Genomic DNA, 229,345 nt, shown 5'->3' with positions numbered 1-229,345 from the left:
CTGTCGGCCGAGGCACGTATCGAGGCGCTCCGGCCCGCCCTGCTGACACAGAAGGGCGAGCCACTCAGCCGCAAGACCAGCAACACGCTGGAAAAGAAACTCGGCAGCGCCGGTGCGGAACAATTCCTGAATCTGCATGCTCAATTGTGCGAACAGTATCTGGCGTTGCTCGACGCCCGCCAGCGCCGCGCCAACTGGCAGCTCAACCGCGCCTGGTATCGCGCCGGTGCGCGCCTGCTGGAGCATTTCCAGGGCATCAAGCGCAGCCAGCGCCTGCTGGACTTCAGCGATCTGGAATGGCATGCCTATCAGTTATTGAACCGCAGCGAACAGGCCCACTGGGTGCAGTACAAGCTGGACAACCGCATCGATCACCTGCTGGTCGACGAGTTCCAGGACACCAACCCCACCCAGTGGCGGCTGCTGCTGCCCCTGCTGGAGGAACTCAAGGCCGGCAGCGAGCGGCCGCGCAGCGTGTTTCTGGTCGGCGACGAGAAGCAGTCCATCTACCGCTTCCGCCCGGCGACTCGCGCCTGCTCGGCGCGGCCAGTCACTGGCTGGAGCAACACCTCACCAGCCAGCGCCACAGCCTGGCCCGCTCCCGACGTTCGGCCGCGGCGGTGATCGAGTGCGTCAACCGGGTCTTCGACCAGCCCGAGCTGCGCGCGCGGATGCCGGGCTTCGAAACCCACGCGACCTTTCATGAAAGCCTCTGGGGCCGGGTCGAGCTGCTGCCCCTGATCCAGCCCGTGGCCACGGAGGAAGCCACGCCACCAACGGCGTCGACGTTGCGCGATCCGCTCACCCGGCCGCGGGAGCTGGCGCTGGATGAGCGCTACTACCTTGAGGGCCGCCAGGCCGCCGAACGCATCCAGACACTCATCGCCAGCGGCTGCCGCCTGGGCGAAGGCGACGCGGCCCGTCCCGCGCGCTACGGCGACATCCTGATCCTGCTGCGCAGCCGCACCCACGCCGCCGACTATGAGCGCGCCCTGCGCGATGCCGGCATCCCCTGTCTGGGCACGTCCCGCGGCGCGCTGCTCGACAGCCTGGAGGCGCGCGACCTGGAGGCGCTGCTGCAGACCCTGATCGCCCCGCACGACAACCTGGCCCTGGCCCAGGTGCTGCGCTCGCCGCTGTTTGCGGCCGATGACCACGATCTGATCCGACTGGCCGAGCGGAAACAGGGCGACTGGATGGCCCGATTGGCTGCGCTGGCGGAGGATCCGACCACGCCGGCGACCCTGCGCCGCGCCGCCGACTGCCTGCCGCGCTGGCGCGAGCGGGTCGGCCGGCTGCCGGTGCATGACCTGCTGGACCGGGTCTTCTTCGAGGGCGATGTGCTGGACCGCTATGCCGCGGCCACCCCGGAGGCACTGCGCCCCCAGGTACTGGCCAACCTGCAGCGGTTCCTGGAGCTGGCGCTGGAGATCGACAGCGGCCGCTACCCCAGCCTGCCGCGTTTCCTGCAGCAGCTCACCCGGCTGCGCGAACGCAGTGACGAGGCCCCCGACGACGCCCCGCCGGCGGCCGGCGACCGGGTGCGTCTGCTCACCATCCATGGGGCCAAGGGGCTGGAAGCGCCGGTGGTGTTCCTGCTGGATGCCGCCGCCGCCGGCCGCGACCGCAGCGCCTGGCAGGCCCTGGTCGACTGGCCCGCCAGCGAGCCGCACCCGGCCTATTTCCTGCTCAACCCGGGCCAGGCCCGACGCGACAGCGTCAGCCGCGACTGGCAGGCGGCCCAGCAGCAGGCCGAGGCGCGCGAGGATGCCAACCTGCTGTACGTGGCCCTGACCCGGGCCCGGCAGCTGCTGATCGTCTCCGGCAGCGCCCCGGCCCGGGGCAGCGGGACCGGCTGGTACGGCCTGATCCGCAACGGCCTGGCCTCGGGCGGCGACCCGTCCGACCCGCTGCCGGTGCTGGAATCGGGCAGCCCGCCGGCCGCACCGGCAACCGCCCCTGCCACGGCCCGACCCGAAGCTCCCGCACCCGACCCGCGCCTGGCCCGGCCGCTGGAACTGGCCCTGCCCCGCGACCGACTGGCGCCGAGCCGGCGCAATGAGGTCGTCGCCGACAGCGGGCACTTCGATGCCGATGGCCGGCTGCGCGGGCAAGCCGTGCATCTGCTGCTGGAGTGGCTGAGCGAACCCGCGGCGGTGACCGAAGACGTTGCCCTGCGGCGCCTGGCCGCCTGGGCGGGCCGGGACGCGACCGAGGCCGATCTGCAGGCCTGGCTGGCGGAAGCGCGCGAGGTGCTGGATCAACCCGAACTGGCCGGGTTGTTCGATCCCTCACGCTATGAACAGGCCTGGAAGGAGGTGCCGCTGCAATACCTCGACGGCACGGTCCTGGTCGAGGGCATCGTCGACCGGCTGGTGCGCTACCCCGACCGGCTGTGCCTGATCGATTACAAGAGCCACCGCCTGGGCACCCGCGCCGGCCGCGCGGCATGCGGCTTCCTTCCAGGGCCAGATGCGCTACTATGCCGCCGGCGCACAGCGCCTGTGGCCGCGGCTGCCGGTCGAATGCGGTATCCTCTACACCCATTCGCGCGAGCTGGTGATGCTGGACCTCGATTGATGTTGCGTATCCTGCGAATACCGCAGGTCGGGTCAGCCCGAAGGGCGTAACCCGACATCCAGGCCGCATACGTTGGGTTACGGCGCTATCGCGCCTAGCCCGACCTACTTCCAACGCCACGTCATTCCCGCGCAGGCGGGAATCCATGGCTGCTGGATCCCCGCCTGCGCGGGGATGACGGCGTCTGCGGCGCTGTAGGCGATATTTCTGACCGCTGTCTGAACGTAGTGAAGGAGACCCCATGAGCGACCATCCGAATGTAGTGGATGTCAGTTACGACAATTTCGAACAGGTCGTCATCGAGAACTCCCACCGGATCCCGGTCCTGGTCGATTTCTGGGCCGAATGGTGCGGCCCCTGCCAGATGCAGCTGCCGGTACTGCTGCAACTGGCCGAGGAATACGCCGGCCGCTTCCTGCTGGCCAAGGTCGACACCGATGCCGAGCGCGAGCTGGCCGAGCGGTTCCAGATCCGCAGCATCCCCACCATGAAGTTGATCCGCAACGGCGAAGTGGTCGAGGAGATCCTCGGCGCCCAGCCCGAATCCGCGCTGCGCGCACTGCTGGATCGCTATCTGCCGCGTCCCTCCGACGGCGTGCGCGAGGAGGCGCTCGCCAGGGCCGAGGCCGGTCAGGGGGAAGAAGCATTGGGCATGCTGCAGATCGCCGCCGCGGACGACCCGGACAACACCCGCATCCAGCTCGATATTGCCCGTATCGCCATGCGCATCGGCCGCCTGGAAGACGCCCGCAAGGCCCTGGGCAGCCTGCCGCTGGCGATCCAGGAAGAAGAGGAAACCAAGCAGCTGTTCGCCCTGCTGGAACTGTCGAGCGCCGCCGAAGGCGCTCCCGACACGTCTGTGCTGGAGCAGCAGGTGGCCGCCGACGGCACCGATCTGCAGGCGCGCGAGCGGCTGGCCGCCCGTCACGCCGTGGCCGGCGACTATGAGGCCGCCATGGATCAGTACCTGGAAATCCTCAAGCGGGACAAGAACTACAACGAGGGCGCCGGCCGCCGCAGCCTGATCGCCATTTTCGAAATCCTCGGCAACCAGGGCGAGCTGGTGAGCCGCTACCGGCGGCAGATGTCGAATTATTTGTTATAAATAAAGGTGCCAGGGACGACTCGTAATGACGTAGGTCGGGTTAGCGCAGCGTAACCCGACCTACACTACTTGATTTTCCTCGGCCCTGGCACCTGGCACCTCGTCCCTGAATTTATCGCAACGGCTTGCCGTCCAGCCTGGCGGCAAGCTTTTCGGCCGGCACATACCCGGGAATGATATTGCCGTCCTCCATGACGATGGCGGGGGTACCGCGCAGGCCGAACTCGCGCACCAGCTGCATGTGCTCGTCGATCGGGTTGTCACAACGCTGGGTCGGCACCGGCTTGTCGTTCTTGGCGTCGGTCAGTGCCTGCTGTTGATCCTCGGCGCACCAGACCGAAACGGCCTTGTAATAGGACGGAGTATCAGGGCCACTGCGGGGAAAGAACAGGTAGCGCACGCTGATACCGCGCTGGTTGAGTTCATCGATCTCCTGGTGCAGCTTGCGGCAGTAGCCGCAGTCGATGTCGGTGAACACGGTGACGGTGTGCTTCGGCTCGTCGGCGGCGAAGATCACCATCCGGTCCTCGCCGATGCGCTCCAGCTCGGCCTTGATCAGCTCACCTCGGCGCTGCTCGGTGACGTTCTCGCCGGTCTCGGTATCGAGAAAGGCGCCCTGGAGCAGAAAGCGGCCATCGGCACTGACATAGAAGATCTGGGCGCCGTAGGCAACCTCGTACAGACCCGCGACCGGTCCCTTTCTGACCGCGCCCGGGCTGCGCTCGGGCAGGAAACGCTCCAGCGCCTGGCCGGCCTTCTCCGGCAGTTCCACCGCCAGTGCGGGAACGGTGATGAGGCTCGCCAGCAGGGCCGCAAATCCGGCCAGAATGCGCTTCAAATCAGACATAAATTCAGAATCTCTGCAAAATTAGTGGGAAACCGCCTTGAGGCGTGACATGGCAATATAGACGCCGGACAAGTCAGAAAGTTTACACGCTTCGGCCCGGCGCCGCGATCAGCCGCGCGGATGATGCCGGCCATGCAGTTCCTGCAGCCGGGCGCGGGCCACGTGGGTATAGATCTGGGTGGTGGACAGGTCGCTGTGACCCAGCAGCAGCTGCACCACGCGCAGGTCGGCGCCGTGATTGAGCAGGTGGGTGGCGAAGGCGTGACGCAGGGTGTGAGGCGAGATGGGACTGCGAATCCCTGCCGCGAGGGCGTAACGCTTGATCCGGTACCAGCAGGCCTGACGGGTCAGGGGCGCACCGCCGCGGCCGGGAAACAGGTGATCGCTGACCCGGCCGCGCAGCAGCGCCGGCCGGGCCTCGTCCAGGTAGCGTTCGACCCAGGCCGCGGCCTCCTCGCCCAGCGGCACCAGTCGCTCCTTGCCACCCTTGCCCGTCACCCGCACCACGCCCTGACGCAGGTTGAGCCGCGGCAGCTCAAGGGCGACCAGCTCGCTCACCCGCAGGCCGCAGGCGTACACCAGTTCCAGCAGGGTGCGGTCGCGCAGACCCAGGGCGGTCCCGGTGTCGGGGGCGGCCAGCAGGGCCTCGACCTCATCCTCGCTGAGCGCCTTCGGCAGGGGCCGGCCCAGCCGGGGCGAATCGATACGGGCGGTGGGATCATCCTGGCGCCGGCCCTCGCGCACCTGGAAGCGGTAAAAACGGCGCAGGCTGGACAGGCCGCGCGCGGCACTGCTGGCCTTGCCGCTACTGCGGTAGGCCAGATATTCCATCAGATCCGCGCGTCCGGCCTGCAGCAGATCACTGCCACGCCCGGCCAGCCAGCGGCCGAACCGGTTCAGGTCACTGCGATAGGCGGAAAGGGTATGCTCGCTCAGGCCGGCCTCCATCCACAGGCGGTCGAGAAAGCCCTCGATCTCCTGGCGGTCGGCTTCCGGCAGCGGCGGGAAGGTATCCGGTGAAATCACCCGGTTACTATGGCATCGTGGCCGTAAGCCTGTCCATTGTCCAAAGCCATGAGCGAACCCGAGACCGACATCGCCGACCGCTTCCTGGCCCTGCTCCGGCAGCTGGTCGAGGAGACCCAGCCCGGCCGCCGGCCGCCGCGGGTCGACTGGGACAGTTCGCTGGACAACCTGGGGCTGGACAGCCTGGGCCGGCTGGAACTGCTGCTGCGCATCGAGCGCGAGCTGGGCCAGCCCATCGACCAGGACCGGGCGCTGGCCCGGGAAACACCCCGCGAGTGGCTGGAACTGCTGGGCAGGTCCCCGCCGCCGACGCCGGCAGCCGTGCCCGCGGCCGAGGCCAACCGCGGGGTGCGTATCGAATCGCTGCCAGTCGCTGCCGACAGCCTGGGCGCGGTGCTGGCCTTTCATGCCGAGCGCCACGGCGAGCGCACCCATCTGAGCTTCCACGCCGGCGAGGACCAGATCACGCATCTGAGCTATGCCGAATTGTTCAGCCGTGCCCGCCAGGTCGCCGGCCATCTGCGCCGTATCCCGGTCGAGCCGGGCGACCGGGTCGCCCTGATGCTGCCTTCAGGCATCGATTTCTTCGAATGCTTCTACGGCATTCTGCTGGCCGGGGCCGTGCCCGTGCCCCTGTATCCGCCGGCCAGCCGCGCCCGCATCCTGGAATTCATGCAGCGCCAGGTCAGCATCCTGGGCAACGCCGGGGCCCGGCTGCTGATCACCGATGACCAGGTCGCACCCTTCGCCGAGCGGCTGCAGCAGCAGGTGGAAAGCCTGCATGCCGTGCACACGCCCGGGCACTACCGCGCGGCCGCGCCGGAGCACTTCCTGCCCGGCGGCGGCGCGGATCTGGCCCTGCTGCAATACACCTCCGGCAGCACCGGCACCCCCAAGGGGGTGATGCTGAGCCACGCCAACCTGCTGGCCAATATACGCGCCATGGGCGAGGCCAGCGCGGCCACGGCCGACGACGTCTTCGTCAGCTGGCTGCCGCTGTATCACGACATGGGCCTGATCGGTGCCTGCCTGGGCTCGCTGTATCACGGCATCCCGCTGGTGTTGATGTCGCCCCTGTCCTTCATCGCCAGACCCATCCGCTGGCTGCAGCTCATCCACCATTACCGGGGGACACTCTCGGCGGCGCCCAACTTCGCCTATCAGCTGTGCGCCTCGCGGCTGCAGGATGCCGACCTGCAGGGGCTGGATCTGTCCAGCTGGCGGCTGGCCTTCAACGGCGCCGAGCCGGTGCACGCCGGCACGCTGGAAGCCTTTATAACACGATTTGAACCGCTGGGACTCCGCCGCACCGCCATGACCCCGGTCTATGGCCTGGCCGAGAATGCCGTGGGACTTGCCTTCCCGCCGCTGGAGCGGGGCCCGCGCATCGATCACATCGACCGCGAGCGCCTGGCAGTAGACAACCGTGCCGAACCGGTCGCGACCGACCATCCGCAGGCCCTGCCCGTGGTCAGCGGCGGGCGCGCCCTGCCCGATCATGCCATCCGGGTAGTGGACGAACAGGACGCACCGGTGGCCGAACGCATCCAGGGCCGGATCCAGTTCCAGGGTCCCTCGGCCAGCGCCGGCTACTACCGCAACCCCGAGGCCACGGCCGGACTGTGTCACGGCGACTGGCGCGACACCGGCGACTACGGCTATCTCGCCGATGCCGAGATCTTCATCACCGGCCGCGCCAAGGACCTGATCATCCGCGCCGGGCGCAACCTCTACCCCTATGAGCTGGAACAGGCCGTGGGCGACCTGGAGGGCGTCCGCAAGGGCTCGGTCGCGGTGTTCGGGGCCCGCGGCCCGGACCAGGACACCGAACGCCTGGTGGTGCTGGCCGAGACCCGGGAGCGTGACCCGACCGCGCGCGAGGAGATGCGCGAGCAGATCCGCCAGCTCGGCATCGACCTGCTGGAGACCCCGGTGGATGCTGTGGTGTTGGCCCCGCCGCGCAGCGTGCTCAAGACCTCCAGCGGCAAGATCCGCCGCCGCGACTGCCGGCGCCTGTATGAACAGGGCAAACTGGGCGAAGGCGGCGAGACGGGCCAGGTCGAACGGCAGTTGAAATTCAGGTTATACGGCCAGGCCGGCCTCACCGCACTGCGGCGTGCGCTGCACCGCGGCGGCGAATACCTCTATGCCGGCTGGGCCTGGGCGGTGTTCGGGCTGTGCGCACTCACCGTCGGACTGCTGGTGCTGCTCATCCCCGGCCGGCGCGCGGTCCAGCGCATCGCCCATCGGGGTGCCCGCGTCGGCCTGTGGCTGGCGGGCATCGAGCTGACGGTGAGCCATCCCGAACGCTTTGTTCACGACCGAACCCTGGTGGTGGCCGCCAACCACGCCAGCTACCTGGATGCCATCGTCCTGGCCGCGGCCTTTGATCACCCGCTGCATTTCGTCGCCAAACAGGAACTGGGCCGCTTCTTCCTGCTGCGGCGGGTACTGCGCAAACTGGGCAACGAGTTCGTCCGGCGGGAGGATGTGAGGGAGGGCATTGCCACCAGCGAGCGGCTGGTGCAACGGGTGCAGCAGGGCGACGGTATCGTCTTCTTTCCCGAAGGGACCTTCACCGCCGCGCCCGGACTGCTGGCTTTCAAACCGGGGGCCTTCCGGATCGCGGTGGATACCGCCAGTCCGGTGCTCCCGGTGGCGATCCGCGGCACCCGCCGGATCCTGCGCGGTGACCGCTGGTTCCCGCACCGCGGCCGGGTCGAGGTCCGCACCGGCGCGGCGCTCAACCCCGAGGGCGAGGGCTGGGGCGCGGTGATCGCGCTGCGCGACCGGGCCCGGGCGGTGATCCTGGCGGAATGTGGGGAGCCGGACCTGGTTGAATGACGCCCGGGAGCGTGATCCGGGCAGTGCCGCAGGTTGGGTCAGGTACGTAGTAGCGTAACCCAACATACGTGGGCTGTCGGGTTACGCTGCGCTAACCCGACCTACTCACTCCTCACTCAACAATATGATGCTTGCCGATGGTGCGCACACTGCTCGCCTGCGGCCCCTCGTCGCCCATCTCCTCGTCGAAGCGCACCTCGTCGCCGGGCTGCAGGCGGTCGAACTCACCATTGACCAGACTGTTGCGGTGAAAGTAGATGTCCCGCCCGTCACTGGTCTGGATGCGTCCATGATCCCGGTCCAGGATATGGACGCGACCATGCGGCGGCGCCTCGTGATGTTTGACCTGGCGCTGCTGCTTGTGGTTCAGCGCCTCGAGCTGACGTCGGGCGGCGTTGAAGGCGTCGCGGATGGCGGCATAGACATCCTCGTGGGCATGATTCTGACCGGGATCGCGGCTGGCCACCAGTTCGTGGCCGGGCAGGGTCAGATCGACCCGTACATGATAGGTGTTACCCTTGTGGTGGTGGCGGTGCAGCGCCTCGACGATCACCCGGCAACTGGTGATATTGGAATGAAACTGCTCCAGCTTGTCGGCCTTTTCCCGAACCGCCGTTTCCACGGCGTCCGAATGGTCCATATTGCGAAAACTGAGTTCCAGCGGAATCTGCATGGGCGCCTCCCCTGCATTGATGAATGTCCTTCACCCTGAATCTAGTACAGATCCACCCGCCTGGACACTGACCGGGATCAAGCCCGGTCACTCCTTACTCCTCACGCATCACTCCTCACTCCAACTCAATCACCCCGCTGACGGCAACCCTGACCTCGCCCTCCCCCGCCTCCAGAGCCGGCGGGGCGGCCGATTCAGCCATGGCCTGCATCCGCATCACCGGCAGCGGCTGGCCGCCGCCGGCGGTGTCGACACTGGCCTCGACCAGGTGGAAAGCCTGGGCGGAGAAGCGCTTGCGGATCTGCTCGGCCCGGGCCTGGAAACGCTCGATGGCACGGTCGATCAGTCGGGCCTCGACCGCCTCGCGGGTGGCATCGGCGATGAAAAAGCCGGTGTGTTTGATCTGCAGCCGCTGCTGCAGCGTACCAATCAGCTGCCCCAGGGCGGCGAAGTCGCCGCTCTCCAGACGCAGCTCCTGCAGTCCCCGCCAGCGTTCCGGCCGATCCTGGCGATAGACCGGGGTGACGCGGTAATTGCCGGTGCTGACCCTGATCCCTTCCCGGTCCCGGCTCTGCTCCAGCGCCCATTGCATGGTGCGGTTGATGCTGTCGGCCACCTCATCGGCCGAGGCGGCCTCGGTCTCGGCGGCGAGCACCGCCTGCATGCGGTCGTTGGCCACCGTCTCCGTCACCTCCACCTGGAAGCGGATGCGGTTGTAATGACTGTCTTCGTCGGCCTGAAGCGGCAGGGCAAAGGCAAGGAGCAGGAGCGCGAACCAGCGGTAACAGGGTGCCATGAGAAATCTCCGTAGGCCTGGTGGTAACCCGGCCGATTCTACCCCCGGCCGGCCGGGGAAATGAAACCCCGCGCAATGGTAGAATCGCCCTTTCTGAACCATATCCGGTCCGCCACGCCCAGCAGTCATGTCCGACACCGATACTGCCCGCAACGATCTCACCGGCCTGATCCTGGCCGGCGGCCGGGCCAGGCGCATGGGCGGCCGGGACAAGGGTCTGATCGAGGTGGGCGGCCGGGCGCTGATCGACCATGCCATTGCCAGTCTGCGGCGGGTGACACCGCACATTCTGATCAGCGCCAACCGTCACCCGGCCGACTATGCCAGCCGCGGTTATCCGGTGCTGAAAGACGACCTGACGGATCACCCCGGTCCACTGGCGGGGATCCTGACGGCACTGGAACGAATCGAAAACGCACACCTGCTGGTCATGCCCTGCGACGCCCCGCTGGCCACGCCGGCGCTGCTGCAGCGCCTGGTGGCGGCACAGGATGCACAGGGCGGCAGCGCCTGTCTGGCCCGGGACGGCGAACGGCTGCAGCCCACCTTCTGCCTGCTGGCACGCGAGACGGCCCCGTCACTACGACGGTTCCTAGCCGCCGGCGAGCGCAAGACGCAGCTGTGGCTGCAGTCGCTGGACCCGGTGATCGTCGACTGCAGCGATCACCCGGAGTGGTTCGCCAACGTCAACACGCCGGAGGATCTGCAGCGCATCGAGGCGATGATCTGAATGGCCGCGGAAACCAGGAGCGCATCAGCCACGAAATCCACGAAACCCACTAAAGGGGGATATTGCCTGCATTGCCATGGCGCTATGCGCCTGGCAATGCATACACAAGACATTTTTGTGGGTTTCGTGGATCTTGTGGCCATCAAGGGGTTTCAATGTTGAATGAGCTGTTCACCCGGCCGCCGGTGCTGGGCTTCGCCGCCTGGAGCGGCACCGGCAAGACCACCCTGCTGGAGCAGCTGCTGCCCCTGCTGCGCGGGCAGGGCCTGCGCATCGGCCTGATCAAGCACGCCCATCACGACTTCGACATCGACCGCCCGGGCAAGGACAGCTATCGGCTGCGCCACGCCGGCGCCGGTCAGGTACTGATCGCCTCGGGCAGGCGCTGGGCGCTGATGACGGAAACGCCCGACCCGGACGAGGCCGAGCTGGCACAGCTCATCACGCGGCTGGACCGGGAGGCCCTGGACCTGATTCTGGTCGAGGGCTTTCGCCACGAACGCTTCCCCAAGCTGGAGCTGCACCGCGCGGCCACCGGGAAACCCTTGCTTTATCCCGGGGACGACTCGATCATGGCCGTGCTCAGTGACGTCGCGCTGGATACGCCGTTGCCGCAGCTGGACATCAACGACGTCCCGGCCATTGCCGCCTTCATCCTGAATCATGTCCGTTCAACCTGATGGATTTACCATGACAGCCAGTAACCAGGACCCCGACCCCTGTGCCACCCCCGAACAGAAGCTGCTGTCGGTCGAGGAAGCCCGACAGCGCATCCTCGATGCCGTCGCGCCCGTCACGGGAGATGAGGTCCTGCCCCTGCGCAGCGCCCTCGGCCGGGTGCTGGCCGAACCGCTGCACGCCGGCATCGACGTGCCGGGCTTCGCCAACTCGGCCATGGACGGCTATGCCGTGCGCGGCGCCGACCTGGCCCCCGACGGCACCACCGAGTTGCAACTCACCGGCCAGGCGATGGCCGGCGCGCCCTTCGCAGGCCAGGTGGAAGCCGGCCAGGCGGTACGCATCATGACCGGCGCGGTGCTGCCCGAGGGTGCCGACACCGTGGTCATGCAGGAACGGGTCGAGGTCGACGGAGACCGTGTACGGATCGGTGCCGGGCAGAAGGCCGGTGCCAATGTGCGACATCCCGGCGAGGACATCCGCGCCGGGGAGCGGGTACTGGAGGCCGGCACCCGGCTGCTGCCGCCGCAGCTGGGCGTGATTGCCTCATTGGGCCAGGCCGAGGCGCGGGTCCGCCGCCGGCTGCGGGTGGCCTTCTTCTCCACCGGTGATGAACTGGTGGGCCTGGGCCGGCCGCTGGGCCCGGGCCAGATCTATGACAGCAACCGCTACAGCCTGCACGCCATGCTGACCCGGCTCGGCGTGGAGGTGATCGACCTGGGCGTGATCCCGGACACCCGCGAAGCGGTGCGCGCGGCCTTCACGGACGCTGCCGCCCAGGCCGATGCGGTCATCACCTCCGGCGGCGTCTCGGTGGGCGAGGCCGACTACGTCAAGGAGACCCTGGAGGCCATGGGCGAGGTCGACTTCTGGCGCATCGCCATGAAGCCGGGCAAGCCGCTGGCCATCGGTCGCCTGGGCGGGGCGCGTTTCTTCGGCCTGCCCGGCAACCCGGTCTCGGTCATGGCCACCTTCTATCAGTTCACCCAGCCGGCGCTGGAGAAGATGATGGGGACCACGCCATCTCCGCCGCCGCTGCTGCAGGCGCGGACCGCCGCGCCGCTGAAGAAGAGCCCGGGCCGGCTGGAATTCCAGCGCGGCTGGATGGAGTCCGCGGAAGACGGCGGGCTGCAGGTCCGTCCCACCGGCGGCCAGGGCTCGCACCTGATGACGTCCATGAGCCGCGCCAACTGCTTCATCATCCTGCCGGCCGAATCGAACGGCGTCGAGGCCGGTGAAACGGTACAGGTGCAGCCCTTCGCGGGACTGGTCTGATGCTTTTAACGACCACGGAAACACACGGAAATGAGTAGTAAGCCGGCATAAGGGCCGCAAGGCCCGTTGCCGGCGACTGCCTTATCCCGGTCTACTTACTATGTTTTCCCGTCATTCCGGCGAAGGCCGGAATCCAGATACCGCTGCGGTCACTGGATCCCGGCCTTCGCCGGGATGACGATAACGGATAGAGCAACCACAATAATCGGGTTGAAACAGGCCGCATTCCGCGCCATGTTTGCGGTCTGCCATTGACGACGGGAACATTCGAATGACAAGCCCCTCCGACGACGCCGAACGCATCATCACCTCACAGCCGCCCCCGGAACCGGGCTCGGAACTGGCACTGCCGGGCGAGGTCATGCCCAACACCCTGCACCTGCTGCCTCTGACCGAACGGCCCTTCTTCCCGGCCCAGAGCGTGCCGGTGCTGATGAACGACACACCCTGGATGGACTCGGTCAAGGCCATCGGCGACACCGCCCACCACCTGGCCGGGCTGGTCCTGGTCGACACCGGGGACGCCGACCGGGCCGAGCCGGGGGATTTCCGCCTCATCGGCACTGCCGTGCGCATGCACCATCCCATGCGCAGCTCGGGCAAGATCCAGTTCATCGCCGAGGGTCTGCAGCGCTTCCGGATCCAGGAATGGATCTCCCGGGAACCACCCTATCTGGTGCGTGTAAGCTTTCCCGATGATGTACTGGAGGAGGAGGACCAGCTCAAGGCCTACGCCATCGCCATCATCAACACCCTCAAGGATCTGGTGCCGCTCAATCCGCTCTACAGCGAGGAGCTGAAGTTCTTTCTCAACCGTTTCAACCCCAACGAGCCTTCGGCACTGACCGATTTCGCCGCCAGCCTGACCACCGCCTCGCGTGAGGAACTGCAGGAGGTGCTGGAGACCACCCATGTGCTGGAGCGGATGAAGAAGGTGCTGGTGCTGATCAAGAAGGAGCTGGAGGTCGCCAGGCTGCAGGTCGAGATCCGCGAGCAGGTCGAAGAGAAGATGACCGAGCAGCAGCGCAAGTTCTTCCTGCGCGAACAGCTCAAGGCCATCCAGAAGGAACTGGGCATCTCCAAGGACGACAAAACCGCCGACATCGACCGCTTCAAACAGCGACTGGAGAGTCTGGACGTGCCGGAGGCGGTACAGGGCCGCATCGACGACGAGCTGCAGAAGTTCTCGGTGCTGGAATCCGGCTCCCCCGAATACGCCGTCACCCGCAACTACCTGGACTGGATGACCAGCATGCCGTGGGGGAAGTATTCGGAGGACAACTTCGACCTGGACCATGCCCGCCAGATCCTGGCGCGCGACCACGACGGCCTGGAGGACGTCAAGGACCGCATCATCGAATTCCTGGCCATCGGCAGCCTCAAGGGCGAGGTGGCCGGCTCCATCCTGCTGCTGGTCGGGCCGCCGGGCGTGGGCAAGACCTCCATCGGCCGCTCGGTGGCCGACGCCCTGGGCCGGCGCTTCTACCGCTTCAGCCTCGGCGGCATGCGCGACGAGGCGGAGATCAAGGGCCACCGGCGTACCTACATCGGCGCCATGCCGGGCAAGTTCGCCCAGGCACTCAAGGAGGCCGGTGTGGCCAACCCCGTCATCATGCTGGACGAGATCGACAAGATCGGCGCCTCCTTCCAGGGCGATCCGGCCTCGGCCCTGCTGGAGGTACTCGATCCCGAGCAGAACAGCGAGTTCCTGGATCATTATCTCGATGTGCGGCTGGACCTGTCGCGCACCCTGTTCATGTGCACCGCCAACCAGCTCGACACCATCCCCTCGCCCCTGCTCGACCGTATGGAAATCATCCGCCTGTCGGGCTACATCACCGAGGAGAAGGCGCTGATCGCCAGACACCATCTGTGGCCGCGCCAGCTGGACAAGGCCGGCATCCCCCGCACCCGGCTGCAGATCACGGACGCCGCCATTCGCCGCGTAATCGAAGGTTATGCGCGCGAAGCCGGTGTGCGCGGCCTGGAGAAACAGCTGCGCAAGCTGATTCGCAAGACAGCGGTGCAGTTCGTCAGCAAAAGATCAAAAACCGGGAAGGTACGCATCGGTGTCAGCCAGGTGGAGGAAATGCTGGGCAAGCCGGTGTTCACCCGCGAGCGGCCCTTCGCCGGCGTGGGCATCGTGACCGGCCTGGCCTGGACCCCCCTGGGCGGAGCCACGCTCAACATCGAGGCCACCCTGGTGCACAGCAAGAACCGGGGCTTCAAGCTGACCGGCCAGCTCGGGGAGGTGATGCGCGAATCCGCCGACATCGCCTACAGCTATGTAGCCAGTCACCTGAAGGAATTCGGCGCCCGGCTGGACTTCTTCGACGAGGCCTTCGTGCACCTGCACGTGCCCGAGGGCGCCACCCCCAAGGACGGCCCCTCGGCCGGTATCACCATAGCCACCGCCCTGCTCTCGCTCGCCCGCGGCCAGCGTATCAGGCGGCCGGTCGCCATGACCGGCGAACTGACCCTGACCGGGCGGGTGTTGCCGGTGGGGGGAATACGCGAGAAGGTGATCGCCGCACGGCGCAACCGCATCTTCGAACTGATCCTGCCCGAGGCCAACCGGCGCGACTACGAGGAGTTGCCCGAGCACATCACCGAGAAGATGAGCGCGCACTTCGCCGGGCGCTATCAGGATGTGGCGAGTCTGGTGTTTCCAGAGTGAAGATTACTGCAGGTGGCGGGAATGCGGAGGACGCGGATACGCAGAGGCGCGGAGAGGCATTGAAAATAATTCAAGCCTGATGAATACCTGATAAATATTCCGTCATCCCGGCGAATGCCGGACAAAAGCGCTTGCGCGTTGAACGCCCGCAAGGGCGGCCCTTTATGCCCTTCAGGGTAGAAGGGCGAGCGAAGCGAGTAATCCAGGAGCCACTGTGGTCAATGGATTCCCGCCTTCGCGGGAATGACGGCTGAAGTAAATGCCGTTCATTGTATGGCAATCATTCTTTCTTTGCGCCTCAGCGCCTCTGCACCCTTTGCGATGGTGCCGCAGAAGCCTGAAAGGATCATCAGCCCTGCTGCTGGTTCTGCTGCTCCTCGATCTCCTTGCGCACCTGGTCCATATCCAGCTCCTTCGCCTTGCCGATCAGCTCGTCCAGGGCGCTGCCGGGCAGCATGCCGGGCTGGGAGAAGATGATGACGCGCTCGCGGAAGATCATCAGGGTGGGAATGGAGCGGATCTGGAAATAGGCCGCCAGTTCCTGCTGCTCCTCGGTGTTCACCTTGGCGAAGACGATATCCGGGTACTTTTCAGAGGCCTCTTCGTAGATGGGGGCGAAGTTCTTGCATGGACCACACCATTCGGCCCAGAAGTCGATGAGCACGAAGTCATTGTCGGTGATGGTCTGCTCGAAATTCTCTTTGGTCAGTTCGACGGTAGCCAAAACAAGATCTCCAGTCGGCGGGTGTATTCAGAGGGATTATAACGGTCCGGCCGCCCCGATGCCCAGTAAAGCCGGCCGAATCCCGCTCGGATAAGAGGTGATCAGGGAAAAACCCGGGGATTTTCAGTCAGTGGCGTCGCCGTTGTGGCCGCCGGCGGTTTTCTGATTCTGACTCTGGTAGGTCATATCCAGCTCGATGCGGTTACGACCCAGGCTCTTGGCGCGGTAGAGCGCCTTGTCCACCCGCTCGATGAAACCGCTGGAGGTCTCGCCCGGTTTGTACAGCGCCAGGCCGGCGGAGAAGGTCGGCACGGGATGCGCCTCGCCATTGACCTGCCAGCGGGTTTCCTTGCAGCGTTCGGCCACCTTGTGCAGGGCCCGGCTGGCGCCGTCGATGTCGGTGTTGGGCAGCAGCACGGCGAATTCCTCGCCGCCGTAGCGCGCCACCAGGTCGTGGTGGCGGAAGATGGACAGGATGTTCTTGGAATAGACCCGCAGCACCTCGTCGCCGGCGGCGTGACCGTACTCGTCATTGACCTCCTTGAAGTGATCCAGGTCGATCAGCGCCAGGGTGAGCGGAAAACCGTAGCGCTGGACGCGCGCTACTTCGTCCTCCAGCCGGCGCAGAAAGGCACGCCGATTGGACAGGCCGGTCAGCTCGTCGGTCAGGCTCAGCATGCGCACGTGTGACAGCTCGTCGCTGAGCTGGCGGCTGTCGGACTCCAGCACCCGCAGATACTGATGGGTATGATCCAGTTTCTCGGCCAGTTCCCGGTTGCCGGCGACCAGCTTTTCGACCTCGCGCAGCAGGGTCCAGCGCAGGTCCTCCAGCTGCCCGATGCTCTCGGACTGTTTGAGCTCGTTGGAGACCACGTCCAGCAGCACGCCGAATTCCTGGTTCTGGTTGATGGATTCGAGCACATGCTGGGCCAGGCCGGCCTGCAGTTCGTCGATGCCGCGCCGGCGCAGGCTGTCGCGTTGCTCCTCGTTCAGCTCGGCCTCGGAGAACTCAGGACCGCCCGTCTCCGGAGTTTCGCGTCGGAGAACGGCCCTGGGGCTCTCCTGCGGCGACGCCTCCGGTTCCGCCTCGGCCGCCGGCGTCGACTGCGTCTCTTCCCCGGGGCCGGAAGCCTGGGCCGTGGCGTCCGGCGCCGACTGGCTCTCGATACCGAAGGCCTCCAGCAACGGACGCACGGCCTGGCCGAGTACGGCGGGATCGATGTCGGCGGGATGAGGCGCCTGCTCGGGCAGTCGGTCGATGCTCAGCCGCAGCGCCTGCAGCTCGGCATGGGACAGGGGCGGTTGGATCTGGTTCTGCAACAGGCGCAGCTGCACCTGCAGGGGATGGCCGGCGGGCAGCATCCGGATCCAGGCGTCCAGCAGGCCGGCCGCAATGGCAGCATAGGCGGTCTGGACATCGCAGCTTTCAGTCTGCAGGTCGAGCAGCATGGACTCGACCTGGTTGTAGATCAGGGCACCCGCCCCGCTCTGACGCAGGGCCGCGATCAGGCGCAGGATCTTGGTTCCTGCTCCGGTCACTGTGGTGGTTGGTTTTTCCTCTGCACCGGTCATGATCACGGTCCCCGTCCATCACGTCCCTGTGCAATACCATGGGCGAATACCGCCCGAAAAAGAAGCAAGCGAGGAAATCCCGAGATGAGGTTGCGTATGCCGCGGTATAGACTGCGTGAGTTACTGGTTCTTATACCGTTATTATTCGGCCCCCAGCCTGGGCTGGTCCTGCATCACCCGCCTGTAATTTGACGATCCGCAGGGATAGCCCCTTTCCCCGAAGATCGTAGCTGTGGGTAAGTTACCCCGATCCCCGGAAAAGGACAATGACCGCCAGGTACGTCTGAAAAACTTTACACCGGTTCTGTTAAATTTTTGCTATGACAAACACCGACAAATCATCGGCGTCTTTCCGACAACGCTGGAATAATTATATTTAATATTAAAATCTTATAGGCGAAGAAAATAAATTTATCATTTCTAATATATTAATTTTCTGATTTTTCTGTAAGAGATAACTTACATTTAACCATAAATATTTCTAATTGCCCGGATTGAATTTTCGTTGTGGCAACAGGCAATTCGTGCCGTTTTTTTGGCACGCGCAAAGGGCAAAACCGGGCCTGATCAGCCTCCGGCAAGGGTCCCCGCCATGCCCTCGAGTTCGTCACCCTGCTCGATCAGGGTTGCGGCAAGCTCCTCCAGCACGGCCTCCTCGACCCCGACCTGCGCCAAGCTGGTGCCCGGCAGCTCGCCATGCGGTGCATCGCCGATGTCATGGCGTTTCAGCAGGTGATCGGTCAGCAGTACCAGGTGGGAATACACGGCGTGTTCACCGGAATAGTCCGGATTGTGGTGTTCACAGACCGCCACCCGGATCTCGGCTGGCATCTGCCAGGACTGCATCAACCAGGCGCCCAGCCGGGTATGCCCCAGTTCGAAGGCATCCCGCGCCTGCCCCATGCCCAGCAGGCACCGTTCCAGTGCCGTCACCGCGGCTTCCGGCTGGGCGGCAACCAGCTTGTTGAGCAGCTTGAACTCGGGCGGAAACAGGTGACCAAGCAGCAGAAAACCGAAGTTGTGCAGCAGCCCCGCCAGGTAGGTCATACCAGGTTCCGGGCGCAGGTCGCGCGGCATGCGCCGCGCGATGCCCTGAGCCAGGGTGGCGCTGTAGACGGCGTGGCGCCAGAAGGCGTGCAGACCCAGCGGTCCTTCGGCGGGATTGCGGAAGGAGCGGCCGGTGGCCAGTCCCAGCGCCATATTCATGACCAGGTCGAAACCCAGTACCCGGGTGATGGCGTCATGGATGGAGCTGATGCGGCCGCGGTAGCCATGCAGGGGCGAGGTGGCATAGCGCACCACCTGGGCGGCCAGACTGGGATCGAGTTCGACAATGGCGGCCAGGTCGCTGATATCGGCATCCGGGTCATTGCGCAGAGCGAGCACCCGCTGCGCCATCTCCGGCATGGGCGGCAGTTCGTAGACGCATTCGATCCGACGGCAGATATCGCCGTCGCGGGCGGACTGGTCAGCGGTCTCTGGCAGCATGATGGCGATCGATCCTGTCGGTCTGTAGCGGCAACAATGGGGCGGCAGTACCGGACTGTAGCAACATGCATTCCAATCGGTCCGCGCTCATCCCGGGTAACGTCAGGCCGGCGCAGGCCCTTGAACGCCAAAGCGGAACTGGATCACATTCGGAGGGAGACAGGACGCGGAGAACGACGAATTCTTGACTGGGTTGGCACTTTCCGCCGCCACCCGGCCCCGGATCAGTTGAGCTGCACCCGCTGCCCCCAGGGTACCCCGGCCTTGCCCTTGACCAGCCACAGCACCGGATAGGGGGGCTCCTGCCTGGGAAACTCGCCTTCGGCGTCGGTGAAATAGACCAGCAGGTCGGGGGCGCGGTCGCGGCGGGCGACGAAATCGAACACCGGGGTGAAGCGGGTGCCGCCGCCACCCTTGAAGTCGCGCGGCAGCCGGAACGCCTCCCAGGGCTCGTATTCCCAGGGTCCGTCCCCGGCCAGCTCGGAGTCACACACCAGCAGGGTGATGCGGGCACGGACCTGGCCCTTGATGGCATCGATCTCGGTGACGAACTCGGCCATCTCCTCGGGGCTGATGGACCCGCTGGTATCCAGCGCCACCACCACCTCGACCTGGGCGCTGCGCAGGCTGGGCAGGATGGCCGACCCCTCGCGCCGCGAGGGGCGGGAATAGTTGTAGTCATCGCGGGCCACCGAGGTGAGGTACCTGGCCAGCAGCATGCGCCAGGGCAGCTTGGGCGCGAGCAGGTGATCGACCAGGCGCGCCATGCCGCCGCTGAGCTTGCCGGCCTGCATGGCCTGCTGGGCCGCGCCGGCCAGACGCTGCTGCCACTGCACCTGCAGCTGTTCCTTCTCCGCCTCGGTGAGCGGTTTGGGTTGGGGCGCGCCGCCGGCGGACGGATCCAGCTCGCCCTCGGAGGCATCCCCGCCGTCACCGCCGTCGTCGTCCTGCGGCTGACCGTCGCCGCCGCTGCCGCCCCGGCCGCCCTCGGCCTCGTCGCTGTCGTAGAGATGATCGTCGAGGGTCTCGGGCTCATCGTCCAGGTCATCCAGGGCCGGGTAGATCTCCTCGGCGGTCATGCCGTCGAACGCGTCCATGATCAGGGCGTTGGGCGGCGGTTTCAGACCGTCCTTGATCAGCAGCGGATTGACGGCCAGGTCACAGGCCAGGTCCCAGCGATGCTTGACCCGGTGCTGGCGGCGGGCGAAGTGCGACAGGGCGCAGTGCAACGCCTCGTGGGCCAGCATGAACTGGGCCTGCTCCAGACTCAGACTGTCGATGTACTGGGGGTTGTAGTAGAACTTGCGCGCGTCGGTGGCAGTGGTTCTGCACCACTTCGGGTCGGCCGCGACCATGGGCAGGCGCAGCACCAGTGCGCCCAGAAAGGGCTTGTCCAGAATCAGCCGGGTGCGGGCCGCGCTCAGTTTGGTTTCGACATCCGCCGCCATGCCCGTTCAGCCTCACATGTCGTAGAGCATGACGTCGGCCACCGCCCTGGCCCAGCTGGAGAACTGGGGCACGTTGAACAGTTCCTGGCCGATGGCCCGGTGCATGTCCGAGACCAGCATCACGCCCATTTCCCGGTCCGGAAACTGGCCGGCATAATCGATGATGTGTCCGTACACGTCCTGGGCGTCGTCGGTGTCGCGGTAGCGGATGGCCCGCCCGACCAGGGCGCTGGCCACGGCATACTGCAGGTCGGTCTCCTTCGGCACCGGTACGGTCTCGCCGCGCACGATAGCATCCACGTCCGGGAGTTTGTCCAGGTTGTCCACGAAGGCACCCAGTTCGATGCCGGCCGAGGGACCGACGCAGGCCTGCAGGGTCTCGACCAGCAGCCGCGGCTGACCGGCGAATTTGTGCAGGGCGCGGTGGGCGAACTCCCAGGAGCGCGGCGAGGGGAAGGCCACCGGGTTGTGGGCAGGGTCGAAGTCGAACAGCAGTTCGGGCCGGAAGCGCAGAAAGGCGATCAGGCGCTCGTCGATACCATTGGCATAGGCCCAGGCCACCCAGTCGTCGAGATTCACGTCCAGCTCGAAGTGGGAGAAGCGGTTGGCCAGCGGTGCGGGCATGGTGTAGGTCACGCCGCGGTCGCCCTGGCGGTTGCCGGCGGCGAAGATGGCCCAGCCGTCCGGCACCCGGTACTCGCCCAGGCGGCGATCCAGGATCAGCTGGTAGGCCGCCGCGGACACGCTGGGCGGCGCCGAGGTGATTTCGTCCAGGAACAGGATGCCGGCCTCGCCGTGACGCTCGGCATTGGGCAGGATGGCCGGCACCGACCACTCCACGAAATCCCCCACCCGGAACGGGATGCCGCGCAGGTCGCTCGGTTCCATCTGCGACAGCCGGATGTCGATCACCGGCACACTGTGCTTTTCCGCGATCTGGGTGATCATCTGCGATTTGCCCACGCCGGGCGGACCCCAGACCATCACCGGGGTGTGGTGACCCTCTTCCGCGCTGAGAAATTCGCGTTCCAGGACCGTCATCAACTGTGAGGGCCGCATGCATCCTCCATCCAGGTTCAGCCGCCGGTCGCCCTGACCGGCACATCGACTCAAAAGCTCAATCTTACGCACATCAGCGCCAAAATGCATGGACCAAGGCCCTGAAAAATTCAAGGTTTTCAGCCTGTGCCGACACCGGGCCCGGCACCACCGACAGGGGCGGCACGCGGTTAAATAAACCTGCCCGCAGGTCGATATCCAGATAACAGCGGACCATGCCGGGCACGGGGTTTTGCCGGCCGATAAACAAGGTCAGGGCTTGGGTTGCGACACAAAAAACGAAAAGAGGCAACATGGGGCACCAGCCCGAGAATTTGGTCTGCGAGGAACGGACGAAGCCCTTTGCGCATTCGCCGCACGCAAACTTCGAAAGCGCCGGTTCTGGGTTGGACCACTGCTGGTCCACGCCGGCAGGGCGCTGCACCAGCTGGCACAAAACCACCGCTTCGATGCCATGGGGACCCTGCGTCCTGCTGCTGGCGGATCAGGACAGCATTTCCACTTTTCTGCATTTTTGATTCTCAGCGTTGCTGGGACGGAGTTTGGCCATCCTGGTTCACTTTTCCATGCGCAACGAACCGGCCCCCGCTTGCCGGCGCGTTCTGGCCGCCACACAGCTGGGACGTGGACCTCTGCCCCGCGACGACGGCACCGACCAGGAATTGGGTGCGCAAGCCGCGACCAGGCGGGGTGAATTTTCGCCATTCAAGTTCCGCCTGCCAGCGTTCACCCGCAGCTACCCAAGCCGCCATCCGCACATCGAACCCGACGCCTTTCCAACTTTGCCGGGGCCTGGTGGGTTGGCGCGTGAACAAGCACTTTTGCCCTCTCGAGCATGTTTTCAGTCGGCGTGGAACCAACTGCCCGAAGCCTTTGTTGCACCGGCCCCTTCGATGTTCATTCCTTTTGTCAAACCCGGTCCATGATGAGCAGCAGGCGCCACTTCCGGCCCTTTTGCAGCAGGGTGTTCCTGGGCCTTTCCCCGGTGTGGCCGATGTGCTTTGCAGTTCCAGTCCACCTGACCCGACCGGCAGCGACATCCCCAATCCCATCGACACGGCATCGGCCGCAAGCGGACTGGGTCTCATCGAGCCCTGCGCCAGCGGGTGCTCTAAAAATACATGGATATCCGGAAGTCGCCCACGCCTGAAAGGGATGTCTGACGTAGGTTCGGGTTACGCCTTTCAGGCTAAACCCGACCTACATGAATGCAGCTTGCCCGGCTCACCGGTCTTCCAGGTAACGGAAAACATTAATTCCGCAGGATGCGATCGTGATCGAAGGCCAGGGACGGTGGGATTCCACGCGGATGAATACCTCCAGATGCTTCGCCATCGTCCGCCGCCCTGCGGCTCGCCGACCGCCTGCCCGGACATAGACGCGCTTCACCGTGTTGACCCCCGCGGGTCCGGCCCGGGTCCGAATAGCAGCCTAACAGGAAATTGAGCTTTCCACAACGAGTAAAGTCTATTTGCGCGCCTCCGCGCACCGGCCGCCGGCCCTCCAGCCGCTCGCCCACGTCGACGAAACCACCGGCAACGCCCCGCCGTAAGGCGGGTTGCGCGCTCGATCAAGCCGACCGGACGCACCGCGACGGTTCGGCCAGTTCGCGATGATTCACGTCGACGGTTCCAGCAGTTTGGCGTCTCGGGTCTGGGATATGCGCAGGGACCGGATTGACGTTATTTACCTAAGTTATGCTAATATTTTCCGGGTTTTTCCGGTCGAAACCTCCGCCAAGGGTAACACCTTCCCCGCCTTCCGGCAACAGTGCCTTCTTTGCCAGGCCCGCGGGCGTGGCATGCCCCGGGTTTGATTCCCCAAGTAGTTTTTCCGACATGTCTTTTGTCCACTTTGACCTTTCCCCCGGACGCGGTCTGCGCCGGGGCATGGCCTGTATTTCCGGGCGTTCCTCCGCCCGGGGACGGGCGACTTGCACCGTATCTGGATTACCCGATGGGCACATACTTGAGAATGAACTGGTTCGGCAATCTGCGCGGCGACCTGCTCGCGGGCATGGTAGTCGCACTGGCGCTGATCCCGGAAGCAATCGCCTTTTCCATCATCGCCGGTGTGGATCCCAAGGTGGGACTGTACGCCTCCTTCTGCATCGCGGTCGTCATCGCCTTCACCGGCGGCCGACCAGGCATGATCTCGGCGGCCACCGGCGCCATGGCCCTGCTGATGGTGACCCTGGTGAAGGAACACGGACTGGAATACCTGCTCGCGGCCACCCTGCTTACAGGACTCCTGCAGATCGTCGCCGGCTATCTCAGGCTCGGTTCCCTGATGCGCTTCGTGTCACACTCGGTGGTCACCGGCTTCGTCAACGCGCTGGCCATCCTCATCTTCATGGCGCAGCTACCCGAACTCACCAACGTGACCTGGCACGTCTACGCCATGACCGCGGCGGGACTGGGCATCATCTATCTGTTCCCCTATCTGACCCGGGCCGTGCACTCGCCGCTGGTGACCATCGTCGTGCTGACCGCGGTGGCCATGCTGCTGGAGCTGGACATCCGCACCGTGGGCGACATGGGTCGGCTGCCGGACACCCTGCCGGTGTTCCTGTGCCCGAGGTCCCGCTCAATTTCGAGGGACCCCTGACATCATCTTCCCCCTATTCCGTCTCCCTGGCATGGTCGGCCTGCTGGAATCGCTCCTGCACGGCGACCATCGTCGATGACCTGACCGACAGCAGCAGCGACAAGAACCGCGAATGCAAGGGCCAGGGCGTGGCCAACATCGCCTCCGGGCTCATTGGCGGCATGGCCGGCTGCGCCATGATCGGCCAGTCCGTGATCAACGTGAAATCGGGCGGGCGCACCCGGCTGTCCACTCTGGCGGCCGGTGTCTTTCTGCTGCTGATGGTGGTGTTCCTGGGAGCCTGCTGGTCGCGCGATCCCGATGGCGGCGCTGGTCGCCGTCATGATCATGGTCGCCATCGGCACCTTCAGCTGGGAGTCGCTGCGCAACCTGAAGGCCCATCCGATGAGTACCAACATCGTCATGCTCACCACACGGTGGTGGTGGTGGTCGCCACCCACAACCTGGCCTGGGGCGTATTCGTCGGAGTGCTGCTGGCGGCCATGTTCTTCGCCAACAAGGTCGGGCAGTACAAGTATGTCGTCTCCGAACTCAGCGAGGACGAATCGACCCGTACCTACCGGGTGGTCGGCCAGGTATTCTTTGCCTCGGCGGACAAGTTCGTGGAATTCTTCGACTTCCGTGGGCCGTGGACAGGGTCGTCATCGACCTGTGCCAGGCGCATTTCTGGGACATCACCGCCGTGGCCGCGCTGGACAAGGTGGTGATCAAGTTCCGCCGCGAGGGCACCGAGGTGGAGATCATCGGTCTCAACGAGGCCAGCGCCACCATCGTCGACAAGTTCGCCGTGCACGACAAGCCCGACGCCGTGGAAAAACTGATGAGCCATTGAGACGGGAGCAACGCTATGACAAATGTAATCACCTGCATCGATGGCACCGATGTCTCCGCCGCCGTCTGCGACTACGGCGCCTGGGCCAGCCTGCGGCTGGGCGCGCCGCTGGAATTCCTGCATGTGCTGGAGAAGTCAGAATTCCCGGAACAACGCAACCTCAGCGGCAATATCGGCCTGGGCAGCCGCGAGGCATTGCTGGAGGAACTGGCCGCGCTGGACGAGCAACGCGGTCGGCTGGCCCTGGAACAGGGCAAGCTGATGCTGGAAGCGGCAGTGGCGCGCGCCAGCGCCCAGGGGGTCGAGCACCCGACCAGCCGGCAGCGCCACGGCAGCCTGGTGGAGACGCTGGCGGAGATGGAAGACACGATCCGCCTGCTGGTCATGGGCAAGCACGACGAGAACCTCGGCGAGCATGTCGGCAGCCGGCTGGAGAGCGTGGTGCGCACAATGCATCGGCCGATCCTGATCACCACGGCGCAGTTCACCCCGCCGCAGCGGGTGATGCTGGCCTTCGACGGCAGCGCCACCACCCGCAAGGGGGTGGAGATGGTCGCCAGCAGCCCCCTGTTCCGCGGCCTGCCCTGCCATGTGATCATGATCGGCAGCGACTCCGAGGCCAACCGTGAACAGCTGGCGTGGGCGCAAGGTATTCTGGAGAGGGCCGGTTTCGAGGCGCCGACCGCACTGCTCGGCGGCGAGGTCGAACGGCAGCTGTGCGATTACCGCGCGGCCCATGACATCGACCTGCTGGTGATGGGCGCCTACGGCCATTCCGTAATCCGTCGCTTCCTGGTCGGCAGCACCACCACCAGCGTCATGCGCAACGCCTCGGTTCCGGTGCTGCTGCTGCGCTGAGATGACGGGAGAATCAATTCACCACAAAGTACACACATTGATCAGGCGCGCACTGGAAGAAAACATCAATTCAGGGGCTTCTTGATCGTGAACCACAATTACGGCTGACACAGCGCCGGCCAGGGATAACCATCGCTTTTCAGGTCGGCCAGGTGTTCATCGACAGCGACCCGCCAGTCTTTCTGCGGCACGTACCCGAGTTTTTGCTCAGCATACCCGGTGGGGCATATCCAATCCTCACACAGGTGGACAATGGAGCGCGTCAGAAAGGGAGAAGAGCCGGGTAGAACCGGTTTGAGCGCCTCCATCAGCCAGCCAAACATATAACCCGCCCGGTAAGGCACGCCATATACCGGCTTCGGCACTCCCGCCTGTTGCGCGATATAACTTACAACCTCCCGCAGGGTTGGAAAATCCCTGCCACAGATATTGAAGGATTCATAGTCGTTGAGGTTTTCAGTCGTGGCCGCCAGCGTGAAGGCGCGGCCCAGATCGGTGTCTGCGACCAGCGGCAGGTGTTTCCTGCCTCCGCCGAGCCAGGGTACAAGATAGGTTTTCAGCCGCGGCACGATAGCCGGCAACATCCCCAGCCGGTTTCCCGCACCCACGAAATGCCCCAGACGCAGGGTGACCATCCGGGTACCGCGGCAACTGTTGATCCGCATATAGTCATCGACATCCATCAGGTAATCCAGATGCGGCCAGAAACCGGTATGCCGCTTCGCAGAGAAGTCGTCATGCATCCCCCCGGTAGCGGTGACTTCACCGATCACAACCGTGCTGGCCATCAGGAAGCGTTTCACCCCCTGCTCTATTGCCTGCTCGATCAGGTCACAGGTGGGCTCGAAAAACCGGCTCCGTTCGAGACGCTTATGCCCCCACATGGAAGCCCAGGTGCCGGCATGGCACACGACATCGATATCCCTGAGCAGTTCTCTCCGGTACGCCGGATCAAGGAGATCGCCGATCCGTGCATTTTCAGCATCCTGTGCATCGAGCCTCGATGCGTTCCGACAGGCGGCGACGGGCTCGACCCCCGAATGCTGCCTCAGTGCCCTGAGAATGTTTCCACCCAGAAAACCCGTTGCCCCGGTGACCAGTACACGCAGCTTGCCTGACTCGACCATGTCATCCCTCCTCCCGTTTATTTTTGTACCACTTGGTAAATAAAATACCGATCGGTATAATAATAGTCAAGCAATACTCACCTGACCGAGCCAACACTGACTCATGGAACGCGGACGACCCAGGAATTTCAATATAGAACAGGCACTTGATGCCGCATTGGATGTTTTCTGGCGTAATGGCTATCAGAACGCATCGCTGACGGAACTGACGCGGGCCATGGGTATCAGCAAACCCAGCCTGTATTCAGCCTTTGGCAATAAGGAGCAGCTGTATCTCAAGACGTTGCAGCGCTATCGGGAACAGCGGCTGCTTCGGCACGCGGAGGCGCTGGCGGCAGAAGCAGACCTGAAACAGGCACTGCGGAATTTCCTGCGTTCTGTCGCCGAAATGCTGACCGCCCCCGGGCTCCCCGGCGGCTGCATGGTGGTAAACAGCGCAGTTACCTGTGACATAGCCGCCCTGCCCCCGGCCGTCGTGGCCGCCATCCATGAGACTGTCGATCAGTCCTCGTTCACCCTGCTGAAGGACCGACTCGAAGCGGAATTGCGGGGTCGCAGTCTTCCTGGGGACACGGATATCCATCGCCTGGTGGATTATTTCACTGCAATCATGTGCGGCATGGCTGTAATGGCCAAAGTCGGCATCAGCCAGGACCGCCTGCTCGCTACGATTGAGCAGGCACTGGCCGTGTTGCCTGACCCTGTGTCTGACACCTGAGTTGAATAGCACTTACGGGTTGAATCCAGGCCCGTAATTCGGCGTTCCAGCGCAAGCTGAAACCCGCTGAAGCGCTGTACCCTGTTGGGTTACGTCGCTGCCGCGACCAACCAAACCTGCATGCATCGCCCCCTTCGCGCGCCTTCTTCACCATTAGGGTTCAAACCCTTCACTTGCCCGTCAGCCGCCGCCACTCGCGGCGGGCCTTCTTGTCCGGGCGGCCGTGGGGCTGGGGGGCGGCGTTGTGCTGCAGACGACGCTCGTCGCGCCGGGCCTCGCGGGCGGCGATGCTGTCCGGTTCCTCGCGATAGAGTGTTTCCGCCTCGCTGGCTGAACCGCGGCGTTCGGACAGCGCCGTCACCTCGATCCGGAATTCCAGTTCACCCTTGCGGATACGCAGCCGGTCACCGGGTTTGAGGCCGTGCGAGGGCTTGACCCGGCCGTCGTTGAGATGGACCTTGCCGCCGCTGACGGCCTCGGTGGCGAGATTGCGGGTCTTGAAGAAACGGGCCGCCCACAGCCACTTGTCGATGCGGACCTTCGCTTCAGTCACTGGGATTCATCCGCGGCCAACTGCGCGGCCTGCCACAGCTCGTCGAAGGACACGGCGCCGTCCAGACGCCGGCTGCCGATGAAAAAGGTCGGTGTGGCATGTACCTCGAGCTGGGCTGCGGCCAGGCGGTAGCGTTTGAGATTGTCCTCGAAGCGGGGATCGGACCAGGCCTGATCGCCGAGCGACTGCTCCAGTCCCTGTTCGTCAATGATCGCACGCAGTACCGCCTCGTCGCCGAGGTTGCGGCCGTCACGCAGGAAGGCCTCGAACAGGGCCCGGTGCAGGGGATAGAAGCTGGCCGCGCCCAGTTCCTTGGCCGCCTCGGCCAGCAGCAGCGCCCGGTGCGAATTCGTGGTAAAGGTATGCTCGGCGAACTGCAGGCCCTCCTCGGCGGCCAGCACATCCAGGGCGGCCATCAGCCGTTCCCAGGTCTCCGTGTCATAGCCGAGCTCGCGCACCGGTTGTCCCTCGGGCGGCGTCTCCGGATGGATCTCCAGCAGGCACCAGTTGATCCTGACCCGGAAGGCCTCGCGCAGCCGGTTCAGCCGCGCGTCGCCGACATAGCAGAACGGGCAGATGTAGTCCGAGAAGGCGGTTACCAGCAGTTCGGGCCGGGCATCACTCACACTTCACTGCCCGGCGACCTTCAGCAGCAGCCCGTTGAGACGGCGCACGAAGGCGGCGGGGTCCTCCAGCTGCCCGCCCTCGGCCAGCATGGCCTGTTCGAACAGCACCCGGGTCCAGTCGCCGAACTGTGCCTCGTCCTGCTCGGCCCTGAGCTGGGCGACCAGGGCATGGGTCGGATTGATTTCCAGGATCGGCTGCGACACCGGGACATCGTGGCCGGCCTGCTTGAGCACCCGCTGCAGGTGCATGGCCATCTCGTTCTCCTCCAGCACCAGGCAGCTCGGCGAGTCGGTGAGACGGTGGCTGAGGCGCACCTCCTTGACCTCCTCGCCCAGGACCTTCTGCATGCGCTCGAGGATGTCCTTGAACTCGCCCTCGGCCTGCTTGATCTCCTCCTGCTCCTTTTCGTCTTCCAGCCGGTCCAGATCAAGATCGCCCTTGGCGATGGAGACCAGCGGCTTGCCGTCATACTCGGTCAGGTGCGAGACCAGCCACTCGTCGACCCGGTCGGAGAGCAGCAGCACCTCGATGCCCTTCTTGCGGAACACCTCCATGTGCGGGCTGTGGCGCGCGGCGGTGTGGTTCTCGGCGCTGATGTAGTAGATCTTGTCCTGGCCGTCCTGCATGCGGGCGATGTAGTCGTCCAGAGAGACGGTCTGCTCGGCGCCGTCGTTGTGGGTGGAGGCGAAGCGCAGCAGTCTGGCGATACGCTCGCGGTTGGCGAAGTCCTCGGCCGGGCCTTCCTTCATGACCATGCCGAACTGCTGCCAGAAGTCCTGGTATTTCTCCGGCTCGTCCTTCGCCATGCCCTCCAGCAGCCCCAGCACCTTCTTCACCGAGGCGCCACGTATGGTGTCGATCATCCGGTTGTGCTGCAGGATCTCGCGCGAGATGTTGAGCGGCAGGTCGTCGGAATCGACCACGCCGCGCACGAAACGCAGGTACTGCGGCATCAGCTGGTCGGCGTCGTCCATGATGAACACCCGGCGCACATAGAGCTTGATACCACGCCGGCGCTCGCGCTCGTACAGATCGAAGGGCGCGCGTCTGGGAATATACAGCAGCGAGGTGTAGCTCTGTTTGCCCTCGACGTGATTGTGAGTCCAGGTCAGCGGCTCCTCGAAGTCGTGGGCGACGTGCTTGTAGAACTCCCGGTACTCCTCGTCGCTGATCTCCTTCTTCGGGCGCGCCCACAGGGCGGAGGCGCTGTTGACGGTCTCGTACTCGTCCTTGTCCTCGGCCTTCATCTCGATGGGCAGGGAGATGTGGTCGGAGTACTTGTGGATGATGTTGCGCAGGCGGAAGGGCTCGAGGAACTCGTCCTCGCCCTCGCGCAGGTGCAGAGTAACCTCGGTGCCGCGGCCCGGGCGGTCGACGTTCTCGATGGTGAACTCCCCCTCGCCCTTTGAGATCCAGCGCACGCCGTGCTCGGGGCCCAGGCCGGCGCGGCGGGTGGTGACGGTGACTTCGTCGGCGACGATGAAGGCGGAATAGAAACCCACGCCGAACTGGCCGATCAGGTTGGCATCCTTCGCCTTGTCACCGGACAGGGCCTCGAGAAACTGGCGGGTGCCGGACTTGGCGATGGTGCCGATGTTCTCGATCACCTCCTCGCGGTTCATGCCGATGCCGTTGTCGCTCACCGTGACCGTGCGCGCCTCCTTGTCATATTCGACGCGGATGCGCAGTTCGGTCTCGCCCTCGAACAGGGCGTCGTCGCCCAGAGCCTCGAAGCGCAGCTTGTCGCAGGCGTCAGAGGCGTTGGAGATCAGCTCGCGCAGGAAGATCTCCTTGTTCGAATACAGCGAATGGATCATGAGGTTCAGGAGCTGGCGAACCTCGGTCTGGAATTCCAGGGTCTCTTTCTGTGCCGCGACCGTCATGGGCTGGTAATCCTCCCGTCAGTTATCGATTCGGATCAGGGCGCAGATGGGGGCACTCATCGACCTTTTCAAGGCCGCCTCCAGTACGTGCCGGCAGTGAATGCAGGTCGGGTTACGCCTTGCAGGCTAACCCGACCTACGCTCTGCCTGCCGGCCCTCATGAGCCAGCAGCCACTGTTTCATTGCCAGCCGCGGCCCAGCGGTGGCCCCGGCATAGCCACCGATCCCGCTGCGGGCCACGACCCGGTGGCAGGGCACCAGCACCGGGACGGGATTGCGGCGGCAGGCCTGGCCGACGGCGCGCGGGGCACTGCCCAGCTCGGCGGCCAGCTCGCCGTAGGTCAGCACCGCACCGCAGGGAATGGCCTGCAGGGCCCGCCACACCCGTTGCTGGAAGACGGTACCGGCCGGGGCCAGATCGAGGACCGGCAGGGCGGCGGCCGGGTCGCTGAAATAGGCCTCGAGGGCGTGGAGCACGTCCGCCGCCGCGCCCGGCCTCGGCGGCGCGGCAGCGGTGGTGTCGGGCAGGCTGTCGATGGCGCACGGGCGCCCCCGCGCATCGAGGCGGATGCCCAGGCATCCCACCGGGGAGCGGCAGACTGCCGCATAGAGGAGCGAATCATGGTCTGGCATCGTGGTCTGCATCCTGTCCGGCCTCCAGTTGTTGCAGTTCATGGCGCAGCACGGCGCGCCGGTTGTTGTCCCGGGTCACCCTGAGCAGCTCCCGCAGCAGGCTGGCCGCGTCGGCGCGCAGCCCGGCCTCGGCCAGCGCCTGGGCGGCATGGTAGCGGGCGGTCTGGGCCCAGGGATCCATGGCATACGGATCGGCCAGGATCGCCGAGCGCAGGAAATGGACCGCGGCCGTGCGCGGCTGATCCAGCGCGGCATGGGACTCGCCCAGCCAGAACAGCAGCTCACGCCGGCCCTGCAGCGCCAGCCCGGCCGGATCGATACGCTCGAGCAGGGTGATGGCCCGTTCGTGCTCCTTCAGGCGCTGCAGGTCGAAGATCACCTGCAGGAACCGGTCATGTGCGCCCGCCTCCCAGTCGGCCTGGCCGCCCAGCAGATCATTCAGCAGCGCCACCCCGGCGGCGATCTCCCCGGTCAGGACCAGCACCCGGGCGCGGCGCAGCTGCCAGGCGAACTGCCGCTCCGCCGCCGGCGCGGCCAGCCCCTGCATCAGGGCCGCGGCGGCCTCCAGGTCCTGTCGGTCCAGCGCCACGTCCACCAGAAGATAGCGCACCACGGGCGGGATATCCGCAATCCGCGGAAACTGCGAACTGTCCAGATAGAGCCCATACAGCAGGTTGCCGCCGCCGGGCTGCGCCAGGACCAGCTTGGCCAGGTACTCGTGGGCGAGCTCGCGGTGCTCCCCGGTCTGGCCCTGCAGGGCCAGCAGCGCGAACAGGGCCCGGGCCCGGCGCGGCTGGTCTTCCATCGCCTCGGTGGCGGCGAAATACCAGCGCTCATCCTGACCGATCAGCAGCTGCTCGGCGTTGCCGAGCTGTCCGCCCCAGGCCAGGTAGGCGCCCCACAGGGCCTCGCCATTGAGTTCGAACAGGGCCGGGTCGGTCGCCACACCCAGCGCCAGGCCGGCCTCCAGCGCCCGGACCTGCTCCGCGTAGGTCTCGCGGAGTGCGCTGATGCGGGCCCGCACCGCCCACAGCCGGGCCTGCTGAAGCGGCTCGGATGTCTCCGCCTGCGCCAGGACCTTATCGATCTCCGCGGCGACAGCCTCGGCGCTGTCCGGCTCCGTGTGCAACCGGGCCAGCCAGCGGTAGGGCCGCACGCGGGCATCATCGACCCCGCGCAGCAGTTCCAGCGCCTGGGCGTGGCGCTCGGCGCGCAGCAGCACCCGGCCACTCAGCAGATACCACTCCGGGCTGGTGTCGGCGTAATCCTGCTGGTAGCGCAGCATGGCGGCCCGGGCATCGGCCACTGCATTCTCCTGGAGATAACCGCGCACCAGCAGCCGGCGCCAGTGCTGGCGCACCGCCGCCGGCGCGGACGCCTCCCACAGACCGCGGCGCAGCAGCTGTCGGGCCTCGGCCACCCGCCCCAGTGCCAGCTCGGCCTCGGCCCGCCGGGTAATGAATTCGTGGACAAGGCTGTCGGGGATATCCGCCGGGGCCTGGCGGGCACGCGCCACAACGCCCTCCCAGTCGCGCCGCAGTTCCAGTACATACAGACGTTCCCGTTCCCAACGAATCCAGCCGGACGGGTCGGTCTGAAAGTCAGGCTGGCGGGCGTCCATTTCCTGCAGGGCCAGACCATGGGCACCGGCGCGGGCCAGGTCCATCACCGCCTGCAACTCGTCGGCGGGCAATGACGGGCTGGCGCAGAGCAGTGCCAGCAGCAGGAAGGCTTTCAGGTTGGGATTGGGCATCGGTTATGCAAATCAATATACCAACCCCGTCATTCCGGCGCAGGCCGGAATGACGGGAAAAACGATAGGCCAAGACTCTAGACCGACACTGTTTGTATTGGGTTTCGCTGCGCGCAGCCCAACCTGCACTCTGCCGGACAGCGGCCTGTATATTGCCTCGTGCCGAAAAAAAACGCCATGCGAGCGGATCGCATGGCGTCTCTGTGAGCTTCGTTCCGGCAGGAACGGGGTCAGATCTTTTCCTTGATCCGCGCCGACTTGCCGGAGCGCTCGCGCAGGTAGTAGAGCTTGGCCCGGCGCACGTCGCCGCGACGCTTGACCTTGATGCTGTCGATGCTGGAGCTGTAGGTCTGAAACACACGCTCCACACCCTCGCCGTGCGAGACCTTGCGCACGGTGAAGGCCGAATGCAGGCCGCGGTTGCGCTTGGCGATGACCACGCCTTCAAAGGCCTGGATACGCTCACGGCTGCCCTCGACCACCTTTACGTTGACCACGACCGTGTCACCCGCGGCGAATTCCGGGATCTCACGCCCCATCTGTTCCTGTTCCAGTTCCTGGATGATGTTACTCATGACCTTCCCCTACCAGCATCGCTGTCGTTGATACCCGATTGTTCGATGAATTCTTCAAGCAGCCTGCGCTGCTCATCCGTCAGATCCCGTTGTTCCAGCAGGTCCGGCCGCCGTTGCCAGGTGCGGCCCAATGCCTGCATCAGCCGCCAGCGCTCGATCGCGGCATGATTGCCCTGCAGCAGCAGCTCCGGCACCGCCCGGTCCGCGATCAGCTCCGGACGGGTGTAGTGCGGGCAGTCCAGCAGGCCGTTCATGAACGAATCCTGTGCCGCCGAGTCCTCATCGCCCAGCACCCCCGGCAGCTGCCGGGTCAGGGCGTCGATCAGCACCATGGCCGGCAGCTCACCGCCGCTCAGGACATAGTCGCCGATGGACCATTCCTCGTCGACATGCGCCTCGATGAAGCGCTCGTCGATGCCCTCGTAACGCCCGGCCACCAGGATCAGGCGCCCCTGGCTGCTCAGGTGCCCGACCCCGGACTGATCCAGCCGCCGGCCCTGGGGCGAGAGATACACCACCCGGGCCGGTTCCGGATCCGCCGCCCGGGCCGCGGCCAGGGCATCGGCCAGCGGCTGGTACAGCATCACCATGCCGGGACCGCCGCCGTAGGGCCGGTCATCGACCGTGCGATGCCGGTCGTGGGTATAGTCCCGCGGATTCCAGCACGCCAGCTGCAGCAGGCCGCGTTCGGCGGCGCGGCGGACCACGCCGCTGTGCACCACGGCCTCCACCAGTTCCGGGAACAGGGTGAGGACATCGATTCGCAGCATGGTCACCTGTTCCTGAGATGCGACGGGGTCAGAAGTCCGGATCCCAGTCGACCTCGATCAGGCCCTGTTCCAGATCCACCTGCCGGATCACGTCCGGCTGCACGAAGGGCAGCATGCGTTCGCGCTCCCCCTGCACCACCAGCACGTCGTTGGCACCGGTGGCGAACAGATGGCTGACCCGGCCCAGTTCGGTTCCCTCCAGCGTGACCACCCGCAGTCCTTCCAGGTCGGTCCAGTAATACTCGCCCGGGGGCAGCGGCGGCAGCTGTTCGCGATCGATGGCGATGTCGCAGCCGATCAGGGCTGCGGCCTGATCGCGGTCCTCGACCCCGGCCAGCTTGACCACCACACCCTTGCCGTGGCGCCGGCCCTGTTCGACCCGGGCCGTCTGCCACTCACCGTCGCACTGCAGGTACCAGCTGCGGTAGGTGGCGATATTCTCCCGCGGTTCGGTATGCGAAAAGACCTTCACCCAGCCGTGTATACCGAACAAACCGCTGACACGACCGAGGACGACCCTGCTCACGCAACCCCCCGCCCTGCCCTGAGGCAGCGGAAATTCAGGCCGCGCTGGCGCGGTCCTGTTCGATCAGCTTGGCCACCCGCTCGGAGGCCTTGGCGCCCTTGGACAGCCAGTAACCGATGCGTTCCTGGTCCATCTGCAGCTTGACGTCCTGACCACTGGCGATGGGATTGAAAAACCCCACCCGCTCGATGTAGCGGCCATCACGGCGATTGCGGTTGTCCGTCACCACAATGTGGTAGAAGGGACGCTTTTTGGCGCCACCGCGCGCCAGTCGTATCGTGACCATGCTTATCCTGACCTCTGTTGTTGCTTGGTGCCTGCTGAATCGATACAGCCAAAGGACCGCCCTCCGGCGGCGCCCAGATTCGGTAAACGGCGCATTCTACGCAATTTCCAGAAAATGTGAAGCCCGGGCATCCCGTCCGCGCCCTGGCCAGGCGACCGGTAGTCGGTCCGCCCCCCGGATTGTCGAAAACACTTACACAAAAAACGCCCTGCCCCACGGGCCACGCCCGACCGGGCCAGGCTCCGGCGCATGCGTCGAAATCTCTTACATGGAATAGAATAAATATTAATAAATTCTTATATTTATTCTTAGCTATTGTTTTTGAATTTATTTTTATGATCAATACCGGACATGGCAAAAGGGATTGGGTGTCGAAATATTTTTCATTTTGCACCCCGAGAACTGCCAGGAACTGACTGTTTCACCCCAACTCATTGATGTTCAAAATGAAACAAAAACTGGCACAGGCATTGCTCCAAGAGACTCACACAACAACAAGAATCCAGTTGGTGGAGTCGAGTTTCACAACGAACAAGAAATGGAGGAGTTGCCCGGATAAAAAAACATAACGGGTTTTAGCAGCAGCCTGACAACAGCGAGCAAGCATAAAAACATCTGTTGAATGACTGCTAAGCGACAGCGCGACATTGGCGGCGGTACCGGAAACGGTCCGCCGTTTTTCTTTAGTTTTGTTTCAGTGAGGAGTGAGGAGAAAAGTTGTCTCACTCCCCACGGCCTAGAAAGGCAACCCCTGCGGCAGCTTGCCCTTCATGCCCCGCATCATCTTGGCCATGCCGCCCTTGGACATCTTCTTCATCATCTTCTGCATCTGGGTGAACTGCTTGAGCAGCTTGTTCACATCCTGCACCTGGGTGCCGGAGCCGTTGGCGATGCGGCGCTTGCGCGAGCCCTTGATCAGTTCCGGCCGCCGGCGCTCGCGGGCGGTCATGGAGTTGATGATGGCCACCATCCGCACCAGTTCGCGGTCGTCCATCTGGCCCTGCACGCCCTTGGGCAGATCCCCCATGGGCAGCTTGTCCATCAGGCCGGCCAGCCCGCCCATGCTCATCATCTGCTGCAGCTGGTCGCGGAAATCCTCCAGGTCGAAGCCCTTGCCCTTCTTGAGCTTGCTGGCGAGCTTCTCGACCTTGTCGCGATCGACCTTCTGCTCGGCCTCCTCCACCAGGCTGAGCACATCGCCCATGCCGAGGATGCGCGAGGCCACCCGTTCGGGATGGAAGGGTTCCAGCGCCGTGTTCTTCTCACCCACGCCCAGGAACTTGATCGGCTTGCCGGTGATGTGACGAATGGACAGGGCCGCGCCGCCGCGGGCATCGCCATCGGTCTTGGTCAGCACCACGCCGGTCAGCGGCAGGGCGTCATGGAAGGCCCTGGCGGTATTGGCCGCGTCCTGGCCGGTCATACTGTCGACCACGAACAGGGTCTCGGCCGGCTCGACAGCCTCATGCAGCCGACGGATCTCGTCCATCATGTCGGCGTCGATGTGCAGCCGCCCGGCAGTGTCGATGATGACCACGTCGATGAACTGCTTGCGGGCGTGATCGATGGCACCGCGGGCAATGTCCACCGGATCCTGCTCGGTGGTGCTGGGATAGAACCGGGCCCCGACCTCTCCGGCCACGGTCTCCAGCTGCTTGATGGCCGCGGGACGATAGATGTCGCAGCTCACCACCAGCACTGATTTCTTCTGCTTCTCGCTCAGCCAGCGCGCCAGCTTGCCGGTGCTGGTGGTCTTGCCCGAGCCCTGCAGTCCGGCCATCAGGATCACCGCCGGCGGCTGCACATTGAGGTTAAGCCCCTCGTTGGCCTCGCCCATGGTGGTGACCAGTTCCTGGTGCACCACCTTGACCAGGGCCTGTCCCGGAGTGAGGCTCTTCAGCACCTCCTGGCCGACGGCGCGCTCGCGCACCCGGTCGACGAAGGCCTTGACCACCGGCAGAGCCACGTCGGCCTCCAGCAGGGCCATGCGCACCTCACGCAGGGTGTCCTTGATGTTGTCCTCGGTCAGGCGGCCCTGACCGCGCAGCCGTTTCAGGGTCTGGCCGAGACGTTCGGAGAGATTTTCAAACATAAGACTCGCTGCCCGGCCACGCCCATGCGAGCGCGGGCCGTAATGGGGAAATTGCAGCGCTATTATAGCCGGATAAGCTGGCCGCCGGATAGGCGTCGGAGCTCCAGGTCCGGCAGCCGGGCCTGGAGCTGGGCCACGATGCGGTCCTCGGCCCCGGGCTTGAGGTGGGTAATGTAGATACGCGGTCGATGGTTGAGCTTGGCCAGATCAGCGATCAGGGTGCGGGGACAGTAATGAAAGGCCTTTTGCGAAAGCGCCTCGTCCTCGTCGGCGAAAGCACATTCCACCACCAAGGCATCGAGCCGGGCATGGCGGTTGAGCGCCGGCCACAGGGTGTCGTTGGTAGTGGTATCGCCGCTGAAGGCGAAGGTCTTGACACCCTTTTCGATGCAGTAAGCCACACCGGGAACGACATGATTGACCTCGATCATCTCGATACGACGGCCATCGAGCTCGACGACCTCGCCCGGTTGCATCGCCTCGAATCGGATCACCGGTCGGCTGGCCGTCGGTAGAATGGAGAAATCGGGCCAGATCACCCAGTTGAAGATATGTTCGCGCAGGGCGGCAAGTGTAGCCGGGGCGGCATGGACGACCACCGGTTCGGTGATATCGCCGAAGATGGAATCCACCATCAGCGGGATACCGGCGAGGTGGTCCAGATGCGAGTGGGTCAGAAAGATGTGACGGATGCCCTTCATCTGTTCCAGTGACAGATTGCCCAGCCCGGTACCGGCATCGATGAGAATGTCATCATCGACCTGAAAACAGGTCGTGCGCAGCTCACCGCCGATGCCGCCGCTGCAGCCCAGGGTCCGTACCTGCATTGTCTCCAGTCCGACTGCCTGTTCCATCTCAGCCCCCTGTCGACACTCTGCCCCCATGGCCCCCTCTGTGACTGTCGAAGGTTTCACATTTCGCCTCTTCAAATACACCTGTCGCGATTCCCGTGCACCGGACCGGTCCTGTTATTGCAGTCCGGCGGTCTTGGCTTTATCCTGCCTGTCGGCCCCGTCGGAATAGCTTCCGGAAATCCGCTGTTTAGCACATGCATACGCACCTCATCGGCATCCTTGCCATACTTCTTTACCTCGCCTCCGGCAGCCTGCTGGTCGCGCGCATGGTGCGTGGCCTGGAACCCGGCACAGGTGGGCGTAACAGTGTGATCGGCCTGGGGTTTGCCGGGGTGGCGCTGCATGCGGCGGTGCTCTGGCCGGCGCTGATGACGGCCTCGGGGCTGAATCTCGGCTTCTTCAACGCCGCCTCCCTGATCGCCCTGCTCAGTGTCGCCCTGCTGTTGCTGGCCTCCCTGTACCGGCCGCTGGAAAACCTCGGCGTGGTGGTGCTGCCGGTAGCGGCCCTGACCATTGCCCTGATGTTCGCCTATTCGACTGAGCACATCATCCTCGACCAGGCCGGCTGGCAGCTGGATCTGCACGTCCTGGTCTCTGTCATCGCCTACAGCGTGCTGGGGCTGGCCGCGCTGCAGGCGGTGCTGCTGGCGGTGCAGGAACACCAGCTGCGCCATCACAAACTGGGCAGGATCCTGCAGGTACTGCCGCCGCTGCGCGGCATGGAACTGATCCTGATGCAGCTGATCGGGGTGGGCTTCGCCCTGCTCACCCTCGCCCTGATCACCGGCGTGCTCTTCCTCGAGGATATCTTCGCCCAGCATCTGGTACACAAGACGGTGCTGTCGATCGTGGCCTGGGTGGTGTTCGGGGTGCTGTTGTGGGGCCACTGGCGCTTCGGCTGGCGCGGCCGCACCGCCATCCGCTGGACCCTGGGCGGCTTTGTCTTCCTGATGCTGGCCTATTTCGGCACCAAGCTGGTGTTGGAGATACTGCTTTAGTGCCGGCCCTGACACGCCGCGGGCCTTGCCCTACACTATCCTCCACCAGAAGAATCCGGAGCAACCAATCCCTTGGCTGACATCCCCCTTAGCGTCCTGCTGGGAGCCCTGTTTTTTCTCATCATCCTCTCGGCCTTCTTTTCCGGCTCGGAAACCGGCCTGATGACCCTCAACCGCTACCGGCTGCGTCACCTGGCCCGGGGCGGCAATCCCGGCGCGAAACGGGCCCAGCAACTGCTGGAGCGGCCGGACCGGCTGATCGGTCTGATCCTGCTCGGCAACAACTTCGTCAACATCCTGGCCTCGGCCCTGGCCACCGTCATCGCCATCCGCCTGCTGGGCGAGGCCGGCATAATGGTGGCCACCGCACTGCTCACCGTGGTGATCCTCATCTTCGCCGAAGTCACGCCCAAGACCCTGGCCGCCCTGCACCCGGAGCGCATCGCCTTTCCTGCCGCCTTCGTCTATCGGCCGCTGCTGCGCCTGCTCTATCCGCTGGTGTGGGTGATCAATCTCATCGCCAACAGCATGCTGCGGCTGATGCGGGTCTCCCCCGAACAGACCGGGGGGACGGCCCTGTCCAGCGAGGAACTGCGCACCGTGGTACTGGAAGCCGGCGCGATGATCCCCAAGCGCCACCAGAAGATGCTGCTCAACCTGCTGGACCTGGAGAAGATCACGGTGGAGGACATCATGGTCCCGCGCAACGAGATCGACGGCGTGGACCTGACCGAGAACCTCGAGGAGATCGAGGACTTTCTCTCCCATACCCAGTACACACGGCTGCCGGTCTACGAGGAATCCATCGATCACGTGGTGGGCATCCTGCACATGCGCAATGTCACCCCGCTGCTGCGCGCCGGTGAACTCAGCCACGAGAGCATCCGCCGCATCGCCCGCGATCCCTATTTCATTCCCGAAGGCACACCGCTGAACCGCCAGCTACTGAATTTCCAGCGCGAGGGGCGCCGCACCGGCCTGGTGGTGGACGAGTACGGCGACATCCTGGGCCTGGCCACGCTGGAGGACATCCTGGAGGAGATCGTCGGCGAGTTCACCACCGATCCCTATTCGCTGTACAAGGACATCACCCCGCAGGAGGACGGCAGCTTTCTGGTCGACGCCACCGCCGCGGTACGTGACCTGAACCGGGCACTCAAGATGGAACTACCCACCAGCGGGCCAAAGACGCTCAACGGCCTGATCCTGGAACACATGGAAGCCATCCCGGAGCCCGGCACCAGCCTGCTGCTGGCCGGCTATCCGGTGGAAATCGTCCAGACCCGGGACAATGCCGTAAAAACCGTGCGCATCGATCCCCGGCTGAGGAAGCAACCCGCCGCAGCCAGCTGACCGAGCCGGCCGGACCACCGGCCCCGCGCCGGCTCCCCCACCTACTAAATAATGGACCGGCGGCGCCGATACTCTGACAGACGGCATGGTACCGGCACCGCCGTTCTGGCAATCTCGGATCGAAACTGCCAGGAAAAGGCATGATTCCGGCAGGATTTTCTTACCCCTTCGGGGCACGGGACGACACATGGCGAAACTGACGCTGACATTCAGGGACAAGGTCCTGAGGATATTCCCTCTGCTGGGCGAGACCCTGTGCATCGGCCGTGACCCCCAGTGCCAGATCCACATCGACAGCCTGGCCGTGGAACCGCATCACGCCGATATCCGCATCGATGCCGAAGGGATCCATATCACACCCCGGCCCGAGGCCGGCGTGCAGATCAACGGCAAGGCCATCGAGGCGGCGCATACCCTGGCGGATGGCGACCGTATCCAGGTCGGCAAGCATCAACTCAGCTACAGCAGCGAGGGCGGCACGGAGCAGGCCAACGTCACCCCGATCACCCGTCACCGGGTCACCGGCTGGATGCAGATCATGAGCGGCAGTCACTTCGGCCGCACCATCCGTCTGGACCGTGCCCTCACCCGGGTCGGCAAGCGCGGCGAACATGTGGCCATGATCGCGCGCCGGGACAAGGGGTATTACCTCTCCCACCTGGAGGGCGAAACCACGCCGCGAGTCAATGGCGAGGACATCGGTGACGCGTCGCGTGAACTCCATGAGGGCGACCGGTTGCAGATCGGCCTGCTGGAGCTGCAATTCTTTCTCGACCAGCCACAGCAGGAGCCCGCACCGACGCCGGCGCCGGCTGCCACGGCCGAACCCGAGCAACAGCGACGCCGCTTCACCCGCATCCCCTTCGACGCCGAGGCCCGTCTGTCCGCCGGTGAGCGGCAGTGGGCGGTGGAACTGCTGGATCTCTCACTCAAGGGCGCGCTGATTGCCCGACCGCAGGACTGGAAAGGCGAGGCCGAAGGCCCGTTGCGACTGGAACTCCGACTGGGCGAGGATGCCCTCATTGTCATGGATGTCAGTATCGCCCATCAGGAAGCCGACCGGCTGGGACTGCGCTGCGAGGACATCGATCTGGACAGCATCACCCACCTGCGCCGGCTGGTGGAGCTGAACCTGGGCGATCCCGATCTGCTGGAGCGCGAACTGGCCAGTCTGGGCTAGGTTCCATTTGAAAACCCTCTACGCAGAGACGCGAAGGCGCAGGTGACGCAGAGAACAGCCTCAGAATGGAGTTTCGCTTACTTAAACCAAATAACGCTCGTCATTGCGAGGAACGAAGTGACGCGGCAATCTCCAGCCGGTTGAGTATGCGGTATGAGATTGCCACGCTACGCTCGCAATGACAGCTAAAGTGAGTGCCATTCGCCTTATTGGAAGGCACTATGTAACTCTGCGCCTCTGCGGTGAGATCTTCAGCAATCACATCTGATCGAACAGATCCGCCAGCCGCTTCAGCGGCACCGTCTCCAGCCCTTCGGTCTTCACCTGCTTGAGATTGGCCGCCGGCACCAGCGCCTTCCTGAAGCCGTGCTTGGCCGCCTCGCGCAGCCGTTCCATTCCGTTGGGCACGGGCCGGATCTCGCCTGCCAGACCCACCTCGCCGAACACGATCCAGTCGGCCGGCAGCGGCCGGTCGCGGAAACTCGACAGCGCGGCCACGATCACCGCCAGGTCGGCGGCCGTCTCGCTCACCCGCACCCCACCGACGACGTTCACGAACACGTCCTGGTCAGCCACGGCGATGCCGCCGTGGCGGTGCAGCACGGCCAGCAGCATGGACAACCGGTTCTGCTCCAGTCCCAGAGTGACCCGGCGCGGGTTGGACAGGTGGCTGTCTGCCACCAGTGCCTGCACTTCCACCAGCAGCGGCCGGGTACCCTCGCGGGTGACCATGACCACGCTGCCCGGCACCGGCTCGTCGTGGCGCGACAGAAAGATCGCGGACGGGTTGCTCACCGCCTTCAGCCCCTTGTCGGTCATGGCGAAGACGCCGATCTCGTTGACCGCGCCGAAGCGGTTCTTCATCGCCCGCACCACGCGGTAGCGCCCGCCGGCATCGCCCTCGAAATAGAGCACGGTGTCGACCATGTGCTCCAGCACCCGCGGGCCGGCCAGGGTCCCCTCCTTGGTCACATGCCCGACCAGGAACAGGGCGGTGCCGCTGGCCTTGGCGTAGCGCACCAGCTGGGCCGCGCTCTCGCGCACCTGGGCCACCGAGCCGGGCGCCGACTGCAGGGCAGCGGTATAGAGGGTCTGAATGGAGTCGATCACCAGCACCTGCGGCTGCTCGCGCCTGGCGATCTCGATGATGCGTTCCACCGCCGTCTCGGCCAGCAGCCGGGTATGTTCGCTGGCCAGCCCCAGGCGCCGGGCGCGCAGGGCGACCTGCTCGGGTGACTCCTCGCCGGTGACATACAGGGCGGGCATGCGTCCGCCCAGATCGGTCAGGGTCTGCAGCAGCAGGGTGGACTTGCCGATGCCGGGATCGCCACCCAGCAGCACCACCGAGCCGGCCACCAGACCGCCGCCCAGCACCCGGTCCAGCTCATCGCTGCCGGTGGCGGCGCGGCTGGCCGACTCGGGCTGGATATCGGCCAGGTCCCGCACCCGGGCCTCGCCGGCACCGGCATAGCCGGAAAAACGCGCCGCTGCCGGGGTGGCCGGCATGGCGACCACCTCCACCAGGGTGTTCCATTCGCCGCACTCGGCGCACTGACCCGCCCATTTGGGCGACTGGGCCCCGCAGGCGCTGCAGCTGTAGGCGGTCTTGCCTTTCGACACGGTGAATCCTCGTCCAGCCCGGGAAAAGACTGGGAGTCTACGGGCTGGTACGGGGATGGGGAAGGGGCGCGTTGCCGCTGCCCGTCCCGACCGGTGACAGGCGGCGGCAGTGGCGGGAATCAGGGATGGATCAGACCAGCGGCGCCAGGTCCATGCCCGCCAGTAACAGCACGGCAACCAGGACCACCAGGCCGACGATGTCCTCGAGCTGTGTGGGCTGTGTCTTCATGGCAGTCGCTCCAGGGTCGGGATACCGGAAACCGGAGCAACTTGCATGCCCATAGATAAAAATGATTTAAAACAAGTAATTGGGATTAACCCATCCGGCATGCTGTAAAATCGGGTGACGCGCCGTGCGGGAACGACACCGGCCTGTCCGGAGAAATCCCGCATCCGTTCAGGCGGGTGGGCTGCAGGCGCGAATGATTGGCATTTCGCAGAAGCTGTCAAAGCTGCCGACGTCTTTACAGTCAGCCGGGGCATCGGACCGTCCCCGTCTCAACAGGTCTGAAGAAGGAACAGCCCGTTGCTTGCCATCCTGCACAGCTCGTCACGCACCGCCGCCATCCTGGCCGGACTGTTGCTGGCCCTGATCGGGACCTGGGTGGAGACCACCGATCTGGGCCCGGTCAAGGTCCTGCGCGACCGGCTCGAATATCTGACTTATGACCTGCGGCTGAACCTGACCCTGCCGGAATCACCGCCGGCAAACGATTCTCTCCTGATCCTGGACATCGACGAACAGAGCCTGCAGCAGGAAGGCCGCTGGCCCTGGCCGCGCCGGCGCCTGGCGGAGCTGGTCGATACCCTGCGCGAAGCGGGCGCGGCCGTGGTCGCCTTCGACCTGGTCATGTCCGAGCCCGAACGCAGCCTGGCGGAAAACCTGCGCGCCCTGCTCGGGAAGCAACCCGAGAACCTGACCGACCCGCAATACGAACGACTGATGACACTGGCCCGGGCCGAGGACGGTGACCGTCAGCTGACCGGGGCACTGGCCGGCATGGATACCGTGCTGGGGTATGTCCTGCATACGGCCCGCTCGGGCAACAGTGGTGCCCTGCCCGCCCCGGCGCCGCTGGTCGGCGAGACCGGAAAGCTGTTCGCGGCTCCCGAACTCCCCACCCATACCGCCAACCTGCCTGTCCTGCAGCAGGCCGCCGGCAATGGCGGTTTTATTACTGTTATGCCGGACGCGGACGGCGTGATCCGGCGCGTGCCCCTGCTGGCGAAACACGACAACCAGCTGTATGCCTCGCTGGCCCTGGAAACCGCGCGGGTCTATCTGTTCGCCGACCGGATCGGACTGGCCACGGCCCGGGTCGGAACCGGCCGGGTGGTGGAGTACCTGTCTCTGTCGCGCAACCAGAGGATACGAACCGACGCCGGCGGCCAGGTGCTCGTACCCTACCGCGGCCCGGCGGGCAGCTTTGACTATCTTTCGGCGGCCCGCCTGCTCAACGGCGACTTCGATCCCGGCCGGATCGAGAACCGCATCGTCCTGGTCGGCGCCACCGCCCTGGCCCTGGCCGACGTCAAGCCCACGCCGGTACAGAACGTCTACCCCGGGGTGGAGATCCACGCCAGCATCCTCGCCGGGCTGCTGGAAGGCGACTTCCCCTACCAGCCGGACTGGGCCAGTGGTGCGAATGTGTTCATCATCATCGGTGTCGGTTCGCTGCTGGCGCTGCTGCTGCCCTTTCTCGGGCCGGTGTGGATCCTGCTCATCTCCGCCCTGGTCCTGTCCGGCTTCATTGCCGGCAACTTCTGGTTGTGGATCGAGCACCGGCTGGCGCTGGCCACCACCACCCCGACCCTTGCGATTGCGGCCATCATGCTGTTCAACCTGAGCTACGGTTTTTTCGGCGAGACCCGGCGGCGGCGGCAGCTCAAGGGCATGTTCGGCCAGTATGTGCCACCGCAGCTGGTCGAGGAGATGAGCCGCAATCCGGGGCAGTATCACGCCGAGGGCGAGAGCCGCGAGATGAGCGTGCTGTTCGCCGACATCCGCAACTTCACCAGTATCTCGGAAAGCCTGGGCGCGGGCGAACTCAAGGAGTTGCTGAACCGCTTCTTCACCCCGATGACGGAAACCATCTTCAACCACCGGGGCACCATCGACAAATATGTCGGCGACATGATCATGGCCTTCTGGGGCGCGCCGGTCAGCGATCCGCAACATGCCGGGCACGCCATCCAGGGGGCGCTGGAGATGCTGGCGGCCGCCGACCGGCTGCGGGAGCAGTTCCTGGCCGAGGGACTGCCGGAAATCAACATCGGCATCGGTATCAACAGCGGTGTGATGAACGTGGGCGACATGGGCTCCGAGTACCGCCGTGCCTACACGGTGCTGGGAGATGCGGTGAATCTCGCCTCACGGCTGGAGGGCGTGACCAAGTATTACGGTGTGCGCCTGGTGGTGGGCGAACGCACCCGCGAACTGGCGCCGGGCTTTGTCTATCGCACCCTGGACCGGGTGCGGGTCAAGGGCAAGCAACAGGGAGTCACCGTATATGAGCCGCTGTGTCCGCAGACCGGGCAGACACCTGCGATGAATGCCTGGCTGCAGCGCCATGATGCCGCGCTGACGGCCTTCTGGAACCAGGACTGGGACGCGGCCGGACACGGTTTCCACGAACTGGCCGCCGAACGTCCCGGCGACAGGCTCTACACCCTCTACCTGGAACGCATTGAGCAACTGCGCCGGCGCCAGCTGCCGCCGGACTGGGACGGGGTGTTCGAGCGGCGGGAGAAATGACCCGCGCTCACTCCACCAGGAGAATGCCCTCAGCATGGATACCAGGGTCGCCCTCGGCCTCGAACAGGAAGCCGCCCCCCAGCACCTCGCCGTTGTTGCCGGTGAAGCCCGTCGCGATATCACCGATCACGCCATGAGTTGAAGGGCTGACATACACACTGCTTGTCTGCTCCACCGTCAGGTCCGCAATCGAGCCTCTGAGCTGGCCGCTGAGGTCGATCTGCCAGAACTCGGAGCCATTGCCGATCTGCAGACTGCCATTGGTCAGGGCGCCGGTGTCGAAGTTCACATCGAGTGTAAAGGTCACATCAGCGGCAGTGATCTGTCCACCGCTGCCGCCGCCCTGCACGGCGATGAGATTGTTGTAGGTGACAATGCCGGTACGCGCATCGAGCACACCCGGATCGGTCGGCAGCAGGGTGGCCCAGAAGAAGGGGCGGTTGCTGGTACGGGTCACACTGGGATCGGTGGCATCGGTCTGGATGATCACCGGGTCGGGATTGCCGTTCCACACGCCCCAGTACACGGTGTGATTGCTGTCGACGGTGTGACTGCCGAGCGCGTCCAGTGTCGCGCTGCCCTGTCGGAACACTTCCAGGATGGGCGCATCGGCATACTCGGAGTCAAACGGCGCATAGCCGTTGTCGGTGATCACCGGAGAACCGGCGGGATCCACGATTGCCCGCCCGCCGCGGATGCCCTGTTGAGCCGTATTCGCCTCCAGGATGATGCCGAGATGATTGCCGTTGATCAGCTTGTCCCATTCCGCATCCGATAACCGGGCGTCCTGACTGGTGATATCGCTGACGGAATCCACCGGCTGGCTGACGGTGAAGGTGGCATCCAGAGTGGTGTCGGTGGTGCTGGTCAGGCGGGTGTCCGTGGCGGTCGTGTCCAGACTGTCACCGGTAGCGGTATCCAGGCTGACACCATCATCCGGCGACTCCGACATGCTGGTCTCCCGCGTGTCATCGTCCTGCGAGGAGGTCTGCGTGTCCAAGGTCGTGGTGGTGCCATCACCTGCGTCGGTTTCGGCGTCGGTCTCCGCAGTGGCAGCGGTTGACTCCGCGTCACCATCTTCCTCGCCCGACGTCGTGGTCTCGTTACCGCCTGCCTCAGCCTCCGTCGCCCCATCGCTTTCGGATTGACCCTCTTCCTGCTGCTGCTCGCTCACTTCTTCGGCATCTGCAGGCGCCTGCGGCGGCGTGTCCAGGCCCGGCGGTGGCTGCAACCGACCCCGTGGCGGCTGATTCCGACCGGTGACGGTGGCAAAGCTATAATTGGCATTCTGCCCCAGATCCATTTCGCCGCCTTCATTGCGGACCCGGATGCCGCCCTGCCACACGCCGACGGCCAGTCCGTCTCCCAGGACCACTTCATAGTGGGTGCCGCGCACGCCGATGGTCGCCACCGGCGTATCGACCCGGTAGCTGTCCGGGTCCTGCTTGCCGACCGCGCCGGTGATGGTGCGGAAGCCGCCCTTGATCAGGGTGGAAATACTCTCGTCGCCCTCACCCCCATCGGACTCGTAGCGGTAGCGGTCAACCCGGAATTCGGTGTCCGGCCTGAGTGCGACCAGGGCACCGTCACTGAAGCGCAACTGGGCCGTGGCATCGGTACCGGTAACCAGGGTCTCGCCGGCATAGAAGGGCGAGCGCCGCCGCAGCGCACGCGGCTCGCCCGCGGCTGAGATGGCCTGCACCTCGCCCCGGGCGATGATCACATGGCCGGCCGGCGCCGGGGCGGCCTGCACTGCCGCCAATCCACACAGCAGGCACAGACCGAGCAGCAGCCCCGGAAGCGTAAAAGATGAACGCGCGATCGCTTGCATGTCACACCTCGATCATTCGAATCGCCAGGTCACGCCCGCAAAGGCCTGCTTGCGGGTGTACTGGTACAGGGAGATATTGGAATCGTTGCGGGTATAGGCCAGCTCCACCCGCCACAGCCAGGCATCGGCGGGCGTCCAGGCCCAGCCGAGGCGGGCCTCGGCGAAATCGTCCCTGCGGGTGCGGGCGAAGACCGGGTCCGTGGCAGCATGCTCGCTCCACTGCGCCGCCAGCGAGAAATAGGGGGTGTGGTGCGGAGCAAGCCTCCACTGACTGCCGAGACGCAGCCCGAGGTACTGCTTGCCGTTGTGCTCACCGATGGAATCCCGGGTGTCCTCGTCGCCGAAATAGGCGCTGGTCGAAACCTGCACATCCGGCTGATGAAAACGGTGGGTCCAGCCGGCACCGCCCAGTGCCAGCCTGGCGTTGCGCGCTGCATTGTCGGGATAGCGCAGACTGCCGTACTGGCCGAACAGCTGCAGCTGGTCGTTCCGGTCCAGGTCCCGGCTCCAGTCGAAACCCACACTGCCCAGCCGCCGGTATTTGCTGTTGTCCAGGTACAGGAACTGGTAATTGAGCGGCAGACGCAGCCTCCCCCCGGCAAAAGCGACCATGGGACCGGCACTGAGCGTGACCGAGCGCAGGTCATAGGCCTGGGTCTCGAGGTTTTCGCGATCCTTGTAGGTCAGTTCGGCGAACAGGGCATGACGACGGGTGAAGGGATGAAGCACGGACAGGCCGGCGTTCTTCTCCACGAATTCGTCGCTGCGATCCAGGCTGGCGCCGTTCAGGGTGAAGGTCCCGAGCGCCGGAATCTCCAAGGTGTCGTCCGAGGTGGCGCTGTTGACATTGCTGTCGGCGCCGGCGCGCAGTTCCAGGTAGCCGGTGATCCGGGTCGACAGGCTCCCCTCCCGGCGTTCGATGGCGTCGAGGAAGGTCCGGACGTTCTCGCGCACCCGCTGCGGCGGATCGATGGCCAGCACACGTTCGAATTCGGTCCTTGCCACGGTGAAATTGCCGGCCAGATAGTGGGCCCGGGCCAGCTCCACCCGCGCCCGGTGATTGCGCGGTTCCAGCGCCACCACCCGTTCGAAGGCGAACACGGCATGCTCGGGATGACCGGAGCGGACGGCCGCCAGGCCGTAGAGCATATCGAATTCCGGCTCACCGGCCCGTGCAGGCGCCAGTGCGCGGGCCTGCTCCCAGGCGCCCTCGGCATCGCCGTTGCGCAGCAGGCCGGCGATCCCATCCGGTTCCGCCGCTCCGACCGGCAGGCAGAGCAGCAGCAGAGAGTTCACAAACAGACGCAGGCCGCGACAGCGGCGGGATGGTCTTTCCAAGGTACGACTCCGGCTGATTCAGTGATAACGCCACGTCACGGATTTGACGTTTCGGCATCTGCAGAAGGGGGAAATGCAAGGGTTGTGCCTGATGGAGGTGCTGAGGCAGAGATCTGGACGGAGGATTTTTCCGGCCCTGGTACCTGGAACCTAGCCCCTGCTTTCGTATAGCAGCGGCACCCGGGCGGTCACGGCGCAGACCAGTTCGTAGGGAATGGTCCCGGCCTGGCGGGCAATGCGCTCGACCGGCAGCCCCTCGCCCCACAGGGTCACCCGGCTGCCGACCCGGGCCTCGGGCAGGCCGCGCAGGTCGAGGATGAGCATGTCCATGGAGACGCGCCCGATGAGCTGCGCGGGCCGGCCGTCGACCAGTACCGGGGTACCGGCGGGCGCGTGCCGCGGGTAGCCGTCACCGTAGCCGATGGCGGCCACGCCAATCGGCATGGACTCCGGACAGACCCAGACCCCGCCATAGCCGACGGCATCGCCGGCCGCGCAGTCCCGGATGGCGATGAGCTCTGTTTCCAGGGTCATGGCCGGGGTCAGTCCGTGGTCCGCCGCGAGACTGTCGACGAAGGGCGAGATGCCGTAGAGCATCAACCCGGGCCGGACCCAGTCGGCGTGGGCCTCCGGCCAGCCCAGCAGGGCCGCCGAATTGGCCAGGCTGTGCTCGCCAACCGCTCCCGGGCCGAGCGCGGCGAAGGCGTCGAGCTGGCGTTGCGTGGCGGGATCAGTGCGGTCGTCGGCACAGGCGAAGTGGGTCATCAGCCCGGCCAGTTCGACGCCGGTGATGGATTGCAGCCGCGCCTGCACAGCAGCCAGCTCGGCCGGCGCGAAGCCAAGCCGATGCATGCCGGTATCCAGCTTGATCCAGACCCGCACCGGGCCGGCCAATGCGGCCGTGGCCAGGGCTTCGACCTGGTGTGTGGCATGCACCACCAGATTCAGACCGTGCCGGATGACCTCATCCAGTTCAGCGGCATGAAAGAACCCCTCTAACAGGACAATGGGCTTCTGAATACCGGCCTGACGCAGGAGCAGCGCCTCCTCCACCCCGGCCACACCGAAGGCGTCGGCGGCCTCCAGTGCGCGGGCCACCGGCACCAGGCCGTGGCCATAGGCATTAGCCTTGACCACGGCCAGGATGCGGCTGTGCGGGGCGGTGCGGCGGGCGAGCTGGAGATTGGACCGCAGCGCGTCGACATCGACGCGGGCGCGGACGGGACGGGTCATGCAAAATCCCCGGCGCCGTAATCGTCCATGGTGAAGTTCTCGAAGCGGGTGTACTGGCCGAGGAAGGTCAGACGGCGGGTGCCGATGGGACCGTTACGCTGCTTGCCGACGATGATCTCGGCGGTGCCCTTGTCCGGACTGTCCTCGTTGTAGACCTCGTCGCGGTAGATGAACACGATCATGTCCGCGTCCTGCTCGATGGCGCCGGACTCGCGCAGGTCCGACATCACCGGGCGCTTGTTGGGGCGCTGCTCCAGACTGCGGTTGAGCTGCGACAGGGTCACCACGGGCACGTGCAGCTCCTTGGCCAGGGCCTTGAGCGAGCGCGAGATCTCGGAGATCTCGCTGGCCCGGTTGTCGGACCGGCTGGAGGACTGCATCAGCTGCAGGTAGTCGATCACGATCAGGCCCAGGTCGTGTTCACGCTTCAGCCGCCGGGCCCGGGCCCGCAGGTCGTTGGGGCTGAGCGCCGGGGTGTCGTCGATGAACAGGGGTGCATCGGCCAGGATGCTCACCGCGGAGGTCAACCGCGGCCAGTCCTCGTCCTCGAGCTTGCCGGTGCGTACCTTGTGCTGGTCGATGCGCCCCAGCGAGGACATCATGCGCATGGCCAGCTGCTCGCCCGGCATCTCCATACTGAACACGGCCACCGGCGTCTTGTTCTTGATGGCGGCGTGCTCGACGATGTTCATGGCGAAGGTGGTCTTGCCCATGGAGGGGCGGCCGGCGACGATGATCAGGTCCGAGGGCTGCAGCCCGGCGGTCATCTCGTCGAAGTCATTGAAGCCGGTCGGCACGCCGGTGATGGGATTGTCGAGCTGGAACAGATAGTCGATGCGGTCGACCGTCTTGGTGAGCAGATCCTTGATGGCGGTGAAGCCGCTGCGGCCGCGCTTGCCCTGCTCGGCGATGGTGAACACCTTCTGCTCGGCGTGATCGAGCAGTTCCTGGGCATTGCGCCCTTCCGGGAAGTAGGCGCTGTTGGCCACATCGGTGCCGACCTGCACCAGCTGGCGCAGTATGGAGTGCTCGCGCACGATGTCGGCATAGGCGGTGATATTGGCCGCGTTCGGGGTATTGCGGGCCAGCTCCCCCAGATAGCCCATGCCGCCGGCATCGTCGAGCTGGCTGGCGTTCTCCAGCCACTGGCCGAGCGTGACCACATCCAGCGGCTTGCTGTGCTCGGCCAGGCCGGTGATGGCGCGGAAGATCAGGCGGTGATCACGGCGGTAGAAATCATCCTCGGAGACCCGGTCAACGACCCGGTCCCAGGCCTCGTTGTCGAGCATCAGGCCACCGAGGACCGACTGCTCGGCGGGGATGGAATGCGGCGGAACCTTCAGCGCCTCGGTCTCAGGGGACAGGGCGGTATCGGCCGTGGAAAGGGTATCGGGCATGAGTGTGATTATATCCTGCGGCAGCGTGTCCGGGACTGCCTGCCAGCATACAAAGCCCCCCGGCCACGGACAAGCCGCCGCGGCCGGGGGTTGGCATGAAGTGCAACAGCCCTGATGGATATCAGGGGGTTGGCCTTACTCGGCGACGATCACCAGCTTGATGGTGGCTTCCACGTCGGCATGCAGGCGCAGCTGAACCTCGTACTCGCCGAGCTGGCGGAAGGCCCCCTCGGGCAGCAGCACTTCCTGGCGCTCGATCTCGTGACCGGCCGCGTTCAGGCCCTCGGCGATATCGGCGGTGCCGACCGAGCCGAACATCTTGCCTTCATCACCGGCCTTGGCGGTCAGGGTCAGCTCGAAGCCTTCCAGCTTCCCGGCCCGGGTCTGGGCCGCGGCCAGTGCCTCGGCGGCCTGGCGTTCCAGCTCGGCCCGACGCTGCTCGAACTTCTCGATGTTCTCCGGGGTGGCCGGAGTGGCCTTGCCCTGCGGGATCAGGTAATTGCGGCCATAGCCGGGCTTGACCCGGACCTGGTCGCCCAGGGCGCCCAGATTGGCCACCTTTTCCAGAAGAATCACTTCCATGACACGCACCTCACACTCTAATCATTGCCGCCGCCCTCATGCCGGGGGCGTGGCGACGCGTTGACGAAAATCGAGCCAGTTGTCCGCCAGTCCGGTCAGCGCCAGGACCAGGCCACTGTAGGGCTGGACGAACACCAGCAGCACATACATGGCGATCAGCCAGCCGCGGGCCTTGCCCAGACGGTTGACGATGCCGTGGGCCACGGCGATGCCCTGCAACAGGCAGCCCGCGGCCAGTATCCAGACCAGCTGACCGGCCAGTTCGCCCAGTACGCCCTCGGTGGCGGCGGCGATCAGTACCATGGCCACGGTCAGCAGAGCGGTCGAGTTTCCCAGCCGGAGCTCCCGGAACTCCTTGCCGAAGCCGCCGGGATTGTACAGCTGCGACTGCCAGGCCCGGGCCAGCACGAGGCTGAGGGTGACGCCGATGCTCAGCGCGGTGGCGATCAACGCCGGCATCCAGCCCGCGATCCGGCCCAGCATGGCCTCCAGATCCTGGCCGCCGGAAGCCTGCATCCGCTCCACGACCGGCCGCAGCTGCGCCTCCCACCACTGCCCGGGATCGCCCAGCAGCAGGTACTGCAGCAGCACGAGGGCGGCACCCAGGCCCAGGATCGCCTGGACCGCGCGCCGCCAGGACACCGTCAGCCGCAGCACCATGGCCACCAGCCACAGCGGCAGCCACTGGATCAGTCCGGTCAGGGCCAGCACTGCCGGGGCATCGTTCAGCGTCAGACCCAGCAGGCTCATGCCGGCCAGCCCGCCGGCCAGCACGATACCACCCTCCCCCGCTCCGCGACGCAGGGTCACCAGACCCAGCGCCCCGCCGCCCACATAGGCCAGCGGCGAGGTCAGCGGCGGCAGCAGCAGGGCGGCAAACGAACTCGCCACCAGCACCGCGATCGCGGCCAGGCGGCCGCGCATGACATAGTTGGCCAGTGCCAGCATTCAATCCACCGGCGCTGCGGTCCGACCGGGCGGCCGACGCCGTGCAGGACTCAGTGCGAGTCGCTGTAGGGCAACAGGGCCAGGTAGCGCGCGCGCTTGATGGCGGTGGCCAGCTGACGCTGATACCGGGCACTGGTGCCCGTGATCCGGCTGGGAACGATCTTGCCGGTCTCAGTGATGTAGTTCTTCAGCGTGCCGAGATCCTTGTAGTCGATCTCCTTCACGCCCTCGGCCGTGAACCGGCAGAATTTCCTGCGACGAAAAAAACGTGCCATTGATGTCTTCCTCTTCAGTCTCCGGACCCTTCCAGGCCCGTATATTCGATATGTTCCGCATGTATGACCAGGCGCTGGTCACCGCTGCGCGAATCGGCGCGGCTGAGAAAGCCGCTGACCCGTACTCCGTCATCCCGTTCCAGACGACCGGCCTGTTCGGCCAGTCCGGTGCCGGCGGCAATCACGGCGATCCGGAGCCGGCTCTGCCGGCGCATGCCGGCCTGGGTCTGTTCCGAGTAGTGGTCGAGCACGAAACGCGCGATGGGGATACCGGCAGGCGACTGGCGCAGCTGCGCGGCACGGCTGACCCGGCCCTCGATCAGTACCTGATTGCGGGCCATGCGCGTGTTCCCGCGCCCGCCCGATCAGGCCGCGTCTTCGCTGCCCTGCTGCTCCGAGGAGCCGCCGCTTTTGGCCTCGCCCTCGTCGCTGTCCTTGTCATCCTTGCGCGCCAGCGGCGAGGCCTCGGTCACGGCCTCATCCCTGGCGATCACCAGACTGCGCAACACGGCGTCGTTGAAGCGGAAGGCGCTGTTGAGTTCGTCCAGCACGTCCTGGCCGCACTCGATGTTCATGAGCACGTAGTGGGCCTTGTGGAGCTTCTGGATGGGATAGGCCAGCTGCCGGCGGCCCCAGTCCTCGAGCCGATGGATACTGCCGCCGCCGTTCTCGATCGTGGCGCGGTAGCGCTCGACCATGGCATTGACCTGCTCGCTCTGGTCCGGATGGACCAGAAACACGATTTCATAATGTCGCATTGTATACCCCTTGCGGATTGAGCAGCCGCCCGGACCATCCGGTGCGGCAAGGGAGTTCCGGGCCGTCACAGCGGTCCGAAAGGCGATGCATTCTACGCGCAGGCGCCCGTCTGATCAATCCTTCAGGGCCTGTTAACACTCATCCAATCGCCTCTGTTGTGCCTGAAAAAAGTGCCAATCGAGGCGCGAGGAGCGCAGTTTGGTGATTCCAAATAAGCGACGAGCAACGATGAGTGGCGCTTTTTCAGGCGCAACCCGCTGGGCTGGGGCTGATTTTCCGCCCAGCTACGTTATCATTCGCTCATGTAGAATGACTACACCTCGCTCATTCTGCCTTGCTGGACGGAAAATCAGCCCCAGCAGAGGCGATTGGATGAGTGTTAACAGGCCCTTGTGGCCAGCCGCTGCCGCCGGGTCTCGAACAGCACCACCCCGGTGGCCACCGAGACATTCAGGCTCTCGACCGTCCCCCCCATCGGGATCCGCACCAGCACGTCACAGTGCTCCCGGGTCAGACGCCGCAGCCCCTTGCCCTCGGCGCCCAGCACCCAGGCGATGCGGCCCTCAAGCCTCTGTTCGTACAGGCTCTGTTCCGCCTCTCCCGCGGCGCCGTAAAGCCAGAAACCGGCTGCCTTGAGCCGCTTCAGCACACGGGCCAGGTTGGTCACGGCGAATACCGGCAGCGCCTCCGCCGCCCCCGAGGCCACCTTGCGCGCCACCGGGGTCAGACCGGCGGACTTGTCCCGGGGCAGGATCACGGCATCGGCGCCGGCGGCATCCGCGCTGCGCAGGCAGGCCCCGAGGTTGTGCGGGTCCTGCACCCCGTCCAGCACCAGCAGCAGGGCCTGCGGTCCCAGGCCTTCGGTCAGATCCTGCAGTCCGGCCTCGTCGCCCGGCGGGAGCGGCAGCACCTCGGCCACCACACCCTGGTGGCGCGACTCCGGGACGAGCCGGTCCAGGGTCGCGCGCGGCACCCGCTGCGGCTTGACCCCGGCCTGTTCGGCACCGGCCGCCAGGGCCTGCAGACGGGCGTCCTCGCGCCCCTCCTGCAGCCACAGCTGGCGCACCCGCTCAGGCGAGCGTGTCAGCCAGGACTCGACGGCGTGGATGCCGTGGATGTGTTCGGATTTGGCCATGAGATGTTAGTGAAGAGTGAAGAGTGAAGAGTGAAGAGTGAGGAGTGAGGAGTGAGGAGTGACAACAGCGTAGGCCGGAATAAGGGCCGCCAGGCCCATTTCCGGCAGCGACCAGGTGTGCCGGGAACGCTGCGCTTATCCCGGCCTACTCGCTGATCATATCTTCCCTATTCTACCGCCATTCCCGAACATCCTCCGTCATCCCGGCGCAGGCCGGGATCCAGTGACCGCAGCGGGTTATGGATCCCCGCCTGCGCGGGGATGACGCACAGGAGAAGGAAGTCTTCCTCACCCTCACTCCTCGCTCCTGATTCCTTACTGCCAGCTGGACGGTCCGGCCGGGGCCTCGTAGGCCTCCTGTTCCCGGCCCTCGACGATCGGCTTGACGTAGAGCTCGACCCGGCGATTGAGCTGACGTCCGGCGGCGGTATCGTTGGTGGCGCGCGGCTCACGCTCGCCGCGGCCCTCGGCGCGCAGGCGTTCACGCAAGACACCGCGGGAGGCGAAATATTCGGTCACGCTGCGGGCACGGCGCTCGGACAGACGCTGGTTGTATTCCTCGGCGCCGACGCTGTCGGTGTGGCCGACCACGTGCACCACGGTGCGCTCGTAGCGCTGCAGGATATCGGCAACCTTATCCAGGGTGGGCCGGAAACTGGGCTTGAGCTCGGCGCTGTCGAAGTCGAAGGAGACCTCGCTGGCGATGTCGATCTTGAGGCTTTCGTCCTCCATGCGCTGGATTTCGATCTCGTGCTGGCGCTGCTCCTCGGCCAGGGCGCTCTCGAATTCCTGCTGCTGCTTGTCCATGTAGTTGCCGACCACGCCGCCGGCGACCGCGCCGGCCACACCGCCGATGACTGCGCCCTTTTCATCATTGATCTGATGCCCGAGAACGGCGCCGGCAATGGCACCGATGGCCGCACCGGTCTTGGCTCTGCGGTTGGGATCATCCGCAGCACAGCCCGCCAGGGCGATGGCCACGGCCAGGGGAAGCACTTTCTGCATCATGATGTCGACCTCTTCTTGTTGCGTTGCGAGGCGTGGCCGCTGCCGCGGCCACCGCGTTTCCTGCCGCCCCGGCGGCGTTTGCGTTTCTTCTCCTCGGCAGCCGGGGCACTGCTGTTTTCGGCCGGCGTGTCGGCATGGGCCTCGGCCAGTTCGAAGTCTATCTTACGCTCGTCAAGATCCACCCGCACCACCTTGACCCGGATGGCATCCCCGAGGCGGTAGATCTTGTGTGTGCGCTCGCCGATCAGGCGATGGCCGTGGGCCTCGAAATGATAGTAGTCGTTTTTCAGGGCGGTGATGTGCACCAGGCCTTCGACGAAGATATCGCGCAGCTCCACGAAAATCCCGAACGAGGTCACACTGCTTATGATGCCGTCGTAGACCTCGCCCACCTTGTCCATCATGTACTCGCACTTGAGCCAGTCCTCGGCGTCGCGGGTAGCCTCGTCGGCGCGCCGTTCGGTCATCGAGCACTGCTCGCCGAGCTTCTGCATGTCGGCGTGCGAATAAGCGAAGGCCTGGGCCTTCTTGCGCTTGCTGTTGCGCAGCACATGACGGATGGCTCGGTGCACCAGCAGATCGGGGTAACGCCGGATCGGCGAGGTGAAGTGCGCGTATTGATCCAGCGCCAGACCGAAGTGGCCGGCATTGTCGGGGGTATAGACCGCCTGCGACATGGAACGCAGCAGCACCGTCTGGATCAGGTGCGCATCCGGCCGGTCCTGGATGCTTTCCAGCAGTCGGGCATAGTCCTTGGCCTGCGGCTTGTCGCCGCCCTTGAGTTTCAGCCCGAGTTCGCCCAGGAAGGTGTGCAGGTCCTCGATCTTTTCACTCTTGGGGCCATCGTGTACCCGGTACAGGGCGGGCATTTTGTGACGCGACAGGAACCGGGCGGCGGCCACGTTGGCCGAGATCATGCACTCCTCGATCAGCTTGTGGGCGTCGTTACGCTCCACCGGTATGATGCGGTCGATCTTGCGCTCGGCCCCGAACACGATTCGGGTCTCGGTGGTGTCGAAGTCGATGGCGCCGCGCTTGAGCCTGGCCTTGCGCAGCACATGATAAAGCCGGTGCAGTTCCTCCACGTGCGGAACCACATGCTCGTAACGCTTGCGCGTGGACTGGTCGCGCTCGAGCAGCATGGCGGCGACCTCGTCATAGGTCAGGCGGGCATGCGAGCGCATCAGCCCCTCGAAGAAACGCGAACGCAGGATCTTGCCTTCCTGGTTGATGTACATGTCGGCGACCATGCACAGACGGTCCACGCCGGGATTGATCGAACACAGGCCGTTGGACAGCACCTCGGGCAGCATCGGTATGACGCGTTCGGGAAAATACACCGAGTTGCCGCGGTTGATGGCCTCCTGGTCCAGCGCCGTACCCGGCTGCACATAATGGGCGACATCGGCGATGGCCACCAGCAGCCGCCAGCCCTTGGGCTTGGGCTCGCAGTAGACGGCATCGTCGAAATCACGCGAGTCGGCACCGTCGATGGTCACCAGTGGCAGCTCGCGCAGGTCCTCGCGGCCGCGTTTGGCCGCCGGTGTGACCTTCTCGCCGAGGCCGGAGATCTCCTCGTCCACCACCTCGGGCCATTCGCAGGGCAGCTCGTAGCTGCGCGCCGAGACATCGATCTCCATGCCCGGCGCCATATGATCGCCCAGCACCTCGACCACACGGCCGATCGGGGGATTGCGCAGGGTGGGCTGTTCCAGGATATCGGCGACGACGATCTGGCCCGGCTGCGCCTCACCGACCTCTTCACCGGGAATGACCAGATTGTGGACGATGCGCTTGTTGTCCGGGACCACGAAGGTGGCACCGGCTTCGCGGAAGAAACGCCCCACCACCCGGTGGGTGTTGCGTTCCAGCACCTCCACCACCGCGCCCTCGCGCCGACCGCGGCGATCCTCACCGACCACGCGGGCCACCAGCCGGTCGCCGTGAAAGACCCGGCGCATCTCGCGCGCCGAGAGAAACAGGTCATTGCCGCCCTCGTCGGGGATCAGGAAACCGAAACCATCGGGATGGGCCGTGACCCGCCCGCGCACCAGGTCCTGCTTGCCGACCGGGACATAGCCGCCGCGGCGGTTGCGCAGCAGCGAGCCGTCGCGCTCCATCGCCTTGAGCCGGCGCCGGACGGCCTCGCGATCATCCTCCTCCTGCATGTCGAGCTTGTCGGCCAGTTCCTGCCAGGTGGTCGGCACGCCCAGATCCTTGATGCATTGCAGCAGGAATTCACGGCTGGGAACGGGGTGACCGTACTTGGCCTTTTCGCGGGCGTAATGCGGGTCCTGACGCCGCCAGTCGATCTTGCCGGCGGTCTTTTTTCTGCGTTTCTGAGTCATATATCCTCGTGTGTCGAAGTCCGTCGAGGCGCATTGACAAGGCTGCGCCCGGCGGGTAAAGTGCGCGGCTTCTGAGCGGGCTCGCCCGCTTGGCCGAGGTGGCGGAATTGGTAGACGCGCTAGCTTCAGGTGCTAGTGGGGGTAACCCCGTGGAGGTTCAAGTCCTCTCCTCGGCACCAAATCATCGCACCATAGCAGACGGCTGTGGTAAGCACAACTAGTTGTTCCAAAAGTGTTTTTTAACGGGGCGGACGCGCAAGCGATCCGCCCCGTTGTCGTTTCACTCACCGCCGAACGCGGCCGCCTCCAGCTCCAGGAAGATGCGATAGGCATTGCCCCGGTTACTGGCATCGAAGGCCGGCAGGTGTTCGTAGTCTGACCAGTCGGTCTGGGCATAGGCCTCGTCGAAGGTCATGAAGTCAGCCACCGCCTTGCGCATCGCCTCGCGCACATAGCGGATGTAGTCGCGGGTAGCACGTACCGCCTGTTCGGGATTGGAGGAGGCATCACCGTGACCGGGAATGATGAAGCGCGGCGCCGGCTCCAGTGAGGTGAGATAGTCCAGTCCCTCCAGCCAGCGGGCACTATCGGTCTGGGGACTGTCCAGGAACGGCACCCGGCCCTGGTAGATGACATCGCCACTGAACAGCACCCCGTGATCCTCGACCAGCATGATGCTGTCACCCGGCGCGTGGCTCGGGCCCAGGTGCCGGACCAGGAAGTCCACGCCGCCGACCTCGAAGCGCAGTTCCTTTTCGAAGGTATGGTCGGGCGCGACGATATGGGTGCGCTCGTCCACCCAGGGGAACAGGGCCTCGCGGCGCTGCGCCAGCCGCCGTTCGGCATCCTCGCCCTGGCTGGCGCTGGAACCACCGACATAGCCCAGGGCCAGTTGCTGCGCCCACACCGGCGGATCACCGGCATGCTCCTCGAAGGCCTGCAGGCCGTAGATATGGTCGGCATGGTAGTGACTGACGATGATGCGTTCGATCGGCTGATCGGTGACTTCGCGAATGCGCTGCAGCATGCGGTAGCCCAACGCCGGGGTGCCGAGGGCGTCGAAGACAACCACGCCGGCATCGGTGACCACGAAACCGGCATTGGAGGTATGTCCCTCGTTCTCCGCGCCCGGCACCCCCGACAATCCGATCAGGTAATAGACCGGCGCCCCGGGCACCTGATGCAGTTCCATGGGCAGGCTGACCTCGCCGTAGGGCGTAGCCACCGGCTCGGCGGCTGTCGGCAGGGCGACCTGGGTCAGGCACAGCCCCAGCAGCAGGGTACGCAGCAGGCGGATCATGATCTGTCTCTCTCCTTCAGGCCATCCCCGTGACAGCAAGTATAGTCGGATGCCTGCGCTTCATACATCGTAGGGATGGCGCAGGATGACATTCTGGTTACGCTCCGGCCCGGTGGAGACGATGTCCACCGGCACTTCCACCACTTCCTCGATGCGCTTGATATAGGCGCGGGCGGCGGCCGGCAGCTTATCGAAGTCACGTACGCCGACGGTGGAGTCCTTCCAGCCGGGCATGTCCTCGTAGATGGGCTCGCAGCGGGCGTAGGCCTCGGCGCCGACCGGCGGGGTCAGGCGCTCGACGCCGTCATAGCGGTAACCGACGCAGATGCGCAGCAGATCCAGCCCGTCCAGCACGTCCAGCTTGGTCAGGCACAGGCCGCTGACGCTGTTGATCTGGATGGCGCGGCGCAGGGCCACGGCGTCGAACCAGCCGCAGCGGCGCGGCCGGCCGGTGGTGGAACCGAACTCGTGGCCCTGGCGGGCCATGTGGGCGCCGGTCTCGTCCATCAGTTCGACGCCGTCGTAGAGTTCGGTCGGGAAGGGACCGGCACCGACGCGGGTGGTGTAGGCCTTGGTGATGCCCAGCACATAGTCGATATTGCGCGGCCCTACCCCGCTGCCGGTGCAGGCGCCGCCGGCAGTGGTGTTGCTCGAGGTCACGTAGGGATAGGTGCCGTGATCGATGTCGAGCAACGCGCCCTGGGCACCCTCGAACATGATGTTGCCGCCGTCGCGGCGCACCTGATCCAGGATCTCGGGCACGTCGCCGAGCATGGGCCTGAGCAACTCGGCCATCTCCAGGGTGTGGTCCAGCACCTGCTGGAAATCCACCGGCTCGACCTTGAAGTAGTGCTGCAGGGCGAAGTTGTGATAATCCATCACCTCGCCCAGGCGCGCGGCCAGGTGCTCGCGGGAGAAGATTTCGCCGAGCTTCAGGCCGCGGCGGGAGATCTTGTCCTCGTAGGCGGGGCCGATGCCGCGCCCGGTGGTGCCGATGGCCTTCTTGCCGCGCGCCAGTTCGCGGGCGCGATCCAGCGCGATGTGATAGGGCAGGATCAGGGTGCAGGCCTCGCTGATGCGCAGCCGCTCCCGGGCCGGCACGCCGCGCGCCTCCAGCATGTCGAGCTCCTCCTTCAGGGCATCGGGGGAGAGCACCACGCCGTTGCCGATCAGGCACTGGACCTTCTCGCGCAGGATCCCCGAGGGGATCAGGTGCAGCACCGTCTTCTCATCATTGATGACCAGCGTATGGCCGGCGTTGTGCCCGCCCTGAAAGCGCACCACGGCGGCGGCCCGGTCGGTGAGCAGATCCACGATCTTGCCCTTGCCCTCGTCTCCCCACTGGGTACCTATAACAACGACGTTCTTGCCCATTTTGCTTCTCTCTGCCCTGAACGGTACTTAACTTTGACCGCGTCATCCCCGCGAAGGCGGGGATCCAGCGTGCGCCTGCTCTGCCGGGCACTGGATTCCCGCCTTCGCGGGAATGACGGTAAGAAAATAACCAGCGTTTCCTATAATTCCCGGACTTCCCAGACACTGTCGCGCAGTTCCAGCCGCCGGTCGCAGCCCAGGGACTGCGGATCGCCCGCCTCCCCCGGCAGCCCCTGGATCACCTGCTCGCCCTGAGCGCGCAGCTCGCGCACCCGCGCCGCAAGCCCGGCATCGTCCTGTGCCGGGGCGTAGATCGCGCCGGCGGCCGGACTCTCCAGCCGGCTCAGCGCCATGAGGGTTTTCAGATCGGCGCTGAAGCCGGTGGCCGGACGGGCGCGACCGAAGATCTCGCCGATCTTGTCATAGCGTCCGCCGCGCGCCACCTCCTGGCCGCAGCCGGGGGTGAAGGCGGCGAATACCACGCCGGTCTGATAGGCATAACCGCGCAGCTCGGCCAGATCATAATTGACCGGCAGCTGCGGCCAGCGCGCATGCACCGTTTCGCCAATGGCAGCCAGATTGTCGAGCGCGGCCTGCACCTGCGCAATGTCGCGGTACAGTTCCCGCGCGCGTTCCAGCACCTCGCGCCCGCCGTGCAGTTCGGCCAGCCGGGCGAAGGCCTCGCCCTGGCTCCCGCTCAGATCCATGCCGCCGAGCAGGCCCTCGATCTCGGGGATGGCCTTGCGCTGCAGCACGTCGAACAGGTCGGCCTCAGCGTCGGGCCCCAGTCCGGCGGCACGCGCCAGGCCTCGGAAGATACCCACGTGGCCGAGGTCCATGTGCACCTCCTCGATACCGGTCAGACGCAGTGTTTCCAGCATCAGGCCGATAATCTCGATGTCGCTTTCCATGCCGGCGTGGCCGAACAACTCGGCGCCGACCTGCAACGGCGAACGCGAACCGGCGAAGCCGTCCGGTCGGGTGTGCAGCACCGAGCCCAGGTAGCACAACCGGGTCGGCGCCTCGCGCTTGAGCGAATGGGCGTCAATGCGGGCGGCCTGTGGCGTCATGTCGGCGCGCAGCCCCAGCATGCGTCCACTCTGCTGGTCGATCAGTTTGAAGGTCTGCAGATCCAGGTCGTTGCCGGCACCGGTGAGCAGGGACTCCAGGAACTCGATCATCGGCGGGATGATCAGTTGATAGCCCCAGCTGCGGTAGGTATCCAACAGACAGCGGCGCAGCTGCTCGATGCGCCAGGCCTGCTCGGGCAGGACCTCCTCGATGCCTTCGGGCAACAGCCAGTGATTGATCGCGCTCATGAGTTTCTACTTTTTCAGTGAATCCAGTACAGCAGCGCCAGGCCGATCAGCATGCTCACCAGCCCGGTCAGACGCAGGCCGCGGTCGTCCAGGCGCACAAGTGTAACCAGTGTACGCCGGAATGTGTCAGGACTGAGAAAGGGCAGCACCCCCTCGATGACCAGCATCAGCGCCAGCGCGATCAGCAGTTCATTCCACATTGGGGCTCATCCATCCGGCCGGGCAGAGGCCCGGCGCGGTGGTGCTGCGACCGGGACCGTCCGCTCAGCGGCCTTGCGCGCTGCCCGAAAAGTACTGGAAGAATTCCGAATCCGGTTGCAGCAGCAGGATATCCTGTTTGCTGGCGAAGGACTCGCGATAGGCCTGCATGCTGCGGTAGAAGTCGAAGAAGCTCTCGTCCTGGGAGAATGCCTCGGCATAGATCCGGGTGGCCTGGGCATCGCCTGTACCCCGAAGCTCCTCGGCCTGGCGACGGGCATCGGCCAGCAACTCGGTGCGCTCACGGTCGGCCCGGGCACGGATGATGCGCGCGGCCTTCTCGCCCTCGGCCCGGTGCTCCTTGGCGATGCGCTCGCGTTCGGCACGCATGCGATCGAACACCGAGGTGGCCACGTTGGCCGGCAGCTCGATCTGCTTGATGCGCACGTCGATGATGTCGATGCCGAACGGGGCCATCTTTTCGTCGGCCTTGGTGGCAACATTGCGCATGATCTGAGTACGCTCGTCGGAGACCACTTCGCGGATGGTGCGGTTGCCGAGTTCGGCCTGCAGGCCGTCCTTGATGGTCTGAGCCATGCGCGAGAGAGCGTCGGACTCACGCCCGCCGAAAGAGCGGTAGTACTCCTCGACCTGCTCGATGCGCCACTTGACGTAATAGTCGACGAGGACGTTCTTCTTCTCGCCGGTGAGGATCTGCTCCGGGCGCGAATCCAGGGTCAGCACCCGCGAGTCGAACTTGCGCACATTGTTGATGATGGGCATTTTCAGGTGCAACCCCGGCTCGAAGTCGGAACGCACGATCTCGCCCAGGCGGAACATGATGGCCTTCTCGCGCTCGTCGACGGTGAACAGCGACAGATAGCCGAGCACCAGGACGATGACGAGAACGATCAGAAGCGGAAAACGCATGGCAGCCATTACCTGCCCTCCCTGAGCTTGTTGTTGCCGGAATCGCTCTGACCGGACGAGGACGGCAGGCGATAGCCATCGACGTCATACTGGTTCTGGCCGGAGGCGGCACCGGGGGCATGCCGGAGCAGCTGGTCCAGCGGCAGGTACATGATGTTGTTGCCCTGGTCGGCCGGCACCATCACCTTGCTGGTGTTCTGCAGCACGTTCTGGATGCTTTCGATGTACATGCGCTTGCGGGTCACGTCCGGGGCAAGTTTGTACTCGGCCAGGGTCTGGAGAAAACGGCTGGTCTCACCCTGTGCCTGAGAGGTGACCTGCTGCTTGTAGGCCTCGGCCTCCTCGATCAGGCCCTGGGCGGTACCCTCGGCCTTGGGGATGATGTCGCGGGCATAGGCCTCGCGCGCGTTTCTTCAGCCGGTCCTGATCCTCGCGCGCCTTGATGGCATCCTCGAACGCGCCCTGCACCTCCTGCGGCGGCTGGGCGCTTTCCAGGTTGGCCTTGACCACCTGCAGCCCGGCGCCGTATCGGTCCAGCAGGTTCTGCATGTGTTCCTGGGTCTCGTTGACCAGCACCAGACGGCCACCGCTCTCACTGAGGATGTCATCCAGGGTCTTGGAGCCGATCACCTCGCGCACGGCGCTTTCCAGCGCCTCCTTGAGGGTGTAATCGGCATTGCGCACATTGAACAGGTAGTTCTCGGCGTTCTTGACCTGATACTGCACCGACAGACCGACCCGCATCAGGTTCTCGTCCTTGGTCAGCATCTGGGCGCTGTGCTGGGTGGTGCGCAGGGCATCCACATTGACCTCGAGCACCGAATCGACCGGATAGGGAATGTGCCAGTGCGGACCGGGGCCGACCGTCTTCTGGTACTCGCCGAAGCGCAGCACCACGCCGCGCTCGGCCTCGTCGACGATGTAGATGCCGGAGGCCAGCCATACCAGCACGGCCAGACCGATGATCAGCCCGATACCGAAACCACCGGTGCCCCGGCCGGCACCGCCGCCGCCCGAACCCTTGCGGCCACCGAACAGGCCGCCGAACTTGTCCTGCATCTTGCGCACGACTTCATCGAGATCGGGCGGACCCTGGTCGTTGCCACGTCCGCCCCAGGGGTCCCGATTGCCGCCGCCGGGTTCGTTCCACGCCATGCCGATTATCTCCGTTGCAGGTCGCCGGGCTCACGCCCGACAGTAGGCTTATTCCGCATTAACAGTCGCTTAGATGCTGGCTTGCTGCGCCCGCGCGTAACCGGGCGAGCCGGTGGACCGCTTCATTCGAAAGCACAAAGCGCTGATTTTATGGGCCATGGCTGACAGTCGCAAGGTTATCCCGCGTGTCTTCCGGGTGTAATTCCTCCACCAGCCCGGTGCGGGCGCACAGGCGCTGATAGTCGGCGCGCGGCATCTGGATCAGCAACCAGGTCCGACCGGCACTGTCGGTCTCTTCCCGCTGCACGGCATGGCGCTGAAAGAACTCCGCCCGGGCGCGGCCGGCCTGGGGCGGGATACAGACCCAGCCGCGGGCGATGCCGCTGCTCAGGCGTTCGGCCAGGGCCTCGCGCAGCAGGTCCAGCCCTGCGCCCGTCTGCGCCGAGACCCGGACCGCGCGCGGTCGGCCCTCGCTGTCACGCTCCAGCTGCGGATCCAGGCCGGCCAGGTCGATCTTGTTATAGACCCGCAGCTGCGGCACCTCGCCGGCCTCGATCTCCGCCAGCACCGCATCGACCTCCTCGATCCGCTCCCGGCTGGCCTCGTCGTGCACATCCACCACGTGCAGCAGCAGGTCGGCCTCGCGCGTCTCCTCCAGGGTGGAGCGGAAGGCGGCCACCAGGTCGTGCGGCAGATGGCGGATGAACCCGACGGTGTCGGCGAGCAGCGCCTCGCCCAGCCCCGGCAGCTCGACCCGGCGCAGGGTCGGATCGAGTGTGGCGAACAGCTGATCGGCGGCATACACCTCGGCGGTGGTCAGGGCATTGAACAGGGTCGACTTGCCGGCATTGGTATAGCCGACCAGCGATACCGTGGGCACCTCGGCCCGGCTGCGGGCGCGCCGCCCCTGGGCCCGCTGGCGCTGGACCTTGTCCAGCCGGCGACTGAGCTGCTTGATGCGCTCGCCGAGCAAACGGCGGTCGGTCTCCAGCTGGGTCTCGCCCGGTCCCCTGAGGCCGATACCGCCCTTCTGCCGCTCCAGGTGGGTCCAGCCGCGCACCAGGCGGGTGGACAGATGCCGCAGCTGGGCCAGTTCCACCTGCAGCTTGCCTTCGTGCGAACGGGCGCGCTGGGCGAAGATGTCCAGGATCAGGCCGGTGCGATCCAGCACCCGGCACTTGAGCAGCTGCTCCAGGTTGCGTTCCTGGCTGGGACTGAGGGCGTGATTGAACAGCACCAGTTCGGCCCCCTCGGCCTCGACCCGTTCGCGGATCTCCTCGGCCTTGCCGGTGCCGACGAAATACTTGGGATGGGGGCTGGAACGGGTGGCGGTGACGACAGCCAGTACCTCGGCGCCGGCCGAACGGGCCAGTTCCTCGAATTCGTCGATATCTTCCTGGTCTTTGTCCTGGGGAAGGAAAAGATGAACCAGCAGCGCGCGTTCACCGTGACGGGGGCGTTCAAACAAGGAACGCACCCCGCATGGCGTTGGAACGATCAGACATTCCCGGGCTCGGGTCCTTCATCGGCCGCCGGGCCGCCGTTGCCACCGTTACTGGTCAGCCGGACATTACGGGCCGGCACCACGGTGGAGATGGCGTGCTTGTAGACCATCTGGCTGACGCTGTTCTTGAGCAACACGACAAACTGGTCGAAGGATTCGATCTGGCCCTGCAGCTTGATGCCGTTGACCAGATAGATGGATACAGGGATCCGTTCCTTGCGCAGGGTGTTGAGAAAGGGTTCCTGTAAAGATTGACCACGCGACATCTTGATTCTCCTTTTTTCTAATTATGCCAGCCAGGGCTGTTGTGCTGTTTCATTATCTTCGAGGCCCCGGAGCACCGGGGGTGAGGCATTCTCACGCGTTCGATACAGACCTAAGCATAGCGATAATGGCGACATTTCACAATTGGTGTAGTTAGTTGTAACTGTATATGTAAATTAACTTTTTTCAAATCCAGCCGGACAGCTTCCGCGCCAGCCAGGCGCGTGCCGGGGACGTGTGGCCGGCCTGCCCGGCGGCGAACCGGACCGCGTCCTGCTCACCGCGCAGCCAGGTCAGCTGACGCTTGGCATACTGACGCGTGGCATACACGCCCCGTAGACGCATTTCCTCATAATCGTATTCCCCCGCCAGATACTGCCACACCTGGCGATAGCCGACAGCGCGCATTGACGGCATCTGTGAGCTTAGATCACCACGGCGGTACAAATGTTCCACCTCGTCCACAAATCCCGCTTCCAGCATGGCGTTGAAGCGGCGTTCGATGCGCGCGTGCAACCAGCCGCGCGCCTCCGGCGCGATGACCAGCTTGAGCCAGGCCGACCCGCGGCGGGCGGTCTGTTCGCGGTGGAACTCGCTCTGGGGACGACCGGTCAGGGTATGCACCTCCAGCGCCCGCTGGATGCGCTGGGGGTCGTTGGGATGGATGCGCGCGGCGGCCTCGGGGTCGACCGCTGCCAGCCGGGCATGCAGGGCGGCCGTGCCCCGCTCGGCCAGTTCGGCCGCCAGTTGCGCGCGCAGTTCCGGGCTGGCCTCGGGCATCGGGGCCAGGCCCTGCTCCAGGGCGCGGAAATACAACCCGGTACCGCCGACCAGCAGCGGGATGCGGCCACGCGCACGGATGGCGGCCATCGCGCGCTCGGCATCGGCGACGAAGCGGGCGGCCGAATAGGCCTCGGCCGGGTCGAGGAAATCGATCAGATGATGCGGGGCCCGGCGCAGGGTCTCGGCATCGGGTTTGGCGCTGCCGATATCCATGTCGCGGTAGACCATCACCGAGTCGACACTGACGATCTCCAGCGGCAACGCTTCGACCAGGGCCACGGCCAGATCGGTCTTGCCGGCGGCGGTCGGCCCCATCAGGCAGACCACGGGCTGCTCGGAACTCCGCTCCATCAGCCCTTCACTGGCCGCGCAGGAACAGGCGGTCGAGTTCGGCCAGACTGAACTGCACCCAGGTCGGGCGGCCGTGGTTGCACTGGCCGCTGCGCTCGGTGTGCTCCATGTCGCGCAGCAGGGCATTCATCTCGGCCAGGGTGAGCTGGCGGTTGGCGCGCACCGAGCCATGGCAGGCCAGGGTGGAGAGGATGTCGTTCATGGCCTCGCGCAACCGGGTGCTGACGCCATGCTCGAGCAGATCGGACAACACATCACGCACCAGGGCGGCGGCATCGGCCCCGGCCAGCAGGGTGGGCACCTGGCGGATCACCAGCTGCTCCGGCCCCAGCCGGTCGACCTCGAAGCCCAGCTCGCGGAACACCCCGGGGTCGGACTCGGCCAGCGCGGCCTCGCGCTCGCTCACGCTGACCGTGACCGGCACCAGCAGCGGCTGGGAGCGGATGCCGGTCTCGGCGTGCGCTGTCTTGAGACGTTCGTAGGTGATGCGCTCGTGGGCGGCATGCATGTCGACCAGCACCAGCCCGCGGGCATTCTGGGACAGGATGTAGATACCATGCAGCTGGCCCAGGGCGTAGCCCAGCGGCGGGGTCTCGACTGCATCCGCATCCGCCACGGTTTCCGGCATGGCAGCGGCCCCGGACACGGATGCCGCCGCGGGATGCAGCGCGGCATAGGTGGCCACCTGCTCCAGCGCCTGCAACGGTATGGCCTGCTGATGCCGGGCCGTCGGCGCGGGGGACGGAGCGGCGGGTTCACGGGCGGGGGCGGCGAATGCGGCCTCGCCGGGCTGTCCCTGCCCCGGCCGCACCCCGGCCAGCGCCTGGTGCAGGGCCTGGAAGATGAAACCGTGGATGGCGCGGCTGTCACGGAAGCGCACCTCGGACTTGGCCGGATGCACGTTCACGTCCACCAGCGCCGGATCCAGTTCGAAGTAGAGGACATAGGCCGGATGGCGGCCGTGGTAGAGCACGTCCTGGTAGGCCTGGCGCACGGCGTGGGTGATCAGCTTGTCGCGCACCATGCGGCCGTTGACGAAGAAATACTGCAGGTCGGCCTGGCTGCGGGAGAAGGTCGGCAGACCGACCCAGCCGCTGAGACGCAGCTCACCGGTCTGCTGGCTGACATACAGGCTGTGGTCGACGAAGGGCGCCCCGCACAGCCGCGCCAGGCGCCGGGCGGCTTCCTCCTGCGTGCCGGCCGGCGGCAGCCGGAACACCTGTTTGCGATTGTGACGCAGGGTCAGACCGACCGAGAACCGGCTCATGGCCAGGCGCCGCACCACGTCCTCGATGTGCTTGTACTCGGTGGTGTCGGTGCGCAGGAACTTGCGCCGGGCCGGGGTGTTGAAGAACAGTTCGCGCACCTCGACGCTGGTGCCGACCGGGTGGGCCGCCGGGCGCGGCGCCTCGATCCGCTCGGAGCCGTCGGCCTCGACGGTCCAGCCGGTATCGGCATCCAGGGCGCGCGAACTCAGGCTCAGGCGCGAGACCGAGGCGATGCTGGGCAGGGCCTCGCCGCGAAACCCCAGGGAGGCCACCTGCTCGAGCTCCTCCAGGCTGGCGATCTTGCTGGTGGCATGCCGCGACAGGGCCAGGGCCAGCTCGTCGCGCGGGATGCCGGTGCCGTCGTCGCGCACCCGGAGCAGGCGCTTACCGCCCTGCTCCACGTCGATCTCGATCTGGCGGGCGCCGGCATCCAGGCTGTTCTCCAGCAGTTCCTTGATCACCGACGCCGGCCGCTCCACCACCTCGCCGGCGGCGATCTGGTTGATCAGTTGCGGGGGCAGCAGGCGGATGGACATGCCGCCAGTTTATCAGAGCCGCGGCATGACCCGTAATTGATCGATACGATAGCCACGAAACCCACCAAACCCACGAAAATTTCCTGAGCAAACCCTGATCATCTTCCTTTGCGTCATCCCGGCGCAGGCCGGGATCCAGGGGAATCAGCCATATGGATGCCGGCCTGCGCCGGCATGACGGACTGATCAGGGCTTCCCCGATGTTTCTGCATTGACCGGCGCGCAGCGCCAGGGCAATGCCATATCACTTGTTTTCGTGGGTTTGGTGGATTTCGTGGCTATATCTACACCGGGCCGATCCGTGCAGAGCGGGCCGGGTCTCAGCCCTCCCCGGCCTCGGGAATGCGCAGGGTCTGACCGACGTAGAGCCGGTCGCCATTCAGGCCATTGGTCGCGCGCAGCGCCCGCAGACTGACGTTGTAACGGCTGGCGATCTCGCTCAGGGTGTCGCCGCGCCGGATCACGTATTCGCGCGGATTGTGCAGGGCGACATAGGTGCCGGGCGGGGGGTTGGAATAGAAATAATTGCGGATGCCGGCGAGCATGGCCCGGGCCAGCTTTTCCTGGTGTCCGGCCTGTTTGAGCTTGCGCTCCTCGCCCGGGTTGGAGATGAAGGCGGTCTCGACCAGGATGGAGGGGATATCCGGGGACTTCAGCACCACGAAGCCGGCCTGCTGGACATGATCCTTGTGTACCTTGCCGACCTGCTGCAGCCCCTGCAGCACATTGTCCGCCACCTCCAGGCTGGCCTCGATGCTGGCCGACTGCGACAGGTCCAGGATCACCGAGCGCAGCAGTTCGTCCTTGTCGTTGAGGCTCACCCCCCCGGCCAGATCGGCGGCGTTCTCCGACTGGGCCAGGATGCGGGCCATCTCGGAACTGGCGCCGCGCCGCGACAGCACATACACCGATGAGCCCTGCACCCGGCGGTCACGGAAGGCATCGGCATGGACGGAGACGAACAGGTCGGCGTCGTGCTTGCGGGCAATGTCCATGCGCTGGCGCAGCGACAGGAAGCGGTCGCCGTCGCGGGTCAGCACCGCGCGCATGCCGGGTTCCTGGTTGACATGCCGGGCCAGCCGCCGGGCGATTTCCAGCACCACCTGTTTTTCATGGGTGCCGTGGGTACCGCGCGCCCCCGGGTCCTTGCCGCCATGGCCGGGGTCGATGGCGATGACCAGATCCCGTGGACTGCGGATCTGGTCCACCGACTTGACCGGGCGTTCGGGCGCGCGCCGCGCCTGGCCGGAGGTTTCCAGGTCCACCACCAGCCGATGGCCGGATTCCTGGTCGGGCTTGAGCAGAAAACTCCTGGCCTTGACCGGTCCGCTCAGATCCAGCACCAGGCGCAGATCGCGGCCGTTGCGCACCCCGTGGCGCAGGTTGCGGATCGGCCCGCTGGTGGCGCGTTCGAGCTTGTCCGCCGACAACCGGGTACCTTCCAGGTCAACGACCACCCGTTCGGGACCGCTCAGGGTGAACAGCTCGTGTTCGACCGGGGCATCCAGATCCAGCACCAGGCGGGTACGCTCGGCGTCCGCCCATACGCGCACCTGCGTCACCTCGGCGGCAACGGCCCACAGGGAGGTGAGCCAGCCCAGTAACAGAAGCCCGAAACGCCTTTTCATCCGCATGTTGCTGCCTCTCCCGGGGCCGGTCGGATCGGATGCCAATGAGGCAATGCTCCGAATGTAGCCGGAGCGCGCATCAAATTCAAGCGTTTTTCTTTCCTTATCGGGAGGATATGAAACACTTCTGTGAAAGCGGTCTAATTCATGGCCGCATCAAGCGCAGCATCCAGCTCCGGGAGCGGTTCCGGACCCCGCTCCAGCGACAGTCGCCGACCCTCGGGCAGGTGCTCGATACGGATCAGCAGGTCGGGCGGCGGCAGCAGTCCGGCGCCGCGCTCCGGCCACTCGATCAGACTGGTCACGCCCGGCTCGAACAGGTCGCGGATACCGAGGAATTCCAGCTCTTCGGGATCGGCCAGGCGGTACAGGTCCAGGTGATAGAGCTGACGCCCGTCGATCCAATAGGGTTCGATCAGAGTGTAGGTCGGGCTTTTCACCCGTCCGGCATAACCCAGCCCGCGCAGGAACCCGCGCACCAGGGTAGTCTTGCCGGCCCCCAGATCGCCCTGCAGATGGATGCGCAGTCCGACCGGCAGCAACCGGGCCAGGCGCGCGCCGAAGGCCTCCATGGCAGCCTCGCCGGCCAGCTCAAGCGTGCGGGTCATGCGCCGTGCCCTGCGCGGGATTGACCAGGCCGCGCAGCTCGGCCAGCAGGTCGCCGGCCAGCAGACCGCGCTCACCGGCGCGGGCGGCCCGGTCGCCGGCCGCCGCATGCAGCCACACGGCCGTGACCGCGGCCTCGGCCGCCGCCAGTCCCTGCGCCCGCAGGCCGGCGATCATGCCGGTCAACACATCGCCCATGCCGCCGCTGGCCATGCCCGGGTTACCGCCCGGGACCAGCCACAGGCCGTCGCCGGCGCAGACCAGGCTGCCCGCGCCCTTGAGCACCGCCACGCCGCCATAACGCTCCTGCAGGCGGCACACCGCCGCCGCCCGGTCGGCCTCGACCTCGGCCGTGGTGCAGCCCAGCAGGCGCGCGGCTTCCCCGGGGTGCGGGGTGAGAATCCAGTCGTCACGCCGCAAGGGTGCATCCGCCAGCAGGTTCAGGGCATCGGCATCCAGCACCAGCGGCAGTTCGCTCCGCAGCAGACGTTCGAACAGGGCGCGGCTCCAGCGCCCCTGCCCCAGTCCCGGCCCCAGGGCGATGACAGTGGCCCGCGCCAGCAGCGGCTCCAGTTCCTGCGGCCCGGTCACGCCGGCGACCATGAGCTCGGGCCGCCCGGCCAGCACGCCCGGCACCTGGCCGGGATCGGTGGCGATACTGACCAGCCCGGCCCCGACCCGGGCCGCGGCCTCGCCGGCCAGCCGCACCGCCCCGCCCATGCCCGGCTGGCCGCCGACGATCAGCACATGGCCGAAGGCCCCCTTGTGCGCCGTGCGCGGGCGCGGCGCCAGCCGGGCCGCGGCGTAATCGGGCCCGGCCAGCCAGGACCGGGGCGACATATCCGCGGCGAGATCGGCCGGCAGCTCCAGCCCGGCAAACACCACTTCACCGACATGATCCGCGGCCTGGCCGGTATAGAGCCCGACCTTGCGGCCGATGAAGGTCACGGTCAGCGCAGCCCGGATCGCCGTGCCCAGCACCCGGCCGGTGTCGGCGGCCAGGCCCGAAGGGATATCCAGGGCCAGCACCGGCACTCCGCTGGCATTGACCGCCGCGATGGCCGCGGCCCAGTCGTCTTCAACCCCGCGCTGCAGTCCGGTCCCGAGCAGGCCGTCGACGATGACCTCACAGGCAGTGAGCCGCCCGGCGTCGAAGGGCGCGACCGTCACCCCGGCCTCGACCGCATCCTCCCAGGCCGTGCGGGCATCGCCCTGCAGTCGCTCGGGAGCAGCCAGCCAGCCCACGCTCGCATACCACCCCTCCGCCCGCGCCAGCCGTGCCAGCACATAGCCATCGCCGGCATTGTTGCCGGCGCCGCACAGCACATGCACCCGCCGCGCCTCCGGCCAGTGCCGGCGCAGGGCCGCAAAGGCGGCCGCGCCGGCCCGCGTCATCAGTTCATAGCCGGGCACGCCGCGGACCTCGATGGCGATACGGTCCAGTTCGCGCACCTGGGCGGCGCTGTACAAAGGTTCACAACCGGTTTGCGGTTTCATGCAAGGGATTCCAGCGGCGTCACTACCAGGCTGTCATTGCGAGGCGCGCAGCGCCGTGGCAATCTCCAACCAACCGAGCCAGCATTATGAGATTGCCACGCTGCGCTCGCAATGACGGGATTGTTTTTCCGCCCTTCATGACGATCATCACAGCGGTTGCATATCCTGCCCTCCACCCTCGGTGCTCCATGTCCACCTCACCCGCCATCAACGACCTCGACCAGCTCGCCCGCGACATCAAGGCCTGGGGCGCGGAGCTGGGTTTCGACCAGATCGGCATCACCGGCACCGACCTCTCCGATGCCGAGACGCATCTGCTGAACTGGCTGGCCGCCGGCCGCCATGGCGAGATGGGCTACATGGCCCGCCACGGCACCCGCCGCAGCCGGCCGGCCGAACTCGAGCCCGGCACCCTGCGGGTGATCTCGGTGCGGCTGAACTACTGGCCCGATGCGGCGGATCCCGATACGGTACTGCAATCGCCCGGGCAGGCCTTCATTTCCCGGTACGCCCTGGGCCGGGACTATCACAAGCTGCTGCGCAAGCGGCTGCAGCAACTGGCACGGCGCATCGAACAGGTCACCGGCCCCTTTGGCTACCGCGCCTTCACCGACAGCGCGCCGGTGCTGGAGAAGGCCCTGGCCGAGCAGGCCGGGCTGGGCTGGATCGGCAAGCACACCAACCTGATCCACAAGCAGACCGGCTCCTGGTTCTTTCTCGGTGAACTCTACACCGACCTGCCGCTGCCGGTGGACTCACCGGCCGAAAACCACTGCGGCACCTGCCGCAGCTGCATCGACGCCTGTCCCACCGGCGCCATCGTGGCGCCCTACGAGCTCGACGCCCGCCTGTGCATCTCCTATCTCACCATCGAACTGCACGGCCCGATCCCGGTCGAGCTGCGCCCGCTGCTGGGCAACCGCATCTACGGCTGCGACGACTGCCAGCTGGTCTGCCCCTGGAACCGTTTCGCCCGCATCACGGCCGAGGACGACTTCCAGCCCCGCCACGGCCTGGACACGGCCGGGCTGATCGAGTGCTTCGGCTGGGACGAGCCCACCTTCCTCGCCCGCACCGAGGGCAGCGCCATCCGCCGTATCGGGCACGAGCGCTGGCTGCGCAACATCGCCGTGGCCCTGGGCAACGCCCCGACCTCGCCCGGGGTAATCGCGGCGCTGCAGGCGCGCGCCGATCACCCCTCCGAGCTGGTGCGCGAGCATGTGGCGTGGGCACTGGCGCAACATACGTAGGCGCAGGCCGGAATAACGGCCGCCTGGCCCGTTTCCGGCATCGGCCCGGTTTGCCGGGAACGCTGCGCTTATCCCGGCCTACGGACTCAAAATTAACCGGATATACCCGAAATTTCCCGTCATCCCGGCGCAGGCCGGGATCCAGCAGCCGCAGCGGTCAGGGATTCCCGCCTGCGCGGGAAGGACGGGAGAACAAAATTGTGGTTACACGAAAAACCTCTGCGTCTCTGCGTCTTTGTACCCACAGGGCATAAATGCCCTCCGCGTTACTCCCGCCCAGGTCAGCCAGGATGCTAGAATCCCCTGCCCACACATCCAGGCCGCGATCACCATGAACCGCCCCGAACTGCTGGCCCCGGCCGGCACCCTGAACAACCTGCGCTATGCCCTGGCCTTCGGCGCCGACGCCGTCTATGCCGGCATGCCGCGCTACAGCCTGCGGGTGCGCAACAACGACTTCAGCCGCCTGGACAGGCTGCAGCAGGGCATCGAGACCGCCCACGCCGCTGGCCGGCAGTTCTTCCTGGCCAGCAACGCACTGCCGCATAACAGCAAGGTAAAGACCTTCATCAAGGACATGGAGCCGGTGGTCGCCCTCGGCCCGGACGCGCTGATCATGGCCGACCCGGGCCTGATCCTGCTGGCGCGCGAGCGCTGGCCGGAGCTGCCGATCCATCTCTCGGTGCAGGCCAATACCATGAACTATGCCGCGGTGCGCTTCTGGCAGCAGCTCGGCATCAAGCGCATCATCCTGTCACGCGAACTGTCGCTGGACGAGGTCGCCGAGATTCGCCAGCAGTGCCCGGACATGGAACTGGAGGTGTTCGTCCACGGGGCACTCTGCATCGCCTACTCCGGGCGCTGCCTGCTGTCGGGCTACTTCAATCACCGCGACGCCAACCAGGGCACCTGCACCAACGCCTGCCGCTGGGAATACCAGGTGCACGAGGGCGAACGGGACGCCAGCGGCGACGCTCGGCCGAAGGAGATCAGCCTGAACGATGCGCCGGTGCATTTCATTGAGGAGAAGGAACGCCCCGGCGAGCTGATGCCGATCGAGGAGGATGAGCACGGCACCTACATCATGAACTCGAAGGACCTGCGCGCCATCGAGCACATCCACCGCCTGGTGGCGATCGGCATCGACAGCCTCAAGATCGAGGGGCGCACCAAGTCGCACTACTATGTCGCCCGCACCGCCCAGGTCTACCGCGCCGCCATCGACGATGCCGTCGCCGGCCGGCCCTTCGATCCCGAACTGCTCAACACCCTCGACAACCTGGCCAACCGCGGCTACACCGACGGCTTCTACCAGCGCCATGCCGACCAGGACTACCAGAACTACCTGAGCAGCCGCTCCGACCAGGTGCGCCAGCAGTTCGTGGGTGAGATCAGCGGCTACGACCCGGCCAGCGGCCTGGCCGAGGTGGCAGTCAAGAACAAGTTCGCCGTCGGTGACGCGCTGGAACTGATCCTGCCGCAGGGCAACCGGCGGCTGCAGCTGCAGGACATGCAGGACGCGCGGGGCAACCCGATGCAGGAAGCCCCGGGCGGCGGCTACCGGGTGCGCATTCCGCTGGAGCCGGGGGAGTATGAGCTGGGGTTGATCGCGCGGGAACTATCCACGGACGAACCCACATAATTCAATTTCATTTCAGCCTGGCTGCACACTGAGCATGCCTGTCATTGCGAGCGAAGCGCGGCAATCTCTTAAATATGGAATCAGTCGGTGAGAGATTGCCGCGTCACTTCGTTCCTCGCAATGACAGGTGCAGGCATCAGGTATGTTTATTTTTGTGGCATAAAAACCAGACCCACTATCCCTCCCCCAGCTCCAGCGCCAGCTGATACAGGGCGTTCCTGCGTTCCCCGGTGATCTCGGCGGCGGCTGCCGCGGCCGTCTTGACCGGCAGGTGCTTGAGCAGAATCCCGAGAATGCGGCGGATCTCGGCCTCATCCCGGCCCGCCGCAGCCTCGGCTCCCTGGACCATCACCACGAACTCGCCCTTGCGGCGGTTGTCGTCCGCGTCGATCCACTGTGCCAGGTGACCGAGACTGCCGCGCTCGATCTGCTCGAAGCGCTTGGTCAGCTCGCGCGCCACCACTGCCGGGCGCTCGCCACCGAAGGCCGCGGCCATGTCGGTGAGACTCGCCTGGATGCGGTGGCTGGATTCATAGAACACCAGGGTGGCGGTCTCGCCGGCCAGCGCAGTCAGCCGTGCAGCGCGTGCACCGGCCTTCGCCGGCAGAAAACCTTCGAAGCGGAAGCGATCGGTGGGCAGGCCGGCCACCGACAGTGCCGCGACCAGGGCGCTGGGACCGGGCACGGGCACCACCGGGATGTCCGCCGCGATGGCCGCCCGCACCAGGGCAAAGCCCGGATCGCTCACCAGCGGTGTGCCGGCATCCGAGATCAGAGCGATGCGCCGCCCGGCCCGCAGCTGTTCGACCAGGCGCGGGCTGACCTGCGCCTCGTTGTGTTCATGACAGGACTGCAGGGGGGTACGGATGCCGTAGTGCTGCAGCAGCGGCAGGGAATGGCGGGTATCCTCGGCGGCGACCAGGTCCACCGACTGCAGGATCTCGACCGCCCGCCGGCTCATGTCGGCCAGATTGCCGATCGGCGTGGCCACCACATACAGCACACCACCTGTTGCATCCATTCCCTGCCCCCCGGTTGCCGCCGTCAAGTCGAACGGCCGAATAAAGCAGGGTACAATAGCGGTCAAGAAAAACGGAGCCCGCACCCATCGTGACCCTGCTTTCCAGGCCCACCCCCGTCCGCCGGATCCGGCAGCTTCTGGTCCTCACTGCCCTGGCCGTACTTGCCGGCTGTGCCGGCCAACCGCCGCGCGAGGCGCCCGCGCCCGTGGTGGCGCCGGCACAGCTGCCGGCGGCCGAGGCCCGTCTCGAGGCGGGCGATGCGGCCGGGGCGGTACGGCTATACCTGCAGGCCGCCGAAACCGCCCCGGCCGACCGGGCTCTGGATTACCGGCTGCAGGCTGCGGACATCCTGATCGAGACCGGTGAACTGGAGCAGGCCGAGCTGCTGCTGGATAATCTCGCCACCCTGCCGCCCGATCCGGTGACCGGATTTCGCCTGGACCTGCGTCGTGCCGCCCTGGCGCTGGCCCGCAACGACGCCGCCGCGGCCCTGGAGCAGCTGCGCCAGGCCCCGCCCGATGCCGCCGCCCTGAGCGCCCAGCAGCGCTATCACCGGCTGCGGGCCAGCGCCTATACCCTCCAGGGCCAGCACCTGCAGAGCGCGCGTGAACACATCTGGCTGGACGGTCTGCTCGAGGCGCCGGCTGAGCGCGAGGCCAACCAGCAGGCCATTATCGAGGCCCTGTCCCACCTCAATCCCCAGGCACTGGCCGCGCTGCGTCCGGACGGGGGCCCGGTGCTCGGCGGCTGGGTGGAACTGGTGCAGCTGGCACGCGAGCATGCCACCGCCCCCATGGCGCTGGAACAGGCCCTGAGCGACTGGCGTGACCGCAATCCGCGTCACCCGGTACTGGATCCCACCCTGGACAACCTGCGCACCCGGCTCGCCGAGCGCGGCCGCTACCCCGAACAGGTGGGCGTCATCCTGCCGCTCTCGGGTCGGCTCGCCGAGGCCGGCGAGGCCATCCGCAACGGCCTGCTCACCGCCCACTACAACCTGGAGCTCGAAGGCCCGCGGCCGGCGCTGCGCTTCTATGACATCGGCGAGGATCCGGGGCGTGCCTGGTCGCTGTACCAGCAGGCCATCCGCGAAGGCGCGCAGTTCGTGATCGGTCCCTTGAGCAAGGATTCGGTCGCCCAGCTGGCCCGTGCCGGACGCCTCGACGTCCCGGTGCTGGCCCTGAACTGGCTGCCGGAAACCCCCGCGGGCGAGCTGCCCGCCAACCTGTACCAGTTCAGCCTGGCCCCCGAGGACGAGGCCCGGCAGGTGGCTGAGCGCGCCTATCACAGCGGCAGGACCCGGGCGCTTGCGCTGGTGCCGGAAGGCGCCTGGGGTGAACGGGTGTTTTCCGCCTTCCTGGAACGCTGGGAGACGCTGGGCGGCGAACTGCTGGAAGTGAAGTACTATGGCCGTGAGGCCCGCGCCCTGTCCGACCAGGTCCGTACCCTGCTCAACCTGGATGCCAGCCAGGCCCGCCGTACCCGGCTGGTGCGCCTGCTCGGGCGGCAGGTGGAATTCGAGCCCCGGCGCCGCCAGGATGCCGAGTTCGTCTTCATGCTGGCCCGGCCCGAGACCGCCCGCCTGCTGCAGCCCCTGTTCCGCTTCCACCACGCCAGCGACCTGGCGCTCTACAGCACCTCGCACAGCTACGAGGGCCACATCGACCGGGACCGCGACCAGGACATGAACGGCATCCGGTTCTGTGACGCCCCCTGGCTGCTCGATCCGGCCTTCCAGGCGCTGCGCGAGACCACGCAACGACTCTGGCCCGACTCCACCCGCCAGTATCCGCGCCTCTACGCCTTCGGCCATGATGCCCTGCATCTGCTGGCCTATCTTTCCGCGCCTCACGCCGGCGGCCTGGCCGGCCCGCACGCCGGCGCCAGCGGTGGCCTGAGCCTGGACGGCGCCGGCCGCATTCACCGCGACCTGGCCTGGGCCCGCATGCAGGACGGCGCGCCGGTGGCGCTGGCGCCCGTCTTTCCCGAGCCGGGCCCGGACACCGGCGCGACCGATGAGATCTCATTGCCACTCAGGGACGAGTCCAATGCAGCGAACACCGAACCATACCCGGGCCCGCGGCCAGGCGGTGGAGCGCCACGTGCTCCGCTACCTGCAGCAACGGGGGCTGAAACCGGTCAGCCGTAACTACCACTGCCGCGCGGGCGAGATCGACCTGATCATGCTCGATGGCGGCACCCTGGCCTTCATCGAGGTACGCTACCGCCGCAGCACGCGCTTCGGCCACGGCTTTGATACCATTGACCGGCGCAAGCGTCGGCATATCATCCGCAGCGCCATGCACTTTCTGCTCACGCATCCGCGCCTGGCCGAACGCCCGCTGCGGTTCGATGTGGTCGGCGTGCACGGGGAACTCGCCGCTGGTTTGCAGGTCAACTGGATGCGCGACGCCTTTTCCGCCGATGACGGCTGACGACACACATACGAAAAACAATGAATCTCTTTGCCCGCATCACCCAGCAGTTCAACGACAGCATTCACGCCAAGCAGAACGCCATGGAGGCGGTTGCCCCCGGCATCGCCCATGCCGCCGAAGTGACGCTCAGGGCACTGCTGGAGGAGCACAAGATCCTCGCCTGCGGCAGCGGCGCCTCGGCGGCCGAGGCCCAGCGTTTCGCCGCGGCCATGCTCAGCCGCTTCGAGCTGGCACGACCGGGGCTGCCCGCCATTGCGCTGAACACGGACGGGGCCGCCCTGACCGCCATTGCCGAGGATTCCGGCTACGAGGCCGTTTTTGCCCGTCAGGTCACGGCACTGGGGGCGCCCGGGGATATACTGCTGGCGATCGCCACCGGCAATGCGCCGGCCGGCATCCTGCAGGCCGTACAGGCTGCCCACGACCGCGACATGACGGTGGTGGCGCTGACCGGCGGCGTCGACAGCGGCGAGCTGGCGGATCTGCTCATCAACCAGGACGTGGAAATCCGGGTACCGGCGGCCTCCGCCGCGCGCATCCGCGAAGTCCAGGTCCTGGTCATACATTGTCTGTGCGATCTAATCGATTACCAGCTACTGGGACAGGAGACCTGACCATGCACGCCCTCAAATCACTATTCATCATTATTGCCGCCCTCGGCATCCTCAACGGCTGCGCCCCGCTGGTGGTGGGCGGCACCGCCACCGGAGTGGCAATGGTTCATGACCGCCGCACCGCCGGCACCGTGCTCGAGGACCAGTCCATCGAGCTCAAGGCCCTGAGCGCCCTGCGCAAGCACGAGGATCTGTACAAGCAGTCGCACATCAACGTCACCAGCTACAACATGATGGTGCTGATGTCGGGCGAGACGCCCACCGAGGCGTACAAGCAGCGCGCCGGGGAGATCGTCGGCAATGTCGAGAAGGTCAGGCGGGTCTACAACGAGCTGAGCGTGGCCGCGCCCAGCTCCATGATGACCCGCTCCAGCGACACCCTGATCACCGGCAAGGTCAAGACCAGCCTGTTCCGGATCAAGGGGCTGGAAGGCTTCGACCCGACCCGGGTCAAGGTGGTCACCGAAAACGGCACCGTCTATCTGATGGGGCTGCTGACCCGGCGCGAGGGGGATGCGGTAGCCCAGGAAGCGCGCAGCGTGGGCGGCGTACAGCGGGTGGTGAAGCTGTTCGAGTACATCGACTGATACGGCTTGCGGCCGCCGCCGCGGCGTGGCAATCTCGACTATCGAACAAGGGAGGGGGATCCGGCCGTCCGTCACAGCGGCCAGGGTTCGCCGCGCCACGCTAACAGGCCGAAGTCCGCAGTGGCCTCGCTATAACAACGACAATGCATCCGCACAAATGCGCCTACTGCGGGCACACCGATCGGCCCGTGTTGAAAAACCTCTGGATGATCCCCGTCACCCTCCTGGTCTGGCTGGTTCCGGTCGCCTTCCTCAGTCACGGCTACTGGCCGTTCTTTCTGCTGCCCGCGATCGCCATTACCATCTGGAGCCTGATCGCGGTCAAGCGCGAGTGCGCCCGCTGCGGCCGGCGGCTGCTCTAGTGTCCTGAGTCAGAACTACAACAGGGCCGGCGCTCAGCCCGCGACGCGCGGCAGGGTGAAATAAAAGCAACTGCCCTTCGGCCGGTTCGGGACATAGCCGATCTCACCGCCGTGCTGGTCGATGATGGCGCGCGAGATCGCCAGCCCCAGACCGGTCCCGCCGCGGCTCTCGCCCGGCCGGGGCGGGGCCTGGGCGAACTTCTGGAACAACCGGGGCACGAAGGCCTCGGGCACGCCCTCGCCGGTGTCACACACGCTCACCCGCACCCGCCCGTCCCGGGGCTGTAATTCAACCCTCACCTCGCCGCCCTCCGGCGAGAAGCGCGCGGCATTGGCCAGCAGGTTGCCCAGCACCTGCAGCAGACGCTGTTCATCACCCTGCACGTACAGGGGCTCACCCGGCGGCGTGAACACCAGCTGCGCGGCATGACGCCCGGCATAGGGGGCGTTGATATCCAGCGCCGTGCGGATCACATCGGCCATGGCCAGCGGGGTCAGGTTGCACGACAGGCCGCCGGAGCTCAGCTTTTCCATATCCAGCAGATCATTGATCAGGAACAGCAGCCGGGCGCAGTTGCGCTGGGCGATGTCGACCAGTTCCAGCGCCGGCGGTGTCAACTCCGGCACCAGCCTCGGATTCAGCATGCCGAGCGCGCCGCGCAGGGCGGTGAGCGGGGTGCGCAGCTCATGACTGACGGTGGAGATGAACTCATCCTTCATGGTCTCGGCCGCCACCCGCTCGGTCAGGTCACGCTCGATGGCGGCGAAATAGCGCATCCCGCCGTCGCTATCGATCAGGGGCACGATGTTCATGTCCAGCCAGTATTCACGTCCGGACTTGCTGTAGTTGAGTATCTCCTCGCGCACCGGCTCACGCCGGTGCAGCGCCGCGCTGATGCGGCGCAGTGTGGCAGGGTCCGTGTCCGGTCCCTGCAGGATGCGCGGCGACTTGCCCAGCACCTCTTCCGGTGTGTACTCGGTCAGCGCGGTGAAAGCGGGATTCACGTAGACGATACGCGGTCCGGGATCGTCCAGCGGATCGGCTTCGGTCACGATCACGATATCGTTGGCATTGGCGATGATGTCCTTGAAGGCGAAATCCGGTTCCAAGCTGGTCTCCAGTCATTCAGGCGGGCCGCAGGTGCGAGTATCGGGAGCGGGCGGGAAAACGCAAGCCGGACGCCGCTTCGGTCCGGTTCAGGAGGCGCGCCCGGCCTGCCATTGCAGCCACAGGCCCAGCAGCAGGGCCAGCGACCAGAGCGCCGCCGCCAGCCACAACAGGGCCGCACGTCCCGGCAGGGCCGGCGTTGCAACCAGCCGGGTCAGGGCCGCCAGTCCCGCCAGCGCCACCGCGGGACCGAGCAGGGTCAGGCGATCGAGCGATAGATGCCGCTGCAGCCGGGCCGTGCGTACCGTCATCACCAGGGTGAGCGTGCCCAGTGCCCCCACCGTGAGGCCATGCAGGGCCTGTCCGGGGGCCAGGATACCGGCAAGCTGCGCCAGTCCCTTCAGGATCAGCCCGGCCGGCAGCCACAGATAGCCCAGGGCCAGGGGCCACAGATCCGCACGCCGGCGCGTGTGCTCCAGCTGCCAGGACCGGGCCCGCGCCAGCGCCAGGCCCGCCGCCGCCAGGGCCAGCAGGCCGGCCGGTCCGGCCAGGCCCATCAGATCGGTCAGCAGCATGAGTCCCGCCACGCCGGCCAGGGGCAGTTCCCAGGCGCGGCGCTGATGATCACGCCGGGCGATGCCCTGACGTTCCAGATAGCCGCCTACCGCTGCCGGCAGTACCCGTCCACCCACCAGCAGCATCATGAGGGTGAACAGGTCCACGGTCCCGAGCAGCGTGCGCTGCTGCAGTAACGGCCGCTCCATGACCGCCCCCAGCCACCAGGCCGCGTCCAGGGCCAGGAGCCCCAACAGCACCAGCGGCAGGATGCGGTTCTCCGGCCGTTTGGCGCCCCGCCACAGGGGTCGGCCCGCCAGCCACGCCAGCAGGGCCGGGAACAGCAGCCCGGCCGGCAGGGCCCAGAACGCCTCGGGCACCAGGGCCGCCAGCCGCGCCAGGCCCCAGGCGCAGACCAGGCCGATCAGCAGGGGCAGGCCGGCCCGCGTAACCAGAAAACCGGCCGCGACCAACAGGGCATAACCGAACAGGAGTTCGTGTCCGTGCCAGGTGGATGCGTGCCCCGGGGCAAAGCCCAGCCATAGGGGAAGCACCAGCGCGCCGTAGGCGAGTGCCAGGGGAAACAGCCAGTGGTGCGGCACCCGGCGGGACCGTCGCACCGGCCTGTTGAGCGTACTCTGTCGTGACATGCCGAACAGCATAATGCCCCGGACGGCCGCCGCAATTGACTCAGGCCAGCCCCTTGCTGCCGCCCACCGCTTTTATAGTAGGCTTGCCTCATGCAATCCGAGAGGACACCCGCCATCCCCGACCTCGGTCCCGGCGCATTCTGGCCGCGGCTGCTCGAACGTGAGCGGCATGCCCTGGCCTGCGGCGCCCTGCAGCCGATCGAGACCGAGCAGAGCCTGCTGGAACGCAATGGCATGACCTGGCTGGTGCGCCGGGTATCGAGCCTGGCGCGCAAGGCGCGGGACGCGAAACAGCACAGCGAACAGGCAACAGGCAAACCTTCGAACCCCTTCCTGCCGCCCGAGGCGGATCTCACCCTCGGCGCCATCGGGCCCGGGCATCTGTGCATCTTCAACAAGTTCAACGTGATCGAGCATCACGTGCTGATCGTCACGCGGGACTTCGAGCACCAGGAATGCCTGCTGACAGCGGCGGACTTCGCCGCGCTGGCGTATTGCATGCACGAACAGGGGGGACTGGGCTTCTACAACGGCGGCCGGGTGGCCGGCGCCAGCCAGCCGCACAAACACCTGCAGTGGATTCCCCTGCCGCTGACCGACACCGGCCCGGCCGTGCCCATCGCGCCGCTGCTCGACAGCCCGGGCGACATCGGTCGGATCGGCCAGTGCCCCGCCCTGCCGCTGCCGCACGCCTTCGTGCGGCTTGCTCCGGAAACGCTGACCGATGCCGGTACCCTGTACCGGCTCTACATCGGCCTGCTGGAGGCCATCGGCGTCGAGGCGCTGAGCCTGGGTGACGAAACCCGCCAGTCCGCGCCCTACAACCTGCTGCTGACCCGTGACTGGATGCTGGCCGTGCCGCGCACCCGCGAATGCCACGCAGGCATCTCCATCAATGCCCTGGGCTTTGCCGGCTCGCTGTTCGTGATGCAGCCGGAACAGCTCGCGCAGGTGGAGGCGGTCAACCCACTGACCCTGCTGGGCGCCGTGACCACCTGAGTCCCTGCCGACGTTCAGCGCAGTGACCGGTAGATGCCGTCGCGGCCGCGCTTGCTCAGCACCAGCTGCCAGAGCTGGCCCTGGCACGAACGGAAGAAGCCGGCGCAGCTGAGCAGGTAGTATTTCCACATGCGGTAGAAACGCTTACTGTAGCGTGCCTCGAGCTGCGGCCAGGCAGTGTCGAAATTCTCCCACCAGGCCATCAGGGTGCGGTCGTAGTCCGGGCCGAAATTGTGCCAGTCCTCGATGATGAAGCGGTTGTCGAGGATATCGGCGATCTCCTGCGCCGAGGGCAGCTTGCCGTTGGGGAAGATGTAGCGATCGAGCCAGGGATCCACGGTGCGCGAGGTGGCGTAAATGCCGATGCTGTGCAGCAGGAACAGCCCCTCGTCCTTGAGCAGGCGCAGGGCCGTGTCGAAATACTCCGCGTAGTTCCTGGGCCCGACGTGCTCGAACATGCCCACCGAGACCAGCTTGTCGTAACGCCCCTGCAGATCCCGGTAATCCATCAATTCGATGCGCACCGGCAGGCCCCGGCAGCGCTCCTGCGCCCAGGCCTGCTGTTCGCGGGAGACGGTGATGCCCGTCACCTCCACGTTGAAGTACCTGGCCGCGTGTCGCGCCAGACCACCCCAACCGCAACCGATGTCCAGCAGATGTTCGCCCGGGCGCAGCTCCAGCTTGCGGCAGATCAGGTCCAGCTTGTCGTGCTGGGCCTGGGCCAGATCACCCGCGTGGCGCCAGTAGCCGCAGGAATAACTCATGGTGGGATCGAGCATGACGCTGAACACGTCGTTGCCGGTGTCGTAGTGCTGCTCACCGACCTGGAAGGCCCGCCCCCGCGACTGCAGGTTGAACAGGCGCTGGCGCAGCGTCACGGCGAGCAGTTGCAGGCGCAGCCGCAGCGGCAGCCGCGCCTCGATGTCGGCGCGCAGCAGCCGGTTGAACAGCTCGTCCGGTTCACGGGCATCCCACAGCCCGTCCATGTAGGCCTCGCCCAGGCCCAGCGAACCCTGGCCCAGGATGCGCTCATAGACCTGTGGATCATGCACCTGGATATCCCAGGGCGCCTTGCCGTTGAAACACACGCCCGCCTCCCCGGCCAGGCGCTGCAGCACCGGCGGCGCCTCCGGGCACGGGGACCGGACAAGTCGCTCAGTCAGTTCACCGGATATGTTTTCGTCACCCGACATGCGCTCTTCTCCACGGTTAGCATCTCCGGCGGGCGCCATTGCTCAAGGACTGTGCACCCACGGCTTCCGCGAGACCTTATAAGTCGGATTAATAAATAACAAACGATATTTACCGGACATATATATCGGGGCAACCGATAAAACGGCCTTATCACTTGCAATAAATTTCAAGGATAAGCCGGGGAGCGGGGCGCAACTTCGGCAGGTCAGTGGCGTGCTAGGGATCGATCAGGAGCAACCGCAGCGCCAGCAGTACGAAGACGCCTCCGGCCAGCCGGTGCAGCCAGCGCTGCGTCCGGACGGAGCGTGACAGCCACTCGCCCAGCCGCCCGGCCATGAGAGCGACAGCGCCGAACACCAGCAGCGTCGCCAGGATGAACAACGCGCCAAGCAGCCCCACCTGCAGGTCCACCCGACCGTATTCAGGCGCGACGAACTGCGGCAGGAAGGCCAGGAAGAACAGCGAGACCTTGGGGTTGGTGAGATTCATGATGATGCCGCGACGATACAGCTGCCCCCCGGAGAGCAGGCTGGATTGTCCGCCTGCCGGGACCGGCGCGGCCGCGGCAGTAAAGGACTGCCAGGCAAGATAGAGCAGATACAGGGCACCGGCGAGCCGGAGCAGCGCAAAGGCCAGCGGAGAGGCCAGCAGCAGCGCTGCAACGCCAAGTGCGACCAGGGCGGTATGCACCAGCAGACCGGTGCACAGACCCAGCACCACCTGCAGCCCGGCCCGCGCGCCGTATAACGCCGACTGGGTCAGGACAAAAAGATTATCCGGCCCCGGCGCCAGCCCGAGCAGCACCGAGGCGGCAGAAAAGGCCAGCAGTTCCTCGACCGGAATCATGCCTGGGCATGCTACCGTCACCCCGGCGCAGGCACAAAAAAAGCTGCGCCGCCAGACGGCGCAGCCGTGAACCTCGTTGAGGAATGAATGCTATGCCGACACTGGATCAGCGATCCTGGCCCATGCCTCCGCCCTGGCCCATACCGCCGCCCTTGCGCATGCCGCCACCCTGGCCCATGCCTCCGCCCTGACCCATGCCGTCGCCCTGCCCCATGCCCTTGCCGCTGCCGCGGGCAGGCGGCTCATCGGGCAGGGTCACGCCACGTTCCTGTGCCCGCATTTTCATGCGTTCATGGTGTTCCTGGCGGATCTGCTGCCGCTCCTCGGCGGAGCCGGCCGAGCGCATGCGCTGCTGGTACTCGTTACGCTCCTGGTCGGTCATCAGCTGACTGCCATAGATCTGCTCCTGCTGCTGGGTCCGGTCCTGGACCTGGGCGCGGTCCTGATCTGCCGAGACAGCCAGCCCGGAAGACAATACCAACGAGGCAGACAGCGCCGAAACCATCAAGATCTTCTTATCCATTACTCACTCCTTGTTCAAGGCTATCTGGGAAACCTGGCACCCGGACGCCAGACTCGTCCCGGGCATCTAAAACATAAACGATAATCGCGAGAATTCCAGCCAGGTTTATTGATGCATATCAGCCAGAAGCAGGTGCCGGATGAAAAGCCCGGGCCGAATTTCCGGGGCGAACAAGCCTGACGGGATCAGCCACAGGCACTGGCACCTGCCCGGCCATTGGCTATGCTTGAATCTGCAGGCGCTGCAGTACGCGTGGCTACTGCATGTCCGCTGGTGTTGTCACCTGCGCCCATTCGAGACCCGCAGCACGAGGGGAAGCTACTCATGAGCAAGATCGTCGATGAAGTCATGGCAGCAAATGCCGAATACGCCTCCAACTTCGGCGACAAGGGCAAACTGCCCATGCCACCGGGAAGACACTTTGCCATCCTGACCTGCATGGACGCGCGACTGGACCCGGCCAAGTACGCCGGCCTGGCGGAAGGCGACGCCCATGTGATTCGCAATGCCGGCGGCCGTGCCAGCGACGACGCCATTCGCTCACTGGTCATTTCCTACAAACTTCTCGGAACCCGGGAGTGGTTCGTGATTCATCATACCGACTGTGGCATGGAAACATTCACCAGCGAGATCATGGGTGACCTGCTAGAAAGCAGCCTGAAGACCGCAAATATCGATACCTCGGGCTGGCACGACAGCGGTGAAGGACCGGGCACGAGCGATGGGAAATTCATCCAGTGGCTGACCATCCCCGACCAGGCAAAGAGCGTGACGGCAGACGTGAAACGCATCCGTAATTGCACCATGGTGCCTCCGGAGATCCCGATTTACGGATATATCTATGATTGCAGAACAGGGAAACTGACGGAGGTCGAGGAGGCCTCCGTAGCCGGCCGGGCAGGCAAATGAACGACCGTGGACGACTTCGGAAGGTGGGAGTGGAACCGCAGAGCCGCAGGGCTGCCGTCACATGACGGGGAAGTCCACTGAGTTATCAGTCAGAAGGCGTCCATTAAAGAACGGAAACTACAGCGTCGGCTGCACGGCCTTGTAACAATCCGGTTCACCACAGGTACATGCTCGATTTTTTGTTCATGATCTCAAGTTCAAAACATTCCGCGCATGGCGCTTGCGCACCCCATAGCAAACATGGAGAGGAAGCAAGTGCTCCTCTCTCGGATGACAATAGCGCGCACCCGGGGCATCTGCCCAGCGAACCAGCATCTGCACCCTTTCTTCTTCCGAGTAGCCTGGATCACAACACGTTTTCAGCAACCATTCCTCAAACGAATGGTTCAACTTCTCGGATTCAGGGTTGGTCGTCTGAAAAAGTTCCTTCATGTTGTGGAAGGAGAAACCGGAGCCGACGAGCAGGACATTATCGAGGCTCAATGACCGGAGAGCCCGACCTATTTCAATATGCTCACAAGGATCAAGCGAGCTGACCAGCGATAGCTGAATACAAGGAACATCGGCCTCCGGATACATGATTTTTAGCGGCACAAAAAGACCATGGTCGAACCCTCTTTCCTCATCAAGCCCGGATTGAATCCCGGAATCGCTGAGCAACTCGTGGATCTTTCGAGCGATGGATGGCTCCCCGACGCAGGGATAACGGATATTGTAGGACTCTTCCGGAAATCCGGAATAATCATAAATCAGCGACGGAGTTGCCCCTGAGGTAACAGTTGGAAGACGCGCTTCCCAGTGTGCGCTTACGACCACGACAGCATCAGGCTTCGGGATGATCGAGGCAATATTCTCAAGACATGAGACCATTTCCTGATGCCCGGCGTCTCCCATGAGCGGCATAGGCCCTCCACCATGAGAGAGAAATAGAGCTTTGTATGTATTCGCCATATGCGGGCTCCATGACAATGCCAACACGCCTTCAGCGGCAAAAGCATGCTGTCATGTCTTTCTGGTGGCGCAAAACCACGCCAGCATGCTTTTGTCCATCCCTGGCACCGTTCCTTCTCCTACCCCGGTATAACAGGGTTATTGCTGGATTGTTGACTAGCCGGCGATTTTTTTGACAGAAAACCCAGATTATCCTGGGGTGATTCAGGGTTGATCGCGCCAATCACGATTTTCAAGCAGGCAGATCCCAAGGTGCCGCCGGATGATCGTGTGAACATGATCACAAAACCCGGTGATCAATCGTCTTTATGTGACCTGGCTTATAGGTATTTCTCCCGATTGGCTTCATTCTTGCCCCGCATTTTCACGTTGCCAGATAACACACTCACGGAGCAAGGACACAATGAGGAAAAATTTGAGACATGCGCACCCCAAGAGCGCGACGTTGTTAGGGCTCTCGTTGTCACTATTGATGCATGGCGTGTACGCCGGGCCACCCGAAGCCGGTTACACCAGATTGATCATCAAGCCCCGGGCGCTGCTCGAGGCCCGCGAAAGGATCAATGAGAAACTCAATGAAAAACAGCGCGAGCTGGAACGCCGCCTGCCCGGCATGGGGGTAGCGCTGGCGAGCGTGTCCGGCACTGACCTTGAGGTTGAGGACACCCTGCCGGGGATTGGCGTTGCCCTGGCGAAGGTGCCGGAACGTGTCGCTGAGAAGATGCGTGAGGTGTTATCGCGTAATCCGCATATCGAATTCGTGGAAGCAGATCGGCCGCTGGCACTGGCGGACACGGTCGCCAACGATACTTACTACAGCAATGCCTGGCACCTGGATAAGGTCAATGCGCCCATGGCCTGGGACTACAGCCTGGGAGCTCAGGTGACAGTGGCGGTGCTGGACACCGGCATCAATGCGAACCACCCCGACCTCAAAGGCAAGGTGCTGTCGGGTTGGAACACGGTAAGTAACAGCTCCAGTGTCTCGGATGTCAACGGCCATGGCACACAGGTTGCCGGCGTGGTGGGCGCGATCAGCAATAATGGCACCGGTGTAACCTCGATTGCCTGGAAGACCCGCATTATGCCGGTTCGGGTTTCCAATCAGAGCACTGGCGTTGCCTACGTGAGCGATATCGCCGAGGGTCTGATCTGGGCCGCCGATCACGGGGCGGATGTGGCCAACATAAGCTACGGCATTACGCACAGCCAGACCATCCAGGATGCGGCCAGATACATGAACGACCGCAACGGCGTGGTGGTGGCCGCGGCGGGCAACAGCGGCACCCGCAACAACTATAACGACAGCCCTTACGTTATTACCGTTTCAGCTACCGAGTCGTCGGACAATATCACCAGTTGGTCCAGTTACGGTGATTATGTGGACGTCGCCGCCCCCGGCGCCGGGCTCTACACCACGACCCGTGACGGCGGTTATGCCAGGGTCTCAGGGACCTCTTTTTCCAGTCCGCTGACAGCCGGCGTCGTTGCCTTGATGCGCGCGATGAACCCGGCACTGACACCGCGGGAACTTGAACTCGCGCTGGAAGGCAGTGCGCTCGACCTGGGCAGTTCGGGTTTTGACAGTTACTATGGCCACGGGCGGATCGATGCCATGGCTGCGGTCATGGCCGCCCAGACCGGGGCCTCGCCGGACCCGGAACCCACGCCCGAGCCGGAACCCGAACCCGCGCCCGAGCCGGGGATCGACTCCACCTCGCCACAGGTGAGCTTCGTCTCGCCGACCAAAGGCGCCGACGTATCGGGCCGGGTTACCGTGAAGATCGATGCCACAGACAACGTCGCTGTGAACAAGGCCGTCCTGTTCGTGAACGGCCGCAAACACAGTGTCGACAATGCGGAGCCCTTCAGCTTCAGCTGGGATACAACCGCTGCGGCGGATGGCAATACCGGGCTGAAGGTCAGGGTCTTCGATGCGTCGGGAAACAGCGCGCAGAAATGGATCGAGGTCAAGGTGAACAACGTTCAGGCAGCATCGCCGGAACCCGATGCCGATCCGGAGCCGTCGCCTGAGGAGCCGGTCCTGGACGACACTCCTCCGCAGATGACTTTTATCTCGCCGTCGGAGGGTAACAGCGTAGCCGGGCAGGTCACCGTCAAGGTGGGTGCGACCGACAACGTACAGGTGCGCAAAGCCGTACTGTTCGTCAACGGCGTCAAGTTGGGCGAAGACACAAGCGCGCCCTATACCTTCAACTGGGACACCACACAGACCGGCGAGGGGTCAGCCAGCGTGAAGGTAAGGGTGTTCGATACCTCAGGGAATACCAACCAGGAACGTATCGAGACGATTGTCGACAATGCGTGAGCATCACAGCCGGCCGGTACAGTGTTACACGAGACTGTAAATCAGATTGTGTAACTGCTCACAGGCCAATACCCTTGACGCAGAAGCCCTGTCAGGGAGTCTGGCAAGGGCATAAGCACGCGGGATATCGTGGCCTTTTTCCGGGAGATGTACGACCACGAGGTCTGGGCGACACTGATCTCGCGAGTCACGGAAGCCGGTATGAAAAAAGGGGGCTGGAAACAGGGACAGCCCCCTTCCATTTTAACCAAATATTCGTGGCAGCCACTGCAATTGCAGTACCGATTATTAAAACAGATTCCATTCTTTCCTTATCCGCTCTAACGCCGTAAATCACCGGCGGAAGAAGTAAAGCGACGAAGGAGCGATGCCTTTTTACGTCCGAGTGAATTTGTCTTGTTAGGCAATTCAAGATCCTTCTCTACTGCACAAAAAACCTCGCATGTCTTCGTACATTATCGTTCCCCCATCAGTTTTATATCCATGTTTTCATTCTGATTTATGATCCTGATGTGCATAGGTTTCTGCCCTGGAACGGCGACCGAGAAAAACACCTTCAAAAACCAGTATCAACACCATGGCAGAAGCAGCCACGCCGACAACCAAAGAATCCGAAGCCAGCTTGACCCAGACAAACCCTGCGAGCACGACGAGATCCAAGACGATGGCCGTGATGAGAACCCATATCTTGGCCCCAATTTCATTACGCAAATAGCGCAGTACGCCCCAGTGAACAGCGATATCCATGACCAGGTAGAAAATGATGCCTAACGCCGCAATCCGCGTCAGATCAAAGAACGCCGTCAATGCCAGACCCAGCACCACGGTGTAAACCAAAGTGTGTTTTTGAATAGTACCTGGCATGCCGAAATGACTGTGAGGCACCAGTTTCATTTCCGTGAGCATGGCAAGCATTCTTGATACAGCAAAAATGCTGGCAATGATTCCGCCAGCTGTAGCCATCATTGCTAAAATAACTGTAAACCAAAGGCCATACTCTCCCAATGCCGGCCTTGCGGCTGCAGCCAGCGAATAATCCCGCGTGGCAATAATCTCGCTGAGTGACAGGTTACTGGCAACCGCAAAGCCCACCAGGCTGTAAATGACAACGCACAAAGCAATTGAGATCGTAATGGCCCGACCCACATTGCGATGTGGGTCCTTAAGCTCCGATCCACTATTTGTAATTGTAGTAAACCCTTTAAACGCGAGAATCCCCAGCGCCGTTGCAGCAAGAAAGCCGGCGGCCGTTGACTCGGGAGTTGTTTGGGTGAAATCCACCGCAATGCTGTCCGCCAGCCATACACCGACCACACCAAAAAGGATAATGCCGCCGATTTTCAGAAAGCCAATGAATGAAGCTATCCCTTCAATCAGGCGGTTACCAGACAAATTAATAACAAAGGCCACGAGCAAAAGACCAACACCCAGCCCCGGAACGAGTATACTGCGGTCCCCCACGTCAATAACCTGAACTGCATAGGATCCGAACGTACGGGCCAGGAAGCTCTGAGCAATCACCATGGAAAAATACATCAGCAAAGCATTAAAAGCAGTCGGCAAGGTGCTGCCATAAGCCTCGTAGAGATACATGCCGATGCCACCTGCCGATGGGAAGGCATTAGACATCTTCACGTATGAGTAGGCGCTGAACGAAACGATCAATGCAGCTGAAAGAAATGCCAAGGGAAACAACACCCCGGTCATCTCTGCCATCTGACCGGTCAATGCGAATATCCCGGCACCGATCATTACACCCGTACCCAAGGACACAGCCCCAATCAGAGTCAAGCTATCAGCTTGATATTTCGTGGTTCGGTCCTGTAAGTCTTTCACGATATCACCTATGGCGGCCTAATAGCCATGCTCAGGGGCGCTGCACGCCGCGGGCCGAAACGGCCTGCAATCGCGACGCCAGTCAATGCCAGTACCCCGGAAGCGCATCAGCCGGTTTGCGAGCGCCGCCCTTTCTGCCGGTACATATCGTCATCTGCGTGGCTCAGCAGGGTATCGGCATCCTCTCCGTTTGCTGGATAACAGGCCACGCCGATACTGCAGGACGGCGTTTTGATCTCGCCGAATTCAGTGCCCAACGGCTCGGTCAGGACCGCGACAATCTGCTCCACCTTCCTGGATACGGCATCCGGCGACTGGATGTCCGTCAACAGCACAATGAATTCATCACCGCCCATCCGGGCCACCGTATCGGTCTCACGTACGCAGCGTTTCAGCCGTCGTGCGATCGTACAGAGCACACGATCACCCACCGCATGTCCATGGGTGTCGTTAATATACTTGAAATCATTGATATCCAGAAACAGCAAAGCCAGACTGCTCTGGTGACGACGGGCAGCACGCAGAGCTGAATCCAGTCGATCATCGAACAACGATCGGTTAGTCACCCCTGTCAGCGGATCGTGATGGGCGAGGAAACGCAATTTCTCCTCGGCCTGCCTGAGGGCCGTCACGTCCCGCGCCACACCGATCCGCACACCGTCCTCCTCGGACCAGCGGGCAGACCACAGGATGTGTACGATTGAGCCATCTTTATGGATATAACGGTTACGGAAGTCACTGTGGGGCTGACCGTTCATTACCCTGACAATGGATGCTCGTGTGGCCGCCAGGTCGTCAGGATGCATATAGTCGGTGATCGGGGTACCGGTCAGCTCGTCGGCACGGTAACCGAGCAGTGCCTCACACGCATCACTCACGAAGACGATCCGGTTGTCCCCATCGACCACGAAAACCGCGTCCAGCATCAGGTTAATCAGTTTAGGATAAAGCGCTTTCAGATCTACGAGCATAAGTCAGGGGGCGTATTTGGTGGCTCAAATACACCAGTATAGCCCCATCGTGACGAGAGGTGACAAGGGATTTGAAAATTACAGTGTGTCACGGGCTTTCCCCCTCACCTCATAATCCGTGCATACAAAGAAGTTCCGGGAAATCCACTCATGTAGTCGCGAAAAGCGATGTGACAGATAACGTTCAGCATAACCGGCGGCGGAAATTGGAGCGACGCTTTTTGTCGTCCGAGTTGATACTGCTGTCATGGTGGCATTTCAAACCAACACCGACTCTACCGGCCGCCGCAACGATCTCGGCATTTCCTTTCCCCGACCGAAGCGTACGACGAGATCGGGCCTCCGGTCACCCAACCCCAGGGCCTGGGCGAATTCAGGGCGAAGGCGGGACTCCTCGACAGGCTGGTTCACAAAGGCGTTCCGGATTCCCAGAGCTGTCGCCTGTAGCGCAAAGCGCTCATAACAGCGGCCTGCCTCAACCCAGTGATCCTTGTCATCGACGTTCGATACAAACACTGCGATTCCCGCCGAACTGCGGATGTAACGGGCATACTTGTCATTCTCCGGTCTCACACGGAAGAAAGTGCGAAACAGCAGCCTCCCCAGCCAGCGCGGAGCCGTGGGGCTTCCGGTCGATCGCGCCGCCAGCCCATCACCGGTTCGCATAGCTTCGCCATCGCTGAAGCGAATCCAGCTCTCCAGCTCATTCACGAAAGCCGGATTGTTGATCTGCATCGTGTTGCCCTCAACCACATATTCAAGGACCTTTTCCATGGCTTCGCGTTCGGTCAGCAGAATGACGGCAACTCCATTCCCGGTACCCGCTGATTCAAGCAGACGCAGCTCTTCCGGTGCCAGCGGTTTACCATCAAAGTCGGTTCGCGTGCATTGCCGATGGGGAATTGCTTTGAACAGAGGCAATTCTTCCGCCTTCGATCGTTCCAGCGCAACCGTTATCACCCCACCGGCAGCGGGACTGAATTCCGCATTGCCCATGAAGCCGAATGCCCTTCCCGCCTGGATGAGGTTCTCGGCAGCGCATCCCAGCGACACGAAAAGATGATGGTCATCCGGATCAACCACCGGGGTACGCCGGGACATATCCGGCAGGATCGCAAGTGAACGATTCTGGAGCCGGAACCGCCAGCATTGTGTATTGTGCCCGGACGGAGCCAGCGTGGCGTAACGGATGATCTCCTTCACCTGCGCCGCCTCATCAGCCGGCACGCCTTCCGAGTGGCGCCAGATGCTTTGCACTGCCTCTTCGTAGTTCATGTCGCGGACCTTCCTTCGCAACACTAGCGTTGGCGATGAGCCTCGCTTGACGGCGACCGAACGAAGCGAAAACAAAGCGAGGAAGCGGTCAACCTGTATTGACCCTATTGTCAGGAATCACCCCGACACCTTTTAGCGGATAAGTACGAATTACCACAGTGCATGCAGAAGCCTAGAGGCAAAACACCACCAGCAATCCCCTTAAAGAATACGCCATTAAAACGAGAACAGCATGGGCAGGTCATAAAGGCACAAACCACACCCGTAACAGCTGCCAGAACGATGAGTACAAGCCCCAACAATTGATAAGTACTGGCTACGGAAATAACTATACCAGCAGGCAGCAGGCACAAAAATACAAGAAACAAGTATCTCATTTGTCTCATTGCTCTTATTTCAGATTCCGCATCCATTGTGCTTTAATTCCTAACGCATTGGTGAACGGCGATCTGACACATTCAGCTGACGATCTGGTGCGGTGCTGGCGGCCCGTCCGTTCCAGCTTGAGTTAGGTGGAACGCTACTCACGTTTTCCGCCATTCGGAGTCAGCTTGTTCGAATTTTTGATGGTTTTGACGTGGGACGCGCATACAAGAACCAGGCCTCCACAAAAGATACCAAGAAACGCGGCAATGATGCCGGCGATAACCATACCGACATGACCCAATGAACCGGAGCCCTCAGCTGGATACGCACCGCCTGTTATCAGCACGAATGCCAGCACCGCAAGTACCAGCGCTGCAACACCGCAGAACGAAGCGGTCGTCCACAAAAACTTGGTTTTCGTCGCCGGTTTCATTAGCGGCGCCCCACGGGCGACATAACATTCGGGTTCAGGCGCGCGTATTTTGCGCCGCCTGGGACCCGTTGTTATGCTGCTGATAGCTTCCTCACTTTTAAGGACTTGCGCTTTTTCTCAGCCTCCCATAAGTCATACTGGGATTGCTGATTCAGCCAACTCTCGGAAGACGTTCCGAATGCCAAAGAAAGACGAACTGCCATTTCAGGACTAATGCCTGCATGGCCATTCAAAATAGCGGACAATGTTTTTCTGCTAACGCCAAGCGCTTCAGCGGCCTCAGTAATACTCAACCCCATTGGCTCGATGCATAGCTCTCTGAGTATTTCACCGGGATGGGGGGGATTGTGCATCTTCATCAGTACACCTCAATGATAATCTTCATAATCAATAGCTTCCGCATCCATTTCCACAAAACGAAATGTCACTCGCCAGTTACCACTAACCCAAACGGACCAGCCCCCTTTCCGACGACCAGTGAGCTCATGTAGTTTGAGCCCAGGAAGGTCCATGTCCTGCGGGTTCGAAGCAGCATTCAGCCGGCCGAGTATCAACCTCAATCTGGCGGCATGTTTGGCCTGAATTCCTGACTTAGTTCCTTTCAGAAAGAACTTCTCAAGGCCTTTGTGCTTGAAGCTCCGTATCATGTAATGGAGTGTAACCCATGTCGTTACAGGTTACAAGTGATAGCTTGCAGCATAACGTTTGACATGAGGCGTGGCCGACCGGCGTGGCCGGTTGGACATCCCCTCGATGGAATGGTTAGGCATTCGCGCTCTCACTCAATCGTCGCGGACCATTCATTCCAGTCGATCTCAGTGTGTAGCCTGGACAGCGAAAGCTTCCTGCGGAGGCCGACTGAGTAAACGGACCAATCCCAATGTCGCGACTGACCGACCGCTGACCGCGAGAACTCCACAGACAAGAAATAACTGGCGATGTCGCGGAGTTGTACGTCATCCCACGCGAGTTTGACCAACAACTGGCTGACGAAGACGCCGACGGGCGTGAAATTCTCGAACTCAGTATCCGCAAACGCCCCCTTAGCTCCGGCGTGACACATATATGTTGTTGCCGGGACTCCTTTGGGATTCAACTTGGCCCGAGCCGCGTCGTCAATCTCTTCCTGAGGATCGAAAAGTGGGCTCTTGCTTACAACCCAACTTGCAAGATTGGAGATGCAGACAAGATCTAGAGTCTCGCGTGGGTGTCCGACATGTGAGCTGTCTGCGGCAACAAGGTGATCGTCGATGGTTTGTGTAGCGTCGGGGCCTCTCCACTGATGCGAGTGCGCGAGCACACCATAGATGGGCCCTGTCATCAGTTCCTTGTAAGGGGTGCCTTCACGTACGCCGGACAGTCTCTTGATGGCGACACAGGTTGCAGTAGCCTTGCTCAGATCCGCGCGCTTCAAAGTGAGTTTGCATTCGAAAACAGCCGCCACGCCGGCGATGAAGTACTTCTTTTTGTGGTGCAGGGCCGCTGGGTAACTCGGCTTAAGAACAATGACGTCAACTTGTGGGCTCAACTGGCCTTTTCCATCTATCAGTTGCCCCTTTGTCACAACACGATAAGCGGGAGGCAGCCATTCGCGCAGAAGCTGAGCCCAATTCTCTTCACCTTCATCCCCCGCTGTCCCCGGATCGCCAGCCGCGCTCTTTCGGATACGGGAGTACTCAGCATCCATCTTGACGCTAAGTTGACTCATGTAGTCATGCAGGTCGTGTCTCATCGATCTGTGCAGGCTCGACTTCATGATTCCGGATGCCTAACGCCTGCTTTCAGCCCGCGGCGGTGAAGCGCAGCGGAACCGCCGTCGGCTGCAAGGCATGGTTATACACCAACTTGCGACCGCCATGACCTGATAAGCGTGTACGATAAACTCGATTCATCTCTGAGTATCGAAATCGTATCTGTCATAGTTGTTTGCTGCCATTGAGCGGGGTTGGTGACGAGGTCTGCGTAGTACCCTATTGGCTCAATCCGGCGAAAATGCCGAAACCACACACCGAGCGCTCCGACAGGATCACGGATGTAGTTGTAGGGACCTGTGACCTTCACGAGTGCGCATGGATAATGATGCGCGACGATAAGGACATAATCTCCTTCAGCCATTACATGAGCAAAGTCCCAATAGTCTCTTTGGCTCTGGGGAATCTCTTCTGACTGCACATCGGTAAGATCCCCGGGCGGTTGGGCGAAATCCAAGCCGATATATCCTAGCCCAAGGCACCTCATTGTATGGCGGACGGCATTCGCCGCGTCATCTGGATGAAGCTGCATGCGCCAATAGTTCATGAAGTTCTCCTTGGTGTATAACGCCTAGCATCAGCGGCCAAATCACGAGCGTCGCGAATGATTTTGTCTGATATTACCCCAGTATAATTGACACCCGTCATGCTGCTTCGCTTGCTGCCCAGTCGGGAGTTCTGTAGTTCAGGCCAGAGTGTAAACGCTCGCTATTATAAAAACGAACGTAATCGATAATGTAGGCCGTCGCTTCTTCCAGGGTTTTGAATTTCTGGAAGTAGATCATCTCTGTCTTCAGAGTATGAAAAAATGATTCCATATAGGCGTTGTCCCAGCAGTGTCCTTTTCGGCTCATGCTCACCCGCAACCCAAATGATTCAAGCACCCGACGATATTCCTTTGAGGCGTACTCGCAGCCTTGATCCGAATGAAATATGGTATCAGCTGTCGGTGCATGGGCTTGCACTGCCATCAGGAGCGCCTCTCGAACCAGGGCGGCAGACCGGTCCTTTGCAAAGCTCCAACCGATAATCTGGCGCGTATGCCGATCCATTACCGTGCTCAGATATGACCACTTCCCATCTACGCTGATAAATGTGATATCTCCTACCCAGACCTGGTTCGCACCCGTTGTCGGTTCCCGGTCCAGCAACAAGTTGGTGCTATCCCGAAACAGGTGGTGCCGGTGACGGTGCCGCCGAAAGCGACGCGCCATCTTGGCGGCAATACCATTTTCGCGCATGAGCCGAGCGACGCGGTTACGCCCACATAAAATATCATTCTGGCGCAGCGCCTGGTGCACCCTGGGATAACCGTAGCGGCCCTGGCTCTTACGGTGCACCTGGATGATCTGTTCAAGCAGTGCCTCGTCTTCCACACGGCGTTGGCATTGACCTCGATTGCGCCAAGCATAGAACCCGCCACGGGTAACACCCAACTTCCGGCACAGAGCAGCTACGGAGCTTCGTTTGACATGCTGCTCGATGAACCGGAAGGCATCTACTTTTTTCCCGGGAATACCCTCTCTGCCTTCTTCAGCACTGCGTTTTCATCCCTGACCTGCCGCAATTCCTTCTCTAACTTCTTGATCTTTTTCTCAGCTTGGAGAAGTTTGTCCCGAGAACGCGCCTCCTGATCATTATTGTCCAATTTCCCCTCCCGCATCTCCTGGCGCCACCGGTAGAGCATAATGGGGTGGATGCTCAGTGCCTCGGCAACGTCGATGGACTGTATATTTGGGTGATTGGTGATCGTAACCGCCGTATGCTTGAATTGAAAATTATAGAATGTGTGCTTTTCTTTCCTTTTCATGTTCCACCTCTTTGATAGCTCAGTTCAAAGAGGTGTCAATTATTTCGGGGCAGGATCAGTCCGACTGCATGCGTTTGTTAGGTGCGTTATACATTATCATTCAGCTTGTCACTCAGATAGTCTTCCAGACTAGGGGCCTCACTTTGCTTAAGCACATGATTGACCCATGCGTCTCGTTCGTGACCAATTAGAAATAGATCCCATGCGCAAGCAGTCAGCCCAGATGGTGTCATATATTCCAGCATTGAAGGATCTTCTGATGGAGATACATATACATGGTGGTGCAATTCGTTTTCGTCTGCCCACCAGTCTACAAAAACGAAATTTCCAGTTTTTCCTTGGTGAATGCCCACAAATCCAACAGCATAGTGATTCGTCTGCAGCGCACTTTCTCTCAAGCGTTCTGATGTGACCTGGCGAGCAGCATCCACAAGCGTCTGATCAAGCACATCCTCAGTATAGGTGATTCCATACACCTTTAGTCTCCACTCATCGATTTCCCACAATTCAAGAAATCGAATTGGTCGGGTACGGTAATCTTCGGACAGCTTCATTATGTATCAGTATTGATTAGCACCTAACGATCGAGCGAACCGGCGGCGAAGCCGTCCGGGTTGCGCGCCTTGTTAGAAGGCGTTTCTTTATTCATCGTACCCCCCTCTCAGAACAGTTATAAACAGTTCGTGGAACGCCTCTCTATGCTCAGGCGAACAGGTGATTGAGGGGCCGGCATCAAGGTCCACAACTGTATATGGAATACCTCTCGCCTTAAGTGCTGCCTCCATAGCTTTCTGTTTTTCCGCGGATGTGAAGCTGCTACCGCATCCTGGGTGGTATTCCGCGTTAACCTCACTAGCTATTGCTCTAACTGCTTGAGATTGGCTTACAGGATAAAATACATTCAGATCCTTTCCCTTTCGGTACTCGACTCCGTGCTCATCGAGTTTCTCTACAAACCGCTGATAGGTTTTTGAGTCGTAATATTTCGTCGATTCTTCTGGTTCAGGGTGACTGCAGCCCCCAATCAAGGCAGTTAAGATAAGAGCTACGGTTATCCTCATGATGTTCAATAGCCTTCTAACGTTGAAGCTGTGGGGCGCTCAGCGAAGCGGAGCGTCCCACACGAGCGCTTTGTTGGGCACTATTCTGTACCATCCAGTTTCTCCGCGATGGAAAGCAGCAGCTTGGTTTGAGGATTTCCCTTCCAGCCTCTATATGCCATTCCTATGCCTGCCCCGCCAATAATACCAAGCAGATACATTATTGGATGATTGCCAAACTGCATTGCGGCATCTCTAGATAAAGACATAAGGTAGCCAAAGCCACCAAATGCTATAACCAAACAACTAATACCGAGAATAAGATTTGCGTACCGCATACGGTAATACAGGTTTTCGCGCTTTAGTAATTGCGCCACCAGTGTCCGTTCTTCGTCTGACAGTTTCATAATGCCCAACGGCTGCCTTCAGCGGCGCAGGCGCATGAGCGACTGCGTCCGCTGGAAGGCATTGTTAGGCGATTGTTAAAGCTAGCAGCCCCATGCACCGATACAGCCCCTCAATACCCGGCCACTGCCGCAACAGACTTCAACTAAACCTATACATGCGGTTCTATCGCAGTCACCCATTGTTACCATCATTGTGTCTGGTGCAGAATGGGGGCAGTTGCCGCTGGGCATTTCAGTAACTTCAGCTTCTGCACCTGCTTTGACTTGATACTTCCCGTTCTCTTCTTTTACATCTGCTGCGTTTAGCACCATTTCTCCACCATTAACTGCTTTGCAGGATACTTTGTTGTTACCGAGATCAGTAACGGTACCTTCAAACTCAAAATAATCACTCATTATTTACACTCCTTTGTTTGCCACTTTTGGTTTTTATTGTCAGGTGTAATCAGTGACATTATTACGCCTAACAGTGTATTAGACTGATTCTTTAGTATTGGTAATAGTACGGAATCGGGATATTATGCGAACAGCCGATTCGGCATAGTATTTTTCTTGCTGGACTGTTTCATCCGGGCAGGATGCCCGATCTGAACAAGGAGTGTTCATATGTCCGAATCCCCTGGCGACGGCGATCCCGCCGTGACTCGTTTTTATGATAATTACCTGAAATACCTGGATAATGCCGGCATCCCCCAGAAGCAGCGGCGCTGGTTCGTCAAGCATATCGAAGGCTTTATCGAGGCGCAACGAGGGCGCGGGATCAGAACCCTCTCAGCCGCAGACATCAGCCAGTATCTGGAAACGATAGGCTGCCGGAAACGGCTCACTGACTGGCAGTTTCGGCAGAAAATTCATGCTATCCGGATATTGTACTGCGATCTTCTGGCTTCCCCGTTGTGTCAGAAAATTGACTGGCAATACTGGATCGACGCTTCCCGTGAGTTGGAGAGCGGTCATCCCACTCAGGCAAGGCAGCTCACACCGGATGAGCTCGGCCATCTCAAGGAACGCTCAGGCAGCGGGCCACTCAACCATATCAGGGCCAGTCACCGCGATCTGCTGATCCGTTTCACCACCGAGATCCGTGCCCGCGGTCTCGCCTACCGCACCGAACAGAGTTACGAGCAGTGGATCTGCCGTTTCATCCTGTTCTGCAAGGGCGCGGCACCCGAGTCGGTAGGCCCGACCGAGATCAGGGCGTTTCTGGATCATCTCGCTGTCATCCGCCATGTCAGTGCCAGCACTCAGAACCAGGCCCTCAATGCCCTGGTTTTTCTCTATAAGCATGTCTTTGGGCGTGATCCCGGCGATCTTGAGAGCTTTGTCCGCGCCCGGCGGCCGAAGAATCTGCCGGTGGTGCTCAGCCGGGACGAGGTCACTGCCCTGCTGTCACATCTCACAGGCACTGCACATCTGATCGCATCCCTGCTGTATGGAACCGGTATGCGCCTGCTGGAAGGGCTGAGACTCAGGGTCCTGGATCTCGATTTCGCCAACGGGCGTATCCATGTCCACCGCGGCAAGGGCAACAAGGACCGGTATGTCCCGCTGCCCCTCAGTCTTCAGGACTCGCTGAAGGAGCAGATCAGAACGGTGGAACGACTGCATCGTGAGGATCTCGCGGCCGGGCACGGGGAGGTCAGATTACCCGATGCCCTGGCACGCAAATACCGCAATGCCGGGCGGGAGTTGAAATGGCAGTATCTGTTCCCATCCACACGTCTGGCGGCAGACCCTTACGGCGGCATGATCCGCCGCCATCATTTGCACGAGAGTGCCCTCCAGAAGGCCGTGAAGCGGGCTGCCGCAGCCTGCGGGCTGAACAAGCGGGTGGGCTGCCATACCTTGCGGCACAGCTTCGCCACGCATTTACTGGAGGCCGGGCACGACATCCGCACGGTGCAGGAGCTGTTGGGGCATGCCAACGTCTCCACCACCATGATCTACACCCATGTGATGAGCAGGCCCGGGGTGGGCGTGTGCAGTCCGCTGGATATCGGTCGGGGCGGGGTTACTTGACGACCTTGAGCGAAGGCCGGCCCTTGTCGTCGTCGGACTTATCCTGGTCCGGGCCGCCGCCGTCGGGCGGCTCGGGGCCGTATTCTTCCTCGTTGAACATCATGCCGCGGCCGTTTTCCTGGGCGTAGATGGCGAGCACGGCGGGCACCGGGATGACGATCTCCCAGGCGCGGCCCTGGAAGCGGGCGCTGAACATGATGTAGTCGTTGCCCAGCTCCAGACCGGCGACGGCGGTGGGGTTGATATTGAGGACGATCTTGCCCTCGTCGACGAACTGGCGCGGCACTTCCGCGCCGGGATAGTCGGCGTTGATCAGCAGGTAGGGGGTCTGGCCATTGTCGATGATCCATTCGTTGATGGCACGGATCAGGTACGGCCGGCTGGGGGTCATGTCTTCCATAGGAACGGACTTGCAGATGCGGCACGGAACAGCGGCGGCTGCGTCGTCCCGTGCCGGTGAATTTCAGTCGCGCATTTCGCGTTCGGCGTCGGTCAGGCTGTGCTGGAACGAGTCGCGGGCGAAGATGCGCTCGGCATAGTCCCACACCGCCTTGGACTGCTTGGGCAGGTCGATCTTGTAGGCCGGCAGACGCCACAGCAGCGGGGCCACGTAGCAGTCGATGAGACTGAATTCCTCACTGAGGAAGAACGGCATGGCGGCGAACACCTCGACGCTGGAGGCGATACTATCGCGCAGCATCTTGCGGGCCTTGGCGGCGGCCTTCTCGCCCTTGGTCTCGATGTCGCGCAGCAGGCCGTACCAGTCCTGGTCGATGCGGTACATGGCTAGGCGCGCCTTGGCGCGGGAGACCGGGTCCACCGGCATCAGCGGCGGGTGCGGGAAACGCTCGTCCAGGTACTCCATGATGACATGGGAGTCGTAGAGCACCAGCTCGCGGTCCACCAGCGTCGGCACGGTCTGGTAGGGGTTGAGATCGATCAGGTCCTCGGGGAGGTGGTCCAGGTCGACATTGACCACTTCCACGGTGATGCCTTTCTCGGCCAGCACGATACGCGCACGATGGCTGTAGGGGCAGCTGGCGCTGGAAAAAAGTGTCATGACGGAACGGCGATTGGCGACTACGGCCATCTGGATTACTCCTGGGCTACTCCGGATTGGGCGTCTGGCGCAGAGTATACCTGAAAACACGCCGGGCCGGGGACGCTGCGCGCCGCCGGCCCGGGGCCTTTCCTGTACGGTTCCGGAAGGTTGTCAGTGCACGTCCTTCCAGTATTCCTTCTTCAACATGTAGGCCAGAATGGTGAAGATCACCAGGAAGCCGATTACCCACAGGCCGATGCGCTTGCGCTCGTGCCGGATCGGCTCGGCGACATAGGTCATGAAGGCGGTCAGATCACGCGCGGCCTGGTCGTACTCGGCCGGTGTCATGCTGCCCTGCTCGGCCAGTTCCAGGCCGACGATCGCCTTGTGCTCCTTGCCATCCTCGTCAACCGTGGTCTCATAGACCGGCTGCTGCCAGCCCTGCAGCCGCCACAGCACATGCGGCATGCCCACCTTGTCGAAGATCAGGTTGTTCACGCCGAAGGGACGCGAATCGTCCAGGTAGAAGGAGCGCAGATAGGTATAGATCCAGTCCGGCCCACGCGAGCGTGCGGTCAGGGACAGATCCGGCGGGGTGACGCCGAACCAGGCCGCGGCCTGCTCACCCGGCATGGCGATGGTCATGGTCTCGCCGACTTCCTTGCTGGCGAACATCAGGTTGTTGATGACCTGATCATCGGTCATGCCCAGGTCTCGCCCCATGCGGTTGTAGCGCTGGAACTGTGCCGAGTGGCAGCTCAGGCAGTAGTTGGTGAACAGCTTGGCCCCGCGGCGCAGCGAATCCTTGTTCTGCAGGTCGATATCCGCGGAGTCGAGGTGGACATTGCCCCCCGCGGCCTGCGCCAGAACGGGGGTCAGCATGAACAGCAATGCAAAAATAATCTTTTTCATTAGTGTGTCACCCTTTCCGGTACCGGCTTGGTGGAGTCCATCCTGGTATAGATGGGCATCAGGATGAAGAAGGCGAAATAGATTGCCGTGAAGACGCGGGCCAGCATCGTCAGGGTTTCCGTTGCCGGCTGCGTACCCAGCCATCCCAGCACCAGGAAGGAGATCACGAACAGCGTCAGCGCGCCCTTGTACAGCGGACCGCGGTAGCGGATCGACTTCACCGGGCTGCGATCCAGCCAGGGCAGCAGGAAGAAGATCAGCACCGCAAGACCCATGGCCGCCACACCGGGGAAGGCCGAACCGGCGACCGAGGGCACGGCGCGCAGGATGGCGTAATAGGGTGTGAAGTACCAGACCGGGGCGATGTGCGAGGGCGTCTTGAGCGGATCGGCCGGCTCGAAGTTGGGCGGCTCGATGAAATACCCGCCCATCTCCGGAATGAAGAACACCACGATGGCGAAGAAGATCAGGAACACTCCCACCCCGAAGATATCCTTGACGGAGTAGTAGGGATGGAACGGGATGCCGTCGATCGGAATGCCGTTGGCGTCCTTGTTCTTCTTGATCTCGACGCCGTCGGGGTTGTTGGAGCCGACTTCGTGCAGCGCCATGATGTGCGCCACCACCAGGGCAATCAGCACCAGCGGCACGGCGATCACGTGGAAGGCGAAGAAGCGGTTCAGTGTGGCGTCGGCGATCACGAAGTCGCCGCGGATCCACAGCGCCAGGTCGTCACCGATGATGGGGATGGCCGCGAACAGCGAGATGATGACCTGCGCGCCCCAGTAGGACATCTGGCCCCAGGGCAGCAGGTAACCGAAGAAGGCCTCGGCCATCAGGGCCAGGAAGATCAGCACACCGAAGATCCAGATCAGCTCGCGTGGCTGCTTGTAGGAGCCGTAGAGCATGCCCCTGAACATGTGCAGGTACACCACGATGAAGAAGGCCGAGGCCCCGGTGGAGTGGATGTAGCGGATCAGCCAGCCCCACTCCACGTCGCGCATGATGTACTCGACCGAGGCGAAGGCGCGCTCGGCATCCGGCTTGAAATGCATGGTCAGGAACAGGCCGGAGACAATCTGAATGACCAGCACCAGCAGGGCCAGCGAGCCGAAGAAGTACCAGAAATTGAAGTTCTTCGGCGCGTAGTATTTCGCCATGTGGTCGTTCCACAGCGAACTCAGCGGGAAGCGGGTGTCGACCCAGCCCATCACGCCGCCCTTGATCTTGTCGTTATTTGAACCGGCCATTATGCAGCTCCTTGATCTTCACCAACGAGGAGAACGGTATCGCCGATGTAGCGATGCGGCGGCACCGGCATGTTCAGCGGCGCCGGCATGCCCTTGTAGACGCGCCCGGCGATGTCGTACTTGGAGCCGTGGCAGGGGCAGAAGAAGCCGCCCAGCCAGTCCTTGCCCAGATCGGCCGGGGCCACGTCGGGGCGGTATTTGGGCGAGCAGCCCAGGTGGGTGCAGATCGCCACCATGACCAGGACGCTCTCCTTGATGGAGCGGGTCTGGTTCTGGGCGTATTCGGGCTGTTCGGAGGCCTGGGAGTCGGGATCACTGACCCGATCGGTCAGCTCATTCAGGCTGTCCAGCATCTCCGGCGTGCGGTTGACGATCCACACCGGCTTGCCGCGCCATTCGACGTTGAGCATCTGGCCGGGCTCGATCTTGCTGATATCCACCTCCACCGGTGCCCCGGCCGCCTGCGCCCGCGCGCTCGGCCACATGGACTTGACGAAGGGAACGGCCACGTACACGGCACCCACGGCACCGACCACACTCGTGGCGGCGGTGAGGAAGCGGCGCCGGCTGGTATCTACGCCATCACTCATCTAAGGCTCTCCAGGTAATTTCGATCAAATGCATCGTTTAAGTATGGAATTCGTTATGGCCCATGCAGGCGGGTCATTCTAGGCGGGCTGGCCCCGGAATGACTTGATGTTGATCAGGCTTGCGCGCCCCGGCGCCCGCCATTGCCGGGCAGGCTCCCGGAAAAGCGCAGATTTTCCACGAACTGACGAATAAGGTCAAACCCGGCAGGGGCTCAGACCGGGTTGTCGATATCGATAAATCGATGTTCCAGACTGAATTTTTCTGCCAGGTGCGCCCCCAGGGCGCGGGGGCCGCCGCGCTCGGTGGCATGATGGCCGGCACCGAAGTAGTGGATCCCCAACTCCCGGGCCAGGTGAGTGGTCTGCTCCGAGGCCTCGCCGCTGATGAAGGCGTCCACGCCCAGGGCGGCGGCGGCCTCGATATAGGACTGGGCCGCGCCGGTGCACCAGGCCAGCCGCTCGATACGCCCGGCCCGGCCGGGCAGGTGCAGTGGGGTCCGGCCCAGGCGGGCCTCGAGCCGATCGGCAAGCTCGGCGGGGGTCAGCGGCTGGGCCGGCCGGCCCTGGCAGGCGATGTCCGGGCCCCGGCCGCCACCGAACCAGCCCTCGATGGACAGATCCAGATCGACCGCCAGCCTGGCGTTGTTGCCCAGCTCGGGGTGGGCGTCCAGGGGCAGGTGGTAGGCCAGCAGGTTGATGCCGTGTTCCAGCAGCGCCTTGAGGCGCCGGTGCTTCATGCCGACAATGGGTGCCGGCTCGCCCTTCCAGAAATAACCGTGGTGGACCAGCAGCACATCGGCCCCGGCTTCTATGGCGGCGTCGACCAGAGCCTGGCTGGCCGTCACGCCCGAGACGATCCGCCGCACCTCGCCCCGGCCCTCGACCTGCAGGCCGTTGGGGCAGTAATCCTGGAACTCGCCGGCACGCAGCAGGCTGTCGGTATAGCTGACCAGTTCGTCGATTGTCGCCATCATCGCCTCCGGACCGTGATCTCAGGCATAATCATACGTATACGAAGCAACAGGATCGACTCATGGCCAAACGCAATCTGCTGACCTTCCTGGCCCAGTCCATCGTGGTGGGGCTGATGGCCGCCGCCCTGCTCTACGCCTTCAAACCGGAGCTGTTCCGCAGCGAGGCGCCGGCCGTGGTGGAGGTCAGGGAGAGCGAGCGCAACGGGGCGCCGTCCGTCGCGCCCGCCGGCGGCCCGGTTTCCTATGCCGACGCCGTCGACCGCGCCGCACCGGCCGTGGTCAACATCTACAGCGCCAAGGTGGTGCGCGAGCCGCTGCATCCGCTGTTCAACGACCCCCTGTTCCGGCAGTTCTTCGGTGATCGCATCGGCCCGCAGCGCGAGCGGCTGCAGACCAGTCTGGGCTCGGGCGTGATCATCAGTCCGCAGGGCTATATCCTGACCAACAACCATGTGGTGGGCAATGCCGACGAGATCCAGGTCATGCTGGCCGACGGGCGCAGCCATGCGGCGAAGGTGGTCGGCAGCGATCCCGAGACCGACCTGTCGGTGCTGCGCATCGAGGCCGACGCGCTGCCGGTGATCGTGCTCGGGGATGCCGAGTCGCTGCGGGTGGGGGATGTGGTGCTGGCCATCGGCAACCCCTACGGCGTGGGACAGACGGTGACCCAGGGCATCGTCAGCGCCACCGGGCGCACCCAGCTGGGCATCAGCACCTTCGAGAACTTCATCCAGACCGATGCCGCCATCAACCCGGGCAACTCCGGCGGCGCACTGATCAACGCCCATGGTGAGCTGATCGGGATCAACACTGCCATCTTCAGCCGCTCGGGCGGCTCCCAGGGCATCGGCTTCGCCATCCCCGAAAGCCTGGCCCGGGACGTGATGAAACAGATCATTGAAAACGGTCAGGTGGTGCGCGGCTGGCTGGGCATCGAGGCCCAGGACCTGACGCCGCAGCTGGCCGAGTCCTTCGGACTGGACAGCACCGACGGGGTACTGATCGCCGGGGTGCTGCGCGGCGGGCCGGCCGACCGGGCCGGGCTGGAGCCGGGTGATGTGCTGACCGGCCTGAACGGCAAGCCGGTCAGCAGCTCCCGCCAGGCCATGAACGCCATCGCCGCCAGCCGTCCCGGCAGCCAGCTGCGGATCGAGGCGGTCCGGCGCGGTCAGCCGCTGGAACTGGCGGCCGAGATCGGCCGCCGTCCGCAGGCGCAGCAACAATAATAACAACACGCCCGCCGGCGACAACCGGCGGGCGTGGCGTGGCGGACGCTCAGCGGACGGTCTTACTGGGCGGCGGAGTCACCCTGTCCGGCCTTGGCGGCGACGGCCTCCTTGACCATCTTCTCCAGTTCGCCGTTCTGGTACATCTCCAGGGTGATGTCGCAGCCGCCGATCAGCTCGCCGTTGATGTAGATCTGCGGGAAGGTCGGCCAGTTGGCGAAACGGGGCAGGTTCTCCATCACCTCCGGATCGGAGAGCACGTTCACATAGGCGAATTCCTCGCCGCAGGCCTGCAGGGCCTGGGACGCGCGGCTGGAGAAGCCGCACATGGGCATCTCGGGGGTGCCCTTCATGAAGATCACCACCGGGTGGGAATCCACCGCCTGCTTGATTTTATCCAGTACATCCATCGTCATTACCTCGGTTCGTCAGCGTGAATTCGGGACTCGATTACTGATCATCGGAGTCTACTCGCCCGGGATGGGGGAAAAAAGGCCCGGTTTCAAGGGGAATATTCCTTTCGGGCTAGAAAAAACCGCCGCTGGACGCAATTTCCGTCATTGCGAGGAACGAAGTGACGCGGCAATCTCCCTAGGCTTGGATTTGTCCGTCGGGGATTGCCGCGCTTCGCTCGCAATGACAGGGTAATAAGAGCCAGTCAGTGCCCCCTACCCCACATTACGCTGCAGCCAGTACTCCAACAGGGCCAGGTGCCACAGCTTGCTGCCCAGGATGCGGGTGTGGTGCGACTCGGGCGCGTCCAGCAGCTTGTCCACATATTCACGCCGGTACAGGCCGCGTTCGCGGCAGGCCTGTGAATCCAGGATATCGCGCATGAAGTCCAGGAAGGGCCCGCGCACGTACTTGAGGGCCGGTACCGGAAAATAGCCCTTGGGTCGGTCGATGACCGCATCCGGCAGCCGGCCGCGGGCGATCGACTTGAGCACCTGCTTGCCGCCGGAACCGAGCTTGTACTCGGGCGGCATCTGCGCGGCCAGTTCGACCAGCTTGTGGTCGAGGAAGGGCACCCTGGCCTCCAGGCCCCAGGCCATGGTCATGTTGTCCACCCGCTTGACCGGGTCATCGACAATAAGCGTGGTCACATCCAGGCGCAGCACCTGGTCAATGAACTCGTCCGCGCCGGGCTGGCGCAGGCGCCGGCCGATCTTCGCCCCGGTGTAATCCAGACCGCGCCAGGCCGGTTCGACCATCTCCCGATACTCGTCATGGTCGCGATCGAAGTAGTGCCGGCGGAAGCGCTCGATCGGCTCGCCCGTCTCCTCGATCATGCGCGGATACCAGAAATAGCCGGCGAAGACCTCGTCCGCGCCCTGCCCGCTCTGCACCACCTTCACGCTTTTTGATACCTGCTCGGCCAGCAGGTAGAAGGCCACGGCATCCTGGCCGAACATGGGTTCGGTCATGTTGTCGACAGCCTCGGGCAGGCGGTTCAGCACCTCACTGTTGGGAATGCGGTACTTGTGGTGGCGGGTGGCGTAGCGTTCGGCCACCGGGTCGGAATATTCGAACTCGCTGCCCTTCTCCTCGGGCTGGTCCTCGAAGCCGACCGAGAAGGTGAGCAGATCCCTGACCCCCACCTCGGCCAGCAGCGCGACCAGCAGGCTGGAATCCAGCCCGCCGGAGAGCAGCACCCCGACCGGCACGTCACTGATCTCGATGCGCCGGCGCACGGCCTCCCTGAGCGCATCATGGATGGCCTCGGTCCATTCGGTCTCGTCCATGGACCGGGCCGGGCGCTGCGCCTCGAGCGTCCAGTAGCGCCGCTTGCGCCAGCGGCCGTCGGCCTCCACCACCAGGTAATGGCCGGGATCGAGCTTGCGTACCCCGCGCAGCACGGTGCGCGGCGCCGGCACCACGGCGTGCAGGGTGAACAGGTGATGCAGCGCCACCGAGTCCAGATCGCTGCTCACCCCGCCGGCGGCGATCAGGGCCTGGCTGGTGGAGGCGAAGCGGAAGCTGCCGCCGGCATAACGGTAATAGAGCGGCTTGATACCCATGCGGTCGCGCGCCACGAACAGGCGCTGGCGGTCGCTGTCCCAGACTGCGAAGGCGAACATGCCGTGCAGTCGTTCCACGCAGGCCTCGCCCCAGGCCTTGTAGGCCTTGAGGATGACCTCGGTGTCGCCGTGGGAGAAGAAGTGATAGCCCAGCCCGATCAGTTCCTCGCGCAGTTCGGGGTAGTTGTAGATGGTGCCGTTGAAGACAATGGCCAGATCCAGATCCTGATCGACCATCGGCTGGTTGGCGTGCGCGCTGAGATCGATGATGGACAGCCGCCGGTGGCCCATGGCCAGCGGGCCGTCGGAGTGACTGCCGGCATGGTCAGGGCCGCGCCGTTCCAGCCGCTCCAGCATGCGATGGACCGTGCCCAGGTCCGGGGCCCGGCCGTCGAAGCGCAGTTCGCCGCAGATGCCGCACATCAGATCAGGATCCAGGTCTCAGGATACAGAACACAAGTCAGGGAACCCTTGATAACACCCCCCGTCATCCCCGCCTTCGCGGGGATGACGGTTCTTTTGCATCGTCGCCAACACAGCAAACCGCTGTGTGACTGCCCCAGTACACCCGCATCAGCCATCGACCACTGTCAGTTTGGAATTCACCTGCTTCACCCCCTTCACACTACGGGCGATCTCCACCGCCCGGTCGCGTGCCCGCTGACTGGCGACACTGCCGTAGAGGGTGACCACGCCACGATAGGTGTCGACATTGATATCCATCGCCTTCACCTCCCTATCGCGCACATAGCGGGCGTTGATGGTGGAGGTTATGGTCGCATCGCGCGAGATCTCGCCGGCGCTGCGCTCGTCCTGACCGACATAATAGCCGCCGGCCGCGGCCCCGCCCACCACCAGGGCGCCGCAGCCGGACAGGGCCGGGGCCAGACAGCACAGCAACGCGATCCAGAGCCTGTTCATGCATCAATACTCCTGTTTGAAAACTCAGATTCATTTCCCGTTCGTCATCCCGGCGAAGGCCGGGATCCAGCACCGCCATGATCACAGGATTTCCGCCTGTCATTCCTGTGCCTGATTTCTGGATCCCGGCCTTCGCCGGGATGACGGCAATTCTTCTGTTTCCGGCTTACGGGCTATAATTCAAGGCTCACCCCAGCCGCCACCGCCGGGCGTCTCCAGGCTGAGCCGGTCGCCGGCGGCGACATCCAGCGCGACCTTCGCCGCCAACGGCTCAGCGTTCAGACGATTCATCCCCGGCTGGCCGTCGCCGCCGCCCTGCAGCCCCCAGGGCGCACTGGTCCGGCGTTCGGTCAACAGGGTCACCTGCGCCGGGGCCAGGAATTCGTATTCCCGGATCAGGCCGTCACCGCCGGGATGGCGGCCGCTGCCGCCGGAGCCGCGGCGGATGGCATAGCGGTTGATCCGCAGGGGATAGAACCGCTCCACCACCTCGATGGGCGTGTTCAGGGTATTGGTCATGTGCGTCTGCACGGCGTTCAGGCCCGGCTGCTCCGGTCCGCCACCCATGCCGCCGCCCAGGGTTTCATAATAGTCCCAGCTCACGCCGGGGCCGCGTGCGCCCATGGCCAGATTGTTCATCGTGCCCTGGCTGGCCGCCGGGATGCGCGCCGGCAGGGCATTCGCAAGCGCGCCCAGCAGGGCATCCACGATACGGCTGGAGGTCTCGACATTGCCGGCCGCCACCGCTGCCGGCCGCCGGGCATTGACCAGGCAGCCTGCCGGGGCACTGAGATGGATGGCGCGGAAACTGCCGGCACAGGCCGGGGTCTGGGGCGGCAGCAGGCAGCGAAACACATAGTAGACCGCCGCCGCGGCCACCGACAGCGGGCAGTTGATGTTGCCCGGCGTCTGCGCCGCGGTGCCGGTGAAATCCACCTCCACCCGGTCGGCATCGACCGTCACGCAGACCCGGATCGGCAGCCGCGCATGGCCCTGGCCGTCGTCGTCCATATAGTCGGTGAAGCGGTAGCGTCCGGGCGGGAGTTCCGCCAATGCCTCGCCGGCCAGGGCGGCGGCATAGTCGTTCAGGGCGGCAAGCGCCTGCAGATAGGCATCACCCCCCCGGGCGTCGGCCAGGGCCTGCAGGCGCCTGGCACCGACACGGTTGGCACTGATCTGGGCGGTGAAATCCCCCTCGGTGACAGCCGGCGCGGCGGTGGCGGCGGTGATCTCCCCGAACAGGGCCTCATCCAGTTCGCCGCCGTGCAGCAGCAGGGCGGGCGGGATGATCCTGCCCTCTTCGTCCAGGCGCTTTGACACCGGCATGGAGCCCGGGGCCTCGGCGCCGATGTCGGCGTGATGGGCCCGGTTGGCCACGAAGCCGATCAGCCGCCCGTCCAGGAACACGGCCGCGATCAGGGTCACATCGGGCAGGTGGGTACCGCCCAGGTAGGGATCGTTGACGATGAGCATGTCGCCCGGCGCCCAGTCGACTGCGCCCACCAGATCGCGCATGGCATAGGCCATGCTGCCCAGGTGCACCGGGATGTGGGCGGCCTGGGCGCACAACTCGCCGTCGGGGCCGAACACGGCGCAGGAATAATCCAGCCGGTCACGGATGTTGGGTGAGAAGGCCGAGCGCTGCAGTACCGCGCCCATCTCGTCGCACACCGCCTCGATGCGGCTGGCGAACAGGCTCAGTTCGATGGCATCCATGGACGGCGCAGCGGACAGCGTAAGGGATCGGGTGTCAATTGCATGGCAGGGATGGTACAGGTTTTCTTTGCTATATTCAGCGCGCAGGCGCAATAAAACCCAACAGAATGCCGGAGTTAGGCTATTGCAATCGACCAACTGCTACCCTATTCTCTCGAACCCTAGTAAATTCATCGGGTTTTAAACATCCAACCCTTCCCGCAAAAATAAGATCCTGGAGGTATGATCCATGAACCCATTGAAATCGCCTTGGGCTACCACTGTCGTCGGCATCGTGCTGGCGCTGATCATCGTGGCCGTCATCGACAGCCCCGTGCCCGCCACGGCCAGTGAATGGACCATCTGGTTCCATGTCGTGGTTGGTGTGATGTGGATCGGCCTGCTGTATTACTTCAACTTCGTGCAGGTCCCGGCCCAGGCCGAGGCCATGGCCGACAAGGACGGCCCCGGCCCGGCCGCCATCGGCAAGTATGTCGCACCCAAGGCGCTGTTGTATTTCCGCTGGGCCGCGCTGCTGACCTGGCTGTCCGGTGCCGCCGCGCTGGGCAAGTACGGCATCTTCGCTGACGCCTTCCTGCTCAAGCAGAACGCCGCCGTGATCGGCATCGGCGCCTGGCTGGGCACCATCATGCTGTTCAATGTCTGGGTGCTGATCTGGCCCAACCAGAAGAAGGTACTGGGCATGGTGCAGGCCTCCGACGAGGAAAAGGCCAAGGCCAAGACCGTGGCCCTGTATGCCTCGCGCATCAACACCCTGCTGTCGCTGCCCATGCTGCTGTGCATGACCGCCAGCCACTACCACAACGGCGGCCTGCCGTTCTGATCGCCGACCGCGGCTGACGGTACCGGAAAGGCCCGGAATACTCCGGGCCTTTCCTTTTTATTTCATAGAATTATCATCCCATTTGCCAAGCCTGGCCAATCCTTATAGGATGATTCCTTTACCCATGGCGGCTCTTGCGAGCTGCTTTTTTGCTTTCTGGGCCCCTGTATGAGCAGTGACGATCACCTGATGCACAACTACGGCCGCCTGCCGGTGCGCTTCGTGCGCGGCGAGGGCGCCCTGCTGTGGGACGACCGCGACCGGCGTTACCTGGACGCGCTCAGCGGCATCGCCGTCTGCGGCCTGGGCCATGCCCACCCGGCCGTGAGCGAGGCCATCTGCGATCAGGCCCGCACCCTGGTGCATACCTCCAATCTGTACGAGATTCCGCTGCAGGAACGGTTGGCCGCGGAGTTGTGCACTCGCGCCGGCCTGAACCGGGCCTTTTTCTGCAACTCCGGCGCCGAGGCCAACGAAGCAGCGATCAAGCTGGCGCGCCTCCACGCCCGCGGACGTGGCATCGCGAAACCGCATATCCTGGTGATGGAGAACAGCTTTCACGGCCGCACCCTGGCCACGCTCACCGCCACCGGCAACGCCCGCATCCAGGCCGGATTCGAGCCGCTGGTGGAGGGCTTCACCCGGGTGCCCTACAACGATCTCGACGCCGTCCGCCGGGCCGCCGCGGAAGTCGAGGGCATCGTGGCCGTGCTGGTCGAGCCGGTGCAGGGCGAAGGCGGCATCCGGGTGCCCTCACCCGATTACCTGGCCGGACTGCGCGCCATCTGCGACGAACAGGGCTGGCTGCTGATGCTGGACGAGATCCAGACCGGCATCGGCCGTACCGGCGAATGGTTCGCCTTCCAGCACGCCGGCATCCTGCCCGATGTCCTGACCCTGGCCAAGGGCCTGGGCAACGGCTTCCCCATCGGCGCCTGCCTGGCGCGCGGGGCGGCCGCGGAGCTGTTCCAGCCCGGCCATCACGGCACCACCTTCGGCGGCAATCCGCTGGGCTGCCGCACCGCGCTGGCGGTGCTGGAGACCATGGAACGGGAACAGCTGCCCGCGCGCGCCGCGAAGCTGGGCTCTGAACTGTCAGATACCTTCCGCTCCCGCCTGGGTAACACCCCCGGCGTTAGCGAGATCCGCGGTCACGGCCTGCTGCTGGCCATCGCCCTGGACCGGCCCTGTGGGGATCTGGTCAAGCGAGCGCTGGAACGCGGGCTGCTGATCAATGTCACTGCGCAGAACGTCATCCGCCTGCTGCCGCCGCTCATCTTCACCGATACGCAGGCGGACGAACTGGTGGAGACGCTCTGCGCCCTTGTCACCGAATTCCTGCAGGAGGCGTGAATATGCCTGTGCGCCACTTTCTCACCCTGATGGACCTGTCCCCGGCCGAGCTGGAGACCCTGATCCGCCGGGCGATCGAGCTGAAACAGAAACACTACGACGGCGAGATCTTCGAACCGTTGCGTAACAAGACCCTGGCCATGGTGTTCGAGAAATCCTCCACCCGCACCCGGGTCTCGTTCGAGGCCGGCATGGCCCAGCTCGGCGGCCATGCCATGTTCCTCTCGCCGCGCGACACACCAGCTGGGCCGCGGCGAGCCGCTGGAGGACACGGCGCGGGTACTGTCGCGCATGGCCGACTGCGTCATCATCCGCACCTACGAGCACGACAAGATCGAGCGCTTCGCCTTTGAGTCCCGGGTGCCGGTGATCAACGCGCTGACCGATCTGTACCACCCCTGCCAGCTGCTGGCCGACGTGCAGACCTTCGTCGAGCACCGCGGCGAGGTGCGGGGCGCAACCGTCACCTATATCGGCGACGGCAACAACATGTGTCACTCCTATATCAACGCAGCGCGCCAGTTCGGCTTCAACCTGCGCCTGGGCTGTCCCGGTGACTACCAGCCCGACAGTGAGATACTGGCCGCCGCCGGCGACCGGGTACAGCTGTTCGACGATCCCATGGAAGCCGCGAAAGGGGCGCATTGGATCGCCACCGATGTGTGGGCCAGCATGGGCCAGGAAGAGGAACAGGCCAAGCGCCGCGAGGCCTTCCAGGACTTTCAGGTCAACGAGGAAATGCTGGCCGTGGCCGACCCGGAGGCGCTGTTCATGCACTGCCTGCCGGCCCACCGGGGCGAGGAGGTCAGCGCCGGCGTCATGGACAGCACGCAGAGCGTGGTCTGGGACGAGGCCGAGAACCGCCTGCACGCCCAGAAGGCGCTGCTGGAGTTTCTGCTCACCTGAGCCGCTGCCGCAATTCGCCCTGAGGGGCCCGACGGCTTATGCTCTGAGCCATGTTCAGATCCACCAGTCATCTCGCCGCCGCCGCCAGCCTGCTCCTGCTGCCGGCGGTCTTCCTGCTCGATCTGCAGCTGCCCCTGGGGTGGCCACCGGCATCCTCTATGTGGTGCCGGCTCTGCTTACCCTCTGGGCCCATCCCGCCCTGCTGTGGGTCGTCACCGGCCTCGCCTGCCTGCTGGTGCTCGCCGCCATCCCCCTGTCGCCGGCCGAGCCAACCTGGATCGCCCTGCTCAACCGCGGCCTGTCCCTGCTGGTGATCGTGCTGAGCGCACTGCTGCTGCGCCTGCACCAGCGCCGTGAACAGATACTGGCCGAGCATGCGCGTCAGGAGGAGGTCCTGCACGAAAGCGAGCGTTATCTGCGCCAGGTCATCGATCTGGTGCCGCACCGGATTTTCGTCAAGGATGCCGAGGGCCGCTTTCTCCTGGTCAATCAGGCCGCGGCGGCGGCCTATGGACTGAGCGTGGAGGCCATGACCGGCCGTCTGCACCAGGAGCTGCATGGCGATCCCGACCAGGTGGCCCGGATGCTGGCCAACGACCGCGCCGTGATCCAACCCATTTTGATCCCGAGGAGGGCTTCACCGGCGCCGACGGCCGCCCCCGCACCCTGCGCACCACCAAGATCCCGTTCCGGTTGCCCGGCCAGGCGACGCCGGCCGTGCTGGGCCTGGCCATCGACATCACCGAGGACAAGGCGCGGGAACGGCGCCTGCTCGCGTCCGAACGCAAGTACCGCGCCCTGCTGGACAATGCCGTGGACGCCATCCTGCTCGCCGATATGGAGGGCAAGCTGCTCGACGCCAATCGCCAGGCCGAACAGCTGCTGGGCTACAGCCGCGAGGAACTGAGCCGCATGCACGCCTCCGAGCTGCACCCGACGGAGGAACTGCCGCAGGTGCAGGCGGTATTCCGGAAACTCAGTAAGGCGGGCACCACCCGGGTGACGCATCCGGTCATCCGCGGCAACGGCGAGCAGATCCGCTGCGAGGTGGCGGCCAGTCTGATCCGCTATGGCGACGATACCGTGATCCAGGGCATCTTCCGTGACATCACCGAGCGCGAACGCCGGATGCAGGCCCGGCTGGAGGAAGAGCAGCGCCACCGCACCACCCTGATCCGGGAGGTGCACCACCGCATCAAGAACAACCTGCAGGGGGTGGTGGGCCTGCTGCGCCAGCAGGCCGGGGCGCACCCGGAACTGGAGGCGGCAATGACCGGCGCCATCGGTCAGGTCCAGTCCATCGCCCTGGTCCATGGCCTGCAGGGCAAGGGGGATGATCTCAAGGTCTGGCTGTGCGAGATGGTCGAGGCCATTGCGACTGCCACCGCCCCGCTGGCCCGCGCCCCGGTCGAACCCAGCATCGATCTGGGCGCGGGCTCGCCCATCTGGATACATACCGAGGCCGCCGTGCCGGTGGCCCTGGTGCTGAACGAGCTGATCCAGAACGCGGCCAAGCACGGCGGTGGCGACGGGGTACAGGTCCGGCTGGAGCGGGACGCGGAGCACAGCGCCCGGATCCTGGTCAGTGCTTCGGGACGCCTGCCGGCAGAATTCGACTTCAATCGCGGTCAGGGCCTGGGCACCGGTCTGGAGCTGGTCCGCGCCCTGCTGCCGCAGCAGGGCGCGCGGCTGGAATTCGAGCAGACCGGCGAGCGCACGCGGGCCCGCCTGGAGCTGACACCGCCGCTGGTCCACTTCTGATGCGGAGACTCAGGAGTCCGGCTTGTTCCTGGCCTCGGCCTCCATCTGCTCCAGACTGGTGTGACGCACGTCCTTGCCGCGTACCAGGTAGATCACGTATTCACAGATATTGCTGGCGCGGTCGCCGACGCGTTCCAGCGACCGCGCCGCCCACATGGCATCCAGGGCGCAGGGGATGCTGCGGTTGTCCTCCATCATCAGGGTGATGAGCTGGCGCATGATGCCGTCGTACTCCTTGTCCAGCTTCTGGTCCTCGCGCCAGACCTCCACCGCCATATCCACGTCCATGCGGGCGAAGGCGTTGAGCGAGCCCTTGAGCATCTTGCCGGCCAGCTCGCCCAGGTGTTCGATACGGCCGTGGAAGCGGTCGATCTGCGACTTGTCGCTGATATGCATGGCCATGCGCGCGATGCGCTCGGCCTCATCGCCGATGCGCTCCAGGTCGGTAATGGTCTTGATCACGGCCACCAGCAGCCGCAGATCGCCGGCCGTGGGCTGGCGTCGGGCCAGTACCAGGTTGCACTCCTCGTCGATGGAGACCTCCATGGCGTTGATCTTGTAGTCATTGTTGACCACAACGTCGGCCAGGCGCTCGTCGCCCTCGACCAGTGCGCGCACCGCGTCGGCCACCTGCTGCTCCACCATGCCGCCCATGGACATCACCCGGTTGCGGATGTCCTCCAGCTCGGTGTTGTACTGGCGGGATATATGCTGACTGATACTGTTCCTTGTCCATGGTGCTCATCTCTGCTCCCCCCGAGTGCGCGCTCAGCCGTAGCGCCCGGTGATATAGTCCTCGGTCATCTTCTGCTTCGGATTGGTGAAGATGGTGTTGGTGTCATCATATTCGATCAGCTCGCCCAGATACATGAAGGCAGTATAGTCCGAACGCGGGCCGCCTGCTGCATGTTGTGAGTGACGATCACGATGGTGTATTTCGATTTCAGGTCGTAGATCAGCTCCTCGATCTTGAGGGTGGAGATCGGATCCAGCGCCGAGGCCGGCTCGTCGAGCAGGATCACCTCCGGCTCGATGGCGATGGCGCGGGCGATGACCAGGCGCTGCTGCTGGCCGCCGGACAGCCCCATGGCGCTCTCGTGCATCCGGTCCTTGACCTCGTCCCACAGGGCCGCACCGCGCAGCGATTTCTCCACCACCTCGTCCAGGGTACGGCGGCTGGTCACGCCCTGCAGCCGCAGTCCGTAGGCGACATTCTCGTAGATGCTCTTGGGGAAGGGGTTGGGCTTCTGGAATACCATCCCCACCCGCCGACGCAGATCGGCCACATTGGTCGAACGGGCGTAGATGTCCTCGCCGTCGAGCCGGATGCTGCCCTCGACACGCACGCCGTCGACCAGGTCGTTCATCCGGTTGAAACAGCGCAGCAGGGTGGACTTGCCGCAGCCGCTGGGACCGATATAGGCGGTCACGCGATTGCGCGGGATGGACATGGTGATTTTCTTCAGCGCCTGGGTCGCCCCGTAGTACAGGTCCAGATCCTGCACCTGCAGACAGATTTCCTCGCGGCTGATGTCCAGCGCTTCGCGCCGTACCACCAGTCCGGGATCGATGGCATGGGTCTTGGTCTGTTCATTCATCATTGCATTACCTTCGGTCGGGCCGGATTCAGCCCTGATCAAACGACTTGAACTGTTCCCGCAGCCGGTTACGGATGGCGATGGCGGCCAGGTTCAGCACCACGATGACCAGAACCAGCAGCAGCGCGGTGGCATAGACCAGCGGGCGGGCGGCCTCCACGTTGGGGCTCTGGAATCCGACATCATAGATATGAAAACCCAGATGCATGAACTTGCGCTCCAGGTGCACGAAGGGCGGGTTGCCGTCCACCGGCAGCGAGGGCGCGAGCTTGACCACACCGACCAGCATCAGGGGCGCGACCTCGCCGGCGGCGCGCGCCACGGCCAGGATCAGGCCGGTCATCATGGCGGGGCTCGCCATCGGCAGCACCGTGCGCCACAGGGTCTCGGCCTTGGTCGCCCCCAGCGCCAGACTGCCCTCGCGGATGGCGCTGGGAATGCGTGACAAGCCCTCCTCGGTGGCCACGATCACCACCGGCAGCGTCAGCAGCGCCAGGGTCAGCGCGGCCCAGAACAGGCCCGGTGTGCCGAAGGTCGGGGCCGGCTGCGCCTCGGGGAAGAACAGGTCGTCGATGTTGCCACCCAGGAAGTAGACGAAAAAGCCCAGGCCGAACACGCCGTAGACAATCGAGGGTACGCCAGCGAGGTTATTGACCGCAATGCGGATGGTGCGGGTCAGCGGGCCCTGTTTGGCGTATTCGCGCAGATAGACCGCGGCCACGACACCGAAGGGCGTGACGACCACCGACATCAGCATGACCATCATGACGGTGCCGAAGATCGCCGGGAAGATGCCTCCCTCGGTATTGGCCTCGCGCGGCTCATCGCTGACGAACTCCCACAGCTTGGCGAAGTAGAACCCGAACTTGTCGACCGTGCTCATGGCATTAGGTCGGTAGGCCCGCACCACCTTGGCCAGCGGCACCTCCACCTCGCGCCCGTCCATGACCGTGGCGGTGAAGCTGTCGCGGCGCAACTGCTGGTACAGCTCGCCCAGCTCCCGCTGCAGCACCTCATAGTCGGCCTGCAGACGCGCCTGCTCGGCCTCGATGGCGGCCAGGTTCTCGGGCGTGTCCCGACCCTCGAGTTCCAGCCGGCGCCGATCCAGGCGCAGCTGCTCCATGGCATAGTTGATACTGCCGATGCGGCCCTTCTCGATGTCCTTGATCCGGTGCTGCAGCTCCGTGGCCCGCGCCAGGCGATCCTGCAGGGCCTGCCAGGCGGCCTCGCCCTCGGCCACGACCTGGTCTTCCTGCTTCACGCGCTGCAGAAAGCCATAGAAGTTGCCCCACTCGTAACGTTCCACCGCCATGACATCCGTCGGCATGCTGCGCTCCAGCACCCGCGGCTCCAGCAGCCAGCGGAAATCCAGGCCGACCAGATCGCGGTTGCCGGTCTTGATCAGCAGGCGCTCCACCTCGGGGGTATCGCCCGGCACCTCGGCCGACCCGGAGGCCTCGATGCGGGCGCGGGTCACGATTTCGCTATCGCTGATCTCGCCGATGATGCGCTGGTGCTGCCCATCCGTCTGCAGATATTCGAATTCGTAAACCGTGGCGGGCCAGAAGTGCGCCAGCCCGCGCACGGCGATCAGCGCCAGCAGTCCCACCACCATGATCAGGCTGGCGCTGACCGCCGCCGCATTGAGCCACACCCAGGGCGTGCCGCTTTTGAACCAGTTGCCGAGGTTTCGCTTCACCCTGATCACTCCCGCCTACAGGCTCGAGTACTTGCGCCGCAGCCGCTGGCGCACGATTTCCGCCAGCGTGTTGACCACAAAGGTGAACATGAACAACACCAGAGCGGCCAGGAACAGCACCCGGTAGTGGGTACTACCCACCGCCGACTCGGGCATCTCCACGGCGATGTTGGCCGCCAGGGTACGCATGCCCTGGAAGATATTCATGTCCATCACCGGTGTGTTGCCGGTGGCCATGAGCACGATCATGGTCTCGCCCACCGCCCGGCCCATGCCGATCATCACGGCGGAGAAGATACCCGGGCTGGCCGTGAGCAGCACCACCCGCGTGAGCGTCTGCCAGGGGGTTGCGCCCAGCGCCAGCGAGCCCGAAGTCAGATGTTTGGGCACGTTGAAGATGGCATCCTCGGCGATGGAGAAGATGGTCGGAATAACGGCAAAGCCCATGGCCAGACCGACCACGATGGAGTTGCGCTGATCGAAATCCAGGCCCAGTTCCTGTTTCAGCCACAGCCGCATGTCGCCGTCGAACAGCCATACCTCCATCAGCGGGCTGAGGCTGAGCGACAGCCAGCCGATCAGCAGCACCACCGGGATCAGCATTGCCGCCTCCCAGCCGTCGGGGACCCGGGTACGCAGCTGCCAGGGCAGCAGGTGCCACAGCCAGGCGAACAGCAGCACGCCGAAGGGCATCACAATCAGCAGACTGAAGATACCGGGCAGGTGGGTCTCGACATAGGGCGCCAGCCACAGACCGGCCAGAAAGCCCAGGATCACGGTGGGTAACGCCTCCATGATCTCGATGGCCGGTTTGATCGAGCCGCGCATCTTCGGCGCCATGAAATAGGAGGTGTAGATAGCCCCGAGGATGGCCAGGGGGGTGGCGATGAGCATGGCATAGAAGGCGGCCTTGAGCGTGCCGAAGGCCAGCGGCGTCAGGCTGAACTTGGGCTCGTGATCGTTCGAGGCCGAGGACGACTGCCAGATGTAGGCCGGCTCGTCATAGCTCTCGTACCAGACCTTGCCCCACAGCGAGGACCAGGAGATCTCGGGATGCTCGTTGTCGATCTTCCAGAAATGCAGCCGCTGCTGCGTGTCCTCGGCCAGCCAGTAATCGGCTCGCGGCGAGACTGCAACCTTGCGCAGCCCCCCGTCGATGACCTGCCGGCTGAGGATCTGCTTGTGGGCGGTGGTGTGATAGATGCTGAGGCGGCCCTGCGCATCGACCGCGAGCAGTCCCTTGCGTGAATGTTCCGGGGCGATCGCCGTGATCGGGCTGTCGTAGGCGTCGAAGCCGCGGATGCGCTGCAGCCGTTCGTGGTCGCTGTTCTCCTCGCGCACGCTGAACCACTGGCTGATGCCGCCGTCGCTGTAACCGGCCAGCAGGGAGATGCCGCCGGCCAGCAGTTCCAGGCTGGTCAGCTCACTGCCGCCCTCGCTGATGGACAACTGCTCCAGCAGAGCAGGACTTGCCGGATCCCGGATGTCGTACCGGGCCAGTTCGCCACTGCGGGTGGCGGCATAGAGGAAACGCTGGGTCGGATTGACCAGCAGGTAGCGGGGCTGGCTCAGGGTCAGGGGAAGCTGACTGTGGGTGCGGACGATCTCAGTTTCCCCGCCCAGGAAGGACTCCTCCTGACGGATACGGGCGAGCTGCAGCTGCCCCTGGTCCGTCAAACCCACCAGGGTACTGTTCTCCTCGCCGACCTGGACCGCCAGTCGCTGCAGCGTCTCGCCCTCGGCGGCGACTTTCACCGGGTTCGTGCCCAGGGGAAATTTGAGTTCCGGCGTGATCAGGCGCTGATCGTCGGGATAGGTGATGCGGTAATCGTGGCGCACCACCAGCGCGGTGCCATCGGACAGGCCATACGCCACCACTCCGCTGCCCGGCTCACCTACGGCAAAGATGCTCACCTGCACGCCGGCGGGCAGCGGCAGCGGATGCCGCGACACCGGTTCGCCGCTGCGGGTCCGGAAGAACAGCACTTCCTCGTCGGTGAAGCGCACCGCGATCTCGCCCTGTTCCTCCATCGCCAGGTGCAGGGTCTGTCCGCCGCCGGGAAGGGCATAGTCAGTGACCGGCTCGGCCGAGCCGGGCTTGAGCAGGGGCATGACCACATAGAGCAGGTAGAAGAAGATCAGCACCACGGCGATGATCACGCCGACCCCGCCCACCGTGACCCCGTATCGGGCCAGGCCGTCCTTGAACATGCGCCAGGCACGCCGCCGCCGCTGGGTGGCCTCGGGGATGCGCTCGATGACGGACGGCTGGCTGGGAGGGGCATCAGACATGCCGCACAGCCTAGGCCACAAACATGACAAATTTATTACAGAACCGGTGCCGGCGCGGTGGAACATTCGAGCGGGGTTACAGCGCTGCCCGCGGTAAACGGGGCCAGGATGACAATTTTATGACATCCCCCGGCTCCAGGATTACGCCAGCGCGTCGATTCGGCATAATGACAGGCATTGAACGCACCCAGAGTGGATTATGGACACCCCCGATCTCAGCCACCCCGACCTCTACATCAACCGCGAGCTCAGCCTGCTCCAGTTCAACAAGCGGGTGCTCGAACAGGCGCGCGACCCCAACACCCCGCTGCTGGAGCGGCTGAAATTCCTCTGCATCTCCAGCACCAACCTGGACGAATTCTTCGAAATCCGCGTGGCCGGCCTGAAGCAGAAGGTCGAATCCGGCTCGGTCCAGGCCGGCACCGACAACTACAGCCCGGGCGAGATTCTGGCCACCATCAGCCGCGAGGCCCACCAGCTGGTCGAGCAGCAGTACCATGTGCTCAACGAGGAGTTGATCCCGGCCCTGCGCGAGCGCAGCATTCGCTTCGTGCGCCGCACCCACTGGACCGAGGCCCAGGCCGAATGGGTGAAGAACTATTTCAACCGGGAACTGCTGCCGGTGCTGAGCCCGCTGGGTCTGGACCCGGCCCACCCCTTTCCGCGCATCCTCAACAAGAGCCTGAACTTCATCGTCTCGCTGGAAGGCAAGGACGCCTTCGGCCGCTCCAGCGGCGTGGCCATCGTCCAGGCCCCGCGTTCGCTGCCACGACTGATTCCGCTGCCCTCGGACATCGCCGCCGGCGAATACGACTACGTATTCCTGTCCTCCATCATCCACGCCTACGTCGACGAGCTGTTTCCCGGCATGACCGTCACCGGCTGCTACCAGTTCCGGGTAACCCGCAACAGCGACCTGTTCGTGGACGAGGAGGAAATCGACGACCTGATGCGGGCCATGGAGGGCGAACTGCTGGCCCGGCGCTACGGCGACGCCGTGCGCCTGGAGGTGGCCGACAACTGCACCCCGGACATGGCCAACTATCTGCTGCGCCAGTTCGGGCTGAGCGAGGAGGACCTGTATCAGGTCAACGGCCCGGTCAATCTCAACCGGCTGTTCGCCATCGCCGACCTGGTGGAACGTCCGGAGCTCAAGTACCCGCCGTTCAAGCCCGGCCGCAGCGGCATCCTGAATACGGAACAGGGCATCTTCGACACCCTGGCCCACCAGGACATCCTGCTGCACCACCCCTTCGAGTCCTTCGTGCCGGTGGTGGAGTTCCTGCGCCAGGCGGCCACCGATCCCAATGTACTGGCGATCAAGCAGACCCTGTACCGCACCGGGCCCGACTCGGCAGTGGTCGATGCCCTGGTCGAGGCCGCCCGCGCCGGCAAGGAGGTCACCGTGGTGGTGGAGCTGCGGGCCCGCTTCGACGAGGCGGCCAACATCCAGCTGGCCAACCGGCTGCAGGAGGCCGGGGCCCATGTCGTCTACGGCGTGGTCGGCTACAAGACCCACGCCAAGATGATCCTGATCACCCGCCGCGAGGGGCGCGGCCTGCGCCATTACGTGCACCTGGGCACGGGCAACTACCATGCCCGCACCGCGCGCCTGTACACCGACTACGGCCTGCTGTCGGCCGACAAGACCCTGGGCGAGGACATACACCGGGTATTTCAGCAGCTCACCAGCCTGGGCAAGGTCAAGGCCCTGCGCAAGCTGCTGCAGTCGCCCTTCAGTCTGCACAAGGAGCTGCTGCGCAAGATCGAGCGCGAGGCCGAACTGGCCGCGGCCGGCGAGCCGGCGCGCATCATCGCCAAGATGAACGCCCTGATCGAGCCGCAGGTCATCCGCGCCCTGTACCAGGCCTCGCAGGCCGGCGTGAAGATCGACCTGATCGTGCGCGGCATCTGCTGCCTGCGCCCGGGCGTGCCGGGGGTCTCCGACAACATCCAGGTACGCTCCATCGTCGGCCGCTTCCTGGAGCACACCCGGGTGTTCTACTTCCGCAACGGCGGCGAGGAGGAGCTGTATCTGTCCAGCGCCGACTGGATGGACCGCAACTTCTACCGCCGGGTGGAGATCGCCTTTCCCATCGAACAGCCGCAGCTGAAAAAGCAGATCATCAAGGAAGGGCTGGAGCTGTACCTGTCCGACAACACCCAGGCCTGGGTACTGCAGCGCGACGGCGAATACAAGCGCCTGCAGCCGACCGGCCGCCAGCGCCCGCGTTCGGTCCAGGCCACGCTGCTGGACAAACGGGCCGAGCCGGCCTGAATGGAGCTCAGGCGGCCTTGCGGCCGATCAGCTCGATGGGATAGCCGTCGGGGTCCTCGACAAAGGCAATGATGGTGGTGCCGGCATTCATGGGGCCGGCCTCGCGCAGGATTTTGCCGCCGCGGTCGCGGATCGCCTCCGCGGCCTGGTAGACGTCATCGACCTCGATGGCGACATGGCCGTAGCCGTCGCCGATATCATAGGAATCCGTGTCCCAGTTGTAGGTCAATTCCAGGACCGTGTTCTCCGACTCGTCGCCGTAGCCGACGAAGGCCAGGGTGAACTTGCCGTCCGGGTAGTCCTTCTGGCGCAGCAGCTGCATGCCCAGCACCTCGGTGTAGAATTTAATCGACCGGTTCAGATCGCCGACCCGCAGCATGGTGTGCAATATCCGCATGGCTGTGCCTCCTGAGAAGATCAAAAGAGAAGAGCGCCACGGAAAACATGGAAAGCACGGACAAAAATGATTTTTTAATGATTGCGATCCGTAGATCGGGTTAGCCCGTGGGGCGTAACCCGACATTGGCGCCGAACCCGTCGGGTTACGCTGCGCTAACCCGACCTACACAAGATTCGAAGTAAACAACATGGAATTTTCCGTGTCTTCCGTGTATTCCGTGGCGCTCTTTTATAATTACCGCCGCCGTCGCGCCGCGATGCGCAGGCGCAGGGCGTTGAGCTTGATGAAGCCCTCGGCGTCCTTCTGGTCGTAGGCGCCGGCGTCGTCCTCGAAGGTGGCGATGGACTCGTCGAACAGGCTGTCCGAGGCGGACTGGCGGCCGACGACAATGACATTGCCCTTGTACAGCTTCAGCCGCACCCTGCCGTTGACGGTCTGCTGCGAGGCGTCGATCATCTCCTGCAGCATCTGCCGCTCCGGGCTCCACCAGTAGCCGTTGTAGATCAGCTCGGCGTAGCGCGGCATCAGTTCGTCCTTCAGGTGCGCAACCTCGCGGTCCAGGGTCAGGGATTCGATGGCACGGTGGGCCTTGAGCAGGATGGTGCCGCCGGGGGTCTCGTAGGCGCCGCGGGATTTCATGCCCACATAGCGGTTCTCGACGATGTCGGCGCGGCCGATGCCGTTCTCCCCGCCGACTCTGTTCAGCTGTTCCATCACCTGGCCGGGTGTGACCGCCTGGCCGTCGATGGCGACCACGTCGCCCTTCTCATAGGTCAGTTCGATGTAGGTGGGTGTATCCGGCGCCTGCTCGGGCGAGACGGTCCAGCGCCACATATCCTCTTCCGGCTCGGCCCAGGGATCCTCCAGGATGCCGCCCTCGTAGGAGATGTGCAACGAGTTGGCGTCCATGGAATAGGGCGATTTCTTGCCCGCCTTGGCGAAGTCCACCGGGATATCGTGCTGCTTCGCGTAGGCCATGAGCTTTTCGCGTGACAGCAGATCCCATTCGCGCCAGGGGGCGATCACCTTCACGTCGGGCTTCAGGGCGTAGGCGCCCAGTTCGAAACGCACCTGATCATTGCCCTTGCCGGTGGCGCCGTGGGCGATGGCATCGGCGCCGGTCTCGTTGGCGATCTCGACCAGGCGTTTGGCGATCAGCGGCCGGGCGATGGAGGTGCCGAGCAGGTATTCGCCCTCATAGATGGTATTGGCGCGGAACATCGGGAACACATAGTCGCGGGCGAATTCCTCGCGCAGGTCCTCGATGTAGATCTCCTTCACACCCATGGCGCGGGCCTTCTCGCGCGCCGGCTCGACCTCCTCGCCCTGGCCGATGTCCGCGGTGAAGGTGACAACTTCACAGTTATAGGTGTCCTCCAGCCACTTGAGAATGACCGAGGTATCCAGACCGCCGGAATAGGCCAGCACGACTTTCTTGATGTCTGACATGTTTAAACCCCAACATTTACCGCAAAGGCGCGCAAAGGCGAAAAAGAAAACATAGTCCTTCGCGCGCCTTTGTGCGACTTGGCGGTTAGATTAAGCCTTTGATTTGACCTTCGCGCTCCGGCGCAGCCGCGACAGCAGCCGCCGGGCCAGTTCGCCGAACAGTTCGGTCTGGGTCGGGTGCGGGTGGATGGCGTTGCCGACCTGCTCCAGGGTCAGCCCGGCGCTGACCATCATCACCGCCTCGCCGATCAGGGTGTCGGTGTGGTCGGCCAGGAAGTGCACGCCGATGATGCGCTGGGTGGCCTTGTCGGCGACCAGCTTGATCAGGCCGTGCTCCTCCCGGTTGATCATCGCCTTGGCGTCGATGTTCATCGGCACCTTGGCCTCGACCGCGTCGATGCCCTTCTCCTTGGCCTGGGCCACCGACAGGCCGACGAAGCCGGCCTCGGGACGGGTGAAGATGACGCCGCAGTCCTTATCCTGATCGTACTTCATATCCTCGCCGAGGATGCTCATGGCGGCCACCCGGCCCTGCTGGGCAGCAGTGTGCGCCAGCATCAGCCCGCCGATGACATCGCCGATGGCGAAGATGTGCGGAACACTGCTGCGGCAGCGGGCGTCGGCCTTGATCACCGGGCCGTCGGTTTCCACCCCGGCCTGATCCAGGTTGAGACCGTCGATCTCGGGCCGCTTGCCGGTGGCCATGATGACATAGTCCGCCTTGAGCTGGTGCGACTTGCCTTCGGCGTCGGAGTACTTCGCGGTCACCGCGCCGGGCTTGCCGCTGATCTTGTCCAGCTTGACCGAGGTATGCACGGTCAGGCGCGGATCGTCGTTGAGCACCTTTGTCAGATGCTTGGCGATCTCGGGTTCGACCTCGGCCAGGATGCGGTCCTGCGCCTCCAGCAGGGTGACCTGGGCGCCGAAGTCCTGGAAGATCTGCGCCATCTCAACGCCGATGGCGCCACCGCCGACCACAACCAGCTTCTTCGGCGGCTTGTCCAGCATCCAGACGGTATCCGAGGTCAGCACCGAACCGGACTCCAGGCCCTCGCGGGCGCCGTCGATGGGCGGCACGAACGGCGGCGCACCGGTGGCGATGACGGCGCAGCCGAAACTGACCGTTTTGGCGTTCTTACCATCACCGGTTTTGGCACGGCTGTGCGGGTCGTCCTGGTTGCCGCCGCTGTCGATGGCAACATGATGCTCGTCGACGAAACGGCCGTAGCCCTGGATGTAATTGATCTTCACGCCCTTGTCGGTCTTGAGCGCCATCTGGCCGCGCGTCTCCAGCACATTGCGCCGGTGCGCCTCCAGGGTCTTCCATTCCAGTTCGGCCTTGTTGGTACCCTTGATGCCGAGATCGGCATCGTGGCCGCGGTCGCGGATGCGGTCGGCCGCCGCGCGCCAGGCCTTGGAGGGGATACAGCCGCGCCACAGGCACTCGCCGCCGGGGAAGGGCGAATCATTGATGAGTGCGACCTTGTGACCGTGACCGGCCAGATCGCGGGCGCAGTCCTCGCCGCCGGGACCGCCGCCGATGACGACGACGTCATAGTCCCAGTCGCCCTCGGGGATGGCCGGGCCGGTCGGACCCATCCAGCTCTCGGGCTGCTCGATCAGTTCCTTCAGATCCTTCAGATACAGGGCCACGTCGGCACCGTTGACCACGCGATGATCGCCGGTGATGGTGAAAGGGCTGCCCTGTTCGCCGTCGGCGGAGATGGCGAGGATGGCGGCGATGCCCGGGGTGGGGATGGCGTCGAAGTGGCTGACACCGAACATGCCCATGTTGGAGACCTGGAAGGTGGAGCCGGAATACTCCTCGGGCTTGAGCCTGCGCTTGCGGGCGCGCTCGACCAGGTCCTGCCAGTCCTCGTTCAAATCCTCCAGCGAGCGCGATTCACAGTTGCGCAGCACCGGCACCACCAGACCGCCCTCGATGGCCACGGCCATGCCGACATCGACATTGGCGCGCTCGACCAGCTGATCCTGCGGCTTGTAGCACCAGTTCATCTTCGGATGGTTCTGCATCGCCTCGGCGCAGGCCCTGGCGATGGCGACCGTGACCGAGACGCCCTTGCCCTTGGCGGCCTTGATCAGGTTGCCCAGTCGGATGTGGCTGGTGACGTGGAAGGTGGGCATGGACAGCGACTCGGTCATGGTCCGGCTGATGGCCGCTTCCAGCTTGTTCATCTTGCGGCCCTCGCCGGGGACATCCACCTGCGGGAAGCCGCCGGGGGCGGCGGCGCCGGCCGGTTTGGCATTGGCGACATCGGCGGCCACCACCACGCCACCGGGGCCGGTGCCGGGGACGGTGTTCAGATCCACGCCCTGCTGGCCGGCGACCTTGCGGGCAAAGGGTGTCGCGCCGCGACCCTGCGGCCGCGGTGCCGGGGTGCCGCCCGGCACGGAGGCCGGCGTGGCCGGTCGCGCGGCAGCAGACGGCACGGATGCGGCGGTTTCCGTCTTTTCAGCCGACTTCGCGGCCGCGGCGGGTGCGGCCTCCCCGGTCACCACCTGGCCGGATTCGGCCACCAGATAGGCCAGCGGACCGCCCACCGGCACGGTGCTGTCCACCGGCGCGATGGGGCCGGAGAGAAAGCCCTCCTTGAACACCTCGACGTCCATGATGGCCTTGTCGGTCTCAACCTGGGCCACCACTGTGCCGCGCTCGATCCGGTCTCCGGGCTGCTTCTCCCAGCTCACCACCACGCCTTCGGTCATGGTGTCGGAGAGCTGCGGCATCTTGATGGTATGCAGGGCGCCTTCCGGTTCGTGACTGCCGGCGGATGCTTCCGCTGCGGCCGGCTCCGCTGCAGCAGCGGATTCCTCCGGCGCCGCCGCTTCCCCGCCGCCGGTTTCGGCGGCTGCCGGCGCGGCGGGCGCTTCGGCCTCGCCTTCCTGCACCTCCTCTTCCGAGGCAACGATATAGGCAATGGCCTCACCCACCGGCACGGTGCTGTCGACCGGGGCGATGGGGCCGGACAGGTATCCCTCGCGGAACACTTCCACATCCATGATGGCCTTGTCGGTCTCCACCGTGGCGACGATGTCGCCGCGGCTGATCTTGTCGCCGATGTTCTTCTCCCAGCTCACAATCACGCCCTCGGTCATGGTGTCCGAGAGCTGGGGCATCTTGATTACGTAGGGGTCTGCCATGGGGATAGCATCCTGATTTGTATTTGAACCGCCAAGGCGCCAGGGACGCCAGGACAATCTGGTCGTATCAGATGCACCGGCTTCCATTGAAGCTCCGATGCGGCGTCAAGGCCGGCATCCTTTACAACCAGGCATTATCTTTTTTTGGCGTACTTGGCGCCTTGGCGGTTAACTAAAGATTCACTTCCCGAACATCTTCCGCACGGCCGCCACTACATCGTCGGCCTTCGGAATCGCTGCCCGCTCCAGGGTGTGATTGTAGGGCATGGGCACGTTGGCCGCGGAAACGCGCACCGGCGCGGCATCCAGTTCGAAGAAGCACTCTTCATTGATAATGGCCATCACCTCGGACCCGACACCGACGGGGGCCTCGGCCTCCTCGACGATCACGGCACGATGGGTCTTGTTCACCGAGGCGCGAATGCCGGCCCGGTCCAGCGGACTGAGGGCGTAGAGATCGACCACCTCGGCCTCGATGCCGTACTGCTGCGACAATGTCTCGGCCGCCTGCAGGCACCAGTGCACGGAGATGTTGTAGCCGAACAGGGTGACGTCCTTCCCTTCACGCGCCACCTCGGAACCCTCCAGTGGATGGAAATATTCCTCGTCCGGCACCTCGCCCTTGAAGTTGTACATCAGCTCATGCTCGTTGATATAAACCGGATCGTTGCAGCGCACCGCCGATTTGAGCAGGCCATAGGCCTGGCGCGGGTTGCTGGGCGTGACCACCCGCAGCCCGGCTATACCCATGAACACCTTCTCCATGCGCGCCGAGTGCTGGGCGCCCAGCTGGTGCGCGACGCCGCCGGGCGAGCGCACCACCACCGGGGCCTCGAGCTGGCCGCCGGACATGTAGCGTACCTTGGCCGCGGAGTTGAACAGCTGGTCCAGCGCCAGCCAGGCGAAGTTGACCGACATGATCTCGATGATCGGCCGCAAGCCCAGGAAGGAGGCACCGATGCCGAGACCGGTGTAGCCATTCTCCGAAATCGGAGTATCGATGACGCGCTCGGCGCCGTACTTGTCATACAGGCCCTGGGTGGCCTTGTAGGTGCCGCCGGCCATGCCGATGTCCTCGCCCATGCAGATCACGAGCGGGTCGTTGGCCATCTCCTCGTCGTGGGCGCGACGGAGCGCTTCCCAGTACATCAGTTCTGCCATCAGTTCTTACCTCCGCGCACCCAGGGGTCATTCTCGGCCAGGACGTATTTCTCCAGCTCCTCCACCTTGGGTTCAGGCGAGCTCTCGGCGTAGGCGATGATATCGTCCTCGATCTGGTCCAGGATCTCGGTATCCATCGCCTTGTAGTCGTCCTTGGTGATCTCGCCGGCCTCGATCAGCCGGTCGCGCAGCATGATGATGGGATCACGCTTGCTCCACATCTTCTCCTCGTCCTTGGAGCGGTAGGCGTTGGAGTCGGACATGGAGTGGCCGCGGTAACGGTAGGTCAGCAGTTCCAGGAAGTACGGGCCCTTGCCGGAGCGCACATGTTTGACCGCCTTCTGGGCGGCCTTGAACACGACCTCGATATCCTGGCCGTCGATCTGGTCCGAGGGGATGCCGTAGGCGCTGACGCGCTTGTACTGCTCGACCACGGCGGTGGAACGGTCGATGCGGGTACCGATGCCATAGAGGTTGTTCTCGCATACGTACAGCACCGGCAGCTCCCACAGGGCGGCCATGTTCAGCGACTCATGGAAGGTACCCTGGTTGTTGGCGGCATCGCCCAGGAAGCAGATGGCGATGTCGTCGTCGCCCTTCATCTTGATGGCCTTGGCCATGCCGGCGGCCAGCGGGAAGGGACCGCCAACCAGGGCATAGCCGCCCATGAAGTGGTGCTCGACATCGAATATATGCATGGAGCCGCCGCGGCCCCGGCTGGAACCGGTCTCCTTGCCGTAGAGTTCCGCCATGATCGCCTTGGGATCGGCACCGCAGCGAATGGCATGGACATGATCCCGGTAACCGGTGATGACATAATCCCGGCCCGGCCGCGCAGCTTCCATCACACCGAAGGCGCAGGCCTCCTGGCCCGGGTACAGATGCAGGAAGCCGCCGATCTTGCGTTCGACGTAGGCCTCGTAGCAGCGTTCTTCAAAGCGCCGCGCAAAAAGCATTTCGCGCAGTAGCCGTTTCTTGTCCGCGACGTTCATGAAACTCCCTTGGATCTCACGCTGGGGAATGGATACCCTGAGCACGCCAAAATCACGGCGCATCAGCTGAATTCGGGGCGCGCAGGGAACACGCGCCGGGACCCTCACGGGATACCCGAATCAAAACAAGCGCGATATGATCTGTGTTTTATCCCGTCAGGTCAAGGCAGGACGGCCGGTTCACATCACACTATTGAACGAAAAAACCCAGCCAAAACAAGGCCCGAACCATCACCGGGCGCGCGTCGGGCCGACCCGGCCCGCGACCTAACCGGAGCCATTTTATGCAACTTACCCTCACCCGCCCCGACGACTGGCACCTGCACCTGCGCGATGGTCCGGTGCTGGCCGACGTGGTCCCGCACAGCGCCCGCCAGTGCGCCCGGGCCATCATCATGCCCAATCTCAAGCCGCCGGTGACCCGCACGGAGCAGGCGCTGGCCTATCGTGAACGCATCCTGGCCGCGGTGCCTGCGGGCGTGGAATTCACCCCGCTGATGACCCTGTATCTGACCGACACCCTGAGTCCGGAGGAGATCCGCACGGCGGCGGCCAGCGGCCATGTGCATGCGGTCAAGCTCTACCCGGCCGGCGCCACGACCCATTCCGATGCCGGCGTGACCGATCTGCACAGGACCTGGCCCGCCCTGGAAGCGATGGCCGAGGCCGGCCTGCCGCTGCTGGTCCACGGTGAGGTGACCGAACCGGACATCGACATCTTCGATCGCGAGGCGGTGTTCATCGAACGCCACCTGGAACCGCTGCACCGGCGCCTGCCCGAACTCAAACTGGTGCTGGAGCACATCACCACCCGTCAGGGTATCGAGTTCGTGCAGGGGGCCGGTCCGAACGTGGCCGGCACCCTGACCGTCCATCACCTGCTCTACAACCGCAACGCCATGCTGGTCGGCGGCATCCGTCCGCACTACTACTGCCTGCCGGTGCTCAAGCGCGAGACGCACCGCGAGGCACTGATCGCGGCCGCCACCAGCGGCAGTCCGAAATTCTTTCTCGGCACCGACAGTGCCCCGCACCCGCAGCATGCCAAGGAAAGCGCCTGCGGCTGCGCCGGGCTCTATACCGCCCATGCCGCCATCGAACTCTACGCCGAGGCCTTCGAACAGGCCGGGGCGCTGGACCGGCTGGAGGGTTTCGCCAGCCACTTCGGGGCGGATTTCTATGGTCTGCCGCGCAACCGGGACACCGTCACCCTGGTCCGGGAGCCCTGGACGGTGCCCGAGAGCTATCCGCTGGGTAAGGAGAAGGTCATCCCGCTGCGCGCGGGCAAGGAGATCGCCTGGCGATTGCAATTGTAGGATGGGTGAAGGCGCGCAGCGCCGTAACCCAGCACCGTGCCACGAGGCGATGGGTTGCGCTTCGCTTCACCCATCCTACGCCTCACTCCTCACGCTCCACTTCATACCCCGCCTCGCGCAGCAGTGCGATGATGCCCTCCTCGCCTGGCAGGTGCAGCGCCCCGACCGCGATGAAGGCCCCGCCCTGGCGCAGGACCGGCTGCAGCCGCGCGGCCATGCGGTGATTGCGTTCAGTGACGAAGCGGCGGTTGAAACGCTCGACCAGTGCCGGATCGATATCGCCCATCATCCGGTCGCTGAACGCCGCCAGCGCCTCCAGATCCCCGCTCAGATACACCCGGCGCATGTCCTCGAACCAGGCCTCGAAACGGTCCCGGTTGTCGAGGGTATCGCGCAGAATACTGACCTGATCGGCCATCGGCATGCTGTCGAAGACACCGATCTGCTCGGCAGCCGTCTCCAGGCCTGCAACGGGCTTGTCCGCCGCCAGCGCCTGCTGATACAGACGCATATCCAGAAACAGCCCGCTGCGCGAGCGGGGCAGCATCAGGGTGGAGAAGATCATCCAGGGCTTGTAGCGGCGCAGGACCGGCTCGGGAATGCCGTAGTCCGCCATGGCCTCCACCGTCTCCCGGTACAGGTTCGGCGGCAGCACTGACTTCAGATCCCGGCCCGGTTCGAACAGGCCGGCCTGGACGGTGGTAAGTATCGCCGTCTCGTCCAGGACCATCTCCAGCACCAGTTGTTCGGAACGGGCAAAGGCATGCTCGACCGCCGCCGGCAGCCGGATCACCTCGGGATGCTCCGAGTGCATGGTCCCGAACAGGTAGCTCGGCTCAACGCCCTCGGCGCTGATGCGCCACAGCCTCCCCTGCGCCTCGGCCCAGACCGGACTCAGCCATGCCAGCGCCAGCAACAGCCAGAGCAGTGCCGCACCCCGCACTGGCGCGGCCCCTGTAGTGGCTTTCATTATCCGCATCATTCTCCCCTTTCCGCAGGAATCGTCCCTGCCGGTCATGATCGCAAATCCGCCCGGCATTGGGTATGCTGGCAGCATGTCAGACCCCGCCCCCGTCTCCCCCATGTCGCGACGTTTCCGCGGCTTCCTGCCCGTGGTCGTGGATGTGGAAACCGCCGGTTTCAACGCGCGCAAGGACGCCCTGCTGGAAATCGCCGCCGTCACCCTGGAACTGGACGCGAGCGGGCACATGTCACGCAGGGAGACGCACGCGGTCCATGTCGAGCCCTTCGCGGGCGCCAATCTCGACCCGCGGGCGCTGGCCTTCACCGGCATCGACCCCTATCACCCCTTCCGCTTCGCCAAGCCGGAAAAGGAGGCGCTGGCGCAGGTGTTCAAACCCATCCGTCAGCAGATCAGGGACACCGGCTGCACCCGCGCCATCCTGGTCGGCCACAATCCCTCCTTCGACCTGGCCTTCATGAAGGCCGCCGCCGAGCGCTGCAACCTCAAGCGCAACCCCTTCCATCTGTTCAGCACCTTCGATACCGCCACCCTGGCCGGTCTGGCCTATGGCCAGACCGTGCTGGCCCGCGCCGTGCAGGCCGCCGGCTTCCCCTGGGACGAGGGCGAGGCCCATTCGGCCGTCTACGACGCCGAGCGCACCGCCGACCTGTTCTGCGCCATCGTCAACCAGTGGCGCGACTTCTGCGGCAGCGGCTTTCCAGCGGAGATGGACTGGAACAATGTCCAGGACAGCGGCACTCAGCCGATCAATACCCGGGAGGAACCTGAATAGTCACAGCAGTGGGACTATAGCCACGGATTAACACGAATAAAGACCAAAGAATGCATTCTCATTGCGATGCCCAGACCCAAAGGGTGGGGTGCCCATAATGAAACCCGAAGGGGTTCTATGCGTGCACAGCGCCGCGGCAACCTCCAACCGTTTGAGCCAGCATTACGAGATTGCCGCGCTACGCTCGCAATGACGAAACCCGTTGTTTACATTCATTCGTGACTGACATGGATGCTATTGATCCATCCGTGTTCATCCATATCCATAGAACCACACGCCCAAAAGAAAAGGCGGGCAGCCTGAGCCACCCGCCTCGCGGCAACCGGTAACGTCCGATTTACTGGATGATAGTGAAACCCGGCGTACCCGGCAGCCGCGGCAGGCTCTGCTCGGGGAACTCGCCGGTCAGGGCGCCGAGGAAGGCGACGATGTCCTCGACCTGCTGCTCGCTCAGTTCCTGGTTGAGCTGGGTTTTCGCCATCACGCGCACCGCCTCGTCCAGGGTCTTCACTGATCCGTTATGGAAATAGGGCGCCGTGAGCGCCACGTTGCGCAGGGTCGGAACCTTCCACATGTATTCATCCGCGGCCTTGCCGGTGGCCTCGGCGCGGCCCTGATCAGCCATGAAGTCATAGCGCTCCACATAGGGATTGTCCGTGAACAGCGGGAACTTCATGAACAGGCCGCCGCCGTCGCGGGCCAGATCGGCGCCGTTGAAGGCCGGACCGCTGTGGCAGGACACGCAGCCGGCCTGCTTGAACGCCTCCATCCCGCGCAGTTGCTGCGCGGTCAGGGCTTCCCGATCGCCCTTCACATAGCGGTCGTAGGGGCTGTTCGGCGTGATCAGGGTACGCTCATAGGCGGCGATGGCCCGGGCCATGTTGTCCTCGCTGACCGAATCCGGGCCGAAGGCCTGGGTGAACATGGGCTCATAACCCGGGATGGCACGGATCGCCTCGATGGCGGTATCCAGATCCTTCATGGCCATCTCGACCGGGTTGGTCACCGGGCCCTTGGCCTGCTCCTCCAGGTCGGCGGCACGGCCATCCCAGAACTGGGAGGCGTTGAAGGCCGAATTCCAGACCGTGGGGGCATTGCGGTTGCCGGTCTTGCCGTGCACGCCCATGGAGACGTCCCGGTTGTCATCGCCGCCCAGCATGACATTGTGGCAGGAGTTGCAGGACACGGTCCCGGTGGAGGACAGGCGCGGATCGAAATACAGAGTCTTGCCCAGCTCGATCTTTGCCGCGCTCATGGGATTGTCTGCCGGCACCGGCGCCTGCTCCGGCAGGGCCTGCCACTCGGCCTGCCCCAGGGTAGGAAGGCCCGCGAGAGAACTGGCTATAACGATATAACCAAATGATTTTGCTTTCATTACCCACTCCTTTACAACATAAATAATTAAGCATTTTCTTATATAGAATTAGTCTAAATTAACCCTATGAACTTTGCAACTGTCTGGTCCGGCTTGTCACATCGGCGCCAGTCGGTACACTGGCGCATACCGATTGGTATGAAACCTTGCAGGGAGCTCCAGATGCCCGATGCCCCGGAAAAGACCCAGCAGATCCTGCAGGCCCACGCCGGTCTGATCCACCGGGTGGTACAGGCCTGCCAGAACCGCGACCTGCGCCCCGAAGTCAATGAACTGCTGCGTCAGGCCGAGCAGAACGAGTGGTACGACCTGGTGGGCGCGATCCGTCGCATCCTCAAGGGCGAGCGCAGCCTCACAGCCTTCCGCGGGCTGGACGAGGAGGACCGTGCCATTGTCGAGGCCATCCTGCGCGGCCTGCAGAACCCGCAGACCCTGCCCGACCTGAATGCCCAGTTCGATGCCAACCTGGCCGCCCCGGGCCTGGCCTCACTGATCCATGCCGCCCGCACCGGTGATCACCAGGCCCTGCACACCATTGCCGCCATGGCCCACCAGATGCTGCAGGCCGGCGGCGACATGGCCCGGCTCGCCGGCCTGATCCGGCCGCTGGTGCTGGGCGAGCGGGATCCGAACAAGCTGTGCGAGGGACTGGGCGAGAACAGCGAGAAGCTGGTGCAGGACATCCTGGCGGAGCTGAGGAAGCTCGAGACGCATTGAATTACGCCTGCGGGAATTCCACCTCGACGCGGAAACCGCCCAGTTCGGCGGATTCCCCGAAGCGCATGGACCCGCCATAGAGTTCCACCACGTCCGCGGCAATGGCCAGCCCCAGGCCATGCCCGGCCACGCCCTGCTCATCGGCACGTACGCCGCGCTCGTGCAGGTGCGCGCGGCGTTCCGGCTCCACACCCGGGCCGTCGTCCTCGATCCGTATCCGCAGTCGCCCGTCCTGCTGCACGGCCCGCACCCTGACCCGGCCGCGCGCCCACTTGCAGGCGTTGTCCAGCAGGTTGCCGAACAGCTCCATCAGGTCCTGTTCATCGGCCTGCAGTGCCAGGGTGGCGGGAACATCGCACTCGATCCGCAGCGCCTTGTCGGCATAGACCTGCCGCACCACCCCGGTCAAACCGTCGAATACCGGCCGCAGGGCCAGCCGCGCGGCGCTGTCGGAACGCCCGGCCAGGCGGGCGCGGCGCAGTTCCCGTTCCATCAGCGCCCGGATCTGATCCAGCTGCTGCTGCAGGCGCTCGCGGGTCTGCGGATCGGCATCCTGGGGCAGATGATCCAGCTCCTGCTGCAGCCGCGTCAGCGGGGTCTTCAGGGCATGCGCCAGATTGCCCAGGGCATTGCGCGAGCGCGCCAGCCGCCCCTGCAGTACCTCCAGCAGGCGGTTGATCTGCTGGACCAGCGGATGCAGTTCGCGCGGCACCGCCTCACCCAGCCGCGCCAGTTCGCCCTGTTGCAGCCGTTCCAGTTCGCGGCAGGTGTGCGCCACCGGGGCGAAACCCTGGCGCAATGCGCGACGCTGATAGCCCAGCAATCCGATCAGTACCGCCAGCCCCAGCAGACCATAGATCACCTGCAGCCGGCGGACATTGTCGCGAATGGGGGTCAGATCCTCGGCCACGGCCAGCAGCAGGTCCCGATCCTGTTTGATGTAGCGGCGCACCCGCACCAGCAGCAACTGTTCCTCCGGCCCGGTCTGGCGCAGGACCCGCGTCTCCCCCACCGCCAGCGCCGGCAGCCTCAGCGCCTGGTCCCATAACGAGCGCGAACGCAGCACCTCCTGGCCCGATTCGACCTGGTAATAGTGACCGGAGAAGACCCGGTCGTAGATGGGACTGACGCGCCCGGGACGCAGCCGCAGATCTCCGTCGCCCGCGGGATGCGTGAGGGCCACCAGCAGACCCTGGGCGTCATGCTCCAGCCGCGTGCCGATATAGTGTTCCGTCAGCAGCCGGAAGCTGTAGCTGGCCCCCAGACCGAACAGGATATAGACCAGCAGCAGGGCCAGGCCCAGCCGCAGGTTGATGTGCTGCTGGATGGATTGCATGATTCAGTCAGCGGGAAAGCAGTAACCCTGGCCGCGCCGGGTTTCGATGACATCCGCGCCGAGCTTGCTGCGCAGGCGGCGCACATAGACCTCGATCACATTGCTGTCCTTGTCCGAGTCGTAATCGTAGACATGCTCCGTCAGCTCGGTCTTGGACAGAATATGGCCGGGGTGCAGCATGAAATAGCGCAGCAGCCGGAATTCGGTGCCGGTGAGTTCGTGGCTGTGGCCATCGGATGTGCGCACCGTCTGGGTCGGCTCGTCCAGGGTCAGGCCGCCGGCACTCAACTCGGCCGCGGCCCGGCCGCTGGCCCGGCGCAGCAGCGCTGCCAGGCGCGCCTGCAGTTCCTCGACATGAAACGGCTTGCCCAGGTAGTCGTCCGCCCCGGCCTGGAAACCCTCGACCTTCTCGTGCCAGGCATCGCGCGCGGTGAGGATCAGCACCGGCGTGGTCATGCCCTGGGCACGCCAGTGACGCAGTACCTCCAGGCCGCTGCGCCCGGGCAGGCCCAGGTCGAGCACCACCGCGTCATAGGGCTCTTCCCGCCCCAGATGCTCGGCGTCGATACCATTGTCACTGTGATCGACGGCATAGCCGGCCGCCTTCAGGTCCTGCCTGAGGCGGCCGGCCAGGGCGCTGTCGTCCTCGACCAGCAGCAGACGCATTAGGGCCTGTTAACACTAATCTCATCGCCTCTGCTGGGGCTGATTTTTCGTCCAGCAAGGCAGAATGAGCGATGTGTAGTCACTCTACATGAGCGAATGATAACGCCGCTGGGCGGGAAATCAGCCCCAGCCCTGCGGGTTGCGCTTGAAAAAGCGCCACTCGTCGTTGCTCGTCGCTTATTTGGAATCACCAAACTGCGCTCCTCGCGCCTCGATTGGCGCTTTTTCAGGCACAACAGAGACGATGAGATTAGTGTTAACAGGCCCTACCTTCAACATGATATTGGCGGGTTCAGTCGTCCTCGAACTCCGGCAGGTGTTCACCGGTCCGGGCATCATAATACAGCTTGTATACCCGGCCGTCGTCGCGCAGCAGTTCCAGTTCATAGACCCAGATATCGTCCTCGCGCTCCAGTTCCACCTCCAGCAGCTGACCTGTCTGCTCGCCAACCGCACGCTCGACAATGGACTGCAACGGCAGGATCTCCCCCTGCCGCACCAGCTCCCTGACCTCGCCATGGTCATCGGCCTGCGCCGGGCCGACACCGGCCAGCAACAGCGTAAGGCAGGAGGCAATCAGCGTCTGTTTAGCAATGTTTCTCATAACGTACTCCTTGTGCGTTTCATACATTGAACAATCAACACTTCCGTGTTTTCCGTGCCTTCCGTAGCGCTCCTGGAACTATTCCGGCTGCGCCGGCTTGCGTCCGGTCACCATCGACCGCACCAGGTTCTCGCCATGCAGCAGGCTCTCGACGATCACGCCGGCCACGTGCACCGCGACCAGGAACAGGGTGAAGTTGGCGAAGAACTCGTGCACCTCCTCGAACAGGTGCCCGGTACTCTCACTGACGCCGGCGAGCATACCCGCCAGCGGCCCCGCCCCCTCCTCGGCCGCATAGACGGCCAGACCGAAGCCGGTGGTGGCCAGCAGACTGACCAGCAGCAGCACAATCATCAGGCCGCCGGCCGGGTTGTGGCCCAGGTAGCGCCGGGGGTGCAGGGTCAGGACTTCCTTGACATAGACCAGCACCTCACGCGGCCGCCTCACGAAGTCGACGAAGCGCGCATGGCGGGTGCCGATCAGACCCCACAGCAGCCGGAAGGCCACCAGCCCGAGCACGGTGTAGCCGGCCAGGGTGTGCAGATCCAGCCAGTCATCCTCGGTCAGGTAGGCGGTGAAAAAGGCCAGGACCAGGGTCCAGTGGAATACCCGGACCAGCGGGTCCCAGACCCTGACGGTATCGGTTTGCATGATTCAGCCCTCCTGTTTCAGTGGGGCCCATTGTGGCGGGGCCGGCTGAAACCAGGCTGAAAATCGGGGGGGGATTACAAGAACGTTCAACGCAAAGACTCGGAGGCGCAGAGGTCGCAAAGATATTCCAAGAAATCCCGTTCGATTCACTCATTCCTGTCATTGTGAGCGAAGCCCGGCAATCTCCAACTGACTGATTGCGCAGCAGGAGATTGCCGCGTCACTTCGTTCCTCGCAATGACGGGAATCAAATCAGCACAATAGCTCTGTGCCTTCGCGCCACTGCGTTGAAAAAGACGCGGTCAGGGAACCTGCAGGCGTCAGGCGACCTGGACGGGGATGGTGTGACCGGTGCGGATGATACGGTTGTCGGCGTCGAGGTAGATCAGGGTGGGCTTGAAACCAGCGGCCTCGGCCGTGTCCAGGATGGCGTAGGTGCAGATGATCACCCGGTCGCCCGGGGCGGCCTTGTGGGCGGCGGCGCCATTGACGGAAATGATGCCGGAACCCTCCTGGGCACGGATGGCATAAGTGATGAAGCGCTCGCCGTTGGCCAGGTTGTAGATCTGGATCTGCTCGTACTCGCGGATGCCCGCCGCCTCCAGCAGGGCACCGTCGATGGCGCACGAACCCTCGTACTCGAGTTCGGAATGCGTCACTCGGGCCTGGTGCAGCTTGGATTTGAGCAGGGTCAGATGCATGGGAATCTGGAACAGGATTCGTGGGGAGACGAATTATCGCCCATCCTCCCGGATGGCGCAATCGGCCTCAGGGGCCGGCCGTTCCCGGCCTGACCCGCAGATTATCGATCAGCCGCGCCCGGCCCAGCCAGGCAGCGGCCAGCAGCACCAGCTCCGGCTCCTCCGGACCGGGCACGCTCAGGTCAGCTGCCCGCCGGATGCTGACATAATCGGGGCGGAAGCCGGCCAGTTCGAGTTGCTTCACCCCCGTCTGCTCGAGTGCGGGATAGTCGCGATCACCTGCAAGCAGGGCCGCGGCCAGGCGTTCCAGGCTGTGGTACAGTTGCGGGGCGACCTGGCGCTCGGCCGTCGTGAGATAGGCGTTGCGCGAGCTCATGGCCAGACCGTCGGGCTCACGCCGCGTGGGCGCGCCCTCGATGTCGATCGGCAGGCTGAGGTCGCGCACCAGCCGCCGGATGACGATCAGCTGCTGATAGTCCTTCTCCCCGAACACCGCGAGATCCGGCTGGACCATATTGAACAGCTTGGTCACCACCGTCGCCACGCCGGTGAAAAAGCCCGGACGGAACCGGCCGCAGAGGATATCACTGATCTGCGGCACCTCGACCCGGGTCATCTCCGCCAGCGGCAGTGGGTAGATCTGCTCCACCGGCGGCGCAAACAGCAGATCGGCCCCGGACGCTTCCAGCTGCGCGCGGTCCGCCTCCAGGGTGCGCGGATAGCTGTCGTAGTCCTCGTCGGGCCCGAACTGCATGGGGTTGACGAACACGCTGACCACCACCCGGTCGCCTGCCGCCCGGGCCTGCCCGACCAGCGACAGGTGCCCGGCGTGCAGATTGCCCATGGTGGGCACGAAACCTATGCGCTCGCCGGCTGCGCGCCAGGCGCGGACCTGTTCCCGCAGTGTTTCGACAGTGTTGACCGTTTTCATGGCAAATAAGAAACCGAAAAAACCTCAACGCAGAGGCGCGAAGGCGCAGAGATCGCAAGGATACTTAAAAGTTTCTCTGATAAATCACAGGTTGGGCAGAGCACAGCGAAGCCCAACCTACAGGCAGGATTCGCGTTGCGGTCTGTGTGTCTTCGCGCCTTTGCGTTGAAACTGGATTCAATTGAAACTCTCCGCCCCGGACGGGAATTCGCCCACCTTCACTGCCTGTACAAAGGCCCTGACTGCCGCCTCCACGGAACCGGCGCCCTGCAGGAAGTCGCGGCTGAATCTGGGTCGCCTGCCCGGTGTGATGCCGAGCAGATCGTAGAGCACCAGCACCTGGCCGTCACAGTGCACGCCGGCGCCGATGCCGATGACGGGGATGCCGACCGCTTCGGTGATACGCCGGGCCAGTTCGGTGGGCACGGCCTCCAGTACCAGCAGTCCGGCACCGGCGGTCTCCAGCGCCAGGGCCTCGTCCTGTATCCGCTGCGCGGCCTCCGGCTCGCGCCCCTGCACCCTGTAGCCGCCCGGCTCGCGCACCGATTGCGGCAGCAGGCCCAGGTGGCCGCACACCGGGATGCCGGTCGCGGCCAGGGCATGAACCGCCTCCAGCCGCGCGGCGGAGCCACCCTCGAGCTTGACCATCATGGCCCCGCCCTCCCCCACCAGCCGGCGTGCGTTGGCCAGAGCGGAGGCCGGGTCGTCATAGCTCCGGTAGGGCATGTCCACGACGCGGTAGGCCGCGTGGCAACCGCGGGCCACGCAGGCGGCATGATAGACCATGTGCTCGACCGTCACCGGCCGGGTGGTGAGTCATGGCCCTGCACCACCATGCCGAGGGAGTCGCCGACCAGGGCGATGTCCACGCCGGCAACGTCCAGCCAGTGGGCGAAGCTGGCGTCATAGGCGGTCAGGCTGGCGATCTTCTCGCCGGCGTGCTTCATGGCCTGCAGCTGTTCCAGGGTGCGTGTACTCACAGGCTCACCGGCATGGGATTGAAATAGTGCCGGCCGCGCCGGACCCGGTGCACCTGCTCCAGCAGGGCCTGGTAGTCCTCGTCGCTGTTGACCAGGTCGATGTGCTCGGCGTTGACGATCAGCAGGGGCGCGGCCTCGTAGTCATAGAAGAAGCGCATGTAGCCCTCGGACAGGCGCTCCAGATAGGCGGCGTCGATGTTGCGCTCGTGCGTCCGGGCGCGCTTGTGGATGCGCTTGAGCAGCACATCCACCGGCGCCTGCAGGTAGATCACCAGGTCGGGTCTGGGCGCGTCCAGCGTCAGGTGCGAGTAGACCTGCTCGTAGAGCCGGTACTCCTGCTCGTCCAGGGTCAGCTGGGCGAACAGCCGGTCCTTCTCGATCAGGAAGTCCGCCACCCGCACCGGCTGGAACATGTCCGCCTGGCGCAGCGCCTGCATCTGCTGGGCCCGCTGCAGCAGGAAGAACAGCTGGGTCGACAGCGCGCCTTCCCTCGGGTTGCGGTAGAAACGCTCCAGAAAGGGGTTGTCGTCGGCGCCTTCCAGCAGCAGATCACAGCCGAAACTCTCGGCGAGTCGCTGGGCCAGGCTGGTCTTGCCGACCCCGATCGGCCCTTCCACCACGATGTAATCCGGTCGTTGTTCCTGCATGACTCCAGTTCGGTATTCAGGATTGATGTGCATTATGCCTGAGCCGGTCCGGCCTTGCCGATGGGCCTCAGCGCCCCGGCCGGACAGTCCCGCAGCAGCGCCCGCAGCGTGCCGCGGCCCGGAATCACCAGATCGGGCGCGACCTCGGCCAGCGGGTGCAACACGAAGGCACGTTCATGCAAGCCGGGATGCGGCAGCGTCAGGCGCTCGGTTTCCAGGCGCAGTTCGTCGTAGAGGAGCAGGTCCAGGTCCAGGGTGCGCGGCCCCCAGCGCTCCCCCGCGCGTACCCGGCCATGGGCCTGCTCGATCGCCTGCAGGGCGTCCAACAGCGCCTCTGGCGTGAGGGTGGTGAGCAGACCGGCCACGGCGTTGACATACTCGGGCTGATCGGGCGGCCCCATGGGCGGACTGGCATAGAGACTGGAGGCCTGCAGCAGGTAGGTCTGGTCGATTCCGCACAGCTCGCCCAGCGCACGGCTGACCTGCGCGACCGGATCGTCGAGATTGCTGCCCAACCCGACCCAGGCGGTGGCGGCGTCGATCTCAGCCATGTTCGGATCGGGGCTTGCGCCTGCGGGGCCGGCGGCGCTTGCGCGGACGGCCCGCGGCCACCCGCTCGGCGCGCGCCTCGGGGGCCTGATCCTGGATCTCGGTCCACCAGTCACACAGCTCCTGCTCCACCTCGCCGGCGGCGCAGCGCAGCAGCAGGAAATCATAGGCGGCGCGGAAACGCGGGTGCTCCAGCAGCTGCAGGGCCCGGCGGCCCTGGCGGCGGAGGAAGCGCGGCTGCAACGACCAGATCTCGCGCATCGGCAGGCTGAAGCGCTTGGGGATGGAGACATGCCGTGCCTGCTGCGTGACCACCCGCGCACCGCCGATCTGGATGGCCTGGATCTCGCTCATGTCGGGCTGGTCCGGGTCGGGCATCTCGCGGCGCATCGGCTCCCACAGCAGGGCGGCGAAGATGAAGGCCGGAGTGACCGGCTTGCCCTCGGCCACCCGGCTGTCGGTATTGGCCAGGGCATGGCTGATGAGGGTATGCGGAAAGTGATTCTCCTCCTCGGCCAGCACCGCCTCGGTGAGCGGGAACAGGGGCGCGAACAGGTGGTAGTGGCGCAGCATCTCGAAGGTGTTGAGTGCGACCCCGCCGTGGAACAGCTTCAGCACCTCTTCATACAGGCGCGCCGGCGCGATGTCCTGCAACAGCGGCGCCAGCTGCGGGATCAGGGCCTGCAGCTCCGGGTCCAGGGTGAAACCGAGCTTGGCGGCGAAGCGCACCGCGCGCAGCATGCGCACCGGGTCCTCGCGAAAGCGCGCCTCGGGCTCGCCGATGATGCGCAGCCGGCCGGCGCGCAGATCCTCCATGCCACCGACATAGTCGCGGATACTGAAATCGCTGATATCGTAATACAGGGCGTTGACCGTGAAGTCGCGCCGCCAGGCGTCCTCCTCGATACTGCCGTAGGCGTTGTCGCGCAGCAGCCGGCCGGCGTCGCTGACCTGGGTCTCGTCCTCGTCCTCGGTCTCCGGATCGGAGGCGGCGCGGAAGGTCGCCACCTCGATCACCTCGCGCCCGAACAGTACATGGGCCAGGCGGAAGCGCCGCCCGATCAGCCGACAGTTGCGAAACTGCTGGCGGATCTGCTCCGGCGTGGCGTCGGTGGCGACATCGAAGTCCTTGGGCTCGCGACCCAGCAGCAGGTCGCGCACCCCGCCGCCGACCAGGCAGGCCTGGAACCCGGCCTGATGCAGCCGGTTCAGCACCTTGAGGGCATTGGGACTGATCAGGGAACGGGAGATCCCGTGTTCGCCGCGGGGGATGATGTTGGGGGACTGAGCGCTGATAGTGGATGGATCCTTCTGTTTCAATGCAACCGGCCGGGCCCGCCCGGCGCGAACGATGCGGCCGCGGTGATTGTTTCCCGGATGACTCCGCGTATAATACACCACCTGCGCCGCGACCCGCATGGCGCAGAAAGCCGTCGCTCCCTTCGTCTAGTGGCCTAGGACTCCGGCCTCTCACGCCGGCAACAGGGGTTCGAGTCCCCTAGGGAGCGCCATTCATTCTCTCCGGTCGTCGGCTCAATAGGTCGCCGCCTCGTTGAGTTCCTGCATCACCTCGTTGATCGAGCCTTCCGCGGTATCCACCAGGCAGACCAGGTTGCCGACGCTGCACACCGTGCCCTGCGCGGCGCGCACGACCCATCCGCGCGGCGGCGTCCAGCCGCGCATCTGGGTGAACATGGACAGCTGATCGGCATTGCCCTGCACGATGCGCTTGTACTCCAGCGCGAAGCGTGCCAGACGTTCCATCTGCGGCTGGTCCAGCAGGCCGTAACCTTCCACGAAGGCGCCGTCGTCACGGAACTGGCAGATGGCATTGACCCCGTCGAGCGCAAGTAATCGCCTCAGCATGCCGCCCCCTTACGCCGACAGCGCGGCGAAGGCCGCCTCGTAGTCGGCCTGCTCGTTTTTCAGCACCACGCCGCAGTTGCCGCGGGCCACGGCCGACCAGTCGAAGCCGACCATGGTGAAACCCTCGATGGGATAGAAACCGGACTGGCCGGTCATCTTCTCCCAGCCGCGGGCCTGCATGGTGGCGATGGCGGTATTGGCCACCAGTACGTGGGCCAGCAGGTCCAGCACCTCGGCATCCAGATTGCTGCCTTCGGCGATATTGTGTTCGGCCAGCTCGCCGCGGTCGTTGAAACAGAACGCAGCCAGGGCTCCGTCGAGCTGCATCAGTTTGCTCAGGTCGTTCATGCATCCCCCTCGCATTGTGGTATGGGTTTTTTATGGGAACATGCGGATTCAGATGAGATCATCCGTGGCATCCGCCAGGGACTCGCTCATGTGAGTCATGACTTCGTTCAGCGAACCACGGCTGTTGTCCAGGAAGCAGAAGACGTTGTAGAGCACGCAGACGGTAAAGTACGGTCCCTTCACAACCCAGCCGCGGGACGGATCGACCCCGGTGTTGGCACGGAAGCTGGCCAGGATGTCGGTCTGCATGTGCACACCCATGGTGGTGGCCCGACACATGATCGAGGCCATGCGGGCATGTTCCTCGCTCAGTTGTCCCTTGTAGGAAAAGCGGTCGCCCCGATAGGAATACTCACCCGCGGCAATGACTCCGGGCATCTCGGCCAGATCGGCTACCAGAGACATGTCACCTCCCTCATCGCTATTTTGTAATTGTTTATGGTGTTTCTACTTCACTGTTTACACAAAAACGCGGGAAGTGTCACGGTTGCGATGCAACAGGGGTTCTGATAACAATATATCCTCTACCGGCCCTGTTCACGCGCATGCACCCTGTTGACGCCGACCTGCCCCGAGCCGGACTCCTGCGCCGCCTGGCCGCGATGCTTTACGACAGCCTGCTGGCCGCTGCGGTGTTGTTCCTGGCCGTCGCCCTGGTGCTGCCGCTGACCGGCGGCGAGGCGGTCGCGGCTCACAATCCCCTGTTCACGACCTACCTGTTTCTGGTGCTGTTCGTGTTCTTTGCCTGGTTCTGGATCCACGGCGGTCAGACCCTGGGCATGCGCGCCTGGCGGCTGCGGGTACAGTCCCGGGACGGCCGGCCCATTTCCTGGGGCCAGGCCATGCTGCGCTACCTGATGGCCTGGGTGTCGCTGCTGGCGGGCGGGCTGGGCTATCTGTGGCTGCTGGTGGATCGCGACCACCGGACCTGGCACGACCGGTTTTCGGAAAGCGTGATCGTGGTGCTGCCGAAGAGGCGGTGATTGCCTCGCCGCGAAGAACGGAAGAACGACAAGGGCTGTCGGAGGTAGCTCGGGTTAGCCTGAAAGGCGTAACCCGACCTACGGCCTGACAAGACATCTACCTCACCCGCCGCAGCTGGACCAGCCCCCAGCCCAGAAACAACAGCGGCGGTGTCAGGGCGCTCAGTGAGGGCGGCAGCCCGTAGACCTGACCGGTGTGGCTCAGCGTCTGACTCAGCAGGTAATACCCCAGGCCCACCAGCACCCCGATCAGCAACCGCTGGCCGCCCCCCCGGTCACGCAGCGGACCGAACACGAAGGGCACTGCCAGGAACAGCATCACCAGTGAGGTGAAGGGCGCGACCAGCCGCTGCCACAGGGCCAGCTCGTAGCGCTCGGTCTCCAGCGCGTTCTGACGGCGATACTCGATATAACGATACAGGTCGCGCGCGGACAGACTGGCGGGTTCGATCAATACCACATTCAGCAGCGCGGGATCGAGCAGGGTCTGCAGTTCCAGCCGGCTGTCCTGCACCAGGCTCAGCCGGCGCTCGCCGATCACCCCCCCTGCCACACCCTGCAGTTGCCAGCGCCCATCGGCATAGACCGCTTCCTCGGCCCGATGGGCCGCAACCAGCTGTCCCTGTTCGCCCAGCTCGAACACCTCGATCCGGCCCAGGCGGCCGTCGGTGAGGACCTCGCGAATGCGGATGAAGTGATTCCCGTCCCGGGCCCAGAAGCCATAGGGGCTGTAATGGGTGATGCGCTGGCTCTGGGCCAGGCTGCGATGCTGCTGCGCCATCTGCTCGGCCGCCGGCGCGACCCATTCGCCGATGCCGCCGGCCAGCACCAGCAGCACCAGCCCGGCCTTCAGCACCGCCAGCACGATCCGGCCCACCGACACGCCGGCGGCGCGGATCGCCACCAGTTCATGCCCGGAGGCCAGACCGCCAAGCCCGAGCAGGGTACCGATCAGGGCCGCCATGGGAAACAGTTCGTGGATGCGCCCGGGCACGCTCAGTCCAAGATAGATCAGCACATCACGCAGGCCGTAGTTGCCGCGGCCGATGTCCTGGATCTCATTGATGAAGCCGAAGAACAGATCGATCGCCAGCAGGACCAGCAGCGCCAGCAGGCTGCCCAGGATCACCACCCGGCCGAGATAGCGGTCCAGCACCTTCATGCCGGCGCCCTCCGGCCGGCGCGGAGGCGCCCCTGCCGGACCAGCCACCCGGCCGCGGCCAGCGGCAGCAGATGCACCCACCACAGGCCGATCAGACCCGGCAGCTGCCCCTTCTCCAGCCACATCCGGGCCGTGCCCAGCAGGTTGTAGTAGATGATGAACAGCAGGATGGCGAGAAACAGCCGGGCATAGCGTCCCTGCCGGGGACTGGTGCGGCTGAGCGGCACGGCCAGTACCAGCAGCACCACAGCGGCCAACGGCAGGGCGAGGCGCCACTGCAGCTCGGCCAGATCCCGCGGGCTGCCCCCGGCCAGCAGGGCACGGGTGGAGACGGCGTCATGCTTGAGCCGGGCCTCGGGGCGGGCGCTGTCGTCCATGCGGATACCATGGCGCTCGAATTCCAGAATGCGGAACACCGGATCCCCCGGGAAGCCCTGGTAGCGCTGACCGTCTTCCAGCACCAGGTAACGCACACCGGTATCCGGGTCGCGCTCCGGCCGGGCCCGCTCGGCGGTCACCAGCATGGGAGGGTCCGTCTGCAGGTTGCGCACGAACACCTGCCGCAGATGACTGGCATCGGGCGCCACCTCGCGGGCATAGATGACGATGCGCCCGCCGCGCGCCTCCTGGAAGCGTCCGGCGCTGACCGCCTCGACGGTGGCCCGATGCTGGGCCTCGGCCTCGATCTGGTAGCCCAGCGCGGCAGTACGCGGCACCACCTGCAGGGTCAGCACCAGGAGAATGCCGGCGATCAGTCCCGCCAACGCCAGCAGCGGCCGGTACAGCTGCCGGTAGCCCACGCCGCAGGCCGCCAGGGCCGCCATCTCGCTGTCGCGGTACAGGCGACCCAAAGCCAGCACCACCCCGAGATACAGCGACAGCGGCACCAGGGTGGCGAGATAGGCGACTGATTTGAGCCCGACCAGGGTCAGGATCATGCCGCCGGCCAGCTCGCCGGCCGCCGCCTCGCCCAGATAACGCACCAGGCGGTTGGTGACCACGATCGCCCACAGCACCAGCATCACCGCCAGCCAGTTGGCAATGACCTCCTTGAGCAGATAGCGATCGAGGACTGACAGCATCAGGCGGCGTCGGAAGAACCGGTTTGACCCGGTGTAAATTCACATCGCTTCCAGTAGACTGGGCCGGATCAAAACGGCGGCGATGTACGCGGTCAACGCATCATACCGCCCACGAACCCGGCAGGACCAGATTCAATGGACGGGCGCCGAGGCAGTCTCATGGCCCGGATCGGCGCCATCCCAACCCGAGTGGAGACGACTATGGATTTCAGCGTCAAAAGCGGCAGTCCCGAAAAACAGCGCACCGGCTGCCTGGTCGTGGGCGTGTATGAATCCCGGCGCCTGTCTCCGGTGGCCCGCAGCCTGGACCAGGCCGCCGGCGGTTATCTGAAGAACATCCTCAAGCGCGGCGACATGGACGGCAAGTGCGGCCAGACCCTGCTGCTGCACGATGTCCCCGGCACCGCCTGCCAGCGCCTGCTACTGGTCGGCTGCGGTCAGGAGCGCGAACTCGACACCGCCAAATACCGCAGCGCGGTGGCCGCGGCCGCCCAGCGTCTGAACGAGACCGGCGCCAGCGATGCCCTGAGCTACCTGGCCGACCTGCACGTCAAGGGCCAGGACATGCACTGGAAGCTGCGCCAGATCGTCGAGGCAACCGAGGCCGCGCTCTACGTCTTCGATCAGCTGAAAAGTGAAAAGGACAAGATCCGCCGCCCACTGCGCAAGCTCACCCTGGGCGTGACTGACAAGAAGGATACCCAGACGGCCGAGGCCGCCATCACCGAGGGCCAGGCCATCGCCGCCGGCGTGCGCCTGGCGCGCGAGCTGGGCAATCTGCCCGGCAACATCTGCACCCCGACCTACCTCGGCGACCAGGCCCGCGAACTGGCCAAGGCCAAGGGCAAGCGCAAGGCCAAAGCCACAGTGCTGGATCGCAAGGACATGGAGAAGCTCGGCATGGGCGCCCTGCTGGCCGTGGCCCAGGGCAGCGAGGAGCCGCCTAAGCTGATCACCCTGGAGTACCAGGGCGGGAAGAAGGGCGACAAGCCGGTGGTGCTGGTGGGCAAGGGCGTGACCTTCGACACCGGCGGCATCTCGCTCAAGCCCGGCGCGGCCATGGACGAGATGAAGTTCGACATGTGCGGGGCCGCCAGCGTGCTGGGCACCCTGGCCGCGGTTATCCGGATGCAGCTGCCGATCAACGTGGTCGGCGTCATCCCCGCCACCGACAACATGCCCAGCGGCAAGGCCATCAAGCCGGGCGACATCGTCACCAGCCTGTCCGGCCAGACCATCGAGATCCTCAACACCGACGCCGAGGGCCGGCTGATCCTGTGCGACGCCCTGACCTACGCCGAACGCTTCGAGCCGGACACGGTCATCGACATCGCCACCCTGACCGGGGCCTGCATCGTCGCCCTGGGCAGCCATGCCGCCGGGCTGCTCAGCAACCAGCCCTCGCTGGCGCATGATCTGCTGCAGGCCGGCGAGGCCGCCTCCGACCGGGCCTGGCAGCTGCCGCTGTGGGACGACTACCAGAGCCAGCTCGACAGCAACTTCGCCGACATGGCCAACATCGGCGGCCGCGAGGCCGGCACCATCACCGCCGCCTGCTTCCTGTCCCGGTTCACGAAGAAGTATCACTGGGCCCACCTGGATATCGCCGGCGTGGCCTGGAAACAGGGCAAGGAGAAGGGCGCGACCGGCCGCCCGGTGCCGTTGCTGACGCAGTATCTGCTGGATCGGGTGGCGGAGAAATAGCTTTTCAACGCGAAGGCGCAGAGGCTGCATGGAAATCACCGCAAATTCCGTCATCCCGGCGACGGCCGGACAAAAGCGCGGAGCGCGTTGAACGCCCGCAGGGCGGCCCTTTATGCCCTTCAGGGTAGAAGGGCGAGCGCAGCGAGTAATCCAGACATCGCTGCGGTCACTGGATTCCCGCCTGCGCGGGAATGACGGTATCTTTACGTTGGTGTAAACCGCATTTCCGACCGCTTCCTGATACACTCAAACTGAGCCTCGGATTTGTCTCGCCCGCATCAATTCCTTTGCGTGCTTTGCGCCTCTGCGACTCTGCGTTGAGGTTTTAACCAGGCCCGACAACTGCAACATGACCCGCATCGACTTCTACATCCTGTCCCAGGCCGCCGAGCGCGAACGGACCCTGTTCGCCTGCAGGCTGGCGGAGAAGGCCTGGCAGCAGGACTACCGGATCTACATCCACACCGGCTCCGAGGCCGCGGCCCGGGAACTGGACGAACTGCTCTGGACCTTCCGCGCCGGCAGCTTCCTGCCCCATGCCCTGGCCGACGCCGACCCCGGGGAATTTCCGCCGCCGATCCTGATCGGACATGACCGCGAACCGGAGACCCACACCGATCTGCTGATCAATCTGGCGCCGGAGGTACCGGCCTTCTTCAGCCGCTTCGCCCGCCTGGCCGAGGTCCTCGACCAGCAGCCGGAGCTGCTCGCCGGCGGCCGCGAGCGCTACCGCTTCTACCAGGAACGCGGCTATCCCCTGCACTCGCACAAGCTGTAGAGCTGCCCTGTTCCCCGGCGGCGATATAAACGCCGCCCCCGCCCTGACCCGCTTCCCTGAGCCGGGTATAATCCCGCCTTTGCCCGCAACGGCCCGGAGACGTCGGATCCATGGACAAGACCTACAACCCCCACGCCATCGAGCAGCGCTGGTACCAGACCTGGGAGGCCAAGGGCTGGTTCGCTCCCAGCGGCGAAGGCGCGCCCTTCTGCATCATGATCCCGCCGCCCAACGTCACCGGCAGCCTGCACATGGGCCACGCCTTCCAGGACACCATCATGGATGCCCTGACCCGCTTCCACCGCATGCGCGGCGACAACACCCTGTGGCAGGCCGGCTCGGATCATGCCGGCATCGCCACCCAGATGGTGGTCGAGCGCCAGCTCAATGCCGAGGGCAGGACCCGCCACGACCTGGGCCGCGAGGCCTTCATCGAGCGCATCTGGGAATGGAAGAATGAGTCCGGCAACACCATCACCCGCCAGCTGCGACGCATGGGCGCCTCGCTGGACTGGTCGCGCGAGCGCTTCACCATGGACGCAGGGCTGTCCGAGGCCGTGCGCGAGGTGTTCGTGCAGCTCTACGAGGACGGCCTGATCTACCGCGGCCAGCGGCTGGTGAACTGGGACCCGGTGCTGCACACCGCCGTCTCCGACCTGGAGGTCGTCTCCGAGGAGGAGCAGGGCCATATGTGGCACATGCGCTATCCCCTGGCCGACGCTGCACAGGGACGTGCGAGTGCCGTGGGAGGCAGGACGCCGGGAACGGCCGGCGAGGACTATCTCATCGTGGCCACCACCCGGCCCGAGACCATGCTGGGCGATACCGCCGTGGCCGTGCATCCGGAGGACGAGCGTTACCGGCATCTGATCGGCAAAACCATCGCCCTGCCGCTGACGGGCCGTGAGATCCCCGTCATTGCCGACGACTACGTCGACCCCGAATTCGGCAGCGGCTGCGTCAAGATCACCCCGGCGCACGACTTCAACGACTACGAGGTCGGCCGCCGCCATGACCTGCCGCTGATCAATATCTTCACCGTGGACGCGTCCATCAATGACAACGGCCCGGAGAAGTATCGCGGGCTGGACCGTTTCGAGGCGCGCGACGCCATCATCCATGACCTGAAGGAACTCGGTCTGCTGGAGAAGATCGACGACCACAAACTGATGGTCCCGCGCGGCGACCGCTCCGGCGTGGTCATCGAGCCCTATCTCACCGACCAGTGGTTCGTGGATCTCACCCGCGACGAACAGGCCGACGGCCGTCCCGGCGGCCGGGCGCGCATCACCCTGCCGGCCATCGAGGCGGTGGAGTCCGGCCGCATCCGCTTCGTGCCGGACAACTGGAAGAACACCTATTATGAATGGATGCGCAACATCCAGGACTGGTGCATTTCGCGCCAGATCTGGTGGGGCCACCGCATCCCCTGCTGGTACGACGAGGCCGGCAACGGCTATGTCGCCCGCAGCGAGCAAGAGGCGCGGGAGAAGTACAAGCTCGATGAGGACGTGGCACTGGAGCAGGACAGCGACGTGCTCGATACCTGGTTCTCCTCGGCGCTCTGGCCCTTCTCCACCCTGGGCTGGCCCGAGCGCACCGAGGCACTGCAGACCTGGTACCCGACTTCCGTACTGGTCACCGGCTTCGACATCATCTTCTTCTGGGTCGCCCGCATGGTGATGATGGGCCAGTACTTCATGCAGGACGTCCCCTTCCGCGAGGTCTACATCCACGGCCTGGTGCGTGACGCCCACGGCCAGAAGATGTCCAAGTCCAAGGGCAATGTGCTCGACCCCATCGACCTGATCGACGGCATCAGTCTGGACGCCCTGGTGGAGAAGCGCACCCGCGGACTGATGCAGCCACAGATGGCGAAAAAGATCGAACAGCAGACCAGGCGGGACTTCCCCGACGGCATCCCTGCCTTCGGCACCGACGCCCTGCGCTTCACCTTCGCCGCGCTCGCCTCCACCGGGCGCGACATCAATTTCGACCTCGGCCGCATCGAGGGCTACCGCAACTTCTGCAACAAGCTGTGGAACGCCGCCCGCTATGTGCTGATGAACACCGAGGACCGGGACTGCGGCCAGCTCGGGAATACAGAAGTTGAACTCACGGTGGCCGACCGCTGGATTCTGGCCCGGCTGCAGCAGGCCGAACAGGAGGTGATCGAGTCGATCCGGACCTACCGGCTGGATCATGCCGCCCAGGCCATCTACGAATTCACCTGGAACGAATACTGCGACTGGTACCTGGAACTGTCCAAACCGGTACTGAACAACCCGGACAGCCCCGCGGCCCGACAGCGCGGCACCCGCCGCACCCTGGTGCAGGTGCTGGAGGCTCTGCTGCGCCTGGCCCATCCCCTGCTGCCCTTCATCACCGAGGAGATCTGGCAGCGGGTCGCTCCGCTGGCCGGGGTGGCGGGCGAGACCGTGATGCGCCAGCCCTTCCCGGAACCGGACGACGGCCTGATGGATACCGCCGCCATCGAGGACATGGACTGGGTCATGCAGTTCATCCTGGGCGTGCGCAAGATCCGCTCCGGCTACGACCTCAAACCCTCCCAGCCGCTGCCGGTGGTGCTGGAGAACAGCTCCGCTGAGGACCGCGCGCGGCTGACGGCCAACCGGCACTACATCGAGTTCCTGGCCCGCACCGAATCCATCACCCCGCTGGAGGCGGGCACCGAGCCACCCGAGGCCGCCACTGCCCTGGTCGGTGAAATGAAGGTTCTGATCCCGCTGGCCGGGCTCATCGACAAGGCCGCCGAGCTGGAGCGCCTGACGAAGGAAATCGAGAAAAAGGCGCAGGAGCTCGAACGGGTCTCGAACAAGCTGGAGAACGAGAACTTCATCAGCAAGGCCCCCGAGGCCGTGGTGCAGAAGGAACGCGAAAAGGCCGAGGAGACCCGGAGCGCGCTGGCCAACCTGAGGGCGCAGAAGGAAAAAATCGCCTCTCTGTGAACCGGCATCCGCCCTGCCGAACGCCGCGCCGCCACTAGTGTCCTGTCACACGTCTAATGACGCCTTCAGAGCCCCCGAGCGGCGTCAGGGCAAGACGCAGCGCGCCGGCAAGGGTCATTCCCTTGTCAACGCGCTGCAACGCCGCACTGGCGCCGCTCGGGGGCTCCCTTCGGGCGAGGCGATAAGCGGCCATCTGCGGCGTTACTTGCCCTTGAGGTAGAGTGGCTACCCCGGCGGGCAAGCGCCTTGCACCTGGCCGTTTCTCGCCTCGCTGAAGGCGTCATTAGACGTGTGACAGGACACCAGGCCCGCGGCGTTTTTTCATTCAAGTATCAGTGGCTTCCTGTCGCTATCCTTTCCTGCCTGGATAAGGATTTATCTATGGGTTGCATTTTCAAATAGATATCTCGTATTCTTCACAGGCCGAGGGAGGAGTACCCGCTAACAAGCGGCACAGGGAAGGAAACACAGGTTTCCCCATGGATCAGACGCAGGCAGTAAGGGGGCGTCCGGGGAGCCATATAAGAAAAACCGGCACAGGAAACACGATGCCAACGATTCTGATTGTCGACGACCAGTCAGAAAGTCGTACCACGCTGACCGAGCTGGCCCATACCTTCCAGCATCAGATGCGCGTGGAGGCCTTCCTGAATCCGCATGAGGCCATCCAGTGGTTGACCTGGCATGCGGCCGACCTGGTGATCACCCGGTACGATCTGCCGGAGATCACCGGCGTGGAATTCATCCGCCGGGTCCGCGAACTGCCCAACTGTGCCCACCTGCCCCTGATCATCCTCACCGAGCTCAACGACAAGTACGCCCGCTATTCCGCCCTCGACGCCGGCGCCACCGACTCGCTGATGGAACCCATCGATCATGTCGAATGCCGGGTCCGCTGCCGCAACCTGCTCACCCAGTTCAGTCAGCACAAGATCATCCGCGACCGCAATCACTGGCTGGAGAAGCAGGTCTCCGAAGCCACCAGCGCGGTCCGGATACGCGAACAGGAAACCCTGCTGCGGCTGGCGAAGGCCGGCGAGTACCGCGACGAGGAAACCGGCAATCACGTCATCCGCATGGCCAAGTACGCCCGGCTCATTGCCGAGGGGCTGGACTGTCACGCGAGGGACTGCGAAAATCATCCTCTCGAAGCTGGACGCGGCCCATGATGACATCGGCCAGATCGGCATCCCGGTACCGATATCCTGCTAAATCCGGGCAAGCTGCCGCGCCGTGGTTCGAGATCATGAAACGCAACACGGGTCATCGGCTACGAATCCTCAAGGGACCCAGGCCCCTCGCAATTCCTGCAGATGGCGCGGTCATCCCCTGGTCCACCACGAGAAGTTCAACGGCACGGCTACCCAACGGCTGTACGGCGGGCAAGAAATCCCCGCTGGCGGCCAGCATCGTTGCCGTGGCCGGAGTCTACGATGCACTGACATCGCGCCGGACCTACAAGCACGCCTGGGACCCCGCACGAGGCGATTCAGCTTCATGGACCAGCACAGCGCAGCCATTTCGTCCCCGCCGCCTGGAAGCCTTTTCACGCCCGGCACGAACCACGGTCGGGCAAGATACAGTACTTGCTGGCCGATCCCCGCGATGGCGACCAGGAGCGTTTCTCGTATTCTCGACTCGGCTCGACCTGAACCGGGCCGCCGACCCCCCTCTCATCCTCCGCGGGACGCTGTGCCGGCCCGGTCACTTGGGTATATACCCTGAACAGCGCAGGTCAGGAATCCCATGAAGACCCGTTACCCGGCGAGACCGATTTGCCACCACGACGCGACGAGCGGCGGGCTTGTTGATCCCCAACCTGGGCACCCATGGCGCCCCCCCGAAGGGCCGTGCGCCAGGTATCTGGCCGAGTTCCTGTGGGATCCGCGGGTGGTGGAGATACCGCGCCCCTCTGTGGTGGTGATCCCTGCACGCGCGTGATCCTGCGCATCCGCCCCGGCAAGGTGGCCCACGCCTACGCCTCGGTCTGGGAGGAGGACGGCTCGCCCCTGCTCAGCATCGCCCGGCGCCAGCGCCAGGCGCTGGAGTCCCATCTGCTGGCCCGCCTGCCCGGGCCGGTCAAGGTCAGCCCGGCATGCGCTAAGTCGAGCCGTCCATTGCCGAGCCATGGAGAGCTGCGGCGAGGCCAATTGCACGGCGCACATGGTGCTGCCGCTCTATCCCCGTATTTCGGCCCACCACCGCCTTTCGACCTTCGATTGCCTTGGCCGCCGTGCTCAAGCGCTGGCGCTGGGTGCCCGGACTGCGCTTCGTCACTCATTATCACGACCAGCACGCCTACATCGAGGCCCTGGCGGCCAGCGTGCGCTGAGCACGGGCCGCGCCGGGCGCGTGCGCACGGATGCTGAGTCCTTCCACGGTCGCGCGGCGGTACCTGGACCAGGGCGACCCCTATCACTGCCAGTGCCACAAGACCGCGGCCTGCTGGCCGAGGCGCTGGATCTCAGCGACGAGCAATGGCAGCTCGCCTTCCAGTCGCGCTTCGGTCGCGAGGAATGGCTCAAGCCCTACACGGATGCCACTCTCAGGGAATGGGCCGAAACCGGCGTGGAGCGGGTGCAGGTCATCTGTCCCGGCTTCAGCGCCGACTGCCTGGAAACCCTCGAAGAGATCCAGATGCAGAACAAGGCCCTGTTCCTGGAGCACGGCGGCAAACGCTTCGAGTACATCCCGGCACTGAACGAGCGTACCGACCACATCGAGGCCCTGAGCCAGATCGTATGCAACGAGGTCAGCGGCTGGCCCGAGGCCGGCAACTGGAGCAGCGAGGCCTACGCCACCATGCGTCAGGCCCGTCTGCGCCGGGCCCGGCATGTGGGTGCGGTCGAGAGAATGAGTTCACGCGCGCCACGGAATATATAACGGAAAGACAGAACTTATTTAAAGGTTTCCCAGCCAAATTATTGCCATAAATCGCGGTTTTCATAACCCGCCGTTCTTCATCCCCGCAGGCGGGGATCCCGGACCACAGCGGTATCTGGATCCCGCCTGCAGGGGAAGACGGGTAAAGTGTCAGGCCGAATCTGTATGATTTTCCTTAATACTGTCCGTGCCTTCCGTTATTCGTGGCGCTCTAACCTTTTAACGAGAGATGCACATGCGCACGATGAAAACCACACCCCCTGCCCCTCCGCATCGGATCACAGCGCCTGGTGGGGCCGCGGGGTGCGCTCGATGCCAATCCCAAGCAGGACCAACTACATCCTGGGCACGTGGGCGAGTCTTCGAGTTATCCCGCGTCTGTCCCGGGTAGCCTCGGCTGGGGGTGCCGCGCCGACCATCCGGTGGGGCGCGCCGGCCGCCACCCGGGCGTGTCGGGGTGGCTCAAGCCGCGCTCTCGCTGTACCGGACCACACTGGTCGGTCCGTCCGCGAAACAGGCATCGCGCGTGAACGCTTCACCGGCTCCTCTTCCCTCCCCGAGCTTGCGGCATGGAGCGGGTCAAGCTCTACTACCGACAAGGGCGGCGTGAGCAGCGGGGGGTAGGCCTGTATGCACGCGAATTCATGGCCGCCCATCCACTGCTGCCCTGTGAGGAGGAGGGACGTCTGGGCGACCCGATGCTGCGCGACAACTGGCTGGAGCGGGTCTTCGCCTGGCGCCGCTGGCAGGAACTGAACCGGCAGCGGCTCACCCCCCGCGCCCTGGTCGATTTCCACACCCGGCACAAGCTGGCCCTGATGGCGCATGGCCCGCAGCATTACCGGGAACTCGGCCAGCTGGTGGCCGGTGCCGGCAAGGGGCCGATCCGGCCGCTGGCCGATGCCTATATCGAGAAATTCATGGCCGCGCTGCAGGTGCGCGCCACGGTCAAACGCCACACCAACGTCCTGCATCACCTGATGGGCTACCTGAAGCAACATCTCGATGGCGACGACAAGCAGGAGCTGCTGGAGCTGATCGACGCCTACCGGCTGGGCCGGGTGCCGCGCATCGTGCCCGTCACCCTGCTGAACCATCACTTCCGCCGGTTCCCGCATGACTATGTCGCCAACCAGACCTACCTGCATATGTGTCCGGAGGAGCTGAAGCTGCGCAGTTATTACTGAGTCCGAGTGAGGAGTGAGACGTCTCGTAGGTCGGGTTTGCGCAGCGTAACCCGACAGCTCAATGGCTGACGTCGGATTACGCCCTTCGGGCTAATCCGACCTACGATACTGAGTTAGGAGTTAGGAGTGAGGAGTAATAAACGACAGATTCTGAGCATCCTGCTGTCAGTGCTGCTGGCCTGCATGCATCCGTCCCTGCTGGCACAGGCGCCGCCCGAACTGCTTCTGCCCAAGGCCCGCATCCTGCCGCAGGAACTGGGCGTGATCGTCAACGACGAGGATCCGCTGAGCGTGCGCATCGCCGAGTACTACCGGCAGGCCCGTGGCATCCCCGAGGAGAACCTGATCCATGTGCGCATCCCGACCGGCCGCAAGCAGATCGGCGACCGGGAGTTCGCCGCCATCCAGATCCGGGTCAGGGCGCAGACACCGGATCATGTGCAGGCCTATGCCCTGACCTGGGTGGAGCCGTATCGCGTCAAATGCATGTCCATCACCACCGCTTTTGCCCATGGTGAATTCGATGAAAAGTGGTGCTCGGAGCGCGGCAGCAAATGCACCCCGACTGCCAGCGGCGAGTATTACAACAGCCCCAGCGTAATGCCCTGGCAGGACCACGGCATCCGCCCGACCCTGTCCATTGCCGCGCTGAATTTCGAACAGGCGAAGGCATTGATCGACCGCGGCATTGCCAGCGACGGCACCTGGCCGACGGGCACGGCCTACCTGCTGGACACCTCGGACAAGGCGCGCACCATCCGCGCCGCCCTCTTTCCACGGATCCGCGACGTGTTCGACGAACACCTGCAGATCGAGATACTGCAGCAGGATCACCTGTACGACCGCGACGATGTGCTGTTCTACTTCACCGGGCAGAAGCGGGTCGAGGGCCTGGACACACTCGGTTTCCTCCCCGGCGCCATCGCCGATCACCTCACCTCGGGCGCCGGCCAGCTCACGGCCGGCTGGCAGATGAGCGCGCTGCGCTGGCTGGAGGCCGGAGCGACCGGCAGCTTCGGCGCGGTCAAGGAACCCTGCAACTTCCTCGGCAAGTTCCCCAATCCAGGCATCCTGATGGCCTACTATCTGCAGGGCGCGACTCTGCTCGAGGCCTACTGGAAGAGCGTGGCCATGCCGGGTGAAGGGATCTTCATCGGCGAACCACTGGCCGCGCCCTACAGCGGCTATCGGCTGCTCGATGCCGGTGATCACTGGCTGCTGGAGAGCGCCCAGCTCGGCGCCGGTCACTATCGGCTGCTGAGCGCCCCCAGCCGTATCGGTCCCTACCGGGCGGAGGACTTCACGCTCCGCGCCAGCGCCGGTCAGCAGCGCTTCAGGCTGCCCAAGCTGGACCGGCTCGTCTACCGGCTGCAGCCGATCGCTGAAGAATAGTGCAGTGCAGCTCTGTTGATCGGACTGGCGCAGCGTAACCCGGCAAGACGGCTGGACACCCTGGGGTCCGCAGCCCGGCTTCACACCCGCCCGCGGTTGTGCATTAATAATCCACGGAGACTGCCGCTATCTCCCCAAAGGGGTACAGACCATGCAGCTGCGCTATCTACAGTCCCTGCTGGAACAGCTCTACGAGATCGACATCGGGCTGGATGTCGAGGATTTCCTCATTACCGACCGGCGTCTGGCCGCCCTGCTCGACCGTAGCCCGCGGCCGCGGGACATCCCCGAAAAACTCCTGATCGAGCAGTCCGGCGAGGATGTTGACGTCTTCCCCTCTACCTGCACGAGGTCATCGTGGAGCGCCTGCGCGCCCAGGATCCGCTGCACTCGCTGCATCGCGGCAACCTGAACGAATTCTTCACGGCACTGGAAGGCGTGAGCCACTTCGTCTACCTGGCCTGGAACCTGGGCCACGACCGCCCCATCTCGCAGCTGGAGATGGAACTGCAGGCAGAGGTGGACAAGTACTGCCTGGCCGCGGCCCTGTTCGCCCGTCAGCTCGGCGGCATCCCGGACGAGCTGCACCCCCTGCTGTTCGAACGGGTGCGCTACGACGCTCAGCTCGAGCGCGACGAACACCAGCGTTACAGCGCCGCCAATCATCACGCCAAACGGTACTGCCGCGCCCTGTATGAACGCTTCCTGCGTCCCCGTCACGGCCACCGCGTCACCCGTGAGCTGCGTCATTTCTACCGTCTGTGGCACCGGCGCAAGATCCAGCGGATCGATACCTTCTGCACGGCATGACAGTGACCGGGCACCACAGTAATGAGCCAATCATGAGACATGAGGGACATCATGAACGCCTTGTTGAAATCGCTCTCCCTGATCACCCTGTTTGCACTGAGCTATCCCGTCCATTCCGGCTGGAACCCGCTGGCCGGGGAAAAGGACGCGGATCAGCCGGGCAATGACGAAAAGGTGCGCGAGGCCATCGCCGCCTTCAAGAACAAGGACCCGAGCATGCAGGTGTTCTTCGACCGGGCCCACGGCTATGCCGTCTTCCCCACCGTCGGCAAGGGCGGCATGGGGATCGGCGGTGCCTACGGCAAAGGCCAGGTGCTCGAGCGCGGCCGCGTCATCGGCACCGTCACCCTGACCCAGCTCACCGTCGGCTTCCAGCTCGGCGGCCAGGCCTACCGGGAGATCATTTTCTTCAAGGACAAGACCACACTGGATGATTTCGCCTCGGGCAATTTCGAGTTCAGCGCCCAGGCCTCGGCGGTGGCCGCCACCGCCGGTGCCTCGGCCGATGCCGATTACAGCAACGGCGTGGCCGTGTTCACCCTGGCCAAGGGCGGGCTGATGTACGAGGCCTCCATCGGCGGACAGAAGTTCAGTTTCACACCGGCGGGGAAATGAGCCTACCGTATCCGGGACGCGCGGCCCTGGATACGTCCGATCCGGACATCCGGCATGCGCTTGATCAGCCGGCGCCCTCCGCCAGCAACTGGCGCAGTTCCGGCACGCATGAACCGCAATTGGTTCCCGCCTTCAGCCGCTTGCCTATGGCCTCGACACTGGTGAGACGATGTTCACGAATGCCCGCCTCCAGCGTGCGCAGGCCCGACACCGAAGCAGGCACAGACGGTCCGGCCCGCCGCTTCCACCGCCCCGGCCGGCGCGCCGCTCAACAGTGTCCCGCGATCGGTTGCGTCCAGGACCGGCCTGTCGAACAGCTCGCCCAGCCAGTCCCGGGCCGGCAGCGCGGTATCCGGGCCGATGAACAGACACAGGTCCAGACAGCCGTCCGCCAGGCGCGCGGCCCGGTAGCGTCCCGCGGCCGGGTCGGAAAACTCGACCCACTCGCCGTCGCCCGTGGCGGCTCGCAGGGGAGTCACGAGTGCCTCCCAGCCCTGCCCCGGACGACCGGCGATCTCGTAGCGCCACAGTCCCTCGGCAATGCGCGCCCGGCACCAGTAGCCGGCCGCCTCCATCTCCAGGACGTTGCGAGTGAGAATGAATCCGAACCACTGCGGGCGCCAGTCCTCTATCCTCACCGGGGTGTGCTTGAACTCCGGCTGTCCGGACACCGGATCGGTCTCGGGATTGATGAGGACATCGACTGTCGGCAGGCTGGAATGGCGGCCGTTCCAGTGAATGGGGGCGAAGACACTGCCCTGGCGCTGATCCCGGCTGACCCGGACCCGCAGCACCGCCTCGCCCCAGCGGCTCGTGACCTTCGCCAGTCCCTCGTCAGGGATCCCATAAGCCATCGCATCGGCCGGATGCACCTCCAGGCAGGGCTCCAGCGTATGCCGGGACAGCCGCGGTGATTTGGCGGTGCGGGTCATGGTATGCCAGTGATCGCGCACCCGACCGCTGTTGAGCACCAGCGGATATTCCGGATCAGAGGCATTGACCGGATGCACAAAGGTCACCGGGACGAATTGCGCCCTGCCGCTGGCGGTATGGAACCCGCCCTGCGCGAACAGCCGCGATGTACCGTGGCCGTTTCGGCCGGCAACGGCCATTTGCCTGGTTCGCAGCGCCTCGTTTTTCGACTCAGCTCCAACGACCGAGTCACTGATATCGAAGTGCCCGCGGCTGCCGGCTGTCTCCAAAGTCCCACCCCCCGGACAGGGCGGGCGGTTTCGGGGACGGCGAAGAGTCCGCGGGGCGAGGTATAGGGGAAAGGCGCGCCGAACCCAGCGCCTGCGCCAGCCGGGTGGATGATCCACCAGTCGGCTCTGACCTCCCCGGGCCGCGGGCAGAAAGGCACGCTGGCGTGAATGCGACTCCGGAATTGGTCAAGGTGCCGGACTGTCCTCGCCCCGGCAGCGCCTGCAGCAGTACGTCGGCATGGACGGTGGTAATCCGTTCCGGACACAAGTCCGCGAACCACCAGAAACTCGCATCGCCTCGAGACGCGGCCGCACAGCACGCATCCGCATAACTGACTGCGGGATTGGTCCCGCCAATGATCCACAACTGCCCTGACCCTGCCGTCTGCCACAGGCATCGAACAACAGCTCCCCGCCTTCAGACCCCGGTCTGATCGGCAATGAACGGACTGTCCAAAACCGTGCACGCAGTCGCGGTGTTGCGGGTGTCCAGTGCCATGTGAGCCGGCCACTGGTTTGGCCAGGCCAACCACTTCCCGTCCGCCCTGGCGTTTGGCTGACCGTCACGAGAAGGGACCAGCCGAGCGGGCCGGCCGATGCGCCCGAGTCCAGCAATGGCAGTTGGATGATGCCCGTTTGACCTTGTCGGTAACCCGCAAGAAGGACTGCTTCACCCCCTGGAATACAGGTAACGGTGCGCTCCGGATCGGCAAACAGATCGGTAGAACTGCTTTGAGGTCGGCTCCTCGAGGCCATCAGGAGCGATCGGCGATCACCGTCAGCGACGAGGCCGGGCGCTCCTCTCCGGGCGCAGGCGGCTTCACCCCCGGGGTTGGTTGGCGATTAAGTCGTCGTCATGGCGGTCCGACATCGGCGAGAAACTGCAGGCATCCCGTTTAACAGCATAGTGTCGGTTCCCGGCACGGATCGCCAGATGCAGGCCCGAATATCACACTGGCGGTACGCCGGGGATCGATCACCACGACCTTGAGGCCGGGCCGCTCGCGTCTGGCCCTGGCGATGCGCTGAAACAGCACGGGGTGACACCAGGCGATATTGGAGCCCGACGAATGACCAATCGATCCGACAGGTCCCAGGCCTCGTAACAACAGCCCGGTACGGTGTCGGGCCGAAGGCGCGCTTTGACCGCCACCGCGGAGGGACTTCAACAGGCCTCGAGTTGGTGTTGCGATGTTGGCCGAACCGATGGAAGCCCCTCATAGCTTGTTTGCAACGTAGTAATCCTCGGGCGCACTGCCCCTCAAAACATAAAAAGGCGATCGCCCGCCTCCGGGCCGTACTGCCGGCGGATGTCACTGAAACGCCTCGCCACCGTATCCAGCGCCGTCTCCCTCGCAGCGCCGCCCGCTATCGCCGGATACAGCAAGGCGCCCGCCAGATCAGGGTCTCGGCCGCCGGCGGCCCTTCGAACAAACAACAGCCGTCCCGCGATTGGCGTATGTGAGGCGGTCGCCGGCGGGACACTGACCACGCCGTCCGCCTGCGGTGTCGCGCCACACCCGCAGCCGACGCCGCAGTAGGGACAGGTTTGTATCGATCGCATTGGTCCGGCACAGGGAGATCCATTGGATCACGAGACCGTAACCGACGGCCCCGTCCTGATGCTCACATCGATTGGACAAGCCGGTCTGAGGCTGCAGCGACAGGAATTGAGCCCTCCCCCAGCCGCCGGGATCGCTGGCGGCAACAGCCTCGCAGGCGCGACCACCGCCTCGCCGTCTGTCCAGGTGAATGTTCAGTCGTGCAGCGGACATGCCACCCGCCGCCCATGGACGAGCCCTGGACAAGAGGGTTCACCCTTGGTGCGGGGGGCATCGGTCTCTGAGTGCAAAGACCCCGCGTCTCCACGGTCCCGGAAAGACCGCAATTTCATCTCCCGGGGCGCCGTACGACCACCGCGCCACCCAGCCGGGGGAAGCTAGTCGACTCCCACCTCCAGCCAGTTCCGCTGTCCCAGGCCCTTATGTCTTCTGGCTGTTGCAACAACTGCTCCTTACTTACTCGGTCATCACCAACCACCCCGGTCGCCGGTACACCAGCGGCGAACGGGATTCAACCGACCTGCTGCAGCGGCCGGAATTCGTGGGCATCGGCGCCCTCGGCCCGCGCCTTCCAGGGATCGACCTGGGCGTAGCGCTGAGACTCCAGAAAACGCCCGGCCAGAGCCCCGCGCCCCTTCGCATCCTCCACAATCTTTGCCTTGACCCAGGACAGTCCGACCCGCTCGATCCAGGGCGCGGTCCGTTCCAGGTAATGGGCATTCTCGCGATAGAGCTGCAGGTAGGCCGCGCAATATTCCATCACCGCTTCCGGTGTGGCGACGTGGCACAGGTAGTCGGTTGCCCTGACCTTCACCCCACCGTTGCCGCCCACATGCAGTTCCCAGCCGGAATCCACCGCCACCACGCCGAAGTCCTTGATGGTGGCCTCGGCGCAGTTGCGCGGACAGCCCGACACCGCCAGCTTGACCTTGTGCGGCATCCAGGAACCCCAGGCCATCTTCTCCAGATCGACACCCATCTGCGTCGAGTTCTGGGTGCCGAACCGGCACCACTCCCTGCCGACACAGGTCTTGACCGTACGGATCGCCTTGCCGTAGGCGTGCCCGGACACAAAGCCGGCCCGGCTCAGATCGCCCCACATGGCCGGCAGATCCTCCTTCTTCACCCCCAGCATGTCGATGCGCTGACCGCCGGTGACGTGCACTGTGGGCACCTCGTATTTTTCCGCAATCTCGGCCAGCGCCCTGAGCTCGGCCGGCGTGGTCTCGCCGCCCCACATGCGCGGCACCACCGAATAGGTCCCGTCCTTCTGGATGTTGGCGTGCACCCGCTCATTGATGAAGCGGGACTGGTAATCGTCCTGGTACTCCGACGGCCAGGCACAGACCAGATAGAAGTTCAGCGCCGGACGGCACCTGGGACAACCGTCCGGGGTCTTCCATTCCAGGAATTGCATCACGGCCGGGATGCTCTTCAGTTCCTGTTCCCGGATGACCCTGCGCACCGCGTCGTGGGAGTGCTCGGTGCAGCCGCACATGGGTTTTTTCGCCGGCGCCCGGGAGTAGTCCCCGCCGACCGCCTGGGCCAGAATCGCCTCCACCAGGCCGGTGCAGGAACCGCAGGAACTCGACGCCTTGGTGTGTGCACGCACCTCGTCCAGTGTGAACAGCTGGTGCTGTCCGATGGCCTGGACGATCTCGCCCTTGCACACACCGTTGCAGCCGCAGATCTCGGCCGAGTCCGGCAGGGAGCTGACCCGCTGTTCCTCACCGTGACCGGCATCGCCCAGGTGGGCCTGGCCGAACAGGATGTTCTCGCGAAAATCGCTGATATCGGTAGCGTCGCGCATCAGCTCGAAGTACCAGGCACCGTCGAGGGTATCGCCGTACAGCACCGCACCCTCGATGCGGTTGTCCTTCAATACGAGCTTCTTGTAGACACCCCGGCCCGGGTCCTGGAACACCATGGTCTCGGTCGTATGGTCGCCGTTGAACTCGCCGGCCGAGAACAGATTCACACCGGTGACCTTGAGCCTGGTCGAGGCCACCGAACCCTCGTAGCGGGAGTAGCCGAGCCGGGCCAGGTGGTTCGCACACACCCGGGCCTGTTCGAACAGGGGGGCAACCAGGCCATAGTTCAGACCCCGGTGCTGCACACACTCGCCTACGGCATAGATGCAGGGGTCGAAGGTCTGGAGGGTATCGTTGACCACGACACCCCGCTCGCAGTGCAGGCCGGTCTTCTGCGCCAGCGCGATGTTCGGGCGGATACCTACCGCCATCACCACCAGATCGGCAGGCAGTTCCGAACCGTCCCTGAAACGGACCGCCTCCACCCGCTCCCGGCCCAGGATGGCCTCGGTCTGCGCCGGCATCAGAAAACGCATGCCGCGCCCCTCCAGCTCGGCCTTGAGCAGGGCCGCGGCCGGGGCATCCAGCTGTTTCTCCATCAGGCTGTCGAGCAGGTGCACCACCGTGACCTCCATGCCCTGCTTCTTCAGCCCGTTGGCCGCCTCCAGACCCAGCAGGCCGCCGCCTATGACCACCGCCCGGCCCCTGTCCGTGGCCGCTTCCAGCATGCGGTCGACATCGGCGATATCACGAAATCCAATCACGCCGGGCAACTCATGGCCGGGCACCGGAATGATGAAGGGCGTGGAACCGGTGGCCAGTATTAGACGGTCATAGGTCTCGGCGGTGCCGTCATCGGCGACAACCAGGCGCTGACGGCGGTCAATATCGACCACCGCTTTCCCCTTGTACAGGCGGATGCCGTTGTCGGCATACCAGACCTCGTCGTTGAGCATGATCTCCTCGATGCCCTTCTCGCCCGCCAGTACCGGGGACAGCATGATCCGATTGTAGTTGCCGTAGGGCTCGGCGCCGAAGACGGTGATCTCGTACAGATCCGGCGCCAGTTTGAGCAGTTCCTCCAGCACTTTGACACCTGCCATGCCGTTGCCCACCAGTATCAGTTTCTCTTTCATGTCCGTTCGCCTCTGCCTGAATGTCTGTGGATCATTGGCCCGTGGCCTGTTCGTGGCACGCCCCGCCGGTCTCATCCGACCCCGGATTCAGGGTCCGCCAGGTGGCCAGTTCGACCACTTCGTGGGAAAGGGAAAAACCCTTGATGTAATCGATGACCTCCCGGGGATCGAAACGCCGGCCGTCCATGAAACTGTCTGCGCCCATCTCCACCGGCGGATTTTCACTCTCAAGCCACCACCGGTCGGTGTGCCTGCCTTCACAGCGAGCGTCCAGATGACTGACCGGCATGCCGAGCCTGCCCGCCGCTTCGCGATACAGGTCAGGCCGATAGACGGACGCGACGATATCGTCCAGTGCCTGCGGCTGGGTCACCTGGCCCCAGCGCAGCATCTGACTGAGGAACCAGGTGGCATGAGAGCGCCAGGGCTGGTTGGCCAGATAACGATGGAACACCGGCGCCCTGAGTTCAGGCTGTACGCCCCCCGGGGCGCTGCCCTGCAGCGACATCGCCAGCACCTCCTCCGGGCTGTCCACATATTCGGGGCGACTCAGGATACGGCAGGCCTCGTCACGGTTTACCGGCGCATCCAGCCAGCTGCACGCCTCCAGCAGGGCCATGAGAACGGCCTGGTGGGTGCGGGGATAGGCCTCGGCCCAGGCCCTGGTCACGCCGAACACCTTCTCCGGATGGTGATTCCAGATAGCGTGGGTCGTGGTCAGCACACGGCCGATGCCGTCGCTGACGGCCTTGGCATTCCAGGGCTCGCCCACGCAGTAGCCGGACAGACTGCCGTCCCGCAGGCGGTCAACCACATACGGCGGCGGCACCACACGGATCTCCACATCCTCGTCCGGATCGATACCGGCGCTGGCCATCCAGTAGCGCAGCAGATAGTTATGCGACGACTCGGGATAGACCACGCCGAACTGCAGCGGCGGCTCCCCCCGGGCCCGTCGCTGCCGGATCACCTGTGCCAGCGCGCTCGCCGAGCCCTCCGCTGTGGCCAGGTCCTGCCCCTCGACGGCTTGCAGCAGGGCATACAACGAACTGGATACGGTGACGGCATTACCGCCAAGGCTCAGCGACATGGCTGTCACCATGGGCTGGCACTGCTGCTGCACGGAGGCTGTCAAGGGCATCGCGGCCAGCATCTGGGCGCCGTCCAGCACGCCATAGCAGACCTTGTCGCGGATACTGGCCCAGGACGATTCCTTCGACAGCTGCACGCTCAGGCCATGCTTCTTGAACATCCCCTTTTCCCGGGCGATCACCAGCGGCGCACAGTCAGTCAGGGGCACGAAGCCGAGCATGACCTCGTGCTTCTCGGGTTTGATGCTATCCCGCCGGGGCCTGCCCCCCGGAATCCGAACGACCTTTGAGGCCCCTCTCGGCGAGACAGCCTTGTGTCGTTCATGCAGGAAGCGCACAACCTCGGCGCGATACTGGTTGTAGTCGCCGTCATCGGCGAGATCCAGTCGGTCGCGCGGGCGCGACAGCCCGACATCCAGAATATTGCCGATCGTCGCCGACGGGCCGTTGCTCATCATCACGATACGGTCCGACAGCAGCACCGCCTCGTCGACATCGTGCGTGATCATGATGACCGTATTGTTCAGGCTTGCATGGATATCCATCAGCGAATCCTGCATGTGGGTACGGGTCAGGGCGTCCAGCGCCCCGAAGGGTTCGTCCATCAACAGCACCTTGGGCTGCATCGCCAGGGCCCGGGCGATACCGACGCGCTGCTTCATGCCGCCGGAGATCTCGTCCGGACGCCGATCCAGCGCGTGCGACATCTGCACCAGTTCGAGGTTGTGCCGGGTCCATTCGTCACGTTCATGCCTCGACATGGACTTTCTGAACACCTGATCAACGGCCAGGCGGACATTGCTGTAGACGCTCAACCAGGGCAACAGCGAATGGTTCTGGAACACGACCGCCCGGTCGGGACCGGGATCGGTGACCTCGCGGCCTTCCAGAATCACGCCGCCCCTGCTGGCATTGAGCAGCCCGGCGACTATATTCAGCACCGTGGACTTGCCGCAGCCGGAATGTCCGATCAGGGTAATGAATTCGCCCTTATCGACCCGCAGGTTGACCTCGTCGAGCACATTCAAGGGGCCCTTGTCGGTCGGGAAGGTGATCCCCACATGGTCGATATTGAGGTATGCACTCATTATGTTGCCTCCCTTGTCATTGCAATGCGGGGTTCACCGCAGCACCAGACTCTTGTCCCAGCTTACCGCCCGCTGCAGCATCAGCATCAGACGGTCGAGCATAAAACCGACAAGGCCGATCACCAGTACCGCCACCATGATGCGCGACAACGACTCCGAACTTCCGTTCTGGAACTCGTCCCAGACGAATTTCCCCAGGCCCGGGTTCTGCGCCAGCATCTCTGCCGCGATCAGGACCATCCAGCCGATGCCGAGCGACAACCGCAGGCCGGTGAAGATCATCGGGGTGGAGGACGGCAGCACGATCCTGGTCGTCTTGGTGAACCAGTTCAGACGCAGCACCCGGCTGACGTTGATCAGGTCACGGCTGACGCCGGACACACCGACAGCGGTGTTGATGATGGTCGGCCACAGACAGCACAGCGTGACCGTCAGCGCCGAGTTCAGAAATGACTTGGAGAACATCGGATCCTGGCTGACGTACAGCGAAGAGACCACCATGGTGACCAGCGGCAGCCAGGCCAGCGGCGAGACCGGCTTGAACAGCTGGATAATGGGATTGAAGGCCTCGTACAGGGTGTTGCTCAACCCGATGAGGATACCGAGAGGGATGGCGATGATGGATGCCAGGATAAAGCCGCTTGCCACCGTACCCAGGCTGGTAACGACCTGGGAGATGAAGGTCGGATGGCCGGTATAATCCCGGCTTCGCATCCGCTCGATGCGTTCCTCAGGCATACCGGCCGCACGCGCCTTGTCCACCCGCGTCTCGAGCCGCTGGTAAAAGTCAGCCTTCCGCGCCTGTTCGGACTGGTATTCCTCCCACAGCGCCCCGGCCTGCTGCATGACAGCGACCGGACCGGGAAAGACGCCCAGTGATGTCTCAACCTGCCGGGCCCCCACGCTCCACAGGCCCATGAAAATGGCCAGCGCCAGCACCGGAATCACCAGGGAATGCACCAACCGGACAACCGTTTTTCCGGTGCTCTGCGCGGACAGGCGATCGAACAAACGGTCTTTCAGGGGCAGATCGAAGGTCTTTCTGCTGCGGATTGCCAGTATGTTCATCTGTATATCTCCGAACCGAGTTGAACCGACTCAGATCCTGTCCTCGCCCTTCATACCGATCGGGAATTGCTCCAGGTAGGCGTTGGGTCGGGTACCATCGAAAGTGATGCCGTCGATGAATTCCGTCTGCGGCGCCCGGAACCCGCTTTCCCTGGCAAAGTCCGGGAATTCATCGGCTGTCATCACGCCCTCGGCGATCAGGGCTTCGGCGGCCTGCCGGTAGATGTCCGGGCGATAGACCTTCTTCGCCACCTGCATGTACCAGTCGTCGGACTTGTATTCCGATATCTGGCCCCAGCGGCGCATCTGGGTGAGATACCAGACGGCATCCGAGTAGTAGGGATAGGTGGCGTTGTAGCGGAAGAACACGTTGAAGTCCGGAATCTCACGCTTGTCGCCCTTCTCGTACTCGAAGGTGCCGGTCATGGAGTTGGCGATGACATCGTAGTCGGCACCGACATAATAGGGCCGGGACAGTATCTCCACCGCCTCTTCGCGATTGGCGTTGTCGTTCTCATCCAACCACCGCGCGGCCCGTATCAGCGCCTTGACCACACGCACGGTGGTGTTCGGATACTGCTCGGTAAAGGCGCTGGCCATGCCGAAGACCTTTTCCGGATTGTTCTTCCAGATCTCGTAGTCGGTGATGACCGGCACACCGATGCCCTTGAACACGGCCTGCTGGTTCCAGGGCTCGCCCACGCAGTAGCCGTAGATGGTGCCTGCCTCCAGCGTCGAGGGCATCTGCGGCGGCGGTGTGACCGACAGCAGCACATCCGCCTCCAGCGTGCCGCTGGTGTCGCCCTTGTGGGGTGCGTAGTAGCCCGGATGCAGCCCGCCGGCGGCAAGCCAGTAGCGCAGTTCATAGTTGTGGGTCGAGACGGGAAAGACCATGCCCATCTTGAACGGCTTGCCCTTCTGCCGGTAATCCTCCACGACCGGCTTGAGCGCCTCGGCGCTGATGGGATGCTCCGGCCTGCCGTCCCCGCGCTTCGGTACATTGGGCTTCATCTGCTCCCAGACACTGTTGGAGACGGTGATGCCGTTGCCGTTGAGATCCATGGAAAAGGGCGTGACGATATGTGCCTCGGTGCCGAAACCGATGGTAGCCGCCAGCGGCTGGCCGGCCAGCATGTGGGCGCCGTCCAGCTGGCCGTCAATGACCCCGTCCAGCAGCACCTTCCAGTTCGCCTGCGCCTCCAGGGTGACGTACAGACCCTCGTCCTCGAAGTAGCCTTTCTCATAGGCAATCGCCAGGGGCGCCATGTCGGTCAGCTTGATGAAGCCGAACTTGAGCTCATCCTTTTCCGGCCAACCGATTTCCGCCTGCACCGGCAGGGACGCGAGCCCGGTTGCCGAGATCAGGCCGATGACTCCAGCCGTGTATCTGGCCGCACGCATGAGCCCGCCGTACAGGCGGGGCAGCAGGGAATGGTTCTGGTCTGTCATGTCATCACCCTTTATTTATGCCAAAAAAAAGCGCCCACATTTCCAGCCGAGACTGAAAACATGGACGCCGTTGTCCGAACGACCGCCGCCGGGGCGTTAATCGCTGCAGCAGACCTTCGGTGGCCTGCAGCCTGTCGCTATGGAACACGCATCGTTGCGCGCTCTCACTTGGTCTGATTATTCAGCACAATACATGCCAAAAACATAGCCTCCTGATTTACTGATTAATTTCCATTTTCGCATTCCGGAAAGGCATACCGCATGCACACCGGTTGTGCGGTTGGATACGGTCAAACACCCTGCCTGCACCAACTTCGAACCTGATCGGGAACAACAGGCCACCGCCTATTCATCTCCTGCCGCTATCCGAGCAGATCTACCGCGGCCAGCACGGTTCTGGCGATATCGACCAGCTTACTGTTGCTGTCCATCGCCTTCCTGCGCAGAAGATCGTAGGCCTCGCTTTCATTGAGACCCCGCCGGTCCATGAGTATGCCCTTGGCGCGATCGATCAGCTTGCGCTCCTCCAGCGTGGTACGAGTCTGCGCCAGCTCCTGGCGCAACTGCTGGAATTCATTGAACCGCGCAATGGCCACTTCCAGGATGGGCCGCACCCGTTCCCGGCTCAGGCCGTCCACCACATAGGCACTCACGCCGGCCCGGACCGCATCGCGGATCATGTGCGCATCATCGTTGTTGGCGAACATGACGACTGGCCGCGGATGGGCGTCGTGCAGGGTCCGCATCTGCTCCAGCATATCGCGATCCGGCGAGCCCATATCGATGATGACGATATCCGGCGCAACAGCCTCCACCTCATCATAGAGATTGATCCCCGCACGCACCCTGGCCACGATCTCATAGCCTTCGGCACTGAGGGCGTCTTCAAGCAGGTTTGCACGGGCCTCGCTCTCATCAATCAGCATTACCGCGGTTTCATAACTGAAGCACTGCCACGAAGGTTTAAGACTGGGACTTACAAGCTCTGTGCCATACCCGATACATGCAGGCATGATGCATTTAAATCATGCACATAGCCTGAACACGATTCGGGGCAAGCCGGCCTGCATGCACCGCATGAGGGAGCGGCACCAGGCAACATGACCGGCTTTGGTGCACACCGGGCCGCAGGCACGTGAGCAGCCGCCGGAGAATGTCTGCACCGGAATGGAATCATGAATTCTTCACGATGAATTCCATATGCTTGCAGGCAGTGCAGCTGCACCGGCATAGTGCTTGCTACGCGATTACGCAGGCGCCCACCCGTGGCTCGCCGGAATACACTGACGTATTTCAGTGCAACCCAATCAGGTAAACGACAGATGCTGGACAATACCCTCACCATACTACTTGCCGGCGGCGTCGGCTCCCGCCTGCAGCCCCTGACCTCGGACCGGGCCAAGCCGGCCGTGCCCTTTGGAGGCAAGTACCGGATCATCGACTTCTCGCTCAGCAACTGCCTGCACTCGGGGCTGCGCCGCATACTGGTGCTGACCCAGTACAAGTCGCATTCGCTGAACAAGCATCTGCGCGACGGCTGGTCCATCTTCAACCCGGAACTGGGCGAATACGTCACTGCGGTCCCGCCGCAGATGCGCACGGGGGAACGCTGGTATGCCGGCACGGCCGATGCCATCTACCAGAACCTCTACCTGCTGGAGCGCAGCGGCGCCGAACAGGTACTGATCCTGTCGGGGGACCACATCTACCGCATGGACTATGCCGCCATGCTGCGCCGGCACCGCGACAGCAACGCCGATGTCAGCATCGCCTGCATGCAGGTGCCGCTGGCCGAGGCCGGCAGTTTCGGCGTGGTCAGCGTGGATGACGGGCAGCGCATCACGGATTTCCACGAGAAGCCGGAGCGAGCGACTGCGCTCCCGGGCCGGCCGGACACCGCTCTGGTCTCGATGGGGATCTACGTCTTTTCCATGGGATTACTGCAGGAAACACTGCATACCGATCACGACCTGGCCGATTCCAGCCATGATTTCGGTCGCGACATCCTGCCGCGCCTGATCCGCGAGCACCGGGTCCAGGCCTATCCCTTCGGCGGCGAGACCGGGCGGGTCTCACCGGACCGCTACTGGCGCGACGTGGGCACCATCGACGCCTACTATGAGGCGAACATGGAGCTGCTCAAGCCGATGCCGGCGCTGAATCTGTACCAGGACGACTGGACCATCCGCAGCTACCAGCCCCAGACCCCGCCGGCACGCACGGTGCCGGGCAGCTCGGGCAATGAGGGGATCTTCATCAATTCCATCGTCGCCGGCGGTGCGGTGATTGCCGGCGGCAGCGTGCAGCACTCCATCCTGTTCCCACATGTCTTCATCGACGACGAGGCGCAGATCCAGGGCTCCATTCTGTTCGACCGGGTGCGGATCGGTGAAGGCGCGCGGCTGCGCAATTGCATCGTCGACAAGGATGTACGGATTCCGCAGCAGGCACGGATCGGTTTCGACCCCGAGGCCGATCGGCAGCGTTTCAGCGTCTCGCCCGGCGGCATCGTGGTCGTACCCAAGGGCTATCGCTTCGAGGATCCGCCCTGACCCGGGCGGGAAATAAAAAAGAGGGATGCAGGGCATCCCTCAAGTCATAGTAGAGGAGAGACAATGGCTGCATGCGCGCGTTGCACCTGCAGACAGTCAGTGTCTTTCAGGTTCCGTGCCAGCTTTGGCCATCAAGCAAAAACATGAGGTTGGAACAGCCGCACCTGCAGGGAGGCCACAAATCCGCACCACAGGTGTTCATCTGCGCCAATTGAAGGTGCATGTAGGTCGGGTTAGCGGAGCGTAACCCGACCTACGTACTGCATCAATGCTCACGGGTGGCATGGAATTCCACCTCGGGGAAACGCTCCTGCGCCATCTGCAGATTGACGCGGGTGGGGGCGATATAGACCAGCTCATCGCTCTGATCCAGGGCCAGGTTCTCGTAGGCCTTGTCACGGAACTTCTGCATCAGTTTGTCATCATCGCACCCGACCCAGCGCGCGGTCGCCACCGAGATCGGCTCGAAGGCGCATTCCACCTTGTACTCGTCCCGCAGCCGCTGGGCGACCACCTCGAACTGCAGCACGCCGACCGCCCCCAGGATCAGGTCATTGTTGCGCAGCGGCCGGAACAGCTGGGTCGCGCCCTCCTCGCACAGCTGATCCAGCCCCTTCTGCAGCGCCTTCATGCGCATCGGGTCCCTGAGCACGGCGCGGCGGAACAGCTCCGGGGCGAAATTGGGGATACCGGTGAATTTCAGCTCCTCGCCCTGGGTGAAGGTGTCGCCGATGCGGATGGTGCCATGGTTGTGCAGGCCGATGATGTCCCCGGGATACGCCTCCTCCACCTGGCCGCGCTCGGCGGCCATGAAGGTCATGGCATTGGCCACCTGCACGTCGCGGCCGATGCGCACCTGGCGCATCTTCATGTTGCGGGTATAGCGCCCCGAACAGACGCGCAGAAAGGCGATGCGGTCACGATGCTGCGGATCCATGTTCGCCTGGATCTTGAACACGAAACCGCTGAACTTCTCCTCGTCCGGCTCGACCACCCGCAACATCGGTCTCGTGCGGTTGCGGTGGGGGGGCGTATTCGAAGTAGTCCAGCAGTTCCTGCACGCCGAAGTTGTTGATGGCCGAGCCGAAGAACACGGGTGTGAGTTCACCGCGCAGATAGGCCTCGGGATCGAATTCGTTGCTCGCCCCCTTGACCAGCTCGATCTCCTCGCGCAGTTCGGCGGCCTGACCGCCGAGTACCTGGTCCAGCTCCGGATTGTCGAGTCCACGGATCTCGGTGACATCCTGACGGGTGCTGCCCTTGCCCGGCTGATACAGGTGCACGGTATCCTCGAGCAGATGGTAGACGCCCTTGAAGCGACGCCCCATGCCGATCGGCCAGGTCACCGGCGCGCAGCGAATGCCGAGCACCTCCTCGACCTCGTCCATCAGCTCGATGGGTTCGCGGCCCTCGCGGTCCAGCTTGTTGATGAAGGTGAAGATGGGCGTGGTGCGCAGCCGGCACACCTCCATCAGCTTGATGGTGCGCGCCTCCACACCCTTGGCCACGTCGATCACCATCATGGCCGAGTCCACCGCGGTGAGCGTGCGGTAGGTGTCCTCGGAGAAATCCTCGTGGCCGGGGGTATCCAGCAGGTTGACGATGCGTTCCCTGTACGGGAACTGCATGACCGAGGAGGTCACCGAGATGCCGCGCTGCTGCTCCATCGCCATCCAGTCGGAGGTGGCGTGACGGGTCGACTTGCGGCCCTTCACCGTCCCGGCCAGCTGGATGGCCCCGCCGAACAGCAGCAGCTTTTCGGTCAGGGTGGTCTTGCCGGCGTCGGGATGGGAGATGATGGCGAAGGTGCGGCGCCGGGCCGCCTCGCGGGCGATGTTGGACATAGTACTGGGATCGTCTCGGTGCTGGCGCAGAAAAGCGTTCTATTGTACTACTGCAGCCTGCGCCACCCAAGAGGGGCGCGGAACTTCAGTTCAGCGGCCGGGCCATGACGATGGCGTCCTCGCGTCCCTTATGGCCGGGATAATAGGCCTTGCGCAGGCCGACCTCGCTGAAATCCAGCTTTTCGTACAGGGCCAGGGCCGAGGCGTTGGAGGGCCGCACCTCCAGGAACAGGGTGTCCGCCCCCAGCCGGGCGGCGCTGACAATGACATGCTGCAGCAACCGGCGGCCGACACCCTGGCCGCGCGCCTCGGGCCGTACACACAGGTTGAGCAGGTGGGCCTCGCCAGCGGCCACGGACAGAATGGCGTAGGCCTGGATGACCGCCTCCCGCTCATAGACCCAGCAGCTGTAACCCACCCGCATGCAGTCGCGCATGATGCCGGCGGTCCAGGGGTGCGCATAGCACAACCGCTCGATCTCCATGACCGCCATCAGGTCTTCCGTCGCCATGGCGCGGATGCGGCCCGACTCGAAACAGGGCACGGCACTCATTGCATCGGCACCTCCACCTGTTCGCGCTCACACTGCATGGCCAGCTGCAGATCCTGCCAGACCTTGCGCTTCTCGCTGGGGGAACGCAGCAGGTAGGCCGGGTGATAGGTCACGACCAACGGAATGGCCGCCTCGCCCCAGCGATGCACCCGACCGCGCAGCCGGCCGATGGGCAGATCCGTGGCCAACAGATGCTGGGCGGCGATGCGCCCCACAGCGAGGATCAGGCGCGGCCGGATGAGTGCGATCTGGCGGGCCAGGTAACCCTGACAGCAGCTGATCTCATCCGGGTTCGGATCCCGATTGTTGGGCGGCCGGCACTTGAGGATATTGGCGATATAGGCCGTTTTGCGGTCCTGGGCCGCAGCCCGGAGGATGGCATCGAGCAGCTGTCCGGCACGACCGACGAAAGGCTCCCCGCGCCGGTCCTCCTCCGCCCCCGGGGCCTCGCCCACGACCAGCCAGTCGGCGTCAGGATTGCCGACGCCGAACACCGCCTGGGTGCGGCTAGTATGCAGCTCGCAGTCGCGACAACCCAGTACCCGCTCACGCAGTGCATCCCAGTCCAGGGTGGCGACCGCGGCCGTGTCCGTGGCCGCACCTGGAGCTGGAACTGGAACGGGGGTCGGGACCGGGTCAGGCGCGGGGTCGGGTGCCACCGCCTCGACCCCGGCCGGCGGCGCGCGCCGCACCCAGGCTTCGATGCCCATGCGCTGCAGGTACGCCAGCTGCCGGCCCCGGTCGGTCATCAGACATCGCCCAGCTGGGGATGCTCCCGCTCGGCGGAATCCATCACCTTGTTGAGCGCATTGAGATAGGCCTTGGCCGAGGCGATCACGATGTCCGTGTCCGCCCCCTGCCCGTTGACGATGCGGCCCGCGCGCTCCAGCCGCACCGTGACCTCGCCCTGGGCGTCGGTCCCGCTGGTGATGTTGTTGACCGAATACAGCTGCAGCTCGGTGCCGCTGGCAACGATGGCCTCGATGGCACGGAAGGCCGCGTCCACCGGTCCGCCGCCCTGCTCGGTGGCCTTGTATTCCCTGCCGTCGATGGCCAGGGTGATGTCGGCCTCGGGCGTCTCGCCGGTCTCGGAACAGACCCGCAATGCCATGAGCTTGTAGCGCTCGTTGACCGCTTCCAGGTTGGCCTCGGTGACGATGGCCTGCAGATCCTCGTCGTAGATCTCGTGCTTCTTGTCGGCCAGGTCCTTGAACCGCGAGAAGGCCTCGTTCAATGCCTCTTCCGATTCGAACTCCATGCCCAGTTCGTGCATGCGGCTGCGGAAGGCATTGCGGCCGGAATGCTTGCCCAGCACAATGCGGTTGGCCGACCAGCCAACGTCCTGGGCCTGCATGATCTCGTAGGTCTCGCGGCTCTTGAGCACGCCGTCCTGATGAATGCCGGATTCGTGGGCAAAGGCGTTGGCACCGACGATGGCCTTGTTGGGCTGGACCACGAAGCCGGTGATGCCGGACACCAGACGCGAGCAGGGCACGATCTGGGTGGCGTCCAGATCGACATTGCAGGTGAAGATATCCTGACGGGTACGCACCGCCATCACCACCTCTTCCAGCGCGGCATTGCCGGCACGCTCGCCCAGGCCGTTGATGGTGCACTCGACCTGGCGGGCGCCGTTCATCACCGCGGAGAGCGAGTTGGCCACGGCCAGACCGAGGTCGTTGTGGCAGTGCACCGAGAACACCGCCTTGTCGGCATTGGGCACGCGCTCGATCAGGGTACGGATCAGCTCGCCGAACTGGGCCGGCACGTTGTAGCCGACCGTGTCCGGGATGTTGATGGTGCCGGCGCCGGCGTCGATCACAGCCTCGATCACCCGGCACAGGAAATCGATTTCCGAGCGGCCGGCGTCCTCGGGCGAGAACTCCACGTTATCGGTGTGCTGACGGGCGCGACTCACTGCACGCACGGCCTGCTCGACCACCTGGTCGGGCTCCATGCGCAGCTTCATCTTCATGTGGATGGGCGAGGTGGCGATGAAGGTATGGATGCGGGCGCTGTTGGCCCCTTTCAGCGCCTCGCCGGCGCGATCGATATCCTTGTCCAGGGCGCGCGCCAGACCGCACACGGTGCTGTCCCTGACCGACTCGGCGACGGCCTTGACCGCCTCGAAATCACCTGGGCTGGCGATCGGGAAACCGGCCTCGATCACATCCACGCGCATCTTCTCCAGCGCCTTGGCGATGCGGATCTTCTCTTCCTTGGTCATGGACGCGCCGGGGCTCTGCTCGCCGTCGCGCAGGGTGGTGTCGAATATGATTAACTTGTCTTGGCTCATGTCTGTTCACCGGGATTCATGCTGGTGTATCGCCCCCGCGTGGCGCACGCGCACTATAGCAAAGCATTATGGACTTTGCCGGCCGGGAGGGCCAGAAAGGGGGGGGGTCAATGATATGTGGGGTGTGAGATCAGCTGCCTGACGGCAGCAGCAGACGCAGCACGAGAGCCAGACCCGCGGCAGGGGTCAGGGCAGAGCCGGGCAGATTGTGGATGGCGGCTGTGTGCATCTTTATCTTGAAGGATCGATTCTGTTTCAGTGTCCGTGAACTCCGAATATATCTCAGGCACCGCGGCCTGACAAGCCGGAGCGCACTCAGGCCGGACGGCGGCGCCCGGCCCAGCCCAACAGGGACAGGCCCGCCAGCATCAGGGGCAGGGCTGCGGGCAGCGGGATCGGCTGGGTATTCAGCGCCCCGGCCATGGAAAAGGCCATGGGGCCGCTGCCGGGAGTCAGCTCCATTCCCACCGGGCCGTTCCAGGCGGCGCCCGACGTCAGGCCGAAATCGGCCAGGTCGGCCTCGCCGACCATCAGCCGGACATTGTCCAGCGTCTGGCCGTCCCAGGCCACGCCGTTGGCCACCTGCTGATCGCCCTCCCCGTCGAACACATCGTTGAAAACGAGATCCCGGGTCACGCCGTTGATGGTCAGACTGGCGGTGTTCTCCGTCTGGTCGAACAGGAAGAAGAAGGCGAGGTCAGCGCCACCGCCGTTGATCGGGCCCTGGTTGTTGAAACCGAGCTCCAATCCCAGGGGACCGTTGCCCTGGGTGGCGGCCAGGAAGGTGGTCGCCCCTAACTGCTCGGTATCCGTGGCCTCGGTCGGCGGTGCGCTGGAAACCCAGCCCGAGTCGGTGCTGAGCTGCCAGCTGGAACCGCTGCCCCAGTAGTAATCGGCGCCATTATAGGCCATGCCGGAACCGCTCAGCAGATCACTGGCCAGGTCGGCATTCTCGAACTGGTAGGTACCGATCGAGAAGGCGGCGGCCTGGCCGCTGGCGAGCATGGTCAGCAGGGCGAACAGGCCGAGGTGAAAGCGCGGTAATTTCATGACTGCGTCCTCCCGGGACAACTGCATGTCTGATTCGGGCTCAGGATCCGGACGGCGGCGCCGGGGGCCGGCGGGGGCGGTGACGGCACATTCACCACCGGCTGGTCCGGATTGACTTTCGTGATCGGCGGCAGAGGCGCCCGTGCCGGGGGTTCGCTGCCGCCGCCATTATCGCCGCCGGCGGGCGGTTCGCTCCGGAACCCCGGCGTCAACACGGCCGCATCGCCGGGACGCAGTTCGACGCCGGTCTCGAGCTGGAGCGCGGAGACATCCGGCACCCCGCCGGCGGCCGGGGCCAGCGTTTCCCAACGACCCCAGGAGTGAACCGAATCATTCTCCGCCCCGGGAGCGCCGGCGACCGCCGGCCCGGTGAAACACAACAGGAACAGGGAACTGACCGGCCATGACCTGATGATCCGTCGTAACATAACCCTTATCTCCTCGCGCCCGCCGGTTGGCCTGCGGGCCGCCTTCCATTCACTATCTTCCCTGGATAAGCAACTGTCATACCATACGAATATGATGTTTACTTTCAATGAGCTACAAACCAACTCATGGCCTGACGGAAATTTATGTCAACAATACCGACAGTCTCAAACAACGAGCTATTAATTAACTAATTGTATTTAAACTATTTTTTATTTTAGTGTCAGATCAACGTCGACAAATATGCGAAAATTTATGTAATTTTTATCGACATCATGAACCCAGCTCAAAGCCGCGGCTGAAGGTCAGACTCACCTGGCTGCGATCATACTCGAACAGGTTCACATCGGATCGGTTGAACACCCGCTGCCACTCGGCCTGCATCCGCCAGCGGTCCAGCGGGCCGCCCGCGAAGACGTGACTGAAGCCCAGGGTAAAGCGCCGTTCGCGCTCGTCGCGCGCCTCGCCGAAGGGGGGAAAGACGCCATCATAGTCCAGGCTGCGCTGGACTGCGCGGGCGAACAGGCGGCCGCGCTCCCAGGCATTGTAGGAGGCACCCAGCATCAGTTCGGGCCCCTGATAGCTCCAGCGGGACTGGTCGGCATCGAAGTCCAGGTAGTGCAGGCCGCCCTGCAGGCTCAGACGGCGGTCGAGGAAGTGACGGACCAGGCTGCCCCCGAAGGCGCCGTAATCGCCTTCGCGTCCGCTGTCCACCTCGCTGGCATAGCGGCGGTGACTCCAGGCCGCGTCCAGCGTCAGTTCGCCGCGTTCGAACTGCCAGGTGACGTGCGGCTGCAGGGTGGTGAACAGGGCCAGGACGTCGCCGCCCAGCGCGACCCGATCGAAGGTCAGGTTGAGCCCGGCCCGCCACTGCTTCAGCGCCACCAGTACCGGACCGGTGCTGAGGGTGACCACATTCAGATTGAAGTCGTCCTGCTCGTGATACTCCCGATCATAGAACGAGAACTGCGACTGCCACAGGAGACTGGCCACCTGCTCGCCCAGGGGAATCCGCCGCCCCGGGTTGTAGGTGTGGCTGAGGCCGGGCTGCACGAACAGGGCATTGTCGCTGCGCCGGGTAAAGCCGGGCAGCAGGCGGATGTTGTCAGCCAGGATCTCCGAGGAAGGGCCGACATTCACATTGGAATCGTGCATGCCGCCGAAGGCCAGTGATGCGCGCCAGGCATGGCGGCGGGCAAAGCGCGCCCGGTCGGCCTCGACCTGGGCCAGGAAGGCAGTGATGGTCAGCCGCACCTGGGTCGGGGTCTGGGGATCCTCCAGCACCTGTCGCGCCAGCGTCTCCGCCTGCTGATAATCCAGCATGCGGTAGTAGGTCATCGCCAGCTCCAGCCGTGCCCGGTGCAGCGAAGGGTCGGTATTGAGTATGGCCTGAAAGGCCTCCCGTGCGCTGCGCAGACGATAGTCCTCCAGCGCCTGCATCCCTTCCCGGAACAGGACCTCGAGGTCTTCGTCCTGGGCGGCCGGGACCGGCATGAAAACCAGCTGACCGGCGACCAGGATCAACAACGCCCGCAGGCCTGTGCGCCAGCGCCTATGCATAACATCTCCTCCATCATTATTGTTTGCCACGGTGCATGGCCGCCGGCTTGAATCGCTGTGATCGGACACGCGAAGCGTGACGATCTTACTTGACAATTTTCCCGGAATCCAACATGAAAAGTCTGTAGGCATTGGCGCACAAACGCGTAAGCTGATAGGCTTGGGCCGTGTTTTGCCCTGCAATTACAGACAGATAACTCCGATGCGCCCGTTCCTGCCGCTGCTGCTGTTGTGTTGCCTGAGTCCCGTCGCGGCCGCGGAGCTGTTCGGCTACCGGGACGTTCCCCAGCAGGACGTCAGCATGTTCGAGCAGTGGCTCGGCGTGCTGGAGCGGCATCTGCTGGAGGACCGGCCCGAGGCGGAGGACTGCAGCAGTCCCGAATTCAACAGCTGCCATCTGCATGAATGGCAGGAGTTCCTGGCCTCGATTCGCGATCTGCCCCGCGGCGAGCAGATCAGGGCGGTCAACCGCTACGCCAATCGCAAGGACTATGTGCTCGACATCGACAACTACGGGGTGGAGGACTACTGGGCGGTGGTACATGAATTCCTCGCCAATCACGGCGACTGCGAGGACTATGCCCTGACCAAGCTGTTCTCACTCAAGTGGCTGGGTTACCCCGTGGAGCGGATGCGTCTGGTAATCCTCCAGGACACCAACCTGCGCGTGCCCCATGCGGTACTGGCCGTGTACCGGGACGAGCGCATCCTGATCCTCGACAACCAGATCGACCAGGTCGTGGACCATCACAGTATCCTGCATTATGTGCCGGTGTATTCCATCAATGAGACCGGCTGGTGGCTGCACGCACCGGCCGGCTGACACGGGGATCCGATCTTGCTGAAACCGCTGAAGCACCCGCTCGCCCTGGGCCTGGGCGCACTGGCCCTGGTCATCGGCATCGGCCTGGTGCTGATCTTCCAGTACCTGCAGCTCGAGCAGCAGCGTGACCTGCGCCAGTGGCAGCTGCGTCTCGGCCTGATCGCCGAAAGCCGGGCCGGCGCCGTGGACAGCTGGCTGGCACGGGGCTTCGCCGACCTGGAGGAACTGGCCGGCAACGCCTCGCTGCAGATGTACCTGTCCCAGGCCGGAAGCAGTAACAGGGACGAAGACCGGCAGGCCGCACTGGGCTATCTGCGCAACCTCATCCTGGCCGCGGCACAGCGCAGCGGTTTCCAGGCCGAACCACCGGCCGGGCGCATTCCGGCCAACCTGCCGCAGACCGGCCATGCCGGACTGGCACTGTATGATGCCGCCGGCCGGATGCTGGTGACCACGCCCCACATGCCAGCACCTGACACGGCAAGCCGCGATCTGGTTCAACGCGTCATCGACACCGGGGAACGGACCCTGCAGGACATCTTTCTCGCGCCCGACGGCCATGCCCTGACCGGTTTCGCCGTACCGGTGTTCGCCGTGCAGGGCGTGGATGCCGCACAGCGGCGGCAACCCGTCGGCGTTATCCACGGCATCCGGGACGCCCAGCGCGAACTCTTCCCGCTGCTCGCCACGCGCGAGCCGCAGCGCCAGGGCGAGACCCTCCTGGTCGGACAGCAGGAAGGCCTTGCCGTCTATCTCTCGCCGCTGCGTGACGGCACCCCGCCCACCCAGCGTCGGCTGACCCTGCAGATCCAGCAGCTCGCCGCTGCCGAGGCGCTGCGCGCGCCCGGCAGCTTCCAGCGCCTGCCCGACTACCGGGGCGAAGAGGTGCTGATGACCAGCCGGCGGCTGGAACAGGCCCCCTGGATCCTGCTGCACAAGATCGATGCCGACACCGCCCTGAGCGAGTCGCGCGAACATCGCCGCTTCCTGCTCAGTGTCTTTCTGCTGACCCTGTTTCTGGTCAGTGCCGCCCTGGTCGCCGCCTGGCGGCACGGCACCAGCCTGCGGGCCGAGCGCATGGCCGCGGAGCTGACTGAGCGGCGCCGCGAACTGGAGGAACAGGGCCGGCTGCTGCACGCGGTGACGGACAACGTCACCGACTTCCTGTTCCTGCTGGATTCAGAACTGAAATTCCGCTTCGCCAACCGCCCCCTGGCCAACACCATGGACATCGCGGTGGAGGACATCCCCGGCAAGAGCCTGGCCAGCGTACTGGGCACCGATGTCGCCACCATCCTGGCCGGCTTCCTGCAGTCACGCACCGACAACCCGGCCAGCCGGCTGCTGGACCTGCAGATCGCTGATCGCCAACGCCGGTTCGAGTGCCGGGTACTGGACCTGCCGGAACGGGCCGGGCTGGAGCGGACCACCCTGGTGGTACTGCACGACGTCACCGCGCTGCACCGCGCCCAGCAGCAGCAGGCCCGGACCCTGCAGCAGACCATTCAAGCCCTGATGCGCGCGGTCGATACCCACGACCCCTATTCCGCCGACCACTCGGTCCGCACCGCGGCCGTGGCCAACGCCATCGCCCGGGCGATGGAACTGCCGGAGGATGAACGCCGCGCCCTGGACATGGCCGCCAATCTGGCCAACGTGGGCAAGATCTTTCTGCCCGGGGAAATCCTGACCAAGACCGACGCCCTCACCAGGGACGAGCAGGCTCAACTCAGACAGCACGTGCAGTACTCGCTGGATATCCTGTCCAACCTGGACTTCGACGGGCCGGTGCTGGAAATCATCGGTCAGAAACAGGAACACCTGGACGGCTCGGGCTACCCCAACGGCCTGCAGGACGGCCAGATCCGTCTCAGCGCCCGGATCCTTGCGGTGGCCAACGCCTTCGTTGCCCTGGTCAGTCCCCGCGCCTGGCGCGAAGGCCTGGATGCCGAGGCGGCGCTGGACCGGCTGCTCGCCGACGCCGGCAGCCGGTACGACCGCCAGGTGATCGCGGCCCTGTTCCATGTGGTGGAAAACGGCGAGGTCCGGGAAATGACTACGGGAAAAGCCTGAACCACAAAGGACCCGAAGGCCACAAAGCGGCCATGCGCGGTTTCACCTGCAGCTGCTCAGGGCGGCGTTCCCTTGCGCCTGCGTTGGCGCTGGCGCAGCCGCCAGATGGTGATCACCGGACCGGACAGCACATAGAGCAGGAAGCCCGCAAACAGGAAGGTGGGCGGATCGATGGAGACGAACACGAACAGCAGCACCACGATCAGCAGCACCACGAAGGGCACCCGGTTCTTGAAGTCCACTTCCTTGAAACTGTAATAGCGCAGATTGCTGACCATCAGAATGCCGGCCGCCGTGATGATCAGCAGCGCCAGCGGCCAGACATCCGCCCCCTCGATGCCGGCATCGGCCCCCAGCCAGATCATGCCGGCCACCAGCGCGGCCGCCGACGGACTGGGCAGGCCCTGGAAATAGCGCTTGTCCGCCACCTCCACCTGGGAATTGAAGCGTGCCAGTCGCAGCGCCGCGGCGGCGGTGTAGACAAAGGCCCCCAGCCAGCCCAGCTTGGCCCAGACCCAGCCGTGGGCAGCCATACTGTGCAGCGACCATTCGTACATCACCAGGGCCGGCGCCAGACCGAAGCTGACCATATCCGAGAGGCTGTCGTACTGGACTCCGAAATCGCTCTGGGTGTTGGTCAGGCGCGCCACCCGGCCGTCGACCCCGTCCATGAGCATGGCCACGAAGATGGCAATGGCGGCAGCCTCGAAGCGGTCGCCGGTAGCCGAGACAATGGCATAGAAACCGGCGAACAGGGCCGCGGTGGTGAACAGGTTGGGCAGCAGATAGATACCGCGCGGACGGCGGGTGGGGGAAGACTGATTCGAGTGGTTATCTGTCATGACGGCCCCGCTGCGTGTCCTCCGGTCAGGATATCGCCCTGTCGGTCTTGTGCACCAGCACGCCCAGCAGGTCGGCGCCGGCGTGGATATGGCTGCCGGGCCTGATGTCGATGCGGCTGTTCACGGGCAGATACACCTCCAGCCGCGAACCGAAATTGATGAAGCCGCAGCGCTGGCCCTGGCCGACGCGCTCACCGCACTGCACGAAACAGCGCGGCGTGCTGCCCAGTCGGCCGCGGCGCATGACGATGACGATATCGTCACTCTCGTCGGTCTTGATCCAGACCCCATGCGCGGCACCCTCGTTTTCCGACTCGGCCTGCAGCATGTCCATGACCTTGCCCTCGACCGGGCTGCGCGTGGTGTAGACATCCCCGCCGCGCATGGCCAGCACGACCCGGATGGCATCGCGCTGCAGGAAGGGATCATGGACGGAATCGACGCTCTCCACAACCCCGTCGGCGGGACTGACCACGCCGAGCGGGGTGGCCGGGATCTGCCGGTAGGGGTCGCGGAACAGCCAGGCGGTCAGTGCCGCCAGCGCGAGCAGCGGCAGCGCCCAGACCGGGCCGAGGAAATACCAGACCAGGGCAGCCACACAGAGACTGACGGCAATGGGCAGCCAGCCCTGGCGGGCTATGATGGGATAACGGGAACGGGCCATGATCGTAAATGTAAAAAGCGCCCCGCAGGGCGCTTGTATCCACCTCAGTTCTTGTCTTTGTCGACCAGCTTGTTGGCGGCGATCCAGGGCATCATACCGCGCAGCCGCCCGCCGACCTGCTCAATCTCGTGCGCGGCATTCAACCGGCGCATGGCGGTCATCTGCGGATAGTTGCTCATGCCCTCCAGTATGAATCGCTTGGCATACTCGCCGTTCTGGATGTTGTGCAGCGCCTCGCGCATGGCCTTGCGGCTTTCCTCATTGATCACCTTCGGGCCGGTGACGTACTCGCCGTACTCGGCGTTGTTGGAGATGGAGTAGTTCATGTTGGCGATGCCGCCCTCGAACATCAGGTCCACGATCAGCTTGAGTTCGTGCAGGCATTCGAAATAGGCCATCTCCGGGGCATACCCGGCCTCGACCAGAGTCTCGAAACCGGCCTTGACCAGTTCCACCGCGCCGCCGCACAGCACCGCCTGCTCACCGAACAGGTCGGTCTCGGTCTCGTCCTTGAAGCTGGTCTCGATGATACCGGTACGCCCGCCGCCGATGGCCGAGGCGTAGGACAGGGCCAGATCCCTGGCCTTGCCGGAGGCGTCCTGATGGATCGCCACCAGATCCGGCACGCCGCCGCCGCGCACGAACTCGCTGCGCACCGTGTGGCCCGGCGCCTTGGGCGCGATCATGATCACGTCCAGATCCGCCCGCGGCACGATCTGATTGTAGTGGATGGCAAAGCCGTGGGCGAAGGCCAGGGTGGCGTCCTGCTTGATGTTGGGCTCGATCTGGTCGCTGTACAGCCGCGCCTGGTATTCGTCGGGGGCCAGCATCATCACCACATCGGCACCCTTCACCGCCTCCTCGATGGGCTTGACGCTCAGACCCTCCTTCTCGGCCTTGGCCGCCGAGCCCGAGCCGGGACGCAGCCCGACGGTCACATCGACCCCGGATTCCTTCAGGTTCAGCGCATGGGCATGCCCCTGCGAACCGTAGCCGATGATGGTCACCTTGCGCGCCTTGATCAGCGAAAGGTCGCAGTCCTTGTCGTAATAGATGTTCAAAGTCATGTCTGGATCACTCCACTACTGATTTCATCAAAAACATTTCTGAACCGCCAGGGCGCCAAAGAGAGTATTTCATGAATGCATTTATCTGGCGCTCTTGGCGCCTTGGCGGTTCAATGCATTTGCTTGGCGTCTTGGCGGTTTCAGAATTCAAATAGTCAGCGCCTTTTCGCCGCGGGCGATGCCGGACACGCCCGAGCGCACCACCTCGATGATCTTGCCGGTGTCCACCGCCTGCAGGAAGGCGTCGAGCTTGGCGGAGTCCCCGGTCAGCTCGATCACATAGGTGGACTCGGTCACGTCGATGATGCGGCCGCGGAAGATGTCGGCCAGGCGCTTGAACTCCTCGCGCTGCCCAGCCTCGGCGCGGACCTTGACCATCATCATCTCGCGCTCGATGTGGGGCCCGTCGGTCATATCCATCAGCCGCACCACATCGACCAGCTTGTTCAGCTGCTTGATGATCTGTTCGATGATCTCATCGGTGCCCGAGGTGACGATGGTCATGCGCGACAGCGAGGGATCCTCGGTCGCCGCCACGGTCAACGACTCGATATTGTAGGCTCGCGCGGAGAACAGCCCCGCCACCCGGGACAGGGCGCCGGCCTCGTTCTCCATCAGGATCGAAATGATGTGCCGCATAATGCTCAACCTTAAATCAGGATCATTTCATTCTGACCCGCGCCGGCCGGGATCATCGGGTAGACGTTCTCGTTCTGGTCGGTGATGAAGTCCAGGAACACCAGCCGGTCCTTGAGCTGCATCGCCTCCTTGAGCGCGCCCTCCACATCCTGCGGCTTGTCGATCTGCATGCCGACATGGCCGTAGCTCTCGGCCAGCTTGACGAAATTCGGCAGGGACTCCATGTAGGACATGGCATAGCGCTTCTGATAGAAGAACTCCTGCCACTGGCGCACCATCCCCAGGTAACGGTTGTTCAGATTGATGATCTTGATCGGCAGCCCGTACTGCAGACAGGTGGACAGCTCCTGGATGCACATCTGGATACTGCCCTCGCCGGTGATGCAGCACACCGTCTCGTCGGGATAGGCCAGCTGCACGCCCATGGCGGCGGGGAAGCCGAAGCCCATGGTGCCCAGTCCGCCCGAGTTGATCCAGCGCCGGGGCTGGTCGAACTTGTAGAACTGCGCGGCCCACATCTGGTGCTGGCCCACGTCCGAGGTGACGAAGGCATCGCCATTGGTGACCTTGTACAGGGTCTCCAGCACGTACTGCGGCTTGACCAGTTCGCTGTCGCGATCGTACTTCAGGCAATCCAGCCCGCGCCACTCCTCGATCTGTTCCCACCAGGCGGCCAGCGCCTCGGGGTCGGGACGCGTCTTGACGGCGCCGATCTGTTTGGACAGTTGCTCCAGCACATTGCCCACCGAGCCGACGATGGGCACGTCCACCTTGACGTTCTTGGAGATGCTGGCCGGATCCACGTCGATGTGGATGATCTTCGCCGTGGGGCAGAATTTCTCGATATTGCCCGTCACCCGGTCGTCGAAACGCGCCCCGATGGCGATCAACACATCGCAGTTGTGCATCGCCATGTTGGCCTCGTAGGTGCCGTGCATGCCCAGCATGCCGACGAACTGGCGATCAGTGGCCGGATAGGCGCCCAGCCCCATCAGGGTGTTGGTGATGGGAAAGTTGAGCTGGCGGGCGAGTTCGGTGAGCTGCTGCGAGGCGTTGTCCAGGATCACGCCGCCGCCGGTGTAGAGCATCGGCCGGCGCGCCTGCATCATCAGGTCCACGGCCCGCTTGATCTGGCCGGCGTGACCCTTGACGGTCGGATTGTAGGAACGCATCCGGACCTTCTTCGGATAGCTGTATTCGCAGCGGGCCGCGCTCACGTCCTTGGGGATATCCACCACCACCGGCCCGGGCCGGCCGGTGGTGGCGACATAGAAGGCCTTCTTGATGGTCACGGCCAGGTCGCGGACATCCTTGACCAGGAAGTTGTGCTTCACGCAGGGCCGCGTGATGCCGATGTTGTCGACCTCCTGGAAGGCGTCGTTGCCGATCAGGTTGGTCGGTACCTGGCCGGTGAACACCACCATGGGGATGGAATCCATGTAGGCGGTGGCGATGCCGGTAACGGCATTGGTCGCGCCGGGGCCGGAGGTGACCAGCACACACCCCGGCCTGCCGGTGGCGCGGGCATAGCCGTCGGCGGCATGGGTGGCGGCCTGTTCGTGCCGCACCAGGATATGCCGGACCTTGTCCTGCTGGTACAGGGCATCATAGATATGCAGCACGGCCCCGCCCGGATACCCGAAGAGGAGGTCCACGCCCTCATCCTGCAGGCAGCGAACGAAGATCTCGGCGCCGGTCAGTTCCACGAAATTGTTCTCCCGCTGTTACGCTGGTGATCGCCACCGGGTTCGAGAATCCCCGCTACCGGTGAAAGAGCGCCTCCAAACCAAGGAACCCCTGAGCCGGGCCGACGCGGCTGCGCGGCTTGCCCAGAGGTTCCCATGCCAGTATGGCGCTGGTCGAGACGGAAAAGTTTAGAAGCTACTTATATTATGCTGGCAGGTCAAGTCGGGGGGCAAGAGCGCCGCCCTGTGACGCCGGCCACGGCGCCGGGCTTGTGCCCGCCGGCCAAACCCCATACCTTGGTATAACAGTTACAAATCGAGGGGGATATTCCATGACGCTGCGCCGCACTGCCCTGTTGCTCGCCGGCCTGGTCTTCTGCACCGCGCTGCCTGCTGCCATGTACAAGTGGGTGGACGAGGACGGCCGGACCCACTATTCCCAGTACCCGCCGCCGGACCGGGACTACGAGGCACTGCAGCCACCGCCGCCACCCGCCAGCGACGCCGGCCAGGCCCAGCAGGAACTGGAGGATCTGCTCCAGCGCCAGGACGAACAGCGCCAGGCCCGGGAACAGGCCGAGCAGAAGGCCGCCGAGAGCGAACAACAGGCCGAACAGCGCCGGAAGAACTGCGAGGCCGCCCGCCACAATCTGGAAATCCTGACCACCGGCGGGCGCAAGCGTATCACCGGCGCCGACGGGGTGGCCCGTTACCTGCCCGAGGAGGAACGCCAGGCGAAAATCGCCGAGGCACAGAAGCGGATCGAGGAATACTGTGATTGAGTGAGGAGTGAGGGGGGGGGTAAGGACATATTCCGCTTCAGCCGTCATCCCGGCGCAGGCCGGGATCCAGTGGCTACGGCGGTAGCCGGATCCCCGCCTGCGCGGGGATGGCAGAAGCGCGGTACACGCCTCACGCCTCACGCCTCATGCTTCACGCTTCACGCCCCACCCGTTACAATCCGGCCCTTGTCCACCCGACCGGATACCGACATGCGCACCTCCCGCTTTCCCCTCTCCACCCTGAAGGAAGTCCCCGCCGATGCCGAGATCGTCAGCCACCAGCTGATGCTGCGCGCCGGCATGATCCGCAAGCTGGCCGCCGGGGTCTACAACTGGCTGCCGCTGGGGCTGCGGGTGCTGCGCAGGGTGGAGGCCATCGTGCGCGAGGAAATGGACCGCTCGGGCGCGCTGGAGCTGCTGATGCCCGCCGTGCAGCCGGCCGAGCTGTGGCAGGAATCCGGTCGCTGGGAGCAGTATGGTCCGGAACTGCTGCGCATTCACGACCGGCACAGTCGTGAATTCTGTTTCGGTCCCACCCACGAGGAGGTCATCACCGACATCGCCCGGCGCGAGCTGAAGAGCTACAAGCAATTGCCGGTGAACTTCTACCAGATCCAGACCAAGTTCCGCGACGAGATCCGCCCCCGCTTCGGGGTGATGCGCGCGCGCGAGTTTCTGATGAAGGACGCCTATTCCTTCCACCTCGACCAGGCCTCCCTGCATGAGACCTACGAGGTAATGTTCGAGACCTACTCGCGCATTTTCCAGCGACTGGGGCTGGACTTCCGTCCGGTGCAGGCCGATACGGGTTCGATCGGCGGCGCCGTCTCGCACGAGTTCCACGTCCTGGCCGAGTCCGGCGAGGACGCCATCGCCTTCGCCGATGCCGGCGACTACGCCGCCAACGTGGAGTTGGCCGAAGCGGTGCCGCCGGCCGGGGAACGCCCCGCACCCGGCCGGGAAATGGCCACCGTCGATACGCCCGGACAACACACCATCGAGGCGGTCAGTGCGTTTCTGGGCGTCGATCCGGAACAGACGATCAAGACCCTGCTGGTGCAGGGCGAAGCCGAAAATGATGTCATCGCCCTGGTGCTGCGCGGTGACCACGAACTCAACGCCATCAAGGCCGAGAAGCTGCCCGGCATCGCCACCCCGCTGACCTTTGCTTCCGATGAGGCCGTGCGGGCCGCCACCGGCGCCAGCCCCGGCTCCATCGGCCCGGTCGGCCTGAAGATCAGAACGCTCGTCGACCACGCCGCCGCGCAGCTGGCCGATTTCGTCTGCGGCGCCAATCAGGATGACAAACACCTGACCGGCGTGAACTGGGGCCGCGACCTGCCCGAACCCGAGACCGCCGACCTGCGCAACGTGGTCGCCGGCGATCCCAGCCCGGATGGCAAGGGGACGCTTTCGATCGTGCGCGGCATCGAGGTCGGCCACATCTTCCAGCTCGGCACCAAGTACAGCGAGGCACTGGGCGCGACCGTCCTCGACGAGGCAGGCAGAGAAGCCGTCATGCTGATGGGCTGCTACGGCATCGGGGTGTCACGCGTGGTGGCCGCCGCCATTGAGCAGAACCACGACACTGCCGGCATCCTCTGGCCCGAGCCCATCGCCCCTTTCCGGGTGGCCCTGTGCCCGATGAATATGAAGAAGTCCGAGGCCGTACGCGAAGCCGCCGAGAAGCTCTACCGGGAGATGCTCGATGCCGGCATCGACGTCCTGTTCGATGACCGCGACATCCGTGCCGGGGTCATGTTCGCCGACATGGAACTGATCGGGATTCCGCACCGCATCATCATCGGCGACCGCAATCTCGAGCAGGGCTTGGTGGAGTACAAGGCCGGCCGCAGTCGGGAGGCGGAATTCCTCCGCCTGGATCAGGTGGTGCAGCGCTTTGCCTGAACGGGTCCGGACTACGGGCCCGGTGACGGATCAGTCCAGTTCCACTACGCCGCAGGCCACCCGGCTGCCCCCGCCGCCCAGCTTCTCCGGCTCGTCGGCATAGTTGTCACCGCCTGCGTGCACCATGACCGCCCGATCGATCAGGTCGGTCACCTGCAGCCGCGGCGCGAACATCGCCATCCGAGCGGTCCCGTCCGGGCCGACCACCAGTGCCGGCAGATCGCCCAGATGGCCCTCGCCCACCGGGCCGGCATGCCGGCCGCTGCCCTCGGGATCGTAATGCCCGCCCGCTGCCTGGCCCGGCCCGCGCTTGCCGTCGCCGCCCTGGCTGCCGCAGTCGGGATGCTCATGCACATGCAGCCCGTGGACACCGGGTTCGAGCCCCTGAAGATCCGGGATGATCAGCAGGCCCAGTTCGCTGTTGTCACGGAAGGTGATGCGCCCCAGCGACTCGCCCGTCCCGGCGGCGGTGAGTTTCCTGATTTCGACGCTGATGTCCGCCGCCTGGACTGAACTGACAAGTGGGGCGGCAAAAAGAACCGCGGCGGCGAAAGCCGCCTTCGATACTGCTCGCATGGGTGTTTCTCCTCGGCTGGTGCTTGCTGCCCTGCAGGCCTGGCCCACAAGGAGCCCGGCTCCGCCTTTCTCAGGCTAGACACTCACCGGGCAAACGCAAGGCGGCCGGCATGGGATAGATGTAGAACAGGTGCCAGCCCTGTCCGGCAGCATCCGGTTGCGGAGTGATCAGCTCTTTTTCCGGATTCCTGTGGTTGACCCGCCGCTCGATGCCGGCGAGCCGTTCCCCGGCGAATCCCACCCGGTGCGCGGCCACCTCTGCGGACTGTTCCAGTCCCGGAACCGGCAGGCCGGCGGCATCGTAGAGCACCTCAACGAACAGTTCGGCCAATTCGGGCTCGACGGCGGCCAGGCGGCCGAAATGCTCGACCCCGGCCCGCGCCATCCGACCGTTGACCGCCCCGAGGGTGAGCAGGCGACTGGCCATGTCGCGATGGAAGGGGCTGAGATCCAGCGCGAGCTTGAGCGTCTCCAGGAAGCCGCGGACCTCCTGCCGGGGCTGCTCCCGCAGGGGGAGCATATGGCCGAGATACAGGAACAGTGCGGCGAAAAAGGCCCGCTGCTTGCATTCACGGCCGGGGGTCTCGGGCGGCAGCCAGTCGTAACTGGCCAGGCCGACCAGGCCGCAGAGCAGCGAGTCCAGCGTGGTCCGGGCACGCAGACGGCCCAGGCAGCGCAACAGAGCGCGCGGTTGTGGCCCGCTCCCGGCATACCCCGTTTCCTGTCCTGTATTCACCGACATCTGCCTGCCCGTTGTCTGCTGTATGGCTGGCCCGGCCCACGCCGGAACGGAGGCCAAATGAGAAACCAATTCAACAGCTTATCGAGCAAGCTTCATGCCATATTATTTTCCTGAAGGGTTTCAAGGCATTAGACAGCAGGCCTGACTGTTCTTGTTGCTTTGCAGCGACGCCTTACCGGGGTGCCAGCCCAAGTTCATGTTTACAAATATGGAAATTTGTCGTGTGCAGGAGACAAGCTGCCGGTCGGGGACCTGGGCCGGCACGCCTTGGTGCCTGCTGAGGCACTCCCGGGAAGGTCATGCGATTCAATGCAAAAAAAGCCGGCATCGGGCCGGCTTTTCCGTGACTTGCAGCCAGGCTATTCGGCCGCCTCGCCCCCCGTCTCGGCCGCCGGCGGCTTGCGCAGCCGGATGCCCAGCTCGCGCAGCTGACGCTCGCCGGCGGGGCCCGGGGCCTGGGTCAACGGGCAGCTGGCGGTCTGGGTCTTGGGGAAGGCCATGACGTCGCGGATGGAAGGCGAACCGGTCATCAGCATCACCAGCCGGTCCAGGCCGAAGGCGAGCCCCCCGTGCGGCGGGCAGCCGTATTTGAGCGCATCCAGCAGGAAGCCGAACTTCTCGCGCGCTTCCTCGTCGGAGACACCCAGGATGCGCAGCACGTCGGCCTGCACCTGCGGGCGGTAGATACGCATGGAACCGCCGCCCAGCTCGGTGCCGTTGAGCACCATGTCGTAGGCGCGGGAGTGGCAGTTGCCCGGGTCGGACTCCAGCAGCTCCAGATGTTCTTCCTTGGGCGAGGTGAAGGGATGATGCAGGGAGAACCAGCGGCCCTCCTTCTCGTCCCATTCGAACATGGGGAAATCGACCACCCACAGCGGCCGCCAGCCGTGCTCGAGCAGGCCGCGGTCATGGCCCAGCCTGACCCGCAGCGCGCCCAGGGCCTCGTTCACAACGGTTGCCTTGTCGGCACCGAAGAAGATCAGATCCCCGTTCTCCGCGCCGGTGCGCTCGAGGATGCCCTGCACCGCACTGTCGGGCAGGAACTTGAGGATGGGCGACTGCAGTCCCTCGCGGCCCTGGGCGAGGTCATTGACCTTGATATAGGCCAGCCCCCGGGCGCCGTAGCGGCCGACGAATTTGGTGTAGTCGTCGATCTCCTTGCGGGTCAGCGCCCCGCCCTGCGGCAGACGCAGCGCGGCCACCCGGCCCATGGGATCACTCGCCGGGCCGGCAAAGACCTTGAATTCCACCTCGTTCATGAGATCGGCCACATCGACCAGCTCCAGCGGGATGCGCAGGTCGGGCTTGTCGGAGCCGAAGCGCCGAATGGCCTCGGCATAGGTCATGCGCGGGAAGGGGTCGGGCAGCGCCACTTCCAGCACCTGGGCAAACAACTCGCGGATCATGGCCTCCATCAGGCCCATGATGTCGTCCTCGTCGTGGAACGAGGTCTCGATGTCGAGCTGGGTGAACTCGGGCTGGCGGTCGGCGCGCAGGTCCTCGTCGCGGAAGCAGCGCACGATCTGGTAGTAGCGGTCGATGCCGCTCATCATCAGCAGCTGCTTGAACAGCTGCGGCGACTGCGGCAGGGCGAAGAAGTGGCCGGGATGGGTGCGGCTGGGCACCAGGTAGTCACGCGCCCCCTCGGGCGTGGTCTTGGTGAGCATGGGCGTTTCCACATCCAGAAAACCCTGCTCGTCCAGGAAGTAGCGCAGCCGCCGGGTGATCTCGCTGCGCAGGCGCAGGCGCTCGAACATCTCGGGCCGGCGCAGATCGATATAACGGTAGCGCAGGCGCAGCTCCTCGCTGATCTCGTCCTCGTCGACCTGGAACGGCGGGGTTTCGGCCGCGTTCAGGATGGTCAGGGTCTGGCCCAGCACCTCGATCCGGCCGGTGGGCATATCGGGGTTCTCGGTGCCCTCGGGCCGGCGGCGCACCCGGCCGGCGAGCTGCAGGACGTACTCGCCGCGGACCTTTTCGGCCACCTGAAAGGAATCCGGGGTGTCCGGATCGAATACCACCTGGGTGATGCCGCTGCGATCGCGCAGATCGATGAAGATGACCCCGCCGTGGTCACGCCGGCGATGGACCCAGCCGCACAGCCGGATCTCCTGGTCGATATGGGCCTCGTTCAGCTCCCCACACATATGGGACCGCATGGAACTCATGGACGGCGAACCTCTGGCAGACGCGTGAAAGGCGGCAATGTTACGGCCTACCCGGAAGGGACGCAACCGAACCCCGGCCCCGGTGGAGCAGGCGATTCAGACGGATACGGGAGAGAGTGGACCGGTCCGGCGCGGATGCCGGACCGGCCCTGAGGAGGTGCTCAGTGACAGCCGCAGCCGCCGGAACCGCAGCCGCCGGCGGCCTTCTTCTCGGGCTTGGACGAGGATTCGGAGCTGGACGACGACTCGGCGACGTTCTTCTTGCTGCCGCTCTTGAAGTCGGTCTCGTACCAGCCCCCGCCCTTGAGCCGGAAACCGGCGGCAGACACCAGTTTCTGCAGGGCCGCTGCACCGCATTCCGGGCAGTCGGTCAACGGCGGATCACTGATCTTCTGCAGGCTTTCCAGTTCATGCCCGCATTTGGTGCACTGGTATTCGTAGATCGGCATCTTGGTGTACCCCAAACAAAATCAATAAGTTGAAACCGGCTTGCGCCGGGGCAAGGCTGGCGTGAAACATGGGGTTTGTTTCACGAAAAGTCAAGCATTCGTCTCAGGACGAAGAGGTCAGACCGAAATCCCGGTCATCGCTGCCGGCTTCCTTCGCCTCCCCGCGCCGGGCCTGCTCGATGGCCCGCACCAGCTGGCGGTGTTCGCCCTCGTCCTGACCGAAGCCCAGATAGCGCTCGGCATGCAGAAAGACCGGCTCCAGCCGCTCGCAGTGGCGTTTGAGATAGAGCAGGGTCAGGGCCAGGGCATCCGGGTCCTCACCACGCTCGCGCATGGCCTCGGCGACGGCGAGTGCCGAACGGATCTGGTCGGGTGTGGGTTTCATGCGGCTGTCTCCAGTCGGGGTTGCAGTACCGGTCATACCCCTGAATCGGCCGGGTAAACTGTTGTCTGAAGCCGGTTTTTGCAACAATGGCGGGATTGCTCTCAACCGGCTGGAAGTATGCGCACCTACGCCCGCGCCACCGAGCTGCCCGAGACCCGGCGCAGCGACCTGAAGACCCTCAAGTCCCTGCTGCCGTTCCTGTGGCAGTACCGGGGGCGGGTGGCGCTGGCGCTGGGGTTCCTGATCCTGGCCAAGGGCGCCAACGTGGCCGTGCCGCTGGTGCTCAAGGGCATCGTCGACAGCCTGGACGCGGGCGATACGGCCCGCCAGCTCACCCTGCCGCTGGCCCTGCTGGTCGGCTACGGCCTGCTGCGCCTGAGCACGGCCCTGTTCAACGAGCTGCGCGACTCGGTCTATGCCCGGGTCCGCCACGGCGCCATGCGCAGCGTCTCGGTACGGGTGCTGGAGCATCTGCACCGGCTCTCGCTGCGCTATCACCTGGAACGCAAGACCGGCGGGGTATCACGCGACCTGGACCGGGGCACCCGGGCGGTCAGCTCGCTGCTCAACTACATGGTGTTCAACATCATCCCCACCCTGGTGGAGGTGCTTATGATCACCGCCATCCTGCTGGGCAAGTACAGCCCCTGGTTCGCCGTGGTGACCCTCGGCGCGGTGGTGATCTACATCCTGTTCACCTTCTGGATCACCGAGTGGCGCATGCAGTTCCGGGTACGCATGAACGAGATGGACTCCATGGCCAACACCCAGGCCGTGGACAGCCTGATCAACTACGAGACGGTCAAATACTTCGGCAACGAGCGTCACGAGCTCATGCGCTACGACCACAGCCTGGCGGACTGGGAAGAATCCGCGGTCAAGAGCCAGACCTCGTTGTCGGCGCTGAACGTGGTCCAGTCGGGCATCACTGCCGTGGGCGTGACCATCATCATGGTCATGGCCGCCAACGGCGTGGTTCAGGGCAGCATGACCATCGGCGATCTGGTGCTGGTCAACGCCTTTCTGCTGCAGCTGTTCATTCCGCTGAATTTTCTCGGCATCGTCTACAGCCAGCTCAAACACGCCCTGGCCGACCTGCGCCGCATCTTTGATGTGCTGCACAGCGAGCCCGAGATCCGGGACGCCGCGGATGCCGCCGAACTCGACCCCGGTCAGGGCGGCATCCGCTTCGAGCAGGTCAGCTTCGGCTACGACCCGGAACGGCCGATCCTGCATGAGGTCAGTTTCGAGGTGCCGCCCGGCCGCAAGGTCGCGGTGGTGGGCCCGAGTGGGGCCGGCAAGTCCACCCTGGCGCGGCTGCTGCTGCGCTTCTACGAGGTCGACGGCGGCCGCATCCTGATCAACGACACCGACATCCGCAGCGTTACCCAGGACAGCCTGCGCCGGGCCATCGGCATCGTGCCGCAGGACACCGTGCTGTTCAACGACACCCTCTACTACAACATCGCCTACGCCCGGCCCGAGGCCGGCCGCGAGGAAATCATCGCCGCCGCCCGGCATGCCAACATCCATGACTTCATCGCGCAGCTGCCCAAGGGCTACGACACCCTGGTCGGCGAGCGCGGGCTGAAACTCTCGGGCGGGGAAAAGCAGCGGGTGGCGATCGCCCGGGCCATCCTCAAGGGCCCGCGCATCCTGGTCTTCGACGAGGCCACCTCCAGCCTGGATTCACACTCGGAACAGGTCATCCTGGATTCGCTGCGCCAGCTGGCCGCCGAGCACACTACCCTGGTGATCGCCCACCGGCTGTCCACCATCATGGACGCCGACAGCATCCTGGTCATGGAGCAGGGCCGGATCGTGGAACAGGGGACTCACACCGAACTGCTCGAACGCGACGGGGTCTATGCCCGGCTGTGGGATCTGCAGCAGGAAGAGAAACGGCAGGAACGGCTGGCCGCAGCGGAGATTTGATCCCGTATCCTCATCGATATCGTGCAGGCCGGGTTGAACACAGTGAAGTCCAACCCGCGGACCACACAATCATCTAAACCTTGATGTAGGACCAGCCCTCGCGCAGCCGTCTGACTGCGTGTTCAACCGCACTCTCACCGGTCCGGGTCCCCTCGAAGAACACCGGCGTGACACCGGCGGCGCGCAGACGACTGACCGCGTTGCTGCAGGCCACCAGGCGAAAGTTCTGGTGCCGGCTGAGTATATTCGCGATCCGCTGTGCATAGGGCGAGGTATCGACCCGTAGCAGGTCCAGCCCGGCGCTGTTGGCCAGAATCTCGACCTGTACCCCCTTGTCCCGGTACTCGGTCAACAGCCGCTCCGTCTGCCTGAGCACCTGCTCGAACTTGCGCGGGTCGGCCTCGTCGATATGCAGCACCACCCGGTAACCGCTGGTTTCGATATTATCGATCACGGCGCTGTACAGATCCGGCAGCGGGACCGGACGCGCCAGCCAGCCCGCGGCGAAGGCCGCCAGCAGCAGCAGCACGGAAGCGGCCATGCCGCAACGGGACACCCAGCGCGGACGCACCGCGCCGTTGCCCTCACGCCCGACCGGGGGCTCGGCCTCATCAAAGGCCGATTTCATCCAGTGCTTGGCCCGCTGCAGTTCGCAGACCCGGCTGGCCAGCGCCGCATCGCACTCCATGGCCTGTAACAGGGCCTGCTTGCGGTCAGCGGCCAGCTCGCCGTCAACGAAGGCATGCAGGTCAAAATCGGTAAAACGCTCGGACTTCATCGTACGCTCCGCAACTGAACCGGCTCCAGCCCGGCACCGGGGTTCATGCGCCGCAGGGCCTGCTGCAGCGCCTTGCGCGCCCGGTTGAGCCGGCTCATGACCGTGCCGATCGGAATATCGAGCACTTCCGCCACTTCGGCATAGCTGAATCCCTCCAGATCCACCAGCGAGATCACTTCGCGCTGACCGACCGGCAGCCGGAATACCGCCTGGCGCACATCCTGTACGATCTGCTGCCGTTCGACCTGATGTTCCAGGTTCACCTCACTGGCCAGGGTGTCGGGCTCACAGTCCGCATCCGGCTGGTGGGTACGCAGATGCCGCCGCCAGCAGTTGTTCAGAATACTGTAAAGCCAGGGATAGAGCTTATCCACCTCCCTCAGCTGATGGCTCTTGTTCAGGCCGATGGCAATGGCCTCCTGCACCAGATCGTCGGCCAGCATCCGGTCGCCGGTCCAGGCCAGGGCGACCTTGTACAGGCGGACACGACTGGCGCCCACACGCTCGCGCACGGCCCGGGTGGTGCAGATTCTGCTGACGATCTTCATCTCATTCCTGTAGATGCATTCTCATCCCGATTTATTCAATTTTTTTTCATCCCATCGTTTCCCGGCAGACGGATGGAATAAAGCCACCCCGGTCCCGCTCTAGGGAAACGGGCATGCCAACTGCCCGTCACCCATCCCGAACAAGGAGACAAATCGTGATATCCCAACGACCCTGGCAACTCCGATTCTGGGCGGCCCTGCTCATCGGCCTGATCTGCACCGGGGCCCTGGCCGCTGGCAATCCGGACAAACCCTTCGCGGAAAAACACGTGGTCCTGCAGATCAGCGATCCGGACCCCTTCAAGCAGACCCTGGTGTTGAACGTCGCCGCCAACCTGGTCAAGCACTACGGCCCCGACAAGGTGGACATCGAGATCGTCGCCTTCGGCCCCGGCCTGCGGCTGCTGCTGGAGGAAAACGCCAACGCCGGCAGGATCGACAACCTGGTCGACTCAGCCAGTGTCAGGTTCAGTGCCTGTGAAAACACCCTGTCCAAATTCACCCAGAACCTCGGCCGTGAACCTGAACTCAACGCGCACGCCACGCATGTCTCCGCCGGCGTGGTTCGCATCCTGGATCTGATCGACGAGGGCTACACCCTGATCAAACCATAAGTTATAAATCCCCAAGGGAGGAATCTCATGCCGAACACAAAAACCCGTCTCGCCGTCCTGATCGCCGCAGCCGGCATGGCCGCCACCGCACCGGTCCAGGCCGCCAACTGGCTCATACTCCAGGGCACCGAACCGGCCGGCGCGGCCGAACGCGCCCGCCTCTGGGGCTTTATCCAGCCCGAGTTCCAGTACACCGAGGGCACCGAACTCGAGGCCGGGCCGTTCAGCGGACAGGACGCCATCTTCAACACCATCGGCCCGGACCGCGACGCCAGTTCCCAGTTCAACATCCGCCGGGCCCGGATAGGCGTGCGCGGCCAGGGCTTTCCGCTGGACAGCAAGACCAACTACTTCTTCCTGGTCGAGGCCGGTAACAACGGCATCACCAAGCCCGGAGGGGGTTTGGGCAGCCTGAAACTGACCGATGCCAGCGTCACCTTCAATCATTTCGATGCCGCGCGGGTCCGCGTGGGCCAGTTCAAGACCCCCGGCGCCGAGGAGGGCCTGAAGGCGATTCACGTATTCGACTATGTCAACTTCACCAGCGTGACCGACGGCGTCCTGCTGGAACGCTATATCGACGCCGACGGCAGCGCACCGAACGACCCCAACGGTCCCAACGGCCCGGTCGGCGCCTTCCGCGACATCGGCGTTCAGCTGTTCCAGACCTTCAAACGGGACGGCTGGGAGCATTCCTATGCGGTGATGGTCGGCAATGGCAACGGCCTGGCCCGGTCGGACAACAACAACGAGAAGGACATCTATCTGTACTTGTCCACGGAGAAGATCTTCGGCGGCAAGGGCGCGCGCCGCCAGGGCTGGAAGGGCTTTGTCTGGTATCAGCAGGGCGACCGCACCCTGACTCTGGCCCAGGGCACGGACAGCACCGCCGATGATGTCGAGGACGACTTCGAGCGCAAGCGCTGGGGTGTCGGCACGACCTACCTGAACGGGAAATACCGCGCGGCGGCGGAATACATCGTCGCCGACGGCATGATCCGCAACGGCACCGATGGCGGCGCAATACCCGGCGCTCTGTCCAACGCCGGGACCTCACGCGCCAGCCTGAACGTGCTGCCCGAGGACGAGGCCGACGGCTGGTATCTGGATTTCGGTTACAAGATCCGGCCGGACATCGAACTGGACATCCGCTACGACCGCTTCAACCGGGCCACGGACACCGATGCGGCCGAACGCCGCTTCGATACCCTGACCCTGGGGGCGCAGTACTTCTTCAACAAGAAGACCCGCTTCATCTTCAACTATGAGTTCCGCGAGGCGGAGGCACCGAATCTGCCGAATTCGGCCGTGCCCAATCAGATCCTGGACGGGATGGACGACCGGATCTCGGCGCAGATCCTGGCCATTTTCTGAAACCGCTCCGGCGACAGGGATGTCGCCGGGCCATTCTCACTCCTCTTCCCTGCCTTCCTGTTCCTGCTCGCGGCGCTCCCGCAGCCGTTCCGCCTCACGCGCCATGATGTGGCTGGCGATCAGATCACGGTCGCTTTCCCGGATATGTTCGTATTCCACTGCCACCTGCCAGGGCAGACCGTTGCCCTGGGTACTGCGCTCGCAGTAAATCACGCGGGCCACGGCCAGTATCCCGGTCATGGCCGGCAGCAGGGCCAGGCGCACCTGCAGCATCTCATCGGGACTGAACTCGGTGGCCGAGGGAAAGACCATCCCGCCGGCGCTCAGGTTGACCCTGGCAGCGACGTGCCCGGAGGCATTCATCTCCTCGATGACGAACAGCCGCGCCAGCTGGTTGAGTTTCTGATCCATCATCTTGAGATAACGCGCCAGGTCCGGCTGGCCGGCGGAGAAGCTGCTCAGGATCCGGGACATGGTGCGGGAACTGGTGGCGAAGGTCGCCGCCACGGTGAAACGGTCCACCACCCGGTCGAAGATCCGCTCCCGCAGAGTGGCAATCTGCTCGTCATCGACCCGGGCATAATCCAGCAGCACATCGTCATCGAGACGGAAGTACTCGCGGCGGTCGTCGGACTTTATGGTTTCATGTTCCATGACACTGGCCTTCCTGTTCCGGCATTCAGCCTGACGGTTGCACGAAGGGGTCCTCTGGCTGCGAGGCACCCGGCATCTCCCCGGGTGTCTCCTCGCGCGTTTCAGCGGCCGGCGCAGCCGGCGGCTCCGGCGCGGCCAAGGGGTCGGGATCCGCCCCCGGCACCAGCCCGCTGCTGATGGTCCCGCTCGCCTCCAGGTCCTCGCCCTGCTTGAGAATGATCTCCACCCGGCGGTTGCGGGCCCGATTGGCGGGCGTGTCGTTGTCGACCAGCGGCTGGGTATCGCCCGCCCCCTGCACCGAGAAACGGGCCGGATCCAGCTCCACCGATTCCAGCATGCCGTGCAGCACCGACACGGCACGGGCCGCTGACAGGTCCCAGTTGGAGCGGAACAGCCCCTCGACCATGGGCACATTGTCGGTGTGACCGACGATGGCAATCCCGCCCGGTGTATCCTGCAGTATCTGCGCCACCCGCACCAGCACCGGCCGGAAGCTGTCGCGCAGTTCCACCCCGCCGGAGGCGAAGGAGGCCTTCTCGCGGACGCGGATGACGATCTTCTCGTCCTCGGTCTCGATGTCGAGCTGGCCGCCTTCGATCTCCTTTTCCAGCGCCGCGCGCATCTGCGCCGCCGTCTGTTCCAGCCGCTGCCTGCGCTCGGCGCGCTGGCGGGCCCGGATGATCTCCTCGGCCTCCGCCTTCGGCATGACCACCAGCTGGTCATCGGGGGCCTTGAGCTGATCTTCACGGTGGCGGTCGGCCTCATCCTTGCCGCTATCGCTGTGCTGCTCGGCGCCGTCGCTCTTCTTGAGCCGCTTGTCGCCGGTGTCGAGATTGCGCTTCATCTCGTCGGTGGTCATCTGCTCCATGACGTTGAAGGGCGTCGGATCCGGGCGTCCGGCACTGAATTCCTTGGCGATGACGTTGATGCCCTTGGGCGGTTCCTTGACCCGGTGCTTGCGCTGCACACCGAAGGCCTCACGCATGGAGCCGGCGATCTGCTTGTACTTGGCTACGTCCATTTCGGAAAAGGACAGCAGCAGCACGAAGAAGGACAGCAGGATCGACATCAGGTCGGCAAAGGTCATCACCCAGGCGGGGGACCCGGCCTTTTTCTTCCTGTTGGCTGCTGCATCCATAGGCGTCTGCCCCCGGCGTTATCAGGCCGCTTCCTGCTCTTCCTCGTCCCGCTGGCTCGGCGGGAGGTAGGTCTTGAGCAGTTCTTCCATGACCCGGGGATTGATGCCTTCCTGAATACCGTTGATCGCCTCCAGGATCAGCTGTTTGTTCAGCCGCTCCTCCATGGTGCGGTGCTCGAGCTTGTCGGCGATGGGCAGGGCGACGGCATTGGCGATGATCGCTCCGTACAGGGTGGTGAGCAGGGCAATGGCCATGGCCGGCCCGATCTTCTTGGGATCATCCATGGAGGAGAGCATCTGTACCAGGCCGATCAGGGTACCGATCATGCCCATGGCGGGGGCGACATCGCCGATCGCCTTGAAGATGGCCTGGCCGCGCTCGTGGCGCTCGATGGTCAGGTCGATGTCCTTGTTCAGCATGCTGCGCACGAATTCGGGCTCGTGGCCGTCGACGCAGAAATTGATGCCGCGGCGCAGAAAGCGGTTGTTGATCTCCTGGTTCTCCAGACCCAGCACGCCCTCCTTACGCGCCACGTTGGCCAGGGCCACGCCCTCGCGGATCAGATCGGCCGGATCCTCGCTCTTGTGCACGAAGGCCTTCAATGCAATCTTGAAGGCGCCCAGAAAATGGGCCAGGGGAAACTTCACCAGCACGGCCATGAAGGTGCCGCCCATGACGATCAGGAAGGAGGGTACGTTGAGAAAGATCAACGCACTGCCACCGACGACGATGGCCGCCGCGATCACGCCGATGGCGCCTATCAGACCGATGAGTGTCGCGAGATCCACTGTTCAGTTTCTCCGGGGCAGCATCAACTCAAGCACAACAGGTCACCGGCCCGCCGCACATGCGCGGCGGACCGGTGACGGAAAAAATGGGCAGCTCCCTGTGTCCAGCCTGGACAGGCCCATGCGGCCGCCTCCCTGGGTTCCTTCAAGCCTATGAATAAGATGGATTTATTTTTTTATCCACAAATTCATCGGTCCCTGACCCTGTATCGCCCCGGGCCGGGTATTCTTGAGCATGCAGGATCGGGGCCGGCGCCCGGCCCGGGGCGAATCGGTTACAATGAAGCCGTCGCGTAAGCAGGACCGATGCATGAATAAACAGAAGGTTGAAGCCGGCCCCGTACAAAACGGCGAGCTGGCCCTGAAACGGGTCGCCATCGACACCTACCGCGAGAACGTCGCCTATCTGCACCGCGACTGTCATGTCTACCGGGCCGAGGGTTTCCAGGCCCTGTCCAAGATCCAGATCCGTCATGGCGAACACCGTATCCTGGCCGTGCTCAATGTGGTCGATGACGACGCCATCGTCGACCCGGGCGAGCTGGGCCTGTCCGAACAGGCCTTCACCCAGTTCGGCGCCGAGGCCGGTGCCCGGGTCAGCGCCGCCCATGCCGAGCCGCCGCGTTCCATGGAGGCGGTGCGGCGCAAGATGAACGGCGAGATCCTCGACGAACAGGACTTCGCCGCCATCGCCCGTGACATCAACGAGCACCTCTATTCCAAGACCGAGCTGGCCGCCTTCCTGGTCGCTTCCGGCCAGACCGGGCTGGACCGGGACGAGATCCTGTATCTCACCCGCGCCATGTTCGAGACCGGCGAGCGGCTGAACTGGGACGAGCCGCTGGTCGCCGACAAGCACTGCATCGGCGGCATCCCCGGCAACCGCACCTCCATGCTGGTGGTGCCGATCATCGCCGCCCATGGCATGCTGATTCCCAAGACCTCCAGCCGGGCGATCACATCGCCCTCGGGAACAGCCGACACCATGGAAGTGCTCGCCAATGTCGAACTCTCGCCCGAGGCGCTGTATCACCTGGGCCATCAGCACCGTGGCTGCCTGGCCTGGGGCGGTACCGCGCACCTGGCGCCGGTCGATGACATCCTGATCTCGGTGGAGCGCCCGCTGGGACTGGATTCGCAGGGCCTGATGGTGGCCTCCATCCTGTCCAAGAAGCTGGCCGCCGGCTCCACCCACCTGCTGATCGACATCCCGGTCGGGCCCACCGCCAAGGTCCGGCACATGCGCCAGGCGCTGGCGCTGCGCAAGCTGTTCGAGTTCGTGGGCGATCACCTGGGCATCCATCTGGAGGTGGTCATCACCGACGGCCGCCAGCCGGTCGGGCGTGGCATCGGCCCGGTGCTGGAGGCCAGGGACGTGCTGCAGGTGCTGGAGAACGATCCCGACGCCCCCGCCGACCTGCGCCAGAAATCCCTGCACCTGGCCGGACGCATCCTGGAATTCGACCCCGACGTGCGCGGCGGCTTCGGTTATGCCATCGCCCGCGATATCCTCGAATCGGGCCGGGCACTGGAGAAACTGCAGGCCATCATCGCCGCCCAGGGCAAACGCGAATCCCGCCTGGAACCGGGGCCCCTGAGCTTCGAGGTCAAGGCACGGGAGGACGGCATCGTCACCGCCATCGACAACTACCGCCTGGGCCGCATCGCCCGCCTGGCCGGCGCCCCAATGGGCAAGGGTGCGGGAGTGGACCTGCTGGCCAAGGTCGGCGACCGGGTCCGTGCCGGTGATCCTCTGTACCGCGTGCATGCCGAGTTCAAGGCCGACTTCGAGTTCGCCCGCCAGCTGTGCGATCGGGATTCGGGCTACCAGCTGGGGGACACCCCGCCGCCAGCCAGGATCGAGCCGTTCAATTGACTTCAGCCACGGAAAACACGGAAAGACCCGGAACCAGGCTTCATGATCCAGTCCCTTCCCCGTCATTCCCGCGAAGGCGGGAATCCATAGACCACGGCGGCTTCTGGATTCCCGCCTTCGCGGGAATGACGGGAAGAAGGATAACCACAGTCTCCTTGAGCATTGAGGTGTCCGTGCTTTCCGTATTTTCCGTGGCCAATGGAATTTCGGAATTGATCTGATGTTGAGCACACCCCTGCTGCTGAGCTTCCCCGACGGTCAGGCCCAGGCCGAAGCGCTGGCCGGTACGCTCGGGCTCGAACATGCCGGCATCGAGCGGCATGTCTTCCCCGACGGGGAATCCCGCCTGCGACTGCCGGTGGAACTGCCACGGCGGCTGATCCTGTATCGCAGTCTGCACTACCCGAATGACAAGCTGGTCGAACTGCAACTGATCACCGCGGCAGCGCGCGCCGCCGGCGTGGAACACATCACCCTGATCGCGCCCTACCTGTGCTACATGCGCCAGGACGCGGCCTTCCAGCCCGGCGAGATCGTCAGCCAGACTCACATCGGGCGCTGGCTGGCCGGGCAGATCGACGCCCTGATCACGGTCGACCCGCATCTGCACCGGGTACACCGGCTGGCCGAGGCCGTGCCGGTCGAACCGGCGCTCAGCCTGTCGGCGGCCGGGCTGCTGGGAGAACACATCGCCGGGCAGTGCGAGCGGCCGCTGCTGGTGGGCCCGGACGAGGAATCCGCCCAGTGGCTGGACCAGGCCGCCGGCGCCGCCGGTGCCGAGGCCTGCCTGGCACACAAACAGCGCCGGGGCGACCGGGAAGTGCGCATCATTCTGCCGGCGCAGGATTTCAGCAACCGTGATGTCGTGCTGATCGACGACATCGCCAGCACCGGCCACACCCTGGCCGAGACCGCCGCCGCCCTCTACGCCCGCGGGGCGGGATCCGTGGACGCAGCCCTGACCCACGCCCTGTTCGCCGGCGACGCCCTGGAACGACTGCAGGCCGTCGGCATCCGCCGGGTCTGGAGTACCGACAGCATCCCGCACGCGAGCAACGTCATCCCCCTCGCCCCCCTGCTCGCCGACGCCCTGCAGCAGAATGGGCTGGTCTGATGCCACTGCACCTGCTGCCGTTCCTGTTCCTGCTGATCCTGCTGCTGGCCGTGGTCCAGGTCGGCGCGCTCACCCTGGCCTTCGAAAAGCTCGGGCTGTCATCCGGCGGCGGCTTCCTGCTGCTGACCGGCTCCATCCTGGGCAGCCTGATCAACCTGCCCCTGGCACGTATCACGGCGGGTCACGTCGAGCCGCTGCCGCGCAATTGGTTGACTCAGGGGTTCCTGCCCCGGCGGCTGGGTTTTACCGGCACCACCCTGCTCGCGGTCAATGTCGGCGGCGGCATCATCCCGGTCGCCTTCTCGCTCTACCTGCTGCTCACCCAGCCGGTCGCCTTCGCCGATGCCCTCCTGGCCGTGGCGGCGGTGAGTCTGACCAGTTATGCCTTCAGCCGACCGGTGCCGGGCCTGGGCATCGGTATGCCGATCTTCATCGCCCCGGTGACGGCAGCGCTGGCCGCCCTGCTGATCGATCTCGAACAGGCGGCGCCGCTGGCCTACATCGGCGGCACCCTGGGGGTGCTGATCGGCGCCGATCTGCTGCGGCTGGGGGATATCCGTCAGCTCGCCACCCCCATTGCCTCGATCGGCGGTGCGGGCACCTTTGACGGCATTTTCATCACCGGCATCATTGCGGTGCTGCTGACGTGATTACACTGATCGGGAATATTGGCTGCAACGCAAAGACACCGTCATTCCCGCGGAGGCGGGAGTCCAGTGACCGCAGTGGTATCTGGATTACTCGCTTCGCTCGCCCTTCTACCCTGAAGGGCATAAAGGGCCGCCCTGCGGACGTTCAACGCGCTTCGCGCTTTTGTCCGGCATTCGCCGGGATGGCGGAAAACACGTACCGGCGCTGGCGAACCTATATTGGGCTTGACCCTGTGCAGCCCAATCTCCGACCAATACTGGATAAGGTATGAAGGACAACAACCGCCCCATCCTCATCACCGGCTGTTCCAGCGGCATCGGTGAGCACTGTGCACACGCGCTGCACGAACGCGGCTACCGGGTGTTCGCCACGGCGCGCAGAGCGGAAGACGTATCCCGCCTGGAGGATCAGGGCCTGGAGGCCCTGACGCTGGACCTGGATGACAGCGCCTCCATACAGGCGGCGGTCCAGGAGGTGCTGTCACGCACGGACGGCCGCCTCTACGGCCTGTTCAACAACGCCGGCTACGGCCAGCCCGGCGCGGTGGAGGATCTGTCACGCGATGTATTGCGCCAGCAGTTTGAGACCAATGTCTTCGGCACCCTGGAACTGACCAACGCGGTGATTCCCGCCATGCGCCGCCAGGACGAGGGACGCATCATCCAGAACAGCTCGGTGCTGGGCCTGGTCGCCCTGCGCTGGCGCGGGGCCTACAACGCCAGCAAGTACGCCCTGGAGGGCTTCTATGACACCCTGCGGCTGGAACTGCAGGGCAGCGGCATTCACTGCTCACTGATCGAACCGGGGCCGATCCGGTCGAACTTCCGGGCCAACGCCCTGGCAAGGTTCCGGACGAATATCGACAGCGAACACAGCGCCCACCAGGCGGCCTACGCTGCGGTGCTGGAGCGGCTGTCGAAACCCGGCCCGGCCGCCCCCTTCACCCTCGGCCCCGAGGCGGTACTGGAAAAGCTCGTCCACGCCCTGGAACATCGGCGCCCGCGGCCACGCTACTACGTGACCGTGCCGACCTGGCTGTTCGGGTATCTCAGGCGGGTGCTGTCGACCCGGATGCTGGACCGGGTGCTGGCGCGGATTGAATGAATACGGACATGCAGGATGGGTGGAGCGAAGCGCAACCCATCAATGCGGAATTGATCGATGGGTTAAGGCGCGCGCCTCCACCCATCCTGCTGTCAGGCCCTGACGTCGAGATTCCGACCGACCCGTGATTCGGGATCCGGGGCCGGGCGCGCAGGGGCGGCCGGCTCCGGCGCGGACTCGACCGGCTCCCGGGCACTCTGCGGCTGGAGTTCGCTGGCCTTGTTCGCCGTTCTGGCCGCACCGGCAGCCTCGGGCGAGGCCGTGCGCATGACGGACTCGATCACACTGCTGGAACTGCCGTTGATATCCATTGCATTAACCTGGAGGGTCTGCGGGTCTACTCAGGTTAACGGCCGCCCGGACAGAGGCTTTAATCCTGTTCCGGACCCCGGCGCGATCCGTTATAACAACCTGATTCACCCTGAAATCTCATCCTGAGCCGGGTTCACCCCAGGTGCACCAGCAGGGGCACCTCCATCTCCTCCCGGCTGACGCCACTGTGCACCCCGGCGAAGCTGAACCGCCGCTCCCCGGCCAGGGTGTCCTTGATGACATAGTTGTCTCGCATCAGCAGCACATAATCGCCCAGCCGGCGCTCGAGCTCCGGGTGGGACTGCCCCGGCCCCAGCCAGCCTGCCTCAATCAGATCGGGCGCCGGCATGAGGGTGCAGCAGTCGGCCAGTTCGGCGGTGACATAATGCTCGAAGCGCTGGCGCGCAGCCGGGCGGACATAACAGGAAGCGGCGCGCGGTTCGCCGCACAGGGGCAGGGTCAGGCAATCGTGCAGCCCGGGGTGCTGTTCCAGCCGCACATGCCGGTCCTCGGCGGTGGCGATGTGGCCGTGATCGGCCGTCAGCAACACCAGACTGTCAGTGCCCGCCAGTCCCTGCGTGAGCGCCGTCCACCAGGCATCCAGCGCCGCGAACAGCTCCGCCACCGCAGGACTGTCGGGCCCCTGGTGATGCATCAGGCTGTCCAGCTCCGGCCAGTAGACCCAAGACAGGCTCGGCTCGGGGTCAAGGCGCAGCTGCTGCAGCAGGCGCTCGCCCAGGACATCCAGGGAATCATAGCCCTGGCGCGCGGCCGGCGCGGTCAGGGTCGCGCTGTAGGTGGAATCGGCGATCGACTCCGGCAGCCAGGCCCGGCAGGTACGATCCACACTGGCCAGAAACGGCGGTGAATCGATCACCTGCGGCACCGACAGACCGAGCTGGCGCAGATCCACCCCACCGGCACGAGTGACGAAGGGCAGGATGGTGCTGACCACACCAGCCTCGCGCAGCCACTGGTACCAGCCGGTCACGCCGTGCTGACGCGGGGCCCTGCCGGTTAGCAGGCTGGTGATGGCCGAGGCGGTGGTGGTGGGAAACACCGAGTGGATGACGCGGCGTCCGGCCCGGGCCAGCTGCGAATCGGGGAAACGGCGCAGTATGTTCTCACCCAGACCATCGATGACCACGAGCAGGATGTGGCGGGCCTCGCCCAGCTGCTTCAGGTCCAGCCCGCTCAGCGGCGGGCAGGGCCCGGCCGTCGTGCCGCCGAGCGCAACGCCCAGGCTCTGCATCAGATTGACCAGGCTGCCGCCCTGATAGTCCGGCTTGATCATACCGGCACCTTACGCCGGAGACAGTGGCAGGTTCAAGACACCAGCCCTCTCACTCCTCACTTCAGACAAAAAAAAGCCCCGCGGGGGACACGGGGCATGCCTGACTTGGCGAGATGATGTCACCAGTATCAGGTGGAGGAGTCTCACAGTTCCAACCATTTCCAAGTTAAAACTGTATATACATTAGATAGACCCTGCACTGACCTAAATCAAGTCCGGCCAGGTAAATCAAGTGAAACAATCCGACACCGCAGGATGGGTGGAGCGAAGCGAAACCCATCATTGCCGGCGCAGCGATGGGTTACGGCGCACAGGCGCCTTCATCCGTCCTGCAGCATTGACGGAAGTGCGTGCCGGCTCGCCACATAAGTAATTTTACCTATGCCGCATTCATCCGGCCCTCAGGCCGCCGAGGCGGCCTGCTTCCCGGTCTTGTGGAAGGTCAGTACGCCGTCGGCGACATCCACCTCGATGCGGCTGCCGGGGCCGAACTCGCCTGACAGGATGCGCTGGGCCAGCGGGTTCTCCAGCTGGTGCTGGATGGCACGCTTGAGCGGCCGGGCGCCATAGACCGGATCGAAGCCGGCCTCCCCCAGCTTGTCCAGGGCGGCATCGGTAAGTGCGAGTTCCATGTCGCGGTCGGCCAGCCGGGCCCGCAGATAGTCGATCTGGATATCGGCGATCGCGCGGATCTGTTCGCGGTCCAGCGGATGAAACACCACCACCTCGTCGACGCGGTTGATGAATTCGGGCCGGAAATAGCCGCCGACCACTTCCATCACGGCGGCCTTCATCTGGTCGTAGTTCTCCTCGCCGGACAGTTCCTGGATCTGCTGCGAACCCAGGTTGGAGGTCATGACGATCACGGTGTTGCGGAAATCCACCGTGCGGCCCTGACCGTCAGTCAGCCGGCCGTCGTCCAGCACCTGCAGCAGCACGTTGAACACATCCGGGTGCGCCTTCTCAACCTCGTCGAGCAGGATCACCGAATAGGGCTTGCGGCGCACGGCCTCGGTCAGGTAGCCGCCCTCTTCATAGCCGACATAGCCCGGCGGCGCACCGATCAGGCGCGCCACCGAGTGCTTCTCCATGAACTCGGACATATCGATGCGCACCATCGCCTCTTCCGTATCGAACAGGAAGGCGGCCAGCGCCTTGGTCAGCTCGGTCTTGCCCACGCCGGTCGGACCCAGGAACAGGAAGGAACCGTTGGGCCGGTTGGGGTCGGACAGCCCCGCGCGGGAGCGACGAATGGCATCGGAGACGGCTTTGACCGCCTCGTCCTGGCCCACCACCCGGGCCTGTACCGCCTCTTCCATGCGCAGCAGCTTCTCGCGCTCGCCCTCCAGCATCTTGGAGACCGGGATGCCGGTCCACTTGGAGACCACCTCGGCGATCTCCTCCTCGCTGACACGGTTGCGCAGCAGCCGCATCTCCTGCATCTCGGCCTGGGTGGCCAGATCCAGCTGCTTCTGCAGCTCGGGGATCCTGCCGTACTGCAGTTCGCCCGCCCGGGTCAGATCACCCGCGCGCTGGGCGGTTTCCAGTTCCTTGCGGGCACGCTCGAGCTCTTCCTTCACATGGTGGGCACCCTGGACCGAGGCCTTCTCGGCCTTCCAGATCTCCTCCAGATCGGAGAACTCGCGCTCCAGCTTGGCCAGTTCCTCTTCCAGGGTGGCCAGACGCTTGCGGGAGGCCTCGTCGTTCTCCTTCTTCAGCGCCTCGCGCTCGATCTTGAGCTGGATCATGCGCCGCTCCATGCGGTCCATCTCCTCGGGCTTGGAGTCGATCTCCATGCGGATGCGCGAGGCGGCCTCATCGATCAGGTCGATGGCCTTGTCCGGAAGCTGGCGGTCGGTGATGTAGCGGTGCGACAGGGTGGCCGCGGCGACGATGGCCGGGTCGGTGATCTCCACCCCATGGTGGACCTCGTAGGGTTCCTTCAGGCCGCGCAGGATGGCGATGGTGTCCTCCACGCTGGGCTCGTCGACCAGCACCTTCTGGAAGCGGCGCTCCAGTGCGGCGTCCTTCTCGATGTACTTGCGGTACTCATCCAGGGTGGTGGCGCCCACACAGTGCAGCTCGCCGCGCGCCAGCGCGGGCTTGAGCATGTTGCCGGCGTCCATCGCGCCCTCGGCCTTGCCCGCACCCACCATGGTGTGCAGCTCGTCGATGAACAGGATGATCTGGCCTTCCTGCTTGGCAAGGTCATTGAGCACGGCCTTGAGGCGTTCCTCGAACTCGCCGCGGAACTTGGCGCCCGCAATCAGCGCACCCATGTCCAGGTTGAGCAGGCGCTTGCCCTTGATCCCATCCGGGACTTCGCCGTTGACGATGCGCTGGGCCAGGCCCTCGACAATGGCGGTCTTGCCCACGCCGGGCTCGCCGATCAGCACCGGGTTGTTCTTGGTCCGGCGCTGCAGCACCTGGATCGTGCGCCGGATCTCGTCGTCGCGGCCGATGACCGGATCCAGCTTGCCCTGCTCGGCCCGTTCGGTCAGATCGATGGTGTATTTCTCCAGCGCCTGGCGCTGATCCTCGGCATTGGGATCGTCGACCCTGGCCCCGCCGCGCATCTTGCCGATGGCCTCCTCGAGCAGGCCCTTGCCGGCCCCGGCCTTGCGCAGCAGCTCGCCGATCGCGCCCTTGTCCTCGACCGCGGCCAGCACGAACAGCTCACTGGAGATGTACTGGTCCTTGCGCTGCTGGGCCAGCTTGTCGGTCATGTTCAGCAGGCGGCTGAGATCGTTGGAAATGTGCACCTCGCCCGCGCTGCCCTCGACCCGGGGCAGCTTCTCCAGCGCCTCGCCCAGCTGCGAGCGCAGCAGGTTGACGTTGACATCGGCCTGGGTGAGCAGGTGGCGGACCGAGCCGCCCTCCTGGTCCAGCAGCGCGATCAACACATGCACCGGCTCGATGAACTGGTGGTCCTGGCCCACGGCCAGGCTCTGGGCATCGGCCAGCGCCATCTGGAACTTGCTGGTCAGCTTGTCCATCCGCATGATTTCGTCTCTCCACTCGGCTTGATTCGAAGAATTACCCTACAGATGGGGTGGCTCCGGCGGCATTTCAAGGCACGCCGACGCGCCCCGGAGGTCTTTTCCTGTCAGATATAGCAGATGCGAGTCGGGATGCATTGATCCAGAACAGGGGCGGCCGTCACTGTCTCCCGGCCAGCAGCCCGGGTATGATCGGGCCCGGGAGCGCGCGCCGGTACCGCCGGCCCATTGATCAGGGGAGAATCGACATGAACCAGATCGGCAAGGCATTCCTGCAGGGCCTGGCGACCGTACTGCCAGTGACGCTGACTCTCTACCTGGCCTGGCTGCTGGCCGTGGGCGCGGAGCGCTTCATGGGCGGGGCGATGCGCCTGTTGCTGCCGGAAGGCTATTATTGGCCCGGCACCGGTCTGGTGTTGGCGTTGGTCGTTATCACCGGCATCGGCCTGGTGGTGCGGCTGCCGCTGATGAAGCTGCTGCTGCGGCTGAACGACGCGGTCTTCCGCCGCATCCCCATCATCAAGACGCTCTACTCCACCATCAGCGACTTCACGGATTTCGTCGCGCACATGCAGGACCGCCAGGACACCGGCCGGCCGGTGAAGGTACGGCTGTGGGACGAGGTCGAGCTGATCGGGCTGGTTACCGACCCCGATCCGGCCCTGGCCAACAACACGGGCGAGGAAGAAACTCACAGGGTTCTGGTCTATCTGCCGATGAGCTACCAGCTCGGCGGCTACACCCTGATCATCAACCGCAACCGGCTGGAGCAGGTGGACATGCCGATGGAGGATGCCCTGCGGTTTGTCATCACCGCGGGGGTGAAGGGGGGCGGGGAGAAAAGTGCAAGAGCGCCACGGAAAACACGGACATGAAAATATCAGTGTGTTGCCCTGGCGCTGCGCGCCGGGCAACAGACCGGCATTACATACATGCAATTTTCCGTGCTTTCCGTGTATTCCGTGGCGCTCTCAGGATTTTTTGTACACCTTGCGCCGGAACAGGTCATTGCGCCGACTGACCAGCCGGTCCAGGAACAGCAGTCCGTCGAGGTGATCCATCTCGTGCTGCACGGCGCGGGCCTCGAAACCCTCCATGTCGAAGGCCAGCGGCCTGCCCTCGGGATCGCGGGCCTCCAGGTGGATGCGCTCGGCGCGGATCACATTGCCGGTGTAATCGGGCACCGACAGGCAGCCCTCCCGACCCAGGGCATAGCCCTCCCACTCGGTGATCTCCGGATTGATCAGCACCATGTAGCCGTGATTGGGCACCGGCTTTTTCAGCTGCGACACGTCGACGATCACCACCCGGATGAAACGCCCGACCTGGGGCGCGGCGATGCCCACCGCACCGGGGCCGGCGCGGCGGGTTTCCTCCAGATCCTTGATGAAATCCCGCAGCGGCTGGTCGAACCCGGCCACGGGTTCGGAGACCTGCTTCAGGCGCTCGTCGGGGTAGGTGAGGATGTCCAGGACGGCCATGCGGTTACTTTATACGGAGTTTGAATGGCCACGGATGAACACGAATGAACACGGATCAGACACAAGGCTGTTCTGATGGATCCCGCTTTCGTCATCCCGGCGCAGGCCGGGATCCAGAAACCGCTGTGGTCCATGGATCCCGGCCTGCGCCGGGATGACGGGGAAGCTGTACCCCGACTTCATGTTAGCCGTGTTCATCCGTGTTTATCCGTGGCTGAAATACCACCCATCTCACCCGATCAGCGTCTCGATCGGCTCGATGTCCACGTCCATGCCCTCGCGGCGGACGATCTCCAGCGCCGATCTGAGCGCCTCGACACCCTCGCGGGCACACCCCTCGATGGTCATGACATACAGGGGCTCGACCTCGTTGCCGCCGACATCGGACTGCAGGTCGGTGATGTCCAGGCCTGCCTCGGCCAGGGCCGATGTGACCTGGGCAACGATGCCGGCACGGTCGGCGCCATAGACCGTCACCCGCACATCCGGGACATGGTGCCGGTGCAGCCCGCCCTCGATGCGGTCCACATGCAGACGCAGGCCGAGCGATTCGGCCTCGTTGTCCAGCAGTGACTGCAACTGCTTCACACTGCCGTCGAACTGTACCATCAGCATGATGGTGAAATTCCCGCCCAGGCGCATCATCGAGGCCTCGCCCAGGTTGGCCCCGCCCTCGAACAGGGCCGAGGCCACCTTGGCCACGATCCCGGGCCGGTCCTGTCCGACCAGCGTCACCATGAACCATCCGTTCATAAGTTTTTCTCCGTAAAAAAACCTCGAAGAGCGCCACGGAATACACGGAAAGCACGGACAAATGCATGTTGCTTACTGCGGCATCTGTAGGTCGGGTTAGCGAAGCGTAACCCGACGCTGTCCGCGGTTCCTGTGTCGGGTTACGCCCTGCGGGCCAACCCGACCTACACATCATTGAATTCATATTTTCCGTGCTTTCCGTGTATTCCGTGGCGCCTTTTCTCCTCAATGCAGCGTCGTGTGGGCGGCGTAGATCACCAGCACGCCGGCGGCGATCAGCGCCATCTGCTGAGCCGTGGCGGCACCGTGGACCCGCTTGTGCAGGCCCGGGATGAGGTCGGCCACGGCGACATAGATGAAGCTGGAGGCGGCGATGGCCAGCACATAGGGCAGCGCGGCCTCGGCCTGCTGGAGGCTCAGATAGGCGATCAGGCCGCCGACCAGGGTCGCCAGGCTGGAGATGATATTGAACACGAAGGCCCGCACGCGGGTGTAGCCGCTGTTGAGAAGAATGGCGAAGTCACCGACTTCCTGCGGGATCTCGTGGGCGGCCACGGCCAGACTGGTCACCACGCCCAGGTGGAAATCGGTCAGGAAGGCCGCGCCGATCAGCACGCCGTCAACCAGGTTGTGGACAGCGTCGCCGATCAGGATCAGGGTGCCCGCGGCCGGGTTGTGGTCGTGGTTCTCCGGCTCGTCGGCGGTATGGACCTCGCAATGGGCCTCGTGACAGTGGCGCCACAGCACCAGCTTCTCCAGCAGGAAGAACCCGAGCACACCCAGCAGCACGGTGGCGGAGATGACGTGGTAATCGTCGATCCCGGGTGTGGCCAGGGCATGCGGCAGCAGGGCCAGGAAGGCCGCGCCCAGCAGCGCACCGATGGCGAAGCTGACCAGGTGCGGCAGCAGGGCCGTTCTGACCCGCTCAGGGAACAGCAGGTAGGCCCCGGCGGCGATCACGCTCAGGGCCCCTCCCAGCAGGCAGAACAACAGGATCCAGCTCAATAACGGCATGGTGTGAACATTCGTTGCGGCGAAACCGCGATCATACCGCAGCCGCCGGACGGAGTAATCCCGGCCTATCCAGCCAGCCAGATCAGGCTGGCCATGCGTCCGGTGGCACCGTCGCGGCGGTAGGAATAGAAGTGCTCCGACTCGCTCCAGGTGCAGCGGCCGCCGCCGTAGACGGCCGCCACACCGCGCGCCTCCAGCCGCTGACGGGCCAGCGCATAGAGATCGGCATGGAGTTGCCCCGCGCGCACGTGAAAGGCCGCCGCGGCGCGGGGATCGTGGCTGATGAAGGCCTCCCTGACCTCCTCACCCACCTCAAAGGCCGCCGGGCCGATGGCCGGCCCCAGCCAGGCCAGGACCTGCTCGCCCGGTGTATCCAGGCGGTCCAGGCCGGCCTCGATCACCCCGGCGGCCAGGCCGCGCCAGCCGGCATGCACGGCACCGACCCGCTCGCCATCACGGCTGCACAGCAGCAGCGGCAGGCAGTCGGCGGTCATCACCACACAGACCCGGCCCGCATGGCCGGCGACGGCGCCGTCGGCCGGGCGCGGCGCGGCGCTGTCCAGATTCAGGATGTCGGTACCGTGCACCTGGTTCCAGCCAGGCCGGCTCCGCCGGAAGTGACAGGCGTTCACGCAGGCGGGCGCGATTGGCGGCGACTGCCTCGGGCGCATCCCCGACATGGCCGGCCAGGTTCAGGCTGGTGTAGGGACCGCTGCTCACCGCCGGCGCGGGTGGTACTCACCGCCCGCACCCGCGCCGGCGCCGGCCAGTCGGGGACGATCCAGTCGAGCGTATCGGGCCAGTCGTTCACGATGCCTCCCGGTCCGCTTCCAGCGCCTCGATCAGGCGCTGCATGTCCTCGGGCATGGGCGTCTGCCACGCGCAGGGCTCGCCCGTGTCCGGGTGCTGCAGGACCAGGCGCTCGGCGTGCAGGGCCTGGCGGCGGAAGCCCTGGATCGCTTCGCGCGCCGTCTCGCCGGCGCCGGCCGGCAGCTTCATCCGCCCGCCATAGACAGGATCACCGACGATGGGATGGCGGATATGAGCCATGTGCACCCGGATCTGGTGGGTGCGGCCGGTCTCCAGCCGCACCCGCAGCAGGGTGTGGGCACGGAAGCGCCGTTCGACCCGGTAATGGGTGACGGCCGGCTTGCCGCCGGTGCGGCGCACCGCCATGCGCTTGCGATCGACCGGGTGACGGCCGATGTTGGCCTCCACCGTGCCGCCGGCGGCCAGCACGCCCTGCACCAGGGCCAGGTATTCGCGGGTTACGCTGCGCGCCTGCAGCTGGGCGACCAGGGCGTGATGGGCCGGCAGGGTGCGGGCCACCACCATCAGCCCGCTGGTGTCCTTGTCCAGCCGGTGCACAATGCCGGCCCGCGGCAGATGCGCGAGCGTCGGGTCGTGGTGCAGGAGGGCATTCTGCAGGGTGCGGTCGGGATTGCCCGCGGCCGGGTGCACCACCAGGCCCGGCGGCTTGTTGATGACCAGCAGCGCGGCATCCTCATACAGGATCGCAAGCGGAATGGCCTGGGGCTCGACCGGACCGGCCGGCGGCAGTTCGGCGGCGATCTCCACGCGTTCGCCGCCCGCCAGCCGCTGCCGCGGCAGCGCGCACACGGCCCCGTCGAGGCGCACCTCGCCGGCCCGGATCCATTGCTGGATACGGCTGCGCGAGTAGTCGGCGAACACCTCGCTCAGCACCTGGTCCAGGCGCTTGCCAGCCGCCTCCGGCGGCAGGGTCGCCTGCAATTCAACGCGCTCGTTCACATCTGCCCCGATTCTCCCCGCCCGTCCGCGGACGACGGCGGCGCCTTGATTCAGTTATACTGTCGCACCCAAGTCCACAGGCCACCGGGTCCGACATTCATGCTGCAAAGAATCCTCTGCCTCTTCGTGCTGATCAGCCTGACGGCCGGCTGCGGCCTGCTGCCCGACAAGATCGACAAGACCAAGGACTGGTCGGCGCAGAAGCTCTACACCGAGGCCCGTGACAGACTGCAGAGCAAGAACTACGAGCAGGCCATCGACCTGTACGAAAAGCTCGAGGCCCGCTATCCCTTCGGCCGCTATGCCCAGCAGGCCCTGCTGGAATCGGCCTACGCCTATTACAAGTATGACGAACCGGACTCGGCCATTGCCACCCTGGATCGCTTCATCAAGACCTACCCGCAGCATCCGCACCTGGATTACGCCTATTACCTGAAGGGACTGGCGAACTTCAACCGGGGCCGGAATATCGTAGATAAGATCCTGCCGCAGGACGAGTCGGAACGCGACCCGGGCGCGGCGCGGGATTCCTTTTTCGATTTCCAGGAACTGGTGCGGCGTTTCCCCGACAGCCGCTACGCCGGGGACGCCATCCTGCGCATGCGTCACCTGCGCAACAATCTGGCCCGGCACGAGGTGAATGTGGCCGACTATTACATGCGCCGGGGAGCCTACGTCGCCGCGGTCAACCGGGCCGAGCGGGTCATCAAGAACTTTCAGAACACCCCGGCCATTCCCGGGGCGCTGGACATCATGGTGCGGGGCTACCGCAAGCTGGGGCTGGACGAACTGGCCGCGGACACCCTGCGCATCTACCGCCTGAACTATCCGGAGCGGGCGGCGGAGTTATAAAGAGCGCCACGGAATACACGGAAAGCACGGACAAATACAATTTGCTGAGCCCGGTATAACCACAAACCTGTTCAGCGTCATTCCGGCGCAGGCCGGAATCCATTGACCGCAGAGACATCTGGATCCCGGCTTGCACCGGGATGACGGGCAGCAGGCTGATCAGTATGCAGATCGGGTTACGCCCTTCGGGCTAACCGGACCTACACCAATAATTAAGATCGTATTGTCCGTGCTTTCCGTGTATTCCGTGGCGCTCTTGAACTTCCTTCAGATCGCCTCCTGATCCTCTTCCCCGGTGCGGATGCGCACCACCTTCTCGACCTCGGTGACGAAGATCTTGCCGTCGCCGATCTTGCCGGTACGCGCGGCGTTGGTCACCGCCTCGATGCAGCGCTCGACCTGATCCTCGTTGACCACGATCTCGAGCTTCACCTTGGGCAGGAAATCGACCACGTACTCCGCTCCCCGGTAAAGCTCCGTGTGCCCCTTCTGACGTCCGAAGCCCTTGACCTCGATTGCGGTCATGCCGGCGATACCGATCTCCGACAGGGCCTCGCGCACGTCGTCGAGCTTGAACGGCTTGATGATGGCTTCGACTTTTTTCATCTCCGACTCCGGCTGATGCAGGATTGTGGGCACGATACCGCAAAGCGGGTATCAGGAAAAGCGTCTGGCACAAAACAAGAGCGCCACGGAATACACGGAAAGCACGGACAAATAAAAAATTAATCCCCGTCATTGCGATGCCCAGACTCGAAGGGTGGGATACCCATGCTCAAGCCCGAAGGGATTCTATGGGAGCAGCGCGGCAATCTCGTAATGAAGCACCAGCCGGCAAGAGATTGCCACGGCGCTATGCGCCTCGCAATGACGGAGCTAATTTTTATTTTTTGTGGGATTTTCCGTGCCTTCCGTGTATTCCGTGGCGCTCTTGTCACACATCCTGCTTGTCCTGCAGCTGGGTGGCGAGATAGCCCGAGGTGATGGGATAGCGCCGGTCGCGGCCGAAGGCCCGGCCGGTGATGCGTACCCCGGGCGGGGCCTGGCGGCGCTTGTACTCGTTGCTGTCCACCAGCCATACCACCCGGCGCACCACGGCCTCGTCATAGCCCTCGGCGACGATATCGCCGACACCCATATCACGTTCGACATAGCGCTCCAGGATGGCATCCAGCACCGGGTAGGGTGGCAGGCTGTCCTGGTCCTGCTGGTCGGGGGCCAGCTCGGCCGAGGGCGGGCGCTCCAGCACACGGCGCGGGATGATCTCGCGCTCGCGGTTGATGTATTCGGCCAGTTCGTAGACCCGGGTCTTGGGCACGTCCTTGATCGGGGCGAAACCGCCGGCCATGTCGCCGTAGAGGGTGGAATAGCCCACCGCCACCTCGCTCTTGTTGCCGGTGGACAGCAGGATCTTCCCGAACTTGTTGGAGATGGCCATCAGGATGATGCCGCGGCAGCGGGCCTGGATGTTTTCCTCGGTCACGTCCGGCTCGCGCCCGGCGAACTCCTTCTCCAGCACCTCGAGAAAGGCGGCAAAGGGCTTCTCGATGGGAATGGTGCGATGGGGCACGCCCAGGGTATCGGCCTCGGCGCGGGCGTCCTCGATGCTCATGTCGGCGGTAAAGCGCGAGGGCATCAGCACCGCCTCGACCTGGTCCGGGCCGAGCGCATCGACGGCCACCGCCAGCGTCACGGCCGAGTCGATGCCGCCCGACAGGCCCAGCACCGCGCCCCGGAAACTGTTCTTGTGCGCATAGTCGCGCACCCCCAGTACCAGGGTCTTGTAAACGCTTTCGATCACCGAGGGCAGCGGCGTGACCTCGCCCGGCACCGGTTGCCAGCCCTCGCCCTCGTCACGGAACTCGACCGGATACAGGCCGGCAGTGCAGGCCGGGGCGCGCTGGGTGATGGTGCCGGCCCCGTCCATGACAAAGGACTCGCCGTCGAAGACCAGTTCGTCCTGACCGCCGACTAGGTTGACGTAGACCACCGGCAGGGCGGTCTCCCTGACCCGGTCACGCACCACCGCCTCGCGCTCGGCGCTCTTGCCGGCATGGAAGGGCGAGGCATTGATGTTGACGATCAGATCGGCGCCCTGTTCCTTCAGCCGGGCGCAGGGCCCCGGGTTCCAGATATCCTCGCAGATGGTCAGGCCCAGCTTCGCGCCGTTGATCTCCACCACACAGCCGCCCTCGCCCGGGGTGTGAATAACGCACCTCGTCGAACACCAGGTAGTTGGGCAGGTGCTGCTTGAAGCAGGTGGCGAGTATCCGTCCATCCCGGATCACCGAGGCGGCGTTGTGCAGCCCGGCCGGGCTCTGCTGCGGATGGCCGACGACGACATGGATGCCCTCGACCTTCTTTTTTATGTATTCCAGCGCCTCCAGCACATGGATATGCAGCCCGGGGCGCAGCAGCAGGTCCTCGGGGGGGTAGCCGGTCAGGGCCAGTTCGGGAAACAGGATCGCATCGGCCTTCAGCTCGTCGCGGGCCCGAACCGCGGCGGTGATGATCTTACGTGCGTTGCCGTGGACGTCCCCGACCAGGAAGTCCATCTGGGCCATGACCAGGCGCAGGCTGCGGCTCATCGAATGGACTCCACCTTCAGCCGAGCAGGCCGGTCATGGCCTGGCCCATCTGCGCCGGCGAGCGCACCACGCTGACGCCGGCGCCCTCCAGCGCGGCGATCTTGGCCTCGGCCGTGCCGCTACCGCCGCTGATGATGGCTCCGGCGTGGCCCATGCGCTTGCCCTTCGGCGCGGTCACGCCGGCAATATAGGCCACTACCGGTTTGCTGACATTCGATTGAATGAACTCGGCGGCCTGCTCCTCGGCGCTGCCGCCGATCTCCCCGACCAGGATGATACCGCGGGTGTCGGGATCGGCCTCGAAGCGCTCCAGACAATCGATGAACTCCAGCCCGTGAATGGGATCGCCGCCGATGCCGACACAGGTGGTCTGCCCCAGCCCGGCCAGGGTGGTCTGGTAGACGGCCTCGTAGGTGAGGGTGCCGGAACGCGAGACGATCCCGATGCTCCCCGGTTTATGGATGAAACCGGGCATGATGCCGATCTTGCAGGCGCCGGGCGTGATCACGCCGGGACAGTTGGGGCCGATCAGGTCCACCCCGCTGCCGCGCAGGGCGGCCTTGACCTTCAGCATGTCCTGCACCGGGATGCCTTCGGTGATGCAGACAATGACCCGGATGCCGGCATCGGCCGCCTCCAGGATGGCGTCGGCGGCAAAGGCCGGCGGCACATAGATCATGCTGGCATCGGCGCCGGTCGCGGCCACTGCCTGGCTGACGGTATCGAACACCGGCCGGTCGAGATGGGTCTGGCCACCCTTGCCCGGGGTGACACCGCCGACCAGCTGGGTGCCGTAGGCGATGGCCTGCTCGGAATGGAAGGTGCCCTGTTTGCCGGTGAAGCCCTGGCAGATGACCCGGGTGCTGCTGTCTACGAGAATACTCATGAGCAAGTTCCAAGATACAAGATGCAAGTAAGCGCCGTAGGTCGGATTAGCCCGAAGGGCGTAATCCGACGGCATGCCAGGATCCTGTCGGGTTACGCTGCGCTAACCCGACCTACTCTGCTGCGCGACGGCCGCAACAACCTTGTCGGCTGCATCGGTCAGGTGTTCTGCAGTCGTGATATTGAAGCCGGAATCGGCCAGCAGCTGAAGGCCGCGTTCGACATTGGTCCCTTCCAGCCGCACCACCACCGGCAACTGTACATCGACCTCGCGCACCGCCTGGATGATGCCCTCGGCGATGAGATCGCAGCGCACGATACCGCCGAAGATGTTGACCAGGATGGCCTCGACCTTGGGATCGGACAGGATCAGCTTGAACGCCTCGGCCACCCGCTCGGCCGTGGCCCCGCCGCCGACATCGAGGAAGTTGGCCGGCTCGCCGCCGTGCAGCTTGATCAGGTCCATGGTCGCCATGGCCAGCCCTGCCCCGTTGACCATGCAGGCGATGTTGCCGTCCAGGGTGATGTAGTTGAGATCGTGCTCGCGGGCGCGGCGCTCCTTCTCGTCCTCCTGACTGGGATCGTACATCTCCGCCAGCGCCGTCTGCCGGTACAGGGCGTTGTCGTCGACATTGATCTTGGCGTCCAGCGCGAGCAGTTCGCCGGCTTCGGTGACGATCAGCGGATTAATCTCGACCAGGCTGAGATCGCGTTCCTGGAACAGCCGCGCCAGGCCCAGCAGGATGCGGGTGAAAGCGCCGATCTGTTTGCCCTCCAGCCCCAGCGCGAAGGCCAGCCTGCGGCACTGGTAGGGCTGCAGCCCGGCGGCCGGATCGGCATGTTCGGTGAGGATGGCGGCGGGATCGGTGGCGGCGACCTGCTCGATGTCCATGCCGCCGCTGGCCGAGGCCATGACCACCAACCGCTCGGCGGCCCGGTCGACCAGGGCGCCGATATAGAGTTCGCGCGCCACCGCGCTGGGCTGTTCGACCAGCAGGGTGTCGACGGGCAGCCCCCCGGGGCCGGTCTGGTGGGTGGCGAGCCGGCTGCCGAGCAGGGTACCGGCGGCCTCGCCCACCGCCGCCGGGCTGTCCACGATATGAATACCGCCGGCCTTGCCCGCGCCCGCCGGCGTGGACCTGTGCCTTGACCACCCAGCGGCTGCCGCCGAGCTTGTCCGCGGCCTGGGCAGCCTCGTCACGGCTGCGCACGATCAGCCCCGGCGGCACCGGGATGCCGTACTCGGCGAACAGCTGCTTGGCCTGGTATTCGTGCAGATTCATCGGGAGGCGTCCCTGACTGTTATTGTGGCGGCTATTCTGGAACAAACCGGGCGCCGGCGCAAAACAACCGATTGACGGCGATGCAGTCCGAACTGCCGCGCTTGCCTGCAACGCCCAGACACGGGAAACTAGCGCGATGGGACTCATCCGCCTCATCATCCTCGGTATTGTCATCTACCTCGTCTGGCAACTGATTCGACGCTGGCAGAACAAACCCGCCAACCGGGTGGCGCAGACCGAACGCAAGCGCATCGACGGCAGCATGGTGCGCTGCGATCACTGCGGGCTGTTCATCCCGAAGGAGGAAGCCATCCAGGCCAACGGCCGGCAGTACTGCTCCGAGGCCCACCGCCTGGCCGACGGCAAGGATCAATGACCCGGGCCGCTTACGCCGCGCCCTCCGCCCTGCGCAACGCCGACTGGCAGGATGCGCTGACCTGGAAGCCGCTGCGTTTTCTCACCCTCTACCGCCTGGTGCTGGCCGCACTGCTGGTGCTGCTGTTCTTCCTGCTGCCGGGGTCACGCAATCTGGGCAGCGACAACCCCTGGCTGTATGCCCTGGTCAGTCTGGGCTATTTCCTGTTCGCCCTGGTGGTCGGCTTCAGCACCCGGCTGCGCCGGCCGGGCTTTCAGCTGCAGGTACTGCTGCAGATCACGGTGGATATCCTGGCCATCGTGCTGCTCATGTACGCCAGCGGCGGGCTGGACAGCGGTCTCGGCATCCTGCTGATCCTGGCCGTCATCGCCGGGGCCATGCTGATGCCGGGGCGGATGGCCTTCTTCTTCGCTGCCACCGCCACCCTGGCCCTGATGGCCGAGTTCTCCTACCGTTATATGGCCTTCGCCAACCTGGACTCCTCCCAGTTCACCCGCGTCGGCCTGCTCGGGCTGGCCCTGTTCACGGCCGCCAGCCTGGCCTGGCTGCTGGCCAGGCGCATCCGCGAAAGCGAGGCCCTGGCCGAACAGCGCGGCGTGGATCTGGCCAACCTGGCCCGGCTGAACGAATATATCGTCCAGCGGCTGCAGTCCGGCATTGTCGTGGTGGACCACCGCGAGCGGATACGGCTGATCAATGACGCGACCTGGGTGATGCTGCAGATTCCCACCGAAGCCCGTCCCGAAAGCCTGGCCGCCCTGTCACCGGAACTGGCCGGGGCCCTGCGGGCCTGGCAGCAGGACCCCGGCCGGGAACCGGACGCCTTCCAGCCGCCGCGTTCCGAAGCGGTGCTGCAGCCGCGCTTCACCCGCCTGGGCAGCGGCGCCGACGCGGCCACTCTGATCTATCTGGAGGACACCGCACTCATGGCCCAACAGGCCCAGCAGATGAAGCTGGCCGCCCTGGGCCGGCTCACCGCCAGCATCGCCCACGAGATCCGCAACCCGCTGGGGGCGATCAGTCATGCCGACCAGCTGCTGAACGAGAGTCCCAACCTGAAGGACGACGACCGGCGGCTGGTCGAGATCATTGCCAGCCACGCCGACCGGGTCAACGGGATCGTGGAAAACGTGCTGCAGCTCTCGCGCCGCGGCACGACCCAGCCGCAGCGGCTGCTGCTGGCCGACTGGCTGAACGAGTTCGTCGATGACATGGTCAATTACCAGAACCTGGACAGCGACACCGTAATAGTGGACATCGATCCGGTCGACCTGCAGATCGAGTTCGACCCGGGCCAACTCAATCAGCTCATGTGCAACCTGATCCAGAACGCGCTCAATCACGGCAGCCGGAGCGGACATCCACTCAGGGTGGAACTGGTCGGGCGGATTTCCGAGTCAGGCGCACCCTGCCTGGATGTAATCGACAACGGCCCGGGCATCGACAGCGAGACCCGCGCCAGCATCTTCGAGCCCTTCTTCACCACCTCGGCCAGCGGCACCGGTCTGGGACTGTACCTGGCGCGCGAACTGGCCGAGATCAACCGCGCCCGGCTGAACCATAT

The 229,345-nt window shown here is 64.5% G+C and carries 199 protein-coding genes, 2 tRNA genes and 12 pseudogenes (2 of these 213 running past the window's edge); 67 read left to right on the top strand and 146 right to left on the bottom strand.

What is annotated here, in order from left to right; all coding sequences use genetic code 11:
• The 3 genes from D6C00_RS16155 to trxA (D6C00_RS12730) all read left to right on the top strand — a co-directional run.
• A protein-coding gene (locus tag D6C00_RS16155; protein ID WP_241546876.1) for a UvrD-helicase domain-containing protein crosses the window boundary here: on the top strand, positions 1 to 624 show its 3' end. 804 nt of this gene lie to the left of the window's left edge; the window shows 624 of its 1,428 coding nt (coding positions 805-1,428); the start codon falls outside the window, past its left edge; its stop codon occupies positions 622 to 624.
• Positions 621 to 2,630, top strand: a complete 2,010-nt coding sequence (locus tag D6C00_RS16150; protein ID WP_241546875.1) for a UvrD-helicase domain-containing protein — start codon at positions 621 to 623, stop codon at positions 2,628 to 2,630. Before D6C00_RS16155 ends, D6C00_RS16150 begins: the two co-directional genes overlap by 4 nt.
• Positions 2,631 to 2,821: 191 nt before the next feature.
• On the top strand, positions 2,822 to 3,685 hold the full coding sequence (gene trxA / locus D6C00_RS12730; protein ID WP_125182047.1) for a thioredoxin: 864 nt from the start codon (positions 2,822 to 2,824) through the stop codon (positions 3,683 to 3,685).
• A 112-nt stretch (positions 3,686 to 3,797) separates the two neighbouring features.
• On the opposite strand, the gene D6C00_RS12725 is transcribed toward trxA (D6C00_RS12730), so the two are convergent.
• Both D6C00_RS12725 and xerD read right to left on the bottom strand, forming a co-directional pair.
• Positions 3,798 to 4,532 (bottom strand): DsbC family protein, encoded by a 735-nt coding sequence (locus tag D6C00_RS12725; protein ID WP_125182046.1) that lies wholly within the window; start codon positions 4,530 to 4,532, stop codon positions 3,798 to 3,800.
• A 108-nt stretch (positions 4,533 to 4,640) separates the two neighbouring features.
• Complete coding sequence (xerD, locus tag D6C00_RS12720; RefSeq protein WP_305000425.1) at positions 4,641 to 5,531, bottom strand: site-specific tyrosine recombinase XerD; 891 nt, start codon at positions 5,529 to 5,531, stop codon at positions 4,641 to 4,643.
• A 75-nt stretch (positions 5,532 to 5,606) separates the two neighbouring features.
• Between xerD and D6C00_RS12715 the strand changes: the two genes are divergently transcribed.
• Positions 5,607 to 8,402, top strand: coding sequence for an AMP-binding protein (locus tag D6C00_RS12715; RefSeq protein ID WP_125182045.1), 2,796 nt, complete (start codon positions 5,607 to 5,609; stop codon positions 8,400 to 8,402).
• 112 nt (positions 8,403 to 8,514) lie between these two features.
• Here the strand turns inward: D6C00_RS12715 and D6C00_RS12710 are convergent, their stop codons facing one another.
• Positions 8,515 to 9,075, bottom strand: coding sequence for an HPF/RaiA family ribosome-associated protein (locus D6C00_RS12710; RefSeq protein WP_125182044.1), 561 nt, complete (start codon positions 9,073 to 9,075; stop codon positions 8,515 to 8,517).
• A gap of 115 nt (positions 9,076 to 9,190) precedes the next feature.
• Positions 9,191 to 9,871, bottom strand: a complete 681-nt coding sequence (locus D6C00_RS12705) for an SIMPL domain-containing protein (protein WP_158675414.1) — start codon at positions 9,869 to 9,871, stop codon at positions 9,191 to 9,193.
• A gap of 127 nt (positions 9,872 to 9,998) precedes the next feature.
• Between D6C00_RS12705 and mobA the strand changes: the two genes are divergently transcribed.
• The 4 genes from mobA (at position 9,999) to lon (ending at position 15,231) form a co-directional block, all read left to right on the top strand.
• Entirely contained in the window at positions 9,999 to 10,601 is a 603-nt protein-coding gene (gene mobA, locus D6C00_RS12700; RefSeq protein ID WP_125182042.1) for a molybdenum cofactor guanylyltransferase MobA, read from the top strand.
• 155 nt (positions 10,602 to 10,756) lie between these two features.
• Positions 10,757 to 11,281 carry a molybdopterin-guanine dinucleotide biosynthesis protein MobB gene (mobB, locus tag D6C00_RS12695; protein WP_125182041.1) on the top strand — a complete coding sequence of 175 codons (525 nt, stop codon included), beginning with the start codon at positions 10,757 to 10,759 and terminating at the stop codon, positions 11,279 to 11,281.
• 10 nt (positions 11,282 to 11,291) lie between these two features.
• Positions 11,292 to 12,554: a molybdopterin molybdotransferase MoeA gene (gene moeA, locus D6C00_RS12690; RefSeq protein ID WP_125182040.1), complete on the top strand. Its 1,263-nt coding sequence runs from the start codon at positions 11,292 to 11,294 to the stop codon at positions 12,552 to 12,554.
• A gap of 271 nt (positions 12,555 to 12,825) precedes the next feature.
• Positions 12,826 to 15,231 (top strand): endopeptidase La, encoded by a 2,406-nt coding sequence (gene lon, locus D6C00_RS12685; protein ID WP_125182039.1) that lies wholly within the window; start codon positions 12,826 to 12,828, stop codon positions 15,229 to 15,231.
• Positions 15,232 to 15,580: 349 nt separating this feature from the next.
• Here the strand turns inward: lon and trxA (D6C00_RS12680) are convergent, their stop codons facing one another.
• The 6 genes from trxA (D6C00_RS12680) to D6C00_RS12655 all read right to left on the bottom strand — a co-directional run bounded on the left by trxA (D6C00_RS12680) (position 15,581) and on the right by D6C00_RS12655 (position 21,928).
• Entirely contained in the window at positions 15,581 to 15,955 is a 375-nt protein-coding gene (gene trxA / locus D6C00_RS12680) for a thioredoxin (protein WP_125182038.1), read from the bottom strand.
• 123 nt (positions 15,956 to 16,078) lie between these two features.
• Positions 16,079 to 17,527 carry a diguanylate cyclase gene (locus D6C00_RS12675; RefSeq protein WP_125182037.1) on the bottom strand — a complete coding sequence of 483 codons (1,449 nt, stop codon included), beginning with the start codon at positions 17,525 to 17,527 and terminating at the stop codon, positions 16,079 to 16,081.
• A 567-nt stretch (positions 17,528 to 18,094) separates the two neighbouring features.
• The gene (locus tag D6C00_RS12670) at positions 18,095 to 19,015 is read right to left on the bottom strand and encodes an HDOD domain-containing protein (protein WP_125182036.1); all 921 of its coding nucleotides are present in this window, start codon (positions 19,013 to 19,015) and stop codon (positions 18,095 to 18,097) included.
• Positions 19,016 to 19,239: 224 nt separating this feature from the next.
• Complete coding sequence (locus D6C00_RS12665) at positions 19,240 to 20,463, bottom strand: vWA domain-containing protein (RefSeq protein WP_125182035.1); 1,224 nt, start codon at positions 20,461 to 20,463, stop codon at positions 19,240 to 19,242.
• Between the two features lie 12 nt (positions 20,464 to 20,475).
• Positions 20,476 to 21,522 carry an AAA family ATPase gene (locus D6C00_RS12660; RefSeq protein ID WP_125182034.1) on the bottom strand — a complete coding sequence of 349 codons (1,047 nt, stop codon included), beginning with the start codon at positions 21,520 to 21,522 and terminating at the stop codon, positions 20,476 to 20,478.
• 73 nt (positions 21,523 to 21,595) lie between these two features.
• A complete protein-coding gene (locus D6C00_RS12655) occupies positions 21,596 to 21,928 on the bottom strand; it encodes a hypothetical protein (protein ID WP_125182033.1) in 333 nt (110 codons plus the stop codon).
• Positions 21,929 to 23,478: 1,550 nt separating this feature from the next.
• Here D6C00_RS12655 and D6C00_RS12650 point away from each other — a divergent pair.
• Positions 23,479 to 24,961: pseudogene (locus D6C00_RS12650) on the top strand (SulP family inorganic anion transporter).
• 15 nt (positions 24,962 to 24,976) lie between these two features.
• Positions 24,977 to 25,819, top strand: a complete 843-nt coding sequence (locus tag D6C00_RS12645; protein WP_125182032.1) for a universal stress protein — start codon at positions 24,977 to 24,979, stop codon at positions 25,817 to 25,819.
• Between the two features lie 98 nt (positions 25,820 to 25,917).
• Here the strand turns inward: D6C00_RS12645 and D6C00_RS12640 are convergent, their stop codons facing one another.
• The gene (locus tag D6C00_RS12640; RefSeq protein ID WP_125182031.1) at positions 25,918 to 26,946 is read right to left on the bottom strand and encodes an NAD-dependent epimerase/dehydratase family protein; all 1,029 of its coding nucleotides are present in this window, start codon (positions 26,944 to 26,946) and stop codon (positions 25,918 to 25,920) included.
• A 103-nt stretch (positions 26,947 to 27,049) separates the two neighbouring features.
• On the opposite strand from D6C00_RS12640, the gene D6C00_RS12635 reads away from it, so the two are divergent.
• Entirely contained in the window at positions 27,050 to 27,664 is a 615-nt protein-coding gene (locus D6C00_RS12635) for a TetR/AcrR family transcriptional regulator (protein WP_125182030.1), read from the top strand.
• 169 nt (positions 27,665 to 27,833) lie between these two features.
• On the opposite strand, the gene D6C00_RS12630 is transcribed toward D6C00_RS12635, so the two are convergent.
• From D6C00_RS12630 to D6C00_RS12580, 11 genes are all read right to left on the bottom strand, one after another.
• A complete protein-coding gene (locus tag D6C00_RS12630; RefSeq protein WP_170165452.1) occupies positions 27,834 to 28,217 on the bottom strand; it encodes an RNA-binding S4 domain-containing protein in 384 nt (127 codons plus the stop codon).
• Positions 28,214 to 28,843, bottom strand: a complete 630-nt coding sequence (locus D6C00_RS12625) for a DsbA family oxidoreductase (protein ID WP_125182028.1) — start codon at positions 28,841 to 28,843, stop codon at positions 28,214 to 28,216. The genes D6C00_RS12630 and D6C00_RS12625 overlap by 4 nt, the downstream gene beginning before the upstream one ends.
• 3 nt (positions 28,844 to 28,846) lie before the next feature.
• On the bottom strand, positions 28,847 to 30,727 hold the full coding sequence (gene htpG, locus D6C00_RS12620) for a molecular chaperone HtpG (protein ID WP_125182027.1): 1,881 nt from the start codon (positions 30,725 to 30,727) through the stop codon (positions 28,847 to 28,849).
• 126 nt (positions 30,728 to 30,853) lie between these two features.
• On the bottom strand, positions 30,854 to 31,360 hold the full coding sequence (locus D6C00_RS12615) for a methylated-DNA--[protein]-cysteine S-methyltransferase (RefSeq protein ID WP_125182026.1): 507 nt from the start codon (positions 31,358 to 31,360) through the stop codon (positions 30,854 to 30,856).
• Positions 31,347 to 33,113, bottom strand: coding sequence for a hypothetical protein (locus D6C00_RS12610; RefSeq protein WP_125182025.1), 1,767 nt, complete (start codon positions 33,111 to 33,113; stop codon positions 31,347 to 31,349). Before D6C00_RS12610 ends, D6C00_RS12615 begins: the two co-directional genes overlap by 14 nt.
• 230 nt (positions 33,114 to 33,343) lie before the next feature.
• On the bottom strand, positions 33,344 to 33,688 hold the full coding sequence (gene rplS, locus D6C00_RS12605; protein WP_125182024.1) for a 50S ribosomal protein L19: 345 nt from the start codon (positions 33,686 to 33,688) through the stop codon (positions 33,344 to 33,346).
• Positions 33,685 to 34,458: a tRNA (guanosine(37)-N1)-methyltransferase TrmD gene (trmD, locus tag D6C00_RS12600; RefSeq protein WP_399361011.1), complete on the bottom strand. Its 774-nt coding sequence runs from the start codon at positions 34,456 to 34,458 to the stop codon at positions 33,685 to 33,687. Before trmD ends, rplS begins: the two co-directional genes overlap by 4 nt.
• Before the next feature lie 28 nt (positions 34,459 to 34,486).
• Positions 34,487 to 34,984, bottom strand: coding sequence for a ribosome maturation factor RimM (gene rimM, locus D6C00_RS12595; RefSeq protein WP_125182022.1), 498 nt, complete (start codon positions 34,982 to 34,984; stop codon positions 34,487 to 34,489).
• Positions 34,985 to 35,018: 34 nt separating this feature from the next.
• Positions 35,019 to 35,270: a 30S ribosomal protein S16 gene (rpsP, locus tag D6C00_RS12590; RefSeq protein ID WP_096366894.1), complete on the bottom strand. Its 252-nt coding sequence runs from the start codon at positions 35,268 to 35,270 to the stop codon at positions 35,019 to 35,021.
• A gap of 736 nt (positions 35,271 to 36,006) precedes the next feature.
• Positions 36,007 to 37,362 carry a signal recognition particle protein gene (gene ffh / locus D6C00_RS12585; RefSeq protein ID WP_125182021.1) on the bottom strand — a complete coding sequence of 452 codons (1,356 nt, stop codon included), beginning with the start codon at positions 37,360 to 37,362 and terminating at the stop codon, positions 36,007 to 36,009.
• Between the two features lie 62 nt (positions 37,363 to 37,424).
• Positions 37,425 to 38,216, bottom strand: coding sequence for an MBL fold metallo-hydrolase (locus tag D6C00_RS12580; protein WP_241546874.1), 792 nt, complete (start codon positions 38,214 to 38,216; stop codon positions 37,425 to 37,427).
• A gap of 194 nt (positions 38,217 to 38,410) precedes the next feature.
• Here D6C00_RS12580 and D6C00_RS12575 point away from each other — a divergent pair, with 194 nt between their 5' ends.
• The 4 genes and pseudogenes from D6C00_RS12575 (at position 38,411) to D6C00_RS16775 (ending at position 41,747) form a co-directional block, all read left to right on the top strand.
• On the top strand, positions 38,411 to 39,214 hold the full coding sequence (locus D6C00_RS12575; protein WP_125182020.1) for a cytochrome C assembly family protein: 804 nt from the start codon (positions 38,411 to 38,413) through the stop codon (positions 39,212 to 39,214).
• A gap of 72 nt (positions 39,215 to 39,286) precedes the next feature.
• Positions 39,287 to 40,567: an HlyC/CorC family transporter gene (locus D6C00_RS12570; protein ID WP_125182019.1), complete on the top strand. Its 1,281-nt coding sequence runs from the start codon at positions 39,287 to 39,289 to the stop codon at positions 40,565 to 40,567.
• Positions 40,568 to 40,652: 85 nt separating this feature from the next.
• Positions 40,653 to 41,012: pseudogene (locus tag D6C00_RS16780) on the top strand (FHA domain-containing protein); the annotation flags it as partial.
• Positions 41,013 to 41,324: 312 nt separating this feature from the next.
• Positions 41,325 to 41,747 carry a PilZ domain-containing protein gene (locus D6C00_RS16775; RefSeq protein WP_399361265.1) on the top strand — a complete coding sequence of 141 codons (423 nt, stop codon included), beginning with the start codon at positions 41,325 to 41,327 and terminating at the stop codon, positions 41,745 to 41,747.
• A 258-nt stretch (positions 41,748 to 42,005) separates the two neighbouring features.
• Here D6C00_RS16775 and radA read toward each other — a convergent pair whose 3' ends face one another.
• Positions 42,006 to 43,367 (bottom strand): DNA repair protein RadA, encoded by a 1,362-nt coding sequence (radA, locus tag D6C00_RS12560; RefSeq protein ID WP_125182017.1) that lies wholly within the window; start codon positions 43,365 to 43,367, stop codon positions 42,006 to 42,008.
• 526 nt (positions 43,368 to 43,893) lie between these two features.
• Here radA and D6C00_RS12555 point away from each other — a divergent pair.
• Positions 43,894 to 46,122, top strand: a complete 2,229-nt coding sequence (locus tag D6C00_RS12555) for a CHASE2 domain-containing protein (RefSeq protein WP_241546873.1) — start codon at positions 43,894 to 43,896, stop codon at positions 46,120 to 46,122.
• Between the two features lie 7 nt (positions 46,123 to 46,129).
• Here the strand turns inward: D6C00_RS12555 and D6C00_RS12550 are convergent, their stop codons facing one another.
• The 12 genes from D6C00_RS12550 to rnr form a co-directional block, all read right to left on the bottom strand.
• Complete coding sequence (locus tag D6C00_RS12550; RefSeq protein WP_125182016.1) at positions 46,130 to 47,953, bottom strand: FecR family protein; 1,824 nt, start codon at positions 47,951 to 47,953, stop codon at positions 46,130 to 46,132.
• A 12-nt stretch (positions 47,954 to 47,965) separates the two neighbouring features.
• Positions 47,966 to 49,291: a tetratricopeptide repeat protein gene (locus D6C00_RS12545; protein WP_125182015.1), complete on the bottom strand. Its 1,326-nt coding sequence runs from the start codon at positions 49,289 to 49,291 to the stop codon at positions 47,966 to 47,968.
• A gap of 150 nt (positions 49,292 to 49,441) precedes the next feature.
• Positions 49,442 to 50,524, bottom strand: coding sequence for an alanine racemase (alr, locus tag D6C00_RS12540; protein ID WP_125182014.1), 1,083 nt, complete (start codon positions 50,522 to 50,524; stop codon positions 49,442 to 49,444).
• Positions 50,521 to 51,921 carry a replicative DNA helicase gene (gene dnaB / locus D6C00_RS12535; protein WP_125182013.1) on the bottom strand — a complete coding sequence of 467 codons (1,401 nt, stop codon included), beginning with the start codon at positions 51,919 to 51,921 and terminating at the stop codon, positions 50,521 to 50,523. Before dnaB ends, alr begins: the two co-directional genes overlap by 4 nt.
• Positions 51,922 to 52,056: 135 nt before the next feature.
• Positions 52,057 to 52,503 (bottom strand): 50S ribosomal protein L9, encoded by a 447-nt coding sequence (rplI, locus tag D6C00_RS12530; protein ID WP_125182012.1) that lies wholly within the window; start codon positions 52,501 to 52,503, stop codon positions 52,057 to 52,059.
• Positions 52,504 to 52,539: 36 nt separating this feature from the next.
• Positions 52,540 to 53,451 (bottom strand): DUF2232 domain-containing protein, encoded by a 912-nt coding sequence (locus D6C00_RS12525; RefSeq protein WP_125182011.1) that lies wholly within the window; start codon positions 53,449 to 53,451, stop codon positions 52,540 to 52,542.
• Positions 53,452 to 53,501: 50 nt separating this feature from the next.
• A complete protein-coding gene (gene rpsR, locus D6C00_RS12520; RefSeq protein WP_096366907.1) occupies positions 53,502 to 53,726 on the bottom strand; it encodes a 30S ribosomal protein S18 in 225 nt (74 codons plus the stop codon).
• Between the two features lie 14 nt (positions 53,727 to 53,740).
• On the bottom strand, positions 53,741 to 54,067 hold the full coding sequence (gene priB, locus D6C00_RS12515; protein ID WP_125182010.1) for a primosomal replication protein N: 327 nt from the start codon (positions 54,065 to 54,067) through the stop codon (positions 53,741 to 53,743).
• Positions 54,068 to 54,091: 24 nt separating this feature from the next.
• Positions 54,092 to 54,484 carry a 30S ribosomal protein S6 gene (gene rpsF, locus D6C00_RS12510; protein WP_125182009.1) on the bottom strand — a complete coding sequence of 131 codons (393 nt, stop codon included), beginning with the start codon at positions 54,482 to 54,484 and terminating at the stop codon, positions 54,092 to 54,094.
• Between the two features lie 380 nt (positions 54,485 to 54,864).
• The gene (gene rlmB / locus D6C00_RS12505; protein WP_125182008.1) at positions 54,865 to 55,620 is read right to left on the bottom strand and encodes a 23S rRNA (guanosine(2251)-2'-O)-methyltransferase RlmB; all 756 of its coding nucleotides are present in this window, start codon (positions 55,618 to 55,620) and stop codon (positions 54,865 to 54,867) included.
• Between the two features lie 315 nt (positions 55,621 to 55,935).
• Positions 55,936 to 56,625, bottom strand: a complete 690-nt coding sequence (locus tag D6C00_RS12500; RefSeq protein ID WP_125182463.1) for an OmpA family protein — start codon at positions 56,623 to 56,625, stop codon at positions 55,936 to 55,938.
• Positions 56,625 to 58,976: a ribonuclease R gene (gene rnr / locus D6C00_RS12495; protein ID WP_125182007.1), complete on the bottom strand. Its 2,352-nt coding sequence runs from the start codon at positions 58,974 to 58,976 to the stop codon at positions 56,625 to 56,627. Before rnr ends, D6C00_RS12500 begins: the two co-directional genes overlap by 1 nt.
• A 92-nt stretch (positions 58,977 to 59,068) precedes the next feature.
• Between rnr and D6C00_RS12490 the strand changes: the two genes are divergently transcribed.
• Positions 59,069 to 59,155, top strand: a tRNA-Leu gene (locus tag D6C00_RS12490).
• 101 nt (positions 59,156 to 59,256) lie between these two features.
• On the opposite strand, the gene D6C00_RS12485 is transcribed toward D6C00_RS12490, so the two are convergent.
• The 14 genes from D6C00_RS12485 to D6C00_RS12425 all read right to left on the bottom strand — a co-directional run bounded on the left by D6C00_RS12485 (position 59,257) and on the right by D6C00_RS12425 (position 73,689).
• Positions 59,257 to 60,168: an MBL fold metallo-hydrolase gene (locus D6C00_RS12485; protein WP_206609616.1), complete on the bottom strand. Its 912-nt coding sequence runs from the start codon at positions 60,166 to 60,168 to the stop codon at positions 59,257 to 59,259.
• Between the two features lie 168 nt (positions 60,169 to 60,336).
• Positions 60,337 to 61,650: an adenylosuccinate synthase gene (locus tag D6C00_RS12480; protein WP_125182005.1), complete on the bottom strand. Its 1,314-nt coding sequence runs from the start codon at positions 61,648 to 61,650 to the stop codon at positions 60,337 to 60,339.
• Positions 61,651 to 61,790: 140 nt separating this feature from the next.
• The gene (locus tag D6C00_RS12475) at positions 61,791 to 62,969 is read right to left on the bottom strand and encodes an ATP phosphoribosyltransferase regulatory subunit (protein WP_125182004.1); all 1,179 of its coding nucleotides are present in this window, start codon (positions 62,967 to 62,969) and stop codon (positions 61,791 to 61,793) included.
• 14 nt (positions 62,970 to 62,983) lie between these two features.
• Positions 62,984 to 63,169 (bottom strand): DUF2065 domain-containing protein, encoded by a 186-nt coding sequence (locus tag D6C00_RS12470; protein ID WP_125182003.1) that lies wholly within the window; start codon positions 63,167 to 63,169, stop codon positions 62,984 to 62,986.
• Positions 63,170 to 63,233: 64 nt separating this feature from the next.
• On the bottom strand, positions 63,234 to 64,097 hold the full coding sequence (gene hflC / locus D6C00_RS12465) for a protease modulator HflC (protein ID WP_125182002.1): 864 nt from the start codon (positions 64,095 to 64,097) through the stop codon (positions 63,234 to 63,236).
• A gap of 8 nt (positions 64,098 to 64,105) precedes the next feature.
• Complete coding sequence (locus D6C00_RS15825) at positions 64,106 to 64,327, bottom strand: hypothetical protein (RefSeq protein WP_206609564.1); 222 nt, start codon at positions 64,325 to 64,327, stop codon at positions 64,106 to 64,108.
• 64 nt (positions 64,328 to 64,391) lie between these two features.
• Positions 64,392 to 65,252 (bottom strand): FtsH protease activity modulator HflK, encoded by an 861-nt coding sequence (gene hflK, locus D6C00_RS12460; RefSeq protein ID WP_206609563.1) that lies wholly within the window; start codon positions 65,250 to 65,252, stop codon positions 64,392 to 64,394.
• Positions 65,253 to 65,400: 148 nt separating this feature from the next.
• A complete protein-coding gene (gene hflX, locus D6C00_RS12455; protein ID WP_125182001.1) occupies positions 65,401 to 66,720 on the bottom strand; it encodes a ribosome rescue GTPase HflX in 1,320 nt (439 codons plus the stop codon).
• A gap of 29 nt (positions 66,721 to 66,749) precedes the next feature.
• Positions 66,750 to 67,022 (bottom strand): RNA chaperone Hfq, encoded by a 273-nt coding sequence (gene hfq, locus D6C00_RS12450; RefSeq protein WP_125182000.1) that lies wholly within the window; start codon positions 67,020 to 67,022, stop codon positions 66,750 to 66,752.
• A gap of 184 nt (positions 67,023 to 67,206) precedes the next feature.
• Positions 67,207 to 68,154, bottom strand: coding sequence for a tRNA (adenosine(37)-N6)-dimethylallyltransferase MiaA (gene miaA / locus D6C00_RS12445; protein WP_125181999.1), 948 nt, complete (start codon positions 68,152 to 68,154; stop codon positions 67,207 to 67,209).
• A gap of 7 nt (positions 68,155 to 68,161) precedes the next feature.
• Positions 68,162 to 69,958: a DNA mismatch repair endonuclease MutL gene (gene mutL / locus D6C00_RS12440; protein WP_125181998.1), complete on the bottom strand. Its 1,797-nt coding sequence runs from the start codon at positions 69,956 to 69,958 to the stop codon at positions 68,162 to 68,164.
• 320 nt (positions 69,959 to 70,278) lie between these two features.
• The gene (locus D6C00_RS12435; RefSeq protein ID WP_125181997.1) at positions 70,279 to 71,586 is read right to left on the bottom strand and encodes an N-acetylmuramoyl-L-alanine amidase; all 1,308 of its coding nucleotides are present in this window, start codon (positions 71,584 to 71,586) and stop codon (positions 70,279 to 70,281) included.
• A gap of 140 nt (positions 71,587 to 71,726) precedes the next feature.
• Positions 71,727 to 72,194, bottom strand: a complete 468-nt coding sequence (tsaE, locus tag D6C00_RS12430; RefSeq protein WP_125181996.1) for a tRNA (adenosine(37)-N6)-threonylcarbamoyltransferase complex ATPase subunit type 1 TsaE — start codon at positions 72,192 to 72,194, stop codon at positions 71,727 to 71,729.
• Positions 72,178 to 73,689 (bottom strand): NAD(P)H-hydrate dehydratase, encoded by a 1,512-nt coding sequence (locus D6C00_RS12425; RefSeq protein WP_125181995.1) that lies wholly within the window; start codon positions 73,687 to 73,689, stop codon positions 72,178 to 72,180. Before D6C00_RS12425 ends, tsaE begins: the two co-directional genes overlap by 17 nt.
• A 188-nt stretch (positions 73,690 to 73,877) precedes the next feature.
• Here D6C00_RS12425 and queG point away from each other — a divergent pair, with 188 nt between their 5' ends.
• Both queG and trhP read left to right on the top strand, forming a co-directional pair.
• The gene (gene queG / locus D6C00_RS12420; protein WP_125181994.1) at positions 73,878 to 74,939 is read left to right on the top strand and encodes a tRNA epoxyqueuosine(34) reductase QueG; all 1,062 of its coding nucleotides are present in this window, start codon (positions 73,878 to 73,880) and stop codon (positions 74,937 to 74,939) included.
• 331 nt (positions 74,940 to 75,270) lie between these two features.
• Entirely contained in the window at positions 75,271 to 76,581 is a 1,311-nt protein-coding gene (gene trhP, locus D6C00_RS12415) for a prephenate-dependent tRNA uridine(34) hydroxylase TrhP (RefSeq protein WP_125181993.1), read from the top strand.
• A 175-nt stretch (positions 76,582 to 76,756) separates the two neighbouring features.
• On the opposite strand, the gene rsmI is transcribed toward trhP, so the two are convergent.
• Positions 76,757 to 77,602 carry a 16S rRNA (cytidine(1402)-2'-O)-methyltransferase gene (gene rsmI / locus D6C00_RS12410; protein WP_125181992.1) on the bottom strand — a complete coding sequence of 282 codons (846 nt, stop codon included), beginning with the start codon at positions 77,600 to 77,602 and terminating at the stop codon, positions 76,757 to 76,759.
• Between the two features lie 89 nt (positions 77,603 to 77,691).
• Between rsmI and D6C00_RS12405 the strand changes: the two genes are divergently transcribed.
• The 5 genes from D6C00_RS12405 to D6C00_RS15495 all read left to right on the top strand — a co-directional run bounded on the left by D6C00_RS12405 (position 77,692) and on the right by D6C00_RS15495 (position 81,604).
• On the top strand, positions 77,692 to 79,752 hold the full coding sequence (locus D6C00_RS12405) for a penicillin-binding protein activator (RefSeq protein WP_158675412.1): 2,061 nt from the start codon (positions 77,692 to 77,694) through the stop codon (positions 79,750 to 79,752).
• Complete coding sequence (locus D6C00_RS12400; protein WP_158675411.1) at positions 79,706 to 80,038, top strand: YraN family protein; 333 nt, start codon at positions 79,706 to 79,708, stop codon at positions 80,036 to 80,038. The genes D6C00_RS12405 and D6C00_RS12400 overlap by 47 nt, the downstream gene beginning before the upstream one ends.
• A 20-nt stretch (positions 80,039 to 80,058) precedes the next feature.
• Positions 80,059 to 80,655 (top strand): SIS domain-containing protein, encoded by a 597-nt coding sequence (locus tag D6C00_RS12395; protein WP_125181989.1) that lies wholly within the window; start codon positions 80,059 to 80,061, stop codon positions 80,653 to 80,655.
• Positions 80,656 to 80,657: 2 nt separating this feature from the next.
• Positions 80,658 to 81,242: a BON domain-containing protein gene (locus D6C00_RS12390; RefSeq protein WP_125181988.1), complete on the top strand. Its 585-nt coding sequence runs from the start codon at positions 80,658 to 80,660 to the stop codon at positions 81,240 to 81,242.
• Positions 81,243 to 81,430: 188 nt separating this feature from the next.
• Positions 81,431 to 81,604: a hypothetical protein gene (locus D6C00_RS15495; protein WP_158675410.1), complete on the top strand. Its 174-nt coding sequence runs from the start codon at positions 81,431 to 81,433 to the stop codon at positions 81,602 to 81,604.
• A 33-nt stretch (positions 81,605 to 81,637) separates the two neighbouring features.
• Here the strand turns inward: D6C00_RS15495 and D6C00_RS12385 are convergent, their stop codons facing one another.
• Both D6C00_RS12385 and D6C00_RS12380 read right to left on the bottom strand, forming a co-directional pair.
• Positions 81,638 to 82,714 carry a sensor histidine kinase gene (locus D6C00_RS12385; protein ID WP_125181987.1) on the bottom strand — a complete coding sequence of 359 codons (1,077 nt, stop codon included), beginning with the start codon at positions 82,712 to 82,714 and terminating at the stop codon, positions 81,638 to 81,640.
• Between the two features lie 87 nt (positions 82,715 to 82,801).
• Entirely contained in the window at positions 82,802 to 83,917 is a 1,116-nt protein-coding gene (locus D6C00_RS12380; RefSeq protein ID WP_158675409.1) for an NnrS family protein, read from the bottom strand.
• A 90-nt stretch (positions 83,918 to 84,007) separates the two neighbouring features.
• On the opposite strand from D6C00_RS12380, the gene D6C00_RS12375 reads away from it, so the two are divergent.
• On the top strand, positions 84,008 to 84,916 hold the full coding sequence (locus D6C00_RS12375) for an ATP adenylyltransferase family protein (protein ID WP_125181985.1): 909 nt from the start codon (positions 84,008 to 84,010) through the stop codon (positions 84,914 to 84,916).
• A 14-nt stretch (positions 84,917 to 84,930) separates the two neighbouring features.
• Here the strand turns inward: D6C00_RS12375 and cfa are convergent, their stop codons facing one another.
• The 3 genes from cfa to D6C00_RS12360 all read right to left on the bottom strand — a co-directional run bounded on the left by cfa (position 84,931) and on the right by D6C00_RS12360 (position 87,479).
• Positions 84,931 to 86,109 carry a cyclopropane fatty acyl phospholipid synthase gene (cfa, locus tag D6C00_RS12370; protein WP_125181984.1) on the bottom strand — a complete coding sequence of 393 codons (1,179 nt, stop codon included), beginning with the start codon at positions 86,107 to 86,109 and terminating at the stop codon, positions 84,931 to 84,933.
• Positions 86,110 to 86,326: 217 nt separating this feature from the next.
• Positions 86,327 to 86,956 carry a LysE family translocator gene (locus tag D6C00_RS12365; protein ID WP_125181983.1) on the bottom strand — a complete coding sequence of 210 codons (630 nt, stop codon included), beginning with the start codon at positions 86,954 to 86,956 and terminating at the stop codon, positions 86,327 to 86,329.
• A gap of 106 nt (positions 86,957 to 87,062) precedes the next feature.
• Positions 87,063 to 87,479 carry a hypothetical protein gene (locus D6C00_RS12360; protein WP_125181982.1) on the bottom strand — a complete coding sequence of 139 codons (417 nt, stop codon included), beginning with the start codon at positions 87,477 to 87,479 and terminating at the stop codon, positions 87,063 to 87,065.
• A 324-nt stretch (positions 87,480 to 87,803) separates the two neighbouring features.
• On the opposite strand from D6C00_RS12360, the gene D6C00_RS12355 reads away from it, so the two are divergent.
• A complete protein-coding gene (locus tag D6C00_RS12355; protein WP_125181981.1) occupies positions 87,804 to 88,388 on the top strand; it encodes a beta-class carbonic anhydrase in 585 nt (194 codons plus the stop codon).
• 154 nt (positions 88,389 to 88,542) lie between these two features.
• Here the strand turns inward: D6C00_RS12355 and D6C00_RS12350 are convergent.
• Positions 88,543 to 89,339 (bottom strand): annotated as a pseudogene (locus D6C00_RS12350) (DODA-type extradiol aromatic ring-opening family dioxygenase).
• Positions 89,340 to 89,856: 517 nt separating this feature from the next.
• Here D6C00_RS12350 and D6C00_RS12345 point away from each other — a divergent pair.
• Positions 89,857 to 91,668, top strand: coding sequence for a S8 family serine peptidase (locus D6C00_RS12345; protein ID WP_158675408.1), 1,812 nt, complete (start codon positions 89,857 to 89,859; stop codon positions 91,666 to 91,668).
• A 489-nt stretch (positions 91,669 to 92,157) separates the two neighbouring features.
• Here the strand turns inward: D6C00_RS12345 and D6C00_RS12340 are convergent, their stop codons facing one another.
• From D6C00_RS12340 to D6C00_RS12275, 14 genes are all read right to left on the bottom strand, one after another.
• Positions 92,158 to 93,504 (bottom strand): APC family permease, encoded by a 1,347-nt coding sequence (locus D6C00_RS12340; protein WP_125181979.1) that lies wholly within the window; start codon positions 93,502 to 93,504, stop codon positions 92,158 to 92,160.
• A 107-nt stretch (positions 93,505 to 93,611) separates the two neighbouring features.
• Positions 93,612 to 94,475, bottom strand: coding sequence for a sensor domain-containing diguanylate cyclase (locus D6C00_RS12335; protein WP_125181978.1), 864 nt, complete (start codon positions 94,473 to 94,475; stop codon positions 93,612 to 93,614).
• Between the two features lie 258 nt (positions 94,476 to 94,733).
• Entirely contained in the window at positions 94,734 to 95,750 is a 1,017-nt protein-coding gene (locus D6C00_RS12330; RefSeq protein WP_125181977.1) for an Acg family FMN-binding oxidoreductase, read from the bottom strand.
• Positions 95,751 to 96,270: 520 nt separating this feature from the next.
• The gene (locus D6C00_RS12325) at positions 96,271 to 96,549 is read right to left on the bottom strand and encodes a hypothetical protein (protein ID WP_125181976.1); all 279 of its coding nucleotides are present in this window, start codon (positions 96,547 to 96,549) and stop codon (positions 96,271 to 96,273) included.
• A gap of 71 nt (positions 96,550 to 96,620) precedes the next feature.
• Positions 96,621 to 96,908 (bottom strand): HigA family addiction module antitoxin, encoded by a 288-nt coding sequence (locus D6C00_RS12320; protein ID WP_125181975.1) that lies wholly within the window; start codon positions 96,906 to 96,908, stop codon positions 96,621 to 96,623.
• Positions 96,909 to 96,917: 9 nt separating this feature from the next.
• Positions 96,918 to 97,196 (bottom strand): type II toxin-antitoxin system RelE/ParE family toxin, encoded by a 279-nt coding sequence (locus tag D6C00_RS12315; RefSeq protein ID WP_125181974.1) that lies wholly within the window; start codon positions 97,194 to 97,196, stop codon positions 96,918 to 96,920.
• Positions 97,197 to 97,327: 131 nt separating this feature from the next.
• Complete coding sequence (locus tag D6C00_RS12310; RefSeq protein WP_125181973.1) at positions 97,328 to 98,281, bottom strand: DUF6602 domain-containing protein; 954 nt, start codon at positions 98,279 to 98,281, stop codon at positions 97,328 to 97,330.
• Between the two features lie 101 nt (positions 98,282 to 98,382).
• Complete coding sequence (locus D6C00_RS12305; RefSeq protein ID WP_125181972.1) at positions 98,383 to 98,847, bottom strand: hypothetical protein; 465 nt, start codon at positions 98,845 to 98,847, stop codon at positions 98,383 to 98,385.
• A gap of 97 nt (positions 98,848 to 98,944) precedes the next feature.
• Positions 98,945 to 99,748 carry an IS3 family transposase gene (locus D6C00_RS12300; RefSeq protein WP_241546928.1) on the bottom strand — a complete coding sequence of 268 codons (804 nt, stop codon included), beginning with the start codon at positions 99,746 to 99,748 and terminating at the stop codon, positions 98,945 to 98,947.
• Positions 99,749 to 99,798: 50 nt separating this feature from the next.
• Positions 99,799 to 100,110 carry a transposase gene (locus tag D6C00_RS12295; RefSeq protein WP_125181970.1) on the bottom strand — a complete coding sequence of 104 codons (312 nt, stop codon included), beginning with the start codon at positions 100,108 to 100,110 and terminating at the stop codon, positions 99,799 to 99,801.
• Positions 100,111 to 100,196: 86 nt separating this feature from the next.
• Positions 100,197 to 100,664, bottom strand: coding sequence for an isochorismatase (locus D6C00_RS12290; protein WP_241546867.1), 468 nt, complete (start codon positions 100,662 to 100,664; stop codon positions 100,197 to 100,199).
• An 87-nt stretch (positions 100,665 to 100,751) separates the two neighbouring features.
• On the bottom strand, positions 100,752 to 101,171 hold the full coding sequence (locus D6C00_RS12285) for a thioredoxin domain-containing protein (protein WP_125181968.1): 420 nt from the start codon (positions 101,169 to 101,171) through the stop codon (positions 100,752 to 100,754).
• Between the two features lie 80 nt (positions 101,172 to 101,251).
• Positions 101,252 to 101,557, bottom strand: coding sequence for a hypothetical protein (locus D6C00_RS12280; RefSeq protein ID WP_125181967.1), 306 nt, complete (start codon positions 101,555 to 101,557; stop codon positions 101,252 to 101,254).
• 81 nt (positions 101,558 to 101,638) lie between these two features.
• Positions 101,639 to 101,953 carry a hypothetical protein gene (locus D6C00_RS12275; protein ID WP_125181966.1) on the bottom strand — a complete coding sequence of 105 codons (315 nt, stop codon included), beginning with the start codon at positions 101,951 to 101,953 and terminating at the stop codon, positions 101,639 to 101,641.
• Positions 101,954 to 102,163: 210 nt separating this feature from the next.
• On the opposite strand from D6C00_RS12275, the gene D6C00_RS12270 reads away from it, so the two are divergent.
• The gene (locus tag D6C00_RS12270; protein ID WP_125181965.1) at positions 102,164 to 103,576 is read left to right on the top strand and encodes an integron integrase; all 1,413 of its coding nucleotides are present in this window, start codon (positions 102,164 to 102,166) and stop codon (positions 103,574 to 103,576) included.
• Here D6C00_RS12270 and D6C00_RS12265 read toward each other — a convergent pair.
• The 6 genes from D6C00_RS12265 to D6C00_RS12240 all read right to left on the bottom strand — a co-directional run bounded on the left by D6C00_RS12265 (position 103,569) and on the right by D6C00_RS12240 (position 108,341).
• A complete protein-coding gene (locus D6C00_RS12265) occupies positions 103,569 to 103,976 on the bottom strand; it encodes a ClpXP protease specificity-enhancing factor (RefSeq protein ID WP_399360972.1) in 408 nt (135 codons plus the stop codon). The two genes, D6C00_RS12270 and D6C00_RS12265, sit on opposite strands and share 8 nt — an antisense overlap.
• 63 nt (positions 103,977 to 104,039) lie before the next feature.
• On the bottom strand, positions 104,040 to 104,666 hold the full coding sequence (gene sspA / locus D6C00_RS12260; protein WP_125181964.1) for a stringent starvation protein SspA: 627 nt from the start codon (positions 104,664 to 104,666) through the stop codon (positions 104,040 to 104,042).
• 123 nt (positions 104,667 to 104,789) lie between these two features.
• Positions 104,790 to 105,530, bottom strand: a complete 741-nt coding sequence (locus tag D6C00_RS12255; protein WP_125181963.1) for a cytochrome c1 — start codon at positions 105,528 to 105,530, stop codon at positions 104,790 to 104,792.
• Positions 105,530 to 106,780, bottom strand: coding sequence for a cytochrome b (locus D6C00_RS12250; protein WP_125181962.1), 1,251 nt, complete (start codon positions 106,778 to 106,780; stop codon positions 105,530 to 105,532). Before D6C00_RS12250 ends, D6C00_RS12255 begins: the two co-directional genes overlap by 1 nt.
• A complete protein-coding gene (petA, locus tag D6C00_RS12245) occupies positions 106,780 to 107,370 on the bottom strand; it encodes a ubiquinol-cytochrome c reductase iron-sulfur subunit (protein ID WP_125181961.1) in 591 nt (196 codons plus the stop codon). The genes D6C00_RS12250 and petA overlap by 1 nt, the downstream gene beginning before the upstream one ends.
• 212 nt (positions 107,371 to 107,582) lie before the next feature.
• Positions 107,583 to 108,341: a Nif3-like dinuclear metal center hexameric protein gene (locus D6C00_RS12240; protein ID WP_125181960.1), complete on the bottom strand. Its 759-nt coding sequence runs from the start codon at positions 108,339 to 108,341 to the stop codon at positions 107,583 to 107,585.
• A gap of 62 nt (positions 108,342 to 108,403) precedes the next feature.
• Here D6C00_RS12240 and D6C00_RS12235 point away from each other — a divergent pair, with 62 nt between their 5' ends.
• Entirely contained in the window at positions 108,404 to 109,570 is a 1,167-nt protein-coding gene (locus D6C00_RS12235) for a Do family serine endopeptidase (RefSeq protein ID WP_125181959.1), read from the top strand.
• 62 nt (positions 109,571 to 109,632) lie between these two features.
• Here the strand turns inward: D6C00_RS12235 and grxD are convergent, their stop codons facing one another.
• The 4 genes from grxD to D6C00_RS12215 all read right to left on the bottom strand — a co-directional run bounded on the left by grxD (position 109,633) and on the right by D6C00_RS12215 (position 114,225).
• Positions 109,633 to 109,980, bottom strand: a complete 348-nt coding sequence (gene grxD, locus D6C00_RS12230; protein WP_125182461.1) for a Grx4 family monothiol glutaredoxin — start codon at positions 109,978 to 109,980, stop codon at positions 109,633 to 109,635.
• Between the two features lie 258 nt (positions 109,981 to 110,238).
• Positions 110,239 to 112,011: an N-acetylglutaminylglutamine amidotransferase gene (locus tag D6C00_RS12225; RefSeq protein WP_125181958.1), complete on the bottom strand. Its 1,773-nt coding sequence runs from the start codon at positions 112,009 to 112,011 to the stop codon at positions 110,239 to 110,241.
• 150 nt (positions 112,012 to 112,161) lie between these two features.
• Positions 112,162 to 112,509: a BON domain-containing protein gene (locus D6C00_RS12220; protein WP_206609561.1), complete on the bottom strand. Its 348-nt coding sequence runs from the start codon at positions 112,507 to 112,509 to the stop codon at positions 112,162 to 112,164.
• Between the two features lie 180 nt (positions 112,510 to 112,689).
• Positions 112,690 to 114,225, bottom strand: a complete 1,536-nt coding sequence (locus D6C00_RS12215) for a hydantoinase B/oxoprolinase family protein (RefSeq protein ID WP_125181957.1) — start codon at positions 114,223 to 114,225, stop codon at positions 112,690 to 112,692.
• 229 nt (positions 114,226 to 114,454) lie between these two features.
• Between D6C00_RS12215 and D6C00_RS12210 the strand changes: the two genes are divergently transcribed.
• The 5 genes and pseudogenes from D6C00_RS12210 to D6C00_RS12190 all read left to right on the top strand — a co-directional run bounded on the left by D6C00_RS12210 (position 114,455) and on the right by D6C00_RS12190 (position 119,068).
• Positions 114,455 to 115,048 (top strand): urate hydroxylase PuuD, encoded by a 594-nt coding sequence (locus D6C00_RS12210; RefSeq protein ID WP_125181956.1) that lies wholly within the window; start codon positions 114,455 to 114,457, stop codon positions 115,046 to 115,048.
• Between the two features lie 168 nt (positions 115,049 to 115,216).
• Positions 115,217 to 116,401, top strand: a complete 1,185-nt coding sequence (locus D6C00_RS12205) for an acetylornithine transaminase (protein ID WP_241546865.1) — start codon at positions 115,217 to 115,219, stop codon at positions 116,399 to 116,401.
• Between the two features lie 2 nt (positions 116,402 to 116,403).
• Positions 116,404 to 117,307 (top strand): annotated as a pseudogene (argF, locus tag D6C00_RS12200) (ornithine carbamoyltransferase).
• Between the two features lie 139 nt (positions 117,308 to 117,446).
• Positions 117,447 to 117,857 (top strand): annotated as a pseudogene (locus tag D6C00_RS16605) (PAS domain S-box protein); the annotation flags it as partial.
• A gap of 143 nt (positions 117,858 to 118,000) precedes the next feature.
• Positions 118,001 to 119,068 (top strand): sensor histidine kinase, encoded by a 1,068-nt coding sequence (locus D6C00_RS12190; RefSeq protein WP_125181955.1) that lies wholly within the window; start codon positions 118,001 to 118,003, stop codon positions 119,066 to 119,068.
• 9 nt (positions 119,069 to 119,077) lie between these two features.
• Here the strand turns inward: D6C00_RS12190 and phoU are convergent, their stop codons facing one another.
• The 4 genes and pseudogenes from phoU to D6C00_RS12170 form a co-directional block, all read right to left on the bottom strand.
• Positions 119,078 to 119,788: a phosphate signaling complex protein PhoU gene (gene phoU / locus D6C00_RS12185; RefSeq protein ID WP_255416793.1), complete on the bottom strand. Its 711-nt coding sequence runs from the start codon at positions 119,786 to 119,788 to the stop codon at positions 119,078 to 119,080.
• Positions 119,789 to 119,836: 48 nt separating this feature from the next.
• Positions 119,837 to 120,669 (bottom strand): annotated as a pseudogene (pstB, locus tag D6C00_RS12180) (phosphate ABC transporter ATP-binding protein PstB).
• A gap of 25 nt (positions 120,670 to 120,694) precedes the next feature.
• Positions 120,695 to 122,365, bottom strand: a complete 1,671-nt coding sequence (gene pstA, locus D6C00_RS12175) for a phosphate ABC transporter permease PstA (RefSeq protein WP_241546864.1) — start codon at positions 122,363 to 122,365, stop codon at positions 120,695 to 120,697.
• Between the two features lie 15 nt (positions 122,366 to 122,380).
• Positions 122,381 to 124,666 carry an ABC transporter permease subunit gene (locus D6C00_RS12170; protein WP_125182457.1) on the bottom strand — a complete coding sequence of 762 codons (2,286 nt, stop codon included), beginning with the start codon at positions 124,664 to 124,666 and terminating at the stop codon, positions 122,381 to 122,383.
• 190 nt (positions 124,667 to 124,856) lie between these two features.
• Between D6C00_RS12170 and ppk1 the strand changes: the two genes are divergently transcribed.
• Positions 124,857 to 126,935, top strand: coding sequence for a polyphosphate kinase 1 (ppk1, locus tag D6C00_RS12165; protein WP_125181953.1), 2,079 nt, complete (start codon positions 124,857 to 124,859; stop codon positions 126,933 to 126,935).
• Between the two features lie 7 nt (positions 126,936 to 126,942).
• Here the strand turns inward: ppk1 and gloA are convergent, their stop codons facing one another.
• The 5 genes from gloA to pdhA all read right to left on the bottom strand — a co-directional run bounded on the left by gloA (position 126,943) and on the right by pdhA (position 134,099).
• On the bottom strand, positions 126,943 to 127,332 hold the full coding sequence (gloA, locus tag D6C00_RS12160; RefSeq protein ID WP_125181952.1) for a lactoylglutathione lyase: 390 nt from the start codon (positions 127,330 to 127,332) through the stop codon (positions 126,943 to 126,945).
• 237 nt (positions 127,333 to 127,569) lie between these two features.
• Positions 127,570 to 128,784 (bottom strand): argininosuccinate synthase, encoded by a 1,215-nt coding sequence (locus tag D6C00_RS12155; RefSeq protein WP_125181951.1) that lies wholly within the window; start codon positions 128,782 to 128,784, stop codon positions 127,570 to 127,572.
• A 90-nt stretch (positions 128,785 to 128,874) separates the two neighbouring features.
• A complete protein-coding gene (locus tag D6C00_RS12150; RefSeq protein ID WP_125181950.1) occupies positions 128,875 to 131,946 on the bottom strand; it encodes an FAD-dependent oxidoreductase in 3,072 nt (1,023 codons plus the stop codon).
• A gap of 180 nt (positions 131,947 to 132,126) precedes the next feature.
• Complete coding sequence (locus D6C00_RS12145; RefSeq protein ID WP_125181949.1) at positions 132,127 to 133,107, bottom strand: alpha-ketoacid dehydrogenase subunit beta; 981 nt, start codon at positions 133,105 to 133,107, stop codon at positions 132,127 to 132,129.
• Positions 133,107 to 134,099, bottom strand: coding sequence for a pyruvate dehydrogenase (acetyl-transferring) E1 component subunit alpha (pdhA, locus tag D6C00_RS12140; RefSeq protein ID WP_125181948.1), 993 nt, complete (start codon positions 134,097 to 134,099; stop codon positions 133,107 to 133,109). Before pdhA ends, D6C00_RS12145 begins: the two co-directional genes overlap by 1 nt.
• Before the next feature lie 284 nt (positions 134,100 to 134,383).
• On the opposite strand from pdhA, the gene pyrC reads away from it, so the two are divergent.
• Complete coding sequence (gene pyrC / locus D6C00_RS12135) at positions 134,384 to 135,415, top strand: dihydroorotase (RefSeq protein WP_125181947.1); 1,032 nt, start codon at positions 134,384 to 134,386, stop codon at positions 135,413 to 135,415.
• Between the two features lie 82 nt (positions 135,416 to 135,497).
• On the opposite strand, the gene D6C00_RS12130 is transcribed toward pyrC, so the two are convergent.
• Positions 135,498 to 136,385, bottom strand: coding sequence for a TraB/GumN family protein (locus D6C00_RS12130; RefSeq protein WP_158675406.1), 888 nt, complete (start codon positions 136,383 to 136,385; stop codon positions 135,498 to 135,500).
• Between the two features lie 85 nt (positions 136,386 to 136,470).
• On the opposite strand from D6C00_RS12130, the gene rnt reads away from it, so the two are divergent.
• Positions 136,471 to 137,172: a ribonuclease T gene (gene rnt, locus D6C00_RS12125; RefSeq protein ID WP_125181945.1), complete on the top strand. Its 702-nt coding sequence runs from the start codon at positions 136,471 to 136,473 to the stop codon at positions 137,170 to 137,172.
• A gap of 337 nt (positions 137,173 to 137,509) precedes the next feature.
• On the opposite strand, the gene D6C00_RS12120 is transcribed toward rnt, so the two are convergent.
• Positions 137,510 to 138,547 (bottom strand): cytochrome-c peroxidase, encoded by a 1,038-nt coding sequence (locus tag D6C00_RS12120; RefSeq protein ID WP_125181944.1) that lies wholly within the window; start codon positions 138,545 to 138,547, stop codon positions 137,510 to 137,512.
• Positions 138,548 to 138,709: 162 nt separating this feature from the next.
• On the opposite strand from D6C00_RS12120, the gene D6C00_RS12115 reads away from it, so the two are divergent.
• The gene (locus D6C00_RS12115) at positions 138,710 to 139,264 is read left to right on the top strand and encodes a hypothetical protein (RefSeq protein ID WP_125181943.1); all 555 of its coding nucleotides are present in this window, start codon (positions 138,710 to 138,712) and stop codon (positions 139,262 to 139,264) included.
• Position 139,265: 1 nt separating this feature from the next.
• Here D6C00_RS12115 and D6C00_RS16475 read toward each other — a convergent pair whose 3' ends face one another.
• The 10 genes and pseudogenes from D6C00_RS16475 to pcnB all read right to left on the bottom strand — a co-directional run bounded on the left by D6C00_RS16475 (position 139,266) and on the right by pcnB (position 147,649).
• On the bottom strand, positions 139,266 to 140,600 hold the full coding sequence (locus D6C00_RS16475) for an ATP-binding protein (RefSeq protein ID WP_125181942.1): 1,335 nt from the start codon (positions 140,598 to 140,600) through the stop codon (positions 139,266 to 139,268).
• A 3-nt stretch (positions 140,601 to 140,603) separates the two neighbouring features.
• On the bottom strand, positions 140,604 to 141,266 hold the full coding sequence (locus D6C00_RS12105) for a response regulator transcription factor (protein WP_125181941.1): 663 nt from the start codon (positions 141,264 to 141,266) through the stop codon (positions 140,604 to 140,606).
• Between the two features lie 292 nt (positions 141,267 to 141,558).
• A complete protein-coding gene (locus tag D6C00_RS12100; protein ID WP_158675405.1) occupies positions 141,559 to 141,870 on the bottom strand; it encodes a PepSY domain-containing protein in 312 nt (103 codons plus the stop codon).
• A 78-nt stretch (positions 141,871 to 141,948) separates the two neighbouring features.
• Positions 141,949 to 142,521, bottom strand: a complete 573-nt coding sequence (locus tag D6C00_RS12095) for a cytochrome b/b6 domain-containing protein (RefSeq protein ID WP_125181939.1) — start codon at positions 142,519 to 142,521, stop codon at positions 141,949 to 141,951.
• Positions 142,522 to 142,841: 320 nt separating this feature from the next.
• Positions 142,842 to 143,222 (bottom strand): aspartate 1-decarboxylase, encoded by a 381-nt coding sequence (gene panD, locus D6C00_RS12090; protein WP_125181938.1) that lies wholly within the window; start codon positions 143,220 to 143,222, stop codon positions 142,842 to 142,844.
• 67 nt (positions 143,223 to 143,289) lie between these two features.
• Positions 143,290 to 144,153, bottom strand: coding sequence for a pantoate--beta-alanine ligase (gene panC, locus D6C00_RS12085; protein ID WP_125181937.1), 864 nt, complete (start codon positions 144,151 to 144,153; stop codon positions 143,290 to 143,292).
• A gap of 177 nt (positions 144,154 to 144,330) precedes the next feature.
• Positions 144,331 to 145,100, bottom strand: a pseudogene (gene panB / locus D6C00_RS12080) (3-methyl-2-oxobutanoate hydroxymethyltransferase).
• Between the two features lie 29 nt (positions 145,101 to 145,129).
• Complete coding sequence (locus D6C00_RS12075; RefSeq protein ID WP_125181936.1) at positions 145,130 to 145,780, bottom strand: deoxynucleoside kinase; 651 nt, start codon at positions 145,778 to 145,780, stop codon at positions 145,130 to 145,132.
• A 32-nt stretch (positions 145,781 to 145,812) separates the two neighbouring features.
• Positions 145,813 to 146,331, bottom strand: coding sequence for a 2-amino-4-hydroxy-6-hydroxymethyldihydropteridine diphosphokinase (gene folK / locus D6C00_RS12070; RefSeq protein WP_125181935.1), 519 nt, complete (start codon positions 146,329 to 146,331; stop codon positions 145,813 to 145,815).
• Entirely contained in the window at positions 146,324 to 147,649 is a 1,326-nt protein-coding gene (pcnB, locus tag D6C00_RS12065) for a polynucleotide adenylyltransferase PcnB (protein WP_241546863.1), read from the bottom strand. Before pcnB ends, folK begins: the two co-directional genes overlap by 8 nt.
• A gap of 115 nt (positions 147,650 to 147,764) precedes the next feature.
• Here pcnB and D6C00_RS12060 point away from each other — a divergent pair.
• Positions 147,765 to 147,840, top strand: a tRNA-Glu gene (locus D6C00_RS12060).
• Between the two features lie 22 nt (positions 147,841 to 147,862).
• Here D6C00_RS12060 and D6C00_RS12055 read toward each other — a convergent pair.
• Genes D6C00_RS12055 through D6C00_RS12045 form a run of 3 tightly spaced genes read right to left on the bottom strand, consistent with a single transcriptional unit; the run spans position 147,863 to position 148,948 of the window.
• On the bottom strand, positions 147,863 to 148,195 hold the full coding sequence (locus tag D6C00_RS12055; protein ID WP_125181933.1) for a DUF2173 family protein: 333 nt from the start codon (positions 148,193 to 148,195) through the stop codon (positions 147,863 to 147,865).
• Positions 148,196 to 148,204: 9 nt separating this feature from the next.
• Positions 148,205 to 148,543, bottom strand: coding sequence for a DUF2173 family protein (locus D6C00_RS12050; protein ID WP_241546862.1), 339 nt, complete (start codon positions 148,541 to 148,543; stop codon positions 148,205 to 148,207).
• Positions 148,544 to 148,591: 48 nt separating this feature from the next.
• Positions 148,592 to 148,948: a DUF2173 family protein gene (locus D6C00_RS12045; RefSeq protein WP_125181932.1), complete on the bottom strand. Its 357-nt coding sequence runs from the start codon at positions 148,946 to 148,948 to the stop codon at positions 148,592 to 148,594.
• A gap of 140 nt (positions 148,949 to 149,088) precedes the next feature.
• Between D6C00_RS12045 and D6C00_RS12040 the strand changes: the two genes are divergently transcribed.
• Positions 149,089 to 149,526 carry an RDD family protein gene (locus D6C00_RS12040; protein WP_125181931.1) on the top strand — a complete coding sequence of 146 codons (438 nt, stop codon included), beginning with the start codon at positions 149,089 to 149,091 and terminating at the stop codon, positions 149,524 to 149,526.
• Between the two features lie 97 nt (positions 149,527 to 149,623).
• On the opposite strand, the gene lptG is transcribed toward D6C00_RS12040, so the two are convergent.
• Both lptG and lptF read right to left on the bottom strand, forming a co-directional pair.
• Entirely contained in the window at positions 149,624 to 150,688 is a 1,065-nt protein-coding gene (gene lptG, locus D6C00_RS12035) for an LPS export ABC transporter permease LptG (RefSeq protein WP_125181930.1), read from the bottom strand.
• The gene (gene lptF, locus D6C00_RS12030) at positions 150,685 to 151,770 is read right to left on the bottom strand and encodes an LPS export ABC transporter permease LptF (RefSeq protein ID WP_125181929.1); all 1,086 of its coding nucleotides are present in this window, start codon (positions 151,768 to 151,770) and stop codon (positions 150,685 to 150,687) included. The genes lptG and lptF overlap by 4 nt, the downstream gene beginning before the upstream one ends.
• Before the next feature lie 201 nt (positions 151,771 to 151,971).
• On the opposite strand from lptF, the gene D6C00_RS12025 reads away from it, so the two are divergent.
• The 11 genes and pseudogenes from D6C00_RS12025 (at position 151,972) to D6C00_RS11980 (ending at position 164,108) form a co-directional block, all read left to right on the top strand.
• Complete coding sequence (locus D6C00_RS12025) at positions 151,972 to 153,474, top strand: leucyl aminopeptidase (protein ID WP_125181928.1); 1,503 nt, start codon at positions 151,972 to 151,974, stop codon at positions 153,472 to 153,474.
• A 349-nt stretch (positions 153,475 to 153,823) separates the two neighbouring features.
• Positions 153,824 to 154,252 (top strand): DNA polymerase III subunit chi, encoded by a 429-nt coding sequence (locus D6C00_RS12020; RefSeq protein WP_125181927.1) that lies wholly within the window; start codon positions 153,824 to 153,826, stop codon positions 154,250 to 154,252.
• Positions 154,253 to 154,362: 110 nt separating this feature from the next.
• A complete protein-coding gene (locus tag D6C00_RS12015) occupies positions 154,363 to 157,221 on the top strand; it encodes a valine--tRNA ligase (protein WP_125181926.1) in 2,859 nt (952 codons plus the stop codon).
• Between the two features lie 548 nt (positions 157,222 to 157,769).
• Positions 157,770 to 158,390: a response regulator gene (locus tag D6C00_RS12010; protein WP_158675404.1), complete on the top strand. Its 621-nt coding sequence runs from the start codon at positions 157,770 to 157,772 to the stop codon at positions 158,388 to 158,390.
• A 660-nt stretch (positions 158,391 to 159,050) separates the two neighbouring features.
• Positions 159,051 to 159,254: pseudogene (locus D6C00_RS16770) on the top strand (hypothetical protein); the annotation flags it as partial.
• 391 nt (positions 159,255 to 159,645) lie between these two features.
• A complete protein-coding gene (locus D6C00_RS15820) occupies positions 159,646 to 160,104 on the top strand; it encodes a ferrochelatase (RefSeq protein WP_206609559.1) in 459 nt (152 codons plus the stop codon).
• A gap of 569 nt (positions 160,105 to 160,673) precedes the next feature.
• A complete protein-coding gene (locus tag D6C00_RS12000; protein WP_125181924.1) occupies positions 160,674 to 161,291 on the top strand; it encodes a YbgA family protein in 618 nt (205 codons plus the stop codon).
• 126 nt (positions 161,292 to 161,417) lie between these two features.
• Positions 161,418 to 162,683 (top strand): TIGR03790 family protein, encoded by a 1,266-nt coding sequence (locus D6C00_RS11995; protein WP_241546861.1) that lies wholly within the window; start codon positions 161,418 to 161,420, stop codon positions 162,681 to 162,683.
• Positions 162,684 to 162,834: 151 nt separating this feature from the next.
• Positions 162,835 to 163,095: a hypothetical protein gene (locus D6C00_RS11990; protein ID WP_125181923.1), complete on the top strand. Its 261-nt coding sequence runs from the start codon at positions 162,835 to 162,837 to the stop codon at positions 163,093 to 163,095.
• A complete protein-coding gene (locus tag D6C00_RS11985; RefSeq protein ID WP_125181922.1) occupies positions 163,041 to 163,493 on the top strand; it encodes a hypothetical protein in 453 nt (150 codons plus the stop codon). Before D6C00_RS11990 ends, D6C00_RS11985 begins: the two co-directional genes overlap by 55 nt.
• A gap of 51 nt (positions 163,494 to 163,544) precedes the next feature.
• A complete protein-coding gene (locus D6C00_RS11980) occupies positions 163,545 to 164,108 on the top strand; it encodes a lipid-binding SYLF domain-containing protein (protein ID WP_125181921.1) in 564 nt (187 codons plus the stop codon).
• A 64-nt stretch (positions 164,109 to 164,172) separates the two neighbouring features.
• Here D6C00_RS11980 and D6C00_RS16765 read toward each other — a convergent pair whose 3' ends face one another.
• The 7 genes from D6C00_RS16765 to D6C00_RS11945 form a co-directional block, all read right to left on the bottom strand.
• Complete coding sequence (locus D6C00_RS16765) at positions 164,173 to 164,319, bottom strand: (2Fe-2S)-binding protein (protein ID WP_158675403.1); 147 nt, start codon at positions 164,317 to 164,319, stop codon at positions 164,173 to 164,175.
• Positions 164,282 to 165,118: a molybdopterin dinucleotide binding domain-containing protein gene (locus D6C00_RS11970; protein WP_158675402.1), complete on the bottom strand. Its 837-nt coding sequence runs from the start codon at positions 165,116 to 165,118 to the stop codon at positions 164,282 to 164,284. Before D6C00_RS11970 ends, D6C00_RS16765 begins: the two co-directional genes overlap by 38 nt.
• A 2,265-nt stretch (positions 165,119 to 167,383) precedes the next feature.
• The gene (nirB, locus tag D6C00_RS11965) at positions 167,384 to 169,819 is read right to left on the bottom strand and encodes a nitrite reductase large subunit NirB (RefSeq protein WP_125181918.1); all 2,436 of its coding nucleotides are present in this window, start codon (positions 169,817 to 169,819) and stop codon (positions 167,384 to 167,386) included.
• Positions 169,820 to 169,850: 31 nt separating this feature from the next.
• Complete coding sequence (locus D6C00_RS15815; protein WP_125181917.1) at positions 169,851 to 171,998, bottom strand: nitrate ABC transporter ATP-binding protein; 2,148 nt, start codon at positions 171,996 to 171,998, stop codon at positions 169,851 to 169,853.
• A gap of 33 nt (positions 171,999 to 172,031) precedes the next feature.
• A complete protein-coding gene (locus D6C00_RS11955) occupies positions 172,032 to 173,066 on the bottom strand; it encodes an ABC transporter permease (RefSeq protein WP_125181916.1) in 1,035 nt (344 codons plus the stop codon).
• 30 nt (positions 173,067 to 173,096) lie between these two features.
• On the bottom strand, positions 173,097 to 174,467 hold the full coding sequence (locus tag D6C00_RS11950; protein ID WP_206609613.1) for a CmpA/NrtA family ABC transporter substrate-binding protein: 1,371 nt from the start codon (positions 174,465 to 174,467) through the stop codon (positions 173,097 to 173,099).
• A gap of 410 nt (positions 174,468 to 174,877) precedes the next feature.
• The gene (locus D6C00_RS11945) at positions 174,878 to 175,441 is read right to left on the bottom strand and encodes an ANTAR domain-containing response regulator (protein WP_241546860.1); all 564 of its coding nucleotides are present in this window, start codon (positions 175,439 to 175,441) and stop codon (positions 174,878 to 174,880) included.
• 357 nt (positions 175,442 to 175,798) lie between these two features.
• Between D6C00_RS11945 and glgC the strand changes: the two genes are divergently transcribed.
• A complete protein-coding gene (glgC, locus tag D6C00_RS11940; protein ID WP_255416789.1) occupies positions 175,799 to 177,067 on the top strand; it encodes a glucose-1-phosphate adenylyltransferase in 1,269 nt (422 codons plus the stop codon).
• 265 nt (positions 177,068 to 177,332) lie between these two features.
• On the opposite strand, the pseudogene D6C00_RS11935 reads toward glgC, so the two are convergent.
• The 6 genes and pseudogenes from D6C00_RS11935 to D6C00_RS11910 all read right to left on the bottom strand — a co-directional run bounded on the left by D6C00_RS11935 (position 177,333) and on the right by D6C00_RS11910 (position 184,796).
• A pseudogene (locus D6C00_RS11935) lies at positions 177,333 to 178,911 on the bottom strand (peptide chain release factor 3).
• An 85-nt stretch (positions 178,912 to 178,996) separates the two neighbouring features.
• The gene (gene rimI, locus D6C00_RS11930) at positions 178,997 to 179,464 is read right to left on the bottom strand and encodes a ribosomal protein S18-alanine N-acetyltransferase (protein WP_177433212.1); all 468 of its coding nucleotides are present in this window, start codon (positions 179,462 to 179,464) and stop codon (positions 178,997 to 178,999) included.
• Positions 179,461 to 180,213: a uracil-DNA glycosylase gene (locus D6C00_RS11925; protein ID WP_170165451.1), complete on the bottom strand. Its 753-nt coding sequence runs from the start codon at positions 180,211 to 180,213 to the stop codon at positions 179,461 to 179,463. Before D6C00_RS11925 ends, rimI begins: the two co-directional genes overlap by 4 nt.
• Positions 180,213 to 181,760, bottom strand: coding sequence for a 2-isopropylmalate synthase (locus D6C00_RS11920; RefSeq protein WP_125181912.1), 1,548 nt, complete (start codon positions 181,758 to 181,760; stop codon positions 180,213 to 180,215). Before D6C00_RS11920 ends, D6C00_RS11925 begins: the two co-directional genes overlap by 1 nt.
• A 315-nt stretch (positions 181,761 to 182,075) precedes the next feature.
• Positions 182,076 to 182,810 (bottom strand): YceI family protein, encoded by a 735-nt coding sequence (locus D6C00_RS11915; protein WP_125181911.1) that lies wholly within the window; start codon positions 182,808 to 182,810, stop codon positions 182,076 to 182,078.
• Between the two features lie 699 nt (positions 182,811 to 183,509).
• Positions 183,510 to 184,796, bottom strand: a complete 1,287-nt coding sequence (locus D6C00_RS11910) for a tetratricopeptide repeat protein (protein ID WP_125181910.1) — start codon at positions 184,794 to 184,796, stop codon at positions 183,510 to 183,512.
• A gap of 202 nt (positions 184,797 to 184,998) precedes the next feature.
• Between D6C00_RS11910 and D6C00_RS11905 the strand changes: the two genes are divergently transcribed.
• Together D6C00_RS11905 and D6C00_RS11900 are read left to right on the top strand one after the other, a co-directional pair.
• A complete protein-coding gene (locus D6C00_RS11905) occupies positions 184,999 to 185,619 on the top strand; it encodes a transglutaminase-like cysteine peptidase (RefSeq protein ID WP_125181909.1) in 621 nt (206 codons plus the stop codon).
• A gap of 15 nt (positions 185,620 to 185,634) precedes the next feature.
• Positions 185,635 to 187,692, top strand: a complete 2,058-nt coding sequence (locus D6C00_RS11900; RefSeq protein WP_125181908.1) for an HD domain-containing phosphohydrolase — start codon at positions 185,635 to 185,637, stop codon at positions 187,690 to 187,692.
• 56 nt (positions 187,693 to 187,748) lie between these two features.
• On the opposite strand, the gene pssA is transcribed toward D6C00_RS11900, so the two are convergent.
• The 5 genes from pssA to D6C00_RS11875 all read right to left on the bottom strand — a co-directional run bounded on the left by pssA (position 187,749) and on the right by D6C00_RS11875 (position 192,610).
• Complete coding sequence (gene pssA / locus D6C00_RS11895) at positions 187,749 to 188,534, bottom strand: CDP-diacylglycerol--serine O-phosphatidyltransferase (protein WP_125181907.1); 786 nt, start codon at positions 188,532 to 188,534, stop codon at positions 187,749 to 187,751.
• A 25-nt stretch (positions 188,535 to 188,559) separates the two neighbouring features.
• Complete coding sequence (locus tag D6C00_RS11890; protein WP_125181906.1) at positions 188,560 to 189,198, bottom strand: phosphatidylserine decarboxylase; 639 nt, start codon at positions 189,196 to 189,198, stop codon at positions 188,560 to 188,562.
• Positions 189,199 to 189,242: 44 nt separating this feature from the next.
• On the bottom strand, positions 189,243 to 190,259 hold the full coding sequence (ilvC, locus tag D6C00_RS11885; protein WP_125182452.1) for a ketol-acid reductoisomerase: 1,017 nt from the start codon (positions 190,257 to 190,259) through the stop codon (positions 189,243 to 189,245).
• A gap of 153 nt (positions 190,260 to 190,412) precedes the next feature.
• Complete coding sequence (ilvN, locus tag D6C00_RS11880; protein WP_125181905.1) at positions 190,413 to 190,904, bottom strand: acetolactate synthase small subunit; 492 nt, start codon at positions 190,902 to 190,904, stop codon at positions 190,413 to 190,415.
• A gap of 11 nt (positions 190,905 to 190,915) precedes the next feature.
• Positions 190,916 to 192,610, bottom strand: a complete 1,695-nt coding sequence (locus tag D6C00_RS11875) for an acetolactate synthase 3 large subunit (RefSeq protein WP_125181904.1) — start codon at positions 192,608 to 192,610, stop codon at positions 190,916 to 190,918.
• Positions 192,611 to 192,921: 311 nt separating this feature from the next.
• On the opposite strand from D6C00_RS11875, the gene D6C00_RS11870 reads away from it, so the two are divergent.
• Positions 192,922 to 193,371, top strand: a complete 450-nt coding sequence (locus tag D6C00_RS11870; protein ID WP_158675401.1) for a DUF4124 domain-containing protein — start codon at positions 192,922 to 192,924, stop codon at positions 193,369 to 193,371.
• 210 nt (positions 193,372 to 193,581) lie between these two features.
• On the top strand, positions 193,582 to 195,279 hold the full coding sequence (locus D6C00_RS11865; protein WP_125181902.1) for a proline--tRNA ligase: 1,698 nt from the start codon (positions 193,582 to 193,584) through the stop codon (positions 195,277 to 195,279).
• A gap of 30 nt (positions 195,280 to 195,309) precedes the next feature.
• On the opposite strand, the gene D6C00_RS11860 is transcribed toward D6C00_RS11865, so the two are convergent.
• The 5 genes from D6C00_RS11860 to D6C00_RS11840 all read right to left on the bottom strand — a co-directional run bounded on the left by D6C00_RS11860 (position 195,310) and on the right by D6C00_RS11840 (position 199,599).
• A complete protein-coding gene (locus D6C00_RS11860) occupies positions 195,310 to 195,855 on the bottom strand; it encodes a superoxide dismutase family protein (protein ID WP_125181901.1) in 546 nt (181 codons plus the stop codon).
• 70 nt (positions 195,856 to 195,925) lie between these two features.
• Entirely contained in the window at positions 195,926 to 196,597 is a 672-nt protein-coding gene (locus tag D6C00_RS11855; RefSeq protein WP_125181900.1) for a hypothetical protein, read from the bottom strand.
• A 359-nt stretch (positions 196,598 to 196,956) separates the two neighbouring features.
• A complete protein-coding gene (aspS, locus tag D6C00_RS11850) occupies positions 196,957 to 198,756 on the bottom strand; it encodes an aspartate--tRNA ligase (protein ID WP_125182451.1) in 1,800 nt (599 codons plus the stop codon).
• 170 nt (positions 198,757 to 198,926) lie between these two features.
• On the bottom strand, positions 198,927 to 199,214 hold the full coding sequence (locus tag D6C00_RS11845) for an FmdB family zinc ribbon protein (protein WP_125181899.1): 288 nt from the start codon (positions 199,212 to 199,214) through the stop codon (positions 198,927 to 198,929).
• A gap of 103 nt (positions 199,215 to 199,317) precedes the next feature.
• A complete protein-coding gene (locus tag D6C00_RS11840; RefSeq protein WP_125181898.1) occupies positions 199,318 to 199,599 on the bottom strand; it encodes a hypothetical protein in 282 nt (93 codons plus the stop codon).
• A 117-nt stretch (positions 199,600 to 199,716) separates the two neighbouring features.
• Between D6C00_RS11840 and D6C00_RS11835 the strand changes: the two genes are divergently transcribed.
• Positions 199,717 to 201,534, top strand: a complete 1,818-nt coding sequence (locus D6C00_RS11835) for an ABCB family ABC transporter ATP-binding protein/permease (protein WP_125181897.1) — start codon at positions 199,717 to 199,719, stop codon at positions 201,532 to 201,534.
• 73 nt (positions 201,535 to 201,607) lie between these two features.
• Here D6C00_RS11835 and D6C00_RS11830 read toward each other — a convergent pair whose 3' ends face one another.
• The gene (locus D6C00_RS11830; protein ID WP_125181896.1) at positions 201,608 to 202,312 is read right to left on the bottom strand and encodes a hypothetical protein; all 705 of its coding nucleotides are present in this window, start codon (positions 202,310 to 202,312) and stop codon (positions 201,608 to 201,610) included.
• A complete protein-coding gene (locus D6C00_RS11825) occupies positions 202,309 to 202,860 on the bottom strand; it encodes an RNA polymerase sigma factor (RefSeq protein ID WP_125181895.1) in 552 nt (183 codons plus the stop codon). Before D6C00_RS11825 ends, D6C00_RS11830 begins: the two co-directional genes overlap by 4 nt.
• Positions 202,861 to 203,015: 155 nt before the next feature.
• Here D6C00_RS11825 and D6C00_RS11820 point away from each other — a divergent pair, with 155 nt between their 5' ends.
• Positions 203,016 to 203,474 (top strand): DsrE family protein, encoded by a 459-nt coding sequence (locus D6C00_RS11820; protein ID WP_241546859.1) that lies wholly within the window; start codon positions 203,016 to 203,018, stop codon positions 203,472 to 203,474.
• A 27-nt stretch (positions 203,475 to 203,501) separates the two neighbouring features.
• A complete protein-coding gene (locus D6C00_RS11815; RefSeq protein ID WP_125181894.1) occupies positions 203,502 to 204,848 on the top strand; it encodes a porin in 1,347 nt (448 codons plus the stop codon).
• Positions 204,849 to 204,884: 36 nt separating this feature from the next.
• On the opposite strand, the gene D6C00_RS11810 is transcribed toward D6C00_RS11815, so the two are convergent.
• The 3 genes from D6C00_RS11810 to pomA are packed head-to-tail and all read right to left on the bottom strand — an operon-like array spanning position 204,885 to position 207,429.
• On the bottom strand, positions 204,885 to 205,502 hold the full coding sequence (locus D6C00_RS11810; protein ID WP_125181893.1) for a PilZ domain-containing protein: 618 nt from the start codon (positions 205,500 to 205,502) through the stop codon (positions 204,885 to 204,887).
• Positions 205,503 to 205,527: 25 nt separating this feature from the next.
• Entirely contained in the window at positions 205,528 to 206,640 is a 1,113-nt protein-coding gene (locus tag D6C00_RS11805) for a MotB family protein (protein WP_125181892.1), read from the bottom strand.
• Between the two features lie 21 nt (positions 206,641 to 206,661).
• Positions 206,662 to 207,429, bottom strand: coding sequence for a flagellar motor protein PomA (pomA, locus tag D6C00_RS11800; protein WP_125181891.1), 768 nt, complete (start codon positions 207,427 to 207,429; stop codon positions 206,662 to 206,664).
• Between the two features lie 310 nt (positions 207,430 to 207,739).
• Between pomA and D6C00_RS11795 the strand changes: the two genes are divergently transcribed.
• The 4 genes from D6C00_RS11795 to D6C00_RS11780 all read left to right on the top strand — a co-directional run bounded on the left by D6C00_RS11795 (position 207,740) and on the right by D6C00_RS11780 (position 212,174).
• On the top strand, positions 207,740 to 209,305 hold the full coding sequence (locus D6C00_RS11795; protein WP_125181890.1) for a thymidine phosphorylase family protein: 1,566 nt from the start codon (positions 207,740 to 207,742) through the stop codon (positions 209,303 to 209,305).
• Between the two features lie 220 nt (positions 209,306 to 209,525).
• The gene (locus tag D6C00_RS11790; protein ID WP_125181889.1) at positions 209,526 to 210,419 is read left to right on the top strand and encodes a ribose-phosphate diphosphokinase; all 894 of its coding nucleotides are present in this window, start codon (positions 209,526 to 209,528) and stop codon (positions 210,417 to 210,419) included.
• On the top strand, positions 210,419 to 211,069 hold the full coding sequence (locus tag D6C00_RS11785) for a DUF1614 domain-containing protein (protein ID WP_125181888.1): 651 nt from the start codon (positions 210,419 to 210,421) through the stop codon (positions 211,067 to 211,069). The genes D6C00_RS11790 and D6C00_RS11785 overlap by 1 nt, the downstream gene beginning before the upstream one ends.
• A gap of 268 nt (positions 211,070 to 211,337) precedes the next feature.
• Complete coding sequence (locus D6C00_RS11780; protein WP_125181887.1) at positions 211,338 to 212,174, top strand: SDR family oxidoreductase; 837 nt, start codon at positions 211,338 to 211,340, stop codon at positions 212,172 to 212,174.
• Positions 212,175 to 212,266: 92 nt separating this feature from the next.
• Here the strand turns inward: D6C00_RS11780 and D6C00_RS11775 are convergent, their stop codons facing one another.
• The 3 genes from D6C00_RS11775 to clpB form a co-directional block, all read right to left on the bottom strand.
• The gene (locus D6C00_RS11775; RefSeq protein WP_125181886.1) at positions 212,267 to 212,485 is read right to left on the bottom strand and encodes a hypothetical protein; all 219 of its coding nucleotides are present in this window, start codon (positions 212,483 to 212,485) and stop codon (positions 212,267 to 212,269) included.
• Positions 212,486 to 212,619: 134 nt separating this feature from the next.
• Entirely contained in the window at positions 212,620 to 213,780 is a 1,161-nt protein-coding gene (locus D6C00_RS11770) for an alkaline phosphatase family protein (protein ID WP_125181885.1), read from the bottom strand.
• A gap of 401 nt (positions 213,781 to 214,181) precedes the next feature.
• A complete protein-coding gene (gene clpB, locus D6C00_RS11765; protein ID WP_125181884.1) occupies positions 214,182 to 216,782 on the bottom strand; it encodes an ATP-dependent chaperone ClpB in 2,601 nt (866 codons plus the stop codon).
• A gap of 245 nt (positions 216,783 to 217,027) precedes the next feature.
• On the opposite strand from clpB, the gene D6C00_RS11760 reads away from it, so the two are divergent.
• Entirely contained in the window at positions 217,028 to 217,654 is a 627-nt protein-coding gene (locus D6C00_RS11760; RefSeq protein ID WP_158675400.1) for a DUF502 domain-containing protein, read from the top strand.
• A 96-nt stretch (positions 217,655 to 217,750) separates the two neighbouring features.
• On the opposite strand, the gene def is transcribed toward D6C00_RS11760, so the two are convergent.
• From def to rluD, 5 genes and pseudogenes are all read right to left on the bottom strand, one after another.
• Positions 217,751 to 218,260, bottom strand: coding sequence for a peptide deformylase (gene def / locus D6C00_RS11755; RefSeq protein ID WP_125181882.1), 510 nt, complete (start codon positions 218,258 to 218,260; stop codon positions 217,751 to 217,753).
• Positions 218,261 to 218,491: 231 nt separating this feature from the next.
• Positions 218,492 to 219,013 (bottom strand): glycine cleavage system protein R, encoded by a 522-nt coding sequence (locus D6C00_RS11750; RefSeq protein WP_125181881.1) that lies wholly within the window; start codon positions 219,011 to 219,013, stop codon positions 218,492 to 218,494.
• A gap of 225 nt (positions 219,014 to 219,238) precedes the next feature.
• Complete coding sequence (locus D6C00_RS11745; RefSeq protein ID WP_125181880.1) at positions 219,239 to 220,027, bottom strand: ZIP family metal transporter; 789 nt, start codon at positions 220,025 to 220,027, stop codon at positions 219,239 to 219,241.
• A 65-nt stretch (positions 220,028 to 220,092) separates the two neighbouring features.
• Positions 220,093 to 220,838: pseudogene (gene pgeF / locus D6C00_RS11740) on the bottom strand (peptidoglycan editing factor PgeF).
• Positions 220,835 to 221,797 (bottom strand): 23S rRNA pseudouridine(1911/1915/1917) synthase RluD, encoded by a 963-nt coding sequence (gene rluD, locus D6C00_RS11735; protein WP_125181879.1) that lies wholly within the window; start codon positions 221,795 to 221,797, stop codon positions 220,835 to 220,837. Before rluD ends, pgeF begins: the two are co-directional and overlap by 4 nt.
• Before the next feature lie 99 nt (positions 221,798 to 221,896).
• Between rluD and D6C00_RS11730 the strand changes: the two genes are divergently transcribed.
• Positions 221,897 to 222,649 carry an outer membrane protein assembly factor BamD gene (locus D6C00_RS11730; protein WP_125181878.1) on the top strand — a complete coding sequence of 251 codons (753 nt, stop codon included), beginning with the start codon at positions 221,897 to 221,899 and terminating at the stop codon, positions 222,647 to 222,649.
• A 267-nt stretch (positions 222,650 to 222,916) separates the two neighbouring features.
• Here the strand turns inward: D6C00_RS11730 and D6C00_RS11725 are convergent, their stop codons facing one another.
• The 4 genes and pseudogenes from D6C00_RS11725 to sucC all read right to left on the bottom strand — a co-directional run bounded on the left by D6C00_RS11725 (position 222,917) and on the right by sucC (position 227,405).
• Complete coding sequence (locus tag D6C00_RS11725; RefSeq protein WP_096367034.1) at positions 222,917 to 223,255, bottom strand: P-II family nitrogen regulator; 339 nt, start codon at positions 223,253 to 223,255, stop codon at positions 222,917 to 222,919.
• 328 nt (positions 223,256 to 223,583) lie between these two features.
• Positions 223,584 to 225,237 (bottom strand): annotated as a pseudogene (locus D6C00_RS11720) (NAD+ synthase).
• Between the two features lie 16 nt (positions 225,238 to 225,253).
• Positions 225,254 to 226,123: a succinate--CoA ligase subunit alpha gene (gene sucD / locus D6C00_RS11715; protein ID WP_125181877.1), complete on the bottom strand. Its 870-nt coding sequence runs from the start codon at positions 226,121 to 226,123 to the stop codon at positions 225,254 to 225,256.
• A 102-nt stretch (positions 226,124 to 226,225) separates the two neighbouring features.
• Positions 226,226 to 227,405, bottom strand: a pseudogene (sucC, locus tag D6C00_RS11710) (ADP-forming succinate--CoA ligase subunit beta).
• 136 nt (positions 227,406 to 227,541) lie between these two features.
• Here sucC and D6C00_RS11705 point away from each other — a divergent pair.
• Both D6C00_RS11705 and D6C00_RS11700 read left to right on the top strand, forming a co-directional pair.
• Complete coding sequence (locus D6C00_RS11705) at positions 227,542 to 227,781, top strand: PP0621 family protein (RefSeq protein WP_125181876.1); 240 nt, start codon at positions 227,542 to 227,544, stop codon at positions 227,779 to 227,781.
• On the top strand, positions 227,778 to 229,345 hold the 5' portion of the coding sequence (locus D6C00_RS11700) for a sensor histidine kinase (protein WP_125181875.1). The gene runs 55 nt beyond the window's last position; the window shows 1,568 of its 1,623 coding nt (coding positions 1-1,568); it begins with the start codon at positions 227,778 to 227,780; the stop codon falls past the right edge of the window. Before D6C00_RS11705 ends, D6C00_RS11700 begins: the two co-directional genes overlap by 4 nt.

The sequence above is a fragment of the Thiohalobacter thiocyanaticus genome (assembly GCF_003932505.1).
Taxonomy (GTDB): Bacteria; Pseudomonadota; Gammaproteobacteria; order Thiohalobacterales; family Thiohalobacteraceae; genus Thiohalobacter; species Thiohalobacter thiocyanaticus.
Note: the sequence above shows the minus strand (reverse complement) of the source record. Positions and strands in the feature narration are given on the sequence as shown.

What these genes read in the sequence shown, in the direction of transcription:
- trxA (WP_125182047.1), top strand. Translation starts at nt 2,822, where the DNA reads ATGAGCGACCATCCGAATGTAGTGGATGTCAGTTACGACAATTTCGAA.
- D6C00_RS12725 (WP_125182046.1), bottom strand. Translation starts at nt 4,532, where the DNA reads ATGTCTGATTTGAAGCGCATTCTGGCCGGATTTGCGGCCCTGCTGGCG.
- D6C00_RS12715 (WP_125182045.1), top strand. Translation starts at nt 5,607, where the DNA reads ATGAGCGAACCCGAGACCGACATCGCCGACCGCTTCCTGGCCCTGCTC.
- D6C00_RS12710 (WP_125182044.1), bottom strand. Translation starts at nt 9,075, where the DNA reads ATGCAGATTCCGCTGGAACTCAGTTTTCGCAATATGGACCATTCGGAC.
- D6C00_RS12705 (WP_158675414.1), bottom strand. Translation starts at nt 9,871, where the DNA reads ATGGCACCCTGTTACCGCTGGTTCGCGCTCCTGCTCCTTGCCTTTGCC.
- mobA (WP_125182042.1), top strand. Translation starts at nt 9,999, where the DNA reads ATGTCCGACACCGATACTGCCCGCAACGATCTCACCGGCCTGATCCTG.
- mobB (WP_125182041.1), top strand. Translation starts at nt 10,757, where the DNA reads ATGTTGAATGAGCTGTTCACCCGGCCGCCGGTGCTGGGCTTCGCCGCC.
- moeA (WP_125182040.1), top strand. Translation starts at nt 11,292, where the DNA reads ATGACAGCCAGTAACCAGGACCCCGACCCCTGTGCCACCCCCGAACAG.
- lon (WP_125182039.1), top strand. Translation starts at nt 12,826, where the DNA reads ATGACAAGCCCCTCCGACGACGCCGAACGCATCATCACCTCACAGCCG.
- D6C00_RS12675 (WP_125182037.1), bottom strand. Translation starts at nt 17,527, where the DNA reads ATGACCGGTGCAGAGGAAAAACCAACCACCACAGTGACCGGAGCAGGA.
- D6C00_RS12670 (WP_125182036.1), bottom strand. Translation starts at nt 19,015, where the DNA reads ATGCTGCCAGAGACCGCTGACCAGTCCGCCCGCGACGGCGATATCTGC.
- D6C00_RS12665 (WP_125182035.1), bottom strand. Translation starts at nt 20,463, where the DNA reads ATGGCGGCGGATGTCGAAACCAAACTGAGCGCGGCCCGCACCCGGCTG.
- D6C00_RS12660 (WP_125182034.1), bottom strand. Translation starts at nt 21,522, where the DNA reads ATGCGGCCCTCACAGTTGATGACGGTCCTGGAACGCGAATTTCTCAGC.
- D6C00_RS12645 (WP_125182032.1), top strand. Translation starts at nt 24,977, where the DNA reads ATGACAAATGTAATCACCTGCATCGATGGCACCGATGTCTCCGCCGCC.
- D6C00_RS12640 (WP_125182031.1), bottom strand. Translation starts at nt 26,946, where the DNA reads ATGGTCGAGTCAGGCAAGCTGCGTGTACTGGTCACCGGGGCAACGGGT.
- D6C00_RS12635 (WP_125182030.1), top strand. Translation starts at nt 27,050, where the DNA reads ATGGAACGCGGACGACCCAGGAATTTCAATATAGAACAGGCACTTGAT.
- htpG (WP_125182027.1), bottom strand. Translation starts at nt 30,727, where the DNA reads ATGACGGTCGCGGCACAGAAAGAGACCCTGGAATTCCAGACCGAGGTT.
- D6C00_RS12615 (WP_125182026.1), bottom strand. Translation starts at nt 31,360, where the DNA reads ATGCCAGACCATGATTCGCTCCTCTATGCGGCAGTCTGCCGCTCCCCG.
- D6C00_RS12610 (WP_125182025.1), bottom strand. Translation starts at nt 33,113, where the DNA reads ATGCCCAATCCCAACCTGAAAGCCTTCCTGCTGCTGGCACTGCTCTGC.
- rplS (WP_125182024.1), bottom strand. Translation starts at nt 33,688, where the DNA reads ATGAGTAACATCATCCAGGAACTGGAACAGGAACAGATGGGGCGTGAG.
- trmD (WP_399361011.1), bottom strand. Translation starts at nt 34,458, where the DNA reads ATGCTGCGAATCGATGTCCTCACCCTGTTCCCGGAACTGGTGGAGGCC.
- rpsP (WP_096366894.1), bottom strand. Translation starts at nt 35,270, where the DNA reads ATGGTCACGATACGACTGGCGCGCGGTGGCGCCAAAAAGCGTCCCTTC.
- ffh (WP_125182021.1), bottom strand. Translation starts at nt 37,362, where the DNA reads ATGTTTGAAAATCTCTCCGAACGTCTCGGCCAGACCCTGAAACGGCTG.
- D6C00_RS12580 (WP_241546874.1), bottom strand. Translation starts at nt 38,216, where the DNA reads ATGGAACAGGCAGTCGGACTGGAGACAATGCAGGTACGGACCCTGGGC.
- D6C00_RS12575 (WP_125182020.1), top strand. Translation starts at nt 38,411, where the DNA reads ATGCATACGCACCTCATCGGCATCCTTGCCATACTTCTTTACCTCGCC.
- D6C00_RS12550 (WP_125182016.1), bottom strand. Translation starts at nt 47,953, where the DNA reads ATGCAAGCGATCGCGCGTTCATCTTTTACGCTTCCGGGGCTGCTGCTC.
- alr (WP_125182014.1), bottom strand. Translation starts at nt 50,524, where the DNA reads ATGACCCGTCCCGTCCGCGCCCGCGTCGATGTCGACGCGCTGCGGTCC.
- dnaB (WP_125182013.1), bottom strand. Translation starts at nt 51,921, where the DNA reads ATGCCCGATACCCTTTCCACGGCCGATACCGCCCTGTCCCCTGAGACC.
- rplI (WP_125182012.1), bottom strand. Translation starts at nt 52,503, where the DNA reads ATGGAAGTGATTCTTCTGGAAAAGGTGGCCAATCTGGGCGCCCTGGGC.
- D6C00_RS12525 (WP_125182011.1), bottom strand. Translation starts at nt 53,451, where the DNA reads ATGCTGGCACTGGCCAACTATGTCATGCGCGGCCGCCTGGCCGCGATC.
- rpsR (WP_096366907.1), bottom strand. Translation starts at nt 53,726, where the DNA reads ATGGCACGTTTTTTTCGTCGCAGGAAATTCTGCCGGTTCACGGCCGAG.
- priB (WP_125182010.1), bottom strand. Translation starts at nt 54,067, where the DNA reads ATGGCCCGCAATCAGGTACTGATCGAGGGCCGGGTCAGCCGTGCCGCG.
- rpsF (WP_125182009.1), bottom strand. Translation starts at nt 54,484, where the DNA reads ATGCGACATTATGAAATCGTGTTTCTGGTCCATCCGGACCAGAGCGAG.
- rlmB (WP_125182008.1), bottom strand. Translation starts at nt 55,620, where the DNA reads ATGGCCAAATCCGAACACATCCACGGCATCCACGCCGTCGAGTCCTGG.
- D6C00_RS12500 (WP_125182463.1), bottom strand. Translation starts at nt 56,625, where the DNA reads ATGCAGAAAGTGCTTCCCCTGGCCGTGGCCATCGCCCTGGCGGGCTGT.
- rnr (WP_125182007.1), bottom strand. Translation starts at nt 58,976, where the DNA reads ATGACTCAGAAACGCAGAAAAAAGACCGCCGGCAAGATCGACTGGCGG.
- D6C00_RS12485 (WP_206609616.1), bottom strand. Translation starts at nt 60,168, where the DNA reads ATGGAACTGCATCAGGTGCCCGGGGCGCCGGTCTATTACCTGATCGGA.
- D6C00_RS12480 (WP_125182005.1), bottom strand. Translation starts at nt 61,650, where the DNA reads ATGGGCAAGAACGTCGTTGTTATAGGTACCCAGTGGGGAGACGAGGGC.
- D6C00_RS12475 (WP_125182004.1), bottom strand. Translation starts at nt 62,969, where the DNA reads ATGAGCGCGATCAATCACTGGCTGTTGCCCGAAGGCATCGAGGAGGTC.
- D6C00_RS12470 (WP_125182003.1), bottom strand. Translation starts at nt 63,169, where the DNA reads ATGTGGAATGAACTGCTGATCGCGCTGGCGCTGATGCTGGTCATCGAG.
- hflC (WP_125182002.1), bottom strand. Translation starts at nt 64,097, where the DNA reads ATGCGTTTTCCGCTTCTGATCGTTCTCGTCATCGTCCTGGTGCTCGGC.
- D6C00_RS15825 (WP_206609564.1), bottom strand. Translation starts at nt 64,327, where the DNA reads ATGTACATCGAAAGCATCCAGAACGTGCTGCAGAACACCAGCAAGGTG.
- hflK (WP_206609563.1), bottom strand. Translation starts at nt 65,252, where the DNA reads ATGGCGTGGAACGAACCCGGCGGCGGCAATCGGGACCCCTGGGGCGGA.
- hfq (WP_125182000.1), bottom strand. Translation starts at nt 67,022, where the DNA reads ATGTCGCGTGGTCAATCTTTACAGGAACCCTTTCTCAACACCCTGCGC.
- miaA (WP_125181999.1), bottom strand. Translation starts at nt 68,154, where the DNA reads ATGGAGCGGAGTTCCGAGCAGCCCGTGGTCTGCCTGATGGGGCCGACC.
- mutL (WP_125181998.1), bottom strand. Translation starts at nt 69,958, where the DNA reads ATGTCCATCCGCCTGCTGCCCCCGCAACTGATCAACCAGATCGCCGCC.
- D6C00_RS12435 (WP_125181997.1), bottom strand. Translation starts at nt 71,586, where the DNA reads ATGAAAAGGCGTTTCGGGCTTCTGTTACTGGGCTGGCTCACCTCCCTG.
- tsaE (WP_125181996.1), bottom strand. Translation starts at nt 72,194, where the DNA reads ATGACCCGCACGCTTGAGCTGGCCGGCGAGGCTGCCATGGAGGCCTTC.
- D6C00_RS12425 (WP_125181995.1), bottom strand. Translation starts at nt 73,689, where the DNA reads ATGAAACCGCAAACCGGTTGTGAACCTTTGTACAGCGCCGCCCAGGTG.
- queG (WP_125181994.1), top strand. Translation starts at nt 73,878, where the DNA reads ATGTCCACCTCACCCGCCATCAACGACCTCGACCAGCTCGCCCGCGAC.
- trhP (WP_125181993.1), top strand. Translation starts at nt 75,271, where the DNA reads ATGAACCGCCCCGAACTGCTGGCCCCGGCCGGCACCCTGAACAACCTG.
- rsmI (WP_125181992.1), bottom strand. Translation starts at nt 77,602, where the DNA reads ATGGATGCAACAGGTGGTGTGCTGTATGTGGTGGCCACGCCGATCGGC.
- D6C00_RS12395 (WP_125181989.1), top strand. Translation starts at nt 80,059, where the DNA reads ATGAATCTCTTTGCCCGCATCACCCAGCAGTTCAACGACAGCATTCAC.
- D6C00_RS12390 (WP_125181988.1), top strand. Translation starts at nt 80,658, where the DNA reads ATGCACGCCCTCAAATCACTATTCATCATTATTGCCGCCCTCGGCATC.
- D6C00_RS12380 (WP_158675409.1), bottom strand. Translation starts at nt 83,917, where the DNA reads ATGTCACGACAGAGTACGCTCAACAGGCCGGTGCGACGGTCCCGCCGG.
- D6C00_RS12375 (WP_125181985.1), top strand. Translation starts at nt 84,008, where the DNA reads ATGCAATCCGAGAGGACACCCGCCATCCCCGACCTCGGTCCCGGCGCA.
- cfa (WP_125181984.1), bottom strand. Translation starts at nt 86,109, where the DNA reads ATGTCGGGTGACGAAAACATATCCGGTGAACTGACTGAGCGACTTGTC.
- D6C00_RS12365 (WP_125181983.1), bottom strand. Translation starts at nt 86,956, where the DNA reads ATGATTCCGGTCGAGGAACTGCTGGCCTTTTCTGCCGCCTCGGTGCTG.
- D6C00_RS12360 (WP_125181982.1), bottom strand. Translation starts at nt 87,479, where the DNA reads ATGGATAAGAAGATCTTGATGGTTTCGGCGCTGTCTGCCTCGTTGGTA.
- D6C00_RS12355 (WP_125181981.1), top strand. Translation starts at nt 87,804, where the DNA reads ATGAGCAAGATCGTCGATGAAGTCATGGCAGCAAATGCCGAATACGCC.
- D6C00_RS12335 (WP_125181978.1), bottom strand. Translation starts at nt 94,475, where the DNA reads ATGCTCGTAGATCTGAAAGCGCTTTATCCTAAACTGATTAACCTGATG.
- D6C00_RS12330 (WP_125181977.1), bottom strand. Translation starts at nt 95,750, where the DNA reads ATGAACTACGAAGAGGCAGTGCAAAGCATCTGGCGCCACTCGGAAGGC.
- D6C00_RS12325 (WP_125181976.1), bottom strand. Translation starts at nt 96,549, where the DNA reads ATGAAACCGGCGACGAAAACCAAGTTTTTGTGGACGACCGCTTCGTTC.
- D6C00_RS12320 (WP_125181975.1), bottom strand. Translation starts at nt 96,908, where the DNA reads ATGAAGATGCACAATCCCCCCCATCCCGGTGAAATACTCAGAGAGCTA.
- D6C00_RS12315 (WP_125181974.1), bottom strand. Translation starts at nt 97,196, where the DNA reads ATGATACGGAGCTTCAAGCACAAAGGCCTTGAGAAGTTCTTTCTGAAA.
- D6C00_RS12310 (WP_125181973.1), bottom strand. Translation starts at nt 98,281, where the DNA reads ATGAGACACGACCTGCATGACTACATGAGTCAACTTAGCGTCAAGATG.
- D6C00_RS12305 (WP_125181972.1), bottom strand. Translation starts at nt 98,847, where the DNA reads ATGAACTATTGGCGCATGCAGCTTCATCCAGATGACGCGGCGAATGCC.
- D6C00_RS12295 (WP_125181970.1), bottom strand. Translation starts at nt 100,110, where the DNA reads ATGAAAAGGAAAGAAAAGCACACATTCTATAATTTTCAATTCAAGCAT.
- D6C00_RS12290 (WP_241546867.1), bottom strand. Translation starts at nt 100,664, where the DNA reads ATGAAGCTGTCCGAAGATTACCGTACCCGACCAATTCGATTTCTTGAA.
- D6C00_RS12285 (WP_125181968.1), bottom strand. Translation starts at nt 101,171, where the DNA reads ATGAGGATAACCGTAGCTCTTATCTTAACTGCCTTGATTGGGGGCTGC.
- D6C00_RS12280 (WP_125181967.1), bottom strand. Translation starts at nt 101,557, where the DNA reads ATGAAACTGTCAGACGAAGAACGGACACTGGTGGCGCAATTACTAAAG.
- D6C00_RS12275 (WP_125181966.1), bottom strand. Translation starts at nt 101,953, where the DNA reads ATGAGTGATTATTTTGAGTTTGAAGGTACCGTTACTGATCTCGGTAAC.
- D6C00_RS12270 (WP_125181965.1), top strand. Translation starts at nt 102,164, where the DNA reads ATGTCCGAATCCCCTGGCGACGGCGATCCCGCCGTGACTCGTTTTTAT.
- D6C00_RS12265 (WP_399360972.1), bottom strand. Translation starts at nt 103,976, where the DNA reads ATGGAAGACATGACCCCCAGCCGGCCGTACCTGATCCGTGCCATCAAC.
- sspA (WP_125181964.1), bottom strand. Translation starts at nt 104,666, where the DNA reads ATGGCCGTAGTCGCCAATCGCCGTTCCGTCATGACACTTTTTTCCAGC.
- D6C00_RS12255 (WP_125181963.1), bottom strand. Translation starts at nt 105,530, where the DNA reads ATGAAAAAGATTATTTTTGCATTGCTGTTCATGCTGACCCCCGTTCTG.
- D6C00_RS12250 (WP_125181962.1), bottom strand. Translation starts at nt 106,780, where the DNA reads ATGGCCGGTTCAAATAACGACAAGATCAAGGGCGGCGTGATGGGCTGG.
- petA (WP_125181961.1), bottom strand. Translation starts at nt 107,370, where the DNA reads ATGAGTGATGGCGTAGATACCAGCCGGCGCCGCTTCCTCACCGCCGCC.
- D6C00_RS12240 (WP_125181960.1), bottom strand. Translation starts at nt 108,341, where the DNA reads ATGGCGACAATCGACGAACTGGTCAGCTATACCGACAGCCTGCTGCGT.
- D6C00_RS12235 (WP_125181959.1), top strand. Translation starts at nt 108,404, where the DNA reads ATGGCCAAACGCAATCTGCTGACCTTCCTGGCCCAGTCCATCGTGGTG.
- grxD (WP_125182461.1), bottom strand. Translation starts at nt 109,980, where the DNA reads ATGGATGTACTGGATAAAATCAAGCAGGCGGTGGATTCCCACCCGGTG.
- D6C00_RS12225 (WP_125181958.1), bottom strand. Translation starts at nt 112,011, where the DNA reads ATGTGCGGCATCTGCGGCGAACTGCGCTTCGACGGCCGGGCCCCGGAC.
- D6C00_RS12220 (WP_206609561.1), bottom strand. Translation starts at nt 112,509, where the DNA reads ATGAACAGGCTCTGGATCGCGTTGCTGTGCTGTCTGGCCCCGGCCCTG.
- D6C00_RS12215 (WP_125181957.1), bottom strand. Translation starts at nt 114,225, where the DNA reads ATGGATGCCATCGAACTGAGCCTGTTCGCCAGCCGCATCGAGGCGGTG.
- D6C00_RS12210 (WP_125181956.1), top strand. Translation starts at nt 114,455, where the DNA reads ATGAACCCATTGAAATCGCCTTGGGCTACCACTGTCGTCGGCATCGTG.
- D6C00_RS12205 (WP_241546865.1), top strand. Translation starts at nt 115,217, where the DNA reads ATGAGCAGTGACGATCACCTGATGCACAACTACGGCCGCCTGCCGGTG.
- ppk1 (WP_125181953.1), top strand. Translation starts at nt 124,857, where the DNA reads ATGGACACCCCCGATCTCAGCCACCCCGACCTCTACATCAACCGCGAG.
- gloA (WP_125181952.1), bottom strand. Translation starts at nt 127,332, where the DNA reads ATGCGGATATTGCACACCATGCTGCGGGTCGGCGATCTGAACCGGTCG.
- D6C00_RS12155 (WP_125181951.1), bottom strand. Translation starts at nt 128,784, where the DNA reads ATGTCAGACATCAAGAAAGTCGTGCTGGCCTATTCCGGCGGTCTGGAT.
- D6C00_RS12150 (WP_125181950.1), bottom strand. Translation starts at nt 131,946, where the DNA reads ATGGCAGACCCCTACGTAATCAAGATGCCCCAGCTCTCGGACACCATG.
- D6C00_RS12145 (WP_125181949.1), bottom strand. Translation starts at nt 133,107, where the DNA reads ATGGCAGAACTGATGTACTGGGAAGCGCTCCGTCGCGCCCACGACGAG.
- pdhA (WP_125181948.1), bottom strand. Translation starts at nt 134,099, where the DNA reads ATGAACGTCGCGGACAAGAAACGGCTACTGCGCGAAATGCTTTTTGCG.
- pyrC (WP_125181947.1), top strand. Translation starts at nt 134,384, where the DNA reads ATGCAACTTACCCTCACCCGCCCCGACGACTGGCACCTGCACCTGCGC.
- D6C00_RS12130 (WP_158675406.1), bottom strand. Translation starts at nt 136,385, where the DNA reads ATGAAAGCCACTACAGGGGCCGCGCCAGTGCGGGGTGCGGCACTGCTC.
- rnt (WP_125181945.1), top strand. Translation starts at nt 136,471, where the DNA reads ATGTCAGACCCCGCCCCCGTCTCCCCCATGTCGCGACGTTTCCGCGGC.
- D6C00_RS12120 (WP_125181944.1), bottom strand. Translation starts at nt 138,547, where the DNA reads ATGAAAGCAAAATCATTTGGTTATATCGTTATAGCCAGTTCTCTCGCG.
- D6C00_RS12115 (WP_125181943.1), top strand. Translation starts at nt 138,710, where the DNA reads ATGCCCGATGCCCCGGAAAAGACCCAGCAGATCCTGCAGGCCCACGCC.
- D6C00_RS16475 (WP_125181942.1), bottom strand. Translation starts at nt 140,600, where the DNA reads ATGCAATCCATCCAGCAGCACATCAACCTGCGGCTGGGCCTGGCCCTG.
- D6C00_RS12105 (WP_125181941.1), bottom strand. Translation starts at nt 141,266, where the DNA reads ATGCGTCTGCTGCTGGTCGAGGACGACAGCGCCCTGGCCGGCCGCCTC.
- D6C00_RS12100 (WP_158675405.1), bottom strand. Translation starts at nt 141,870, where the DNA reads ATGAGAAACATTGCTAAACAGACGCTGATTGCCTCCTGCCTTACGCTG.
- D6C00_RS12095 (WP_125181939.1), bottom strand. Translation starts at nt 142,521, where the DNA reads ATGCAAACCGATACCGTCAGGGTCTGGGACCCGCTGGTCCGGGTATTC.
- panD (WP_125181938.1), bottom strand. Translation starts at nt 143,222, where the DNA reads ATGCATCTGACCCTGCTCAAATCCAAGCTGCACCAGGCCCGAGTGACG.
- panC (WP_125181937.1), bottom strand. Translation starts at nt 144,153, where the DNA reads ATGAAAACGGTCAACACTGTCGAAACACTGCGGGAACAGGTCCGCGCC.
- D6C00_RS12075 (WP_125181936.1), bottom strand. Translation starts at nt 145,780, where the DNA reads ATGCAGGAACAACGACCGGATTACATCGTGGTGGAAGGGCCGATCGGG.
- folK (WP_125181935.1), bottom strand. Translation starts at nt 146,331, where the DNA reads ATGGCTGAGATCGACGCCGCCACCGCCTGGGTCGGGTTGGGCAGCAAT.
- D6C00_RS12055 (WP_125181933.1), bottom strand. Translation starts at nt 148,195, where the DNA reads ATGCTGAGGCGATTACTTGCGCTCGACGGGGTCAATGCCATCTGCCAG.
- D6C00_RS12050 (WP_241546862.1), bottom strand. Translation starts at nt 148,543, where the DNA reads ATGAACGACCTGAGCAAACTGATGCAGCTCGACGGAGCCCTGGCTGCG.
- D6C00_RS12045 (WP_125181932.1), bottom strand. Translation starts at nt 148,948, where the DNA reads ATGTCTCTGGTAGCCGATCTGGCCGAGATGCCCGGAGTCATTGCCGCG.
- D6C00_RS12040 (WP_125181931.1), top strand. Translation starts at nt 149,089, where the DNA reads ATGCACCCTGTTGACGCCGACCTGCCCCGAGCCGGACTCCTGCGCCGC.
- lptG (WP_125181930.1), bottom strand. Translation starts at nt 150,688, where the DNA reads ATGAAGGTGCTGGACCGCTATCTCGGCCGGGTGGTGATCCTGGGCAGC.
- lptF (WP_125181929.1), bottom strand. Translation starts at nt 151,770, where the DNA reads ATGCTGTCAGTCCTCGATCGCTATCTGCTCAAGGAGGTCATTGCCAAC.
- D6C00_RS12025 (WP_125181928.1), top strand. Translation starts at nt 151,972, where the DNA reads ATGGATTTCAGCGTCAAAAGCGGCAGTCCCGAAAAACAGCGCACCGGC.
- D6C00_RS12020 (WP_125181927.1), top strand. Translation starts at nt 153,824, where the DNA reads ATGACCCGCATCGACTTCTACATCCTGTCCCAGGCCGCCGAGCGCGAA.
- D6C00_RS12015 (WP_125181926.1), top strand. Translation starts at nt 154,363, where the DNA reads ATGGACAAGACCTACAACCCCCACGCCATCGAGCAGCGCTGGTACCAG.
- D6C00_RS12010 (WP_158675404.1), top strand. Translation starts at nt 157,770, where the DNA reads ATGCCAACGATTCTGATTGTCGACGACCAGTCAGAAAGTCGTACCACG.
- D6C00_RS12000 (WP_125181924.1), top strand. Translation starts at nt 160,674, where the DNA reads ATGGAGCGGGTCAAGCTCTACTACCGACAAGGGCGGCGTGAGCAGCGG.
- D6C00_RS11990 (WP_125181923.1), top strand. Translation starts at nt 162,835, where the DNA reads ATGCAGCTGCGCTATCTACAGTCCCTGCTGGAACAGCTCTACGAGATC.
- D6C00_RS11980 (WP_125181921.1), top strand. Translation starts at nt 163,545, where the DNA reads ATGAACGCCTTGTTGAAATCGCTCTCCCTGATCACCCTGTTTGCACTG.
- nirB (WP_125181918.1), bottom strand. Translation starts at nt 169,819, where the DNA reads ATGAAAGAGAAACTGATACTGGTGGGCAACGGCATGGCAGGTGTCAAA.
- D6C00_RS15815 (WP_125181917.1), bottom strand. Translation starts at nt 171,998, where the DNA reads ATGAGTGCATACCTCAATATCGACCATGTGGGGATCACCTTCCCGACC.
- D6C00_RS11955 (WP_125181916.1), bottom strand. Translation starts at nt 173,066, where the DNA reads ATGAACATACTGGCAATCCGCAGCAGAAAGACCTTCGATCTGCCCCTG.
- D6C00_RS11950 (WP_206609613.1), bottom strand. Translation starts at nt 174,467, where the DNA reads ATGCGTGCGGCCAGATACACGGCTGGAGTCATCGGCCTGATCTCGGCA.
- D6C00_RS11945 (WP_241546860.1), bottom strand. Translation starts at nt 175,441, where the DNA reads ATGCTGATTGATGAGAGCGAGGCCCGTGCAAACCTGCTTGAAGACGCC.
- rimI (WP_177433212.1), bottom strand. Translation starts at nt 179,464, where the DNA reads ATGAGTGCCGTGCCCTGTTTCGAGTCGGGCCGCATCCGCGCCATGGCG.
- D6C00_RS11925 (WP_170165451.1), bottom strand. Translation starts at nt 180,213, where the DNA reads ATGACCGACCGGGGCCGGCAGCTGGCGTACCTGCAGCGCATGGGCATC.
- D6C00_RS11920 (WP_125181912.1), bottom strand. Translation starts at nt 181,760, where the DNA reads ATGAGCCAAGACAAGTTAATCATATTCGACACCACCCTGCGCGACGGC.
- D6C00_RS11915 (WP_125181911.1), bottom strand. Translation starts at nt 182,810, where the DNA reads ATGAAATTACCGCGCTTTCACCTCGGCCTGTTCGCCCTGCTGACCATG.
- D6C00_RS11910 (WP_125181910.1), bottom strand. Translation starts at nt 184,796, where the DNA reads ATGCATAGGCGCTGGCGCACAGGCCTGCGGGCGTTGTTGATCCTGGTC.
- D6C00_RS11905 (WP_125181909.1), top strand. Translation starts at nt 184,999, where the DNA reads ATGCGCCCGTTCCTGCCGCTGCTGCTGTTGTGTTGCCTGAGTCCCGTC.
- pssA (WP_125181907.1), bottom strand. Translation starts at nt 188,534, where the DNA reads ATGACAGATAACCACTCGAATCAGTCTTCCCCCACCCGCCGTCCGCGC.
- D6C00_RS11890 (WP_125181906.1), bottom strand. Translation starts at nt 189,198, where the DNA reads ATGGCCCGTTCCCGTTATCCCATCATAGCCCGCCAGGGCTGGCTGCCC.
- ilvN (WP_125181905.1), bottom strand. Translation starts at nt 190,904, where the DNA reads ATGCGGCACATCATTTCGATCCTGATGGAGAACGAGGCCGGCGCCCTG.
- D6C00_RS11870 (WP_158675401.1), top strand. Translation starts at nt 192,922, where the DNA reads ATGACGCTGCGCCGCACTGCCCTGTTGCTCGCCGGCCTGGTCTTCTGC.
- D6C00_RS11865 (WP_125181902.1), top strand. Translation starts at nt 193,582, where the DNA reads ATGCGCACCTCCCGCTTTCCCCTCTCCACCCTGAAGGAAGTCCCCGCC.
- D6C00_RS11860 (WP_125181901.1), bottom strand. Translation starts at nt 195,855, where the DNA reads ATGCGAGCAGTATCGAAGGCGGCTTTCGCCGCCGCGGTTCTTTTTGCC.
- D6C00_RS11855 (WP_125181900.1), bottom strand. Translation starts at nt 196,597, where the DNA reads ATGTCGGTGAATACAGGACAGGAAACGGGGTATGCCGGGAGCGGGCCA.
- aspS (WP_125182451.1), bottom strand. Translation starts at nt 198,756, where the DNA reads ATGCGGTCCCATATGTGTGGGGAGCTGAACGAGGCCCATATCGACCAG.
- D6C00_RS11845 (WP_125181899.1), bottom strand. Translation starts at nt 199,214, where the DNA reads ATGCCGATCTACGAATACCAGTGCACCAAATGCGGGCATGAACTGGAA.
- D6C00_RS11840 (WP_125181898.1), bottom strand. Translation starts at nt 199,599, where the DNA reads ATGAAACCCACACCCGACCAGATCCGTTCGGCACTCGCCGTCGCCGAG.
- D6C00_RS11835 (WP_125181897.1), top strand. Translation starts at nt 199,717, where the DNA reads ATGCGCACCTACGCCCGCGCCACCGAGCTGCCCGAGACCCGGCGCAGC.
- D6C00_RS11830 (WP_125181896.1), bottom strand. Translation starts at nt 202,312, where the DNA reads ATGAAGTCCGAGCGTTTTACCGATTTTGACCTGCATGCCTTCGTTGAC.
- D6C00_RS11825 (WP_125181895.1), bottom strand. Translation starts at nt 202,860, where the DNA reads ATGAAGATCGTCAGCAGAATCTGCACCACCCGGGCCGTGCGCGAGCGT.
- D6C00_RS11815 (WP_125181894.1), top strand. Translation starts at nt 203,502, where the DNA reads ATGCCGAACACAAAAACCCGTCTCGCCGTCCTGATCGCCGCAGCCGGC.
- D6C00_RS11810 (WP_125181893.1), bottom strand. Translation starts at nt 205,502, where the DNA reads ATGGAACATGAAACCATAAAGTCCGACGACCGCCGCGAGTACTTCCGT.
- D6C00_RS11805 (WP_125181892.1), bottom strand. Translation starts at nt 206,640, where the DNA reads ATGGATGCAGCAGCCAACAGGAAGAAAAAGGCCGGGTCCCCCGCCTGG.
- D6C00_RS11795 (WP_125181890.1), top strand. Translation starts at nt 207,740, where the DNA reads ATGAATAAACAGAAGGTTGAAGCCGGCCCCGTACAAAACGGCGAGCTG.
- D6C00_RS11790 (WP_125181889.1), top strand. Translation starts at nt 209,526, where the DNA reads ATGTTGAGCACACCCCTGCTGCTGAGCTTCCCCGACGGTCAGGCCCAG.
- D6C00_RS11785 (WP_125181888.1), top strand. Translation starts at nt 210,419, where the DNA reads ATGCCACTGCACCTGCTGCCGTTCCTGTTCCTGCTGATCCTGCTGCTG.
- D6C00_RS11780 (WP_125181887.1), top strand. Translation starts at nt 211,338, where the DNA reads ATGAAGGACAACAACCGCCCCATCCTCATCACCGGCTGTTCCAGCGGC.
- D6C00_RS11775 (WP_125181886.1), bottom strand. Translation starts at nt 212,485, where the DNA reads ATGGATATCAACGGCAGTTCCAGCAGTGTGATCGAGTCCGTCATGCGC.
- D6C00_RS11770 (WP_125181885.1), bottom strand. Translation starts at nt 213,780, where the DNA reads ATGATCAAGCCGGACTATCAGGGCGGCAGCCTGGTCAATCTGATGCAG.
- clpB (WP_125181884.1), bottom strand. Translation starts at nt 216,782, where the DNA reads ATGCGGATGGACAAGCTGACCAGCAAGTTCCAGATGGCGCTGGCCGAT.
- D6C00_RS11760 (WP_158675400.1), top strand. Translation starts at nt 217,028, where the DNA reads ATGAACCAGATCGGCAAGGCATTCCTGCAGGGCCTGGCGACCGTACTG.
- def (WP_125181882.1), bottom strand. Translation starts at nt 218,260, where the DNA reads ATGGCCGTCCTGGACATCCTCACCTACCCCGACGAGCGCCTGAAGCAG.
- D6C00_RS11750 (WP_125181881.1), bottom strand. Translation starts at nt 219,013, where the DNA reads ATGAACGGATGGTTCATGGTGACGCTGGTCGGACAGGACCGGCCCGGG.
- D6C00_RS11745 (WP_125181880.1), bottom strand. Translation starts at nt 220,027, where the DNA reads ATGCCGTTATTGAGCTGGATCCTGTTGTTCTGCCTGCTGGGAGGGGCC.
- D6C00_RS11730 (WP_125181878.1), top strand. Translation starts at nt 221,897, where the DNA reads ATGCTGCAAAGAATCCTCTGCCTCTTCGTGCTGATCAGCCTGACGGCC.
- D6C00_RS11725 (WP_096367034.1), bottom strand. Translation starts at nt 223,255, where the DNA reads ATGAAAAAAGTCGAAGCCATCATCAAGCCGTTCAAGCTCGACGACGTG.
- sucD (WP_125181877.1), bottom strand. Translation starts at nt 226,123, where the DNA reads ATGAGTATTCTCGTAGACAGCAGCACCCGGGTCATCTGCCAGGGCTTC.
- D6C00_RS11705 (WP_125181876.1), top strand. Translation starts at nt 227,542, where the DNA reads ATGGGACTCATCCGCCTCATCATCCTCGGTATTGTCATCTACCTCGTC.